Below are 227707 nucleotides of genomic sequence, written 5' to 3'. Positions count from 1 at the left end.
GCGACCATTCGCAGAAACTGATCATCGTGGCGCTGCATGACGGCTCGCTGGATACGCTCTACCGCGCGCGGGCCCTGTTCGCGACCCTGACGCTGGTGGCGCGCTCGACGCCGTTCTTCCAGAAGAACACCCAGCCGGAAGAGGCCACCTTCTTCGATCTCCTGAAACTGCTGGGCTTCACCCAGGTCACCATCTCGGACGGCAGGGACTTCGCCCACCAGGTGATTATCAACTAGGACTTTCCGTAAGATTCGGCGTTGCGGTCATTCCCCGCCCCCGCCCCCCGTCGGCGACGGCCGCCATGCGTGGGTGGCCCGACGAAATCGGGCCATGACGATTTAGTGGGTCAGCCGCCGGTGACGCTCATATGCCGCTCGACGGCCGGGCCGCTGTGGCGGCGGTCGATGATGAAATCATGTCCCTTCGGTTTGCGGGTGATCGCCTCGCGGATGGCGGCGACCAGCGCCTCGTCCGATTCGCTCTGGCGCAGCGGTGCCCTGAGATCCGCCGCATCGTCCTGCCCCAGGCACATATAGAGCGTGCCGGTACAGGTCAGGCGCACGCGGTTACAGGATTCACAGAAATTATGGGTAAGCGGCGTGATGAAGCCGACCCGCTGGCCGGTTTCCTCCAGTGTCACATAACGCGCCGGGCCGCCACTGCGATGGCTGTTCTCGGTCAGCGTCCAGCGCTTGGCGAGATGTGACCGGAGCAGCGAGATGGGATAGAACTGGTCGACCCGGTTCTCGCCGCCGATATCGCCCATCGGCATCACCTCGATGAAGGTGATGTCGTGGCCGTTCTCGCCGCACCATTCGATGAGGCGATAGAACTCGTCGTCATTGACGCCCTTGAGCGCCACGGTATTCAGCTTGACGCGGATGCCCGCATCCTTGGCGGCCTGGATGCCCGCCAGCACCGGCTCCAGCTTCCCCCAGCGGGTGATGCGGGTGAATTTCTCGGGGTCGAGCGAATCGATCGAGACATTGACCCGCCTTACGCCGCAATCGGCCAGTTCCCGGGCATACTTGCCGAGCTGGCTGCCATTGGTGGTGAGGGTCAGTTCCTCCAGCGCACCGCTGTCGAGATGCCGGGACAGGTTGCGGATCAGCCCCATTATCCCCTTGCGCACCAGCGGTTCGCCGCCGGTCAGACGCAGCTTGCGGACGCCCAGCCCAACGAAGGCCGAGCACAGCCGGTCCAATTCCTCCAGGCTGAGGATTTCCGCCTTTGGCAGGAAGGTCATGTCCTCCGCCATGCAATAAACGCAGCGGAAATCGCAGCGGTCGGTCACCGAGACGCGCAGATAGGAAATGCGCCGGCCGAACGGATCGATCATGGGCGGGTCGATCTTCGGCGCTGGCTGTTGCTCGGCCCCTTCCCGGGCCTGGCTGGTGACGGGCGTGTCCATGGGCGGAATATAGGGGGAGCAGGGCGGATTTTCCTCCCCAATTGTCAAAGGGGTTTCCAGCCATGCGCCGGGGGCGGGCGATGGCCCCGCAAATCCAGGGGCAATCAGGGGAATTCCGCCCTTAAATGCCTTGTTTGGGCTGGAAAAACTCTAAATAATCATCTTTCGCGCCGCAACACGGCCAGCAGCCACGCTTTCGGGTTCAAAGATGCAGACCGCCAACGATATCCGCCGGGTTTTCCTGGATTATTTCCGTCAACAGGGTCACGAGATCGTCCCCTCTTCGCCGCTTGTCCCGCGCAACGACCCCACCTTGATGTTCGTGAATTCGGGCATGGTCCAGTTCAAGAACGTCTTCACCGGGGCAGAGAAGCGCGACTATGTCCGCGCCTCCACCGCCCAGAAATGTGTCCGTGCCGGTGGCAAGCATAACGACCTCGAGAATGTCGGCTATACCGCCCGGCACCACACCTTTTTCGAGATGCTGGGCAATTTCAGCTTCGGCGACTATTTCAAGGACCGCGCGATCGAACTTGCCTGGAATCTGATCACCCGGGAATACGGCCTGCCGAAGGACAAGCTCACCGTCACCGTCTATATCGACGACGACGAGGCGTTCAACCTGTGGAAGAAGATCGCCGGTCTCCCGGATCAGCGCATCATCCGCATCCCGACCTCGGACAATTTCTGGGCCATGGGCGATACCGGTCCCTGCGGCCCGTGCTCGGAAATCTTCTACGATCATGGCGAGGGCATTCCGGGCGGACCCCCGGGCTCGCCCGATGCGGATGGCGATCGCTTCATCGAGATCTGGAACCTGGTCTTCATGCAGTTCGAGCAGGTGACCAAGACCGAGCGCATCAACCTGCCGCGTCCCTCGATCGATACCGGCATGGGGCTCGAGCGTCTCGCCGCCGTGCTCCAGGGCAAGCACGACAATTACGACATCGACCTCATGCGCAACCTGATCGAGGCGTCGGCGCACGCGTCCGGCACCGATCCCGACGGCCCGCTCAATGTCAGCCATCGCGTGATCGCCGACCATCTGCGCTCCAGCGCCTTCCTAGTGGCGGACGGTGTCATGCCCTCTAATGACGGCCGTGGCTATGTGCTGCGCCGGATCATGCGGCGCGCCATGCGCCATGCGCATCTCCTCGGTGCCAAGGACCCGCTGATGTGGAAGCTGGTCCCGGCGCTGGTTGGCGAGATGGGACAGGCCTATCCCGAACTCGGTCGTGCCGAGGCGGTGATCACGGAGACGCTGAAGCTGGAGGAGACCCGCTTCAAGCAGACGCTCGAAACGGGCCTGAAAGAACTCGAGGGCGCCATCGCGACCAAAAGCGGCCTCACCGCCGATGGCAAGCTTTCCGGCAGCGTCGCCTTTGCGCTCTCCGACAGCCGCGGCTTCCCGCTCGATCTCACCCAGTCGATCCTGCGCGACAAGGGGATGGAGGTCGATGTCGACGGCTTCAATGCCGAGCTCGAGAAGCAGCGCGAGCGCAGCCGCGCCGCCTGGGCCGGCTCCGGCGAGGCGGCCACGGAAAAGATCTGGTTCGAAATCCGCCAGCGCCTCGGCGCCACCGACTTCCTCGGCTACTCGACCGAGAAGGCGGAAGGCCAGGTGCTGTCGCTGGTGAAGGACGGTCAGGAGGTGGCGGAGGCCAAGGCCGGCGACGTAGTCGCCCTCGTTGCCAACCAGACGCCGTTCTATGGTGAATCCGGCGGCCAGATGGGCGATGCCGGCCGGCTGGTCACGGCCGGCGGCGCCGTGATCGAGGTATCGGACACCCAGAAAAAGCTGGGCGATCTCCATGTCCATCTGGGCAAGGTCGTGAAGGGCCATGTGAAGGCAGGCGATGCGGTCGAGATGCTGGTTGACCACGCCAGGCGGTCGGGCCTGCGCGCGCACCATTCGGCAACTCACCTGCTGCACGAGGCCCTGCGCCGCCGCCTGGGCACCCATGTGACCCAGAAGGGCTCGCTGGTGGCCCCGGACCGCCTGCGCTTCGACTTCTCGCATACCAAGGGGATGAGCCCCGAGGACATCGCCTGGGTTGAGCATGAGGTGAACAGGCGCATCCGCGCCAATGCCGATGTGGCGACCAAGCTGATGACGCCGGACGATGCCATCGCGGCTGGCGCCATGGCGCTGTTCGGCGAGAAATATGGCGAGGAGGTGCGCGTCGTTTCCATGGGCGGGCGCGAGAGCGAAGAGCCGAAGGAGTTCTCGACCGAATTGTGCGGCGGCACCCATGTCGGCCGTACCGGCGATATCGGCTTCCTGAAGATCGTTTCCGAAGGCGCCGTCGGAGCCGGTCTGCGCCGCATCGAGGCAGTGACCGGCGCCGCTGCCGAGGCCTATGTGGCCGAACAGCAGAAACAGCTTGCCGAGGCGGCGGCCGCCATCAAGGCGCTGCCGCAGGAATTGCCGGCGCGCATCGTCAGCCTGCTTGAAGAGCGCAGGAAACTGGAGCGCGAACTGGCCGAAGCCCGCAAGGTGATCGCCACCGGCGGCAGCGGTGCCGCGGCCGAGGTGCAGGATATGAACGGCGTCAAGTTCTACGGCCGCGTCCTGGAAGGTGTTCCGGCCAAGGAGCTGAAGGGCATGGCCGACGAGCTGAAAAGGAAGCTGGGCACGGGCGTCGTCGCCCTGGTTGCGACCGCCGACGGCAAGGCGTCCATCGTGGTCGGCGTCACGGACGACCTCACCAAGCGATTCAGCGCCGTCGACCTCGTCAAGGCGGCGAGTGCGGCGATCGGCGGGCAGGGCGGCGGCGGCCGCCCGGACATGGCCCAGGCCGGTGGGCCGGATGCGGCGCGGGCGGCCGAGGCCATAGCTGCCATCGAGGCGATGCTGCGTGACCATGTAAAGGCCGCCTGATGCCGATGGCGGCGCCGGAGTGACGGGTGTGACGGCCGCCGCAATCGCCATCGTCCTGACCTTGACCGGCATATGGGTGCTGGTCGTTCAGGTGCTGCTGCCGGCGCGGATCAAATGGCGCGTGGTGGCGCTGGCGCTCGTTCTCGGCGCCCTCTCGCCCCTGCCGATCTTCCTGGCGCTTGATCTCAAGGGAGCGATTCCGTTTCCCGAAAATCCCGGCCTTGGCGATGCGCTCTCGGCCAGTTTCGTGCTGGCGGCTGTGCCGGAAGAATTGGTCAAGGGTGTCGCCGTCCTCATCGCCATCCTGCTGCTGCGGCATTTCTCCGTATTCCATCAGGAACTGGATCAATCGACCGCCTTCCGCCTGCCGATCCTCTGCGGCCTCGGCTTTGCCGCAGTCGAGAACGTGGCCTACAGCGTGAACGCCAATCTCGCCCAGATGGCGGCGGCACAGTTCGGCCATCCGCTGGTCATTCCCCTGGCGCGGACGTTGATGGCGAGCATGCTGCATGCCTCACTGGGTTGCCTCATGGGATTCTTCCTGACCCGCTTTGTCAGCGCGCGCGGCCTCAACTGGTCGGCTGCCCTGGCTGCCTATGCCGCCGCCGTGATCGGTCATGCGGCGGTCAATTGGGGCCTGATCGCCGTTGCCTTCCAGTTGCTGCGCGGCGGTCGCGACATCGACGAGGTCAATGTTGTGACGCTGCTGCCTCACATCATGCTGGCGGCAATCCTTATTCCCACGGTCGTCATCTGTGCCATTGTCACCGTGTTCCTGGCGCGCCGCCGCCTGCGCCGGCTGGCGCGGGGGACGGCGGCGATTGGCTGACGCCGCGGCTTGAATCGGGCCGTGTGATAGGGAGTGATCCGGGGGTAACCAGACCGCGTAAAGTCAGGGTAATCCCAGTCGGAGTCCCCCAATGAACATGCATCGTCATCTGACCCTGGCCGAAAACCTCACCGCCGAGCGCAGCCAGGCGGCCGCGCGCCGACCCAGCAAGGCGGCGGCCGAGGCGGCAATCCGCACCCTCATCGCCTATGCCGGCGATGACCCGGACCGGGAAGGTCTCAAGGGAACGCCGGAACGCGTCGCGCGCTCGTTCGACGAATTTTATGGTGGCTATTTCGAGGATCCCGTCGCCATCCTGCAGCGTACCTTCGAGGAGATCGAGGGCTATGACGAACTGGTTCTGCTGAAGGATATTCCCTTCGTCAGCCATTGCGAGCACCACCTGGCACCCATCATCGGTCGAGCCCATGTCGGCTATCTGCCGCGCTCGCGCGTGGTCGGCATCAGCAAGCTGGCCCGCGTGGTCGAGGTCTATGCCCGCCGCATGCAGATCCAGGAAAAGATGACGGCGCAGATTGCCAACACCATCCAGCAGGTGCTCGATCCCTTGGGCGTGGGCGTGGTGATCGAGGCCGAGCACCATTGCATGACAACGCGCGGCGTCAACAAGCCGGGTGTTGCCATGACCACCTCGACCTTGCTCGGCTCCTTCCGCGACAACCCGGAAACCCGGCGCGAATTCCAGCGCCTGATCGGCCGCTAGCTGTTTCGGTCCTCGGCGGCTTCCAAAGGACCAATAAAAAGAAAGGGGCGATGCGGTTGACCGCATCGCCCCTGTCAATTGATCGCTCGTGCTTACTGCGCGTCGGCGGCGACCTGTACCTTCACGATCCGGTCCGGATTGGCGACGATGCCGTTATTGGCCTCGGTGCCTGCCGTGATGCGGTCGACGAAATGCATGCCGTCGATCACCTGACCGAAGATTGTGTATTTGCCGTCCAGGAACGTTGCGTCGCCTAGGCAGATGAAGAACTGGCTGTCGGCGCTGTTGGGGTCGGACGCGCGGGCCATCGAGACGGCGCCGCGCAGGTGGCGCAGGTTGCTGAACTCGGCCGGCAGGTTTTGCCCCGACCCACCCGTGCCTGTGCCGGTCGGATCGCCCATCTGCGCCATGAACCCCGGGATGACGCGATGGATCGGCGTGCCGTCGTAGAAACCCTGGCGTGCCAGCTGCTTGATGCGGGCCACGGTCTGGGGTGCCACGTCGGGCAGCAATTCGATCACCACGCGCCCGTCCTTCAAATCGAGATAGAGCGTGTTCTCGGGGTCCGCCGCGTGACTGGGGGCGCTCATGCCGATAACAAAAGCCAGCGCCAGAAGGAATCGTTTCAGCATGATATTCAGCCCATCGCCTTCTTGAGGTTTTCGTCCAGCTTGTCGAGGAACTGGTTGGTCGTCAGCCATTTCTGGTCCGGGCTGATGAGGAGGGCGAGGTCCTTGGTCATGAAGCCGGACTCGACCGTGTCGACGCAGACCTTCTCCAGGTTCTCGGCGAACTTCTGCACCTCGGGCGTGCCGTCGAACTTGCCGCGATACCAGAGCCCGCGGGTCCAGGCATAGATCGAGGCGATCGGGTTGGTCGAGGTTTCCTTGCCCTTCTGGTGTTCGCGGTAGTGGCGCGTCACCGTGCCGTGGGCCGCTTCCGCCTCGACCGTCTTGCCGTCGGGCGACAGCAACACCGAGGTCATCAGGCCCAGCGAGCCGAAGCCCTGCGCCACGGTGTCCGACTGCACGTCGCCGTCATAGTTCTTGCAGGCCCAGACGAAGCCGCCTGACCATTTCAGCGCCGATGCCACCATGTCGTCGATCAGGCGGTGCTCGTAATGGATTTTCTTCGCCTTGAACTGGTCGGCGAATTCCTTGTCATAGACCTCCTGGAAGATGTCCATGAAACGACCGTCATAGATCTTCAGGATCGTGTTCTTGGTCGACAGATAGACCGGCCAGCCCAGCATCAGACCGTAATTGAAGCAGGCGCGCGCAAAGCCGCGGATCGAATCGTCGAGATTGTACATGCCCATGGCGACACCGGCGCCGGGGAAGCTGAAGATATCCTTCTCGATCGGCGCGCTGCCATCCTCCGGCACGAACTTCATGGTCAGCTTGCCCTTGCCGGGCACGATGAAATCGGTGGCGCGGTACTGGTCGCCGAATGCATGGCGGCCGATGACGATGGGCTGGGTCCAGCCCGGCACCAGGCGCGGAACGTTCTTGCAGATGATCGGCTGGCGGAAGACGGTGCCGTCCAGGATGTTGCGGATCGTGCCGTTGGGCGACTTCCACATGGATTTCAGGTTGAACTCCTTCACGCGGCCTTCGTCCGGCGTGATGGTGGCGCATTTGACGCCGACCCCGAATTGCTTGATCGCATTGGCGGCATCCACCGTGATCTGGTCGCCGGTCTGGTCGCGGCTTTCGACGCCAAGGTCGTAATACTTAAGGTCGATGTCGAGATAGGGCAGGATCAGCTTGTTCTTGATGAACGCCCAGATGATTCGGGTCATCTCGTCGCCATCGAGTTCGACGACTGGATTCTTGACCTTGATCTTAGCCATGTAGCGATTTTCCTTCCGATTGAAGCGCCTGGGAGGCGGCGATGTGCCGGGAATGACGCAAAATCGGCGGCAGTCTAGTGTCTGGGCCGGCCGATTTGAAGGATTTTGCGCCCTGCAGCGAAGTAAGGCCGCGTTCAGCAGCCTTACTGACTCCTGACGTGGAAGTTGGTATATCGGGTGCTCCTCGGGCGTGGGGCGCGCTCTAAACTTTTGCAGAGATTCCGGTCAGATGGCCTATCTTCGGTTGCCGTTTTGTTCTCCCTACAAGCTGTTCTGGTCCCTGGGCCCCGCCAAAACCCCGGCAGATATCATCCATAAATCCTATGCCAGCTATGTCTGGTCCATGCATGGCCGCAAGGTCTGGCCGCGGGTGGCCTTCTACAGCGTCGCCTGGCCGGCGATGTTCGCCTATCTCTCCTGGAAGCATACCAGCCGGCTGGGCGATAGGGTGCGCGAGGTCTCCGGCAAGGGAAGGATGCGCCAGGTCTGGGAACAGCTGGTCGTCGCCTTCTGCCACTCGATCTCGCCCAAGAAATACTACGTGTTCGAACTGTTCCGGCCCGAGCGCTATGCCAATGCCGGCGCCTATATCGCTCGCTACGAGTTCAAGGGCGGCCTCCACAATCTGATTGAATCCCGCATCGAACGATCGAGCCGCAGCATCCTCAACGACAAGGCCGCGTTCTTCCTGCACTGCGAGCAGGCCGGGGTTCACAGCATACCGACCTACATGCTGGTCCATGGCGACGGCCGCGTCGAACGCCTGATGGAGTTTGCCGGTGACCTGCCGCCGGTCGACATCTTCTTCAAACCTTTCAAGGGTCGCGGCGGGCGCGGCTGCGAGCGCTGGCTCAGGCAGACTGACGGCTCCTATGCCGATCAGCACGGCAACCGGAAGTCGGTCGGAGAGTTGCTGGAGCACATCACGGTCCAGGCGAAAAAAGAGCCGATCGTCGTGCAGGAAGCACTCTTCGGGCACAGCGCATTGCGCGATCTCGCCATCAACGTCCTCACCACCTGCCGCGTCATGTCGGTAAAGAACGAGACCGGCGGCTATGAAGTTACCCATGCCGTGTTCAAGTCGTCGACGCGCTCAGACTCCGTGGTCGACAATTTCCACAAGGGCGGCATCGTCAGCCGCGTCGATGTGGCGACCGGCGAACTTGGGCCTGCCTCCGACGCCGGCACAAAGCAGCCCTGCGTTTGGTTCGACACGCATCCGACGACGGGGGCGACTATTACTGGTCGTCAATTGCCCTTCTGGCAGGAAACCAAGGACTTGCTTTGCCGCGGCCACGCCGCCTTCCCGGACCGGGTCACCATCGGCTGGGACGTCGCCATCACCGATGAGGGGCCGGTCATCGTCGAGGGCAACGTGCAATCAGGCTGCGACATGATCCAGCGCACCCATGACGTGCCGGCCGGCATCGGGCGCCTCGCAGAGTGTTATGCCCATCATGTCCTGGCGGCCCAGCGGACGCCTGTCAGCCATGCCTGGCGCCAGCGTTACGCCGGGCGCTAGCGGCCGGACCAAGGGCTCAATCACAGTCGTTCGGGATAATCCGGCTCCTGCGTGTCGGGCGGCGAAGTCAGCAGGTCGAACAGACGCCCCACCGAACCGGCAACGGAATAGAACTGCCGGACCGAGGGTTGTGCGAATCCCTGGTCGATAATGCCGTCCAGCATGCCGACCAGCCCGTCCCAATAGCCTTCGGCGTTGAGCAGGATGATCGGCTTGTCGTGAATGCCGAGTTGCCGCCAGGTCACGACCTCGAAATACTCTTCCAGCGTGCCGAGCCCGCCGGGCAGCACGCAGAAGGCATCGGACAGGTCGAACATCATGCGCTTGCGGGTATGCATGTTGTCGACGACCTTCAATTCGGTGAGGCCGGTATGGCCGACTTCGCGTTCCTGCAGATGCTGTGGAATGACGCCAATCACCGCCCCGCCATTTGCCATGACGGCGTCGGCACAGGCGCCCATCAGCCCGACCCTGCCGCCGCCATAGACAAGTCGGATGCCGCGGCGGGCCAGTTCCCGTCCCAGTTCATCGGCGAGGCGGGCAAAGGCGGGGTTGCTGCCGCGGGACGATCCGCAATAGACGCAAAGCGATTTGATCGGATTCATGCCGAAACCGAGGCTCCTGTGATTGACCTGGTGGGATTCGCTGCGGCCGCGGCGGTGGGCGGCCGATGGCGGGGGTGGTGGTTGTTCATTGGCGCCAATATGAGCCAGCTTCCCGGTCAGTTCAATGACGCTGCATTGCGGCAACGGGGTCGGTTGCTGGCTAGCTCGTCGTCCGGCTGCCGGAAATGTGGGGCGGCCGCGGAATGATTGCCTGAACGCGCAGGCCGGTTTAGCCTCGATTCCCGGCACGGTGGCGGCTGGGGGCTGCGGATGGGAACGAGGTCGCTATGACGAGATTGGCACTTATAGGCACCGCCGGTGCGGTTGTCGTGATTGTGGCCGCGGGCCTTATTTACGCCATCGGCCAGCAGGAAGACGACGATACGCAGGAGACGCCGGCGGTCGCGGAAGCGACGGAAAGTGCGCCCTCCGCCACGCCAGAGGTCACGCCTGAAAGTACCGGCGCCCAGCCGGCGGCGACCGGCGATGCAACATCCGGCGCCTCGACCGCCGACAGTTCAACGACCGGCGCAGCGTCGTCGGGCGGCACGGAAACCGGTGCGGTTGCCAATCCGGCTGCCGAGGTGGCGGCGCCGGAAACCGTCCTCCCCAGCTTTGACGTTGTGCGGGTCAATCCGAATGGCGATGCCGTCATTGCCGGCCGCGCGGCGCCGGGCGCCAGGGTGGTTCTGCTCGATGATGGCAAGCCGATCGGCGAGGCCGAGGCCGATGATCGCGGCGAATGGGTCCTGCTGCCCGACAGCGCGATCGAGCCAGGCACGCACAAATTCACTCTTCAGATCAGGCAGGATGGCGGCGGCGGTGCACAATCCGAGCGCATGGTGATCGTTGTGGTGCCGGCGCCGGCCAAGGACATCGCTGGCAACCCGGTGACCGAACCGGCGGGCGCGCTGGCGCTCTCGGTGCCGCAAAGCGGCGAGGGTGCCAGCCAGATCCTCAACCTGCCGACCGCGGGGGACGAGTCTGGCTCCGGCCCGGTCGAGGCGCCGACCCTGGATGTACTCGATTTTGACCAATCCGGCCGCATGGCGATGTCCGGCCGGGCACCGGCCGGCGGCGAAGTCCGGCTCTACCTCAATAACCAGTTGCTGGGTGCCGCCGAGGTCGACCAGGATGGGCGCTGGGCCTATCTACCGGACGAGCAATTGCCCGTCGGAACGCATGAATTGCGAATCGACCAGGTGGATGGCGCCGGCAACGTCGTCAATCGGATCGTGCAACCGGTGCAGCAACCGGATCTTGCCGCCCTGTCGCCGGACGCGGACAAGGTTATCGTCCAGCCTGGCAACTCGCTCTGGCGCCTGGCAAGGCGCACCTATGGCGAGGGCATGCGCTACAGCATCATCTATGAGGCCAACAAGGACCGCATCCGCGATCCGGATCTGATCTATCCGGGTCAGGTGTTCGACCTGCCGCAACCATAACCCGGTCGGTCAGGTGACATGACTTTGCCGGCGGGCCGGCCAGGCCGGCAGGATCTCGGCCAGCATTTGCAGGCAGGGGCGAATCTCGAGAATGATGGTGGCCGCCGCGGATATCAGATCGACCGGCCCCCATGGCTGCTCGATCGGCGCCTTGCCGACGCAAATGATCATTTTGTGCTTGCTGATGGCGAAACGGGTGTGGCCGAGGCTCTGGCTGGCATTGATGATCGCCATCGCCGAGCGCCGCACGGCGACGCCTTCGGCGGAATAGGGCAGAGGTGCCACCTCGCCGGAAATCTGAACGACCGGACCCGATTCGATCAGGCGCGTATTGGCGGCAAAGGCGACGTCCATGTAGGTGAAGCCGAACTCGACCAGGCCGCCGCTGCGACCGATCGACAGTTTGCCACTGTCGTCGAGGTGCAGGTGGCTGACGTCTTCGGGCAGCAGCTTCTTGGCCAACATGTTCATCGTCACAATTCCGCGCCCCTCCTGATGCCACCCTATGCCATGGCGCGCGACGATGCTAAGGCAGGTCGCTTAACGATTTGTAAAAGTTGCTGGCATAAGGCCGAATTCACCCTAAATGATGTGGCGATTTCAGCCGTGACGCCATGCCCGATCTGTGGCAAATCAAACCGTTAGGGCTTGCCCGTCATGGCAGTGGACGCCGGTAACCGTTAAGAGAGCATGACCGTTGACACCAAAGGTACTCTGTCCAATCCATCGCGCCGGTTGGCCCTTCATCGCGATCTTCGCCGCCGCAACGGTCCTGTTGTGGTGGCTTTGGCTTCCCCTCGGCCTCATGGGCCTGGTTCTAACGCTCTGGTGTGCCTACTTTTTTCGTGATCCGGATCGGGTGACACCGCTGCGCGCCGGGCTGGTGATAAGCCCGGCCGACGGCGTCGTGCAGATGATCCAGCCGGCAGTGCCACCCTCGGAATTGGGCCTCGACCAGCGGCCGCGGACGCGGATCAGCGTCTTCATGAATGTCTTCAATGTCCATGTGAACCGCGCACCGGTCGATGCCGAGGTCGTGGCCAGCGCCTACCGGCCCGGCAAGTTCCTGAACGCGGCCCTGGACAAGGCCAGCGACGAGAACGAGCGGCAATCGCTCTGGCTGCGCACGCCGGACGGACAGGACATCTGCACGGTTCAGATCGCCGGCCTGGTTGCGCGCCGCATCATCTGCTGGACACGCGTCGGTCAGCACCTCAAGGCGGGCGAGCGCTTCGGCCTCATCCGTTTCGGCAGCCGGGTCGACGTCTATCTGCCGGACGGTGTGCAGCCGCTGGTCAGCGTCGGCCAGACCGCGATTGCCGGTGAAACCGTGCTGGCGGATCTGCGTTCGGAAGAGGCGGCGCGGCTCGGCGAGATGCGCTGAGCGGCAGCCTCAGGAAAGGGATATGGATATGATCAAGCGCCATCGCCTGCGTGATCATTCGATCAACCGCCTCATCCCCAACATGCTGACGCTGTGCGCCTTGTTCGCCGGGCTGAGCAGCATCCGCTTTGCCCTGCTGGATCGCTGGGACCTCGCGGTCATTGCCATTCTGGTGGCGGCGATCTTCGACGCGCTCGACGGGCGCATCGCCCGGCTGCTCGATTCCACCAGCAAGTTCGGCGCCGAGCTCGATTCCCTCAGCGATTTCGTCAGCTTCGGCGTGGCACCGGCGGTGGTGGTGTTTCTCTGGAGTACGCATGAGATAAAGGGCGTCGGCTGGGCGCTGGTTCTCGCCTTCAGTGCCTGCATGGCGCTGCGCCTGGCGCGCTTCAATACCAAGATGGAGAATGACGATCTTCCTGCCTGGCACAGCCGCTTCTTCACCGGGGTTCCGGCGCCGGCCGCGGCCGGGCTGGTTCTCATGCCGCTCATCGCCTGGCTGGAATTCGGCGCGGCCTTCCTGCGCGCACCGGTCTTCGCCGGCCTGGTCATCGTTGGTGTCGGGGCCCTGGCAGTCAGCCGCCTGCCGACCTTTTCCTTCAAGCGCGTCCGCATCACGCAGCGTCTGGTCCTGCCCACCATGACCGGTGTCGCCATCTATGCAGCACTGCTGGTCAGCCTGCCCTGGGCGACGCTGTTCTTCACCCTGCTTGCCTATCTGTGCACGATTCCGTTTTCCTACCAGTCACAGCGGCGGCTTCAGGCACAACGGCCGCTTGCCTCGCACGGCGAGACGGAAATCGAGGTCGAGCAGGATTGAGCGCCTGGGCGTTGCCCGGGCTTCCTCGTACGGCCTTGCCGACGCCTATTTGTGCCTATTTGTGATTGTGGTGGGCCTGCAGCGACTGCACCAGCTCTTCCAGCTTGTTGCGGTCCATCAGATAGAGGTTGCGCCCCTTCCGCTTCAGCAGCCCGCTGGGATAGAGCTGGCTGACCGCGCGGTTCACGGTTTCGCGCGTCGTGCTGGTCATGCCGGCAATCTCATGCATCGGCGGCAGCGGCCGCACCACCCAGAGCCCCGGCACGGCCGGTTCCGGCTGCGCCATGCGCAGCAATTCGGCGTAGACGCGTTGCGCCGCCTGCAGGGTCGACAATTCCATGATGCGCAACCCGCTTTGTCGTACCAGCCGGGCCATGCGCTGCAGCAGGCGGAACGAGACGACGGCATTGGTCCGCACCAGGTCGACGAATATCTCCGGCGGCATGATGCACAGTTCCGACTTCTCGATCGCGGTGACGCTGGCAGAGCGCGGCTGCTCGTCGATCGCGGCCAGTTCGCCGAATGACTCGCCGGGCTTTACCGTCGCCAGCGTGACTTCCTTGCCGGTGGGCGAAAAGGTCACCACGGCGACCGAACCGCGCAGCACGAAGAACACATCGCGCGAGGTCGCCCCCTTGTCGAGGATGGTCTGCCCCTTGTCACAGGTACGCCAGCGGCAGCGCGATTCCAGCGCCTTCAGATCGGAATCTGACAGGCCCTCGAGGAGCGGAAAAGCGCGCAGGGTGCGTTCGGCAGGCTGAGTCGGTGTCGTTCCCATGGGCGCCAGCATAATCGAAAGGCCGGGCGCCGCCAACCATGGCGCAGCCTTTGACCTATGTTGGAACCCACAGTGAACGGAGCGCTTACCAGCGCAGATAGCGGTGCCCGATCAACCCACCCAGCAGGGTGACTATGGAGATCCCGCCCAGATACCAAAGGGCCAGATAGAAAGGTGAGTCGTTGTCGCAATGCGCGGCATAGAGGAGTGCGCCGATTCCGCCGGCTGCAAGTCCTGCAACGATACCCGCGGCCGTCGGGGATTGCGGGGCGCCGCGCGAGAGGGACCATAGGGCGGCGGCCAGTGGCGGCAGTGACAGTGCCGGCACGAAGAACAGGCAGAAGAGCGGATTCTGTCCGATCGCGACTACTCCCCATGATTCGCGGGGGACCAGAACCGCCTCGGCTAGCAACCCGAGGACCAGCGGCACAGCCAGCCAGGCCAGCCAGCGGAGTACCGCGGCGGCGGCTTGCGGTCGCGCCAAATGCAGCATCAGCGCGATGGCGGCGACAGCGACGAGCGCGGGCAGCAACAGCTTCAGCAGATAGCGCCAAGATTCCAGCGCCGCCGCGAGGTCGTCACGCATATCAAGGACATAGGCAAAGAGGGCGATACTGACCAGCAACGCGATCGGCAAGGAGGCCAGCAGCGTCATTCCACTGCCGTTCACCCGGCGCCCTTGGTCGGCAACGAGGCTGTCGATGAGTTGATCGGTCTTCATATCGTCTTCTTCATGTCGTTTCGGCGCGCCGCGCGGCACGGGCGAGGGCGGTCAAGCCGCGATGGAGTGCCACGCGGACGGCGCCTTCCTTCATCATCAGGTGCTGCGCCGTTTCCGCGATGCTCATGCCGTCGACCGAAATTGCGCGCACCACTTTCTCCTGGCCCTTGGGCAATTGCGCCAGATGCCGGTCAAGGGCATCGGCTGGCAGGCTCTCCTCCGGTTCAGGCGCTGCCAGCACCTCGGCAAACTCCTCGATCGGTATGACGATGCGACGCCCGCGACGGCGCAGGTTGTCGACCATCTTGTGCCGACTGATCGCCCGCAGCCAGGGCAGGAACGGACGCTCCCGGTCCCAGGTGCCCCGCTTCAGGTGAATGGCGATCAATGTTTCCTGCACGATGTCCTCGGCATCCGCAACGTTGTAACCCTGACGGGCAAGCTCGCGCCGGATCCAGCCGCGCAGCAAACCGGCGAGGTCGCCGAGCAGCCGCCGATAGGCCGTTTCGTCGCCGTCCAGGGCGCTCCGCATTGCCGCGGCCAGATCCAACTCGATTTCTCTCACGCCTTTACCATTCTGTTCGCCGGCGGATTGACAATGTTACAGGCCGGAATCGGTCGAAATTGCCATCAGTCGAAATTGCAGTTGCGCCGCCCAATGCGGCGTAACGGTGCCCGTTCCTGCGGCGTATTGCCTCCTGTAAGCCGATCCCGGCCCAACTGCAACTGTGAGGAACCACATGAACCGTCGAACCGCCGGCCTGACCATCGCCGGCTCCCTGCTTTCGGCATTGGCATTGTCGGCCGTTCCGGCCGCGGCCGAGGGAACCGAAAAGTGCTATGGCATCTCGCTTGCCGGCCAGAACGATTGTGCCTCGACCGGCGGCAATTCCTGCGCCGGCACGTCGAAGGTCGATTTCGACAAGCAGGCCTGGAAACTGGTGCCTGCCGGCACCTGCGAAACCACCATGGTGACCCTGCCCGACGGCAGCACACGTCCCGGTTCCCTGGCGCCGATCGAGTCCTGAGGCCGCCGATGGCGCCGCGCCGCATCCCCAGCCTGTCCACCAGCGCGGTGCCGGCCTCACGCCCGACCCCGGCCGGATTGTCCCCACCGGCCGGGGTCGGCCTGCGGCCGCCGCACTTTCGCGCGGCACTCGCTGAACCGGGGGCGGTGGATTTCCTTGAGGTACATCCCGAGAACTACCTGTGCGATGGTGGGCCGCAGCATCACTTCCTGACAGCGCTGCGTCAGGACTTGCCGCTGTCCTTTCATGGCGTCGGCCTTTCGCTTGGCGGTGCCGACCGGCCGGATCGCCGCCATCTGGCGCGGCTGCGCCAGCTTGTCGATCGCTACCAACCGTTCCATTTCTCCGAGCACCTCGCCTGGTCCAGCCATGGCGGCACCTATTTCAACGACCTGCTGCCACTGCCCTATACGCAGGCCAATCTGGCGCGGATGAGCGCGCATGTGGCCGAGACGCAGGATTGCCTTGGCCGTCAGATCCTGATTGAGAATCCGTCGCTTTATCTCACCTTCGCCGAGAGCGAGATGAGCGAGGCGGAGTTTCTGGCCGAACTCTCCCGGCGCAGCGGCTGCCGGCTGCTGCTGGATATCAACAATCTCTACGTCTCGGCCATCAATGCCGGCTGGGATTCCTGGGCGATGCTCGCCGAATTCCCGCAAGACGCTGTGGCACAGATCCATCTGGCCGGCCATGATCATTGCCGGGATGCCGACGGAGGCAGCCTGCTCATCGACACGCATGGCATGCCCGTTGCCGATCCGGTCTGGGACCTGTTTGCGGCGATTGCGCCGCGGCTGGCCGGGGTGCCGGTCCTGATCGAATGGGACCAGGATTTGCCCGATTGGCCGCGCCTCGTCAGCGAGGCGTCGCTGGCTCGTCAGCTGGCCGGGAATGCGTTGGCCGAGGCGCGTCATGTCGCCATCGCCTGAGCAAGCTGCATTTCCGGAGGCCTTCGCTGCCGCCCTGCGGGAGCCGCGCAGCGCCATCCCGGCGAGGCTTGCCGCGCGTCCGGGCGTCGATCCCGCGGTTCGCTTCGCCATCTATCGCAACAACATGGCGGCGGGCCTTGGGCGCGTCTTGGCGGATCGATTCCCCGTGCTGCGTCGTCTGCTTGGTGCCGATTTTTTCGCAGCACTGACGGACGCCTTCATCCGGCAGCATCCGCCCGCCGGGCCGGTTCTGTTGGAATACGGCGCCCTTTTTCCAAACTTTGTCGAGCGGTTTCCGCCGTCGCAGCATCTTGCCTATCTCGCCGATGTGGCGCGCCTGGAATGGCTGCGGCACTGCGCCTTGCTGGCGGCGGATGCGGCGCCGATCGATCGCGCCGCTCTGGCGGCCCAGCCGCCGGATGTCATGGCGCGGCTTCGCTTCACCCTGCATCCCAGCCTCGCCATTCTCCGCTCGCCTTTCCCGATCGTCTCGATCTGGCGCGCGAATATTGACCCCGCCAACCCGGCCGTCGTGCCGGCCGGTCTGCCCGGCGAGAACGCCCTCCTGGTCCGTCCCGGTCTGGTCGCCGAGATCCATGCCGTGCCGGCGTCGCGCGCGGATTTTGTCGAACGCCTGCAGGCGGGTGTTGCGCTGGGGGATGCGACCAATCTGGTCGGTGCCGATTTGACCGCAGCCCTTGCCTTCCTGTTGAGCGCCGGGATTCTCACCGGCTTTTTTCCAGTCAGCGACGACGCTGCCAGACGGAGTGACCCCGCATGATCGCCATCATCGACCGCCTCAATTCCCTCTTCACCCGCATCCCGGCCGATTTTGTTGCCGTGCTGGCACGGCTCGGCATCGGTGCCATTTTCCTGCGCTCCGGACTGCTCAAACTGGATGGCTGGGAAAGCGGGCTGACCCTGGCGCTGTTCGAGAGCGAATACCGCCTGCCGTTCCTGCCGCCGGAGATTGCCGCCCCGCTGGCAATGGCGGTGGAATTGTCCCTGCCGTTCCTGCTTTTCCTGGGTCTGGGCACGCGCTTTGCAGCACTTGCATTGCTCGGCATGACGGCGGTGATCCAGGTCTTCGTCTATCCCAACGCCTTCGATACCCACGCCGTCTGGGCGGCGGCGATGCTCTATCTGGTGATATTCGGCGCCGGCCGGCTGTCGCTGGATCATCTGCTGGCAAGCCAGCGGGTCGGCGCCACGATGGCTCAGGGGCGCCGCGCATCGTAGCGGCCAGCGGCGTACCAGGCGAAGGCCGCGACCTCGAGGACGAGCAGCAGGCCGAAGGCGATCTGATAGCCGCGATCCACGTCGCCGACGTGATCCAGCACCCAGCCGGTGCCCGACTGGAACAGGGCCGAGGCCAGGAACAGCAAGAGGTTTGCAGCGGATTGCGCGCGCCCGGCAAGATCCCGGCCGAAATGGGTGGCGAGGGTGGCATAGCCCAGATTGGCGGCCTGGCCGGTGAAGCCATAGGCGATCCAGATGACGGGGAGCGGCAGCGGCAGCGCAAAAATCATCGCCAATTGCGCCGCCGCGAAAAGAGCAAAGGCGCCGGCGACGACGGTCTTCAGGCCGATACCGTGACGCTGCAGCCGGTCGGCGATAAGGCCGGTCGACAGCGAACCTACGGCAAAGGCGAGCCCCAGTATCATCAGTTGCGCGTTGGCGCTTTGCTGGTCCAGCCCCATGACATCCGTCATCCAGCGCGTCGCCCACAGGCTCTGCGTCGCGATGAAGGTGCCGGAGATCGCGGCGACCACCGGTGCCACGCGCCAGAAGACGGGATCGAGGAAGATGCCCCAGTAGCCCCTCAACTGCGTTGACAGCGCGACCGGCCGATGGTCGTCGTCACGCTTCGGCACCACCAGGAAGATCGTCGCCGCGACGGCAAGGGTGAACAGCGTCAGCAGCCAGAAGAGCGGCCGCCAGCCGATGAGATCGGCCAGCAGGTTGGCGGGATAGGTGCCGGCCAGGAAACCGAGCGCGCCGAAAGTCACGACGGCAGAATTGCCAAGCGCCAGCCGGTCGCTCGGCAGCCACATGGCATTGGCCTTGAAGGCCGACATGAGGCATCCACCGAGGCCAAGACCGATGAGGAAGCGGGCGAGCGCCAGCGACAGCGTATGGTCGGCGAAGCTGAACCAGGCGGCGCCCGCCGCCGCGACCAGAAGCAGGAAGGTCTGGACCAGGCGCGGGCCGAACCTGTCGAGCAGCAACCCCAGCGGCAGTTGGATGAGCACGAAGCCATAGAGATACATCGCCGTCATGAAGCCGAGATCGGTGTTGCTCAAGCCCAGTTCGGCAATCAGGTCGTCCGAGATCGCGGCGTTGACCACGCGGAACAAATAGGAGGTGAAATAGCCGGCCGCAAACGGCGCCAATGCGCGCAGCAGGACCTGCTTGGAGAGCGGCATCATCGGTTCAGGCGACGTTGAGCGGCTGGCGTGCAACGCGCCGCTGGCCATAGATCGTGTTGGCGGCAACGGCGCCGACCACGAGCACGCCGCCATAGAGCGCATAAATGCCGGGATTCTCGCCGAGGAACAGGAAGACCCAGAAGGCACCGAGAACCGTTTCGACCAGCGAAAGCAGGGCGGCTTGCGCCGCCGGAATATGGCGCGCGCCTGTTGTGAACAGGATGAGGCCGATTGCCAACTGCACCGCGCCGAACAGGAACAGATAGCCGAAATCCACGGCGCTGATCGAGAACGCATCAAGGCCGGCCAGGGCAAAGCCGATCAGTCCCATGATCGCCGTGCCGAGGCAGGTCGCCGGAGTCATGCGAACATGGGCATAGCGCCGGGTCAGCACTGTTGCCACGGCAAAGCTGACCGCGATCACGCCGGAGAGGGTGAGGCCGAGCGCATCGGCGTGCCCCTCGGCCTTGCTGACCATCAGCAGGATGCCGGCAAAGGCAACCGCCATCGCCGCGATGCTGGCCCAGCCGAGCCGCTCGCGCATCCAGGCCCAGGCGATGATGCCGGCGATCAGCGGCGCCGTCGACTGTACGACCAGGATGAGGGCAACGGTTGCGTGCTGCAGGGCGATGACGAACGAGATCGAGGCAGTGGCAAAGCAGATGGCGACGCCGATGCCGCCCACACCCATGCCACGGAACAGTCCCCAGGTGCCGCTGCGATCGCGGATCAGCAGGAAGATCAGCAGTGATGTGGCGGCGATGGCGCCGCGCCAGGCAACAATGGTCCAGGGGTCGAGGTGGATCTGCCGGGCGATCAGGCCGCCGAGGCTCCAGCAGATGGCAGCGCCGACGACCAGCAGCGTCCCCAGCCTTTGGGTGTGGATGCGCTGCGCCTCTGTCGATGCCGTGGTCATTGTTCCCCCTCTGTCCAGGCGCAGCATAATGGGGCATCCGCCTTGCGCAAGGATCGGCGCCTCATGGCTGATATGCATCAGTTGTCGGCAGTTTCGCCAGTTTTTCCTATTTCACCCAGCAGCCAGGTGCGGAAGGCAACGAAAGGCGGATCGGCCAGCGCTTCCGGCCGATAGATCAGGTGCCAAGCCTTGTCGGGATCATCCAGCGCCAGGTCGAACAGCCGGATCAGCCGCCCGGCATCGAGGTCGTCCTGCACATAAGGCGGCCTGACCAGGGCGATGCCGAGGCCGTCGAGAGCGGCCTGAATGGCATAGGTCGAGTAGTCGAAGGAAAGCCGGCGGCGGAAGCGGGCGGGGTCGAGGCCGCTGGCTGCGAGCCAGCGCGGCCACGCCTGCGGCGCATTGGCGACCTCGAGCAGGGTGTGATGCAGCAGGTCTGTCTGCCGTTTTATCTTCTCGGCGATCTGGGGGGCGGCAACGGGAATGAGGACCGCCGAGAACAATCTTTCGGCGGCGAGGCCGGGCAGGGGGGCGGCACTCAGCCGGATGGTCGCCGCCCAATCCGGGCGCAGCGTGATGTCGTCCTCGATGGCGGTGACCAGGCGCACTTCGATGCCGGGATGGCGCATCTGGAAGTGATGCAGCCGCGGGATCAGCCAGCGCATCGCAAAGGTCGGGCCGATGGCGACCGAGAGGCCGGGCGGCGTTGCCCGCCGCACGGTATCGACCGCGGCATCAAGGCGCCGGAACGCGTCAGCCAGCAGCGGTGCCAGGCTGCGCCCGGCCGGCGTCGGGGCAAGGCTGTTGGCCTGGCGCTCGAACAGGCGCTGCCCGATCTGGCCTTCGACCAGTTTGACCAGACGGCTGATGGCCGTCTGGGTGACGTTGAGTTCCAGTGCGGCGGCGGCAAAGCTGCCCAAACGGAGAGCAGCCTCGACGGCCTTCAGGCCTTTCAATGATGGGGACATGACACGGATCACCCCAATAATTACTTGGCCTAGTCTGGCAGAATCGGGCTGGTTCCGATAGGGCCGGCAAGGCATAACGGCGGCAGACGCAGTTCTGCCGCGGGTTTTCAATGGTCGGCCTCGCCACCCTGCTATCCCTGATCGCCGCCGTCCTGGCGACATCTTTCCTCTCCGGCATCTTCGGCATGCTGGGCGGTCTGATCCTCATGGCTCTGCTGCTGCTTGCCTTGCCTGTGCCCGCGGCGATGAGCCTGCATGCGGTGACCCAGATGACCGCCAATGGCTGGCGTGCCCTGCTCTGGCACCGCTATATCCTCTGGCGCGTCATGCCCGGCTATATCGCCGGTTCGGCATTGGCCTTTGCCATCCTCACCTGGATCAGCTTCCAGCCCGATACCGCCTGGGTCTATATCGGCCTTGGCGTCATTCCCTTCTTCGCCCTCGTCGTGCCTGCAGGATTGGCGCCGGACATTCGCCGGCCATTTGCGCCGGTCATCCTCGGCATGATCGTGATGGCGATTCACGTTGTCGCCGGCGTCTCCGGTGCGTTGCTCGACATCTTCTTCTTCCGGACCGATCTCGACCGGCGCCAGATCGTCGCCACCAAGGCCTGTTCGCAGACCCTCGGCCATCTCTTCAAGCTCGCCTACTTCCTGCTTGTGGCCGGCATGGCCGATGTGGTCAACGAACTGCCGCTCTGGATCTTCGCCATCTCCATCGTCTCTGCCATCACCGGCACGACGCTGGCCAAATTCGTGATCGATCGATTGACCAACCGCGCATTCCAGCTTTGGACGCGCTGGCTGGCGGCATTGGTGGGGCTGGTCTGCCTGGTCCGCGGGATTGCCCTGCTGATGGGCTGAGCGATGTCAGCATTCCCCGCATCCGGCGCCGCAGGGCATCGGCGAATCATCCCGTCGCCTGACGTCGGTGCCGCGCCTAACTATGCTGATTCCGGTGACTTTTCCCCCCTTTCCCGGTAGTTTGGCCGAGGCAATTGCCAGGTGATTCGGGTGTAGCGAGGCGTGATGGCGGCTTTTCTGAAAGAGCGACGTTGGTACGGGGCGACGCTGCTGGCAGCGGCGCTGATGGGCGGTTGCGCGGCAACACCGTCAGCAACTGCGACCCAGCCGGCGGCATCGGCCCCCGCCAGCGAGCAGGCGCCGGCCGAACCCGGTGCCACACCCGCGACCGCCAGCCTTGCCGTGCCAGACATGACGACGCTCACCCAGACCACTTGCCCCAAGGAAGCGTCCAGCTACGAAGAATGGGTGGCTCGATTCGGCGCCTATGCGCTCCACCAGGGCCAGCCGGAACAGGTCATCCGCACTGCCTTTGCCGGAGTCTACGAGAACCCCGAGATCCGAGACCGCGCTGCCAAGCAGCCGGAATTCGTGACACCCGTCTGGACCTATCTGGACCGCGCCGTCTCGGCCGAGCGCATCGCCAAGGGTCAGGCCAGGCTGCCGGAAAATCGCGCCATACTGGCCGAGATCGAGCGCGATTTCGGCACCAATGCCAACATCCTCATGGGAATCTGGGGCATCGAGACCGATTTCGGCAACAACTTCGGCAACGTCAATGTGTTCGAGGCGCTCTCGAATGTCGGCTATGGTACCCGGCGCAAGGATTTTGCCTGCACCGAATTGCTTTCGGCCCTCAAGATTGCGGCCAAGGGATATGTCGCGCCCAAGGACATGATCGGCTCCTGGGCCGGCGCCATGGGTCACAGCCAGTTCCTGCCGTCGAACTATCTCACCATCGCCGTCGACCGCGACCGCTCGGGTGCGCCCGACCTCTGGACCTCGATGCCGGACGTGTTTGCCTCGACCGCCAATCACCTCGTGCGCGATGGCTGGCAGCGCGGCCTGCCCTGGGGTTTCGAGGTGAAACTGCCGGCCGGCTTTCCCTATCAGAACGCGGAACTCGACATCACCAAGCCGATTTCCGAGTGGAAGAAACTGGGCGTCACCCGCTTCGATGGTTCGCCCCTGCCGGCGCTTGCCGGCGACACCTCGATCCTGCTGCTGGCTGGACATAAGGGCCCGGCTTTCCTCACGACGCAGAATTTCAAGGCCATCCTCAAATACAACTACTCCACTTCCTATGCCCTTTCTGTCGCCTATCTCGGTGACCGGGTGATGGGCGGCAAGGGGATCCAGGGCAGATGGCCGGTAGACGAACCGCCTCTCAATCTGGAGGAGCGCGAAGAGATCCAGCAGCGCCTGGTCGGCCTTGGTCACCTGGAGGGTGCGGTCGATGGCGTCATCGGGCTCAAGACCCGCAAGGCGATCCGGCTGTTCCAGTTGCAGGCGGGCTTGCCGGCGGATGGATTCGCCACCAAATCCCTGCTCCTGGAGATGCGCCGTCGCATGGCGGGCTGAGGCAATCGCGGCACTTCGCGTGGATGCCCGGGCCAAGCCCCGGGGATGGCGTGTTGAGGCGGTTGGCCGGTGTCACATGAAATTGCGCTAACCGACTGTAACTACAAAGAAAAGGGCGGATTGCTTTTCTCCGCCCGATGGTTATAGTCGCGCCTTTCGGGAGGGTTGGGGCGGCGCGCCGGACCCTGACGGTAACCTTATTCAGGGAGATTTCGAGGGATGTTCATTTCCGAAGCTTACGCCCAGGCCGCGGGGGCCTCGCCGGGCGGTGCCGACATGCTGGCCAGCTTTCTGCCGCTCATTCTCATTTTCGTCGTCTTCTGGTTCCTGATGATCCGCCCGCAGCAGAAGCGGATGAAGGAACATCGTGCCCTCGTCGCCTCGCTCAAGAAGAACGACAAGGTCGTCACCAATGGCGGCATCCTCGGTGTCGTCACCAAGGCGGTCGATGGCGAGAACGATGTCGAGGTCGAGATCGCGCCGAACGTGCGCGTCCGCGTCGTCCGCTCGGCGGTCGCGGAGGTGACCAACCGCACCCTGCCTGCCAAGGGCGCCAAGGCCGATGCCAAGGCGGAGGCCAAGACTGTCGAAACGAAAAACGGCGCCAACGACGCCTGATCCGGATGATGCGGCCGGGCCATGTGCCCGGTCGCGCCATTCTGGCCGATATCCGCGCCAAGTTGCGCGCCAAAATCCGCTGGGACCCAACGCCAGATGCTGCAGTTCTCCAAGTTCAAGGTCACCCTGATCCTGCTCACGCTGATCATCGGTATCTATGCGGTGATGCCGAATTTTTTCAGCGAAGGGCAGTTGCAGCGCCTGCCATCCTGGCTGCCGGCGCGGGCGGTCAGCCTCGGCCTCGATCTCCAGGGCGGCTCGCATCTGCTGTTCGAAGTCGATACCAACGCGCTGGTCAAGGAGCGCCTGGAGGGGACAGTCAACGAGGTTCGCGCTGCCCTGCGCGGCGCCGGCCTGGGTTATACCGGTCTTGGCCTCGATGGCGAGCAGGTGATCGTCCGGATTTCCGATGCCACCGCCATCGAGCGTGCGCGCGAAGCGCTGGCCCCGCTTGCCAGCGGTATGGAACTCGACATCGCGCCGGACGGCGCGGTTCGCCTCGGCTTCACCGAGGCGGCGATCACGCAGGCGCGCACCCATGCGGTTGACCAGTCGATCGAGATCATCCGCCGCCGCATTGACGAGACCGGCACCAAGGAACCGACCATCATCCGTCAGGGCGAAGACCGCATCGTCGTGCAGCTGCCGGGCGTCAAGGATCCGCAGAATCTGAAGGCCCTGATCGGCGCCACCGCCAAGATGACCTTCCAGATGGTCGACGAAACAGCCGAGGCGACCGGCACCGGCTCGCCTACCTCGATCCAGCTGCCGATGGCGGACGGCGAGGGTGCGCCCGGCCAGCGTCTCTGGGTGCAGCGCGCCGTGCTCGTCTCCGGCGAGAATCTGACCGACGCGCAGCAGACCTTCGACCAGGGCCTGCCGGTGGTCCAGTTCAACTTCGATTCGGTCGGCGCCCGCAAGTTCGGCGATGCGACAGCGCGCAATGTCGGCAAGCGCTTTGCCATCGTCCTCGATGGAAAGATCATCAGCGCGCCCGTCATTCGCGATGCCATCCTCGGCGGTCGCGGCGTCATCAGCGGCAATTTCACCACGCAATCGGCCGGCAACCTCGCCCTGTTGCTGCGCGCCGGCGCCCTGCCGGCGCCGCTCACCGTGCTGGAGGAACGCACGGTCGGCGCCGATCTCGGCGCCGATTCGATCGAGGCTGGCAAGCAGGCCTTCATGATTGCCATCGTCATGGTCGTGGTGGCGATGGTGGTTCTCTACGGATTCTTTGGCCTGGTCGCCAATGTCGCGCTCGTCTTCAATGCCGTGTTGCTGCTCGGCATCCTCTCGCTGTTGCAGGCGACCCTGACCCTGCCTGGCATCGCCGGCATCGTGCTGACGCTCGGCATGGCGGTCGATGCCAATGTGCTCATCCTCGAGCGCGTGCGTGAGGAGGTCCGCAACGGCCGCTCGCCGGTCAACGCGATGGAGGCCGGCTATCGCGAGGCGCAGGCCACCATCATGGACAGCAACCTCACTACGCTCATATCGACGCTGTTCCTGTTCGGCTTCGGCTCGGGCCCGATCAAGGGCTTTGCCGTAACGCTTTCGGTCGGCATCGTGACCTCGGTCTTCACCGCGGTCGTGGTGACTCGGCTCATCACTTCGATCTGGTTGCGGCGTGCGCGACCCAAGGTCCTGCCGCTTTAGGAGTAAGGGCGCATGTGGAAACCCCCGCGACTGATACCGCACGATACGCGCATCGACTTCCTGCGCTTTCACAAATTCACCTTCGTGCTCTCGATCGTGATGGTGCTGTGCTCGATCGGTCTGGTCATGACCAAGGGCCTCAATTTCGGCATCGACTTTGCCGGCGGCATCGTCATGGAAGTGAAGAGTCCGGAGCCGAGCGCCGACCTCTCCGTCATGCGGACCGATCTCAACAATCTCGGCCTCGGCGAGGTGTCGCTGCAGGAGTTCGGCGCGCCCGATGTGGTGCTCATTCGCATCCCGCAGCAGGAGGGCGGCGAAGCGGCGACCCAACAGGCCGTCACCAAGGTGCAGGAGAAGCTGGGCAGCGCCTGGGAGTACCGTCGCACCGAGACCGTGGGCCCCAAAGTGGGCAGCGAGCTCATCGAGAGCGCGGCACTCGCCTTCCTGCTCGCGATGGGCGGCATCATGGCTTATATCTGGTTCCGCTATGAGTGGAATTACGGCGTCAATGCGCTCATCGCCCTGGTGCATGATTGCGTCACCACGGTCGGCCTTTTCGCCCTCACCGGTATGGAGTTCAACCTCACCACGGTGGCGGCGGTTCTGACCATCGCCGGCTATTCGGTCAATGACACCGTGGTCGTGTTCGATCGCATCCGGTTCGAGTTGCGGCGCTACAAGACCATGGCCGTGCGCGACGTGATCAATCTTGCGCTCAACACCACGCTCAGCCGTACCACGGTCACCTCCGGCCTGACGCTGCTCTCGGTCCTGGCGCTGGCCATCTGGGGCGGCGAGGCAATGCGCGGCTTCGCCGTGGCGCTGATCTGGGGCATCGTCATCGGGACCTATTCGACGCTGTTCATGGCGACGCCGCTGCTGCTCTATGCCAATCTGCGGCCGGGCGCCAAGGCGAAGGCGGAAGCCGCCGACGCGCCCTCGGCCTGAGCGGAGCGCTTGCCTTGGATCTGACGCCGCTCATACCCGCCGGTCGCCAGATCATCGAGAGCTATGGCGACGGGCGCTTTCGTGTCGGCGGCATGCTCCATGAGGGCTCGATCCTGGTCTTTCCGCAGGCGACATTGGCCTGGCCCGTGGCTGGCATGGCGGAACTTGCCGTGGAGAGCTTCGCCCCGGTCATCGCGCGGGCGGCTGAGATCGAATTGTTGCTGCTGGGCTGCGGCCCGCGCCTTGCCCTGTTGCCGAAATCGCTGCGTCAGCAATTGCGCGAGCAGGGAATCGTGCTCGAACCGATGGATACCGGCGCGGCCGCGCGCACCTACAATGTGCTGATGGCGGAGGGCCGCCATGTGGCGGCGGCCCTCATTGCGATCGAGTAGAGCCGCGCCTCAGCCCGCCTTGCGGATCGTCCTGGTCTGCTGGACCGCCGCGTCGGCGAGGTTCGATGCCACGAATTTCCAGTTCACCAGCTGCCAGAAGGCGCCAAGATAGTCCGGGCGCTTGTTCCGGTAATCGATGTAGTAAGCGTGTTCCCACACATCGCAGGTCATCAGCGGCAAATTCTCGCTGGTGAGGGGCGTCTGCGCGTTGCTGGTGTTGACGATGTCGAGATCGCCGTCCGGCTTGCGCACCAGCCAGGTCCAGCCGGAACCGAAATTGCCGGTTGCCTGCTTGGTGAACTCCGCCTTGAAAGTGTCGAAGGTGCCCCATTTCCTGTTGATCGCGGCGGCAAGCTCGCCCTCGGGCGCGCCGCCGGCCTTGGGGGCGAGGCAGTTCCAGTAGAAGGTATGGTTCCACACCTGAGCCGCGTTGTTGAAGATGCCGCCGGAGGATTTTTTCACGATCTTTTCCAGCGGCGCATTCTCGAATTCGGTGCCGGCCACCAGCTTGTTCAAATTGTCGACATAGGCCCGGTGGTGTTTGCCGTAGTGGAACTCCAGCGTCTCCCTGGAGATGTGCGGCGCGAGCGCATCCATGGCGTAGGGCAGGTCGGGAAGGAAGTGGTTCGTCATGGCGTGCCTTTCATGTTCTGGGCGTTTCAATGACGATCGCCGCGCAGAGCGACCGGGTAGTGCGACCGGACAGTGCGACCGCTGTCACGATCGGAGCGCGGCAATTCGCGGGTATCACCTTAGAACAGATGGATGTCGGATGGGTTCCGACCCAGGACATTTAGGGCGCGGCCGATTGGCGCGGATTTGAAAAGTGGTCTTTTCCAAAAGAAAACGGGGCCCCGAAGGGCCCCGTTCCAGTGGCTTCGGTGCCGCCGGTATCAGCCGGTATAGCCCTGCTGATACGCGACCATGCAATAGAGCATCGGAATCGACAGCATGGTGTTGGTCCGCGAGAACAGCATGGCCGTGCGCGCCGCAGCCTTCTTGGTGTCGGCGTCGGCTTCGACGATGCCCAGTGCCTTCTTCTGGTTGGGCCAGATCAGGAACCAAACGTTGAAGGCCATGATCAGCGCCAGCCACATGCCGATGCCGATGGTGACGAAGCCGGCCTGGAAGGTCAGCGCCTCGACCAGATAGCCGAGATGCATCGCCGTCAGCAGACCGAAGACGACGGTGGCGAGGGCCGCCCAGCGGAAAAAGAAGAGCGCCGTCGGCGCGATCACCTTGCCGATCGCCGGCTTGTGTTCGTCCGGAATCTTGGGCATCGAGGGAATCTGGACGAAGTTGAAATAATAGAGCAGGCCGATCCAGAGGATGCCGGCCATGACGTGCAGCCAGCGAAACAGGAACGCGAAGTAGCTGGCCGGGTCGAAGCTGCCCAGGTTGATGATCAGGAAGACGATGACGGTAAGAACAAGACCTGCCACCAAGGTGCGGTGCAGGTTTTCGAGAATTTTGCCCATGGCTATCCCCCTTAGATAAGCAAAAGCGGTGTGGCTATGAGTCGCATATTATAGGATGGCGTTAACTGAACAAACTGATTCCCCCTAATCCATTGAGAAAGTGTGGGAATGTCGTGACAGAGCCAGTCGAAGGTGACGCCGGCGCGACCTATGTGCAGGAATCGTTGCGGGCGCTTCGTCAGGGCGACCGCGACCGCTTTCTCTGCGTCCTGGCAGCACCGCCCCGGCAGCGCGCAGGGCTCGCCACGCTCTATGCCTTCAATCTCGAGATTGCCGGCATCGCCGAGAAAGTCTCGGAACCGATGCTGGCGCTCATCCGGCTGCAATGGTGGCGCGACGCTCTCGACGAAATTGCCGCCGGTGGCCGCCACCGCCACTATCTGGTCCGCGCGCTGCAGGAACTGGCGGCGGAAGGGCTGGATCTCGCGCCGCTGCGGCGCCTGCTGGATGCGCGGGAAATCGATGCCGACAGGGATGCGACCATGCCCGATCTCGCGGCGATGGTGGCCTATGCCGAGGCCACGGCCGGTGCGCTCGGTGAAGCCGCCGCAACCCTCTGCGTGGCGGGGGCGGGGGCGGGGGCCGAACTGCGTCAGGCGGCGCGGTCGGCTGGCACCGCCTATGGCTTGGTCGGCCTGTTGCGGGCTACCCCACATCTGGCGCGCCGCCGTATCGTGCGCCTGCCGATCGATCTGATGCGCGAGGCGGGAAGTTCGGCAGATCGCCTGCGCGACCTCCGGCCCGACGCCAACCTGCCCCGGGTCACGGCCGAAGTGGCGGACCGCGCCCGGTCCCTGCTCCTTGAGGCACGCGGCATTGCGCAGGGTACTGCCGAACGGCGCGCCGGCATCGGTGCCCTGTTGCCCGCCCGCCTTGCCGCGGCACAGCTTGAGCGGCTCGCACGGTACGGGTACGATCCGTTCGCCGCCGGCGCCGTCGCCGAATCCGGCCTGGATATCTGGCGCCTGCTGACTGCGCGCTGGAGCGCCAGGATCTGAATTGTCGCCGTCTCAATTGTCGCCATATGAAAAATCACCCCGGGAACGAAACGCCAGCCCTATGAGCACGCCAGCCATCATCACCGTCGCCATCACCGGCAGCCAGCCGTCGAAGGCACAGAATCCGGCCCTGCCGACCCAGCCCGCCGAACAGGTCGAAAGCACCCACGAGGCCTTCGAGGCCGGTGCCAGCCTGGTCCATATCCACGTTCGCGACGACCAGGACAAATCCTCGTCGGATATCGAGAAGTTCCGCCAGGTGCAGGAAGGGATCGCGAAGCACTGCCCCGGCATGATCATCCAGTTCTCGACCGGCGGCCGCGGCCGCGAAGCGTCGGAGCGCGGTGCCGCCCTGAAGCTGAAGCCCGATATGGGTTCGCTCGCCACCGGTTCGGTTAATTTCGCCACGATCATCTACGAGAATCCCCCGCAGTTGATCGACGAACTTGCCAGCGACATGCTGAAATACGACGTGAAGCCGGAATGCGAGCTGTTTGACCTCGCCATGCTCTACAACGCCAAGGCCCTGGTGGATCGCGGCCTGCTGAAGTGCCCCGCCCATGTGCAATTTGTGCTCGGCATTCCGGGCGCCCTGCCGGCGCGCGAAAAGATCGTCGATTTCATGCTGGAGGAATTGCAGGAATTGCTGCCGGATGCCACCTGGACGGCGGCAGCCATCGGGCGCATGCAACTCGAAGCCAATCACTGGGCGCTGAAGCGCGGCGGCCATGTGCGCACCGGGCTGGAGGACAACATCTATTTCGAGAAGGGACGCCTCGCTGCCAGCAATGCCGAACTGGTGAAGCGCGTCGCCGATCTCTGCGGCAAGTATGACCGCCACCCGGCAAGCCCGGCGGAAGCTCGCCAGCTTCTCGGATTGAAGGCCGCGTAGAATTTCTCGTTCACCCCTTTCCGCACTTTGCGCTGTGGGGCGAGGGGGAGCGCAAACCCAGATCGGCGGAATCGAACCGCTCAAACGAAACGGGGCGCTGCCAGCGGCAGCGCCCCGTTTCCAATCTTGATCCGGAAGCCCGATCCTACTTGATCTTGGCTTCCTTGAAGGCGACGTGCTTCTTCACCACCGGATCATACTTGCGGAATTCCAGCTTCTCGGTGGTGGTGCGCGGATTCTTCTTGGTGACGTAGTAGTACCCGGTGTCGGCGCTGCTCACCAGCTTCACCAGGATGGTGTTTGCCTTGGCCATGGCGATCTCTCAAAAAATGCGTTTCTCGGCAAAAGGATGGCGCAAAATAGCGAGGAACCGCCGAATGTCAAGGCAAGTGCCGGGCAAGTCCCTGACGCGGCTGCTGCTGTCGGCTTAATGTCATGATATCATTGCGATAATTTAGAAGCTTGGGAGCTTCGGCGCCGATCGGCACGCCGGCTTGCCAGCGCCGGATGGCGGTTTTGAGGACATATTCGGTGACGTCGACCAGATTGAGCCCGGACAGGGCCCCGAGCGGCCGCCAGGCCAGGTCCTCCAGTTCCCCATCACCCTTAAGCTCGCCGGTCGCCAGCGCGCCATCGCCCAGAAAGAACCGGGTATTGAAGCGGCGCCGTGATGTGACCGGCGTGATCGCCCGGCAGAGATAGTCGAAACCGGCGAGGTCGGGGGCAAGTCCCGCTGCGGCATAGGCCGCCAAAAGCGGGGTTTCGGTGCCGCGGTCGGGCAGGGCACCCGGGCGCCCGACCAGCAGGCCGGTCTCCTCGAAGGTCTCGCGCAGGGCGGCCTGGATGAAAATGGCGGGATTCGGGGTGCCCAGCTGCCGCGCGACATCGGGATGCGGCTGCCCGAGCTTGATCCGGTCGGCAGCATCGACCCGTCCGCCCGGCACCACATGGATTCCCGGCAGGAAGCCCATCCTGGCCGGTCGCCGGCCGATCAGGATTTCCGGTGCGCCGCGGCGCGGCACCCGAATCAACACCAGCCCGGCGGCATCCTTTGGCCGCACCGGGGATTTTCGGTCCAGAATGTTGCGGTTCGACAACGTAATCAGGGCACGAAAGGCAGTTGCGCCTCGGCCGCGTCATCCAGCTGCGCAGCGGCCGGCGGCTGCGCCAGGCCGACGGCGCTGGCATAGACACTGGGCTGGTCCAGCAGGCGCAGGGCAAGCTCGAGATCCACCGGATCCTCTGCCCGGCGTGCCGGGCAGAGGCGTCGAAGCGCATCGAGGGCGGCGGTGTCGTCGGGCTTGGCGCTGTTGCGGCGCAGGGTCGGCACTTGCGGCACCTGCCCGGATTTGAGCTCGGCCAGCAGCTTTTCCGCACTGACCTTGCCGCTGGTGCACACGGTCGGCAGGACGCCCAGATGATGCAGCGTATAGCCCGACGGGGCATGGAAACGCGCCCAGGTCAGCTTGATCTCACCCTGGTTGGGCAGGGTCTTGATGTTCTGCACCGTGCCCTTGCCATAGGAGTTGGAGCCGATCACGACGGCGCGGCCATTATCCTGCAGGGCGGCAGCCACGATCTCGGCGGCCGAGGCGGAATTGCCGTCGATCAGGACGGCGATCGGCTTGCCCTCGGCGACATCGCCTTCGCTGGCCTCGAAATACTGGTGGCTGTCCGGATGGCGGCCATGGATCGAGACGATGCGCCCTTCCTCCAGGAACAGGTTGGCGACCGCCACCGATTGCGGCACCAGCCCGCCGGGATTGCCGCGCAGGTCCAGCACGATGCCCTTCAGCTTTTTGCCGATCTCGATCTTCGCGTCCTTGATCTCGCGCTTAAGGGTGTTGGCCGTCTCGGAATTGAAGCTGAACACGCGGAAATAGGCGATATTGCCTTCGCGCCGGTAGCTCACTGTCTCCGGCACCACATGGGCGCGCTTGACGCTGACTTCAAAGGAGTCGTCGCGGCCTTCGCGGGCGACCAGCAGGCTGACCCGGCTGTCCACCTCGCCCCGCAGCAGGTTGACCACGTCGATCTGGGTCAGCCCTTCGACGGAATCGCCGTTGATCTCCAGGATGATGTCGTCGCGCCGGAGGCCCATGCGTTCGGCCGGCGTGTAATGCATGACCGCGGTGATGCGGACCTGGTCGTCCTCGACCGAGATGCGCACGCCGATGCCGCCGAAGCCGTCGCGCGCGGCGCGCTCCTCCTTCGCTGCCGAGGCGCCGGAATAGCGCGAGAAACCGTCCAGCTTGCCGATGATGCCGGTAAAGACCGCCTCGTAGATTCGCTCGCTACCGGCGTCACTGACGGCTTGCGAATTCCGGCGCGCCTCGCCCAACAGTTCGGCGGCGGCGCGGCCCCATTCCTTGGCCCCGGCGTCCTCGCCATCGGCGATGCGTTCGGCGTCGAGCAGCCTGCCTTCGCGGAACAGCTTGATGTCGTCCTTGTCACCCTCGACCCGGATGGCCGGGTCCAGGCTGGACAATTGCTGCATCCCGGCCAGTGTCAGTTCGTCCAGACGCGGCTTGTTGATGTAGATCGAGTTGATGTCGCCGAGGCCGCTCACCATCATGTCGCGATCAAGGGCGGCATCCCCGGCGACCGGCGCTCCGCCCGAGGTGCCGGCACAGGCGGCCAGACCCAGCAGCAGCGGCATCAGGGCGAGGGGCAGCAAAGCCCTGCGCCGGGCCCGTCCGGCCACCGCTTGCGACTTCACCTGGGCATTCATGTGCGCACTCGAACCGCTTGGCATCCGCTGCAACCCTCAGGCCCGCCGATCGCGCCATGCCCGCGCGCGGACCATCTTTGTTCGGCCACAATCTAGCAGAAATCCGGCCGCAGGCTAGGCCCTCAAGTGCTTAATCCTGCACACCTAATTGGTTGCTTTCGCCGGGGTCTAGCGCCGCTTCTTCGCAGGTTTCCGCCCTTTTCCGGTCTTTCCCCCATTTCCAGTCTTACCCTGGGGAGCCCGGCCGCGCTGCGTCGGCTTGCCACCCTTGCGGGGCGGGGCCTTAACCCCCGGGGTACGGCCATGCCGGCCAGGCGGATTGGCGCGCCGCGCGGTTGTGGCGGCGGTCGCGCCCAGGGGTTCAGCCGCCAGCAATTCCAGCGTGATGCCGCCGGTCAGGGCATCGGCAGCGACCAGGCGCACGGTGACCGACTGGCCAAGCTGGAAGATGCGCCCGCTGCGCCGTCCGACGAGAGCGTGACGACCCTCGTCATGGTCATAGAAGTCGTTGGGCAGGGTCGAGATCGGCACGATGCCGTCTGCGCCGGTTTCGCGCAGGTTGATGAACAGGCCAAAACGCGCGACGCCGGAAATTCGCCCCTCGAATTCCGCGTCGACCCGGTCGGCGAGAAAGGCCGCGACATAGCGGTCGATGGCGTCGCGTTCGGCCGCCGCGGCACGCCGTTCGGTCGCCGAGATGTGGATTCCGGTCTCCGCGAATTCCTTGGCGGCGACCTTCTCCAGCGCACCTTCGCCGAACTCATAGGCGCCGATGAGGGCGCGATGCACCAGCAGATCGGCATAACGCCGGATCGGCGAGGTGAAATGTGCGTAGCGCTGCAGGGCAAGTCCGAAATGGCCCAGATTCTCCGGCGCATAGACCGCCTGCGATTGCGAGCGCAGCACCAGGGTCGAGATCATCTCGGCAAAGGGCGTGTCGCGCGCCTGACCCAGAAGCTGCGTGAAGTGCTTCGGTCGCAGCACCTGGCCCTTGGCGAGGCGCAGGTCGAGCGTATCCAGGAATTCGCGCAGCGCCTCGATGCGGCTCTCATCCGGCCGGTCGTGGACCCGATACATGCAGGGCCAGCGCTTCTTCTCGAGCGCTTCCGCCGCCGCCACATTGGCGGCGATCATGAATTCCTCGATCAGGCGGTGGCTGTCCAGCCGCTCGCGCGCCACGATGCGGTCGATCCGCCCGTCCTGGGTGATGAAGACACGCCGTTCCGGCAGATCCAACTCCAGCGTGCCGCGTGCCTCGCGCGCCTTCAGCAGTGCCTGGAAGGCGCCGTAAAGCGGCCGGATGACCGGCCCCAGCAGGGGTTCGGTGAGGTCATTGGGATTGCCGTCAACGGCCGCCTGCACCTGCTCATAGGTGAGGCGCGCGGCCGAGCGCATCAGCCCGCGCATGAAACGGTGATGCAGCTTCTGCCCCGCGGCATCGATGGTCATCTCGACCGCCATCACAGGCCGCTCCTCATGGGGGCGCAGCGAACACCAGCCGTTGGAAAGCTCTTCCGGCAGCATGGGCACGACCCGGTCGGGGAAATAGACCGAATTGCCGCGCTCCCAGGCGTTGCGGTCGAGCGCGTCACCCGGCCGCACATACCAGGCGACATCCGCGATCGCCACGATGATGCGCCAGCCGCCGGGATTCTTCGGATTGTCGTCGGGTGCCGCCCAGACCGCATCGTCGAAATCGCGCGCGTCGTCGCCGTCGATGGTGACCAGCGGCACCTGGCGCAGATCCGTGCGGTCGCCGAGCGGCGCCGGTCCGGCGTTTTCCGCCTGTTCCAATGCGGCAGGCGAGAACTGGAACGGAATGTGGTGCTCGGCGATCGAGATGATGCTGACCGCCTTCGGCTCGCCGACACGGCCGATGCGCTCGATGATCCGGGCCTTCGGCTGGCCGAGGCGCCGCGCCGGCTCGACTTCGGCGACGACGATCTCCTCCGGCCGCGCGTTGTTGATGTCCCGCGGCTCGACGATGAACTCCGTCTTTACCCGCTTCGACGAGGGGATGAGCCGCCCCGCCCCATGCGGGCCCTTTTCGAACACGCCGACGACGCGCTCGGCACGGGCCTGCAGGCGTCGGATGGGGCGCGCCTCATAGACATCGGCATCGGTGCGCTCCAGGCGCGCCAGCACGCGGTCGCCGGCTGCCAGCGGCCGGTCCAGCTTTTTGTCCTCGATGACGACGATCTGCGGCTCGGCATCGTCTTCCGGAAAATCGATTGGCCGCGCCCAGATGTCGCCATCGGCATCCGGGCCGATGATCTGGATGACCGTCACCTCCGGCAGCGCGCCGGAGGCAGCCAGGCGCTTGGCATGGCCGCGATCGACGGCGCCCTCCTGTTCCAGTTCCTTCAGCAGGGCCTTGAGCGGGATGCGGTCCTGCCCGCGCAGGTGAAAGGCGCGGGCAATTTCACGCTTTCCGACCGGCGTCGGCGAGGTGCGGATGAAGTCCAGCACCTGCTCCCTGGTGGGGAAGGGCACGGCCTTGCCTCCGCCAGTGCGACCCTCGCCACCCTTTTGTCTGCGGGGACGCTTGCCCTGACGGGCGGCGCCCTCGGGTTTTTCAGGGCGCCTTGAATTCGATTTCGACAAAGACGAACTCGTGATCGTTCGCGTTGATGACATTGTGTTCGACGCCGACCGGGCGATAATAGGACTTGCCGGCGGTCAGTTCGGCAAAGCGCGTTTCCTTGCCGTCATCGATCTGCAACTTTCCGCTCGACAGCGGCACGACGACATAGTCATAGCCGTGGCGGTGCCAGGTAGTTTCGGCGCCCGGCGCAAAACGCCATTCGGTGACGATGACGCGTTCGTTGTCGACCTGGACGGTGCCGGTGGCTGCCGGTCTCGCTGTGCTCATGCTTCGGTACCCCGTATTGGCGGGGCCATTGAACCCCAGTCCCGCCTCCGCTACAAGGCCCGCCTTTCGCTGATTGGACCGATTCGGGAGAAAACGCATGATTTCCATCGAAGCCAGGATTGCCGCCGAACTGGACGCGCGCGAGGCGCAGGTTCGGGCGGCGGTCGAATTGCTCGATGGTGGTGCGACCGTTCCCTTCATCGCCCGCTACCGCAAGGAGGTGACGGGTGGCCTAGACGACACGCAGTTGCGCAAGCTCGAGGAGCGCCTGGGTTACCTGCGCGAGCTTGAGGATCGCCGTGCCGCGATTTTCAAGAGCATCGAGGAACAGGGCAAGCTGACCGACGAATTGTCGCGCGAGATCGCGACCGCCGAGACCAAGGCGCGGCTCGAGGATCTTTATCTCCCGTTCAAGCCGAAGCGCCGTACCAAGGCGCAGATCGCGCGCGAGGCGGGGCTGGAGCCGCTGGCCGACCTGCTCCTCGGTGATCCCGCGAAACAGCCCCAGGCCGAGGCCGCAGCCTTCGTCGATGCCTCAAAGGGTGTGGCCGATGTAAAGGCGGCGCTCGATGGTGCCCGCGACATCCTGGTCGAGCGCTTTGCCGAGAATGCCGATCTGCTTGGGCGCCTGCGTGACCTCATCTGGGAGAAGGGCCGCCTCGTTTCCAAGGTGATGGACGGCAAGGAGGACAAGGGCGCCAAGTTCTCAGATTATTTCGACGCCGCCGAACCCATCGCCAAGGTGCCCTCGCACCGCGCACTTGCCATGTTCCGCGGCCAGAAGGAGGAGGTGCTCTCGCTCTCCCTCGCCATCGACGAGCCGGAGGATCGGAAAGCACTCAACGAGGCCGAGCGCGCCATCGCATCGGCTGCCGGCATCAGCGACCGCGGCCGTGCCGCCGATCCCTGGCTGATCGATGTCGTGCATTGGTGCTGGCGGGTGAAGCTCAAGCTTTCGATCGAGCTAGACTTGATGGGCCGCCTGCGCCTTGCTGCCGAGGAAGAGGCGGTGCGCGTCTTCGCCTCGAACCTCAAGGACGTGCTGATGGCAGCCCCCGCCGGTGGCCGGGCCACTCTCGGCCTCGATCCGGGCCTGCGCACCGGCTGCAAGGTGGCCGCCATTGCGGCGACCGGCAAGGTGCTGGAATTCGCCACCATCTATCCGCACGAGCCGATGCGCAAATGGGATGAATCGATCGCGGTGCTGGCGGCCCTTTGCCACCGTCACAAGCTCGAACTGGTGGCGATCGGCAACGGCACGGCCAGCCGCGAGACAGACAAGCTCGCCGACGACCTGATGAAGCGCCACCCGGAATTGAAGCTCACCAAGGTGATGGTGTCGGAAGCCGGCGCTTCCGTCTATTCCGCCTCGGAATACGCCTCCAAGGAACTGCCGGAGCTTGACGTCACCATCCGTGGTGCGGTTTCAATCGCGCGCCGCCTGCAGGATCCGCTCGCCGAACTGGTCAAGATCGATCCCAAATCCATCGGTGTCGGCCAGTACCAGCATGACGTGGCGGAGTTCCGGCTTTCCAAGGCGCTGGATGCCGTGGTCGAGGATTGCGTCAACGCGGTCGGCGTCGAGGTCAATACGGCGTCCGCCAAACTGCTGGCCCGCGTTTCGGGCCTCGGCGACAGCCTCGCCCAGAACATCGTTGCTTTCCGCGACGCCAACGGCCCCTTCAAGTCGCGCCAGCAGCTCCTGCAGGTGCCGCGATTGGGCCCCAAGGCCTTCGAGCAGGCGGCGGGATTCCTGCGCATCCGCGATGGCGAGGATCCGCTCGACGCCTCCTCGGTCCATCCCGAGGCCTATCCGGTCGTGCGTCGCATCCTCGCCTTCACTGGCAAGGATATGAGCGCCGTCATTGGCGACGCGAAGCTGCTGCGCACGCTGAAGCCGGATGCGTTCACGGACGAGACCTTCGGTGTGCCGACGGTAAGCGACATCCTGAAGGAACTGGAAAAGCCCGGCCGCGACCCGCGCCCGGAATTCAAGACGGCGACCTTCAAGGAAGGGGTCGAGGAATTGAAGGATTTGAAGCCCGGCATGCAGTTGGAGGGTGTCGTCACCAATGTCGCGGCCTTCGGTGCCTTTGTCGATATCGGCGTCCACCAGGACGGCCTTGTGCATGTCTCCGCGCTTGCCGACCGTTTCGTGAAGGACCCGCGCGAAGTGGTGAAACCCGGTGACGTCGTCACTGTGCGCGTGGTCGAGGTCGATATCCCCAGGAAGCGCATCTCCCTCACCATGCGCTCCGGCGAGGCGGCCGCGAAGCCGCGCGAACAGGGTGCGCCCAAGGATCGGCCCTTGGGCCGCAACGAGCGCAAATTCATGCAGGACAACCGCGCGCCCCAGGGCAAGAGCGGCGGCAGCGACAACGCCCTCGCCGCAGCCTTCGCCAAAGCCGGGTTCAAGAAGTAACGGCGCCACCTGCTCTGCGTCATGCCCGGGCTTGACCCTGGCATTCAGTCTCTCGCGCAATACTGGATCCCCGGGACGAGCCCGGGGATGACGTGGAAAATGGCACCTCATCCCTTCTCTCTTTGCGGAAGAGAGGCAGGGCAAGGGGGTATCGCCAACGCGCCGTTGTCAGGCTAGGCTGCCGCCCCTGACCCGGGGGGCGGCTTGAGCAAACTTTTACTGATATCGCTCGGAAAGCTGAACGGCGCGGTACTGGAAGCCGCGGCGCGGGATGGCCGATTCCCGCATATCATCGTGGCAACCAGGAACGTGGCGCAGGCCCGCATGCGCGCTAATGCCGCCAGGATCGGTGCGGCGCTGGAGGGGGAATATCCCCGCATCGACGTGGTCGGTTTCGATTTCAACGCGCCCGATGCCGCCGATACCTTGCGCAAGATCCAGCCCGATCTGATGATGGCGGCACCGACGTTTCTTCCCTGGTGGAAGCTTCTCGGCCATGCGAACCCGAAGGTGCGCGCCTTGCCCTTCGCCGGCTGGCTCGCCTGCCATTTGGCGCCCATGCTGGCCCTGCGTGCCGCCTGGGAGAAATCCGAACTGCACTGCCCCTGGGTCTCGGCGACCTATCCCGATGTGGTCAATGCCGTCCTGCACATGACCGGGCAGGGGCCGATCGTCGGCATCGGCAATGTCAGCGAATGCCTGCCGAAGATCCGCTTTCTCGCCAGCCAGCATGCGAATGCGCCGATTGCCGAACTGGCCGTCAAGCTGGTGGGCAGCCACGCGCTCTCCAATCTCTTCTATCGCGAAGAGGCGGTGAAGGAATTGCCGCCCTTCCTGCTGCAGGTGCTGTGGCATGGCCATGACATTTCCTTGGCGGTGAAGGACAAGCTCCGCAGCGTGAAGATGCCGGTCGTGCAAGATCTCGAGATCAACCGCATCACCGCCTCAGCTGCCCTTGACGTGCTGGCGGCCCTGCTCGACGCCGAGCCGCATGCCCTGCACGCGCCGGCGCCCAATGGCCTCGTCGGCGGCTATCCGGTGAGGATCAGCCGCAAGGGGGTCGAGATCGACTTGCCGCCGGACTGGCCTCTGGAACACGCCCTCGGCATCAACGCCTCTGCCCTGGTCTTCGACGGCATCAGCGCCATCGAAAAGGACGGCACGGTGATCTACACCGAGAAATGCGCGGTCGCCCTCAAAGCTCTGTTAGGGGAAGAATGGCCGCGTTTAGCGCCGGCCGAGGCGCCTGCCCTGGCGGCTAAACTCATCGCGGCGCTGGATTAGATCTCGGTCGCCTTCGCTTCTTCCAGGATCCAGTTGAGGAAGGCCTGCGCTTCCGGCCGCTTTAACACGTCGGGCGCATGCACGATGTAATAGGCAAAGGGGGTCGTGATGCTCTTTTCGAACGGGCAGATCAGGCGCCCTTCGGCGAGGAGGTCGGCGACGGCGCCGGTGGTGCCCAACGCCACCCCCTGGCCGGCCACCGCGGCCTGCAGGCAAAGTGCGAAATCCGTGAAATGGATGCCGCGCGTCGCATCCACGTCCTCGATCCCGGCGGCGCGCAGCCAGGCCTGCCAGTCCGGCCAGATGTAGGATTGCCCGCTCCAGTCGAGGTGGAGGAGGGTGTGGTGCTTGAGATCGGCCGGGTCGGTGAGTGGTGCCCGTGCCAGCACCTTCGGACTGAAGACCGGATAGACCTCGTCGGCAAAAAGACGGTGCGCCACCACATCCGGCCAGTCGCCGAGGCCGAAGCGGAAGTCGAAATCGAACGCGTCCGGCTCCAGCGTCGCCCAGCTGGTAGCCGTCTCCAGCACCACGTCGACGCTGTCCGCCCGGGCGCGATAGCGCTGCAGGCGGGTCAGCAGCCAGTTGGCGGCCAGCGCCGGGTCCTCGATCCGCAGGCGCAGCGAGAGGCCCTTCATGCCACGCCGCAGGCGATCGGAGACGCGCCCCAGCAGGCGGAAGGCCTGGGCAAGATCGTCCTTCACTTCCTGGCCCATGCGGGTGAGGACCAGCCCGGTGCCGTGGCGCTGCACCAGGGCCGCGCCGATCTCGGCCTCCAGCGCCTTGACCTGCTGGCTGACGGCGCCCGGCGTCACATGGAGTTCTGCCGCCGCCTGGCGCACGGATCCCAGGCGTGCCACGGCCTCGAAGGCGCGCAAGCCGGGCAGGGAGGCCATGCGGCGGCTCGATAGGGGCGACAGGGGACCGGGCGGATTTAGCATGGCTAAACGTATTCGTTACTAAGTATCGCGTGTCAAGGTGCCGGAAACGCCCTATTTTAAGGAGAACAGAGCGATCTGTGCAGGATGGGCGAACCGAAGCAGCCATTCCTGCGACAGAGTGACGCTAAACCAGAGTGACGCCAAACCAGATCGTCGGAGAACCGCCATGCTGACCCGTCTCTTTTTCCGCAGCCGTGCCAGGGCGATCTCGCCCAGCCTGGAGACCGTCCTGTCGGATTGCGATGACCGGCTCCTGGACGATATCGGCCTGCTGCGCGATCCGGCCAACCGGCTTATGCGCGCCCCGGCTGAATTCTATGCCTTCGATCTGCCGCGGGTCGGCGGCCGTTTCGGCGGTCGCGTCGCGAACGATTTCGCCACGGATTTCGGGGGCCCGAAGGCGGCCTGAGGCCGCATCCTTATGGCCCCCGAATCGGCCGCTGATCGCCTGATCCCGGCCGGATTCTCCCGAACATCCCTGACTTGCGCCCGCCGCGTTCCTCGGAACCCGGCGGGCCTTTGTTTTTATTGGGTTTTTTAGGCAAATCGCCGGTGCGAAAACCGCCGCGCTTATGTTGTTCGGCCGGGGCCGATCTGCTATCTTCCGCACGCGGTTTCGGGGGATGCCGAGACGGCCATTAAAACATTGAATCGCAAGGCATAATTTCCAGTGACCGAAACGCCCGCCACGCCCGGATTCGACATCGCGCCGATCACCATCGAAGAGGAGATGAAGCGCTCCTATCTCGATTACGCGATGAGCGTCATCGTTTCCCGCGCGCTGCCCGATGTGCGCGACGGCCTGAAGCCGGTCCATCGCCGCATCCTCTATGCCATGAGCGAGGGCGGGTTCTCCTCCTCCGGGGGCTTCAAGAAATCGGCCCGCGCGGTCGGCGACGTCATGGCGAAATACCATCCCCATGGCGACCAGGCGATCTATGACGCCCTGGTGCGCATGGCGCAGGATTTCTCGCTGCGCGTCCTGCTGATCGACGGCCAGGGCAATTTCGGCTCGATGGACGGCGATCCGGCGGCGGCGATGCGCTACACCGAATCCCGCCTCTCCAAGGCGGCCGAGGCGCTGCTCGAGGACATCGACAAGGAAACGGTCGACTTCCAGCCGAATTACGACGACCGTGAGTTGGAACCCGTCGTCTTGCCGGCGCGCTTTCCCAATCTGCTGGTGAACGGCGCCGGCGGCATCGCCGTCGGCATGGCGACCAACATCCCGACCCACAATCTGTCCGAGGTGATCGACGCCTGCTGCGCCTATGTCGAGAACCCGGAGATCAGCATCGACGAGCTTATCCGCATCGTGCCGGGCCCGGACTTCCCGACCGGCGGCGTCATCCTGGGGCGAAACGGCATCCGCGAGGCCTACCACCTCGGCAAGGGCTCGGTCGTCATGCGTGGCCGCACCGCGATCGAGGAGATCCGCAAGGACCGCGAGGCGATCGTCATCACCGAGGTGCCCTACCAGGTCAACAAGGCGCGCATGATCGAGCGCATGGCCGAATGCGTGCGCGAGAAGATCATCGAGGGCATCGCCGATCTGCGCGACGAAAGCGACCGCGACGGCGTGCGCGTTGTCGTTGAACTGAAGCGCGACGCCATGGCCGATGTGGTCCTCAACCAGCTCTACCGCTTCACCCCGCTGCAGACCTCCTTCGGCGTCAACATGCTGGCGCTCAACGGCGGCAAGCCGGAGATGCTGAACCTGAAATCCGTGATTGCCGCCTTTGTCGCCTTTCGCGAGGAGGTGATCACCAGGCGCACGGTCTACGAGCTCGGCAAGGCGCGCGAGCGGGCGCATGTCTTGGTCGGCCTTGCCATCGCGGTCGCCAATATCGACGAGGTGATCCAGGCGATCCGTACCGCGCCGGACCCGCAGGTCGCCAAGGAGCGCCTGATGGGGCGTGACTGGCCGGCCGCCGATGTGGCGCCGCTCATCCGCCTGATCGACGATCCGCTGCATCCCTTGACCGAGGAACTCACCTACCGCCTCTCCGAGGCTCAGGCCAAGGCGATCCTCGATCTGAGGCTGCAGCGCCTCACCGGGCTCGAGCGCGAGAAGATCGCCGAGGAACTGAACGGCCTCGCCGGCGAGATCACCGACCATCTCGAAACGCTGGAAAGCCGGCCGAAACGCCTCAAGATCCTGACCGACGAACTCATTGCGGTGAAGGCGCAGTTCGGTTCGCCCCGCCGCACCTCGATCGAGGAGAACGAGTTCGAGCACGACATCGAGGACCTGATCCAGCGCGAGGACATGGTCGTCACCGTGACCCATGGCGGCTATATCAAGCGGGTGCCGCTCTCGACCTATCGGGCCCAGCGTCGCGGCGGCAAGGGCCGCGCCGGCATGTCGACGCGCGACGAGGATTTCGTCGCCAAGCTGTTCGTGGCCGACACCCATACGCCGGTCCTGTTCTTCTCGACCAAGGGAATGGTCTACAAGACCAAGGTCTATCGCCTGCCGCTCGGCAATCCGCAGGCGCGCGGCAAGGCGCTGGTCAACATCCTGCCGCTGTCCGAGGGCGAAACCATCTCGACCGTGCTGCCCCTGCCGGAGGATGAATCCACCTGGCATGACAGCCATATCATGTTCGCGACGGCCAGCGGCTATGTGCGCCGCAACGAGCTCAGCGATTTCGTCGACGTGCGCGCCAACGGCAAGATCGCGATGAAGCTGGACGAGGGGGACCGCCTGATCGGCGTCGCCGTCTGCACGGCGGAGAACGACATTCTCCTCGCCGCCCGCAGCGGCAAGGCGATCCGCTTCCCCGTGACCGATGTGCGCGTCTTCGCCGGGCGCGATTCGGTCGGTGTCCGCGGCATCCGGCTGGAGGCGGGCGACCACGTGGTTTCCATGACCACCCTCAATCACATCGAGGTCGATACCGAGGAACGCGATGCCTATCTGCGCCTTGCCGCCCAGAAGCGCCGCGAACTGGCGGCCGCGTCGGGCGAAGAGGGCGAATTGGCCGAAAGCAGCCCCGAGGCGGAGGAGGTGACGGCCCCGGGCGCCGAGATGAGCCCCGAGCGCTTTGCCGAGCTCGAGGCAAAGGACGAACTCATCCTCACCGTCACTGCCAAGGGCTATGGCAAACGCACATCCGCCTATGAATACCGCCTGACCGGGCGCGGCGGGCAGGGTGTCGCCAATATCGAAATGTCGGCCCGCAACGGGCATGTCGTCACCTCCTTCACCGTTACCGACGATGACCAGATCATGCTGGTGACCGATGGCGGCCAGCTCATTCGCTGCCCGGTCCACGACATCCGCGTCGCCCGGCGCCAGACCCAGGGGGTCAAGGTCTTTACGGTGGCCGAGGATGAGCAGGTGGTCGCCGTCGCCCACATGCCGGACATGATGGATGAGGGCGAGGATACCGAGGCCGAGGGCGGCGAAACGGTGGCCGAGCCAGATCCTGCCGGAACTGGGGATGCCGGTGCAGGGGATGGGGCAGAGGGCGCCCCGGAATAAGGCGGGCCGGATTTCGAGGGCAGAAGCCGCGTGGCCGGCAGGCCAGGCGGCCAGGTCCAGGGTCTGAGACCGAGGTAAAAGCGGGGGCAGGGGGCAAGATGGCGCAGAGGATCGGTGTCTATCCGGGGACCTTCGACCCGGTCACCAACGGGCATATGGATATCATCCGCCGGGCTGCCCTGATGGCGGACCGGCTGATTATTGCCGTCTCGACCAATGCCGGGAAGGGCCCGCTCCTCGGCATCGAGGAGCGCATTGCCCTCATGCGCGAGGAGGTGGCGGATCCCCGCAACGGGCTCGACGGCGCCAATGTCGAGGTGCGGCCCTTCGACAACTTGCTGATGCATTTCGTCGAGGAAGTGGGGGCGCAATTCATCATCCGGGGCCTTCGCGCCGTCTCCGATTTCGAATACGAGTTCCAGATGGCCGGCATGAACGCTCGCCTCAACCCGGCGGTGGAGACGGTCTTCCTGATGGCCTCGGAGCGCCAGCAATTCATCTCCTCCCGCTTCGTCAAGGAGATCGGGCGGTTGGGCGGGAAAATCGACGAATTCGTCTCTCCCCGGGTCAACGCCGCCTTGCAGAAGGTTTTTAGGGAAGGCCGATAGTTATTTGATTTTGCGGCTTAATTCTTCGCCGCGCTGGCGGCATCTGGCGATCCCGCCGGCGCGATCGAAGCTTGCAATTTCCGCCCAATAATGGGATTGGAACGCCGCCGCATTTGATTGGTGAAGGGCCGGTAGCTCAGCGGTAGAGCATCTGACTTTTAATCAGAGGGTCGCGGGTTCGAACCCCGCCCGGCTCACCAGCGCCGCCGAGGCGGTGCGCTCCCGCCGCAATACGCCCGGGATCACGGAATCCGTGCGATTGCCTTCAGTTCGAAATCGAACCCGGCCAACCAGTTGACGCCCACAGCTGTCCAACTCGGATAGGGCGCTTCGCCGATCTCCCCGGCGCGGATGGCGAGCACGGTCTCCAGTTGATTTTCTGGATCGGTGTGGAAAGAGGTCACGTCGACGACGTCGTCAAAGCTGAGCCCTGCAGCCGCCAGCACGGCCTTCAGATTGGCAAAAGCCCGGCGCACCTGGTCGGCGAAGACCGGCTCCGGCGAGCCGTCGGGGCGGGCGCCGACCTGGCCGGAAACGAACAGCAGATCGCCCACACGGATGGCGGCGGAATACTTGTGGGCGTCGTAGAGCGCGTGACGGTCGGCGGGAATGACGGCGTCGCGCCTTGCCGATTTGACGGCGGATGTTGCTTTGGTCTGTGTCATGTCGGGTGTCCTCTTAGAAGTGGGGTTACAAACCTCGAAATAAGGCGCCGCTATTCCGACAATAAGACGTTGAAATGGGCGTGCGTTGATGCAAAATTCCCATCAATGATCCGGCCCTCGATCAATGACCTCGCCGCCTTTGTGGCGGTCGCAACCCATCGCAGCTTTCGCCGTGCGGCGGACGAACTCGGCACAGCCCCCTCGACCCTCAGCCACGCGATGCGGGCGCTCGAGGAACGCATGGGGGTGCGTCTCCTCAATCGCACCACCCGCAGCGTGGCGCCGACCGAGGCCGGCTACCGCCTGCTCGCCCGCCTGCAACCGGCACTTGACGCGCTGGACGAGGCGATCGAGAGCGTCGCAGCGTTCCGCGGCCGCGTCGCCGGCACGGTCCGGGTAAGCGCGCCGCGCCTCGCGGCGGCACGCCTGGTCCGCGATATCCTGCCGGCATTGGCGGATCGCTCACCGGATGTCGTCGTTGACCTTGTGGTAGATGGCAGGCTGGTCGACATCGTATCGGCCGGGTTCGATGCCGGCATACGCCTGGTCGATTCCATTCCGCGCGATATGATCGCCTTAGTCCTGGGGGAGCCGGTGCGGTTCGCCTGCGTCGCCTCGCCCGGCTATCTCGCCCGCGCCGGCGCGCCGAAAACGCCCGAGGATCTGAGAGCGCATCGCTGCCTCGGCCACCGCATGCCGGGTGGCAGGCTCTATCGCTGGGAGTTCGCGCGGGCGGGGCGGGTCCTGACGGTCGATACCGCCGGAAGCGTGATCCTGGACGACGAGGAACTGATGGTGGAGGCCGCTATCCGCGGGCTGGGCATCGCCTATGTCGCCAGCCCGGCCGCGGAAGCCGCCCTCGCTGCCGGACAACTGCAGGAAATTCTCGGCACCTGGATGCCGGCTGCGGAAGCCCTGGCAATCTATTTTCCGGGTCACCGCGCCGTGCCGCCTGCGTTGCGGGCGCTGCTTGATGTCGTCAGGGAAAGGAGCCAGTCGGGCGCAACCCAGAGCCTCACCGCGACCGGGATTGCAGCTCCTGGTGCCAATTGAGGAAGCGCAGATCCATGGTCAGGACCGTGCCGAGCAATTCACTATAGCATTCCTCGGCGATCCCGCCCGGCTGGCGCTCGCCGCCCAGGAGTGCCTCCTGCAACTGGTCCAGCATCGTCAGGATACTGCCGTGGTGATCGGCATGATGGCCGGCCCAGGGGTAGTTCAGGAGGCGCAGATAGATTTCCTCGCTCTCGAAATGCGTGGCGAGCAGATCGCGGAACCGGCGCAATTGCTTGCCACAATCCGAGGCCGTACCGTCTGCTTCCGCCGCCCGCAGCTGGTTGATGGCAGCGACAAGGTCGTGATGCTCGGCATCAAGCTGGGCGATGCCCGTCAGCATTGCAGGCGTGAGTGTGTACATTTCCAGTAAAATCAGTGCGTCGAACGGTTTCGATAATCCGGCCTGGCAGGCTTGGCTTGCGCCCTTTGGCTGCCAGCGATGATCATAACGGAGCCGGGCCGCGGGGGTTCCCGGCACGAAGCTGGCACGGGTCACGATTTCGTGAGGGGACGGCGAGTGCGTCCGGTTTCCAGTGCATGCATGGGGCGGTTTGATATCATTTCTGACGCGAACCTTACAGTCATCCCCCCCGATCCCGTGGGTTCGCTGTGGTGGGCGTCACAACTCCGCGCGGACGGTCACCCGAGATTCCTTACTGAAAAGGGCGGTTCGTTGCGGCGGCCGCCCTTTTTGTTGCTTCGGGCTTGGTCTTGGCCCGCCACGGGCCGAGCAGCGCGTGCCTCCGCCCCGTGAACCCCCACGCGGCCGCCGGCGACAAACCGGCATCGATGCCAGCCCGATCGCGGCTGGGCACCAAGCATGAGGTTCAAGAATGGTTACGGCAGGCATGGCCGGTCGGCAGTGCGGAATCGGCGCCAATACCAATACCAGCTGGGGCTGGTTTGCTGACAGGATCGCTGAATTTCAAGAATTTCTGTTTCTCTGGGCAGAGCGACAGCGCGTGCGCCGCGCTCTTGCCCGGATGGACGCGCATCTGCTGAAGGATATCGGCCTCACTCCCGGCGAGGCGGAAAACGAGATACAGAAACCCTTCTGGCGTCCCTAGATATCCAGCCTTCGATTGACGCGATCCGCTGACCGGCCGATCATGACGCAGGGCTGGTGAGTCTGACCGGGAAACGATCGGATGGATTGGCGGGACATGCGGCGTCGATCCGGATTGTGCGGCCTCATGATGGTCGCCGGCGTGCTGCTTGCCGCCTTTCCGGCGGCGGCGCCTGCCGACACCATCCGTTTGCGGGCCGATTACTGGTGTCCCTACAATTGCATGCCCGAAGATCCGCGCCCCGGTTACATGGTGGATTTGGCGGCGCGTGCGCTGGCTGCGGCCGGCCATGAGGCCGATTACCAGCTGATGCCATGGGACCGTGCGCTTGAAGAAGTGGCCGATGGCAGGATCGACGCGGTGATCGGCGCGACACCGCTGGAGTCGCAGGGCCTCGTGCTGAGCGTCCCGCTCGGACGCGACCACGATTGTTTCTTCGTGCGACGGGACAGCATGTGGGCCTATCGCGGCCCTGCCTCGCTGAACGAGGTACTGCTGGGCGTCGTCGCCGGCTACACCCATGACGAGGGGCCGATCGATGCCTATGTCGACGCGCATGACGGTCCCGGCGGGACTGTCGTCGCCAGCCGCGATGACGAGGGGGCGGAAAAGAATGTCGGCCTGCTGTTGCGCGGGCGCGTCGACGCCATTCTCGACAGCGAGGCAGTCATTCGGTTCGTCGCCAAGCAGGCGGGACGGGCGGATGAAATCAAGACCGCCGGATGCCTTGCGCCCCTGACCCTGCACATCGCTTTTTCCCCCAGGCGACCCGATTCGGAGGAACTGGCCGCGGCACTTGAACGGCAGATGGAGGCGATGCGGGCGGACGGCTCGCTGGCCGCCCTGCTGGCAGATTACGGCCTCAGCGACTGGGAATAGGGTAGCGGCTCAAGCGCGCCGCCACACCACCAGCGTGCCGGGATTGAGCGGATCGTTGGCGACCAGGTCGCGATCGATTTTCTCGATCACGATCTTGCCCGCCTTCTCGTAGCGCCGCAGGGTCTCCAGCAGGTTGCGGTTCTTGCCATGGCGCCAGCAACGCCGAGCCGAAGCCGTCGCCTGGTTCAGTGCCTTGAGGCCCAGTTTTTTCGCCAGCCGGTCGAGTTTCATGATGATCGCATCCGGTTCCACCTGCCAGCCCACGGGCTCGATGTGGACGCAACGCGTGAAGCCCGGAATGGCCATGATCCGGTCGATCAATTCATCCTTGATGAAGGTGATCTGTTCGATCGAATAGGTGCTGTAGACGACCGTCTCCAGTTTCTCGGTGAGGTACGAGAAATCCGCTTTGTGGTAGTCGAAATGGCGGGTCTGCAGGCGAAAGCGCGGTTCGGCCCGGGCGAAGAGTTTCGTCACTTCCTGGCCGGCATCGGTGTATTCAAGCGCCCAGTATTCCGCATCCCGCGGCGCGCCGCCGAGCCACAGGCCGGTGATGACGGCACCCCAGCCGGACCCCATCTCGATGATGCGCTGGGTACTGGCCGGAACGCGGGCGCGGATTTCCTCCAGCATGACGGCCGCGTAATAGGCGAGGTGGGCTGCCTGGTTGACCCGATCCGACAGCGGTTCCCCGCCGACCGTCGGGCGGTACTTGCCGCGCTGCTTGCGCGGGGCGTTGCCGCGTTCGGCCAGGCAGCGGCTGAGGATGCGGGCGAGGTTCTGCCCTTCCTCGGCATAGGCTGCCTCGGCGACCGCAAGGTAGCGGGACCAGCCGGCATTATAATGGTTAAAGACCGCCTGTTCATTCTTGACCCGGACCGACTCAGTGCGGCCGGATGTAGTGGCGACATTGTCCAAGAGTCTGGATCCCCTGCTGTGGGCGGCCTGAAAAATGGTGCCGGCAGAGGGATTTGAACCCCCGACCTTCGGTTTACAAAACCGCTGCACTACCGCTGTGCTATGCCGGCCAAAGAGCCCGGCTTCTTTAGCCCCGGGGCGGGGGCGGGGCAAGCGAATTGGCGGCTTGCGGCCCCGGGGATCAGCTTGTCGCGACCGGATCGAAGGGGGCCGGAATGAATGCGGGCGCCCGATGGGGATGGCATCGGGCGCCCGCGATCTGAAGCGGGGATGGGGACGGTTGGGTGAACCCCGCTTCATGCGAGCAAACATAGGACCGCCCGTGCCGGCCGTCTGTGATCCGGGTCACATTGCCGCCGGCCCACCGGTGACGACCAGGCCGGGGCACGGACCCTGCGGCAAGTTTGCCGCGGCAAAGGCCTGCTTTCGTCCTTGGCTGTGGGCATGAAACTGTTTAGGTTCCCGGCCGATTTGGCCTGCCGGGCGGCACATCCCAGGGGAGTGAGTTTGTCCAAGGAATTCAACATGAAGCGCTGGTGGCGTGGGACCAAGCGCTATCTTTCCTGGCGCCTGCGCAACCCGTTTGCCCCTTACGAGGACTATTATGTCCATGCGGTGATGCGGAAAGTTCGCGGCGCCGGACATCCGGCCATCGGGCCGAAATCGCGCCCCGTGCGCGCCCAGACCGAGTTGCTGGACTTCCTGAAGCGCTATGGCCTGCAGCCCGGTGACGTGGCGGTGGATTACGGCTGCGGCTCGCTGCGACTCGGCGAGGCATTGATCGGTTATCTCGAGCCCGGCAAGTATTGGGGTGTCGACATCACCGCCGAATTCTACGAACTCGGCCTGCAGGGCATGGACGCAGATTTCGTGCGCGAGAAGGCGCCCAAGCTTGGCGTCATCAACCCGGAAACGCTGGCCAGGGTCCGCGCCGACAAGCCGCGCTTCGTCGCGTCCTGGCATGTCTGCTCCAAGGTCCCCGAGGCCCGGCTCGATTCCTATATCGGCAGCATCGTTTCGCTGCTCTCGCCCGGCAGTATCGCCCTGGTGCATTTCCCCGAAAGCGCCGAACGGCGGCAATTGTCTGGCCTGGCCTGGTCAAGCCCCCGGAGCCTGATCGAGAAGGTGGCGCGAAAGCTGGCGCCCGACGCGGATATCAGCTTTGCCCCGCTGATCGAGGGTGAACGGGACGGCATCCGCCAGACCCTGCTGGTGATTCGCGCCTAGCCTGATTTCGGCGCGATGCGCCCGGAGAGGCGATAGCGGCTGCCGGGGTAGAGCAGACGCACCTGGCTGACCGGCTTGCCGCCGGACCAGGTGCGGCGGGTCAGCTGCAGGCAGGGCTCGTTCGCCTCGATCTTCAGATGCTTGCGCTCCCAGGGCGCTGTCAGCACTGCCTCGATCACATGCTCGGCCTCCGAAATGGGCGCCACCCGGGTCAGGTAGACATAAGGGGTCTGCCGGGTGAAATCCTGCTCCAGGTATCCCGGTGCAACGCGCGGGTCGACATAGCGATCCTCGATCTGGACGGGCAGGCCGTTTTCGCGGTGCAGAAGCACGGAATGGAATACCCGGGTTCCGGCACGCATGGCGAAAGTCCGGGCAATCTCGTCCGGCGCCGGCAGCGCCTCCAGCTTCAGCACGTCGGCCTCATGCTCATGGCCGCGCTCGGCGATTTCCTCGGCGATGTTGCGCACTTCAAAAAGGGCGGCCTGCGGCTTCTGGGCGGCGACGAAAGTGCCGACCCCCTGGACGCGGGTAAGGGTCCCGTCCAGGGTCATTTCCCGGAGCGCCCGGTTCACCGTCATGCGGCTCACCCCCAGCGCCTTCACCAGCTCCGCCTCGGAGGCAATGCGGTCGCCCGGCCGCCAGGTGCCGGCTTTGATGCGCTCGACGATCAGGCGTTTGACACGCTCGTAGTGGGGGATGATTTCCTGGTTCATCGGTCTCTGGCGATTCGGGTTTCTGCCGCAAACGTGGCGCGCCAGCTTTACCCCATCCGCCAGCATCACTCGACAGCGTGACTCGACAGGGCGAGCTGAATCCCACATAGATATACCTGTATAGACAGCGTGCCGGGAAGTACCATGCCCAAAGCCATCCATGCCGCCCAGGCCCTGTTGCCGCAGGGCTGGGCCGACGAGGTCCTCATCGAATGCGATGCAGCGGGCATGGTGACCCGGGTGACCCCCGGTACCGCCGCGCCGCCGGACGCCCAGATCGCCCAGGGCCCGGTCCTCCCCGGCATGCCGAATTTGCATTCCCACGCCTTCCAGCGCGCCATGGCCGGCCTCGCCGAAATCGCCCTCAACCCGGAAGATTCCTTCTGGACCTGGCGCGATCTGATGTACCGCCTGGTCGGGCGCCTCGACCCAGACCAGGTCGAGGCGATCGCGCGCTACCTCTATATCGACATGCTGAAGGGCGGCTATACCGCGGTGGCCGAATTCCATTACCTGCATCACGACGTTGACGGCCGGCCCTATGCCGACCCCACCGAGATGTCGCAGCGCGTCCTCGCGGCGGCCGAGGCGACCGGCATCGCCATCACGCTGCTGCCGGTGATGTATGCGCATGGCGGTTTCGGCGGCAAGGCCCCCAGCGACGGCCAGCGCCGTTTCATCCATACGACCGACCAGTACCTTAAGCTGCAGGAAGGCCTGATCCGGGATTGCCGGGCACCCGGCCGCCGCCTCGGCTTCTGCTTCCACTCGCTGCGCGCGGTGACGCTGGACGAAATCCAGGCCGTGCTGGCCAGCAGCGGTGACGACCGCCCGATCCATGTTCATATCGCCGAGCAGCAAAAGGAAGTCGATGACTGCCTTGCCTGGAGCGGGCGGCGGCCGATCCAGTGGCTCTACGAAAATGTCGACGTCGATGCACGCTGGTGCCTGATCCATGCGACACATGCCGAACCGGACGAGGTGGCGGCGATGGTCAAGAGCCGTGCCATTGCCGGCCTCTGCCCGACGACGGAGGCCAATCTCGGTGACGGTTTCTTCCCCGCCATCGCTTTTGCCGATCAGGGCGGGCGCTGGGGCATTGGCTCCGACAGCCACGTTTCACTGAGCGTCGTCGAGGAATTGCGCTGGCTGGAATACGGCCAGCGCCTGAAAGCCGAACGGCGCAACCGCTTGCATGGCCCGGCCGGCCAGCATGTCGCCGGCTATCTCTATCGCGCGGCGCTCGATGGCGGCGCGCAGGCGCTGGGCCAGCAGATGGGGGCGATCGCCCCCGGCAAGCGCGCCGATCTGGTGGTGCTCGATGGCCAGCATCCGCTGCTCGCCCACATCGCGGGCGACGACATTCTCGGCCGCTGGCTGTTCGCCGGCCTCAACCGCATGGTGAAGGATGTGATGGTCGGCGGCCAATGGGTCGTGCAGGACGGCCGCCACGCCGACGAGATCGAAGCGGGCCGCGCCTTCGCCGCGGCGGTGAAGGCCGCGATCTAGGTCTCAGCTACAGGCGATCAGGGGCAGTTGCCCGCATAGGGCGCAATGAAATCGGCCGCATCCGGATCGAAAATCGAGCGCCAGGGATCGACGTTGTCGTAATTGACCGTCTTGCCGAGATTGCCGGGGTCGGCACGGCTGGGGCCGGTGCCGAGCAGCGACTGGTCCTCGATCGTTGCCGGATTGCCGTCGAGGTCGAGCAGCATATAGGCCAGTGATTTCTCGCCGCGATCGGCCTCCGGCCGGGGCCGCTGCATCTCGCTGATCTTCTGGGTCGCCTGGTGGGCGGCATCGGGGGCGACGGGCGGGACGGTGATTCCGTCGGGGAAGACGGCAAAGCCGTTGATATAGGCCTGCTGCAGGCGGCCGTTGGCATCGAAATCGGCCGAGATGTTCCAGCGCCAGACATAAATGCGACAGAGATTGATGTCGTAGAGGTATTTCTCCGACCCCTTGCGGCTGGGGTGTTCGCGCAAGGTGGCCTTGCCGCCATCCACGAAAGCATTGCGCAAGGTCTGGCGGTCTGTGCCCAGCGGAAACTGCGTCATGATCAACTGGCGCATGTCCTGAAGGGTGACGACGCTGTGAAAGTCGATGCCTGATTGTGCGCTGGATGGCGAGACGAAACCGCCAAGAACCGCGCAGAACAGGCCGAGGGCAAACGCCTGGCCGACGCAACCTGATGTCAGGAACATGATCGCCACATTTGGGACAGTTGGCAATGATTGGCATGCAGCGGGCCATTCTGGCAACGGAATTCACGCTGCCGGCGATCACGCCATGACCGCCGGCAGCATGCCGTGACGGGAAAGGCGGCGGCCTATGCCACTTTCGGCCGCCAGGCCCGCGGCAGCAGGAAATCCAGGGCCAGCGCCACGATGATCGACAGGCCCACCAGCGGGAAGGCGATGCCAAGTAGCGCCAGGATGATGATGGCCCCGCGTGCGACGCGATAGTCGCTGGGATAGCGCGGTGCGCCCAGCGTGCCCTTGGGCCGTCGCTTCCACCACATGACGACAGCCGAAACCGACATCAGCACGATGGCGAAACAGGCCGCCAGCATGACGAGCTGGTTGATGCGCCCGAACTCCTGACCCATATGCACGCTGACGCCCCATTCGATCGCCTGACCAACCGGTCCCAAATCGGCGAAACCGGCATCGAACAGCACCTTGCCGCTGTACTGGTCGACATGGATGATCCGCTCGGCGGCGATGTCATCCGGATAGACCGAAGCCGTATATACCGCTTCGGGGCCCTGCGGCAGGTCGACCACGTAGCCCCTGGCGATGCCCATCCGGTCGAACATGGCCACCGCCTGATCGAGACCGAAGGCGGCCTTGCCCGTCGGCGTCGATTGCGGCATCGGTGCATTTTCCAGGGTCCAGTTCACCTGGGTCATCGCTTCCTGCATCGGAATGGTGGATAGCGGGACGTCCTCCCAATAACCGGTCGGATAGCCAAGACCGGCCTGATTGGCATAGGTGTTCACCTTGTCGCCCCAAAATCCCGACCAGGGCAGACCGGTGATCGCGAGGAAGACAATGAAGAAGCCGGTGTAAAGACCGGTGACCGCGTGCAGGTCGCGCCAGAAGGGCCGCCTTTTGGCCCCGCTGCGGATCTTGAACGAGCCGACATCCTTGCCGCGCGGCCACCACAGGTAGATGCCGCTGACGACCAGCACGATGGCCCAGCCGGCCACGAGTTCGATGACGCGATTAGCGACCCAGCCGAAATAGTCGAGGCTGTGGATCTTGCGCACCAGCTTCATGAAGGGCGTATTGGCAAAGCCGCTGTCGCTCATGGAGCCCAAGACGTTTCCGGAATAGGGGTCCACATAGACCCGTTGCTTGCCCAGCTCCGTCTTGACGGTGACGACGGCCGAGGCATCGGGCGTTGCCGGCGCGATATAGGCCGTGACCATTCCGGCCCTGGCTTCGCGCGCGGCAGCGACGATGGCAGACGGCGGCAGGTAGTCGCCCGCCTTCGCTTCCACGTTGAGGAGGTCGGAATAGAAGAGAGAATTGAGTTCGTCCTTGAGCAGATAGATTCCGCCGGTGACGCTGAGCAGAATCATGAAAGGAATCACCAGGAGGCCGGCATAAAAATGCCAGCGCCAGATGGCGCGATAGAGCGGCGACGGTGCGGTCGCACGATCGGCGAGAGTCGATTGTGACATGAGATTGCCCCATAGGCTGGCATGCCGCCTGGCATGCCGGTTGCTGGATCTAGCGGGAGTTGACTGGCTAGATGCCGGCCGGTGGGGCCTGACTGGGGAGGTCGGAATCGAACAGCGCCGCACGCGGCAATGCCGCGTCGGCGTTGATGGCATGGTGGTGCGCCTCGACCCGGGCGATCAGAAAAAGCGCTGCCAGCTCCGGTGGCGTCACCGCCGGCAGAGCGATGCCGGCAGCGCAGGCGATCTTGCAGTTGATGCAATCGCCGGCCGGCGCCTGGGTGGCGGGATCGGCCGGCAGGCGCCCGTCGACACCGTCCTCGATGCACAGCATGGCGATGCCCAGCGCGTCCTGCTGCGCCATGGCGAAGGCATGGGCGCTTGCCGCCGCCGATCCCAGGATCGCCTGGAACAGCAGCACGTAGCCCAGGATCAGGGCTGGCCAGAAGGACCGGCGCCGCATCGCCTTGAAAAGTGTCGCGCGAAACATGGCTGATGATTACGCCGCCGCCGGTGCCCCGGCAAGGGCCAATCCCACTTGGAACGGGTCAGGGTCGCCAGCCAGCCAGGATCTCGACGAAACGCTTCAGGACCGGACGCACGCGGGCCGCCACTTCCGGCAGATAGTCGAAGGGCGGTGCCTCGCGCATATAGGTGCGTTGCGCCAGTTCCAGCTGCACGGCATGGATGCCATCCGCCGGTCTGCCGTATTGGCGGGTGATGTGGCCGCCCTTGAAGCGGCCGTTGACCACATGGGTATAGCCGGACGAATCACAGGCGGCGGCGAGGCGCGCTGTCAGCTGTTCGGCACAGCTCGCACCCGAATTGGTGCCGATGTTGAAATCCGGCAGGTCGCCCGCGAACAGGCGCGGCACATGGCCCTTGATCGAATGTGCGTCGAACAGCACGGCATGGCCATGCGCCTTCTTGCGGGCGGCGAGCTCGGCGGCGAGGCGGTCGTGATAGGGCTGCCAGATCTCGGCGAGATAACGGGCGCGGACGGCGGGCGATGGTTCCCGGCCGGGTTCGTACAGCGGCGTGCCGTCGAAGAGAACATCCGGATAGAGCCCGGTGGTCGCCGTGGCATAGAGCGGCTTGTCGTCCGACGGACGATTGAGATCGATGTTGAAGCGCGACCAGCGCGCGATCAGCAGGCCGGCACCAAGCTCACTGGCAAAATCGTAGAGGATCGGCAGATGCCAGTCGGTGTCGCAGAGGCCTTTTGCTGGCTCGCTGAGGCCGGCAGCGACCTCGGGCATCAGCTCGGTACCGACATGGGGCATGCTGATGAGGAGCGGGGAAGCACCGGGGATGAAGTCGTAGGCAATCGTCACGCGGCACCCTCTTCATGCGCCTTCAGCGACACGACGACGATACGCGCCTTTGCGCTGGTGACAGCGAGGCTGGTCGTCTCGGCGCTGTCGGCTTCAAGGCGCAGCGTGTCGCCGTCCGCCAGGGTTTCGCCGGCGCAAGCCGCCGTGCCGCTATAGAGATGGATCAGCGTGAGCGGCGCCACCGCCAGGGTCAGTTTCTGGCCCTCCTGGAAGTCGAAACCGTTGACGGCGGCGCGGCCCCAATGGCGGCGCACCATCACGTTGAAATCGCGGATGGCGCCCGCGATCAGGCGGCAATCGGTCTGCCAGTCACCCTGGAAGGGATGCGGGCGCAGCGGCTTGGCGATCACCACCGGCGGCGCTGCGTTGGCGAAGCTCAGCACCATGCCGTTGCCTTCCATCAGCATGATATGCCGGTCGATACCGGCGAAGGTCGAGAAGGGGCCGGGTGTCGCCACATCGGCGATGGAGAGGCGCCAGTTGAAGCCGCCATCCGGCGCCGGCTCCTGCACCAATTCGAGGGTCGAGCCGCCGCCATTCTTCCAGGGTATCCGGCGGTAGTCGACATCGGCCAGCTTCGTTATGCGCATCGTTTCACCCAGCCGCCATTCTTGACGATGCCGGCGCAAGGGTTGGCGCCGAACCAGTAGCCGAGTTCGGCCGGGCGCTCGACCGACCAGATGGCAAGATCGGCAGCCATGCCGGGCTTGAGCTGGCCGTGGCTGGCCCCCAGGCCGAGCGCCTGTGCCGCATGGCGCGTGACGCCGGTGAGGGCTTCCTCCGGCGTCAGGCGAAAGAAGGTGCAGCCCATGGAGAGCATCAGCAGCAGCGAGAGGGTCGGCGAGGTGCCGGGATTGTGGTCGGTCGAAAGCGCCATCGGCACGCCGGCCCGCCGGAATCCGTCGACAGGCGGCAGCTTGGTCTCGCGCAGGGCATAGAACGCGCCGGGCAGCAGCACGGCCACCGAGCCGGCTTTCGCCATGGCGGCGATGCCGGCCTCGCTGACATATTCCAGGTGGTCGCAGGAGATGGCGCTGAACTCGGCCGCGAGTTGCGCCCCACCCTGGTCCGACAATTGCTCGGCATGCAGCTTGACCGGCAGACCCAGACCTCGCGCGGTTTCGAACACGCGCCGCGTCTGCGCCGGCGTGAAGGCGATCTTCTCGCAAAAGGCATCGACCGCATCGGCCAGCTTGTCGGCGGCGATCGCGGGCAGGATGTCGGTGCAGACAGCCTCGATATAGCCGTCGCTGTCGCCCGCGAATTCCGGCGGCAGGGCATGGGCGGCAAGGCAGGTGGTGCGCACCGTGACGAGGCCCGCCTCGCCGAGGCGCCGCGCCGCGCGCAATTGCTTGCGCTCGTTCTCGAGATCGAGGCCATAGCCGGACTTGATCTCGATGGCCGTCACCCCTTCGCCCATCAGGCCAGCGAGGCGCAGCGCCGCGGATGCGACGAGATCCTCGATGCCGGCAGTTCGCGTCGCCTTGACGGTCGAGGCGATGCCGCCGCCCGCTTTGGCGATTTCCTCATAACTTGCACCCTTCAGGCGCAGTTCGAATTCGGCGGCGCGGTCGCCGCCATAGACCAGATGCGTGTGGCAGTCGATCAGACCCGGCGTCACCCAGCGGCCGCCCAGCCTGGCCGCTTCCTTGACGATCGCCTTCGGCATATCCTGGCGCCGGCCGATCCAGGCGATGCGGCCCTCGGCGATGCCGATCGCGGCATCCTCGATGGCGCCATAGGCGAGGGCGCCCGGCGACATCGTGGCGGCACGGCAATCGGTCAGCAGCAGGTCCCAGTTCATGCGCGCGTGGGCTTCCGTCAGCCGTTGATCATCGGCAGATTTAGCCCCTGTTCGCGCGCGCATTCAATGGCGCTTTCATAGCCCGCATCGGCATGGCGCATGACACCGGTACCGGGGTCGTTGGTGAGCACGTTCTTGAGGCGCCGGTCGGCCTCGGCCGAGCCGTCGCATAGCACCACCATGCCGGAATGCTGCGAGAAGCCCATGCCGACGCCGCCGCCATGATGCAGGCTGACCCAGGTGGCGCCAGACGCGGTGTTGAGCAGCGCGTTGAGGAGCGGCCAGTCGGAAACGGCATCGGAGCCGTCCCTCATGCCCTCGGTCTCGCGGTTGGGGCTGGCGACGGAGCCGGAGTCGAGATGGTCGCGGCCGATGACGATGGGCGCCTTCAATTCGCCCTTCCTGACCATCTCGTTGAAGGCGAGGCCGAGGCGCATGCGCTGACCCAGGCCCACCCAGCAGATGCGCGCCGGCAGACCCTGGAACTTGATGCGGCTGCCCGCCATGTCGAGCCAGTTGTGGAGATGCCGATCGTCGGGGATCAACTCCTTCACCTTGGCGTCGGTCCTGTATATATCGTCGGCTTCGCCCGAGAGGGCAACCCAGCGGAAGGGACCGATGCCGCGGCAGAAGAGGGGGCGGATATAGGCCGGCACGAAGCCCGGGAAGTCGAAGGCGTTGGCAACGCCGACTTCCTTGGCCATCTGGCGGATGTTGTTGCCGTAATCGAAGGTGGGGATGCCCATGGCATGGAAATCGAGCATGGCGCGCACCTGGATCGCCATCGATTCCTTGGCGGCCTTGACCACGGCGGCCGGTTCCTTCTGGCGCATTTCGGCGGCCTTGGCGAGGGACCAGCCGGCAGGCAGATAGCCGTTCAGCGGATCATGGGCACTGGTCTGGTCGGTCACCATGTCGGGACGCAGGCCGCGCTGCACGATCTCCGGGAAGATCTCGGCGGCGTTGCCGAGCAGGCCGACGGAAACGGCCTTGCCGTCTTTCCTGGCCTTTTCAAGGATCGCCAGCGCCTGGTCGAGCGAATCCGCCCTTACGTCGAGATAGCGGGTTTCCAGCCGTTTCTCGATGCGCGACGGCTCGCATTCCACTGCCAGCATCGAGGCCCCGGCCATGGTGGCGGCGAGCGGTTGCGCCCCACCCATGCCACCGAGGCCCCCGGTCAGGATCCAGCGGCCCTTGAGATCGCCGCCGTAATGCTGGCGCCCGGCCTCGACGAAGGTTTCATAGGTGCCCTGCACGATGCCCTGGCTGCCGATATAGATCCAGGAGCCTGCCGTCATCTGGCCGTACATCATCAGGCCCTTGGCATCCAGTTCACGGAAATGTTCCCAATTGGCCCAATGCGGCACCAGGTTCGAATTGGCGAGCAGCACCCGGGGCGCATTCTCATGGGTGCGGAAGACTCCGACGGGCTTGCCCGACTGGATCAACAGGGTTTCGTCGCCTTCCATCTGGCGCAGCGTCTCGACGATCCTGTCGAAGCAGGCCCAGTTGCGGGCCGCCTTGCCGATGCCGCCATAGACGACCAGTTCGCCCGGGTTCTCCGCCACCTCGGGATCGAGATTGTTCATCAGCATGCGCAAGGGCGCTTCGGTTGCCCACGACTTGGCGGTGAGCTGGGTTCCGCGCGCGGCGCGGACGATGCGTTGGTTGGCAGCAGCGGTCATGGCTCAGATCCCTCGGGCGACAACTTGTATATACATGTATGGACATTAGCACGCACCAAGGTCCCTGACAACCCGCGCAATCGGGCTGGCGATGCCGCCAAAAACAGTTTAATGTCAAATACCTAGTCGAAACCGAGGGGACGATGTCCAACGCCTTGAAGGGGGTGCTGCTGGTCGGTGGTGCCACCCTGTTCTGGAGTCTCAGCGGCGTCTTCATCCGCTATGTCCCCGAGATCGACCCCTGGACCCTCAACGCCTGGCGCGGCCTCAGCACGGCGCTTTCCCTGCTTGTCTGGATGGTGCTGCTCCATGGCCGCGAGGTAACCGGGCATTTCCGGCGCGCAGCACCGCTTGCCCTCGTCGCGACTGCCTGCTTCTTCGGCATCGGCTCGTCGCTCTATATCGCGGCGATGCAGTTGGCCAGCGTTGCGGCGGTGTCCTGCGTTGCTGCAACCTCGCCCCTCTTCGCCGCCGTACTGGCTAGGCTGTGGCTGAAGGAACGGACCGGACTCAAGGTCTTCATCGCCATCATTGCCGCCCTGGCCGGCGTCGCGATCGTCGCCCTTGGCGAGGCCGGGGCATCGCTGACCGGCCTTTCCGGCGCCCTGATTGCCGTCATCGTGGCCCTGTGCTTCGCGGGGCAGAGTGTCACCTTGCGGCGCTATCACGACGTCGCCATGGAACCGGCATTGATCATCGGCGGCTTCGGCATCTTCCTGGTGGTGTTACTAGTCATCGGATTGCAGCCAATCGACGGTCGCTCGCTCGCCGTCATCGGCCTGATGGGCGTTTTCCAACTGGCCCTGCCACTGGTCCTCTTCATGCGCGGCGCGCGCTACGTTCCGGCGGTCCAGATGGTGCTGATCTCGCTTGCCGACGCCATTCTCAACCCGCTCTGGGTCTTCCTGGTGCATGGGGAGGTGCCGGCCGGCAGTGTCTATCTGGGTGGGGCCATTATCCTGGGCGCCATTGCCGTGGCGACCTGGCCGCGCCGCCCGGTCGCACTTGCCTGAGCCGCGGAATCTTCGCTTTCGCCCCTTGAAACACTTTCCGCCGGCTCTATTTGACCCACAACGCGTGCTGAGCGCGTGTCCGGGCCCCTCTGGCCGCTGAGGCGTCGGCGGCGATGTCGGACAAGGGAAGTCAAATCCGGCGCGGCCGCGGCGCCTTCTGGAGATCTGCCTGGAGGGGCCATGGAAATCGCAGTCCTGGAATCCGTGCTGATGGGCAAGCCGCTCTGGCTCTGGCTCGTCTTCCTCGCCATCGTCGTCGTCCTGCTCGCCCTCGATCTGGGCGTGCTGCATCGCAAGGAACGCGAAATCGGCGTCAGCGAAAGCCTGTGGCTGTCGGCGGGCTATATCGGCATTGCCTGCGCCTTCGGCACCTGGGTCTGGTGGCAACTGGGGTCGGAGGCGGGCTTGAACTTCTTCACCGGATTCGCGGTGGAAAAGAGCCTGTCGCTCGACAATGTCTTCGTCATCTCCCTGATCTTCACCTATTTCGCCATTCCGCGGCTCTACCAGCATCGCGTCCTGTTCTGGGGCATCCTCGGCGTCATCGTGCTGCGCGCAATCATGATCGGCCTCGGTGCCGCGCTGGTCAGCGAGTTCCACTGGGTGCTCTATATCTTCGGCGCCTTCCTGGTCTTTACCGGCATCAAGATGCTGTTCGTTTCCAGCGATGGTCACGACATCGGCGAGAATCCGCTGCTGCGATTCCTGCGCCGCCATATGCGGGTCACCCCGGAACTGCACGGCAAGAGTTTCCTGGTGCGCCTGCCGGACCCGAAGACGGGCAAATTGCGCCTCTGGGCGACGCCGCTGTTCCTGACACTGATGCTGGTCGAATTTGCCGATCTCATCTTTGCGGTCGATTCGGTGCCGGCCATCTTCGCCATCACCACCGATCCCTTCATCGTCTATACCAGCAATATCTTTGCCATTCTCGGCCTGCGCGCCCTCTATTTCGCGCTGGCGGCAATGGTGCACCGCTTCCAATACCTAAAATACGCCCTGTCTTTGGTGCTGATTTTCATCGGCGGGAAGATCTTCTACAACCAGTTCTTCGGCAAGATGGATCCGGCTATTTCGCTGGGCGTCACCTTCGGCCTTCTGGTCGGTGGCGTGGTGGTCTCGCTGGTCCTGACGGCGCGAAAGGAAAGAGCGTTCGGCTGAGCATTCGAGCCGATAGGCATGGCGGCACGGCTTCGCTATGATCGGCACCCGAACCGGGCCAGCCGAAAGCGAGACCATGACCGCCAGGACCTATGCCAGCGTCAACGTGATGTCGGAAATCGTCGAGCATGTGTCGGATGACGATCCCCTTTGGGTGCCGCTGCATGGCGGGGTCAGTTTCCGGCCGCTGATGTTCGACTGCTCGAAGGGCGCTTGGTCGAATGTGCTGAAGGTTAAGCCGGGCGGATCCCTTGCCTGCCACTACCACACGTCGCCGGTGCATGCCTTCGTGCTGGACGGTGCCTGGCGCTATCTGGAGCATGACTGGGTGGCGGAAACCGGCAGCTTCATCTACGAACCGCCTGGCGAACTCCATACGCTGGTCGCCGACGAGATGCGCGGCATGAAGACCTTCTTCGTGACCACCGGCTCGCTGGTCTATACCGATTCCGCCGGCCGCCAGACCGGATTCGAGGACGTGTTCACTCGGCTGGCACTGTTCCGCGATCACCTGGCGGCACAGGGTCTTGATCAGACAATTGCCGATCAACTGATCCGCTGACGCGCGCGGCGATCAGCGAATAGGCCACCGGAACGACGTACAGCGTGAAAAAGCTGCCGAAGGTGAGGCCGCCGACAATCACCCAGCCGATTGCCTGACGCGATTCTGAACCGGCGCCTTCCGCCAGTGCCAGGGGAATGGTGCCCAGCACCATGGCACCAGTGGTCATCAGGATCGGACGCAGGCGGAGGACCGCTGCGTCAATCGCTGCCTCGATGCGGTCGGCACCGGAGTCGCGTCGCTGGTTGGCGAATTCGACAATCAGGATGCCGTGCTTGGTGATGAGGCCGATGAGGGTGACTAGCCCGATCTGGCTGTAGACGTTGAGCGTGCCCCCGGTGAGGTGCATGGCGATGAGCGCCCCGGTCACGGCCAGCGGCACCGTCAGCATGATGACGAACGGATCGCGGAAGCTCTCGAACTGCGCCGACAGCACCAGATAGATGAAGGCCAGCGCCAGCAGGAAGACCGTGACGCCGCTCTGGGTCGAGGAGATGAACTCCCGCGATTGGCCGGCATAGTCGATCTGCATCCCGCCCGGCAGCGTCTGTACGGCGATTTCCTGCAGTGCCTGCAGCGCCTCGCCCGAAGTATAGCCAGGGGCCGCATTGGCCGAGATCGTCGCCGCGCGCAACTGGTTCCAGCGGTTGAGATCCTTCGGTGCCACCGTCTCGCGGATTGATACCAGATTGGACAGCGGCACCATCGCACCGCCGGCGGCGCGGACATAGATCAGCTTGGCCTGGTCCGGCGTGGTGCGGGCGCGGTTGTCCACCTGGACCAGGACCTCGTACTGGCGGCCGTCGCGCTTGAAGCGGGTGACGTCGCGACCGGCCAGCAGGGTCTCGATCGTGGCGCCGATGCGGTCCACGTCGATGCCGAGATCGGCCGCCTTGTCGCGGTCGACCGACAGCCGGATCTCGGGCTTTGACAGTTTGAGGTCGGAATCCGGATTGGCGATCCGCGGATCCGCATCGGCCGCCTCGACCATCGCCTGGGCGACCGCATCCAGTTCCTCGTAGGTGCCGGTGCTGAGGATGACGATTTCGGCCGCCTTCTGGTTCGGTCGTCCGCCGAGCGAAGGCGGCACGTTGACCACTGCGCGCACGCCGGGAAGCTCGTTCAGTGGCCCGCGCAAGGAGGCGGCGATCTCGCGTGACTTGCGTTCGCGCTCTTCCCATGGCTTCAGGCGGATCGGCGCCATCGCCTGCGATGGGCTGATGTTGCCGGTGACAGTGTTGAAGGCGTTTACTTCTGGAATCGGGGCGATGATCGATTCCAGTTTTTCGACGTAGCGCGAGGTGTAGTCGAGAGTCGCCCCCTCCGGCCCGGTCACCGAGGCGAACAGCAGGCCGCGATCCTCGACCGGGGTCAGCTCCTGGCGCAGGCCGGCGACCAGCCAGATGGCCGAGGCGGCGACGCCCAGCAGCAGCAGGACGATCAACCAGCGGACCTTCATGCAGAATTGCAGGCTGGCGCGATAGCCGGCTGTCAGCGCATCGAGCAGGGCCTCGATCGCGCGGTAGATGGGCCCGTGTTTCTCGTGCTCGCGGTCTGGCAGCAGCTTGGCGCACATCATCGGCGACAAGGTGAGGGCGACGAAGCCGGAGATCAGCACGGCGCCGGCAAGCGTCAGCGCGAATTCGGTGAACAGCTTGCCGGTGCGGCCGGTTTGCAGCGCCACCGGCACGTAGACCGCGGCCAGGGTGATGGTCATTGCCAGCACGGCAAAGGCGATTTCCCTGCTGCCCACGAGTGCCGCCTTGAGCGGCGAGAGCCCCTCCTCGATGTGGCGGTGTATGTTCTCCAGCATCACGATGGCGTCGTCGACGACAAGGCCGATCGCCAACACGAAGGAAAGCATGGTGAGGGTGTTGAGGGTGAAGCCCATCGCATACATGAGCGCACAGGCGCCGACCAGCGAGAGCGGAATGGTCACCAGCGGAATGATGGTGGCCCGTACCGATCGCAGGAAGAACACGATCACCAGCAGCACCAGCACGACCGCCTCGCCGATGGTGCGATAGACGTTGTCGATCGAACGGGCAATGAAGGTCGAGGAATCGTAGGCGAGTTCCAGATTCATCCCCGGTGGCAGGGATTCCTGGATACCCGGCAGGGCCGCGCGGATCGCATTGGAGACATCGAGCGGATTGGCGGTCGATTGCTTGATGATGCCGAGGGTGACGCCGGATTTGCCGTTGATGCGGGCGCGCACGTCGTCGCTATAGGCGCCGAGCGCGATATCGGCGACATCGCCCAGGCGCACCAGGGCCTGGTTGGACCGGCCGACGATGATGGCGGCGAATTGCTCGGGCGTGCTGATCGAGGTGTCGGAGAGGACCGAGAATTCGCGCGCCTGGCTTTCGATGGTGCCGGCGGGCATCTCCAGGTTCTGCGCGCGAATGGCGCTTTCGACATCCTGGACGGTGAGGGCGAAGGCGGCCAACCGTTCCGGCTTCAGCCAGATTCGCATGGCCGGTTTGCGCTCCCCGAAGATGCGCACCTCCGAAATGCCGGTCAGGGTCTGCAGCCGGTTCTTGACGAAGCGCTCGACGTAATCCGAAATCTGCAGCGGCGAATCAAGCTCGCTGGTGAATGCCATCCAGATGATCGGCTGCGCGTCGGCCTCGACCTTGGCGATGATCGGTTCCTCGACATCGGCGGGCAGGCGACCGCGGGCGCGCGAGACACGATCGCGCACATCTGCGGCGGCGGAGTCGATGTCGCGGTCGGGGCGGAAGGTGATCGAGATACGCGAGGATTCGGCGCGGCTGGTGGATGATATGAAGTCGATGCCCTCGATGCCGGAGAGACTTTCCTCCAGCGGCTGGGTCACCTGGATCTCGATGATCTCGGCCGAGGCGCCACGAAAATCGGTGCGCACGCTGACGATGGGTTCATCGATATTGGGATATTCGCGCACGGCCAGGCGGTCATAGGCGATCATGCCGACCAGCAGGACGATGAGGTTGATGACCGTGGCGAAGACAGGACGGCGGATGCAAAGCTCGGGCAGGCGCATGGCCGTCTCCTAGGGTTCGACGATCTTGATCTCGGCGCCCGGGCGCAGCTTGATCTGGCCGTCGGTGACGACGACGGCGCCGGCAGCCAGGCCGCTGACGATCTGCACCTTGCCGGATTCGCGCAGCCCCGTCTCGACCTGGACCAGATCGGCCCGTCCATCCGTCACCACATAGACGAAAACGCGGTCGCCGCGGGCGACCAGGGCTTCTTCCGGCACGGTCACCGCATCGGCAATCTGGCTGGCCTCGATATCAACCTCGATGAACAGGCCGGGTTTCAGGCGGCCGCCGGGATTGTCGATCGTGGCGCGGATCGAAACTGCCCGCGATGTCGGGTCGAGGTTGGGATCAACCGCGACGATGGCCCCGGTGAAAGATTCGCCCGGAAAGGCGTCTGTGCGGATTCCGACCGGGGTGCCGGGACGGATGATGGCGAGTTCCGTCTGCGGCAGCGTGAAATCGACATTGAGCAGGTCGATGCGTGACAGGGTGAAGATCGCCTGGCCGGGGCTCAAATACTCGCCGATACTGACCTGCCGGAGACCGAGATCGCCGCCGAAGGGCGCCGTTATGCGGGTCTTGGCCAGATTTGCGTTGGCGAGATTGAGCGCCGCCTCGGCCATGCTGAGCTCGGCGATGGCCTCGTCCAGGGCCTTTGGCGTGCCGGCGCCCTTGGCCATCAGGCTGCGGGCGCGCTCGGCATTGGCCTCCCACAGCACCTTCTTGGCGGTGGCGTCGGCAATCTGGGCGCGGTAGATCGCCGTGTCCAACTCGGCCAACAGGTCGCCCTCCCTGACAGTTGCGCCCTCCTTGTCGGAAATGCTGACGACGCGGCCGGCGATTTCCGGGCTGATGGTGACGCGGTCGGAGGCGGTCAGGGTGCCCACCGCCCGGGTCCGGCGAATCAGGGTTTCCGATTGGGCCGTCGCGACATAGACCGGCACCGCGGGTGGGCTTGCGGCCGGCCGGGCCGGGGCGGCGTTGGAAGCCGGCAGCAGGTCGCCTGGACGCCAGTCCGGCATGTGGTCGCGGAGCAAATAGAGCCCGCCGCCAAGCAAGGCGAGGACGCCCACGGCAATCAGGCGGGGCAGGCGGGATCGGGCTGGCGGCTGCATGGGCTCACTTCACAAATCGGTCCGGGACAAGGCTGACTACGAAAATTGACCGGATGCGGCTCACCGCGGATCACGGCCACCGCGTCCGAGCCTTGTTTCACGGTCGAGCCGCGCAAAACCTGCGCTGGAACAGGCATTATTCCGCTGGATCATCCGCCTTTCCGCGCGGCGCGGCCATGGATTATTTGCGGCGGCTTGCCAGCGGTGGCGACGCATTCGTGTTGACAGCTCCGCAGGGCTTGCAGTACATGCTGCCCCGCCGAACGAACGCAGCTGCCAGCAGCTGATGTCCTCGTCCTGCGCGGGTGTAGCTCAGTTGGTTAGAGCGCCGGCCTGTCACGCCGGAGGCCGCGGGTTCAAGTCCCGTCACTCGCGCCATATTCCCATTCCAAATTTCTTTTTTTCGTCAAATCTTTACCAGCCCATTCGCGCCCATTTCACGGGGCTTTAGGGTGGTTTTTGCCCTTTCTTGGCCGCGTTAACCTCTTTATAGTGTGCCGCGCCCGGAATCGCGGCACCTGCCGCAATTTGGGTCTTTTGCGCTGCGAAATGATGGCGTAAAGGACGCCACCGATAGCGGCCCGCCCGCTGGTGGCGCGGGGAAACGGCCGAGGAAGGCATCTGGGGATGGATGAACTACTGATCGAATATCTGCCGATCCTGCTCTTCCTGCTGATCGCGACCGGCCTCACCCTGGTGATGGTCGCTGCCTCGCTCCTCCTCGGCAAGCAGAACCCCGATTCCGAGAAGCTGTCGCCCTATGAATGCGGCTTCGAGGCGTTCGACGACGCCCGCCGCCAGTTCGACGTCCGCTTCTATCTTGTCGCCATCCTTTTCATCATTTTCGACCTGGAAGTCGCCTTCCTGTTCCCCTGGGCGGTTTCGCTCGGGAATATCGGGCTGTTCGGCTTCTGGTCGATGATCATTTTTCTGGGCGTTCTCACCGTGGGTTTCATCTACGAGTGGAAGAAGGGCGCCCTGGAGTGGGAATAAGGGGAGTGGGAGTAGCCAGATGAGCCAGCCCCAGATGGTACCAGCCAGCAGTCAGATCCTGCGTCCGGGCCCGGCCCAGGACCGGGTCATCACCCAGGTGACCGACGAATTGCAGGACAAGGGCTTCGTCGTCGCGCAGATGGACAAGTTGGTGAACTGGGCCCGCACCGGTTCGCTGTGGCCGATGACCTTCGGCCTGGCCTGCTGCGCGGTCGAGATGATGCACGCCTATATGGCCCGCTATGACCTCGACCGATTCGGCGTGGTGCCGCGCGGCAGCCCCCGCCAGTCCGATGTCATGATCGTCGCCGGTACGCTGACCAACAAGATGGCCCCGGCCCTGCGCAAGGTCTATGACCAGATGGCCGAGCCGCGCTGGGTCATCTCCATGGGTTCCTGCGCCAATGGCGGCGGCTATTATCACTATTCCTATTCCGTGGTGCGTGGCTGCGACCGCATCGTGCCGGTCGACGTCTATGTCCCGGGCTGCCCGCCGACGGCCGAGGCGCTCGTCTACGGAATCCTGCAGCTGCAGAAAAAGATCCGGCGCACCTCGACGATCGCGCGCTGAAGCGGGCGCGGGAACTCGAACGGTGCCAGGGAAGGGTAGGGCCATACCATCATGACCGATGCTTATCGCGAATTGTCGGATCACATCTCGGCCTCGCTGGGCGATGCCGTGCTGCGCACGGAAGTGGCGCTGGGCGAACTGATGGTCCATGTGCCGGCTGCGCGCCTCGAGCGCGCGCTCGGCTTCCTGCGCGACGATCCGAAATGCCTCTTCAAGATGCTGGTCGATGTCTGTGGCGTCGATTACCCCGAGCGCGCCGCGCGTTTCGACGTGGTCTACAATCTCCTCAGCCTGAAGCACAACACGCGGGCCCGCGTGAAGGTGGCGGTGGGCGAGGACGAGGCGGTGCCGAGCGCCGTCGGCATCTATCCCGCTGCCGCCTGGTTCGAGCGCGAGGCCTATGATCTCTATGGCATCTTCTTCGAGGGCAATCCGGACCTGCGGCGCATCCTCACCGATTACGGCTTCGAGGGGCATCCCTTCCGCAAGGACTTCCCGCTCACCGGCTATGTCGAGGTCCGCTATGACGAGGCGCAGAAGCGCGTGGTCTACGAACCGGTGAAGCTGGTGCAGGAGTTCCGCTCCTTCGACTTCCTCTCGCCCTGGGAGGGCATGCTGCAGCCGCGGCCGGTCCTGCCCGGCGACGAGAAGGCAACCGAATCCCCGGCTGGAAAGACGAACTGATGGCCGAAGTACAGATCAAGCCGATGACCATGAATTTCGGGCCGCAGCACCCGGCGGCCCATGGCGTGCTGCGCATGGTCATGGAGATGGACGGCGAAGTCGTGCGCCGCGTCGATCCGCATATCGGCCTCTTGCATCGCGGCACCGAAAAGCTGATCGAATACAAGACCTATACCCAGGCGATCCCCTATTTCGATCGCCTCGACTACGTCAGCCCGATGTGCCAGGAGCATGCCTTCGTGCTCGGCGTCGAAAAGCTGCTGGGCCTGGAAGTGCCGCTGCGCGGCCAGTATATCCGCGTCCTCTTCGACGAGATCACGCGCATCCTCAACCATCTCCTCAACATCCCGGCCTATGCCATGGATGTAGGCGCGGTGACGCCGTTCCTCTGGGTGTTCGAGCAGCGCGAGCTGCTGATGGAATTCTACGAACGCGTCTCGGGTGCGCGCCTGCATGCGGCCTACTACCGGCCGGGCGGCGTGCACCAGGACCTGCCGGCGGGCCTGCTGGAGGACATCTGGGACTGGAGCGAGCAATTCCCCGGCATCGTCGACAACATGGAGACGCTGCTGACCGACAACCGCATCTTCAAGCAACGCCTGGTGGATGTCTGCCCGGTCTCGGCCGAGGATGCGATCGCCTGGGGCTTCACCGGCCCGGTGCTGCGCGCGTCCGGCGTGCCGTGGGATTTGCGCAAGGCGCAGCCCTACATGGTCTATGACCGCATGGATTTCGACATCCCGGTCGGCAAGAACGGCGATTGCTACGACCGCTACCTGGTGCGCGTCGCCGAGATGCGCGAAAGCCTGAAGATCGTGCGCCAGTGCATCAAGGAGATGCCGGGCGGCCCCGCCAGCTCAACCGACCACAAGGTGACCCCGCCCAGCCGCGGCGAGATGAAGCAGTCGATGGAATCGCTCATCCACCACTTCAAGCTCTATACCGAGGGCTTCCACGTGCCGGCGGGCGAGACCTATACCGCGGTCGAGGCGCCCAAGGGCGAATTCGGCGTCTATCTGGTGTCAGACGGCACCAACAAGCCGCATCGCTGCAAGATCCGGGCGCCCGGTTTCCCGCATCTCGCGGCGATGGATTTCCTGTGCAAGGGCTACATGCTCGCCGATTCCGTGGCGATCCTGGGTTCCCTTGATATCGTGTTCGGTGAGATCGACAGATGAGTGCTGCAGCAAACACCGATGTGGTCCAGCCGGACAGCTTCGCCTTCACGCCAGAGAACCTGGAGAAGGTGAAGAAGATCGTCGCCAAATATCCGGAGGGCCGCCAGGGCTCGGCGGTGATGCCGCTTCTCGATCTGGCGCAGCGCCAGCATGGCTGGTTGCCGCGGGCGGCGATGGACGAGATCGCGCGCCTCCTCGACATGGCGCCTATCCGGGTCTACGAGGTCGCCACCTTCTACACGATGTACAACTTGCAGCCCGTGGGCAAATACCTGATCCAGGTCTGCCGCACGACGCCCTGCTGGCTCCGCGGCTCCGACAACCTCACCGACTATTTGAAGCAGCGCCTTGGCGTCGGCATGAAGGAAGTGACCAAGGACGGTCTCTTCTCGATCATGGAAGTGGAGTGCCTCGGCGCCTGCTGCAACGCGCCGATGGTGCAGATCAATGACGATTTCTACGAGGATCTGACGCCGGAGACGCTGGGCAAGGTGCTGGACGAACTGGCCGCCGGCAGGAAGCCGCAGACCGGTCCGCAGAACGGCCGCCGCGCCTCGATGGCGGAGGGCGGGCCGACCACGCTCAAGGACATCCCGATCTCCTACGACATCTCGCGCGACCTGACGGGAGGCAAGTGATGCTCCAGGACAAGGATCGCATCTTCAAGAACATCTACTGCCAGGACGATTGGCGTCTGGCCGGTGCGCGGCGGCGCGGTATCTGGGACAACACCAAGGCACTGCTGGAAGTCGGCCCCGACAAGATCATCGACGAGATCAAGGCCTCGGAGCTGCGCGGCCGTGGTGGCGCCGGCTTCCCGACCGGCATGAAATGGTCCTTCATGCCGAAGCAATCGGACGGGCGCCCCTCCTATCTCGTGGTCAATGCCGACGAATCGGAACCCGGCACCTGCAAGGACCGCGAGATCCTGCGCTTTGACCCGCACATGCTGATCGAGGGTTGCCTGGTCGGTGGCTTCGCCATGCGTTGCGTCGCGGCCTATATCTATATCCGCGGCGAGTTCTACCAGGAGGCAATGCACCTGCAGGCCGCCATCGACGAGGCCTATGACGCCGGCCTCATCGGCAAGAACGCCAGCGGCTCCGGTTACGATTTCGACGTCTACCTGCACCGCGGTGCAGGTGCCTATATCTGCGGCGAGGAATCGGCCCTCATCGAAAGCCTCGAGGGCAAGAAGGGCCAGCCGCGCCTCAAGCCGCCCTTCCCGGCGGCGGTCGGCCTCTATGGCTGCCCGACCACGGTCAACAATGTCGAGACCATCGCGGTGACGCCGACCATCCTCAGGCGCGGCGCATCCTGGTTCGCCGGCCTCGGCCGGCCGAAGAATGTCGGTACCAAGCTCTTCTGCGTCTCGGGCCATGTCAACAAGCCCTGCAACGTGGAAGAGGAGATGGGCATCCCCTTGCGCGAGTTGATCGACAAGCATTGCGGCGGTGTGCGTGGCGGCTGGGACAATCTGCTGGCGGTCATTCCCGGCGGCTCGTCGGTGCCGATGCTGCCCAAGCATATCTGCGACGACATCCTGATGGATTTCGACAGCCTGCGTGCGGTGCAGTCGGGCCTGGGCACGGCGGCAGTCATCGTCATGGACAAGTCGACCGACCTCATCGAGGCGATCACGCGCTTTGCGCATTTCTACATGCATGAGAGCTGCGGCCAGTGTACGCCCTGCCGCGAGGGAACGGGCTGGATGTTCCGCATCATGACCCGTTTCGTGAAGGGCAACGCCGACCCCAGCGAGATCGACATGCTGCTCGACATTTCGAAGCAGATCGAAGGCCACACCATCTGCGCGCTGGGCGATGCGGCAGCCTGGCCGATCCAGGGCCTGATGCGTCATTTCCGCCCGGTGGTGGAGGAGCGCATGCGCGCCTTCCGCGGCCGTCAGGCGGCTGAGTAGGGGTTAAGTACCATGCCGAAGATGACCATCGACGGGATTGAGATCGAGGTGCCGGCCGGGATCACCGTGCTGCAGGCCTGCGAACTCGCCGGCAAGGAAATCCCGCGCTTCTGCTATCACGAACGCCTGTCGGTCGCCGGCAATTGCCGCATGTGCCTGGTCGAGCAGGAGAAGGCGCCGAAGCCGATCGCCAGCTGCGCCATGCCGGTGGCGGAAGGCATGGTAATCAAGACCGACAGCCCCATCGTGCAGAAGGCGCGCAAGGGCGTCATGGAATTCCTGCTGATCAACCATCCGCTCGATTGCCCGATCTGCGACCAGGGCGGCGAATGCGACTTGCAGGACCAGGCCATGGCCTTCGGCAAGAGCTTCTCGCGCTACCAGGAAGAGAAACGCGCCGTCACCGACAAGGATTTCGGGCCGCTGGTGAAGACCGAGATGACGCGCTGCATCCAATGCACGCGCTGCATCCGCTTCGCGACCGAGGTGGCCGGCGTCGAGGTGCTCGGCGCCGTTTCGCGCGGCGAGCACATGGAAGTCACCACCTATGTCGAGAAGGGGATCGCCTCCGAGCTTTCCGGCAATCTCATCGACCTCTGCCCGGTGGGTGCCCTGACCTCGAAACCCTATGCCTTCACGGCGCGACCCTGGGAACTGACCAAGACGGAATCGATCGACGTCTCCGATGCGGTGGGCGTCAATGTGCGCATCGACTCGCGCGGTCGCGAGGTGCTGCGCATCCTGCCGCGCATCAATGAGGACGTGAACGAGGAGTGGCTGGCCGACAAGGGGCGCTTCTGGGTCGACGGCCTCCGCCGCCAGCGCCTCGACCGCCCCTTCATCCGCGAGAACGGCAAGCTGCGCGCCGCCAGCTGGGCCGAGGCCTTTGACGCCATTGCCGCCAGGATGAAGGCGAGTGAGGGCCGGCGCATGGCCGCTATCGCCGGTGACCAGGTCGATGCCGAAAGCCTGTTCGCGCTGAAGGAATTGATGACGGCGCTTGGCTCGCCCAATATCGACTGCCGCCAGGACGGCGCGCAGCTCGATGCCGGCAGCCGCGCTTCCTACCTCTTCAACAGCACTATCGCCGGCATCGACCGGGCCGATGCGATCCTGCTGGTGGGCAGCAATCCGCGCTGGGAAGCGCCGGTGATCAATGCCCGCATCCGCAAGCGCTATCTGAAGGGTGGCCTGAAGGTTGCGAGCGTTGGTGCTGTCGGCGATCTGACCTATCCGGTCGAAATTCTGGGTGCGGGACCGGAGACGCTGGCCGATCTCGCCAAGGGCAACCACAGCTTTGCCGAGGCGCTGAAGAATGCCAAGGCGCCGATGATCATCCTAGGGCAGGGCGCGCTGGCGCGTCCCGATGGCGCCGCGATCCTGACCCTTGCGCGCAAGCTCGCCGAAGCTGCGAATGTCGTGCGCGACGGTTGGAACGGCTTCAACGTTCTCCATACCGCTGCTGCCCGCGTCGCCGGCCTCGAGCTTGGCTTCGTGCCGCAGGCTGGCGGGCGTGATGTGAACGGCATTCTGGAGGGTGCGCAGAAGGGCGAGATCGACATCGTCTATCTGCTGGCCGCCGACGAGATCGACACCAACCGACTGGGCTCGGCCTTCGTCATCTATCAGGGCCATCACGGCGACCGCGGCGCCCATCGCGCCGATGTCGTACTGCCCGGTGCCGCCTATACCGAGAAGGACGGCACCTATATGAACACGGAAGGCCGCGCGCAGCTGGGCCGTCTTGCCATCTTCCCGCCGGGCGATGCCAAGGCGGATTGGAGCATCCTGCGCGCCCTCTCCGAGGTGCTGGGCAAGAAACTCGGCTATGACAATCTCGACCAGCTGCGGCGCAAGCTCTACCAGGCTTTCCCGCGCTTCCAGCGCATCGGCGCCATTGAGCCCGCCGCCTGGGGCAGCTTCGGCGGCAGCGGCGAGGCCACGCGCGACGCCTTCAAGCCGGCCGTTTCGAATTACTACATGACCGATCCGATCAGCCGCGCCTCGGCGACCATGGCGCAATGCACCGAGCGTTTCGTGCTGCCGGCCGCGGGCGGAAAGACGGGGACCCATGGCTGAGTTCTTTACATCCACCTTCGGCGACTATCTCGGCACCGCCATCTTCACGGTGCTGATGATCCTCTGCATCATCGTGCCGCTGCTGCTCGCGGTCGCCTATCTGACCCTGGCCGAGCGCAAGGTGATGGCGGCGATGCAGATTCGCCGCGGTCCCAATGTCGTCGGTCCCTTCGGCCTGCTGCAGCCGATCGCCGACGGCGTGAAGCTGCTGTTCAAGGAAACCATCATCCCCTCGGGCGCCAATCGCGTTGCCTTCGTGGTCGCCCCCATGATCACCTTCATCCTGTCGCTGATCGCCTGGGCGGTGATCCCCTTCGATGACGGCGTAGTGCTGGCCGACCTCAATGTCGGCATCCTTTATCTCTTCGCCATCTCGTCGCTGGGCGTCTACGGCATCGTGCTGGCCGGCTGGGCCTCCAACTCGAAATATCCGTTCCTGGGTGCGCTGCGCTCGGCGGCGCAGATGGTCTCCTACGAGGTCTCGATCGGCTTCGTGCTGGTGACCGTGCTGCTCTGCGTCGGCTCGTTGAACCTCAACGACATCGTCAAGGCACAGGCGGATTGGTGGTTCTGCATTCCGCTGCTGCCGATGTTCGTGGTGTTTTACATCTCGGCGTTGGCCGAGACCAACCGTCCGCCCTTCGACCTGCCGGAAGCGGAATCGGAACTGGTCGCCGGCTATTTCTCGGAATACTCGGCCTTCACCTTCGCGCTCTTCTTCCTCGGCGAATATGCCAATATCTGGCTGATGAGCGCCATGACCGCGTTGCTGTTCCTGGGCGGCTGGCAGGCGCCGTTCGATGTGGCGCCCTTCACCTGGATCCCCGGCTGGATCTGGTTCGCGCTCAAGGCCAGCTTCGTCGCCTTCACCTTCATTTGGGTACGCGCCACCTTCCCGCGCTATCGCTATGACCAGCTGATGCGCCTTGGCTGGAAGGTGTTCCTGCCGCTCTCGCTCGCCATGGTGGTTATCACTGCCGGTGTGCTGATTGCGACGGACAGCTTGCCCAAGAAGAATAATGCCCTGCCAGCCAGCGCGGTGGAATCCACCGAGCCGGCCAGCGATTGAGGAGTGGATCATGTCCGCCATTGACCGCACGCTGAAAAGCTTCCTGCTGAAGGAATTGCTCTCCGGCATGGCGCTCACCTTCCGTTACCTGTTCAAGGAGAAGGTGACGATCAACTATCCCTACGAGAAGGGCCCGCTCTCGCCCCGCTTCCGCGGCGAGCATGCGCTGCGCCGCTATGCTAATGGCGAGGAACGCTGCATTGCCTGCAAGCTGTGCGAGGCGATCTGCCCGGCCCAGGCCATCACCATCGAGGCCGAACCACGCGACGATGGCAGCCGGCGCACGACCCGCTATGACATCGACATGACGAAATGCATCTATTGCGGCTTCTGCCAGGAAGCCTGCCCGGTCGATGCCATCGTCGAGGGACCGAATTTCGAGTTTGCCACCGAGACCCGCGAGGAGCTGTTCTACAACAAGGAAAAGCTGCTCAGGAACGGCGAGCGCTGGGAGGCGGAGATCGCCGGCAATATCGCCGCCGACGCGCCCTATCGCTGACGGTGAGGGTGGGGGGAGAGTTTTTGAGATGATCGTCCAGACCATCGCCTTTTATGTCTTTGCCGCGGTCGCCGTCATGTCGGCGCTGCTGGTGGTCGGCAACCGCAATCCGGTCTATTCGGTGCTGTTCCTGATCCTGACCTTCTTCAACGTGGCCGCTTTGTTCGTCCTCATCGGCGCCGAGTTCCTGGCGATGATGCTGGTGGTCGTCTATGTCGGCGCCGTCGCGGTGCTGTTCCTCTTCGTCGTCATGATGCTGGACATCAACTTCGTCGAGTTGCGCCAGGGCTTCGTCCGGTACCTGCCGATCGGCGCCGTCATCGGCATCATCCTGGCGGCGGAACTCATCTTCGTGGTCGCCGGCAGCAGCCTCGGCACCGCGCCCGCCGCCGCGCCGACGCCGGCACTTGCCGAGGCGACCAATACCGAGGCGCTCGGCAACATCATGTACACGCAGTATTTCTATCTCTTCCAGGTGGCCGGTCTCGTCCTGCTGGTGGCGATGATGGGCGCCATCGTGCTGACCCATCGCGACCGCAGCGGCGTCAAGCGCCAGCGCATCGGCGACCAGGTCGCGCGCAGCCGCAACTCGGTCGAGCTGAAGAAGGTTCCGACGGGGAAGGGGGTCTGAGCCATGACCATCGGCATCGAGCACTACCTCACCCTGTCGGCGATCCTGTTCACGATCGGCATTTTCGGCATCTTCCTCAACCGCAAGAACGTCATCATCATCCTGATGTCGGTCGAACTGATGCTGCTGGCCGTCAACGTCAATCTGGTGGCCTTCTCGGCCTTCTTGCAGGACATGGTCGGCCAGGTCTTTGCCATGATGGTCCTAACCGTAGCCGCGGCCGAGGCCGCGATCGGCCTTGCCATCCTCGTCGTCTTCTTCCGTTCCCGCGGCTCGATCGCCGTCGAGGACGTCAACATGATGAAGGGCTGACATGAATATCGACGTCGCCATCGTCGCCCTTCCGCTGCTGGGCGCTCTCATCGTCGGTCTCGGCAACCGCCGCCTCGGCGACCATGCCGCGCAGTACATCACCTCGGGCCTCATGCTGCTGGCCATGGTGCTTTCCTGGATCGTCTTCTTCGACGTGACCGGCAGCGGCGTCGCGCGCACGACCGAGATCTTCACCTGGTTCGAGACCGGCACGTTCCGCGCCGCCTGGGCGGTGCGCATCGACCAGCTTTCCGCCGTGATGCTGATCGTGGTCAACACCGTCTCGGCCATGGTGCATGTCTATTCGATCGGCTACATGCACCACGACAAGTCGGTGCCGCGCTTCATGGCCTACCTGACGCTGTTCACCTTCTGCATGCTGATGCTGGTGACGGCCGACAATTTCATCCAGATGTTCTTCGGCTGGGAAGGCGTCGGCCTTTCCTCCTATCTCCTCATCGGCTTCTGGTTCGACCGGCCCAGTGCCAATGCGGCCGCGATCAAGGCCTTCCTGGTCAACCGGGTCGGCGATTTCGGCTTCGCGCTCGGCATCATGGGCGTCTTCCTGGTCTTCGGCACGGTCGAGTTCAAGCCGGTCTTCGACGCGGTGCTGACCGGCAACGTGCCGCCGAGTTTCGATTTCCTCGGCTATCAGGTGCCAACGCTGGAGGCGCTCTGCCTGCTGCTCTTCATCGGTGCCATGGGCAAGTCGGCGCAGCTTTTCCTGCACACCTGGCTGCCCGACGCGATGGAGGGTCCGACCCCGGTTTCGGCCCTGATCCATGCCGCCACCATGGTGACGGCCGGCGTCTTCATGGTCTGCCGCCTCTCCCCGATGTTCGAATACGCGCCCATCGCCAAGGATGTAGTGACGATCGTCGGCGCCTCCACTGCTTTCTTCGCCGCCACCATCGGTCTGACGCAGAACGACATCAAGCGCGTCATCGCCTATTCGACCTGTTCGCAGCTTGGCTACATGTTCTTCGCCGCCGGTGTGGGTGCCTATGGCGCCGCCATGTTCCACCTCTTCACCCACGCCTTCTTCAAGGCGCTGCTGTTCCTCTGCGCCGGCTCGGTGATCCATGCCATGTCGGGCGAGCAGGACATGCGCAAGATGGGCGGCATCTACAAGCTCATCCCCATCACGTATGGCCTGATGTGGATCGGCAACCTGGCCCTGGCCGGCGTCGGCATTCCCGGCGTCTATGGGTTCGCCGGCTTCTATTCCAAGGACAGCATCCTGGAATCGGCCTTTGCGGCGCATAGCGGGGTCGGCATGTATGCCTTCTGGCTCGGCATCATCGGCGCCGTCATGACCGCATTCTATTCGTGGCGCCTGATCTACCTCACCTTCCACAACCAGCCGCGGGCCAGCCACGAGGTCATGCATCACGTCCATGAGAGCCCCTGGGTGATGCTGGCGCCGCTCTTCGTGCTGGCGGCGGGTGCTCTCGGTGCGGGCATCATCTGGTACGAGAGCTTCGTCGGTCATCACATGGCCGAGTTCTGGGGCCAGGCGGTGCATTTCGCCGCCACCAATCATGTCCCGCACGAGGCGCACAACGTGCCGCTCTGGGTGAAGCTGATCCCGCTCTTTGCCGGTCTCACCGGCATCGCCCTGGCGAGCTATGCCTATATGGTGCAGAAGGGCCTGCCGGCGGCGGTCGCGGGGGCGCTGCGGCCGCTCTATCTGCTTTCCTACAACAAGTGGTATTTCGACGAGATCTACGACGCGCTCTTCGTGCGGCCGGCCCTCGTCCTCGGCCGCTTCCTGTGGAAGGGCGGCGACGGGGCCATCGTCGACGGCGCCATCAACGGCTTTGCCTGGCTGACCGGCGACTACCTCGCCAAGAGGTTCGCGCGCCTTCAGACCGGCTATGTCTACCACTACGCCTTCGTCATGCTGATCGGCATCGTCGCGCTGGTCACCTGGTACATCTTCGCTTTCGGTAAGTGAGACCCTGATGAGCAGCAGCATGCCCATCCTCAGCCTGACCACCTTCCTGCCGCTCGTGGGCGCGGCGCTGATCCTCATCCTCAAGGGGGACGAGGCGGCGGTGGCGCGCAATGCCCGCTATGTGGCGCTGTGGACCTCGCTCATCACCTTTGCCGTCTCGCTGGTGATCTGGTTCCAGTTCGACCGCACGGTCGAGGGCTTCCAGTTCGTCGAACAGGTGGAATGGCTGCCGGCGCTCGGCATCAACTATCACATGGGCGTCGACGGTATATCGATGACCTTCGTGCTGCTCTCGACCCTGCTGACGCCGATCTGCATCCTGGCGAGCTGGGAGACGATCGAGAAGCGGGTGAAGGAATACATGGTGGCGTTCCTGGGGCTCGAGACGCTGATGGTTGGCACCTTCTGCGCCCTCGACTTCGTCACCTTCTATGTGTTCTTCGAATGCGTGCTCATCCCGATGTATCTCATCATCGGCATCTGGGGCGGGCCGCGCCGGGTTTATTCGGCGATCAAGTTCTTCCTGTTCACGCTCGCCGGGTCGGTCCTCATGCTGCTCGCCATCCTGGCGATGTACCAGCTCGCGGGAACGACGGACATCCCGACCCTGATGGCCTTCACCTTCGATCCGGACATCCAATTCTGGCTGTGGTTGGCGCTGTTCGCCTCCTTCGCGGTCAAGGTGCCGATGTGGCCGGTCCATACCTGGCTTCCGGACGCCCATGTCGAGGCGCCGACGGCGGGTTCGGTGATCCTGGCGGGCGTGCTCCTGAAGATGGGTGCCTATGGCTTCCTGCGCTTCTCGATCCCGATGCTGCCCGAGGCTTCGGCCTATTTCACGCCGCTGGTCTATGCCTTGAGCATTGTCGCCGTGATCTATACCTCGCTGGTGGCGCTGGCCCAGGAGGACATGAAGAAGCTGATCGCCTATTCCTCGGTCGCGCATATGGGGTTCGTCACCGCCGGCATCTTCTCGATGAACCAGCAGGGCATTGAGGGGGCACTGTTCCAGATGCTGGCCCACGGTGTCGTTTCCGGCGCACTCTTCCTTTGCGTCGGCGTCATCTATGACCGGCTCCATACCCGCGAGATCGCGCGTTATGGCGGCCTGGTCCACAACATGCCGCGCTACGCCTTCGTCTTCCTGATCTTCACCATGGCCTCGGTTGGCCTGCCCGGGACAGCCGGCTTCATCGGCGAATTCCTGATCATGGTGGGCGTGTTCCAGGACAGTACCTGGGTGGCTCTCTTCATTGCCACCGGCCTCATTCTCGGCGCTGCCTACATGCTGTGGCTCTATCGCCGCGTCGTCTTCGGCGAACTGACCAAGGATGACGTCAGGGCGATGGCCGACATGTCCTGGCGCGAGAAGGCGGTGTTTGCGCCGCTGGTTATCCTGGTCTTCTGGATGGGCATCTATCCGGTCAGCTTCACCTCGATCTTCGGCCCCACGGTCGAGGCCTTCGTGCGCGATTACGGTCCGCGCATGGAGGCAGTTGCCGAGGGCGGCCTCGACGCGGCGCTGATCGCGCCGGCGCTGGCCATGGAACAATCTGAAGCCGCGGCGCCGGCCGCCGGTTCGCAATAAGGCAAGGGCAGAGCAGTCATGGAGTCCTTCGTCAGCCTCAATCTCGGCCTCGCCCGGCCCGAAATCTTCCTGGCGGTGGCCAGCCTTGCCCTGCTGGTACTCGGCGCCTGGGGCGGCGACCGCTCGACCCGCCTCATCGGCTGGGCCAGCGTCGCCTCGCTCGTCATCGCCATCGCACTCACCGCGACGGATGGCGCCGCCGGCCTCGCCTTCAACGGCCTCTTCGTGGCGGATGCCTTTGCCGCCTTTGCCAAGATCGTGGCGTTCGGGGCTGCCGCGGTCGCCATCATCGTCGCCCTCGACCAGATGGCGCGGGACGGTGTCGTGCGCTTCGAACTGCCACTCCTCATGCTGCTGGCCTCACTCGGCATGGCGCTGATGATCTCGGCCAACGACCTCATCGCGCTTTATGTCGGCCTCGAACTGCAGTCGCTGGCGCTTTATGTCGTCGCCGCCATTCGCCGCGACACGGTGAAGTCGACCGAGGCCGGCCTCAAATATTTCGTGCTGGGTGCCTTGAGCTCCGGCATGCTGCTGTACGGTTCCTCGCTGATCTACGGCTTCAGCGGCTCGACCAGCTTCGAGACCTTGGCGGCCGCCCTCGCGGGCGAGCCCTCGCTCGGTCTCATCGTCGGCCTCGTCTTCCTCTGCGCCGGCCTTGCCTTCAAGATCTCGGCGGTCCCGTTCCATATGTGGACGCCGGACGTCTATGAGGGCGCGCCGACTCCGATCACTGCCTTCTTCGCGGCGGCGCCCAAGGTGGCGGCCATGGCGCTCTTCGCGCGTGTCCTCATCGGACCCTTCGGCGAGATGGACGACCAGTGGCGCCAGATCATCGTCGTGGTGGCGGTGCTCTCGATGATCCTGGGGGCGGTTGCCGCCATCGCGCAGAAGAACATCAAGCGCCTGATGGCCTATTCCTCGATCGGCAATGTCGGCTACGCCCTGGTGGGGCTTGCTGCGGGTACCGCCGCCGGCATCAACGGCCTGCTGCTCTATATGGCGATCTATGTAGTGATGACGATCGGCGCCTTCGCCGTGATCATGGCGATGCGCCGCCAGGGCCAGGGCGTCGAGGAGATTTCGGATCTTGCCGGCCTCAGCCAGTCGCAGCGCGGCCTTGCCGTGGCACTTGCCATCTTCATGTTCTCGATGGCCGGCATACCGCCGCTGGCCGGTTTCTTCGGAAAGTTCTTCGTCTTCAATGCGGCGATCGCCGCCGGCCTCTATGGCCTTGCCGTCATCGGCGTGCTGACCAGCGTTGTCTCGGCGTTCTACTACATCCGCATCGTCAAGGTGATGTTCTTCGACCCGGCGACGACGCCGTTCGACCGGGTGCCCGGCACCCTGCGCGCGGTCCTCATCGCCTCGGTCGTGGTGATCAGCTTCGGCTTCCTTGCCGGCGGACCGGTGATCGAGCTTTCCACCGCGGCGGCGGATTCGCTCTTTGCCGGTTGATTCCCGCTGACCGACCGGGGTCCGATGTCGCTCATCTTCCGGGTTGAATCCGTTGCGGAGATCGGCAGCACCAATGATGCGCTGAAGCAGCGTGCGGCCGAGGGGGGCGACGCTGGCCTCGTGCTGCGCGCCGACCGGCAGCTCAGCGGTCGCGGTCGTCGCGGACGCAGCTGGACCTCGGAACCCGGCAATCTCTATGTCTCCATCCTGCTGCGCCCTCGCAAACCCGCGGCCGAGGCGGCGACCCTCGGCTTCGTGGCGGCGCTGGCCATCGGCAATCTGGTCCGCGCCCTGGTGGCGCAACCGGTGACGCTGAAATGGCCCAATGACGTGCTGGTCGGTGGCGCCAAGATATCGGGCATCCTGCTGGAATCCGGTGGCCCGGAGCCGACGCGGCCGGACTGGCTGGTGCTCGGCATGGGCGTCAACCTGCGTCATCATCCGGCCGGAGCGCTCTATCCCACCACCGATCTGGTTGCGGCGGGCGGGCCGGCCCTGCCGCCGGACCGGGCGCTGGATCTCCTGCTGGCCGAGTTCCAGCCGCTCTATCAACGCTGGCAGGATGACGGCTTTGCTGCCCTGCGCGAGGAATGGCTGCGCCATGCCCAGGGGCTGGGGGCGCGCATCCTGGCAAGGCTGGGCGGCGAGGAGGCAGCCGGGACCTTCGCCGGGATCGAGCCTGACGGCACGCTGCTGCTGGAAACCGAAACCGGTGTCATTCGCCGCATCGCCGCGGGTGACATCTTCTTCGCACCCGCCTAGGCTGCTGGAAGATCAGGGGAAGAACGATGCTGCTTGCCATCAATGCCAACAACACCAATGTCAAATTCGCCGTCTATGACGGCGAGAAACCCCTGGGCGACTGGCGCATCAAGACCGAGGCCGGACGCACTGCCGACCAGTATGTCGTCTGGCTCAACCAGTTGATGACGATGCAGGGCCTGCGCCTTGCCGATATCGATGCTGCCATCATCGCCACCGTGGTGCCGCAATCGCTCTTCCACCTCAACATGCTGTGCGAGGCACACCTCAAGACCAAGCCGCTGGTCGTTGGCGATCCGGGCGTCAAGCTGGGCATCGAGGTCAAGATGGACATTCCAAGCTCGACCGTCGGCGCCGATCGCCTCGCCAATGCGGTGGCGGGCCATTTGACCTACCGGAAGCCGCTGGTGGTGGTGGATTTCGGTACGGCGACCACTTTCGACGTGGTCGATGGCGAGGGAAACTATATCGGCGGCGCGATCGCGCCCGGCATCGTGCTTTCGGTCGAGATCCTGCACAGCGCCACCGCCATGCTGCCGCGCATCGTGGTGGAGCGCCCCGGCCGCGTCATCGGCAAGAGTACCACCGAGGCGATGCAGTCCGGCATCTTCTGGGGCTATGTCGGCCTGATCGAGGGCATGGTGAAGCGCATCGGCGAGGAGTTCGGCGGTTCGCTTGACGTTGTGGCCACGGGTGGCCTGGCGCCGCTGTTCCACGGCCAGACGCCGGTCATCACGCATCTCGACCCGGATATCACCATGCGCGGGTTGGTCGAGATCTACCGCCGGAACCGCGGCTGATGAATTCCCTGTCTCCGCGCGACGACGAATTGCTGTTCCTGCCCTTGGGCGGGTCCGGCGAGATCGGCATGAACCTCAACCTCTACGGCCATGCCGGCAAATGGCTGATGGTCGATCTCGGCATCTCCTTCGGCGACGATTCGGTCCCCGGCATCGACGTCGTCATGCCCGACCCGCAATTCATCGACCAGCGGTCGGATGACCTGGTCGGCATCGTGCTGACCCATGCCCATGAGGACCATATCGGCGCCGTGCCCTATCTCTGGCCGCGCCTGCGCTGTCCGCTCTATGCGACGCCGTTCACCGCTTCGGTCCTCAAGCGGAAACTGGCCGAGGCGGGGCTGGAACGCGAGGCGAAGATCACCATCATCCCGATGTCGGGGAAATCGACCATCGGCCCGTTCGAGGTTGAGCTCATCACCCTGACCCATTCGATCCCGGAACCCAACGCCGTGGTGATCCGGACGCCCTTGGGCGCCGTGCTGCATACCGGCGACTGGAAGCTGGACCCGGAGCCGCTGGTGGGGCCGACCACCGACGAGGTGGCCTTGCGCGCGCTGGGGCAGGGCGGCGTCCTCGCCATGATCTGCGATTCCACCAATGTCTTCGTCGAGGGGACGTCCGGCTCCGAGGCGGACGTCCGCGCTTCATTGATGGAACTGGTCGGGCGCCTGGACAACCGGGTCGCCATCGGCTGCTTCGCCAGCAATCTGGCCCGCGTCGAGACCATCGCCAAGGTGGCCGAGGCCCATGGCCGCCATTGCGCCCTCGTCGGCCGCTCGCTGTGGCGCATGGTCGAGGCGGCACAGGAGAACGGCTATCTCACCGATCTGCCGCCCTTTGTCGACGAGCATGATGTCGGCTATTTCCCGCGCGAGAACGTGCTGATGATCTGCACCGGCAGCCAGGGCGAGCCACGCTCGGCGCTGACCCGCATCGCGCGCGGCGAGCATCCCCATGTGACGCTGGAGCCGGGCGATTCCGTGATCTTCTCCTCGCGCGTGATTCCGGGGAACGAGCTTTCCATCAACCGTCTGCAGAACGATCTTACCAGACGCGGCATCGAGGTGATCACCGATCGCGACGAGCATGTCCATGTCTCGGGCCATCCGGCGCGGGACGAACTGGCCGAGATGTACCACTGGGTGCGCCCGCGTGTGGCACTGCCGGTCCATGGCGAGGCGCGGCACATCCAGGAACACGTGAAGTTCGCGAAGGCGTGCCAGGTACCGGAAGCGCTGGCGCCGGAGAACGGCATGTTGATCCGCCTTGCCCCCGGCCCGGTCGAGACGGTGGCAAGGGTGCCCTCCGGCCGCCTCGCCCTCGATGGCAAGGCGCTGGTCCCGGCCGACAGCGAGGCCATCCGCCACCGCCACCGCATGAGCTTCAACGGCGTCATCCTGGTCTCGCTGGTGGTGGATCATGCCGGCAAGCCGCTGGTTCCGGCCAAGGTCTCGCTGGATGGCCTGCTGGACGAGCCGGCGGCGGGGGAGGCGGTGGCGGCAATCGCCGAAGAGGTGGCGGACGCCATGGAGGGGATGCCCAGGACCAAGCGCGGCGACGATTCCGAGCTTGCCGAGGCGGTCCGGCTTGCCGCGCGGCGCTGGTTCCACCGCACCTATGACAAGAAGCCGATCACCAAGGTGCATTTGATCCGGGTTTGATGGCTCACGACCGCGTCATTCGCCTCGCGGCACCGGACTTGCTAGACTGGTCCCATGAAAGCCCTGATGATCCTTCTGCCCCTTTTCCTGCTGGCTGGCCCGGCTTCGGCGGATGTGGCCGTCTCGAAGCGGGATTGCGACCGGCTGGTCCGGTACCGTCAGGCGCCGGGGGTCGAGTACCAGCCGGGGGTGGATGCCCATGGGCGGCCCGTGGCGCCGGCCGATCTCGGCGGCGGCTATAATATCAAGGTGCCGGAGATCATCGTTATTCCGATCGAGGTCCTGGTCCAGGACCGCTTCCATATCCCGGCCAATTCCGTGCTCTGGAATGCCGAGGCCCAAGTGGGGACGGTCATCGTCAAGGGCGATCAGGTCTATTACGAGGGACAATTACTGGGCGACCCGGAAACGGCTGCCCTGGCGGAACTCTGCCGGGAATATTACCCGCCCAAATAATGCCCGCTTGTGGACAGATAAGGGCTCTTTCCCTAAAGTCCGGCCGCATCCGCAAAACCCATCCCGACAAGGCTCATCCCATGCGTTCCAGCCAGTTTTTCATGCCCACGCTGCGCGAAAACCCCAGCGAGGCCCAGATCGTGTCGCATCGCCTGATGCTCCGGGCCGGCATGGTGCGCCAGGCTAGTTCAGGTATTTATTCCTGGTTGCCGCTGGGCTTCAAGGTGTTGAAGAAAATCGAACAGATCGTGCGCGAGGAGCAGGACCGCGCCGGGTGCCAGGAATTGCTGATGCCGACCATCCAGTCGGCCGACCTCTGGCGCGAAAGCGGCCGCTATGACGATTACGGCAAGGAGATGCTGCGCATCACCGACCGCCACGACCGCGAGATGCTGTACGGCCCCACCAATGAGGAACTCATCACCGAGATCTTCCGCAATTCGGCGAAGAGCTATCGCGATGTGCCGAAGATGCTCTATCACATCCAGTGGAAATTCCGCGACGAGGTGCGCCCCCGTTTTGGCGTCATGCGCGGCCGCGAATTCCTGATGAAGGACGCCTACAGCTTCGACCTCGATGCGGCCGGGGCGCGCCGGGCCTACAACAAGATGTTCGTTTCTTATCTGCGCACTTTCGCGCGTATGGGCCTGCAGGCGATCCCCATGGCGGCCGATACCGGCCCCATCGGCGGCGATCTCTCACATGAATTCATCATCCTCGCCGATACCGGCGAAAGCGCCGTCTTCTGCGACAGGAGCTTCATCGAACGCGATGTGCTCTCGCTCGACATCGACTATGACAGCGACCTCGAGCCACTGGTGAAGCAGTGGACGACCGATTACGCCGCCACCGACGAGAAGCATGACGCGGCGCGTTTCGGCGCCCTGCCCAAGGACCGCCAGGTCGAGGCGCGCGGGATCGAGGTGGGTCACATCTTCTATTTCGGCACCAAGTATTCCGAGCCGCTGAAGGCCCAGGTACAGACCCAGGACGGCCAGACCATTTCGGTCCATATGGGGTCCTACGGCATCGGCGTCTCGCGCCTGGTCGGCGCCATCATCGAGGCCAGCCACGACGACAAGGGCATCGTCTGGCCGGAGAGTGTCGCCCCCTTCAAGGTCGGGCTCGTCAATTTGAAGGCCGGCGATGCTGCGACCACGCCGATGGCCGACGACCTCTATGCCAGGCTGACCAGGGCCGGCGTCGAGGTGCTCTATGATGACCGTGATGTCCGCGCCGGCGAGAAATTCGCGCAGATGGACCTCATCGGCCTGCCCTACCAGGTCGTGATCGGCCCGCGTGGCGCCGCCAAGGGCGAGGTCGAGTTCAAGACCCGCAAGACCGGCGCCGTCGAGGAAATCTCGGCCGAAGCGGCGCTGAACAAGCTGGCTTCAAGGCAGGGCGCATGATCTTCTCGGCCTTCGAACGCCTGGTGGCGATGCGCTATCTGCGCGCGCGCCGCCAGGAAGGCTTCGTTTCGGTCATCGCCGGGTTCTCGCTGCTCGGTATCGCGCTGGGTGTGGCGACGCTGATCGTGGTCATGTCGGTGATGAACGGGTTCCGGGCGGAGTTGCTGGACCGGATCCTGGGTTTCAATGCGCATCTCTCGGTCAATGGCGGGTCACAGGGCATTCCGGACTATGCCCGCATGACTGATTCACTGCGCGGGCTGCCGGGTGTCGCCTCGGCCATTCCGCTGGTCGAGGGGCAGGTCTTCCTCACCGTCAACGAGGGCGGCACCGGCGCCATCCTGCGGGGTGTACGGCTCGAGGATCTCAGGACCAAGAAGCTGATCGCCGACGGCATGATCGCCGGTACGCTTGACGGCCTGCGCAATCCCGACGGCATCATCATCGGCGAGGCCATGGCGCGGTCGCTGGGGGTCGGTATCGGCGCCGAGATCACCGCCATCTCGCCCGACATCGCCATCACCATCGGCGGCGCGCTGCCGCGCATGAAGACCTTCAAAGTGGTCGGCCTGTTCAATGTCGGCATGTACCAGTACGACAACACGATCGGCTTCATCGGCATGGAGATGGCGCAGATCTATTTCAAGCTGCGCGAACGAGCCAGCAATATCGAGGTGATGGCGGCGGATATCGACCAGGTGCCGGCGATCAAGCGTGCGGTTTCGGCAGCTGTCGGCCCGGCCTATTACATCGGTGACTGGCAGGAGGCGAACCGTCCCTTCTTCACCGCGGTTGAGGTCGAGCGCAACGTGATGTTCCTCATCCTCACCCTTATCATCATCGTCGCCGCCTTCAACATTATCAGCGGGCAGATCATGATGGTGAAGGACAAGGGCCGCAACATCGCCATCATGCGCACCATGGGGGCGACCAAGGGCATGATCCTGCGCATCTTCCTGCTGTCGGGGGCCAGCATCGGCATCGTCGGCACCATCCTCGGCTGCGCGCTGGGCACCGCCTTTGCCTACAATATCGAAACCATCCGGCGATTCCTGGAAGGATTGACCGGCACCGACCTTTTCAACGAGACGATCTATTTCCTCTCCAAACTGCCGGCCATCGTCAATCCGCTCGAGGTCGTGATGATCTCGGCGATGTCGCTGGTCCTTACCCTGCTGGCCTCGATCTATCCGGCCTGGCGGGCAGCCCGCCTCGATCCGGTGGAGGCTCTCCGCTATGAGTAGGGGAAGCGGTCACGCCCAGAACGGCAATGTTGTCCTCGAGTTGAAGGATATCCGGCAGAGCTTTCCCCAGGCCGATGGCGGTCGGCTGGAAGTCATCCGGCATGCCGACCTGACATTGCGGCGCGGCGAGATGGTGGCGCTGATCGGTCCTTCCGGTTCCGGCAAGTCGACCCTGCTGCACATCGCCGGTATGCTGGAGAAACCGTCGGGCGGCGAGATTCTGGTCGACGGCCAGGCGACGGCCGCCCTCGGCGACGATGCCAGGACCCGTATCCGCCGCGAGAAAATGGGCTTCGTCTATCAGTATCACCACCTGCTGCCGGAGTTCTCGGCGCTGGAAAACGTCGTCATTCCGCAGATGATCGCCGGCGAGACTCGCCGCGCCGCCGAGCCACGTGCCCGGGAATTGCTGGAGCGGGTCGGCCTCGGCCAGCGCCTCGGCCATCGACCCGGCAAGCTCTCGGGTGGCGAGCAGCAGCGCGTCGCCATCGCCCGGGCACTTGCCAATGCGCCGGGCATCCTCCTGGCCGATGAACCGACCGGCAATCTGGACCACCATACCTCGGATGCGGTGTTCCGGATGCTGTCCGACCTGGTGCATGATCTCGGCGTGGCGGCGCTGATTGCGACGCACAATCTTGATATCGCGCAAAAAATGGACCGGGCGGTGACGCTGCGTGACGGAGAATTGGTCACTGCCTAATTCTTCGGCAGCGACTGTCACTGGCTCGTCATCGAAGCTTTTTCAGAGCGACATAATGCGGCGGTAAATCGCCGGTGATCGCTTTGACAAAGGAGGCTCACGCGATGACCGATCGTCATTACCGCACGCCGGTTCATATCAACAACGAGGACGACAACAATCCGTCCAACCCCAGCGCGGGTCCGGCGCTCAGCGACCTTATCCGGGTCCGTCTGTCGCGCCGCGATGCCCTCAAGGGGCTGATGGCCAGCGCCGCCATCGGCGCCATCGGTGTCGGTATCAATCCGCGTGGCGCCGCCGCCGCGCCGAAGCTTGGCTTCGCGGAAATCCCCCATGCCTATGACGAGAACCTGCACGTCCCACAGGGCTATACGGCGAAGACGCTGCTGCGCTGGGGCGATCCGATCATCGCCGGGGCGCCGGATTTTGATCCGCTGAAGCATGATGCCGCCGCCCAGGCCGGCCAGTTCGGCTACAATTGCGATTTCGTGCATTTCTGCCCGCTGCCGGAAGGTTCCGGCGCCAGCGATCATGGCCTGCTCGTGGTCAATCACGAATACACCGACGCCCACATGATCTTCCCCGGATTCGCAGACGGCAAGGCGGCGCTGGAAGCAACCACCGCCGAGATGGCGGCCTATGAGCAGGCCGGTCACGGCCTCAGCGTGGTCGAGGTCAAGCGCGACGGCAATGGCTGGTCGGCGGTGCCGGACAGCCGCCTCAATCGCCGCATCACGCTGGCGACCGAAATGGAACTGGTCGGGCCGGCGGCCGGTGACGCCCGCCTCAAGACTGCGGCCGACGCCACCGGCACCAGGGTGCTGGGCACCATGAACAACTGCGCCGGCGGCTGGACGCCCTGGGGCACCATCCTGACCGCGGAAGAGAACGTTCATCAGTACTTCGGTGGCGACCCGGAAGCGACGCCGGAGGCTGCCAACGCCAAGCGCATGGGCATCAAGGGCGAACCCTCCTATGCCTGGGGCAAGTTCGCGGACCGCTTTGACATCTCGAAGGAGCCGAACGAGCCCAACCGTTTCGGCTGGATCGTGGAAGTGGATCCTTATGATCCCGCCTCGATGCCGAAGAAGCACACGGCGCTCGGCCGCTTCAAGCACGAGGCGGCGACCACGGTAATCAACGGCGACAATCGCCTCGTCGTCTATACCGGCGACGACGAGCGATTCGAATATGTCTACAAATATGTCAGCAGCGGCACCTTCGATCCGGCGGCCGGGCGCGCCAATTCGACGCTGCTTGATGACGGTACGCTCTATGTTGCCAAGCTGGATGCCGATGGCAATGTCACCTGGCTGCCGCTCACCTTCGGCGAGGGGCCGCTGACCGAGGCCAAAGGCTTCAAGAACCAGGCCGACGTGCTGATCGAGGCGCGCCGGGCAGGCGATCTCCTCGAAGCCACCAAGATGGACCGGCCGGAGGACATCGAAGCCAGCGACAAGACCGGAAAGGTCTATGTCGTCCTCACCAAGAACGACAAGCGCAAGGCCGAACAGGTCGATGCCGCCAATGCGCGCGAAAAGAACATCTGGGGTCACATCGTCGAGATGGTGCCGCCGATGAAGGATGGCAGGGCGGACCACGCCGCCGACCGGTTCACCTGGAACGCTTTCATCCAGGCCGGCAACCCGAAGGACCCCGAGGCGAAAGCCATCTATGGTGGCGAAGTCAGCGATGCGGGCTGGTTCGCCAACCCGGACAACATCGCCTTCGATGCATCTGGTCGTTTGTGGATCTCGACCGACGGTTTCCCGGATCACGGCGTCCATGACGGTCTCTGGGTGACCGAGACGGAAGGCGAGGGAAGGGCGGTGACGCGCCACTTCCTCGGCTGTCCGCGCGGCGCCGAACTTTGCGGCCCGGCCTTCACGCCGGACGGCAAAACCCTGTTCGTCGCCGTGCAGCATCCGGGCGACGAGGACGGTTCCAATTTCCAGAATCCCAGCACGCGCTGGCCCGACTTCAAGGACGGCATGCCGCCCCGGCCCAGCGTCGTCGCCATTACCAAGGATGACGGTGGCGAGATCGGCGCCTGATCGCGCACCGGAAGTCGCCGTCATCAACGTGTCATGGCGTTGCAAGATGGCGGCAACCGGAATCGGGCAGATTGTTCGCCAGAGAGGATGCTCGGCCCCGGAGCGATTTTCCGGGGCCGGTGCATCGCAGGCTGGTTCCTGAACCCTGGTGGAGGATTGCGCCATGACCCTTCAATCCCCGGCAATCGATCTCGCCAGCGCCGCCAAATCCACGCCCTGGACATTGGCCCCCACCCTGACCGAAATCGTCGAACTGCGCCGCGAGCGTCTGTTGGATGGCGGCGACGAGATCGACCTGGTGCGGCGCCAGCCCGCTGCGGCGCGGGATGCAGCCCAGGCCTGGCAGCGCCTGGCACGGCAGAGGCTCGGCATTGGCACCGCCCTGTTCGACCTCGACAACGCGCTGGCCTATGCGATCGATGTGGATGCGGAGGTGATTCTATATCGGGTGATCGTCGCCCGCGAATTGCCGCGGCAGCTGGAACTCGGCGCACTTTTTGCCGCGGGCGAGGTGGCGGCCGCTAGGTTTGCCGCCAATGGAATCCTTGAATGGATGCCGATCCGCGATGCCCAGGACGTGGCCGACGCGCGCCGGCTGGCACTGCGCCAAGGGGCAACACCCCTCGGCCGAGTTTTCGCTTTGACCTCGCTGCCGGCGGAAGGCGGATTGCGCCTGATGGCCAGCGGCGGCGGCGCGCTCACCCTCGATCTGGTGCCGCCCAGCGTTGACGGCCGGCACTATCCCCAGGCCCGTCGCTTTGCCTGGAGCGAGCCGGATACCCCCATGAGCTATGGGTTCGGCGCTCCGGCGGCCGAGCAGATGCCGGGTGGCCTTGCGGCCCTGTTCACGACCCCCTGGCAGTGAGCCCGCCCAAGCGCTGACAGACCCTCAGGCCCGGTCCCCATCTGCCGGGCTCCGCCGCAGCCTTCCCCCAAGCCCGGCTGCGGTCGCCTCGACCTCCATCGGACCTTCTCTGTCGGCCGATGGGGGTTTTCTTTTGCTCGCTCGGGCCGCCCGGTATGTCCTAACATCCGGGAAGACAATCCCGAGTCCCGCCATGCCGCATGCTGATTTTGTCCATCTGCGCGTCCATTCCGCCTATTCCCTGTCGGAAGGGGCGATCAAGAACAAGCAGCTGATCGAGCTCTGCAAGCGCAATTCCATGCCGGCGGTGGCAGTGACCGATACCGGCAATTTATTCGGCGCCATGGAATTCACCGGCCTCGCCAAGGATGCCGGAATCCAGCCCATCACCGGTTGCCAGCTTGGCATCGCCCGGCCGCGCGAACAGCACCAGGTGCAGATTCCGGCCCCCGACCAGATCGTCCTCCTGGTCCAGGACGAGACCGGCTATGCCAATCTGATGAAGCTCACGAGCCGCGCCTATCTCGAAGGCGAGCCGGGCACGGCGCCGCAGGTCGGACTTGATGTGCTGAGCTCGCATGCGGCCGGGCTGATCGCGCTGTCCGGTGGCCCAAAGGGCCTCGTCGGCCGCCTGCTGCTGGAGGGACAGGATGTCGAGGCGCGCGCGATGACGCAGCGACTCGCCGCGATGTTCCCGGGGCGCTTCTATATCGAGTTGATGCGCCACGGCATGGAGGAGGAGGCGCGCAGCGAGGACAGCTTCATCGACCTTGCCTATGAATTCGACCTGCCGCTGGTTGCCACCAACGATGTCTATTTCAGCGACGAGGGCATGTACCAGGCCCATGACGCGCTGCTCTGCATCGCCGGCGGCACCTATGTCGCCGAGAGCAACCGGCGCAAGGTGACGCGCGAGCATCGCTTCAAGACAGCGGCCGAGATGCGCGTTCTCTTCGCCGATCTGCCGGAGGCGATCGAGAACACCCTGGCGATCGCCCGGCGCTGCGCCTATATGCCGCCGGCGCGCAAGCCGATCCTGCCGGCCTTTTCCGACGGCAAGAGCGAGGACGAAGCGCTGCGCGAGATGGCGCGCGCCGGCCTCGACAAGCGGCTGGCCGTCATGAACCTGACGCCGGAAGCGGAGAAGCCCTATCGCGAGCGCCTGGAATTCGAACTCGGCGTCATCATCCAGATGGGCTTTCCCGGCTATTTCCTGATCGTCGCCGAATTCATCCAATGGGCCAAGGCGCAGGGCATCCCGGTGGGACCGGGGCGCGGCTCGGGCGCCGGCTCCGTGGTCGCCTGGTCGCTCACCATCACAGATCTCGATCCCCTGCGCTGGGGCCTGCTGTTCGAGCGTTTCCTCAACCCGGAGCGCATCTCGATGCCGGATTTCGACATCGATTTCTGCCAGGACCGGCGAGAAGAGGTGATCCGCCACGTGCAGGAGCGCTATGGCCGCGACAAGGTCGGACAGATCATCACTTTCGGCAAGCTACAGGCCCGCGCCGCCGTGCGCGACGTGGGCCGCGTGCTGCAGATGCCCTATGGCCAGATCGACCGGCTTTCGAAACTCATCCCCAACAACCCGGCCAATCCGGTCAGCCTGAAGGATGCGATCGAGGGCGAGCGGCAATTGCGCAATGCCATGGACGAGGATCCGGCGGTCAAGCGCCTGATGGAAGTGGCGATGAAGCTGGAAGGCCTCTATCGCCATGCCTCGACCCACGCCGCCGGTGTCGTGATTGGCGACCGGCCGCTGGACCAGCTGGTGCCGATGTATCGCGATCCGCGCTCCGATATGCCGGTGACGCAGTTCAACATGAAGGATGTCGAGAAGGCGGGCCTCGTCAAGTTCGATTTCCTGGGGTTGAAGACGCTTTCCGTGCTGCGCACGGCCGACCAGCTGCTGAAGCAGCGCGGCATCGAACTCGACATCGACCATCTGCCGCTCGATGACGAGAACACCTTTCAGATGCTGGGCAAAGGCGATGCGACCGGGGTGTTCCAGCTGGAAAGTTCCGGCATGCGCGACGTGCTTCGTAAGCTGAAGCCCGACCGCTTCGAGGACATCATCGCCGTGGTGGCGCTCTATCGCCCCGGCCCGATGGACAACATCCCGAAATACATCAACTGCAAGCACGGTCGCGAGGAGCCAGACTACCTGCACCCTTCGCTCGAAGGCATCCTCAAGGAAACCTTCGGCATCATGATCTACCAGGAACAGGTCATGCAGATCGCCCAGGTGCTGTCCGGCTACAGCCTGGGCGGCGCCGACCTGCTGCGCCGCGCCATGGGCAAGAAGATCAAGGAGGAGATGGAGGCCCAGCGCAAGCTGTTCGTCGACGGCGCCGTCGAGCGTGGCGTCAAGGCCGACAAGGCGGCCGAGATCTTCGACCAGGTCAACAAGTTCGCCGGCTACGGCTTCAACAAGAGCCATGCCGCCGCCTATGCCTTCGTTTCCTACCAGACGGCTTGGCTGAAGGCCAATTACCCGGTCGAGTTCTTCGCCGCCTCGATGACCTATGACATGGGCAATACCGACAAGCTCAATGTCTTCCGCCAGGAGCTCAATCATCTCGGCATCAAGCTGCTGCAGCCGGATGTTAACAAATCGGCACCGACCTTCGCCGTCGAGCAACAGGCGGATGGATCACTTGCCGTGCGCTATGCCCTGGGGGCCGTGAAGAATGTCGGCATGGGCGTGGTCGAGGCGATGGTGCGCGTCCGCGCCGAGGGCGGGCCCTTCAAGAGCCTCGAGGATTTCTGCGAGCGCATCGATCCCAAGGGCCTCAACAAGCGCCAGCTTGAAAATCTCGTTCTGGCTGGCGCCTTCGACAGCCTCAACCCCAACCGCCGCCAGGTCTTCGACAGCGTCGAGCAGATGCTGCGCCAGTCGGCGGCGGCGCATGAGGCGCGGGGCTCGTCGCAATCCAGCATGTTCGCCGAGACCGCCCAGGTGCGCCTTACTTTGCCGCCCATCCCGGACTGGCTGCCGATGGAGCGGCTGCAGCACGAGTTCAACGCCATCGGCTTCTATCTCTCGGCGCACCCGCTGGATTCCTACGGCGCCAGCCTGAAGCGCCTCGACGTTGTCTCCTTCGCCGATCTGCCGCAATGGCTGAAAAGCCGCGGCACCAGCCGCGCCAAGGTGGCGGGGCTGGTGGTCGGCAAGCAGGAGCGCACCTCGCAGAAGGGTAACCGCTTCGCCTTCATCCAGTTGACCGATGCCAGCGGCATGTATGAGGCGACGATCTTTTCTGAACGGCTCACCGCCGCGCGCGAGATGCTGGAGCCGGGCCGTGCCCTGCTGCTCTCGGTCGATTGCCGCCAGGAGGAGGAGGGCGGGCTGCGCCTGATGGTGAACGAGGTCTCCAGCCTCGATCAGGCGGCGGCGGCCACGGCGGCCGGCCTCAAGATCTTCCTCAAGGAACCTGGCCCCGTCGACGGCATCCGCCAGATCCTGGGCAAGGCCGGGCGCGGCAAAGGCAAGATCGAACTCATCCTCGATTTGCCCGAACAGAAGCGCGAGGTCGATGTCGTCTTGCGCGACCGCATCGCCGTCTCCCCCCAGCTCCGCAGCGCCATCCGCGCCATACCGGGTGTCCTCGAGGTGATGGATACGTGATGGACGCCGGATTCAGTTTCTGATGCCCTGTGCAGGCGGGCCTAGTTGATGCATCTATGCCAAGATGGTTTCCGTGGTTATCTAACATGTTGAAAAATATCAACATTGTTCGCCCCTTGCCATTTCCCCCCGAGCCCTGTAGATAACCCCCGCTAACAAAACCGCATGCGGGTTCGCGCGCTGTCCGGGGAGACATCCCGGCAGACTTCGCTCCGGTGGTCTAAGTCCTTGGACTTAAACCGCAAAACCCGCAGAGGCTTAACCGGAAAAGGACTTTGAAAATGGCGCTGCCAACCTTCAGCATGCGCCAGCTCCTGGAAGCTGGCGTGCACTTTGGTCACCATACCCGTCGCTGGAACCCGCAGATGGCTCCCTATCTGTTCGGCGTTCGCAACGGCATTCACATCATCAATCTCGAATACACCGCCCCGCTGCTCGAGCAGGCGATCAAGACCGTGCGCGACGTCGCCGCGGCCGGCGGTCGCGTCCTCTTCGTCGGTACCAAGCGCGCCGCCTCCGACAAGGTCGCGGAAGCCGCCAAGCGCTGCGGCCAGTATTACGTCAACCACCGTTGGCTGGGTGGCATGCTCTCCAACTGGAAGACCATTTCCCAGTCGATCAAGCGCCTGCGCGAGATCGAGGAGAAGCTGACCACCAACACCGTCGGCCTGACCAAGAAGGAATTGCTGATGCTCACCCGCGACCGCGACAAGCTGGAGCGGGCGCTGGGCGGCATCAAGGACATGGGCGGCCAGCCGGACATCCTGGTGATCATCGACACCAACAAGGAATCGCTCGCCGTCAAGGAAGCCAACAAGCTGGGCATCCCGGTCGTCGCCATCCTCGATTCCAATTCCTCGCCGGAAGGCATCAACCACCCGGTGCCGGGCAATGATGACGCGATTCGCGCCATCTCGCTCTACCTCGATCTCTTCTCCGGCGCCGTCCTCGACGGCCTGCAGCAGGAAGCGATCACCACGGGCCGCGACATCGGCGAGTCCGAGGAACTGCCGGCCGAGCAGCTGCCGCCGGCGGGCGAGGGCGCCGATCAGGCTGCCACCGCCTAAGGCGGAGATCGTACCCGACAATGGGGTTCGGTGCGCCGCCTGCGCCCCGGACCCCATTGCCATATCAAGCATTTCCCCAGATCCCAGGTTAGTGACGAAAGGATAGAAGCATGGCCGAGATTACTGCGGCGCTCGTGAAGGAGCTGCGCGAAACCTCCGGTGCCGGCATGATGGATTGCAAGAAGGCGCTCGCCGAGAACAACGGCGACATCGAGGCTGCGGTCGACTGGCTGCGCAAAAAGGGCCTCGCCGCCGCCGCCAAGAAGGCCGGCCGCGTCGCTGCCGAGGGTCTGGTCGGTGCCGCCGCCGAAGGCAAGGCCGGCGCCCTGGTCGAAGTGAATGCCGAGACCGATTTCGTCGCCCGCAACGACCAGTTCCAGGGTTTCGTGGCGGCCGTCGCCAAGCTGGCGCTGGCCGGCGGCGACATCGAGGCGCTGAAGGCCGCGAAATATCCCGATGGTGGTGTCACCGTTGCCGAAAAATTGACCAATTTGGTTGCCACCATCGGCGAGAACATGAACCTGCGCCGCGCGGCGCAGCTCTCCGTGAAGGATGGCGTGGTGGCTTCCTACATCCACAACTCGGTCGCCCCGGGCATGGGCAAGATCGGCGTGCTGGTGGCCCTCGAATCGACCGGCGATGCTGCCAAGCTGCAGGCGCTGGGCAAGCAGATCGCCATGCATGTTGCGGCTGCGAACCCGCAATCGCTCGACATCGCCAGCGTCGACCAGTCGGCGCTGGAGCGCGAGCGTGATGTGCTGTCCGAGCAGGCGCGCGCGTCCGGCAAGCCCGAGGAAATCATCGCCAAGATGGTCGAGGGGCGCCTCCGGAAATACTACGAGGAAGTGGTGCTGCTCGAGCAGGTCTATGTCATCGACGGCGAGAGCCGGGTGAAGCAGGTGGTCGAGAAGGCTGCCAAGGAAGTCGGTGCCCCGGTGAAGCTGACCGGCTTCGTCCGCATGGCGCTGGGCGAGGGCATCGAGAAGGAAGAGAAGGATTTCGCTTCCGAGGTCGCGGCCCAGTTGAAGGCCTGATCGTGGCAGCCCGGGCCGGGCGTCTGCCCGGCCCGGGACCGCGGTCCCGGATCCGCCGCATGGCGGCGCCGGAAACCCCGATCAGGGCGTCACGCCGGGTGTGACGCCGCGCGGCTTCCGCCGTGCCGAATCGGTGTATAGTTCGACCCGGATTGCAGGAGCGGTCGCCGTCCAGGCGGCCGGTCCCACAGGGCAAGAGGCAGGGAGGCAAGGGCATGTCCATGGCTGGTGCGGCTTCGGGCGATGAGGCTTCCGGCGAGACCCATGCCCTTCATGCGCCTGCCAACCCGGCCGAGGGCCTGCTCTACAAGCGCGTTCTCCTGAAGATTTCCGGCGAGGCCCTGATGGGCAGCCGCGATTACGGCCTGGAACCGGCGACGGTGAACCGGGTCGCCAAGGAAGTGCGCGAGGTCCATGCGCTGGGCGTCGAATGCTGCCTCGTCATCGGCGGCGGCAACATCTTCCGCGGCATTGCCGGTGCTTCCGAGGGCATGCAGCGCGCCTCGGCCGATTACATGGGCATGCTGGCCACCATCATGAACGCGCTCGCCATGCAGAACGCGCTCGAGCAGCTGGGCGTCGATACCCGCGTTCTCTCCGCCATACCGATGCAATCGGTCTGCGAGCCCTATATCCGCCGCCGCGCCGTGCGGCATCTGGAGAAGGGCCGCGTCGTGATCTTCGCCGCCGGCACCGGCAACCCCTATTTCACCACCGACACGGCCGCCGCCCTGCGCGCCTCCGAAATGGGCTGCCAGGCGCTGCTGAAAGGCACCAAGGTCGATGGCGTCTACAGCGCCGATCCCAAGATCCAGAAGGATGCCGAGCGCTACCAGCAGCTCAGCCACCAGGATGTCCTGAGCCGCAATCTCAAGGTGATGGATGCGACGGCGATCGCGCTGGCGCGCGACAACGGCATACCCATCATCGTGTTTTCCATCCATACGCCGGGCATGTTCGCCGAGGTGATGCAGGGCCACGGCCGCTATACCGTGATCGGCGACCGCGCCGCGGCGGAATAAGAAGACGAGGAGACAGCACCATGACCGATCCGCGCCTCAACGATTTCAGCCGCCGCATGGACGGCGCGCTCGAAGCCCTGCGCAAGGAGTTCGGCGGCCTGCGCACCGGCCGCGCCTCGGCCGGCCTGCTCGACCCCGTGCAGGTCAGCGCCTATGGCAGCACCATGCCGTTGAACCAGGTCGGCACGGTCAGCGTGCCGGAGCCGCGCATGATCACCGTCCAGGTCTGGGACAAGGGTATGGTCTCTGCCGTCGAAAAGGCGATCCGTGATTCCGGCCTCGGCCTCAACCCGGCCAGTGACGGCAATACGGTCCGCGTGCCCCTACCGGAACTGTCGCAGGAGCGCCGCCAGGAACTGACCAAGATCGCCCACAAATATGCCGAACAGGGCCGTGTCGCTGTCCGCAATGTGCGCCGCGACGGTATGGACTACCTGAAAAAGCTGGAAAAGGACCACGAGATTTCCGAGGACGAGCACAAGAAGCTCGCCGACCAGATGCAGAAGCTGACCGACGAGCATGTGAAGAAGGTCGACGAGGCACTGGCCACCAAGGAAAAGGAAATCCTGCAGGTCTGACCTTGAACCAGCCCCGCCGCATAGCCGAGGTCCTGAACCAGCCGGCGGGCGAAGTGCCGCCGCCACGCCATGTCGCCATCATCATGGACGGCAACGGGCGGTGGGCGAGGGCGCGCGGCCTGCCGCGTACAGTCGGCCACAATTACGGGGCCGAAGCCGTGCGCCAGGCGGTCAAGGGTGCCGCGCAATGCGGCGTCGACTACCTCACCCTGTTCGGCTTCTCGTCGGAAAACTGGAAGCGGCCGGCGGCCGAGATCGACGATCTGATGGGGCTGCTCAAGCTCTATCTCAACCGCGAGATCGATGAACTGCACCAGAACGGCGTCCGCCTCAAGGTGATCGGCGACCGCGAGCGCCTGGGTGCCGATGTCGTCCGCCTGATCGAGGCGGCCGAGGGGCGCACCGCTGGCAATTCCCGCCTGGTCCTGACGGTGGCGCTGAGCTATGGCGCCCGCGCCGAGATCGTGCTGGCGGCGCGGCGCCTGCTGCAGGCGGCCGAACGCGGCGAGGTCAGTCCCGGCGAATTGGACGAAACCGCCTTCGAGAGCTTCCTGCTGACCGCCGGCATGCCGGACCCGGATCTGCTGATCCGCACCAGCGGCGAGAAGCGCATCAGCAACTTCCTGCTCTGGCAATGTGCCTATGCCGAGTTCGTCTTCCTGGACAAGCACTGGCCCGATTTCGGCATCGACGATCTGCAGGCGGCGATCGCGGAGTATCAGGGCCGGAGCCGGCGCTATGGCGCCGCCCAATAGCCGGCCCGGCCCATCCAATCTGGTTACCCGGATTCTGTCTGCCCTAGTCCTGATCCCGGTGGTGGCCGCTGCCATCTGGCTGGGTCGGCCCTGGTTCGATGCCCTGGTCATCCTGTTCGCCGGGCTGATGGCCTGGGAGTGGGCCCGCATTGCCGGGCGCCGGCGCAACCCGGACGACCCGACGCCGGCGGCGCGCCTGCCGGTCAGCGACTGGGCCATGCCGGGCCTGGTCCTGGCTGCCCTGGCCGTGAGCATCCTGCTGGTTGAACGGGCGCCGCGGCCGCTGCCAATCGACCTTCCGGTCTGGCTGCTGGTGCTCTGCGGTGCGCTGGTCGCCCTCATCGTGGCCTGGCCCGCCCATCGCCGTCGCGCCGTGTGGTTCCCGCTCGGCCTGCTCTATGTCGCCATTCCCAGCCTGGCACTGCTGCGGCTGCGGGATGACCCGGTCACCGGCCTCGGGATCGAAACCCTGGCCTGGATCCTCGCCCTGGTGATCGCCACGGATACCGGCGCCTATATCGCCGGCCGCAGCATCGGCGGCCCCAAGCTGGCGCCGCGCATCTCGCCGAACAAGACCTGGGCCGGGCTTCTTGGCGGGGTAGCGGCTGCGGCTCTGGCCGGATTTCTTGCTGCCTGGTGGCTTGATGGTCCAAGCGTCTGGAATTTAATGATTTTGAGCGGGCTGCTCGCTGTGATAGAGCAGGCGGGCGACTTGGTCGAATCCGCCTTCAAACGACGCTTTGGCATGAAGGACAGCAGCCATATAATCCCGGGCCATGGGGGCGTGCTGGACCGGGTCGACGGGCTGCTGACGGTATCGGTGGCGGTCGCCCTGTTGGATTATTTTGGCAAAGGCAGTGTGCTGTCATGGCTATAAGTGGCGCGCCCGGTTACCGGGCCCCCAGCAAAAGCGACCCCCGCAGTGTCACCGTCCTGGGCTGCACCGGATCGGTGGGGTGCAACACCATCGACATGATCGAGCGCGACCCCGAATGCTACCGGGTCGAGGCGCTGACCGCCCATGGCAATGTCGACCTCCTGATCGAGCAGGCGCGCCGGCTGAAACCTCGCCTCGCCGTCACCGGCAAGGCCGAGAATTACGACCGGCTGAAGGATGGCCTCTCCGGGACCGGGATCGAAATTGCCGCGGGCCGGGCCGCCGTCATTGAGGCGGCCGAGCGCCCGGCCGATTGGGTGATGGCCTCGATCGTGGGGGCCGCTGGCCTTGAGCCGACCTTGGCCGCTGTCCGCCGCGGCGCCATGATCGGCCTTGCCAACAAGGAGACGCTGGTCTGCGCCGGCGATCTGATGATGAAGGAAGTGGCGGCCAGCGGTTCGGTGATGCTGCCGGTCGATTCCGAGCACTCCGCCATCTTTCAGGTATTCGACTTCGACCGGCGCGATGCGATCGAGAAGATCATCCTGACGGCCTCCGGCGGCCCTTTCCGGACCAAGAGTGTGGCCGAGATGGCGGAGATGACCCCGGCCCAGGCCGTCGCCCATCCCAACTGGTCGATGGGGGCCAAGATCTCGGTCGATTCCGCCTCGATGATGAACAAGGGGCTGGAACTGATCGAGGCCCACCACCTGTTCGGCCTGCCGGAGGATCGGATCGAGATCCTGGTGCATCCGCAATCGGTCATCCATTCCATGGTCGCCTATACCGACGGCTCGGTCTTGGCGCAGCTGGGTACCCCGGACATGCGCACGCCGATCGCCTATGCCCTTGGCTGGCCGGCCCGAATCCCGGCTCCCTCGGCCCGTCTGGACTTCGCCAAGACTGCGCAATTCACCTTTGAAGCGCCTGATCCTACAAGATTTCCGGCGCTGCGCCTGGCGCGGGAAGCACTCAAGGCCGGTGGTCGGGCGCCGACCATTCTCAACGCCGCCAACGAAGTGGCGGTGGCGGCCTTCCTCGGCAGCGAAATCCGCTTCACGGACATTGCCGCCGTGGTCGAAAAGGTTCTGCTCCGCCTGCCGCAGGGTGGGCTGGGCAGCATCGGCGATGTCATCGAGACCGACCGCGCCGCCCGCGAAGCGGCCGCCGAGGAAATCAGCGCACGCCGCCGCAACGCGGCATAGGCTTCGCCGGCGCTTCAAAAAAAATTTTAAAATCAGGGAATTGGAATGGATATCTTCGCCGAGATCTCGCGCAATGGCTTCTGGTTTCTGGTGCTGCTGACGCCCTTGGTCTTCGTGCACGAGATGGGTCATTTCCTGGTGGCGCGGCTCTGCGGCGTGCGGGTCGAGGTGTTTTCCATCGGCTTCGGCCGCGAGATCTTCGGGATCACCGACAAGCACGGCACCCGCTGGAAGTTCAGCCTGCTGCCCTTGGGCGGCTATGTCCGCATGTTCGGCATGGCCGCAAACGAGTTGGAGGGCGGCGAGGGCGAGCCCAAGGACATGAGCGAGGCCGACCGCAAGGTCTCGTTTGCCCACAAGACGGTCTGGCAGCGGGCCGCCATCGTGGCCGCGGGTCCCGCCGCCAATTTCCTGTTCGCCGTGGTCGTGCTTGGCGTCCTCTATGTCAGCTATGGCAAGACCTACCGGGCGCCGACGATCGACGAAGTCGTGGTGCCGTCCGCGGCCCAGGAGGCCGGGCTTCTCCCGGGCGACCGGATCACGGCCATCAACGGCCAGGCGACGGACCGGTTCGAGGACGTGGCCGCCGTCGTCCAGCTCAATCTCGACCGGCCGCTGACCCTTTCGATCCGGCGCGGCGAGGCGGACCTGACAATCGATGTGCAGCCGCAGATCGTGGTGGAGAAGGATATCTTCGGCAACGAGCAGCGCATCGGCCGCCTTGGCATCGTCAGCAAGAGCGAGGGAATCACGGCCGAACTCGGCCCGATCGACGCTGCGGTCGAAGCGGCCGGTGAAACTTACCGGATCGCCGCCAGCATGCTGACAGGTATCTGGCAGATGATCACCGGGGTGCGCTCGGCCGACGAGATTCGGGGCGTTCTCAGCATCGCCGACATGTCGGGCGAAGTGGCGAAGTTCGGCTTCCTGTCATTGGTCAGTCTGGCGGTATTGCTGTCGATCAACCTCGGCCTGATCAATCTCTTCCCGGTCCCCATGCTCGATGGCGGGCATCTGGCCTATTACGTGGTCGAGGCGGTGAGGGGGCGTCCCCTCAGTGATGGGGCGCAGGAATGGGGGCTGAAAATCGGTTTGGCGATGGTACTTAGCCTGATGTTGTTTGCCACATGGAACGACTTGGTTTATTTGGAAGTCGGCGAAAAATTCCGCGCGCTTTTTAATTGACCGGATGATGCGTAATATGGCTCTTGTGCGTAAGCAATTTGGCGCCAGTGTCTGCGCGGGGCCTGGCCGCTTGCGCCTTGCGGCCTGGGCCGTGGCGGCTGCGGTCTTGATGTTGGCGGTGCTGGTGCAGGGCGGGTCCGTCCGGCCGGCGGCAGCGCAATCGATCGGCTCCGGCGATCCGATCATGGAGATCCGCATCGAGGGCAGCCAGCGCATCGAGCCGGATACGGTCCGTTCCTACATGGCGATCAATCCGGGCGATCCGTTCGATGCCCGTGCCATCGACCGGGCACTAAAGAACCTCTTCGCGACCGGTCTGTTCGCCGACGTCAATTTCCGGCGCGAGGGGAACGCGCTGGTGGTGCAGGTGGCCGAAAATCCAATCATCAACCGCATCGCCTTCGAAGGTAACGACAAGCTCGAAGACGAAGAACTGCAGAACGAAATCCAGCTCCGCCCCCGCGTCGTCTATACCCAGGGCCGCGTCCAGTCCGACGTGAAGCGTCTGCTCGATCTCTATCGCCGCAATGGCCGCTTCGCTGCCGCGGTCGAGCCGAAGATCATCAAGCTGGACCAGAACCGCGTCGATCTGGTGTTCGAAATCACCGAAGGCGAAGATACCGGGGTCGAGCGGATCGATTTCGTTGGCAACAAGATCTTCAGCGACAGCGATCTGCGCGATGTCGTCATCACCCGCGAAAGCGCTTGGTTCCGATTCCTGACCTCGTCCGACACCTATGACCCTGATCGCCTGACGGTCGACAAGGAGGCGCTGCGGAAATACTACCTGTCCGAGGGCTATGCCGATTTCCGCGTTCTCTCGGCGGTGGCCGAATTGTCGCCGGATCAGGAGGCCTTCTTCATCACCTTCACGGTCGAGGAGGGCGAGCGCTACAAGTTCGGCAAGATCGACATCAAGGCGACCCTGAAGGATCTGGACCCGGCCTCGGTCTGGGGCGACGTGCTGACTTTCGAGGGCGATTGGTACAATGCCGATCTGGTGGACAAGAGCGTGCAGGCCATCGCCAACCGGGTCGGCACGCTGGGCTATGCCTTTGTCGATGTGCGCCCCCGGATCGATCGGGATACGGAGAACCGGGTCCTCAACCTGACCTATGACATTCAGGAAGGACCGAAGGTCTATGTCGAGCGCATCGACATCGTCGGCAACGTCCGTACGCAGGACAAGGTCATTCGCCGCGAATTCCGCCTGGCAGAGGGCGACGCCTTCTCTACCGCCAAGCTGCGCCGAACCGAGCAGCGCCTGCGCAACCTGACGTTCTTCGAATCGGTCGATATCCAGACGACGCCCGGCAGCGCACCGGACAAGACCATCATCAAGGTCAAGGTTGCCGAGAAATCGACCGGCGAACTCAATTTCGGCGCCGGTTTCTCGACCGCCGACGGCCCCCTCGGCTCGATCGGCGTGCGCGAGCGCAACCTGCTCGGCAAGGGCCAGGACCTCCGCCTCAACTTCACGATCTCCGGCAAGCGCTCGCAGCTCGATCTCAGCTTCACCGACCCCTATTTCCTGGACAAGGATGTGTCGGCCGGCTTCGACCTGTTCCATCGGCGCTTCAACGATGTGCGCGGCGATTCCTACGACCTGCAGCAGACCGGTGCCGGCCTGCGCATGGGCTATGAGCTCTCGGAATATACGCGTCAGACCCTCAGCTATCGCCTCAGCGTCGACAAGGTCCATGATCTGGACGACGACATTTCCGAGGCGATCCGCGACGAGAAGGGCTACACGATCCGCTCCAGCATCGGCTCCACTATCACCTATGACCGGCGTGACGATCCTTTCGATCCGCGCGACGGCTACTATGCCAGTCTGTCCAATACCTTCATCGGCCTGGGCGGCGACGTCTACAACCTGCAAAGCCAGGTTCGCGGCGGCTATTTCTATCCGCTCAATGATGACGTCTCGATCGGCATCGCGGGCGGTGTCGGGTACATCAGCGGCATCTTTGGCGACCATGTGCGCGTGACCGATGCCTGGACGCTGGGCGGCGGCAATCTGCGCGGCTTTGAATCCTCGGGCGTGGGTCCGCGCGATGCCGACACCAACGACTCGCTGGGCGGCCAGTTCATCTTCGACGGCACCCTGCAGGCGACGTTCCCCATCGGCCTGCCGGAGGAATTCCAGATCCGTGGTCGCGCCTTCACCGATTTCGGCACGCTGACGGGTACGGATCTCGACAACAACGACGTGAACGTGGACGACGACGCATCGCTGCGCGTGTCGGTTGGTGGCGGCCTGACCTGGGTGTCGCCGTTTGGTCCGATCGCGGTCGATCTCGCCTACCCGATCATGAAAGAGGATTACGACAATACGGAGTGGTTCAGGTTCAGCGTCGGCACGTCGTTCTAGCGAAACCGCGCGCTAATCCGAGGTCACCAATCCGAGGTCAATAGAGTTCACGAAAATCGAGAATTGCGGAGTCACATCAGTGATCAAGATCAAGTCCCTCATAAAGGTGGCAATCGCCGTGGCCGTCGCGGCGGCCCTTTGGCTGCCGTCCCTGCCTAGCTCGGCCCAGGATTCCGCGGCGATCCCGGTACTGGTCGGCATCGTCGACGTGCAGAAGGTCATCGCCAGTTCCGCCGCCGGCCAATCGCTGCAAAAGCAGGCGGAACAGCGTCGCAGCCAGATCCAGAACGACCTGGTCGCCAAGGAAAAGCAGCTGCGCGCCGAAAGCGATCAGTTGAACGCCCAGCGTGCGCAATTGGCACCAGCCGATTTCCAGAAGCAGGCCCTGGCGCTGCAGGAAAAGCTGAAGGCCTGGCGGCAGGAGGGCGAGCAGAAGCGCAAGGGCTTCGAGAAATCCTACAACGACGCGCAGAAGACCATTTTTCAGACCTTGCAGAAGGTGATCGGCGAAATCGCCGTGCAGAGGAAGCTGACGCTTGTTCTTAACAAATCCGTGGTAATCGTCAGCGCTCAGGCTTGGGACATCACCGATTCCGCCCTGGCGCAGCTCAACAAGGTCCTGCCATCGGTAAAGATGTAAGCCGATGGACAAGGGCGAGCGCCAGAAATCGTCGGTGGGTGAGGGGAGCGGAATGGCGGAAGATGTGCCATCGGGAACCGTGATCGACATCGCGGCCATCATGCGGATGATTCCGCATCGCTACCCGTTTCTGCTGATCGATCGGCTGGTGGACGTGGTGTCCGGCGAAAGCGCCACCGGTATCAAGAACGTGACCGTCAACGAGCCGTTCTTTCCGGGCCATTTCCCCGGCGCCCCGGTCATGCCTGGCGTGCTCATTGTCGAGGCCATGGCGCAGACTGCGGCCGTGATCGCCGTCCATGCGCTGGGCAAGGAAGCCGAGGGCAAGATCGTGCTGTTCATGAGCATCGACGATTGCCGCTTCCGCCGCCCGGTGACGCCGGGCGACCAGCTGATGCTGGAAGTGAAGAAGGACCGCGCCCGCGGTCCCGTCTGGCGCTTCATGGGGGTGGGCAAGGTCGACGGTCAAGTGGTGGCCGAGGCAACCTTCGCCGCCATGATCCGCGACCGATAGCTAGCCGCCGAATATCTCGTTGAGCGTTTTCCCTGACGCCGCCTTGGCGAGGCCGGCGAAGTCGCCGTCTTTCAGGATCTTATCCGCTGCGGCGATGGCACCACCCCACGCGGCCCGGGCCAGCGCGCCGCCCACGCTGATGCGCCGCACGCCGAGTTCGGCCAACTCGCCGACCGTCGTGTCCGGGTTCATGACCAGGACGTTGAGCGGTTTCGGCGCTACGGCGCGCACCATGGCGGCGATGTCTTGCTTCTTCTTCACGCCGGGCGCGAAGAGGCAGTCGGCCCCCGCTTCGGCAAAGGCGACCAGCCTGTCGATTGCCGGCGTCACGGCCTCGGGATCGCTCAGCAGGATTTCGGTGCGTGCCACCAGGATGATATCGGTGCCGGATCGGTCGATCGCCTGGCGGGCGGCCGCGATGCGCGCGACCGCGCTTGCCTTGTCATGCAGGCCGTGGGGCGCAGCGAGGCGATTGTCCTCGATCGAGAGGCCGGCGACGCCGGTCGCAACGCAGCGCGCGACATTGACGGCGACGCCCGCCGGATCGTCGGCAAAGCCGGCCTCGAAATCGGCATTCACCGGAAGATCGACCGCTGCACACAGCGCCGTCAGATGGTCCAGCACATCGTCGCAGCTGACGCCGTTATCCGGCCGGCCGGTGGTCCAGGCAAAGCCGGAACTGGTCGAGGCCAGTGCCTGGAACCCCATATGCTGGAAGAGGCGCGCGCTGCCGACGTCCCACGGATTGGGGATGACGAAACAGCCGACCTTGTGCAATTCACGGAAGCGGGCGCGGATGGCGGTGAAATCGCGGGCCACGGCATGTCTCCAATGCTAGAGGCGGCCGCTCTCGACCAGCCAGCGCATGGCGAAGAAGACCGCCATGCCGATGAGGATCGTCGGCATCAGGCGGTGCCAGCGCCAACTGATCGCGGCGGCGACGATGCCGGCCACCAGATAAGGGTTGCGCCAGTCGATCGACACCGTTTCGCCATCCGGCAGCAGGATCATCGGCACGATGATCGCCGTCAAGACCGTCACCGGCACGAAGGCCAGGGCACGCTCGATCAGCGGCGGAAAGCGCACGTGGTCGGCAAACAGATAGACCGGCCAGCGAATGGCCAGGTTGATCAGCGCCATGCCGACGATCATCAGGCCGATCTCGACTGCGCTCATGATGCTAACTCTCCGATCCGGCGCCGGCGCTGCCATTCCTGCAGGGCGAGCCCTGCGGCGATGCCGGCCAGGGCGCCCAGCAGCAGGCCCAGCTTGTAGGGCAGTTGATAGCCAAGTGTTGCCACGCTGCCCGCCGTGATTGCCGCCAGCCAATAGGGGCTGGCGCGCAGGGCCGGCATGACGATGCCGATGAAGGTCACCACCATGGCGAATTCCAGCCCCCAATTGCCGATATCCTCGAACCGGGTGCCGACGATGACGCCGACATAGGTCCAGAACGCCCAGTTGACATACATGCCGAGGCAGGAGGCGAGGTAGTACCAATGCGCATTCTCGCCGCCGCCCTCCAGGCGATAGCGGCGTTCCATCACGGCGAAGGTCTCGTCGGTCAGCCAGGCGGCAAGTCCGAAGCGCCAGACCTGGTTCAGATGGCGCACATGGTCGACCAGTGTCGCCGCATAAAGCAGGTGCCGCAGGTTGAGGATCAGAGTGGCCAGCCAGATGACTCCGAGCGCCGAACCGGTTCCCAGCAGGATGACGGCAACGAACTGGGCCGAGCCGGAAAAGACGAACAGGCTCATGCCCATCACGGCCAGCGGCGACAGGCCGTTGGCCGTGGCGAGGGCGCCGAAGATCAGGCCGAAGGGAAAGGCCGAGATCATCATCGGAAGCGTGGCGACGAGGCCGCGTGCGATTTCGCGGCCGAGTCCGGTCGGTAGCGGCCTCAATCCTGTCATGCGGTCAGACGATCCCGAAATTGCTGTTGGGCTGGTCCTGCAGGATCTCCGCCAGCCGGATCAGGGCGGTTTCCAGGAGGTGCCGGTCTGCCGGCGCGCAGAGGCAGAGGCGCACCCCGTTCGGTGAGTTGCGGTTGAGTGCAAAGATGGTCGCCGGTGAAATGCCGACACCGCGCATGCGTGCCTCCAGCGCGAAGCTGTCCGACGTCCACGGTTCCGGCAGTTTGATCCAGGTATGGTAGCTGGCTTCGTCACTGCAGAACTGGGTGTTGCCGAGAATGCGGCGCGCCAGGCGCTGGCGCGCGATCGCCTCGATGCGATGCGCCTCGGCCAGATCCATGCCGGTGCCGTCCTCGACCCAGTCGGTGGCAATCTCGGCGGTGAGCGGCGCCGCCATCCAGGTGGTCGAGCGCACGACCTGGGCGAAGCTGTCGAGCGCGCCTTCCGGAATGGCGAGATAGCCGACGCGCAGGCCCGGCGCCATGCTCTTCGAGACGCTGGTGAAATAGTGGCCGAGTTCGGGCGCGAAGGCGGAAAGGGGCGGGATGTCGCGCGTGCCCAGCAGGAAACCGTAGACATCGTCCTCGACGATCTTGACGCCGTATTTGCGCGCGATCTCGGCCAGGGCCCGGCGCCGCGCGACCGAAAAGATCATGCCGGTCGGGTTGTGCATATTGGCGACGCAGTAGAACGCCTTCGGCCGCATGGTCATGCAGGCCTGTTCGAAGGCGTCCGGGTCGACGCCTTCCTCATCCATGTGGATGCCATGGAGGCGGATGCGCAGGAAATCGGCGAGGCGCCGCAACCCGGGATAGGTCAGGCTTTCCGCCAGCACGACGTCGCCTGGTTCGGTGATGGCGCCGAGGGCCGCCGTCATCGCGTGCTGGCCGCCGGCCGTCACGATCACCCGGTCCGGCGCCACGTGGTAGCGCTGGAAGCCCAGCCATTCGGCGCCGGCGGCGCGGTGCCGCGGCAGGCCGACATGATGATGATAATCCAGCAGCGAGGTGATTCCCGGCCGGTGGGCAATGTCCATGAGGGCCTTGGCCAGCAGCGAGTCGTTGGCGCGCGGCGTCGGGAAATTCACCGACAAATCGATGAACTCGCCGGCCTTCACCTTGGCCTCGCGGTCCAGCGGCATCTCGGTGCGGCGCCGGACGTCGTCGCGCACGAAGGTGCCGCGCCCGACCTCGCCGCCGATCAGCCCGCGCCGTTCCGCCTCGGCATAGGCGCGGGTCACCGTGCCGACGGTAACCCCGAGGCGAAAGGCCAGGTCGCGATGGGTGGGCAGGCGCGTCCCCGGCGCCACGCGCTGTTGCCGGATGTCGTCGGACAACGCATCAGCGATTGCGAGATAGCGCGGTCCGTTATAGGCGGTGAGGTCTGGCTGCCAAGTTGTCATGGTGACAATGTATCGATTGACGTCAATTTCAGTCAATACAATTATGCGATTGTCGATACAATGTAGTAATCGATGCAGACAATTTGAAACAATCCGACCACACGGAGCTCAAAATGTACCCCTACAAGATGCTGAGTGCCCCCTATGGCCTGTTTCGATCTATCACCGCCGCCTTCGCAGAAACGGCCGAGGCGGTTGTAAACTCAGGACTTGCCATGATGGAACGCCGCCGCCAGCGCCACGCATTGGCGCGCCTCGACGAGCACCTGCTGAAGGATATCGGCCTCACCGCCTGCGATGTCGAGCGCGAGACATCGCGACCGTTCTGGCGTTAGCCGGGGCGGAGGAGCAGGGACATGCGCCACAGGATCTATCAGGTCGACGCCTTCACCGACCGGCCCTTTGCCGGCAATCCTGCCGGCGTGATGCCGCTTGAGGCCTGGCTGCCGGATTCGGTCCTGCAGCAGATTGCGGCGGAGATGAACCTGGCTGAAACCGCCTTTTTCGTGCCGCAGCCGGAATCGGGCGCTGGCGCCTTTCACCTGCGCTGGTTCACGCCGACGGTCGAGATCAAGCTGTGCGGCCACGCCACCCTGGCGAGCGCCTTCGTGCTCAACCGCTTCATCGATTCCAGCCTCACCCGCATGCAATTCGAGAGCCTCTCCGGCCCCCTCTTCGTCGCGGTTGAGGGGGACCGGCTGGAACTGGATTTCCCGCTGCTTCCCTATGAAGCCGCGGTGGCTGCGGACATGCCGGGCCGCATTGCCGGGGCCATCGGCGCCGTGCCGGTCGAAGTTGCTGTCAGCGAGGCCTATGACGCCTATATCGCGCGGCTTGCCGATGCGGCGGCCGTCCGTGCCGTGCCAGCGAATTACGCGGCCATCGAGGCGCTGGGCCGAGATCTCATCGTGACCGCGCCGGGCGAGGGGGAGGCCGATTTCGTCAGCCGCTTTTTCGCCCCCCTGCACGGCATTCCGGAGGACCCGGTCACGGGCTCCTCGCATTGCGTGCTGGCGAATTTCTGGAAGGACCGCCTTGGCAAGACATCGTTCCATGCCCGCCAGGTCTCCAGGCGGGGTGGCGATCTGTGGCTGACCATGGCTGGCGACCGGCTCAAGATCGCCGGCCATGCGGTCTGCGTCCTGACGGGCGAAATCGAAGTATCATAAAAGGTTAGCGGGGATATCGATGGCGTGCGGCAGTGATGCCGCACTTGCGTCATGGGCCGGTCTGGGCTAATAGCCCTTGCCCAAGCGCTCATGCGGCGATCCGGCCGCCACCGGCTTGGGCAACAACCTGTTGACCGAGCCCAAGCCAAGATGACCAGCGCGCCCTCATCCAAAGTCGCGACGCCGCCTGTTGCCGAGAATTTCCTGCTTCCGGCGGGCCTTGCCGATGGCCTGCCGCCGGAAGCCGGCTTCGAGGCGGCCATGGTCGAGCGCCTGATGGCCAGCTTCGCCCGCTGGGGCTATGAGCGGGTCAAGCCGCCGCTGCTGGAATTCGAGGATTCGCTCTTGGCCGGTCCCGGCGAGGCGATGGCGGCGCATACCTTCCGCCTGATGGATCCGGTCTCGCAGCGCATGATGGGCCTGCGCGCCGACATGACGCCGCAGGTCGGCCGCATCGCCGCCAGCCGCCTCAGGAAAATGCCGCGCCCCTTGCGCCTTTCCTATGCCGGGCAGGTCCTGCGCGTCAAAGGCGAGCAGATGCGCCTGCAACGGCAATTGGGCCAGGTCGGTGTCGAGTTGATCGGCGCCGAAGGTGCGGCGGCCGATGCCGAGGTGCTGCTGCTGCCGGTCGAGGCGCTGCGGGAACTCGGCGCGCCGGATGTAGCGGTCGACATCAACGTGCCGCGCCTTGCCCCCATCATCCTTGCCGATTTGCCGCCCGAGGCGCGCATGGAACTGATTGCCGCCCTCGACCGCAAGGATACGGCGCGGGTGAGCGAGCGGGCCGGCCGGCACAAGGAGACTTTGCTCGGGCTGCTGCGGTCGGTCGGCCCGGTCGAGACGGCCCTGCCGGCCCTGCTGGCACTGAAACTGCCGGCGGCGGGCGAGATCGAGCGTGCCAATCTGGCCGAGACCGTGGCGCTGGTCCGCAAGGCGGCGCCCGATCTCACGCTCACGATCGATGCCACCGACCAGCGCGGTTTCGAGTATCACAGCGGGCTTGCCTTCACCCTGCTGGGGCGCGGCGTGCGCGGCGAGTTCGGCCGCGGCGGCCGCTATGTCAATCATGCAGGCGAGGCCGCGACCGGCTTCTCGCTTTATCTGGACACCTTGTTGGCGACGCTGCCGGTACCCGCGAGGCCGAAGCGCGTGTTCGTGCCGTTCGGTGCGGCGGCCGATATCGGCATGACGCTCCGCCGCGAGGGCTGGGTCACGGTACAGGGCCTCAGCGCCGTCGCGGACGCGCGGCTGGAGGCCAAGAGATTGCTTTGTTCGCATGTTCTCGAAGGCGGCCGTCCGGTCGCCGTCGACGGTTGAGTTTTCCAGAGGATCATCATGGCCAATGTAGCGGTTGTCGGATCGCAATGGGGCGACGAGGGCAAGGGCAAGATCGTCGACTGGCTGTCGGTGCGCGCCGATGTCGTGGTGCGTTTCCAGGGCGGCCACAATGCCGGCCACACCCTGGTGATCGGCGGCCAGACCTACAAGCTCTCGCTGCTGCCCTCCGGCATCGTGCGGCCGGGCAAGCTGTCGGTCATCGGCAATGGCGTGGTGGTCGATCCCTGGCATCTGGTGAAGGAAATCGATGCGCTGCGTCTGCAGGGCGTCGCCATCTCGCCGGACAATCTGGTCCTGGCCGAGAATGCGGCGCTCATCCTGCCGCTGCACGGCCAGCTCGACCGCCTGCGCGAGGGCGCTGCCGAGGGCACCGCCAAGATCGGCACCACCGGGCGCGGGATCGGCCCGGCCTATGAGGACAAGGTGGCGCGTCGCGCCATTCGGGTGTGTGACATCGTCGATGACAACGGCCTCGAGGCCAAGGTCGCCAATCTACTGGCGCATCACAATGCGCTGCTGAAGGGAATGGGGGCGGAGCCGGTGGACGGCACTGCACTCATCGCCGAACTGAGGGCCATCGCGCCGCAGATCGCCCCCTTCGTGAAGCCGGTCTGGGAGATGCTGGATGCGGCGCGCAAGCGCGGCGACCGCATCCTGTTCGAAGGTGCCCAGGGCATCATGCTGGATGTCGACCACGGCACCTATCCCTATGTCACCTCGTCCAACACGGTGACCGGCCAGGCCGCGACCGGGTCGGGCCTCGGCCCGTCGGCGATCGGCTATGTGCTCGGCATCACCAAGGCCTATACGACCCGCGTCGGCTCCGGTCCGTTCCCCTCGGAACTGACCGACGAGATCGGCCAGATGCTGGGCGAACGCGGCCACGAATTCGGCACGGTGACGGGGCGCAAGCGCCGCTGCGGCTGGTTCGACGCCGCCCTGGTGCGTCGCGCCGCCAAGGTTGCCGGCATCAGCGGCATCGCCCTCACCAAGCTCGACGTGCTCGACGGCTTCAAGGAACTGAAGATCTGCACGGGCTATACGATCGACGGCAAGGCCTATGACTATCTGCCGGCTGCGTCGGACCTGCAGGCTCGGGCGCAGCCCATCTACGAATCGATCGAGGGCTGGTCGGAATCGACGCAAGGGGCGCGCTCCTGGGCGCAGCTCCCGGCCCAGGCGATCAAATATGTGCGCCGGGTCGAGGAACTGATCGAGGTGCCGGTGGCACTGCTCTCCACCAGCCCCGAGCGCGACGACACGATCCTGGTGACCGATCCCTTTGCGGATTGAGCCGTCGCGACGTCAGCGCCGGCCCATCAGCAACGTCGCCACCAGCGACATCAGCGCCAGTGCGATGACGATCGAGCCATAGATCTGCGTTGCGGCGACAAGGCCCAGGACCGGGATCAGCCAACCAAGGATGATGACCGGCAGGCTGAAGGCGAGATAGCTCTGCAGGAAGAAGGCCGCGAGCAGGCCGGCACGCTCATTGGGCAGGGCCAGCGGCATGATGGTGCGCGTCGCGGCGTAGAAGCTGGTGCCGAAGCCGAGGCCGGCCACGAAGGTGCCGAACAGCATCAGCGCCACTTCCTGCCGCTCGACACCTGCAAGGGTGATGGCGACACCGACGGCCACGGTGCTGGTGCCGGCCAGCAGGATGCGATTGGGCTGCCAATGCCGTGCGATGAGGATGCCGGTGGCCCCGCTCAAGGTCAGCAGCGCGACCAGCCCGCCGCCGACGAAGGGCGAATCGAGCCCGGTCGCGACCCGCAGCAGCGAGGGCATCAGCGACAGATAGAAGCCGCCCAGCGACCAGTTGGCAATGTTGGAGGGCGAGATGCAGAGGAGGGCGGCGCGCGCCTGGCGCGGTACGCTGATCTGCGGCCGCAACGAGGCGAGGGCACCCGGTTTGCGCAGGGCCGTCTCCGGCATGCGCCAGACCAGGACCGCCAGGATCACGAACAGCGCCAGCAGGACTTCGTAGATGAGCTCGGTCGGCCGCGGCGCATAGGTGACGAGGGCGCTGGAGCCCAAAGCGCCCACCGACATGCCAAGTAGCGGCGTCGTGCTGTTGACCAGCGGTCCGGTGCGCGGGTTGGTGTCGAGCAGGGTCGCCCCCAGCGTGCTGCTGAGGATGCCGGCGGCCAGGCCCTGAACGGCACGGGCGGCGATCAGCCATTCCGCGGAACTCGCCAGGGCGAACAGCGCCATTGAGAGCACGCTGAGCACCAGGCCGGCAAACAGGATCGGCCGCCGACCGACATAGTCCGAAAGCGAACCCAGCGTCAGCAGCGTCGCCAGCAATACCAGCGCATAGACCGAGAAGATCACGGTCAGCATCACCGGCGCCAGTTGCCAGCTCTGCTGATAGAGGTGATAGAGCGGCGTCGGTGCGCTCGACCCGCCCAGGATCGCGGCCAGCGTCACCGCCGCGAAGACATGCATCGCCCGCGGCGAGAACAGGTTGCCGGGAACGGGGTTGCTGGCTTCGGCACAGGACATCGGGCTGGCTCAACTGGTCGGGCGCATGGCCGCAAGGGACGGGGCGGCAGCCTAACCCGACCCCGGCGGCGGCGAGATGTGCAGATTGCTGGATGCTGCCATGATGCACCCTGCCGGCGATATCCGCCGGGCACTTGAGGGGCCGGCGCTTGACAGGGGCAGGGGTGCGGCGGTTCAATCCGCCCATGTCCGGCATCGCCCATATCCCGCAGCACCAACAAGACCGTCGCCCAGCGGCGCGGTTTTCGCTTGCCCGGAAATAGGTCGCCTCGGCGGTCCTGGACGGCGTTTCGAACACCCCCGCATATCACCCGGCGGGGGTTCTTCATTTCTGCTCCTGCCGATTACCTAAGAAGGAGCCCTGGAAATGCTTTCATCCCTGATCGACCCCGCACTCTACCTCGCCTATGTCGGGGCGGTGGTGCTGCTGACCCTGATGCCCGGCCCCAATGTGGCCCTCATCGTCGCCAATTCCGTGGCGTATGGTCCGCGTTATGGCCTGCTCACCGTGGCCGGGACCAGTGCTGCGATCGTCGTACAGCTGGTCCTGACGGCGATCGGTCTGACCGAGCTTCTGGGTACGCTCGGCCACTGGTTCGAATGGCTGCGTTGGGTCGGCGTCGCCTATCTGATCTATCTTGGTATCAGTGCCTGGCGCGCGCCGGCCACCGATCTCAGGGCGGTTGGCCCGCAGCCCGTGGCGGCGCGGCGCATGCTGGTGCGGGCGCTGGTGGTGTCGCTCAGCAACCCCAAGACTTTGCTGTTCTACGGGGCCTTCTTCCCGCAATTCATCGATCCAGCCCGACCGATCCTGCCGCAGGTGGCCTTGCTGTCGGTGAGTTTCGTGCTCATCGCCGTGCTGGTCGACAGCTGCTGGGCGCTGGCGGCCGGCAAGGCGCGGCATCTCCTCGGCATGCATGCAAAATGGCGCAACCGGCTCTCAGGCGGGCTGCTGCTGGGTGCCGGGATCGGCCTTGCGCTGGTGCGGCGGCCATAGTGGTGATGCATGAGGCGGAATGCCGCGAATGCCGGGCGGCATTCCGCGTTATGCTGACGCCATGACCCGGCAAGAAGACAACCAGCCAGATGCCATCCAGGCAGCGGTGATCGCCTTCCTGCGCGATCCCGCCGCCCATGGGGGTGCCGGGCCCGTCGAAACCATCACCACCCATGCCTCGGTGATCTTCCTGGTCGGCGACCGCGCCTACAAGCTGAAGCGCGCGGTCACCTATTCCTTCCTCGATTACGGCACGGTGCAGCAGCGCGAGGCTGCCTGCCGCGCCGAGTTGATGCTCAACCGCCGCACGGCGCCCGAGCTTTACCTGGGCGTGCGCGCCATCCACCGGCTGGCCGATGGCGGGATCGGCTGGGGCGGGGCGGGCGAGATCCTGGACTGGGTGGTGGAGATGGCGCGTTTCCCGCAGGAGGCGCTGTTCAGCCATCTGGTCGAGACGGGCGGCCTCAGTCCCCCGCTGCTGCGGGCGACCGCCGACGCCATCGCGCACTTTCATGCCGAGGCCGCGATCATGCCGGCATTCGGCGGCGCCGACGGCATCGCCGCCGTCCTCGCGATCAATGCCGGGAACATGCGCGAGATGATGCCCTCGGCCGAGGTCGAGCGGCTCATTGACGCCACCGAGGCCGCCTTCGCGGCAGGGCACGATCTTCTCGAGCGGCGGCGCCTGGACGGGCGGGTACGCCGCTGCCATGGCGACCTCCATCTGCGCAACATCTGCCTGCTGGAGGGCCGGCCGGTATTGTTCGATTGCATCGAGTTCAGCGACCAGATCGCCTGCACCGATGTGCTCTATGACCTCGCCTTCCTGCTGATGGACCTGATCCATCGTGGGCACACCAATTTCGCCAGCATCGTCTTCAACCGCTATCTCGACCGGACCGACGAGGAGGACGGGCTGCCTTTGCTGCCGCTCTTCCTCTCGCTGCGCGCGGGCGTGCGCGCCCATGTGACGGCGCGTGCCGCAGGGGCGGGGCCATCGCCGGAAGCTGCTGCCTATCTGCGCCGGGCCGTCGCATTGCTGCAGCCGGTGCCGCCGCGCCTCGTCGCCATCGGCGGGCTCAGTGGCACGGGGAAATCGACCGTCGCGGCTGCCCTGGCGCCCCTCATCGGGCAGGCGCCGGGGGCGCGTCTCCTGCGCAGCGACGTGTTGCGCAAGCGCCATTTCGGCCTGGCGCCGGAGGAGAAGCTGCCGCCCGACGCCTATCGGCCGGAGGTCAACGCCGCCGTCTATGAGGCGCTGATGGCGGCGGCACGCGCGGCTCTGGCCGCCGGCGTCAGCGTCATCCTCGATGCGGTGTCGGCGAAGCCGGCCGAGCGCGCCGCCTTTGCCACATTGGCAAGCGCGTGCGGCGTGCCCTTCTCCGGGCTCTGGCTCGAGGGCGATCCCGCCATTCTTGCCGCGCGGATCGCTGCCCGGCGCAACGACGCCTCGGATGCGGATGATGCCGTGCTCCGCCAGCAACTCGGCTATGACCTAGGCGCCATCGACTGGCGGCGGATCGATGCCGGTGGCTCGCCGCCAGAAGTCGTTGCCGCGGCGCGTCAGGCGCTCGGCATTGCGCCATAGATGTCCGCGCGGAAGGCCTCGGCCAGGGCGGCAAGGCCCGGCCCGTAGCGGCGCGGCGCATCGAGGGGCGGGAAGGCGGCCCTGATATCGGCCAGCAGATCGGCCAGGGCCGGCGGCGCCTGGCGTGCAGTCACATGCAAGGCCTGCGAGGCGACAGCACCCAGCATGGCGAGTGCGGCCTCCAGGCAACGGCCGGCCTCCTCCTGCGCCATCCAGGCAAGGCCGGTGAGGGGTGCGACGTCGTTCTGGCCGAAGCCGCCGCCTTCGGACCCCGGCAGGAAGGTGCGCTGCGCCGCCCTCCGCGCCTGCTCGGCATAGCCCACCTGCACGAAGCCGAGGATGCCGAGATAGCCCTGTTGGCCGCTATCGGACTGCAGTTGGTCGGGCAGCAGCGAATAGCGACCGTCGAGCAGCTTGGTCGTATGCCGCTCGGCGATGGCGCAGAGATCGGCCGCGGCAGCGGCCAGATTGTCGAGTGCCGGATAGGCGCGGGCATTGTGATAGCCGCCATTGCTCAAGACGCGCCCGAAGGGATGCGCGGGATCGGGAGCCCCGGCATCGGGGGGCAGAAAGACCGGGTTGTCGGTGACGCTGCGCAGCGAGCTTGCGGCAATCTCCTCGGCCGCTGCGATGACGCGGCGGAACTGGCCCAGGACCCGCGGCAGGATGCGATAGGAGACGGGCGCCTGATAGGGTCGTCGCGCAGGCGCGCCGCCTTCCAGCAGGTGCCGCATGCGCTGCAGGGCGACAGCCTCATGCGCGTCATCCCACAGCGCCTCAAGGGCCGGGTCATAGGCCTCGAGCGGTGCCAGGATGGCCTCGGCGGAGAGGGCAAGCACGCGTTCGGCTAGGTCGAGACGCCGGCGCATGGCGATGGCGGCATCGGCGATGAGCGCGCTCGCTGCCGGCGCGCCGTTGATCAGCGAAAGCGCGTCCTTCTCGGCCAGCGGGAAGCGCTCGGCGACGGCAATGATGAGGGGCCCCAGCCACAGGATTTCGCCGGCGCCGCCCTGACCCTCCAGCGACACCTCGGGCAATCTGCCGCCCTGGAGGAGATCCGCCACTTCGACCGCGAGTTCCGGCGTCACCGCGGCATGGCCGTCGATGAAATTGGCAAGCCGCGCCAGTACGATCCCGCGCGCGACCCGATCCGGCGCCGGCCGGCCGAAGGGCGCCGTGCAGGGATAGGGCGGTGTGCGCGCATGCGTGCGCCGCGCCGCGCCGTCAAGGCGCAACCTGGCGTTCTGGCCATAGCCGCTGGTGACGCCGTAGATGACCAGATCCGGATCCTCGATCAGCTTCATGAAGGCGGCGCGTGCGGCGCGCATGCGCGCCATGGCACCGTCGCTGAAGCGGATCGCGGCACCTTCCCAGGCCACTTGGCGGAAGATGTCGAGCGTCAGATCGGCGCGGGTGTCGAGGGTAAGGAGCATGGATGGGCTCGGTCGGGGCTGTTCGCGATGGCTGGGCAGGGCCGCATGCAGGCTAGCGGCTTTCGCCCTGGCTGGCCATGGCCGGGTGGCTCGATTCTTTCAGGAAGATCACAACGCGGCGGCGGTGGCGGGATCAAATATGCGCCGATGCGCGGCTATCCCCCGCATGATCCGGCCAGCGAGGTCTACCATGCTGACGAGACTTGCCCCTTTCTTCCTTGCACTTGCCGCGGCGGCAACGCCGGCTGCGGCCGAGGGCGGGGTCAATCTGGGGATTCTTGAATGCAAGGTGGCGGGTGGCTTCGGCTATGTCCTCGGCTCCTCTCGCGACATGACCTGCACCTTCAAGCGGTCGGACGGTAGCCGCGAGAGCTATTCCGGCGCCTTCGACCGCTACGGCCTCGATCTCGGCTATACCGACGAGCGCTGGCTGTATTGGGGCGTCTTTGCGCCGGGCGATGTCGGCAAGGTGCCCTAGCCGGCACCTATGGCGGTGCCGGCGCCGATGTCGCGGCGGGGCTCGGCCTCGGCGCCAACGCGCTGTTCGGCGGCAGCGGCGACCAGATCGCCTTGCAGCCGGTCAGTGTCAACGGCAATCTCGGGGTGGGTGTCGCCGCCGGTGTCGCCCGCGTGACGCTGCGCGCTGGCAGATAGGTCGCCCGCGCCGACGCTAGGCCTCCGTCACGCGCTTCAGGAACTGCTCGACCTCGGCGCGCAAGGTCCTTGCCTGTTGCCCCAAATCGTCAGACGCGCGCAGCACCTGTTCTGCCGCCTCCTGGGTGCTGGCGCTGCCGGCGGCCATGCCTCGGACCAGGGTCGAGACGCTGCCGGTGCGGTCGGCTGCTTCCTGCACGTTGCGGGCGATTTCGCGCGTCGCCACATTCTGCTCGTCGACGGCACCAGCAATGGCGCCGGAGACATTGCTGACCTGGGTGATGACATGGGTAATGTTGCCGATCAGCGAGACCGACTTCCGGGTCTCTGCCTGGATGGCGGTGACCTGGCTTTCGATCTCCTCCGTGGCGCGGCCGGTCTGCCCGGCCAGGTTCTTCACCTCGCTGGCCACCACGGCAAAGCCCTTGCCGGCATCACCGGCACGCGCCGCCTCGATCGTGGCGTTGAGCGCCAGCAGGTTGGTCTGGCTGGCGATGTCGCTGATCAGCTTGACCACATTGCCGATGCGTCCGGCGACCTCGCTCAGTCCCTGCATGGTTACTTCCGCATTGGCGGCCTCGGCAGCGGCGTTGTGGCTGATGTCCTTCGACTGGTTGAGCTGCTTGCTGATCTCGGCGATCGAGGCCGAGAGCTGCTCGGCCGCCGAGGCGACGGCGTTGACATTGCTGGTGGCAAGCTGCGCCGATTCGCGAACGCTTCCGCTCTGCGCCATCGCCTCCTGGGTATTGCCTTCCAGCAGCGTCGCGGTGCGCTGCAACTCGACAGCGGCACTTTCGACGGAATCGAGTGCCGCCAGCGCGATGTTCTCGAACCCGGCGATCGCGGCGGTGATCTTCTCCTGCCGTCGCTGCCGCTCGCGCAGCATCTCGGTCTGGTAGGTGGAAATGGCGAAATCGATGTCGAGCAGGACGGCGCTGCTGATCGCCGCGGCCAGCTCGCCGCAATCCCCCGCCGACCAGCGTTTCTGGCGGGCCGCCAGGCGCAGCAGCCGCTGCAGCACGAAGCTGTAGCCGCCGATATACCAGCGCGGGGCCAGGCCGACGCGGTTATGTGCATGGCCGATCGCCTCGACGCTGGCGACGTAGCCGGCGTCGAAGCGGGCGGCGAAAAGCTGGGCCCAATGCGCGGTCTGCGCCTTTTTGAGCCGGTCGCGATGCGGGCCGATACGCTGTGCCAGTTCCGGAAATCCGGCAAGGTGGTCATAGAATTCGTCAAGCAGGGCTGGCAGGGTTCTGGCCGCCACAGGCCAGAATTGTCGCAATCGTTCGCCTGACTGGTCGGTGAATTCGACGAAGCGCAGCCGCTGTGCCTGCAATTCGCCGCCCATGCTGTCGAGTTTCGCTACCGCATCCATCGTCGTACTCCCCTTGCTACGCGCGGATCCGTTTCTCCGCAGATGAATCTGGCATGACATGCTCGGCGCCGGCAGTGCACAGCAGCCGCGCCGGAAAGGTCAGGGTGGCGGTGGTGCCGCGGCCGAGCTCGCTGCTGAGGTCGAAATGGCCGCCATGCAGTTCGATCATGTTGCGTACCAGCGGCAGGCCGAGCCCGGTGCCGCCGAATTTCCGCGTGATGCTGCTGTCGACCTGGCCGAAGGGCTGCAGCGCCTTCGTTATGTCGTGGCCGGCGATGCCGATGCCGCTGTCGCTGACGGCGATCCGGCAGTCGCCGGCGGCGCCGAGGGCGGCGCTGACGGTGATCCGGCCGTCGGGCGTGAACTTGATCGCGTTGGAGAGCAGGTTGAGCAGCATCTGCTTCAGCATGCGCTCGTCGCAATGCAGCAGCGGCAGCTTGTGATCGATCTCGATGCGCAGCGACAGCCCCGCCGCGTCGATCCGTTCCCGCACCATGCGCAGGCAGGCCCGGATGGCTGCGGCGATCTCCACCGGCCGCATGACCGGCCGCATCTGTCCTGCCTCGATCTTGGCGACGTCGAGAACGTCGTTGATGAGGCTGAGAAGGTGCCGGCCCGCATCGCCGATATCCCGGCAATAGTCGCGGTAGCGCTCGCAGCCGAGCGGCCCCAGGGTCTCGCGCGCCATGACTTCGGTGAAGCCGATGATGGCGTTCAGGGGGGTGCGCAATTCGTGACTCATATTGGCGAGGAAATCGGACTTGGCGCGATTGGCAAGTTCCGCCTGGCGGGCTGCGTCCTGGCGGGCGCGTTCGGTCGACATGCGGTCCGAGATGTCGCGCAGGATCGCGGTCAGCACGCGGTGGCCGTTGACCTCGTAATGCATGATCGAGGCCTCGGCCGGGAATTCCGCACCGCCGCGCCGCCGTGCCAGAATGTTGCCGCGCTGGCCCATCCGGCGCATGCCGCCCTTGTCGGTGGCGATGAAGGAATTGATATGGTCGCGGTGCCGGCCGCGATGGCGTTTCGGAATCAGCAGTTCCAGCGGGCGGCCCAGGATCTGCGTCGCCCGGAATCCGAACATGGCCTCGGCGCCGGCATTGAACAGGGTGATACGCCCGGCCTCGTCGACCGAGATGATGGCGTCCGTCGACAATTCGACGATCTTGGCAAAATGGATCTGCGATGCCTGCAACTCGTCACACAAGCTCTGATGGAGGGGTGGTCGATATCCTGCGGCCGGCGCCGGTGCGGGTGGCGCCGCGTGATCGATCGATGCTGTGTCACTTTGTCCAATCGACATCTGTCGCGATCCCTACCGAGAATTCTCGCTGGCGAGCTATCGACAGCATCAGGCTGTCGGTATTGATAGGAAAATGGTCGCAATCTCGACATTCGGTACTGTGCAGGAGAATCGGTAAAAATGTGCTAAAAAGCCAGAACAACGACAAATAAACTCAAGTAAATGGGTATAAAACCCAGAGTCTTGACTCAGGTTTTATACATAGATTTACTTTGTTTTTCTGGTGTTGATTGACAATAAATCGGCACTTGTTCATGGAATACCCATGCCGATCTGTCCCGCCACGCCGCCCAGCTGCACGCAATGCCCGCGCCTTGCGACGGCCTTTTATGGCCCGACCAGTGAGTCCGCCGCAGCCGAATTTGAGCGGCTGCGCGAAGGTACGCGAGCCGTGCCCGCGAAACGCATCATCTATCGCGCCGGGGATGTCGCGAAGGAGATGCAGATCCTCCTCAGCGGTTGGGCCTTTCGCTACAAGCTGCTGACCGGCGGCCGCCGGCAGATCATTTCCTTTGCCCTGCCGGGCGACCCGGTGGCGATGCGCATGCTGTTCCTGGACCGGGGTGCCTTCTCGGTGCAGGCATTGACCGACTGCACGTTGTGCACCTTCGACCGCGAGAGCTTCGCCGATTTCGTCGGCCGCCATCAGCGGTTGGCGGAGAATGCCAAGCTGCTCTGTGTGGAGAGCAATGCGGCGACCGAGGAATTGCTGGCCGATATCGGGCGCCGCACCGCCTATGAACGGGTCGGGCGCCTGATCCTGTCGCTGGCGCGCCGCATGCAGGCCAAGGGACTGTTGCAGGGCCTGGTCGGGTACCTGCCGCTCAGCCAGGCGCATATTGCCGATGCCCTCGGCCTCACCGCCATCCATGTCGGCCGCGTGCTGCGCCAGTTGAAGGATGACCGGGTGCTGACCTTTTCCCGCACCCAGTTCGAGATCCACGATCTGCCGGCGCTGGAACGCCTCTGAGAGAGCGGCTAGGCTGCTGCCATGCCGACGCGCCGCGCCATCCTCGGGCTTGTCGCCGCCGCCACGCTGGCGGCGCCGCTGCCGCTGCGTGCCGCGGGCGGTGCCGGACATTTGGCGGCGGCGCGCGAGCGTGCCCGATCGCTGGCGCAGCTGCACGGCCTGATCGTCGCGCGCGGCGGCGAGACCCTGCTGGCCGAGGCCCTGCGCGGCCCCCGGCTCGACCAGCCGGTCAACATCAAATCGGTCTCGAAGTCGCTGATCGCGGCCCTGGTCGGCCGCGCCATCGCCGAGGGCATCCTGCCGGGGCCCGACGCGCCGATCGTGCCGCTGCTGGGCACGCGCCTGCCGCCGGATTCCGATCCGCGCCTGCGCCAGGTGACGCTTGACCATCTGCTCTCCATGCGCGCCGGCCTCGAGCGCGTCTCGGGACCGAATTACGGCGCCTGGGTGCAGAGCCGCGACTGGGTGCGCCATATCCTCTCGCGCCCCTTCGTCGAACCGCCCGGCGGCCCGATGCTATATTCGACCGGCAGCACGCATCTGCTCTCGGCGATCCTGACCGATGCCAGCGGCCGCTCGACCCTCGAGCTTGCCCGCGCCTGGCTGGGCGCCCCGCTCGACATCGCCATTCCGGCCTGGGAACGGGACCCGCAGGGGATCTATCTCGGCGGCAACAACATGCTGCTCTCGCCCGAGGGCTTGCTGCGTTTCGGCGACATGTTCCGCGGCCATGGCATCTACGCCGGCAAGCAGGTGTTGCCGGCGGCATGGGTCGAGACCTCCTGGCGCCTGCGCACCACCTCGCGCTTCACCGGTCACGGCTATGGCTATGGTTGGTTCATCTATGAACTGGCCGGCCAGCCGGTCTATTACGCCTGGGGCTATGGCGGGCAGATGCTCTATATCGTGCCAAAGCTGGGCCTCACCGTGGTGGTCACCTCGGACCCCGCCAGCCCGTCCGGGCGCAGCGGCTATGTCCGCCAGCTCCACGACCTCGTCGCGCGCGAGATCATACCGGCCCTCGCCTAGCCTTGGCCCTGGCCTAGGTGGAGAGCCGGCATCCGCGCCCTTACTCGTTGTTAACCATTCCGGCATCAAAACTGCATTGGATTTGGTGGAGTCCCGGATCGGCCCGCCCTGGGCGGCCGATTTTGCCGGGTCGCATCGGCGTGAGGGTTAGGCAGGGTGAAGCAATTGGCTGTGCCAGCTGGATTTTCCGAGAAGGTGGAACTGGGGGAGCGGTACGAGATCGCGCCCGCCGCCCGCCTGCCGGAATTCGACAGCGGCCTCGCCGAGGCCTATGCCGCGACCGACCGCAACGAACCGGCGCGCAAGCTCTTTGCCCTGATGGCGCCCGGCCACCTTGCCTGCCGCGGCCTTACCCTGGCGACACAGCGGCAGCCCATCGGCACGCAGATGCTGTGGCCGCAGGCCAGCGGCATCGTCGACTGGCCGGTGGGTTCCGATGGCAGCGATATCCTGTGGGGACGCCGGCCGGCCTTCGTCTACCAGCAGCCGGGTGGCGAACGGCTGGTCAAGCCCGGTCCCGGCAAGGCGCCGGTCTTCGGGCGCGAGGAAGGATCGCTGCCGCAGTTCAGCGAGGCCAATCTGGTCAAGCAGGTGCTGCAGCCGGCGGTTATGATGCTGCGCGAAATGGTGTTGATGTCGGCCCCGCACCGCGCCATCAACCCGGCCAACATGTTCTATCTCAGCGGCAAGAGCGGCGAGGTCATGTTCGGCGACTGCCTGGCCTCGCCACCGGGCTATCTGCAGCCGGCCGCCTTCGAGACGATCGAGAATGCAACGGCGCTGCCGATCGGGCGCGGCCTCGGCACTATCGCCGACGACATGTATGCCCTCGGCGCCACGGTGCTGATGCTCTATCTCGGCCGCAACCCCGCCGGCCATCTCAATGACGAGCAGCTGGTCCATGCCAAGATCAACGGCGGCAGCTTCTCGGCACTGGCCGGCGGCGACAAGCTGCCGCCCGGCATCGCCGAATTGTTGCGCGGATTGCTCTGCGACAAGGTCTCTGACCGCTGGACCATCAAGCACCTGGAAGGCTGGCTGCAGGGCCAGCACTACAACCCGGTCCTTCCCGGCGTGCCGCGCCGCGCCTCGCGGCCGATCAAGTTCAAGGGCACCGACTATCTCAGCCAGCCGGCGCTTGCCCAGGCGATTGCGCGCGACTGGGCGGGCGGCATCGAAATCATCACCGGTCCCGATTTCGACAACTGGTTCAAGCGCAGTTTTGGCGACGACAAGGCGGGCGAGAAGATGAACCGCATCGCCGGCCTGGCCGCGCATCACGGCCCCTCGGCCGCGATCCGCGACCGCATGCTGTCGCGCTATATCGTGATGATGGGGGTCAGCCTGCCCCTGGCCTACAAGGATGTCGTCAGCAATCTGACCGGCCTCGGCACGCTGCTCGCCCACCATTTCGAGCGCAGCGACCAGTTGCAGCAGGTGGGTGAATTGCTGCAGGCCCGCCTGCCGCAGGTCTGGCTCGAGGAACAGTTCAACCTGACGCCGGAGCAGATGCAGTTCCGCCGCGCCCTCGACCAGGTGGAAAAGGTGATCTCCCGTCCGGGGCCCGGCTACGGCATGGAACGCGTGCTCTACGAACTGGCCAAGGGGACGCCCTGCCGCTCGGCCCTGGTGGCGGATTACTACGTGACCGACCTCAAGGATCTGCTGCCGGCGATCGATGCCGCGATCGGCGGGGCCGGGCCCGGCACCCTGCCGATGGACCGCCACATTGCCGCCTTCGTCGCCGCCAACATGAAACGGGCGATCGACAACGAACTGGCACCGCTGGCCCACCGCACCGACGACGTCGCCTATCGGGTCTCGATCCTGCGGCTCGTTGCAATCCTGCAGCGCACCCACCCCACCCAGGATCTGCCGCGCCTCGCCGCCGCTCTGGTCGAGATGCTGCAGCCGGCCGTAGCCGCCTTCCACAATGCCGAGATCCGCCAGCATGCGGCCGACGAATTGGCGCGGCACGCCGCCGATTGCCGCTTCGACGAGATGCTGCTGCTGCTCGACCCCGAGGGGCCGCTGCGCAAGGGCGATTCCAACGCCTTCGCCAATGCCATGCAGGAATATGCCGATCTCGAGCGCGAGCGCACCTGGCTGCGCAATGGCGGCCTGACCGAGGTGTCGCGCGTGCGCGCCTCGGCCCAGCGCGCCGCCGCCGTCACCGCCACCCTGATCGCCAGCGCCGGTGTCACCGGCTATGGCATCTATACCGTCATGTTCTAGCCGGGGATCCGTCGCATCATGGCCGCCGCCTCGCAGGAAGGCATCTTCAAGCTGAAGCCCTGGACCATCGCGGTCCCGGTGATCCTGCTCGGCCTCTTTTTCCTGCCGGTCTCGGTGGTGCTGCTGGCCGCCCATGTTCCGACCATCGTCGCGCGCATCGTCGACACCTCGCCAGGAAGGCGCCTGACCATCACCGTCGGCGCGATGAACCTCCTCGGCTCGCTCTACTTCCTCGACCAGATCATCGCCGTGGGCGCCGGAATCGAGGATATCGGGCCGACGCTGGCCAATTCCTTCGGCTGGCTCTATGCGCTGACGGGGGCCGGCGCCGGCTGGGTCCTCTTCGGCATGATGACGCCCATCGTCACCCGCCTCGCCGGGGCGCAGTCGGCGCTGCGCCTGCGCCGCGTCGCCGGCGCCCAGGACAAGCTGGTGGCGGAATGGGGCGAAGCCGTGCGCGGCCCCTATGCCATGCGGGTCGAGGCCGAGGAAGGGGAGGCCGCGGGCGAGGGCTAGCCACGCCTGCGGGGTTGACCTGCCGGCAGCCGGACCTACATGGAATGGACCTCCTCGCGCACCCGGCAGAAAGGAACCGCACCATGTCTGCAGCCCGATCGATGCCCCTGCGCCTCGCCTTCGCTGGCCCTGCCTTTGCCGGCCTCGTCGCCGTCGCGGCCGCCATGGCGGTTGTGGCCGCTAGGCCGGTCCTGGCCCATCACGGCTGGTCCTGGGCGGAGGCAGAGCAATCGACCCTCACCGGCACGATCAAAACGATTTCGATGGACCCGCCGCATCCCGGCCTCGTGGTGACGGCCGCGGACGGCACGGATTGGCAGATCGATCTCGGCAATCCGCGCCAGACCGAACGCTCCGGCTTCACCGGCGCGACGGCCCGGCCGGGCGATGCCATCACCGTGCTCGGCAACCGCTCGCGCGACAGCAACGAGATGCTGATGAAGGCGGTGCGCATCACGGTGGGCGGAAAGAATTACGACATGTATCCGGAGCGCATCAAGGCGGATTGAGCCCGGCGCCGGTGCGTGATCGGGGAAATTACCTCGGTATTGGAAGCCCTGCGCGGCTGGCCGGGGGCGGTCTGGCTGCGCGGCTCCGGCACCGCCTATCTCTTCGTGAATGCCGCGCACATCCTCGGCATCGCCCTGGCGCTCGGCGCCATCCTGCCGCTCGATCTCCGTCTTCTCGGCCTCGCCCGCCGCGCGCCGCTCGACCTCCTCGCCCCTTTCCTCATCCGCTGCGCCGCCACGGGCCTTGTCCTTGCCATCCCGACCGGCCTCTGGCTCTTCTCGGTGAAGCCCGCGGATTACCTCGTCAATGCGGCCTTCCTGTGGAAGCTGGGATTGCTCGCTTTGGCCTTTCTCAACATCGCCCTGCAGCACCGCAACCCAGCCTTCGCCGCTGCCGGCCATCGCATCACCCGCACATGCCGCACCCGCCTCCACGCCGCGATGTCGATGCTGCTCTGGCTCGGCGTCTTGCTGGCGGGGAGGTGGGTGGGGTTCCTGTGAGGCGGCCTGGCGCCTATTCGAAGAAATCCTCGTCGATGCGCTTGAGGTAGAGCGTCTCCTCGACGCGGCAGCCGACATTGTGCCGGATCATCAGGCGCGCCAACTGCTGGCCGTCGATGAGGACGATGCGCTTGCTCAGATAGTCGGCCGTCTCCCTGGCGGCGGGCGAAAAACCCGACGTGGTGACGAAGAGGCCCTTCGCCGCCTTGTGCCGGTCGAGGCTGCCAAAGAAATCGCGAATCTCGCCGGAGCCGACCTTGTTGCCGGCGGCATAGCGCTTGGCCTGGATATAGACCCGGTCGAGACCCAGTGCATCCTGGTCGATGACGCCATCGACGCCGTTGTCGCCGCTCTTACCGAGGACACGGCCCGCCTCGGGGACCGAGCCGCCATAGCCCATGCCGACCAGGAGCGAGACGATGAGCCGCTCGAAGAATTCGGGCGGTGCGGCCGTGATGCGGTCGAGCAGTTCCTGGGCAAGGGCCGCATCGAGCTTTTCGTGGGACGCCCGCAACAACTCTTCTGGCGTTGCACTCTCAGCCTTTGGACTGGCACTGACAACCTCGTCGATCGCTTCGGTCGCCGCATTGCCGGTTCGGAACTGTTTGAATTCTGGGTAACGGTCGAGGAGCTTGTTGTCGATGCGATCAGGGTTTTCCGCCAGGACCTGCTTGCCGCGTTCGGTGATCTGGATTTGCCCGCGTGCCACCCCTTGGAGGAGCCCGGCCTTCGACAGATAGGTTCGTGCCCAGTAGGAGCGGTTGCTGAGGATCGTCTCCTTACCTGAAGGAATTGGCTCCGCCCGCTCCTCGTCTGTCAGCTGAAACTTCTCTGCAACCTGACGGATGGCATCGCGCATGGCGACGATCTCGCCGCCCGCCAGGGTCTGCAGAAGCGGCAGCATGATCGTTTGATAGTCAGGGATTGCCATTGTTTCAACTCCCCTTGGTCATCGCGCCGCGTATCTCTCGCCAACCTTGCGGGCCTGGCCGAGGGCGGCGAAGGCCTCCTTGATCCGCTCCGTTCTGCCCTCCGGAAAGGTAACGGTGCGCTCGAAGACATAATGGTTCTTCGCATCGTCGCCCTGCTGGGGCTGCGGCCGGGCGACGCCGAGAATGTTGCGCAGCTCGGAGAGGAAAAGCTGGTAATTGGCCCGCTCCGCTGCCGCCGATTTCGACCAGCGGTCGATGAATTGTGTCACTGCGGCAGCCAAGCGCCGATCCCCCCAGTTTCATGCCGATCAAGAATGGCGCGCGAGGGTGAGGGATTCAACCGGAATAAATGGCGGGATTGGATGCCCGGGACAAGTCCGGGCATGACGGGAGTTAAGACCCCATACGGGCTCAAAACAAAAAAGGCGAGCCGTGTGGGCTCGCCTTTTCCGTTTCTGTATCCGGTGAGAGGCTACGCGAACTCGCCGATCAGCTTCTCGTCGATCGCCTGTTTGCGGATCGAGCGTTGCAGCTTGTCGAAGGCGCGCACCTCGATCTGGCGGACGCGTTCGCGGCTGATGCCGAATTCGGTCGAGAGGTCCTCGAGCGTCGTCGGCTCGTCCTTGAGGCGGCGTTCCACCAGGATCTTGCGCTCGCGCGGGGTCAGCGTCAGCATCGCCTTGTCGAGCAGCTTTTTCCTGCGGCTGAATTCCTGGTTGTCGGCGACGCGGGTTTCCTGGCTTTCGGTCTCGTCGACCAGCCAGTCCTGCCATTCGCCCTCGCCGTCGATGCGCAAGGGAGCGTTCAACGAGTGATCCGGCGCCATCAGGCGGCGGTTCATGTTGATCACTTCCTCTTCACTGACATTGAGGCGCGTCGCGATCTCCTTGACGTTCTCCGGCGACATGTCGCCTTCCTCCAGCGCCTTGATCTGGCCCTTGACGCGGCGGAGGTTGAAGAACAGCTTCTTCTGCGAGGCGGTGGTGCCGATCTTCACCAGCGACCAGCTGTGCAGGATGTATTCCTGGATGGCGGCGCGAATCCACCACATCGCATAGGTGGCGAGGCGGAAGCCGCGGTCGGGGTCGAAGCGCTTCACCGCCTGCATCAGGCCGACATTGCCCTCGGAAATCACCTCGGACATGGGCAGGCCATAGCCGCGATAGCCCATGGCGATCTTGGCGACGAGCCTGAGATGGCTGGTCACCATGCGGTGCGCCGCGTCCGGGTCCTGGTGTTCCTGCCAGCGCTTGGCCAGCATGAATTCCTCGTCCGGTTCCAGCATCGGGAACTTGCGGATTTCCGAGAGATAGCGGCCGAGAGAATTCTCGCCCACCAAGGCCGGTAATGTCGTCGTTCCACTTGCCATTCTGTTCCCCACTTTCCTGAACCTGCGGGTCTTGCCAGTCGTTTCGCAGGCGCGAAGGCCAACGTTACCCCACCATCTGGCCCGCCAATCATGGCACTTTCGTGGCGCCGGGCGGGTAAAAACCTAGTGAAACCGTCAGCTATCGTATTCCTTAAGATAAGTTAACAATTACAGCTTTCAAGGGTTCCCGACAAATCAAAGGGAACAATAAGTTACTTCGCTCCCAGTGATGCCTCCAATGTGACGAAATCTCGCGGGTCGGGGCTCTCCCACGACATGAATACGCCGGTTCGGGGGTGGTGGATCCCGAGAATCGCGGCATGCAGCGCCTGGCGCGGGAAGGCGAGGGCGGCCGCCCTCGCGGTCTCGGACAGCTGCGCCTTGCGGGCGGGGCTGGCCCGGCCATAGGCCGGATCGCCGATCAGCGGGTGGCCGATATGGGCCATATGCACCCGGATCTGGTGGGTGCGCCCGGTCTCCAGCCGGCATTCGACCAGGGCGGCACCGAGGCCGAAGGCCTTCAGGACCTGGTAATGCGTCACCGCCTCCTTCCCGTTGCGGGCGACCACCGCCATCTTCTGCCTGTTGCCGGGATGGCGGCCGATCAGCGTCGCGATGCTGCCGGCCTTGGGGCTGGGCAGGCCCCAGACCAGGCAGCGATAGGCCCGCTCGATGTCATGGGCGGCGAAGGCGGTCGATAGGGCATGATGCGCGGCGTCGTTCTTGGCGGCGATGAGGAGGCCGCTGGTATCCTTGTCGATGCGGTGCACGATGCCCGGCCGCCTGACCCCGCCGATGCCCGACAGACTCGCGCCGCAATGGGCGATGAGGGCGTTGACCAGGGTCTGGTCGGGATTGCCGGGGGCGGGGTGCACCACCATGCCGGCCGGCTTGTCGATGACGATGATGTCGGCATCCTCATAGACCACATCGAGGGGGATGGCCTGGCCCTCCGGTTCGGCCGCTGCCGGCGCCGGCACGGACAAGTAGAAGGCGTCGCCCGGTTTGACCCGCTGCGCCGGCTCAGTTATGGTCGCGCCCGATCCGTCCTTGAGATTACCGCTTTCGATCAAGGCCTTGAGGCGCGAGCGGGAGAGCGCCGGCAGGTGCCGCGCCAGCGCCCGGTCGAGCCGCTCGCCGGCCTCGGCTTCTGTCATCTCGATCCGGTGCAAGCCCGTCATTGGAATTTCCCATGTCATCGCAACAGCCACCGGAAGTACCCCGCAACCTGCTGGCACTCAAGTCCATGGTGTTCGGCATGGCCGGGCTACTGGTCCTCGCCGCCCTGATCCTGATCGGCGTGGGGATCAGCCGCATGGGGCGTTCCGGTTTCGATGCCGCCAGCATCCCGCTCGGTCCCGGCTGCCAGCTGGGCGCCGTGACCGCCGCGGGCGACCGCCTCGTCATCCCGGTCGCGGGGAACGATGCCTGCCGCCGCATCATCATCGCCGATCTCGAGACGGGCGCCATCATCGGCGAATTCGCCTTTCCGCCCGCCGAATAACCCGCCGAATAATCCGCTGCACTTCTAACCCGAGGAATCCATGAATTTCTGTTCCGACAATGTCGCCGGCATGGCGCCCGAAATCCTCGCCGCCCTGGCCAGCGCCAATGACGGGACGGCTTCGTCCTACGGCGCCGATCCCTATACGGCGCGGGTCGAGGCGAAACTGTCGGAGATTTTCGAGCGCCGGGTCCTGGCCTTTCCCGTCGTCACCGGCACCGCCGCCAATGCGCTCGCCCTCTCGGTCATGGCGCCGCCCTATGGCGCCATCTATTGCCACCCGGAGGCGCATATCATGGTCGACGAATGCGGCGCCCCCGAATTCTATGCGGGCGGCGCCAAGCTGGTGCCGATCGCCGGCGCCCATGGCAAGCTCGCCGCCGATGACGTCGCCGCGGTGCTGGCGAACGGCCGCGCCGGCGACGTGCATCACGTGCAGCCGGCGGCGATCAGCCTTACCCAGGCGACCGAATGCGGCACCGCCTATCGCGCGGACGAGGTGGCGGCGATCGCCGAGGTGGCGAAGCGCCACCAGGTGAAGCTGCACATGGATGGCGCGCGCTTCGCCAACGCGCTGCGCCACATGAATGCGAGCCCCGCCGACATCACCTGGAAGGCGGGCGTCGACGTGCTCTCCTTCGGCGCCACCAAGAACGGCGCCATGGCGGCGGAAGCCGTCATCTTCTTCGACGAGGCGCTGGCCGAGAGCTTCGCCTTCCGTCGCAAGCGCGCCGGCCACCTCATCTCCAAGATGCGCTTCGTCTCGGCCCAGCTCGACGCCTATCTTGAAGGGGATCTCTGGCTGCGCCTCGCCGCCCACGCCAACGACCAGGCGGCGGCACTGGTTGCCGGCCTCAAGGCGATCCCCGGCGTCGAGCTGCTGCACCCAGTTGAGGCGAACGAGATCTTCATCCGCCTGCCGCTCAATGTCGTCGCTGGCTTGCGGGCGGCGGGTTTCGATTTCTACGACTGGCCGGGGGCGGCGCCCGGCACCATCCGCCTCGTCACCAGCTTCGCGACGCGGGCCGAGGACGTCGCCAAATTCGTCGCCACGGCGAAAGCCCTGGCGGCCTGACCGCGGCCCGGCGCTGAACCCGGCGGCGCCCCCAAATCCCAAAGTCAATCCAACAGGTTAGATGGGGCTTGATCGCCGCCCGCCAATCCTCTAAGAGTTCGCCCGCTTCAAAGGCGCCGGCCAGCCCGGCCGCCCATCGGCAGGTCCCCATCGTCTAGTGGCCTAGGACACCAGCCTCTCACGTTGGTAACACGGGTTCAAATCCCGTTGGGGACGCCATCGCTTCAGGATGTTATTCGGCGGTCTTGCCCTTCAGCGCCGCGCCGTGCGCAGCCTTCGAGACATCGCATAACGCGCCGCTACCTGCCCGGGTTGCCATCTCCGCGCCTGGCCGCGCGCCCGCGCGTCAGAGGGTCAGCACGACGCGGCCCAGTCCCGGATGGGCCTCGAGATATTCATGCGCGGCGACGAAATCTGCGAAGGGAAAGCGGCGCGCGACCTTTGTCTTCAGCCGGCCGGCCGCCGTTTCGCGGTTGATCCAGTCGAGGGCGGGCTTCACCGCCTCCTTGTTGCAGCGGATGCCGAGCTCCAGTTGCCCGGTATAGTCGACTAGCGAGAAGGGGGCGAATTGCAGATGCTTGCGGAAGGCGGTCCAGGCCGGGAAGGCCGCCTCGTTGCCGCCGTCGAGGCCATAGAGAATGAGCTTGCCGCAGGGTGCCGCGATATCGCCCAGCACCGCCATCTGATGCCCGCCGCAGCCATCGGCGATGACCTCGACGCCGCGCGTGTCGGTGAGGCGCGCCACGGTGAGCGCCAGATCCTGTTCCTCGGTCAGCACCACGCTGCTGGCGCCCAGCGCCTTCAACAATTCTTCCTTTCCGGCAAAGCGCGTGGCGGCGATCACCTCGGCGCCGAGGGCGTGGGCGACCTGCACCATGGCGCCGCCGATGCAGAGGCCGGATTCCGTCACCAGCACGCGCTGGCCGGGCTTCAGCCGCGCGATATGGGTGAGCGCCAGATAGGCCGAGAGCATGGCGGTGTAATGCGTCGCCGCCTCGGCGGCGCCGAAATCCGCGCGCGGCTCATAGGCCGTTAGCGCCTCGCGCGGCATCACCATGCTTTCGCCATAGGCAGGATAGGAGTTGGGCGTATGCGCCTTGAAGCTGGCGACATGCTGGCCGAGAGCCAGATCGCCGATGTCGGCGCCCAGCGCGGCGACGGTGCCGGCCAGTTCCGAGCCGATGCCGGCCGGCAGCTGCGCCGGTTCCGCGGCCAGGTTCTGGCGCCACAACACATCCTCCCAGGAAACGCCGATGGCCTCGACCTGCACCAGGACCTCGCCCTTGCCCGGGCTGGGGGTCGGGACGTCCACACATTGCAGCACGTCCGCCGGCCCGAACCGGTCGAATCGGATCACGCGTGACATGATGAGGACGCCTTCATTGCCAGAACACCAGTTTCACCCGACCGCCGTCATCGCCTGGCGGGCGGGGCAAAATCACACCTTTGTACAACTATCCCATATAGAAACGTTTCGGAAAGGGCCATTCAGCGCGGTCGATAATGCCCATGCATCGCCCTGATGGAGGCGGTCGCCGGTTCCCGCCCGTTTTCCAAAGAATAGGCCCAGCACTTTGGACGATCCGGCAAGACAAGCGGGTTGGCAGGGATCAACTTGCCGGTCATATATACGCCATTGCCTACAATATGGGGTGCCGGATCACCTTATGAACAGGAACGATCTCAGGCGGGTCGATCTCAACCTGCTGATCGTCTTCGAGACGCTGATGCATGAGCGCAGCGTCACCAAGACCGCGGAGAAGCTGTTTCTCGGCCAGCCGGCGATCAGCGCCGCGCTGGTGCGTCTGCGCACCCTGTTCGACGATCCGCTTTTCGTACGCACCGGACGGGCGATGGAACCGACCCCCCGGGCCCATGAGATCTTCGCCCTGCTGACCCCGGCGCTGGATTCCATCTCGACCGCGATCAGCACGGCCCAACCCTTCGATCCGGCGACGGCCGCCAATGTGTTCCGCATCGGCCTCTCCGACGATGTCGAGTTTGCCCTGCTGCCGGCCCTGCTGCGGCGCCTGCGGGCCGAAGCGCCGGGCGTCATCCTGGTGGTCCGCCGGGTCAACTACATACTGGCGCCCGGCATGCTGTCCTCGGGCGAAATTTCCGTGGCCGTTTCCTATCTCGACGAGCTTCCGGCCAATGCCAAGCGCAAGGTGGTGCGCCGGATAACGCCCAAATTGCTGCGGGCCGATACCAAGCCTGGCCGGCTGACGCTCGACGACTATTGCGCCAGGCCGCATGCGATCGTTTCCTATGCCGGCGATCTCAACGGCTTTGTCGACAACGAACTGGCGAAGTCGGGGCGCAGCCGCAAGGTGGTGCTGGCGGTGCCGCAATTCAACGGCCTGGGGTCCTTGCTGGCCGGGACCGATATCCTCACAACCGTGCCGGACTATACCGCCGACTTCCTCGCCGCGAGCGGCGGCTTGCGCATCGAGGATCACCCACTCGACCTCCCGGTGGGGTCACTTTCGATGGCCTGGCGTGCGGCGCAGGATGAAGACCCGGCCGAAAAATGGCTGCGCTCGCGCATCGCCATGTTCGTGGGCGACGGCGCCGGCCAAGCCTAGCCGCCCGGAATCCGGCCGGAAACGGCAATCATCATCCCGGTCGATAGTGACCTTCACCGCGTTCTATTCGCAGGTGCACAAGCGACAGCACACATTCCTTCCCATTCAACGCATCGATTTGAGATCGAGGAGTGGGGGCATGACCTTTCCGTCGCCGACTACCAGCCAAACCATCACCCGTGCCGGCATCGGCCTGGTGGCCGCCGCCACCCTTCTGGTCCTGGCCGCCTGCGAAAAGCCCCAGGCCTCGGCCGAAATCGGCACACCGCCGCCACCGCCGAAGGTCAGCGTCGCCGAGGTGCTGCGCCAGCCGATTCATGAATGGGACGAGGTGACCGGCCGCCTCGAGGCGCCGCAATCGGTCGTCATCCGCTCGCGCGTCTCCGGCTATATCGACCAGGTGGCCTTCGAGGAGGGGGCGCTGGTGCAGAAGGGCGACCTGCTGTTCCAGATCGACCCGCGGCCCTTCGCCGCCGAAGTGAGGCGCCTGCAGGCCCAGCTCGACCGGGCGATCGCGCAATCCAAGCGGGCCGAGGCCGAGGCCAAGCGCGGCGACCAGCTCCGCGCCGGCAAGATCATCGGCTCGGAGGAGGCGGATGCCCGCCTGAGCACCGCCGACGAGGCCCGCGCCGCCGTCGTCGCCACCCGGGCCCAGCTGGAGGCGGCCCAGCTCAATCTCGCCTTCACCGAGATCCGCGCGCCGATCGACGGCCGCATGAGCCGGGCCGAACTGACCATCGGCAACCTGGTCCGCGCCGATGACAGCCGCCTTTCCAGCATCGTCTCGACCGACCAGGTCTATGCCTATTTCGACATCGACGAGAGCGTCTATCTCAAATATTCGGCGCTGACCAAATCGGGCGAGGTGGGCGCGGCGGCGCCGGTCTATCTCGGTCTCACCAACGAGGAAGGCCACCCGCATGAGGGGCGGATGGACTTCCTTGACAACCAGGTCAATCCCGGCACCGGCACGATCCGCGGCCGGGCCGTTTTCGACAATCGCGACGGCCTGTTCACGCCCGGCCTTTATGCGCGGCTGAAACTGGTCGGCAGTGCCGGCTATGTCGCCAGCCTGATCGACGAGCGCGCGATCGGCACCGATCTCGGCAAGAAGTTCGTCCTGGTCCTCGATGCGGGCAACAAGGTCGCCTACCGGTCGATCGAGATCGGCCCGCGGCAGAACGGCCTGCGTGTGGTGCGCCAGGGTCTCGAGGCCGGCGACAGGATCGTCGTGCGCGGCCTGCAGCGCGTGCGTCCCGGCATGGCGGTCGATCCGGACATCGTGCCCATGGCGGATGCCGCGACCCTGGCCGGCTTCGCCACGGCGGCCGGTGCCGCCAGCGCCAACTGACACCGTCCTTCCGGAAAGCAACCGCCATGAACTTCTCGCAGTTTTTCATCCAGCGGCCGATCTTCGCGGCGGTGCTGTCGCTCCTCATCCTGATCGGCGGGGGCATATCGCTGTTCCAGCTCCCCATCAGCGAGTATCCGGAGGTGGTGCCGCCGACAGTCGTGGTGCGCGCGACCTATCCGGGGGCCAATCCGAAGGTGATCGGCGAGACCGTTGCCTCGCCGCTGGAACAGGCGATCAACGGTGTCGAGAACATGCTCTACATGTCCTCGCAATCGACCGCCGACGGCAAGATGACGCTGACCATCACCTTCGCCCTCGGCACCGACCTCGACATCGCCCAGGTCCAGGTGCAGAACCGCGTCACCCGCACCATGCCGAAACTGCCGGAGGAGGTGCAGCGCCTCGGCGTGACCACCGACAAATCGTCGCCGGACCTCACCATGGTGGTGCATTTAAAGTCGCCGGACGAGCGCTATGACATGCTCTATCTGTCGAACTATGCGCTGCTCAACGTGAAGGACGAGCTGGCGCGGCTCGACGGCGTCGGCGACGTGCAGCTCTTCGGCCTTGGCGAGTATTCGCTGCGCGTCTGGCTGGATCCCAACAAGGTGGCATCGCGCGGCCTCACCGCGACCGATGTCGCCGCCGCGATCCGCGAACAGAACCGCCAGGTGGCGGCGGGTGCGCTGGGAGCGCCGCCGGCGCCGGGCGAATCCGATTTCCAGCTCTCGATCAATACCCAGGGCCGCCTGGTCACCGAGGACGAGTTCGCCAATGTCATCATCCATGTCGGCGAAAATGGCGAGATCACCCGCCTGCGCGACATCGCACGGATCGAATTGGGCTCCAGCCAGTATGCCCTGCGTTCGCTGCTCGACAACCAGCCGGCCGTCGCCATTCCGATCTTCCAGCGTCCCGGGTCCAACGCCATCGCCATTTCGGACCAGGTGCGCGCCAAGATGGCGGAGTTGAAGCAGGCTTTCCCGGAGGGGGTCGACTATTCGATCGTCTATGATCCCACCATCTTCGTGCGCGGCTCGATTGAGGCGGTGGTCCATACCCTGCTGGAAGCGATCGTTCTGGTCGTCCTGGTGGTGATCCTGTTCCTGCAAACCTGGCGCGCCTCGATCATCCCGCTGGCCGCCGTGCCGGTTTCGCTGATCGGCACCTTTGCAGTGATGCACCTATTCGGGTTCTCGCTCAACGCCCTGTCCCTGTTTGGCCTCGTGCTGGCGATCGGCATCGTGGTCGACGACGCCATCGTCGTGGTGGAGAATGTGGAGCGCAACATTGCCCTTGGCCTGAAGCCGATCGAAGCGACCAAGCGCGCCATGCGCGAGGTGACGGGGCCGATCGTCGCGACGGCGCTGGTTCTTTGCGCGGTCTTCGTGCCGACCGCCTTCATTTCCGGCCTCACCGGTCAGTTCTACCGGCAGTTCGCGCTCACCATTGCCATCTCGACGGTGATCTCGGCCTTCAATTCACTGACCCTGTCGCCGGCCCTTGCCGCCCTGCTGCTGCGAGGCCATGACGAGAGGAAGGACTGGTTCTCGCGCGGCCTCGACTGGCTGCTGGGCGCCTGGCTGTTCCGCCCCTTCAACCGCTTCTTCGACCGGGCCAGCCGGGGCTATGTCGGCACCGTGCGGCGCATCCTGCGGGTGAGCGGCGTGGCGCTGGCGGTCTATGTCGGCCTGGTGGCGCTCGGCTATCACGGCTTCACCACGACGCCGACCGGTTTCGTGCCGCAGCAGGACAAGCAATATCTGGTGGCCTTCGCGCAGCTGCCCGACGCCGCCACCCTCGACCGCACCGAGGATGTGATCAAGGACATGTCGGCCCGCGCCCTCAATCATCCCGGCGTCGAGAGCACGGTCGCCTTTCCGGGGCTTTCCATCAACGGCTTCACCAACGCGCCCAACAGCGGCATCGTCTTCGTGACCCTGAAGCCCTTCGACGAGCGCGCCGACCCGGCCATGTCGGCCGGCGCCATCGCCGGTGCGCTCAATGGCGAGTTCGCGGCGATCCAGGACGCCTTCGTCGCCATCTTCCCGCCGCCCCCCGTGATGGGCCTCGGCACCATCGGCGGCTTTCGCCTGCAGATCCAGGATCGGGGCGGGTTCGGCTACGAGGAGCTCTATCACGAAACCCAGAATATCCTGGCCAAGAGCCGGGAGGTGCCGGAACTGGCGGGGCTCTTTTCCAGCTACCAGGTGAATGTGCCGCAGATCGACGCCGACATCGACCGCGACAAGGCGAAGACCCATGGCGTCGAGATCAGCGCGATCTTCGAAACGCTGCAGGCCTATCTCGGCTCGCTCTATGTCAACGACTTCAACCGCTTCGGCCGGACCTTCCAGGTCAACATCCAGGCCGACCAGCAATTCCGCCTGGACGCGTCCCAGATCGGCCAGTTGAAGGTGCGCAATGCCGCGGGCGAGATGGTGCCGCTGTCGACCTTCGTCAAGGTAAGCGACAGCGCCGGCCCCGACCGCGTCATGCACTATAACGGCTACGCGACTGCCGAGATCAATGGCGGGCCGGCGCCGGGTTATTCCTCCGGCCAGGCGGAGGCGGCCATGGCGGCCCTGCTCGAGCGCGAACTGCCGAACGGCATGACCTTCGAATGGACTGAGCTGACCTACCAGCAGATCCTGGCGGGCAACACGGCGCTCTTCGTCTTCCCGCTCTGCGTGCTGCTCGCCTTCCTGGTGCTGGCAGCGCAATACGAAAGCTGGAGCCTGCCGCTGGCGGTCATCCTGATCGTGCCGATGACACTGCTCTCCGCCATTATCGGTGTGATCCAGGCCGGCAGCGACAACAATATCTTCACCCAGATCGGGCTCATCGTGCTGGTCGGCCTTGCCTGCAAGAACGCGATCCTGCTGGTCGAGTTCGCCAAGGACAAGCAGCAGGAGGGCATGGACCGTTTGCAGGCCGTGCTGGAGGCCTGCCGCCTGCGCCTGCGGCCGATCCTGATGACCTCGATCGCCTTCATCATGGGCGTGGTGCCGCTGGTGCTCTCGACCGGCGCCGGCGCCGAGATGCGCCACGCCATGGGCGTCGCGGTCTTTGCCGGCATGCTGGGCGTCACCTTCTTCGGCCTGCTGCTGACGCCGGTCTTCTATCTGGTGATCCGCGCCATCGTCGAACGCCGAGCCGGGGCCGGGCGGTTGGCGGACCATGTGACGCCATCGGAGGTCTGATCGCAGCGCTGGATTGTGCTGTGCTGGTCGTCAGCACTCAGGCATTGCCGCGCCGGATCATGTCCGCGGCCTTTTCCGCGATCATGATCACCGGCGCGGCGGTATTGCCGGAAACGATGCGGGGCATGATCGAGGCGTCGACGACACGAATGCCGTCAAGGCCCTGGAGGCGCAAATCCGGCCCGACCACGGCGGCCGGATCCGACCCCATGCGGCAAGTGCCGACTGGATGAAAAATGGTGGTGGCGATGTTGCCGATGGCATGCAGCAGGTCGGAATCGGCCGATACCTGCGGCCCGGGGAGGATTTCCGCCGGCCGGTATTTCAGCAAGGTTTGCGCGGTCATGATCTGACGGACCTGCTGTACCGCGCGCAGGGCCACGGCGCGGTCGGCCTCGGTTGCCAGGTAGTTCGGCCGGATCGCCGGCTGCCGGTCCGGATCCGGGCCGATGATATGGCAGGTGCCGATGCTGTCGGGACGCAAATTGCAGACCGAGACCGTGATGGCGGGAAAGGGATGCAGCGGGTCGCCCAGCCGGTCGGTCGACAGCGGCTGGACGTGGTATTCGAGGTCCGGCGTCGCCAGGGCCGGGTCGGATTTCGTGAACATGCCGAACTGGCTCGGTGCCATGGAGAGCGGGCCGCTGCGGAAGAGGGCGTATTCCATCGCCATGGCGGCCTTGCCGAACCAGGAATTGGCCAGCGTGTTGAGGGTTCGGGCATTGCTGACCCGATAGACCGTGCGGATCTGCAGATGGTCCTGCAGGTTTTCGCCGATGCCGGGGCTGTCATGGATCACGTCGATGCCATGGCGACGCAGCAACTCGCCGCGGCCGATTCCTGAGAGTTCCAGCAGCTTGGGGGAATTGATGGCACCGGCTGCCAGCAGGACTTCGCCGCGTGCCGTCGCGACATATGACTGGCCCAGCCGATGGAATTTCACGCCGGTGACGCGCCTGCCGTCGAACTGCAGGCGGTCGGTCCGGGCGCCGGTCAGGACCCGAAGGTTGGGGCGGCCCAGGGCCGGGCGCAGGAAGCCCTTGGCCGTGTTCCAGCGCACGCCCTTCTTCTGGTTGACCTCGAAAAAGCCGGAGCCTTCATTGTTGCCGTCATTGAAATCGGCACGTGGCATGATATCGAACTCCGCCGCCGCTTCCTGGAAGGCACGCAGGATCTCCCAGGAAACGCGCTGGCGCGCCACCTTCCACTCGCCGCCGCTGCGGTGATGGGTGCTGTCGCCGCCATGATGGTCTTCCGATTTCAGGAAATAGGGCAGGACGTCCTCCCAGCTCCAGCCGGGATTGCCGAGTTGTCGCCAATGGTCGTAATCCGCCGCCTGGCCGCGCATATAGATCATGCCGTTGACCGAGGTACAGCCGCCCAGGACCTTGCCGCGCGGATAGACCAGGGCGCGGCCGTTGAGGCCCGGCTCGCTTTCCGTTTTCATCATCCAGTCGGTGCGCGGATTGCCGATGCAGAACAGATAGCCGACCGGGATGTTGACCCAGTGGTAGTTGTCGCTGCCGCCGGCTTCCAGCAGCAGGATGCGGTTCTTCGGATTCTCGCTCAGCCGGTTGGCGAGGACGCAGCCGGCGGTTCCGGCGCCGACGATGATGTAGTCGTAATCGCCCTCCAGCACGCCTGTCTCTGCGGTGGCATTCATCGTGGTGCCGGTTCCCGTTCCAGATCCGCCCAGATGCCGCGCATGGCCTCCGTCACCCGGCCGAACAGCGCATAACGCCGGTCGTAATGGGGACGCATGCCCGAATCCGGCAGGAAGCTGCCGCGCGGCCGGGTCATTGCTGCGATACCCGTTTCATAGCGGTCGAACAAGCCGATACCGACACCGGCGCCGATCGCGGCGCCCAAGGCCCCGGTCTCACGGGCTTCGGCCGTCGCGACCGGGATGCCGATGCCGTCGGCGAACATCTGCGGCCAGTGCGGGCTGCGCGAACCGCCGCCAGAGAGCACCGCCTTGCGGACGGGCAGCCCGGCTTGCGCCAGGACCTCGACATGCCGCTTGTGCTCGAACATCACTCCCTCGAACAGCGCCCGCAGCAGATGGCCGTCGCCGTGCCAGCCCGCCAGGCCATAGAAACCGGCGCGGCATTCCGGGCCGAGGCGGGAGCCGAAGAGATAGGGGTGGAAGAGGGGATCGTCGGCTGCCGGCCGGATGGCGCCGACCCTTTCATTGCAGAGGGCGAAGGGATCCGCGGTCGCGCCGTACCGCTCCACGATCTCGCGCACATACCATTCCAGGTTGGCCGCCGACGTGGCACTCGATTCAATCGTGACGAAACGCCGGTCGCCGAATTTCGCCACCATGAAGATGTTGGAATCCCTGACGGCGGCCTCTGAAAAGACCTGGTTGATCGACCAGGTTCCGGCGATGATCGAGGCCTCGCCCGGCGCCACGACGCCGGAGCCCATGGCGCTGGCGATGACGTCGAAGAAACCGGCGATGACCGGCGTGCCGACCGCAAGACCGGTTGCCGCCGCGGCATCCGCCGTCACGCGGCCGATTACCTCCGCCGGATCGGCCAGGCGCGGCAGCATGGCTTTGGCATCCGACAGGCCGTAGAGTGCCAGCAATGCATCGTCGTAGCGCCCCTCAGGCAGGCGCAGCAGGCCACAGCCGGACATGTCGGACAGATCGCTGACGATCTCACCGGTCAGCTTGAAGGCGATGAAATCCTTGCACAGCAGGGCGGTTCCTGCCCGCCTGTAAAGCTCGGGTGCCTGTCGCTTCACCCAGGCCAGCAGCGTCGGTGTCTGCGCCGGCCACGGCTTCTGCAGGCAGATGGCGTGGCATTCGTCCCCTGCCGCCGCCGTCAATTCCCCGGCCAAGGCGGCGGCGCGGCTGTCGAGTGACTGGATACCGAGAAGTGACCCGCCATCCCGGTCGAGAAGGTAGAGGCCGTTGCCGTGGCCGGCACAGCCGATGCCGGCGATTTCCGCTGGATCGACCCCCGCCTTGTCGATGCAGCTGCGGATTGCCGCGCCGGCATTGCGCCAGAGCTCGTCGAGGTTCCGCTCGACATGGCCGGGCTGCGGCGTCAGTGAATGTCCGTCCATCGCATGCATGGCGCATTGGCGGCCGTTGCGGTCGAAGAGAACCGCCTTGATGACCGTGTTCCCCGCGTCCAGGCCGAGCAGATAGGTCACGGCATCAGCCCCTCTGATAGATGTCCCAGGCCTCGTCGCCGCCGGCGCCCTGATGGATCATCGCCATCAGCGCGCGGACGACCGCCTTCGGATTTGCATGCTGGTAGATGTTGCGGCCGTAGACCATACCCTTGGCACCCTGCGCCATCAATTTAGCAGACTTGGCGAGCACGGCCTTCAGCTCCTCCTTGCCGCCGCCCCGGACCAGCACCGGCACGCGCGCCGCCTCGACCACGCGGTGGAAATCCTCCGGGTCGTCGGTCGGGTCCGCCTTGATGATGTCGGCGCCCATTTCCGCGGCTAGGCGCACCAGGGTCACGATCTTTTCGGCGTTGCCGTCGACCTGATAGCCGCCCCTGACTTCGTTGGGCAGCATCACCAGCGGTTCGATCATCAGCGGCATGCCATACTTGTGGCAGGCGGCGCGGACGCGGGAGATGTTCTCGACGCATTGCCGGAACAGCTCCGGCTCGTCCGGCAGCATGAACAGATTAACGACGACGCAGGCGGCATCCATTTCCAGCGCGCCGATGATGGGCTCGTCGTGGTTCTGCAGCATCGACCACATGACCCGGTGCCGCTGTGCGTTATAGGGATTGCCCATGTCGATGCGCATGACCAGTGCCGGCTTGTCGCGTTCCGGGCGGGCCTGCAGCAGGTCGGCCTGGCCATAGGCCATCTGGATGGCATCAGGCCGCGCCTCGACCAGGGTGCCGACCACCCTTGCCATGTCTTCTAGCCCTACCAGGAAACCGGGCTCATTGCAGACGCCGTGATCGATTGCGACGTCGAGGCAGCCGCCCTTGTTGAACAGCCGGTTCATCCGGGCCTTGGTGCTCAGCCGCATGATGCTTTCTCTCCTTTGTCTCTCTCAACGAGCATTGCCGGTGTGACGCCATGATAGGCGTCAAGCTCGGCGATCAGTTCGGCTTTCTCGCGCTTGCAGCGATCGCCATCCCAGCGGAGTTCGGCGGCGGCGGTTGCGGCAAGGCGGTCGATCTGGCCTGCCGACAGTATGCCCCGGATCGCGAGCGTCGTCCGCCGCAGTACCAGATCGGCAAGGGTGACCGCGAACTCGCGGCGGATCAGGAAGGCGATTTCGCCGGTCGATATGCAGGTGCTTGAACCGAGCGGCGCATCCCCGGAATAGTCGCGGCAGAATTCAGCGACCAGGCGCGCCCGCGAGCCATAGGCCGCGACCAGGTGTGCGGCCCGTTGCGGCGTCATGTCGCCTCTCGCGGCGATTTCGCGCGCCAGCACCGCTGGATCGGCCGGAAAATCCACCCCGCCTCCGATCGGCAGCGCCAGGCTGTCCCGGCGTCGCGGGCGGCCCAGTTCCCGCAGGGCGGCATCGGCGGTCTCTTCGGCAAAGGCGCGGAAGGTCGTCCACTTGCCGCCCACCATGCAGAGTTGTGGTGGCGTGCCGGCAAGTTTCTCGACGGAATGGCCGCGTGAAATTCGGCCGGTGAAATCATGGTCGCTTTTCGGCAGGGGGCGGATGCCGCTGAAGCTGAACACCACATCGGACGCCCGCACCTCGATTTCCGGAAACACCAGGCGCAAGGAATCGAGGATATAGTCGCGCTCCTGGTCCTCGCAGCGCACCCGCGTCGCCTTGGCAACGCGGATGTCGGTGGCGCCGGCCAGCACATTGCCGAGATAGGGAAAGACGATGCATATCCGGCCGTCGGAATTCTCGAAGAAGATCATGTGGCCGTTGAGCGCGTCATGCAATCCGCGATGGTCGATGACGAGATGCGATCCCTTGGTACCGGCGACGAAGGGTTCTGCCGGCAAGGCAGGGCCGGCGAGGCGGCGGTTGGTCTCGTCCAGCCAGGCGCCGGTGGCGTTGATGACAAGACGCGTCGAAACGGTGGTCCTTGCATCGGTCAGCCGGTCGACAATGGCGAAGTCATCGCCGTGGCGTTCGATCTCGGCATAGTTGAGGGCGACGGCATCGGGTGTCTCGTGCTGCGCGTCCAGGATCAGTTCCACGCCCAGCCGCTCCGGATGGCTGATCCAGGCGTCGAAATAGGTAGCGGAGTAGCGCAGGTCTCGGGTGAGCGCCGGCCATTGCCGCGCCGTTTCCGCCGCGCTGCGCAGCGCGTGACGCGGCGTCAGCCGGCGATGCCGCGTCACCCAGTCATAGAGCAGCAGTCCCATCTTCACCGGCAGCACCCCGCGTTCTGCCGGGCGAGAGCTGCCGCCGAGGAAGCCGATGGCGGCATTCAGTGTTCCCGAGAAGACCGACTTGATCGGGATCGTGGTAGGGAGGGGGTGGACCAGATGCGGCGCGTTGAGGAGCAGCGCATCCCGTTCCCGCAGCGATTCCTTCACCAGGCCGAACTCGCCGTTCTCGAGGTAACGCAGGCCGCCATGGATCATCCGCGACGGGGCGGCGCTGCAGCCGGAGCAGAAATCGTTGCGCTCTACCAGCAACACCGCGAGGCCCTGCAGGGCCAGCTCGCGGAAGACGCCGATGCCGTTGATGCCGCCGCCCACGACGATCGCGTCGAAGCTGCCGGCCTCCCGCATCCTGGCCTGCATCCTGGCTAGATTGCTGCTGCGCTGTTCAGGCATGACTTCCCTGTTCGCCGGCCACATGGCCGGCGGTTGACTCTCTGCTGGCGACCCAGACTCTTCGTTCGCCTGGTCAGGCGTCGAGATTGGTCAGATGTGTTTTCGCGGCGTCGCTGATGGCTGCCAGATCGGCCGCCGTCAGCCGGATGCGCCCGGCCGCGGCGTTCTCGCGGGCCTGGGCGGCATTGCGCGCGCCGCACAGCGCAAACGTGATGCCCGGCTGCTGCAGGGTCCAGGCAATCACGATCTGCGCCAGCGTCGCGTCATGCGTTGCGGCGATCGGGGCGATGGCATCCATCAGGCGCTGTACCTTCTGGCGGTTGGCAAGCGAAAAGCGCGGATTGTCCTTGCGCAGATCGTCGCCGGTGAAGGCACGATCCGGCCCGATCCTGCCCGAGAGCAGGCCGAGGGCGAGCGAGGAATAGCTGAGCGTCGCGACGTTCCGGGCGATGCAGGTCGGCAGCAGCGTCTGTTCGAGATCGCGCTTGACCATGGAATACTCTTCCTGGATGGCGTCGAGTTGCGCGCCTGGTTGCGCGACCGACAGATAGGTGTCGAGATCGTCGCGCGAGACGTTGCTGGCGCCGATGGCCCGGATCTTGCCCTGGCTTTTCAGCTGCGCCAGCGCCTCCATCGTTTCCGCGATCGGCGTGGTCGCATCCTGCCAATGCGTGATGTAGAGGTCGATATAGTCGGTGCCGAGGCGATTCAGGCTCTTTTCGACCTCGTAGAGGATGGAGTCCCTGCCGAGATGGCGATGTACCGGCCCGCTGTCATAGTCGAAGAAGTGGTTGCCCTTGCGGACATGCCAGACGAGGCCGCATTTTGTGGCCAGCACGACCTGGTCGCGCCTTCCCTTGATCGCCTTGCCGACGATCTCCTCGGATAGCCCCTGGCCATAAGCAGGCGCGGTATCGATCAGGGAGACGCCGACGTCGATCGACGCGCGGATCGCCTCGATCGACTCCGCCTCGTTCGTGCCACCCCACATCCAGCCGCCGATCGCCCAGGTGCCGAGCCCGACGACCGAGGCGTCGATGCCGGACTGGCCGATCTTGCGGGTCAGCATGTCATGCAACATTTCTGGAATCTCCAATTGTTTCGAGGACCTTGTTGGCGGTTTCCTCGTCGACGATCAATGATTTGAGCAGGCGTCCGTTGAGCACCGCCTGAATCGGCTCGACCTTTTCCGGGCCGGCGGCGACACCGATGGTGCGCGGGCAGGCCTTGAGTTCCGCGGGCTCCAGGGCGACCAGCCTGGAATTGAGCGGATAATCCGCCAGCGTCCCGTCACGCCGGATCAGATGGGCCAGGAATTCGCCGATGACACCGCTCTTGACCAGTTGCTTGCGGCCGGGATTGGGCATCGGGTGCAGGTCGAAATAGCTCGATCCCGGCGCCAGGATCGACCCGATCCCGACCACCGCAACGGCTGCCCGGCGGGCGAGGTCGAAGACTTCCCGGATCGAGCCCATGCCCATCAGCATGTCGCGCTGCTCGCGGCTATCGGCGAAAAGCGGCGCATGCACCTGCATTGCCATGCCGCCCAGCCGCTCGGCGATCCGCGTCGCCAGGTGATTGACATCGGTGTAATATTTTCCCTGGACGCCGCCGGTCAGCGGCACCACCGTCACCTTGAACTTGCGCTCGGGCTGCAGGTTCTCCGCCACGGCACTTACGGCCTTGCCGCCGGTGACGGCGATGACGTCGCCGTCACGGATGGTCTCCAGCAGATGGTTCGCCGCGGCGCGGCCGACCTGCTGCAATGTCGTGTCCGGGTTGCCGGAAACGGTCGGGGCGACGATTGCGTTCTGCAGATGCGCGGCATCGATCAGGCCCTGCTCCAGGTCGACCAGGCCCTGATAGGGGCTTTCGATGGCGATCTTCACCATGCCAAGCGAGCGGCCCTGGGTGATCAGGCGATTCACCTTGGAGGTCGAGAGGTTGAGCTTCTGCGCGATGTCCGACTGCTTCATCCCTTCGATGAAATGCAGGACCAGGACCGTATGGATCTGGCGGATCATCTCGAAATCTTCTTTTTTTGCAGCCATGTTCGTGCCCGGCGAAGGTGGGTCACACCCTCTGCTTCCGCCTCTTGTTTATGAAATGGTCGATGGTGACCGCCGCCAGCAGGATCGATCCGCGGATGATGTCCTGCCAGTAGACGGACACGTCGAGGAGCGCCAGCGAGCTCGAGACGACCGACAGCAGGATGGCGCCCAGGATTGCGCCGAAGATCGTGCCGACGCCGCCAGAAAGACTGGCGCCGCCGATCACCGCCGCCGCGATGACATTGAGTTCCATACCCATGCCGAAGGTCGGCTGTGCCGACCCGAAGCGCGCCATATAGATGATCCCGGCCACGCCGCAGAGGCCTGAGCAGAGCGTGGTGGTCAGAAACACGACCTTCTTCGTGCGGATGCCGGAATAGGCTGCCGCCTTTTCGTTGCTGCCGGTATAGAACACCTTGCGGAACATGGTGGTCTTGCGCAGCATGAAGTCGAAGGCGATGACGACCACGACGAAGATGACGATGACGACCGGCACGACGCCGAGCGAGCCCTGGCCGATGAACTTGAATTCCGGCGGCAGGGTATAGAGGCCCAGCGGTCGCCCGCCCGTGCCGAGCAGGCAGATGCCGCGGGCGATCACCATCACCGCCAGCGAGACGATGAAGTGATGGAGGCCGATCCGCGTCACGAAGAATCCCATGGCGGCGCCGATGGCAAGACAGGCCAGGATCGAAATGGCCGATGCCGTCCAGGGATCGAATCCGGCGAGGAAGAGCAGGCCGGCGATGACCATGGCCAGCGCCGTGACCGAGCCAACGGACAGGTCGATACCGCCCGATATCAGCAGGATGGTCATGCCGACGACGACGATGCCCTCGACCGCAAAGGCCATGGCCATGGCCCGCATGTTGACCCAGGTCAGGAAATAGGGCGAGGCGAAGGACATGACGATGAACAGCAGCAGGATGATGGCGATCAGGCCCACCTCGCGCATGCCGAGCATCTGCCGCAGGGCGCCTGCGATTCCGGCCGGCTTGCGCTGTGCCGCACCGGTCTCTTCCGCTCCGTAGGTCCGCATTTCCATCCTCATGCCGTTGCGGCGCGCCCGGCCTCGATCGAGGCAAGGTACATGATGTTGTTCTCGGTCATCCTGTCGCCGGCTACTTCGCCGGTGATCTCGCCTTCGCGCACCACCAGCACACGGTCGCACAGGCCGATCAGCTCCGGCAATTCCGACGAGATGACCAGGATGCCGACGCCGTCTTGTGCCAGGGCGCGCAGGATGCGGTGGATTTCCGCCTTGGCGCCGACGTCCACGCCGCGGGTCGGCTCGTCCAGAAAGATCACCTTGGGGTTGACCGAGAGCATCTTGGCGATGGCGACCTTCTGCTGGTTGCCGCCGGACAATGCCGAGGCCGCCTGGCGGATATCGCCGTATCTGAGGTTGAGCGAGCGGCCGAGCCGCGTCGCCAGGTCCTGCTCGCGCCTCTCGTCAACGATGCCGAATCTGGTGGCGACCAGCTCGAGCGAAAGTGCCGAGACATTCGCGGCGATCGACATGTCGAGGAAGATCCCGTCACCCTTGCGGTCCTCGGATAGATAGACGATGCCGTGGTCGATGCTGTCGCGATAATGGCGCAGGCGGAGCGCCCGGCCGTAGAGTTCGACCTCGCCGCTGGTCTCGCCTTCCAGCCGGCAGATTCCCCTGGCGATTTCGCTGCGCCCGGCGCCGATCAGGCCGGCGAGGCCCAGGATCTCGCCCTTCTTGAGGTCGAAGGTCACGTTCCTGTAGCGCGCCCGGTCGGTCAGGTTCCGCACCGCGAGAATGACTTCGTCCGATCGTTCGTGCGCCGCCAGCTTCGCGGGATAGAGGTTGTCGATGACGCGCCCGACCATCGCGGCGACGACGTCGCCGGGCGTGATTTCGCGGATGTCGCGGGTCATCACGTATTGGCCGTCCCGAAACACCGTCACCCGGTCGCAGTTCTCGAAGATCTCGGCCATGCGGTGCGTGATGTAGATGATGGAGATGCCCTGGTCGGCCAGGCGGCGCATGATGCCGAACAGGATCTTCGCCTCCCGCTCGGTCAGCGCCGCGGTGGGTTCGTCCAGGATCAGCACGCGGCAATCCAGGGTGAGGGCCTTGGCGATCTCGACCAACTGCTGCTGCGAGATCGAGAGGTCGCGAACCAGGGCCGTGGGGGGTACGTCGCAGAGCGTACCGAGGGCGGCCTTCGCCTTTGCCTCGATGGCTCGGAAATCCATCAGCAGCGACCGGCTGATGCTGGTCGCGCACATGCAGATATTCTCCGCCACCGAGACGTCGGGGCAGAGGGCGATCTCCTGGTGCACCAGGCCGATGCCGAGGCGTTGCGCCACTGCCGGCGACGTGATCTCGACCAATTCGTCGTCAATGTAGATCTCGCCGCTGTCGGGCCGGATGATGCCGTCGACGATGTTCATCAGCGTGGACTTTCCGGCGCCGTTCTCGCCGGCAATGGCGTGGATCTCCCCCCGGCGCAGGTCGAAATCGACCCCGCGCAGGGCCTGGACCGGGCCGAAGGACTTGCTGACCCCGGAGAGTTTCAGGACGAGATCGTTTTCCATGGTGGTCTTCATGCGTTGCTTGCCGCGCCGGTGCCGCCCGGGCCGTGAAAGGAGCGGGCGACACCGGAATTAGCGCGGCGGGCCCTCAATTCGGGTCCCGGCCTTCCATGTACTTGTTGAGGTCGAAGGAATCCGCGTTTTCCTTGGTGATCACCGCGAACCCGTTGTCGATGAACGGAATCTGCATCGGATTATAGCCCGACACCTTGTAGTCGTTGAACGGGTCGAACATGTCGGGATGCGCCGCCAGGTAGGTCGCGATGAATCCCATGAAGCCCTGGACGCCCTGGTTCGGGTTGAGCGCCATGTGGATATTGCCGGCCTTGATGTGCTCGAGCGTGGTCGGCGTGATGTCGGCATGCATGATGAGGACCTTGGCCTTGGCCTCCAGGATGGCGGCCACCGCGCCTTCGGCCGAGCCGGCCTCGGGAATCCAGATTGCCGCCAGATTGGGATTGGCCTGCAGGATCGAGGCGGTTGCCCGATAGGCGGCACTGGTGTCCTGGTTCGTGGCCTGGCGCCCGACCAGCTTCATGTTCGGGTAGTTCTGTTCCATATAGGCAATGAGAGCCGTCACGCGCAGGTCATGGTTGCTCTGGCCCGGATTTTCCAGAACCGCATATTCGGCGCTGTCGCCGACCTGCTTGACGATTTCCTCGGCGGCAAACCTGGCCTCGGCGAGGTTGTCCGAAGTGATATAGGCGGTCCGCTTCGATTTCGGTGAATCCGCCGCGAACGTGACCACGTCGACGCCGCTTTCGATGGCCCGGTTGATGGGCTCGATGAAGGGATCGGACTGCATCGGGTGCAGCAGGATGCCGGCCGGCTGCTTTACCAGATCCTGCTCGAAGGAGGCGATCTGCTTGGTGATGTCGTAATCCGGCGTGCCCGAGAAGATGGTCTCGCAGCCCATGGCCTCGGCCGCCTGCTTGAAACCCTGATAGACCGGCACCCAATAGGGATGGGCCGAGACCATCACGTTCATGATGTAGGTTTCGCCCGGTTCGCACTGGAACTTGCTGTTGGCCGCGGCGCCGCCCGCTGTCGCCAGCATCGCCGCCGTCACCGCCGAGGCGATCGCCCCGGCAAATCCAAGCCGTCTCATGGTTTCCTCCTGAATGAACTTTTTGTTGGCTCTTGCTGTCGAGCGTCGCAACTCTCGACCATGGATGCAATATTTTTCATGGCGCAAATTTTCTTGCGCAAGCGAGTCAGTAGCGAATGAACAATGCGCCTGTCAACCGAAATGGCAAAAATTGCGTTCAATGAAATAAATTTCAGTTGCGACGGGATTCTGGCCGAGGGGCCGTTTCCACCCAGCGACTTGGGACTATTGCCCGGCTGCGCGCGCGACGGCCCAGCCGGCGCCTATGGCAGGGCGTGCCGGCCGCTTGTGTCCCCGCTTGTGTCCCTGGCGGTCCGGCGATCAGGCGATCCAGGGATCGTCGGCGCGCAGTTCGATGATGGTGGGCCTGTTGCGCGCGGCTGCCGACTTCATCTCCGCGCCGAGCGCCGCATAGCTGTCCGGGCGCCGCGCTTCCCAGCCGAAGCCCTTGGCGATGGTCTGGAAATCGGGCGTGAAGATGTCGACGCCGATCGGCTGGATCTGGCGCCCGACCATGTAGTTCTTGATCTCGCCATAGCCGTCATTGTTCCACAGCAGGACGATCAGCGGCACTTCGGCCTCGACTGCCGCCGCCAGCTCCCCGATGGTGAATTGCAGTCCGCCATCGCCGGCCAGTACCACCACCGGGCGGTCGGGGGCGGCGAGCTTGGCGCCGAGGCCGGCTGGCAGGCCATAGCCCAGCGTGCCATAGCCGGTCGAGGAACTGAAATAGGAGCGCGGCCGCGGCGCCTCATAGCTCTGGTTGAGCGCATAGACATGCTCGGCGGAATCGCCCACCAGGATCATGTCGGGGAGGGCCGCGCTCACTGCCTCGATGATCTTCTGGTGGCGATGCACCGCCGGCCACCAATGCTTTTTCGCTGCCTGGCGGATTGCCGCCGCGCGCCGGGCGCCGGGCGTGTCTCCGTTGGCCGCGGTGGCGGCGATGCCCAGCGCGCGGTTGATCTCGGCCAGCGCCGCGCCGGCATCCGCGACGATCGGCAGATCGGCACCGAAGCCGCGCACCAATTGCTCGGGGTCGATGTCGATGCGGATGAGCTTGCCGTCGAACACGAAGGGCTTCGGATCGGGATACATTTCGGTCTCGCCGAATTCCGAGCCCACGGCCAGCACCACATCCGCCTCGCGGATCGCCTGATGGATCGGCGGATAGGCCATGTTTTCGCCGGCGCGCAAGGGGTGGCCCGGCGGCAGGATGCCCTTGGCATTGGCGGTATGGATCACCGGCGCGTCAAGGTGCTCGGCCAGTGACCGTGCCGCTTCGGCAGCGTCGGCGGCACCGCCGCCCAAAACCATCAGCGGCGATTTGGCGTCGCGCAGCCAGGCGACGGCCCGTTCCAGTTCTGCCCGGCGCGGCGCCGGCGCCAGGGGAATGTTGCGCGGTGCCACGATGTCCCTGGCCGCCACCTGCATGGTGATGACGTCGATGGGGATTTCGATGTGGACCGGGCGCGGCCGGCCGCTGCGGAAGATGGCAAAGGCGCGGGCCAATACCTGGGGCAGTTGTTCCGGCCGCAGCAGGGTATGGCTGAAAGCGGCGACGCCGGCCACCAGGTTGCGCTGCGAGGGTAGTTCATGCAGCCGCCCGTCACCCATCGCCAGTTCCTCGGTCCGGTTGACGCTCGAGATCACCAGCATGGGCACCGAATCGGCATAGGCCTGGCCCATGGCGGTCAGGATATTGGTCATGCCGGGGCCGGTGATGATGAAGCAGACGCCCGGTTTGCCGGAGACGCGGGCATAGCCGTCGGCCATGAAGCCCGCACCCTGTTCGTGGCGCGGCGTCACATGGCGGATCCGGGTCATTGGCAGGCCGCGATAGAGCTCGACGGTATGCACACCGGGGATCCCGAACACCAGGTCGACGCCATAGGCCTCGAGCAACTGAACCAGCAATTCGCCACAGGTTGCCATGATCCTTGTCCCCGATCCTTGTGCCCGGAAAAATGCGCCTTGAAAAAGCGCGAAAGTCCCGCCGGGATAGAGCATGGTCGGTGTCGCGGTTCAACCCCGCTGGAAGAAATGAAAACGCTGTCTTGACGAGACGCCGGCAGGCATTTAAGCATATTGTATGACAATAACTGGGCCGGCCCTGCGACGCCGGACCCGGATCGACAAGAAGTCGCGGCCGATCACGGGAGGATATCGTGCTGCCCAAGCAGAACCAGGCCGGGCGGAATCAGGCTGCGCGCGACAGTGACGCTGCGCGTCGGCCGTTTGCGCGTCGCAGCACCCATGCCCAAGTGCTGCACGAAGTGGGCGAGCGGATCCTCTGCGGTGTCTTCGCCTCCGGCGCGATCATGCCCAGCGAAACGGCACTTTCCGACGAATTGCAGGTCAGCCGCCCGGTATTGCGCGAGGCGATCAAGGTGCTGGCTGCCAAGGGCCTGGTCGATTCGCGACCCAAGATCGGCACGCGGGTGAAGCCGCGCGAAGACTGGAACATGCTCGACCCCGACATCCTGGCCTGGGGCTTCGCCTCGCCAGAGGCCGAGCAATACGCCATCGCGCTCTCGGAAATGCGCCGCATCCTGGAGCCGGCCGCAGCAGCGCTGGCAGCAAGGCGCGCGACCGACGCGCAGATCGAGCGCATCAGCCTCGCCTATGACCGCATGGCGTCGGCGGCGGAGGACAGCGAGGACAGTTTTGCCGGCGACCTTGCCTTTCACAAGGCGATCCTGGCGGCGACCGGCAATGCCTTCCTGGCCTCGACCGGACATGTGATCGAATCGGCACTTCTCTTCAGCTTCAAGCTGTCGAGCCGCAACAGGGGGGCGCGGACCCATTCGCTGCCGCGCCATGCCGCGGTCCTGGAAACCATCGCCGCGCACGATCCCGAGGCGGCGCAGCATGAAATGGAACTGCTGCTGGACGAAGCCTGGGCCGATATCGCGGCTTTGCTGGGGGTCGAGGCCGTGCCGGCGGTCGGCGCCAGGATGCCGGTGCGGATCGGAAAGGTTCGCCGCAAGCAATGAACTACCTCGCGCGCCGGCAGCGTCATCCTGCCGACGCGGATCACATCACGATGACGAACAACCAAATGAAGCAACGGGAGGAAACAATGCGCAAGAAGACTTGGTTGCTGACCTTCGCGGCGATGGGCGTCGCGCTGGGCCTGGGTTCGGTCGCCGCCGTGCCGGCCAATGCCGACACGGCCGACAAGAAGATCGCCCTCTCCAACAACTATGCCGGCAATTCCTGGCGCCAGGCCATGCTGAAGAGCTGGGAAAAGGTAACCGGCCAGGCGGTGGCCGACGGCATCGTGGCCGAGGCCTCGGCCTTCACCACTTCCGAGAACCAGGTGACCGAGCAGGCGGCGCAGATCCAGAACCTGATCCTGCAGGGCTATGACGCCATCGTCGTCAATGCCGCCTCGCCGGATGCGCTCAACGGCGCCGTCAAACAGGCCTGCGATGCCGGCATCGTCGTCGTCTCTTTCGACGGCATCGTCACCGAGCCCTGCGCCTGGCGCATCGCCGTCGACTTCAAGAAGATGGGCGCCATCCAGCTCGACTACCTGGCCGAGAAGATCCCCGATGGCGGCAATGTCCTCGAGATCCGCGGCCTTGCCGGCGTCTTCGTCGATGACGAGATCCATGCCGGCATCCAGGAAGGTGTGGCCAAGCACAGCCAGTTCAAGATCGTCGGCTCGGTCCATGGCGACTGGGCCCAGGAAGTGGCGCAGAAGGCCGTGGCTGGCATCCTGCCGTCGCTGCCCGAGGTGAAGGCGGTGGTGACCCAGGGTGGCGACGGCTACGGTGCGGCCCAGGCCTTCAAGGCCGCCGGTCGCCCGACGCCGCTCATCATCATGGGTAACCGCCAGGACGAACTGGCCTGGTGGAAGGAGCAGAAGGACGCCAATGGTTACGAGACCATGTCGGTCTCGATCGCGCCCGGCGTCTCGACGCTGGCCTTCTGGGTGGCGCAGCAGATCCTCGACGGCCAGGAAGTGCCGAAGGATCTCGTGGTGCCGTTTCTGCAGATCAACCAGGGTGATCTCGAGAAGTCGCTGGAGACCACGGAGAAGGGTGGTGTCGCCAATGTCGAGTATTCGCTCGACGACGCCAAGGCCGTGATCGCCGGCAAGTAACGAGAAGACTGCCATGACCCAGCCGCCGCGCGAGATCGTCAATCTCGGCAACATCGCCAAGGCCTTCGGCGCCGTCCGGGCGCTTGCAGGTGTCGATCTTGCCGTGGCGGCTGGGGAATGCGTCGGTCTGGTCGGCCATAACGGTGCCGGCAAGTCGACGCTGATGAATGTCCTGGCTGGAACGCTGGCACCGGACAGCGGCAGCATCGTCATCGACGGAAAGGATCTCGGTCGCCGCTATGATGTCCGTGTCGCGCATCAGCATGGCATCCGCTGCGTGTTCCAGGAATTGTCGCTCTGCCCCAATCTGACGGTGGCCGAGAACGCCCGCATCTTCCACAAGAGCCTCACCGGTTTCGGCTGGAAGAGGCGGGCGGCAGGGCTCATTGCTGCGAAACTCGACGAGATCTTTCCCGGCCACGACATCCAGCCCGGCGACACAGTCGGTGATCTTTCCATCGGTCGCCGCCAGATGGTCGAGATCGCGCGCGCCTTCACCGTGACCGACGAACCGCTGGGTCTCGTCATCCTGGACGAGCCGACCTCGTCGCTGGATGCCGTCACCGCGGGGCAATTGCTGGGCTTCGTCCGCCGCCTCGTGGCCGGTGGCACCAGTGTTATCCTGATTTCCCACATGCTGGGCGAGGTACTGGGCGCCTGCAGCCGCATCGTCGTCATGAAGGATGGCGGCGTGGTGGCAGGCCGGCCGGCCGCCGACTTCACCCGCGATTCCCTGGTGGCCGCCATGGGGACGGTGGTGGAGGCGCATGATGCCCCGGCGGCGGCGAGCTTGACGGCCCAACGCCAGGGCTCCGTCATGGTCAAGGCGCGGGTGAAGATTCAGCCGGATGACCGTGCCTTCGTCGCCCATCGCGGCGAAATCATCGGTCTGGCCGGCCTCGCCGGTCATGGCCAGACCAAAATGCTGCTGCAGATCTATGCAGCCGCGACCAGGCGCGATCTCTTCGCCGAGGTGGCGGCGCCCATCGCCATCATCGCCGGCGACCGCCAGACCGACGGCATCTTTCCGCTCTGGTCGATCGGCGAGAACGTCACCATCCGCTCGCTGCCGCGCATGGTGCGGCATTTCCTCATCGACCAGACGGCGGCGCGGGCGATGGCCGCGGAATGGCACCGCCAGATGCGCATCAAGACGCCCGACATGGACCACAACATTCTCTCGCTCTCCGGCGGCAACCAGCAGAAGGCGCTGTTCGCCCGGGCGCTCGGCTCCGACGCGGAAATCGTGTTGATGGATGATCCCATGCGCGGCGTCGATGTCGGCACCAAGCTCGAGGTCTATGAGCGCATCCGGCAGGAGGCGGGAGCAGGGCGTACCTTCCTCTGGTACACCACTGAAACGGACGAGTTGGCGCATTGCGATCATGTCTATGTGTTCCGCAACGGCATCATCGTCGACGATTTCCCGCGGGCGGAATTGACCGAGGCCCGCGTGCTGCGTGCCTCCTTCCACGAGGCGGCGTGAGGATGCTGCAACGCTTCGTCAATCCGCGCCTGCTGCGCTCGGCCCTGCCGGCCTTGTCCTTCGCCATCCTGCTGGTCGCCATCTTCTATACCCAGCCGCGGACCATGAGCTATTTCGGGCTCAACCTGATGCTGCAATACGCCGTGCCGATCGCGCTGGCGACGCTCGCCCAGATGTTTGTCATCACGGTCAACGATCTCGACCTTTCCATCGGCCCCTTCGTCGGCCTGGTCGCCTGCATCGGCGCCACCTTCCTCTACGAGACGCCGCTCTTGGGCATTCTCATGCTGCTCGGCTGCATCCTGCTCTATGCCGCCATGGGGGCGCTCATTCATCTGCGCAACCTGCCCTCGATCGTGGTGACGCTCGGCATGTCCTTCGTCTGGCTGGGGATCGCGGTGCTGGTCCTGCCCACGCCCGGCGGCAAGGCGCCGGAATACCTGAAGGCGTTGATGTCGCTGCAGGTGCCGCTGGTGCCGTTTCCCATCGTCGCGGCTATCGTGATTGCCGTGGTCGTTCACGTCGCCTTGATGTATTCCTCCTACGGTGTGGTGCTGCGTGGTGCCGGCGGCAATCCCAGGGCGGTGGCGCGGGCCGGCTGGTCGCTGCTGAAGACCAAGATGATCATGTTCGGCCTCGCCGGTTTCTTCGGCGTCCTTTCGGGCCTGTCGCTGATCGGCCTCACCACATCGGGCGATGCGCATATCGCCGACCGCTACACCCTCTATTCCATCGCCGGGGCAATCCTCGGCGGTGCGGAATTCGTCGGTGGGCGGGTTTCGCCGGTGGGTGCTGTCCTCGGCGCGCTGACGCTGACCCTGGCCGGCTCGTTCCTCATCTTCCTGCGCGTTTCGCCGGACTGGCAGATTGGCGCCCAAGGGGCGATCCTTATCCTGGTCCTCGCCCTGCGTGCCCTCATCAGCCGGGGAGAGGTGCGATGAATGTCGTGGCGTTCCTCGGCGGCCGCGCCTGGATCTGGTCCTTCATCGCGACCGCACTGGTCTGGCTGGCGACCGTGGCCTTCACCGGCGGAACCGGTGGCGGGCAGATCCTCACGGCCGCGCTCTCCTTCGCCATCTTCACGGTGATCGTCGGCATCGGCCAGATGTTCGTCATCACCACCGGACCGGGCAATGTCGATCTCTCGATTCCGGCCACCATGGCGCTCTCCGGCGCGGTGACCACCAAGTTGATGGATACCCAGAACGAAATGATTGCGCTGGGCGTCGTCGTGGCACTCGGCATCGGCATCGGCGTCGGGCTCGGCAACTACTTGCTCATTCGCCTGCTGCGCATTCCGCCCATCATCGCGACGCTTTCCGCCTCCTTCCTGGTGCAATCGACCGCCATCGCCTATGGCCGGGGCCTGCGCATCAAGCCGCCGCCGCTGCTGGCCGATTTCACCACGGCCCAGGTGGCCGGCGTGCCGGTGCTGGCAGCCTGCGGCATCGTCTTCACCGTCGTCATGGGTGTGGTGCTGGCCCGCACCCTCTATGGCCGCTCGGTGCTGGCGGTGGGGCAGAACATGCGCGCGGCCTGGCTCGCCGGCATCAATGTCGAGCGGACGCGGCTTTTCACCTATGTGCTCTCCGCCATGCTGGCGGGGCTCGCCGGTCTGCTGCTCTCCGGCTTTTCCGGCGGGTCGTCCCTCAACATGGGCGAGGAATACCTGCTGGCCTCGATCGCGGTGGTCGTCATCGGCGGTACCTCGGTCGCCGGCGGCCGCGCCAACGTGCCGGGCATCTGGGGGGCAGCCCTCTTTCTCTATCTGCTGGTCACGATGCTCAACACGTTCGGCGCCAGTGCCGGCCTGCGCCTCATCCTGACCGGTCTCATCATCATCGCCGTCATCACCCTCGCGGGCGGTGGCGAGCAGCAGAAACGCTAGGGGAGGACAGCCATGTCACTGGTGAGCGATGCCTACGAATATTATGATCCGCGCTTCCGGTCGCTGACCGTACCGATTGCCAAGGTGGAGAAACTCTATGACGGCTGCCGCTGGGCGGAAGGCCCGGTCTGGTTCGGCGACGGCAATTTTCTGGTCTGGAGCGATGTCGCCGAGAACCGCATGCTGCGCTGGGTGCCGGGTCTGGGTGTGGGCGTGTTCCGCGCCTATTCCAACAATTCCAACGGCAACACCCGCGACCGCCAGGGTCGCCTCGTCACCTGCGAGCATCTGACCCGCCGCGTCACGCGGACCGAAGCCGATGGCAGCATCACCGTGATTGCCGATCGCCATGCCGGCAAGCGCCTCAATTCGCCCAATGACGTGGTGGTGAAATCCGACGGCTCGGTCTGGTTCACCGATCCCAGCTACGGCATCCTTTCCGATTACGAGGGCGAGCGCGCCGAGCCGGAACAGAGCGGCTGCCATGTCTTCCGTGTCGATCCCGCGGGTGGCATCAGCATTGTCGCCGACGATTTCGTGAAGCCCAACGGTCTCGCCTTTTCACCGGACGAGAAGATCCTCTATGTCGCCGATTCCGGCCGCTCCCATGACGCGAACGGGCCGCATCATATCCGCGCCTTCGAGGTGGGCGAGGGCGGCAAACTCGCGAAATCGCGCGTCTTCGCCGAGATCGAGCCTGGCGTGCCCGACGGCTTTCGCGTCGATACGGCGGGCAATGTCTGGACCAGCGCCCAGGACGGCGTCATCTGCCTCAGCCCGGAAGGCACAAGGCTTGGGCGCATCAAGCTGCCCGAGATGGTCAGCAACCTCACCTTCGGCGGGGAGAAGCGCAACCGCCTCTTCATCACGGCGACCTCGTCGCTCTATGCCGTCTATGTCAGCGCCAATGGCGCGCAACGTCCCTGATCGATGGAATTTGGCATGCACATTACACTGACAGCGCAATCCGTCCTGCCCGATGACGGCCTCGCCGGTACGCTACTGGGCCGCGTTTGGGTGCCAGGGCGTCCAGGCGGGCCTTGCGTCGTTCTGGCGACGGACGCGGGGCTCAAGGATCTGACGCCGGCCTATGCCACCATGTCGGCCCTGCTGGCGGAAGAAAACCCCGTCACGGCGGCGCGCGAGGCGGCAGCAAAGGCGCCGGTGATCGGCAGCCTTGCCGATGTTCTCGCCAACACGCCGCCTGATAGTCGCGACGAGACGAAACCCTATCTGCTCTCGCCCATCGACCTGCAGGCGATCAAGGCTTGCGGCGTCACCTTCGCCGTCAGCATGCTGGAGCGCGTGATCGAGGAGCGGGCCAAGGGCGACCCCCAGGCCGCCGAGGGCATCCGCCAGGTGATCGACCGCGAGATCGGCGGTGATCTCCGGCGCATCAAGCCGGGCTCGGCCGAGGCCGACCGGCTGAAGCAGGCGCTGATCGAACGAGGCATGTGGTCGCAATATCTCGAGGTCGGGATCGGCCCCTATGCCGAGGTCTTCACCAAGTCGCAGCCGATGTCCTCGGTCGGCGCCGGCGCCGATATCGGCATCCATCCTGAATCCAGCTGGAACAATCCCGAGCCGGAGATCGTGCTGGTGGTGGACCCCAGGGGCCGCATCGTCGGTGCCACCCTCGGCAATGACGTCAATCTGCGCGATTTCGAGGGCCGCTCGGCCCTGCTGCTGGGCCGCGCCAAGGACAACAACGCCTCTGCGGCATTGGGGCCGTTCATCCGCCTGGTGGACGAAACCTACGACCTCGACGACATCCGTGCCGCCGATCTCCGGGTCAAGGTGGAGGGGCTCGACCAGTTCGTGCTTGATGACAAGTCGTCGATGTCGCTGATCAGCCGCGACATCGCCGATCTCGCCGGCCAGACGCTCAGCAAGAACCACCAGTATCCGGACGGGCTGGTGCTCTATGTTGGCACCATGTTCGCGCCGATCAAGGACCGCGACACGCCGGGTGGCGGCTTCACCCACAAGGTGGATGACATCGTCACGATCTCGACGCCGAAACTTGGCGCGCTGGTCAATCGCGTGCGGCATTGCCCGGATGTGGCGCCCTGGACCTTCGGCACGGGTGCCCTGATGCGCAACCTCGCCGCGCGCGGCCTGCTGGCGCAGAAGTAATCAAGACCTATCAGAGGATCAGATGAGCAACAGATTGGCCGGCAAGACGGCATTGGTGACGGCGGCGGCCCAGGGCATCGGCCGCGCCAGTGTCGAGAAGTTCGCAGCGGAAGGGGCGAAGGTCATCGCCACCGACATCAACCTGGCGAAGCTGGAGGGTTTTCCGGCGGGCGTCGTCACGCGCCGCCTCGACGTCATGAATGCCGACGAGATAGCGCGCGCGGCGGCCGAGATCGGTGCCGTCGACGTGCTGCTGAACTGCGCAGGCGTGGTGCATGGCGGCAGCGTGCTGGAATGCAGCGAGGAAGATTTCGATTTCGCCGTCACTCTCAACATGCGCGGCGCCTATCGCATGATCAAGGCGTTCCTGCCCGGCATGCTGCAGAAGGGCCAAGGCTCGATCATCAACATCGCCTCGGTCGCCTCGTCGATCAAGGGTGTACCCAACCGCTTCATCTACGGCACGACCAAGGCGGGCCTGATCGGGCTCACCAAGGCGGTGGCGGCGGATTTCATCGGCAAGGGGATCCGCTGCAACGCGGTCTGTCCGGGTACGGTGCAGACGCCCTCGCTGGACGAGCGCATCAATGCCAATCCGGATGCCGAGGCGGCGCGCAAGGCGTTCATCGCGCGCCAGCCCATGGGGCGCCTGGGGCGGCCGGAGGAAATCGCGGATATCTGCGTTTATCTCGCCTCGGATGAATCGGCCTTCACGACCGGTACGGAATTCATCATCGACGGTGGCATGACACTCTAGCAAAAGGGAGGTCGCGATGGCGGCAATCGAGAAGGTGGGCCTCATCGGCGCCGGGCTGATGGGCCACGGCATCGGCAAGAACATCCTGCTGAAGGGCTTCAAGCTCACCGTACTGGCTCATCGCAACCGCAAGCCGGTCGATGATCTGATCGGTCGCGGTGCCACGGAGGCGAAGAGCCCGGCGGAACTGGCGGCAGCGAGCGACCTCGTCATCACCTGCGTCGGCAACTCGCCGCAGCTGGAGGACATCATGCGCCGCGCCGACGGTGTGCTGGCCGGCCTGCGGCCGGGGACCATTATCGCCGATTGCACCACCGCCCAGCCACAATCGACCGAGGCGCTGGCGGCCGAGACGGCGGCGAAGGGCGGCCATTTCGTCGACACGCCGCTGACCCGCACGCCGAACGAGGCCGAGGCCGGCAAGCTCGGCGTCATGACCGGCGGCGATCCCGCCATCCTCGCGCGCATCCGTCCGGTGATCGATGCCTTTGCCGATACGGTGGTGCATTGCGGCCCGGTTGGCGCCGGCCACAAGGTCAAGCTGCTCAACAATCTGCTGGCCCTGGCCGCCGCCGCGGTGACGGTGGAAGCATTCGCGGTGGCGAAGAAGGGTGGCGTCGATCTCAACGCCCTGCGCGAGATCGTGACGGCAGGCGGGGCCAACAGCGTCATGTTCCAGCGCCTCGCCAGCTATCACCTCGACGGCGACAAGAGCCAGCTGCAATTCGCGCTTGCCAACGCCCAGAAGGACCTGCGCTATTGCCTGCAGGTGGCGGAAGGGGCGGCAGTGCCCACCCCGGTCGCGGCGGCGGCGCACCAGCTTTATACGCTCGCCATCGGCATGGGCTATGGCGAGCGCTATGTCCCGACCACCCTGGATGCGCTGCTGTCTCTCGGTCAGAAACCTGTCTAAAAACTGACGAAATCGCGATCAAATGTCGCAGTTTGGCGATTTTTGTGTCGTTCTAATGGGTTAACGGCTTGCGAGGCCAGCGGGGCCATGGCATAACCGCCCCCGTTTCGGTGCGCCGCGGGCGAGGCGCGCGCCGAGTCATTCTCCTCGAATGATGATGGTGGCCAGCATGCTCGACATGGTCCGGTACGATCTGGGGCGCCAGGATTCGGATGCCTACGATCCGACGCCCTATTACAACTGGTCGCATCCGGCCAAGGGCGACCTGGCAATCGGGTCCGATGCCCATCGCGATGCCTTCTGTCGCCTGCTGACCGACACCTACAATCCCTACAAGCCGGCGGTCATTCCCTGGCCGAAGCTGTCGGACGAGGAACTGGCGCGCCTCGCTGCCCTGCCGTTCTGGGATACCGCCGTCGCCATCGAGGGGCGCGCTTCCTTGCGCATGCAATGGCAGGCCGACCGCCTCGCCGACAAGCAGGTGGCAGCAGCCCTCTCCCTCAACGCCGCCGAGGAGCGCCGCCACAAGGAAGTGCTCCACAACATGCTGAGCTTCTACAAGATCGAGCTTGGCCCGGAACCCGTCTATCTGCCGCCGAAGGAGCCGGAATTCGGCTTCCTGCGCACCGGCTATGGCGAATGCATCAATTCCTTCTTCGCCTTCGGCCTTTTCGATATGGCGCGGAGTTCCGGCTTCTTCCCGCCGGCTCTGGTCGAGACCTTCGAGCCGGTGATCCAGGAAGAGGCGCGGCATATCATGTTCTTCGTCAATTATGTCGCCTGGCGCCGCGCCCGCCTCGGCCTGTTGCCGCGGCTCTGGTTCGACCTCAAATGCCTGGTGGCGATCGCCGAGCAGTTCGCCAACCGGATCGGCATGGCGATCGAGACCCGGCGCAGGCGCAGCAAGGTCAAGTCGAACTTCCTCACCGCTGGCGCCAGTTCGGTTGCCCGGGGCTTCTCCAAGAAGAAATTCTTCCAGCTCTGCCTCAGCGAGAACGACCGCCGCATGGCCGGCTACGATTCCCGCCTGCTGCGGCCGATGATGATGCCCCGCCTCGTTGGGCAACTGCTCCGCTTCATGAAATAGGCGCCGTTTCCCGTCCGGCTTGTGCCGTCCCGACCGATCTGCTAGACGATCCGGCGGTGGTTCCCCGACGGATGAAGTCCAGGGGATTAATAGGGAACACGGTGCGGACGACCCAGAAGGGGCCTATACCGTGGCTGCCCCCGCAACTGTAAGCGGCGAGGTTTCCGGCGCATTGCCACTGGCTCGATAACGAGCCGGGAAGGCCGCCAGAGACCGTCGAGCCGTGAGCCAGGAGACCTGCCACCGGCGTCGCGAAACGGGAAGAATACGGGGGAGTATCTTCACCGGATAGCAGGGGGCCGGCCCGGCTTGCCCCGCTGCCATTCCCGCCAGCGCGCTTCGGCAACTGCGTGTTCTCTCGGGGAGTGGATTCATGCATATCATGGAAGGTTTCCTGCCGGTGCAGCACAGCATCGGTTGGGGTCTCGCCAGTGCGCCGTTTCTGGTGCACGGCGCCAACAGGATTCGGAAAATTCTGCGCGAACAGCCGGAGGCGCGGCCGATGCTGGCGGTCTCCGGTGCGTTCCTGTTCGTGCTCTCGGCCTTGAAGCTGCCCTCGGTGACTGGCAGCTGCTCGCATCCGACCGGGGCCGGTCTCGGCACCGTGTTGTTCGGCCCCTCGGTGGTCGCGGTGCTGAGCGCCATCGTGCTGCTGTTCCAGTCGCTGCTGCTGGCCCATGGCGGTCTCACCACTTTGGGGGCCAACATCTTCTCCATGGGCATTGCCGGTCCGCTCATCGCCTATGCCGTCTTCAAGGGCGCCAAGGCGCTGGGGGCAGGCATCGGCATCGGCGTCTTCCTGGCGGCCTTCTTTGCCGATCTCGGCACCTATGTCGTCACCTCGCTGCAGCTGGCGCTGGCCTTCCCGGACCCGGCCAGCGGCATTGCCGGTGCGGCGACCAAGTTCCTCGGCGTGTTCGCGATCACCCAGGTGCCGCTCGCCATCACCGAGGCGCTGCTGACCGTCGTCGTCGTCAACCTGCTGCTGCAGCGCGGCGTCAACAAGGATGCCAGCCTGCAGACCCTGTCGCGGAGTGCGCTGTGATGACCCGCCAGAACCTGATCCTCATCGCCTTGGCGATCGCCATCTCCATTCTGCCGCTGTTCATGTTCAGTGACGGCTCGGCCGAGTTCAGCGGCGCCGATGGCCAGGCGGAGGGCATCATCCAGGAACTGCACCCGACCTATGAACCCTGGGCGGCGCCGCTCTGGGAACCGCCCTCGGGCGAGATCGAAAGCGCGCTTTTCGCGCTGCAGGCGGCGATCGGTGCCGGTATCCTCGGCTATGTGCTCGGGCGCCGGCACGGCCGCAAATCCGCCTGACCCCGCAAGCATGATCCGCGCGATCGACATCGCGGCGCGCGGCAATCGCTGGGCCGGGCGCCACCCGGCGGAAAAGATGGTGCTGTATCTGGGCGGCCTTGCCATCGTCATGGCGGCACCCCGGGCGCATCTGCCGGCAGCGGGGATTGGCGTCGGCATCGTCGCAGTCATCGCCTCCCTGTGCCTCGCGCGGGTGCCGACACGGCTCTATCTTGGCCTGGTCGCGGTGCCGACCGGCTTCCTGCTGACCAGCGTGGCGACGCTCGCCGTCTCGCTCGACTGGTCGGATGGCTGGCGCCTGGCGCTGGCGCCCGATGCCTGGGCGACGATCTGGCCGCCCTGCGTGCGGGTGCTGGCGACGCTTGCCTGCCTGATCGGCCTCGCCACGACCACGCCGGTCAGCGATCTGCTGGCCTTTCTGGGGCGCGTCGGCGTGCCGGCCTTCCTCACCGATCTCGCGCTGATGATCTATCGCCAGATCTGGGTGACCGCCGAAATCGTCGAGCGCAGCATTGCCGCGCAAAGGGCGCGGCTCGGCTTCGGCGGCTATCGCGGCACGCTGCGCTCGCTGGGTATCGTGGCGGCAACCTTGTTCCCGCGTCTCCTCGCGCGTTCGCACCGCCTGGAGCTGGGGCTGGCGGCGCGCAATTTCGGCGGCCGGCTGGCCTTTCTCGAATCCGGCGCGGCTGCCTCGCCGGCACGAATCGCCGTGACGGGCCTGGTCCTCGCAGCGACCGCGCTTGCTGCCGCATTGCTGCCGGTGGCACCGTGAAGCTTTCCTTCGATCAGGTGCACTATCGCTACGCCGATGGCAGCCCGGCGCTGGAGGCTGTCTCGCTCGATCTCGCGGCGCGGCGGATCGCCCTCCTGGGGTGCAATGGCGCCGGCAAGACGACGCTGCTCCTGCACATGAACGGCAGCCTGCGGCCAACCGGTGGCAGGGTTCGCATCGATGGCGCCGACGCCAGCTATGATTCCGCCGGCCTCACCTCTCTGCGGCAGCGCGTCGCCCTGGTGCTGCAGGACCCCGACGACCAGCTCTTTGCCGCGACGGTGGCCGAGGATGTTTCGTTCGGGCCGATGAATCTGGGGCTCGACCGGGCCGCGGTCGCGGCGCGTGTCGCGGAGGCACTGGCCGAGATGGATATCGCCGATCTCGCCCGTCGCGCCACCCATGCGTTGAGTTTCGGCCAAAGGAAGCGCGTCGCCATTGCCGGCGCCCTTTCCATGCGGCCCGAGATCCTGGTGCTGGACGAGCCCACGGCCGGCCTCGATCCGCTCGCCAAGAGGAACCTGCTGGCGACGCTCGACGGCTTGGCGATGCGCGGCGTGCAGATCGTCTTCTCGACCCATGACGCCGATCTTGCCTATGCCTTCGCCGATCACCTGGTCCTGTTGCATCGCGGTCGCGTCCTGGCAAGCGGGGCAAGTGCGGAACTGGGCGGCGACGCCGCGACCTTTGCCGCGGCGGGGCTGGAAGCGCCCTATCTCCCGCGCCTGATTGCGGCCCTGACGGCTCTCCATCCCGGTCTTGCCGATCACCGCCTGCGCACGCGCGAGGATCTGCTGGAGATTCTTGCCGCGCTGCCGTCCTCCGGCACTCATTCCCAACGCCGCCGCTCCAGCTAGGAACGTCGGCGTATAAGCGGGTTCCTTTGGGCTTTCATTGCCAACTGAAGCGCCGCCTCGGCGAGATTCACCGGTATGGCATTAACTCTATCGCATCAAATTTGAGGCAATACTGGCGCATTGTCTGTTGCGTCCGTTTGCATTCTCCAGCCGCGATGGAGGCGTTTGATGACCGCGCTTTTCAAGAACCTCAAGATCTCCTGGCAGATCCAGCTGGTCAGTCTGATGGCGGGCCTCGGCTTCGCCGCCATCCTTGTCGTCTATCTGCTGGTTGACGGCGCGCGCGAACGCGAGCAGGTCCGCGCCAATGCCGCGACGGGAATCTATGTGACGGCACAGGAACTGCGCTACGAGTTCCTGAACGCGCGCCGCCGCGAAAAGGATTTCATCATCCGCCTCGAGGAGAAATATGTCGCCGATCACGACGCCGTCATGCAGGCAATCGAGGCCGACCTCGCCCAGGTGGAGGCAGCAGACAAGGCCGGCGCCTTCAAGTCCGACATCGCTGCCATCCGCGACGGGGTGGGCGTCTATCGCGCCGCCTTCCAGACCCTGGCCGGGCACTGGATCGAGATTGGCCTCACCGATGAACTCGGGCTGCGCGGCCAGTTGCGCAAGTCGGTGCACAATGTCGAGGAAAAGCTGAAGACCCTGGGTCTCGACAAGCTCACCATCACCATGCTGATGCTGCGCCGTGCCGAGAAGGATTTCCTGCTGCGCCTCGATGCCAGCTATGTGGAACGCCATGCCAAGACCACGGCGGCGTTCCTGGCCGACCTCGGCGCTGCTAACCTGTTCGCCGAGGATCGCGATGCCATCAGGGTGCTGATGGAAAGTTATGCCGCCGATTTCCAGCGTGTGGCGGAACTGCGCCTCAAGCTGATCGATGACGAGAAGGCGCTCTCCGCGGCCTTCGCCGAAGTCGACCCCGTGGTGACGGCAATGATCGAACGGATCGACGGCGACTTCAGGTCGGCGAATGCCCGCGCGGCGGAGCTGGGCGTTGAGACCGCGCGCTGGATCCTGCTGGCGATCATTCTGACCGCGATCGTGGCGGCACTGGTTGCCATGTATATCGGGCGACGCATCTCGACCCCGATCGGTGCCATGACCGGGGCCATGCATGCGCTGGCCGGCGGGCAGCAGGACACGCCGATTCCGGCAACCGATTACCGCAACGAGATTGGCCGCATGGCGCAGAGCGTCGAAGTGTTCAAGAATGCCATGCTGGAATCGCAGCGCCTCGCCAGCGAGCAGGCCGAGGCGCAGCGCCGGCAATTGGAGCGCAGCGAGCGCATGCTGGCGCTCACGCGCAGTTTCGACAACGAGGTCGCGGCAGCGCTGGCCCAGGTCAACAGCGCCGTTGCCGCCATGGAGGATACGGCTCGGAGGATGGCACAATCGGCGCAGTCGGTCAGCACCGGCGCCCAGGCCGTGTCAGCGGGGGCCACCGAGGCCTCGACCAACGTCCAGACCGTGGCCGCGGCGACCGAGGAACTCAACGCCTCCATCGGCGAGATCGGCAACCAGGTCAACATGTCGACCCGCGTCGCCGAGGAAGCGGTGGGCGAGGCGGAGCGCACCAGCGAAGTGGTGACCGGCCTTGCCGCCGCCGCCGACCGCATCGGCCAGGTGGTGACCCTGATCCAGGACATCGCCAACCAGACTAACCTGCTGGCCCTCAACGCCACCATCGAGGCGGCGCGGGCAGGCGAGGCCGGGCGCGGCTTTGCCGTGGTCGCCTCCGAGGTCAAGAACCTTGCCCAGCAGACCGGCCGCGCCACCGAGGAGATCGGCCAGCAGATCGGCGACGTGCAGCAATCGACCGGCACGGCGGTCACCGCCATCCAGCAGATTTCCACCACGATCAAGCGCAGCCACGAGATCGCCGCCACCATCGCCGCGGCGGTCGAGGAACAGAACGCCGCCACCAAGGAGATCGCCCGCAATGTCGAAGAAGCGGCCAAGGGCACCGAGGAGGTGACCCAGAACATTGCCGTGGTCAGCGATGCGGCAAGGTCCAGTTCCGAAGCGGCGGAAACGGTCCGCATTTCGGCCGGCGAACTGGCGCGGCAATCGGCCCAATTGGACCATCTGGTGAAGGGATTTCTGAGCGATGTGCGGGCGCTTTGATCATCGGAGGGTCGGTTACAACATCAAATCAACATGAATTGTGCCTTGAGTGTTGACATTTCCCGCAATTGGTGGCGAATGGTTGTCGGACAGGGATAACCGGCGGCGGGAGACGGCAGGTTCATGCAGGAGGCGATGGCACGGGCGCGCGCGCTCGCCTGCTGGTCGGGGCCGGTCGCGCCCGAGATCATCAAGGGCGGCATCACCAATGCCAATTTCCGCGTCGTCGATGGCGACCGGACCTGTTTCGTCCGCATCGGCGACGACATCCCGGTCCATGGCGTCATGCGTTTCAACGAACTGGCGGCCAGCCGGGCAGCCGCCGAATGCGGCCTGTCGCCCGCCGTCATCCATGCCGAACCCGGCGCCATCGTCTTCGACTTCGTCCAGGGCCATACCCTCGCCGCCGAGGATGTGCGGCGGCCGGAGATGCTCGACCGCATCCTGCCACTGATCCGCCGCTGCCATCGCGAGATGCCGCTTCATGTCACCGGCCCGGCGTTGATCTTCTGGGTGTTCCATGTGCTGCGCGATTACGGCCACTCGCTCAAGGCCGGGAACAGCCGCCATCTCGGCATTCTGCCGCGGCTCCTCGACATCGCCGCCGAGCTGGAAAAGGCGGTGGGGCCCGTCGAAATCGTCTATGGCCATAACGATCTGCTGCCGACCAATTTGATCGATGACGGCAGCCGCCTCTGGCTGATCGACTGGGATTACGCCGGCTTTAACTCGCCGCTCTTCGATCTCGCCAATCTCTGCTCCAACAACGAGGTGCCGGCGGCGGACGAGCAGCGGCTGATCGAGGCTTATTTCGAGAAGCCCGCCGGCGCCGAGCTGATGCGCCGCTACCACGCCATGAAATGCGCCTCGCTGCTGCGCGAGACCATGTGGAGCATGATCTCTGAGATCCACTCCACCCTCGATTTCGATTACCAGGCCTATACCGCCGAGAATTTGGCGCGCTTCGAACGCGCCCTCGGCGACTTCAGGAACATGTAGGAGTTTTCCATGGGCGACCTGCCGGCATCGGCGCGCGCAATCATCATCGGTGGCGGCATCATCGGCTGCTCGACCGCCTATCACCTCGCGAAACTCGGCTGGAAGGACGTGATCCTTCTCGAGCGGGGCAAGCTCACCTCCGGTTCCACCTGGCACGCGGCGGGGCTGGTCGGTCAGCTGCGCACATCGGCCAACATCACCCAGCTCCTCAAATATTCGGTCGAGCTCTACAACCGGCTGGAGGCCGAGACCGGCCTTGCCACCGGCTGGAAGATGAATGGCGGCCTGCGCCTTGCCTGCAACAATGAGCGCATGACCGAGATCAGGCGCCAGGCGACGACGGCACATTCCTTCGGCCTTGAGATGCATCTGCTGAGCCCCAAGGAAGCGCAGGACCTCTGGCCGATCATGGATATCGGCGATCTCGTCGGGGCGGCCTTCCTGCCGACCGACGGCCAGGCCAACCCGGCCGATATTTCGCAATCCCTCGCCAAGGGCGCGCGAATGAACGGTGTCAGGATCTTCGAGGAAACCGCCGTCACCGGCATCGAGGTGGCGAAGGGCAGGGCGGTCGCGGTGATGACCGACAAGGGCCGCATCGCCGCCGATGTCATCGTCAATTGCGCCGGGCAATGGGCGCGCGAATTGGGGGCGCTGGCCGGCGTCAACGTGCCGCTGCAATCGGTCCAGCACCAGTACATCGTCACCGAGGCCATGGCCGGCGTGCCGAAAAATCTCCCCACGCTGCGCGATCCCGACCGCCTGATCTATTTCAAGGAAGAGGTGGGCGGCCTCGTCATGGGCGGCTACGAGCACAACCCGATCCCCTGGCTGCCCGGCCCCAAACCATCTCGGGGGGATCGTTTCGCGCTGCCTGGTGACTTCGCCTTCCAGCTGCTTGAGAATGACTGGGATCATTTCGGCCAGTTGATGGAACAGGCGCTGATCCGCGTGCCGGCGCTGGAGAAGGCCGGCGTCAAGCAGATGATCAACGGCCCAGAGAGCTTCACGCCGGACGGCAATTTCATCCTCGGCGAGGCGCCGGAGGTCCGGAACTTCTATGTCGGCGCCGGCTTCAACGCCTTCGGCATCGCCTCTGGCGGCGGTGCCGGCCGGGCCTTGGCCGAATGGGTCGCCGGCGGCGAGCCGCCGATGGACCTCTGGCCGGTCGATATCCGCCGCTTCGGTTCCGTGCATCGCGACCGCAACTGGGTGCTGACCCGCACGCTCGAAGCCTATGCCCACCACTATTCCATGGCCTGGCCGCATGAGGAGCTGGAGAGCGTGCGCCCCGTGCGCGTTTCGCCGCTCTATCAAAAGCTCAAGGACCAGGGCGCCGTCTTCGGCTGGAAACTGGGCTGGGAGCGGCCGAACTGGTTCGCGCCCCAGGGTGTTGAGCCCAGGGACGTCTACTCCTACGGCCGCCAGAACTGGTTCGAGCATGTCGGCAGCGAGCACCGGTGCGCGCGCGAGCGCGTGGTGCTGATCGACCAGACCTCCTTTGCCAAATTCATGCTGGTGGGCCGCGATGCCGAGGCGGCCCTCTCCTGGATCGCCGCCAACGATGTCGCGAAGAAACCGGGTTCCATCGTCTATACCCAGATGCTGAACCAGCGCGGCGGCATCGAATGCGACCTCACGGTGACGCGCGTTGCCGATGACGCCTATTACATCGTCACCGGTACCGGCTATGCCACCCATGATTTCCACTGGATCGCGACGCATATTCCCGCCGGCCTGGATGCTCGGCTGATCGACGTCAGCTCGGCCTACGGCGTCCTCTCGCTGATGGGACCGAAGGCGCGCGATGTGCTGGCCGCCGTCACCGACGCCGATGTCTCGAACGCCGCCTTTCCCTTCGGCATGGCGCGTGAGATCGCCGTGGCCGGCGCCATGGTGCGCGCGCTGCGCGTCACCTATGTCGGCGAACTCGGCTGGGAACTGCACATCCCGGTGGAATCCATGGTCGCCGTCTACGACGCGCTCTGGGCAGCGGGCGGCAAGCACGGCATCGCCAATGCTGGCTATCGCGCCATCGAGAGCCTGCGCCTCGAGAAATTCTACCGCGCCTGGTCCTCCGATATCACGCCCGACCATTCGCCGCTCGAGGCCGGCATGGGCTGGGCGGTCAAGCTCCGCAAGAACACGCCTTTCCTCGGGCGCGAGGCGCTCGTCGCGCAAGTGGAGAAGGGCGGCGCGCAGAAGAAACTGCCAAAGCTGCTGGCCTGCTTCACCGTCGATGATCCCGCCATCGTGCTCCTCGGCCGCGAGACCATCTTCAGGAACGGCAGGCAATGTGGCTGGCTCGCTTCCGGCGGCTATGGCTATACGCTGGAGACCAATATCGGCATCGGCTATGTGCGCGATCCCGAAAACGGCGTCAGCCCCGAGGACGTTCTTTCCGGCACCTACGAGCTTGAAATCGCCTGCGAGCGCTACCCGGCCAAGGTCAGCCTGCAGCCGCTCTATGACCCGAAGATGGAACGGGTGAAGGGGTAGGGGGTCTTCGTTAGTGCAATTTTACTTTGGTTTGTTGGAGTGGAGTGGTGGTAAACATCACCGTTCATTCAATTGCAGCAAAGGAGTGCGTTGATAACGCTCTTCGTTTAATGAACGATGCACACTTCTTGTGCTGCAATAACAGATTTGCCTCAGCATATTTCCTTGCCTGTATTGCTGCTGAAGAACTCGGAAAATTTCTCATATTGGCATGGCAAGAGTATGAAGCTAATGGTCGACTGGAAGAAACACTTCGGTCGCACAATGCAAAGCAGGAAGCCTTCGCCTGCTTGATATTTGCTGAACTACTCTTTCGAAGTGGGTTGCGTGCGGCTCAGGTTTCTGAGGCTGTAACTGGAGACCGTTTTACGGAAGTTTTAACTGATGTGAATGCCAGGCTTCAAACTGACCCCCAAATAATTGAAAAATGGCCAACGATGCTTACCGATTTGCTTGGATCGGATCCTCATGCCTCTATCATTGCGATGTCATTTTTCGGTGAGTGGCAGCATGTGAAGCACGGAGCACTCTACTCAGATCGAGATCCGATCTATGATCGCCTGCCATCATCAGCGGAGCAGAAAGATGTGATGCAGATGATTGAGGTTATCGATCGTGCGTTAAGGATCGTGTCTACAACACCTGCATTGGCCATAGGAGCCTTGGCGGCAAAGAAAATCGTGAATGGTCCGCAAATGAAACCTGTGATCGACGTAATGCGTCAGATCATCAAAGATCAGCGAAACGCCAAGAGGCAGCGTTAACTGGTCTAAAAAAGAAGTGGTGCCACCTCCACCTCGACCCCATGCACGCTGGAACTCTCTGCCATGTCCGCCTTCTGGCCGGGATTGAGCGCGTTGACGGTGAGGCCGCCCGGCACCAGTTTCGGCCATCGGCTCTTGGCGGCGAGTGCCACGCCGCGTGGAATCGTGTCGGCGATGTCGGCGATCATGGTGATGCTGCCGGTGGCGTTGGAGACGCGGATCTGGCTGCCGCCTGCGATGCCGCGCGCGGCCGCATCGTCGGGGTGCAGCACGACATGTTCCGGGCCCAGCTTCGCCGCGATCTTCGGGTCGTTGTGGTAGGAGCTGTTCATCAGCCATTTCGAGGCGGGTGACAGCAGGCGCAGGCGACCCGCGGCCGGATGGGCATCGACCTCCGCATGCGGCACGCGCGGCAGGCCGTCGGCCGCCGCCCGCTCGCTGGCGATCTCGATCCTGCCCGAGGGGGTTGGAAAGACGAGATCCGGGAATTGCACCACCGGTTCTACCCAGCGCGGCTTCGTGCCGGCGGCCTTCAGGGCCGCGAAATCCCTCTCGCCCAATTGGCGGGCGAGGTTGTCGAGGATGGCGTTGTCACGCTCGAACAGTTCCGGCTCGTCATAGCCCATGGCGGCGGCGAGGCGGCGGAAGATTTCCTGGTTGGGCAGGGCCTCACCCATCGGCTCCATTGCCTTCGCCTGGGCCGAGATCGTGAGATCAAAATACGACATCACTATGTCGTCGAACTCCAGGAAGGAAGCCGCCGGCAGAATGATGTCGGCCAGATCCACGGTGTCGGTCGGGAAGAGATCGATGGCGACGTGGAAGAGGTCTTCGCTTTGCAGGACTGCCCTGAGATCGGCCTGGCGCGGGTTGGAGGCGGCGATGTTGATGTTCCAGGTGACCAGCGCCTGGGCGCGGCTGCGGTCGTTCAGCAGGTCGACCAGATCCATATGGCTCGCGACCTGGCGCTCATTCGACCGCAGATGCGGCGCTTCCAGATAGTCGCCGTCGATGCCGCGCCTGGCGCCGCCATTCAGGAACAGCAGCCCGGCGCCGGGCTTGCCGAAATTCCCGGTCGCCGCCGGCAGCAGGCCGATGGCGCGGAAGATGTTGCCGCCCATGGGCTGGCGCTGCAGGCCCTGGCCCAGCCACAGCAAAGCCGGGCCACTGCCATAAAGCCGCGCCGCTTCGATGATGTCGGCTTCCGGCACGCCGGTGAGGGCGGCGGTGCGCGCCGGTGTCGCCGCCGCGATCGTGCCGGCGATTTCGTCCCAACCGATGGTGTGGTCGCGGATGAAAGCGTCGTCGGTCAGTTTTTCCTTCACCAACACATGCAGCAGGCCGAAGGCCAGCGCCGCATCGCTGCCGGGAAAGGGTTGCAGGTGCAGATCGGCCTCGGCCGCCGTCTCGTGCCGCACCGGGTCGACCACGATCACCTTGGCCTTGGTCTCCTTCAGCCAGTGCTTGTGGCGGTGCGGTGCCGAAGCCGACGGGTTGGCTCCCCAGACCATGATGCAATCGGCCTGTTCCGCCATGCGCGGATCGAAGCCGTCGCTCCCCGTGCCTATGAGATAGCCCAGCGCCGCATGTCCGGCGGCGTTGCAGATGCTGTCGGGGTCGACCTCGCTGGCGCAGAGGCGATGGAAGAAGCGTTGCGGGAAGCCACCGGCGATGGCCGAGCAGGTGCCGGTGTAATGCGTGTGCCAGATCGCCTCCGGCCCGCTCTTGGCGACGATCCCCCTGAGGCGGTCGGCGATCTCGCTGATCGCTGATTCCCAGCTCACCGCCTGGTATTGTCCGCTGCCCTTGGGCCCCGTCCGGCGCAGGGGCTGGGTCAGGCGCGCCTTGGGGTCAAGATAGGCGCCGTTATAGGCGATGGCGCATTTCCCGCACAGCGCCCCCCGGCTCACTGCATGGTCCGGGTCGCCCAGGACCTTGATGCGGCCGCCGCTGGCCTTGACCACGGCAATGCCGCAGGCATCGTAGCAATCGCGCGGGCAGGTGGTGCGGATGATCTCCCGGCCCTGATCGTCTCTGGCTGTATGGCTGTCTGTCATGATGTTGTCACTCTAGCGCCCCGATTGGTGGTTGTGAACGGGTCTCCCGCGCGCCCGCTTGACTTGCCCGCCGCTCCCCCCGATTTTGCTGGGATAACAGGGAGAAGGCGCCACATGCACGACCGTTCCTACAGGCAGCTCATCCTCGACCGGGGATTCCGCTGGATGCTGCTGACCCAGTTTCTCGGCGCCTTCAACGACAACGTCTACCGCTTCATCGTGACGTTTCTCGCTATCGCCATGGCGGGAAGCCAGCAGGACGGCTTCGACGCGACCACCTACCTTTCCATCATCGCCGCCCTTTTCGTGCTGCCCTATATCCTGTTCTCGGGTTATGCGGGGCAGCTGGCCGACCGCCACCCCAAGCGCAGCGTGCTGATCGCCACCAAAAGCATCGAGATCGTCGCCATGGGCATCGGCTTCGTCGCCTTCGTGCTGAATGATCTCGTGCTGATGATGGGCGTCATGTTCCTGATGGCGCTGCAATCGACCCTGTTCAGCCCGGCGAAGTATTCCTGCCTGCCGGAATTGCTGCCCGACCGCGATCTCTCCCGCGGCAATGCGCTTATCGAGATGAGCACTTTCCTTGCCATCATCCTTGGCACCTGGGCGGGGGGACAATTGTTCGAGGATCTGCGCGGCCAGCCGGCGGTGCTGGGCGCGATCGTCCTTGCCATCGCCGTCATCGGCACGGCGGCGAGCTTCGGCATCGGCCGGACACCGGCGCCCAACATCCGCGCGCCGTTCAGCTGGGATCCGCTGGCCGGCATCGACCGCGGCCTGGCCGAGCTGTTCGGCAACCGGCGCCTGTTCCTGACGGTGCTCGGTATTTCCTGGTTCTGGTTCCTGGGCGCCCTGCTGCAGATCTCGATCCCGCTCTACGGGACCCGGATCCTCGGCCTCGGCGAGGGCGAGACCGGACTGCTCTGGGCGGCGGTCGCCATCGGCATCGGTGTCGGCAGCATCGCTGCCGGCCGCCTCTCCGGCCACAAGGTCGAGCTGGGCCTGGTGCCCATCGGCTCGGTGGGCATGGGCCTTTTCGCCATGCTGCTGGTGACGGCGGACAGCGCCTGGGGCGCCACGCTTTGCCTCGGCCTGCTCGGCTTCTTCGGCGGCTTCTTCGTGGTGCCGTTGAATGCGATGCTGCAGCAGAAATCCATGGCCAGCAATCGCGGCCGCGTCATCGCCGCCAACAACGTCCTCAACTTCATCGCCATCCTGCTGGCGGCCCTTGCCAACTACGTCTTCGGCAGCCTGCTGGCTTTCGCCCCGGACCAGGTGATCTTCGCCGGCGGCGTGCTCTCCTTCCTGGTCACCGGCTATATCTTCCTGCTGCTTCCGGATTTCTTCATCCGCTTCGTGCTCTGGTCGCTCACCCATTCGATCTACCGCATCCGCATCGTCGGTGCCGAGAACGTGCCGATCAACGGCCCGGCGCTGCTGGTCTGCAACCATCTCTCCTTCATCGACGGCCTGCTGGTCGGTTCCTGCGTACAGCGCTTCGTGCGCTTCATGGTCTATGCGCCCTTCTTCCAGATTCCCGGCCTCGGCCTGTTCCTCCGGAAGATGCACGCCATCCCGACCGGCGGCGGCAAGGTGGCGGAACCGATCCGCCGCGCCCGGGCCGAGCTCGAAGGCGGGCATGTGGTCTGCATCTTCGCCGAGGGGGCGATCACCCGCACCGGCAACATGCTGCCCTTCAAGCGCGGCTTCGAGCGGATCAGCGAGGGCATCGAGGCGCCGGTGATCCCGGTCCATCTCGACCAGGTCTGGGGCTCGATCTTCAGTTTCAAGGATGGGCGTTTCTTCTGGAAATGGCCCAGCCGCTTCTTCTATCCGGTCACCATCACCTTCGGAAAACCGCTTCCCTCCAGCGCCAGGGCCTTCGAGGTGCGGCAGAAATTGCTGGAGATGGCGGGCGATTCCTTCCGCCACCGCCGCCGCAAGGACGACCTCGTCGCCAACCGCTTCATCCGGACGGCGAAGGCGCGCTGGTTCAGCTTCGCCATGGCGGATTCACTCGGGCGCGAGATGAATTTCGGCCAGGCCCTCACCGGGGCCAGAATCCTGAGCGACTGGTTCAAGCGCCAGCGGCCGAATGAGGAAATGGTGGGTGTCCTGCTGCCGGGCTCGGTCGGTGCCGCCCTCGTCAACATGGGCCTGCTGCTGGCCGGCAAGGTGCCGGTCAATCTCAATTTCACCATCGGGCCGGAGGCCATGGAAGCCGCCATCCGCCAATGTGGTATCAGGACCATCGTCACGGCGAAGCCCTTCCTCGCCAAGGCCAAGCTGGAGGAACGCCCGGAGATGATCTATGCCGAGGACCTGCTCGGCGGCATTTCCAAGGTGACTCGCCTCGTCGCCTATCTGAAGACGATGCTGACGCCGACCAGCCTGCTCACCCTCCTTATCGGCCCGCGCGGGCAAAAGGTCGACGATCTCTGCACGGTGATGTTCTCCTCCGGTTCCACAGGTGAGCCCAAGGGCGTCATGCTTTCGCAGCACAATGTGGTCTCGAATCTGGAGGCGCTCGCCCAGATTCTCTGGGCGCAGAAGGACGACCGCATCATGGGTGTCCTCCCCTTCTTCCATTCCTTCGGCTTCACCGGCACCCTCTGCCTGCCCCTCGTAGTGGGGCTGGGCGCCGTCTATCACCCCAATCCGCTGGATGCGAAGACCATCGGCGGCATGGTCAGGAAATACCGCGCCACCATCATGATCGCGACGCCGACCTTCTGCCAGGGCTATTACCGCGTGGTGCCGAAGGAGGATTTCGCCACCCTCCGCCATGTCGTGGTGGGGGCCGAGAAGCTGCGCCCCGATTTCGCCGCCCAGTTCAAGGAGAAATACGGCCTCGACATGCTGGAAGGCTACGGCACCACGGAGATGGGACCGGTGGTCGCCGTCAACGTGCCCGATTTCGACAACGGCACCGCCACCGACCGCCAGGTGGGGCACAAGCCGGGCACGGTCGGCCATCCCATCCCCGGCGTGGCCGCGCGTATCGTCGATCCCGACACCTTCGCCGAGAAGGCGCCGGGCGAGGAGGGGCTGCTGCTCCTCAAAAGTCCCGCCCGCATGCTGGGCTATCTCAACAACCCGGAAAAGACCGCCGAGGTCCTGCGCGACGGCTGGTATGTCACCGGCGATATCGCCCTTCTGGATGATGACGGCTTCATCCGCATCACCGACCGCCTGTCGCGCTTCTCCAAGATCGGCGGCGAGATGGTGCCGCATTTGAAGGTCGAGGAGGCGCTGCTGCGCATCCCCGGCGTCAGTGGCGCCAATGTCACCGCCGTGCCCGATGCCGCCAAGGGCGAACGCCTGGTCGGCTTCTATGTGGCGGAAGAGCCACTGGAGCCGGCATTGGTCTGGCGCCAACTCAACGAGAGCGAGATGCCGAAAATCTGGATCCCCAAGGCCGCCGATCTCTACCGCATCGAGGAACTGCCGGTGCTGGGTACCGGCAAGACCGATCTCAAGCGCCTGAAGGCGATGGCGCTAACCGCTGCGTCGGCCGCCCAGTAACCTGAACACCAGCGGCGCCGCCACGATGATCATGAAGATCCTGACCACATGGTGGCTGGAGACATAGGCGGCGTCGATGCCAAGCGCGAGCGCGATGAGGCTCATCTCGGCAAGGCCGCCCGGCGCGAAGGCGAGCAGGGTCGAGGCGAAGGGCAGGCCCGCACTCCAGGCGACGGCGAGGCCGAAAGCGGCGGCGAGGCCCAGCAGCAGGGCGGTGGCGCCGACTGCCAGCAGGATGCCGCGCAGCACCAGGCCGAAAGCGAGCCCGGTGAAGCGCGCCCCGATCATCGAGCCGATCACCACCTGGGCGATGACAACCACTTCCTGCGGCGGCTTGGACTCGGTCACACCGGCGAGATGCAGGGCGGCGGAGAGGAACATCGGCCCGACCAGGGCATGGGCCGGCAGGCGGATGAGCCGGGCCACGAAATAGCCGGCGAAACCGGCGAGGGCCAGCCAGAAGATGTCGATGGTCGCCAGCGGCGCGGTGGTTCCCAGCATCGGCGCGCCGCCGGGGGCATAACCGCCGAACCAGCGATAGCCGAAGGAAAGGGCGAAGACCGCCACCAGGATGCGGGCCCCATGGGCCAGCGAAATGCGCGCCTCGTCCCCGCCGAAGGCGCTGCCAGCCAGGATCATCTCGGAGAGCCCGCCGGGGGCCGCCGCGAAATAGGCGGTAACCGGGTCGTAGCGCGCGATCTTCACATAGAACCAGCGCACCGCCCAGGTGGCGATCACGACATAGAGCCCCAGCCACAGGAAGCTCACCAGCCACATCGCGACATGGTCGAGGATGGCGGGCGAGAACTGGCTGCCCAGCATGATGCCCAGCACGGCGACGAAGACCATGCGCACCCGCGGCATCAGCGCGATGCGCACGCCCGAGACCGCCGCCAATGTGGTGAAGGCCATCGCCCCCAGCATCCAGGGCAGCGGCATGTGCAGCAGGTAGAAGACGAATCCGCCAGCGGCGCCGATGACGAGGCAGAGCAGATGCGCGCGCGAGGGCGGGGTGAAACTGGCCAGCATCGTGATGGAATCAGATCTCCGCCGTCACCTTGAGGCCTTCCAGCACGGCTTCCTCGGCGGTGCGCGGCGTCAGACTGTCGCCGATCACATGCACCTCGCCCTGCCAGTCGGCCAATTCCTCCTCCAGCCCGGCGACGCGGTGATGGCCGAGCGAGGTGACCAGCGTGTCGACGCCCTCGAAGATGATCGGCTCGCCCGAGGTCGCGTGCTGGAAATAGACCGTCTCGCCGTCGATGCCGTAGAGTCTGGCATAGGGCACCACCTCGACATTGAGCTTGTGCAGCTCGCCCACCCAATGGTCGCGGACATATTGGTGGATGCGCTGCCCGGCCATATAGCCATCGACGCAGAGGCGCACATGGCAACCATTGCGCGCCAGCTTCTCGGCGAGGCCGAGGCCGATCCAGTCGCAGCGCCAATCGGCGATCACGACCGAGCGGCCGATATTGGCCTCGTCCCGGATCGCCGCCCAGGCCGAGACCACATGGGACCCTTCCTCGACCCCCTCGATGCCGGCTTCCGCGGCAAGGCGCGGCCGGGCGCCGGTCGCGATGATGACGGCATCGGGTTTTTCCTGCTCGACCAGCGCGCGGGTGACTGTCGTCCGCGTCCGCACCGTGACGCCGGCGCGCTCGACCTCGCGCGCAAGGTTGGTGACGATGCCGCCGAACTCGGCGCGGCTGGGGAGCAATTGCGCGATCAGCGCCTGGCCGCCCAGGCGCTCGGACGCCTCGCACAGGATGACTTCATGGCCGCGCGCGCCGGCGATGGCGGCGGCCTTCATGCCAGCGGGCCCGCCGCCGGCGATCAGGATCTTCTTCTTGCGCGCCGCGGGCTTCAGCGCGCCGTAGGTCAGTTCGCGCCCCGTTTCCGGATGCTGGATGCAGGAGATCGGATAGCCGAGATGGAAATGCCCGATGCAGGCCTGGTTGCAGGCGATGCAGGCGCGGATGTCGTCGAGCCTGCCCGCCTCGGCCTTCCTCGGCATGTCGGGGTCGCAGATCATGGCGCGCGTCATGCCGATCAAATCGGCGGCACCGCTGGCTAGGATCTTCTCGGCGTCCTGCGGCTGGTTGATGCGCCCGGCCACCAGCACCGCCGCCTTTACCTTCTGCTTCACGGCGGCGGCGAAGGGCGCCACATAGCCATTGGCGATCGCCATGGGGGGCGCGATATGCACGGCACCGCCGAAACTGGCCGAGGTGCCGGCGATCACGTTGAAGAAATCGACCGCGCCATCGAGGGCGGCAATGGCGGCCAGGCTCTCGCTCTCCTGCAGGCCTTCCGGGTCCTTCTCGTCGCCGGTGATGCGGATGCCGACCACCATCTCGTCGCCGACGCGGTCGCGCACCGCCTGGCACACCTCGCGCAGGAAGCGGAGGCGATTCTCGAACGAGCCGCCATATTCATCCTCGCGCCGGTTGACGCGTTCGTTCAGGAACTGCGCCGGTAGATAGCCATGGCTCGCCACGATCTCGACGCCGTCGAGCCCGCCTTTCTTCAGCCGCAGGGCGGCGGCGGCATAGCCATCGATGATCTCATGGATCATGCGCTTCGACATCGGCTTCGGCATGACGTGGAAGCGCTCATTGGGCACGGCCGAGGGGGCGAAGGCGACCGGCGCGGTACCATCCTGGCTCTCCATGATCTCGCGGCCCGGATGGAACAACTGCCCGAAGAGGCGCGTGCCGTATGGCTTGCAGGCCGCCACCACGTCGCGGTAGCCCGGGATGCAATCATCCGTCGTCGCCATGATCAGATGCGAAGTATAGCGCGCCGTCTCATGCACCCCCGCCACCTGCATGATGATCAGCCCGGCACCACCCGCCGCCCGCGCCTCGTGATAGGCGGCAAGACGCTTGTTGGGCGTGCCGTCAGTCGGCATGGTCGTGTCATGGCCGGTCGAGAAGATGCGGTTCTTGATGCGGCAGCCGCGAATCTCGAAAGGCTCGAACAGATGCGGCAGGGCGGTGCTCATGGTCTCTGGCTCGATTTCTGGCTGGACGGTGGGAAACTGGCCGCCAAGCTAGCCTGTCCGCCCGGCCGTTTGAAGGCCCGCCACGGCAGGGCAGTTGTACTTTTTCGACATGGCCGCCCGTCCGGGCGCAGGGCTCAATCCTTCCGGAAATGCCGGTCCGCGATCAGGCTCAGCATCTCGAACATGAGGACGACCGAATTCATCGCCGTGATATGCGTCTCGTTGTCCTTGGAGGGGATCATGCAGACGATGTCGCCGCCGATCACATTGGTGCCGCGCAGCGACTGCACCAGCTTGATCGCCTCGTATGAGCGCAGGCCGCGATAGCCTGGTTCCAGGTTGGAAACGCCCGGCGCGTCGCAGGGGTCGAGCACGTCGAGGTCGAAGGTGATATAGACTGGCATGTCGCCGACGCGGGCGCGGATCGCCTTGCCCACGTCCTCCATGCCCCGCTCGAAGATGTGCTCGGCCGGGATGATCTCGTAACCCATGTCGCTTTGCGCCGGGTCTTTCCTCGCCTTCATCGGGTTGCCGCGCATGCCCAGCTGGATCGAATGCGCCGGGTCGACGATCTCCTCATGGATGGTATAGGCCGCCCAATGCGCCGCCGAGCGCCGGCTGCCCAGCCAATGCGGCAGGTGCTCGTAATCGTCGCGATGCGCGTCGAAATGCACGAGCGCGATCTTGCTGCCGCCAGAGAGGCGGCCTTCCTTGCCGCCGAGGGCGCGGAGGATCGGCCCGGTGATGGAATGGTCGCCGCCGATCGAGACGGGCCTGGTGCCGGCGAGGTCGAGGCGCTTGTAGAATTCCTCGATATGGTCGACGCAGATGTCGTTGACCATCGCTTCGGGCAGCGGTACGTCGCCAATATCGTTGATGCGGCAGGCATCCCAGGGGCGCAGCTGGAATTTCTGATGCGCCCGGCGATACCAGCCGGACGCATTGCGGATCGCGCGCGGGGCCAGATGCTGGTCGCGTTCGGTCGAGCCGTTGCCGGATGAATGCGGCACCCCCACCAGCGCGATGTCGCAGGCGGCGGGATCCGGGTTGAAGGCGCATTTGAAAAAGGTCTGGACCCCCCACCAGTACCAGTTCTCCATCTCCTTCGCGCGTTCGGCATAGACGGCATCGGTAATCGGTTGCGCGATGGGCTTCTCGGTCATGGCTGCCTCGTTGGGATGGGGTGGCTGGCGTGATGGCTGCCCGGATGATTCCGCGAGGTTTGTTGATAGTCAACTAAGTTTGGCTATACTGAACACATGGCCAAGCCGACCGTCCCCCCGAAACTCCTCAGCGAACCGCAGCCCAAGCCGCTGATCGGTCCGCAATTGCGCGAAAGGCGACGCCAGCTCGGTCTCTCCATCGACGATCTCGCCGGCCGGGTCGGCCTCACCAAGGGGCACCTCTCCTCGATCGAGCGCGATCTGGCCTCGCCCTCGGTCGCTTCCCTGGTGGCGATCTGCAATGCCCTCGGCATGCCGGTCGGCGCCCTGTTCGAGGGCACGGAAACCGCCGTGGTGCGCCGGGCCAAGCGTCGGCGCATCGAATTCGGCGGCAAGGGGCTGCACGACTACCTGCTCTCGCCCTCGACGCGCAGCCGCATCCAGGTGGTCTGGAGCGAGATGGGGCCGGGGGGCTCCGGTGGCGACGAACTCTATGCCATCCCGGCCGAGGAGGAATTCGTCATGGTGATCGAGGGGCGCCTCGTCATGACGGTGGCCGGCCAGGAGACGCTGCTGGAGGAGGGGGATGCCATGACCTTCGACCCCCGCCGCCCCCATACCTTCAGCAATCCCTCGAAATCCGCCCGGACCGTGGCGCTTTTCGCCTTCACCCCGCCGCTATACTGAGGATTTGCGCTTCATGCCTCCTGTCATGGCCCGCTTCAGGCGGGCCATCTACGAGTTTGTCGGCAACCGATGAAAGCAACCCGTGGATCCCCTGGCCAAGCCAGGGGATGAGAAATGGGCGCTGGCAGGCTCGGATTCCCGGTTGACTTTGCCGGCCTTTGCCGCTGATTTGGCGCCGAATTTCCCGCCATTCCCCGCGAGGCCCCGATGATTCCCCGCTATTCCCGCCCCGAAATGACCCGGATCTGGGACCCCGAGAACCGCTTCCGTATCTGGTTCGAGATCGAGGCCCATGCCTGCGATGCGCTGGCGGAACTGGGCGTCATCCCGAAGGAGGCGGCGGCCGAGATCTGGGCCAAGGGCCAGTGGGAGGTGGCGCGGATCGACGAGATCGAGCGCGAGACCAAGCATGACGTCATCGCCTTCCTCACCAATCTGGCCGAATATGTCGGCCCCGCCGCGCGCTTCGTGCACCAGGGCATGACCTCGTCCGACTTGCTCGACACCTGCCTTGCGGTGCAGCTGGCCCAGGCGACCGATATCCTGCTCGACGATCTCGACCGGCTGCTGAAGGCGCTCGAGAAGCGCGCCTTCGAGCACAAGCTCACCCCCACCATGGGCCGCAGCCACGGCATCCATGCCGAGCCCACCACCTTCGGCCTCAAGCTTGCGACCCATTACGCCGCCTTCAAGCGCGACCGCGAACGCCTGGTGGCGGCCCGCGCCGACATCGCGACCTGCGCCATTTCGGGTGCCGTCGGCACCTTCGCCAATATCGACCCCCGGGTCGAGGCGCATGTGGCGGCGAAGATGGGCCTCGGCATCGAGCCCATTTCCACCCAGGTGATCCCGCGCGACCGCCACGCCATGTATTTCTCGGTCCTTGGCGTCATCGCGAGTTCCATCGAGAATCTCTCGATCGAGATCCGTCATCTGCAGCGTTCGGAAGTGCGCGAGGCCGAGGAATATTTCTCGCCGGGCCAGAAAGGCTCCAGCGCCATGCCGCACAAGCGCAACCCGGTCCTCTCCGAGAACCTGACCGGCCTGGCCCGCATCGTGCGCGCGGCGGTGACGCCGGCACTCGAGAACGTGGCCCTCTGGCACGAGCGCGACATCAGCCATTCCTCGGTCGAGCGCGTCTTCGGCCCCGATGCCACCATCGCCCTCGATTTCGCGCTCAACCGCCTGGTCGGCCTCATCGACAAGCTGATCGTTTATCCTGAGAACATGCAGGCCAATCTCGACCGCTATGGCGGCCTCGTGCATTCGCAGCGCGTGCTCCTCGCCCTCACCCAGGCGGGGTTGAGCCGCGAGGATTCCTACCAGGCGGTGCAGCGCAATGCGATGAAGGTCTGGCTGGAAGGCAAGGATTTCCTTACCGAACTCAAGGGCGATCCGCTGGTCTCGGCGAAGATCGAGGCCAGGGCGCTCGAGGAATGCTTCGACCTCGGCTACCACTACAAGCATGTCGACGACATCTTCCGCCGCGTTTTCGGCCGCGCCTGAGGCGGTGTGCAACAAAACTGAAAAGGGCGGCGATGCCGGTGCATCGCCGCCCTTTTTTCGTACGCCGTTGCGCCGGATCAGGAACCGGATTCGGTCATGACCTGCTGCTTCGCCGCGGCCATCAGTTCTTCCATGTACTTGCGCAGGCGATGCTCGCTCATGTCGACATTCTTCGCCTTGAAATCGGCCATCACTTTCTCGACGACGTCGGAATCGCCCGGCTTCTCGAAATCGGCGGCCACCACCGCTTTGGCATAAGCCTCGGCTTCGGCGCCGTCGATGCCCAGCAGCTTGGCTGCCCAAAGGCCCAGCAGCTTGTTGCGCCGGTTGTTGACCTTGAACTCAAGCTCCTTGTCATGCTTGAACTTGTTCTCGAAGGCGGCTTCGCGGTCGTTGAAACTCGTCATGCGGCTGCAATCCCTTGCTGTTCCCCGGCCCCCGGGATCGGCGCCGGCATTCGTCTGGAAAAATGGTTGGCCGGCCGCGTCCCGTCAAGTCTAATAGACCTGACGACGGGCTGGCGCGGCGGGCTTGTTTCCCGGCGCAACCTGCTCGCAGATCACGCAATTCCTCCTTCGCGACAGTCCAGACATGTGCAGCGTCATCATCCTGAACCGGCCCGGCCATGACTGGCCCATCCTGATTGCCGCCAATCGTGACGAGATGCACGACCGGCCGTGGCTGCCGCCGGCGCGGCACTGGCCTGACCGGCCGGAGATTGTCGCCGGGCAGGACCTGCTGGCCGGTGGCTCCTGGCTGGGCATCAACGATTTCGGCGTCGTCGCCGGCATTCTCAACCGCCCCAACACGCTGGGCCCACAGGCCGGCAAGCGGTCGCGCGGCGAACTGGTGCTGGATGCGCTCGACCTCGCCGACGCCGATGCAGCGATCGAGATGCTGGCGCAGCTGGATGCCGCCGCCTATCGACCGTTCAACATGTTCGTCGCCGACAATTCGGCCGCCTTCTGGTTGCGCAATGACGGCACGCAGCTTATCGCCGAAACGCTGCCCCCCGGCCTTTCCATGATCACCGCCCATGACCGCAACGATCCCGGCAGCCGCCGAATCCGCTACTATTTGCCGCAATGGCAGGCGGCAGAGGCGCCGCTGCCGGAGCGGCAGGACTGGCGGGAGTGGGAAGCCCTGCTGGGCTCCCGCCGGCACGAACCGGGCGGGGATGTGTTCGACGCCATGCACATCGTCTCCAATACCGGTTTCGGCACGATGAGTTCGTCCCTGATCGCCTTGCCTTCCGTGCAGCATTCGGAGCGGTTGCCGGTCTGGCGGTTCCTCGGCGGGCGGCCGGAGACAATCGCCTGGCAGGAGATCGACCTCGCCTGAAGGTTTCTCAGCTGTTGGGCAAAAGGCCTGATCGCGGGGCAGGTGGCTTGCACACCGCGCAACGCTGCGCTATGAGTGTTATATTATAACATTTCATTGGATGCTGCCATGCGCCTTCGCCAGTTCATCACCTTTCTCGCCTTCTCGGCCGCTGGTTTCTGCCTGCAGCCGGTTCTGGCCACCGCGCAGGAGCCGGTCAGGGTGGTCGCCACCTTCAGCATTCTGGGCGATCTGGTGCGCCAGATCGGCGGCGATGGTGTCGACCTCACCGTCCTGGTCGGGCCCGACCAGGACGCCCATGGTTTCGACCCGGGTGCCGCGGATCAGCGTGCCGTGGCCGGGGCGGAGCTTCTGATCGCCAATGGCCTTGGCTTCGAGTCCTGGCTGGAGCGACTGACGGATGCCGCCGGTTTCGAGGGGCGCATAGTGACAGCGACCGCCGGCATCGAGCCGCTGGCCTGGACCGAAGCCGGGGATGTACACGAACATGAACATGAACACGCACATGAGGGCGAAGACCACGACCACGACCACGATCACGATGCGGATCGTGCCCCGGGCGCCGGCCCTGATCACCACGATCACGGCGAATCGGATCCCCATGCCTTTCAGGACGCACGGCTGGTGCTGGGCTATATCGACAACATCGCCGCCGGCCTGGCTGAGGCGCGGCCCGGCCTGGCCGCCGGCTTTTCTGCGCGGGCGGATGCCCTGAAGGCCGAGTTCGCCGCCATCGATGCAGAACTCAAAGCGGCCTTCGGCGAGCTGCCGGCCGAGCGACGCCGCGTGCTCACCTCCCATGACGCCTTTGCCTATTTCGGCCGCGCCTACGGCCTCGACTTCGTGAGCGTGCAGGGGGCCAGCACGGAGGCCGAGCCCAGCGCCCAGGATATGAAGAAGATCGTCGAACAGGCCAAGGCCGGCCGCGTCGGCGCCGCCTTCCTTGAGAACATGACCGATCCGCGCCTCATCGAGACTCTCGCCGCCGATACCGGCATCCGGATCGGTGGCGCGCTCTATGCCGACGCCTTGTCCGGCCCGGATGGTCCCGCGCCGACGCTCCAATCCCTGTTCCGGTACAATCAGGCGACGTTGCTCGAAGCGTTGCGTTGACCTATTCTGCCGTTGAGATCGCCGGGAACGGAGAATGCCACATGCTGACAAGACGCCTTCTGCTGAAAGCCACGACCATGGCCTTGCCGTTCTCGGTCCTGGGCACGGGTACCGCGCGGGCGCTCTCCAGCGAACCCCTGTCGCTGGCGGACCGGGAGGCGATGGCGCTGTCCTGCCGCGCCACCACCTCCCATGACGAGTTGGTGACGGCGATGCGCAGCTTCCTCAATGGCGAGGTGGCGGCCGGCCATGTGCCGGCGGATTACCGGACGACCGTTTCCTGCCCCTTCTGCAGCTGCTCGCTCAGCGTGGCGCCGGACAAATCGCTCTAGTCATCACGCGAACGTGAACCGGTTTGTATTATCGGGCTTCGCCGCGCTGTTGCTCATGACGGGCGGGTCCGCCACTGCCGTGGCCCATCCCCATGTCTTCATCGACAACCGCGTCGTGCTGCATTTCGAGGGCGGAAAACTTGTCGGCTTCCGCACCGATTGGCGTTTCGACGAGATCTTTACCGAAGACATGATGCTGCACTACGACGCCGATGCGGACGGGGCTATCAGCGCGGCCGAGAGTGCCGCGATGGGCGAGGGAACCCTGCCCAATCTGGCCAGCTTTCGCTATTTCACCCATGTCTCGGTCGACGGCACCGATTACCGCGACCTGGCCCCCTCGGCCTTCGCCGCGCGGAAGCAGGAGGGGGCCCTGCATTTCGAACTGACCTTCACATTGCCGGCGCCGGTCGATCCTCGCACACAGGCGCTTCGCCTCGAAATCAGCGACCGCGAGTATTACGTCGAGGTGCTTCTGGCTGCCGACAATCCGATCGCCCTGGAAGGCGCGGGCAGCGACAGATGCGAGGCCGTCGTGCGCGACGATCCGGCCAATGCCTATTACGGCGGCTTCGTCATTCCCCAGGCCATATCGGTATCATGCCAATGAGATTCGTTGTTCTCCTGCTTCTCCTGCTGGGCGTGGGGACGATAGAGGCGCGCGCCCAGGAAGCCAGCCCGTTCGGTGGCGGCGCCGTCGCTGCGGCGCCGGAACCGGCCGCCTCCGGCGGCTTCCTGCAGCCGGTCCGGCACCAGATCTATGCCTGGCAACGCGACGTCAACCGTGCCCTCAATGCGCGCCTTGTCGCCATCAAGCGCGGCGAGGATCGGGGCGCCCTCTGGGCCGGCATCCTGTTTGCCTTTCTCTATGGCGTCTTCCATGCCCTGGGTCCGGGCCATGGCAAAAGCGTCGTCATCGGTTACTTCCTGGGCCGCGAGGCACGGCCCGTCCGCGGTGTTGCCATGGCAAGCTGGATCGCCATCAGCCATGTGGTCGGCGCCGTGGTGATCGTCGGGCTGGCGCATCTTGTCCTCTCGAGAGCTCTGGTCTCGCCCACCAGCCAGTTCTTCTGGCTGCGCGTGGTCAGCTATGGCGCGATCCTGGCGATCGGCCTCCTGATGCTGCGCGAATGGTGGCTGGGGCGGGACCATGCGGCCCATCACCATCATCACGGCCACGCCTGTAATCATGGCATCGGTGAGGCCGCCCGGGATTCCGCTGGGGGCAGGGGGCGCAGGCTGGAACAGCGCGCCCTCGCCATCGCCGCCGGCTTCGTGCCCTGTTCCGGGGCGATTCTGGTCCTGCTCTTCGCCCTCGCCAACGGCCTGATCCTCGCCGGCATCGCCATGGCCGGCGCCATCGCCTTCGGCATGGGCCTGACCCTGGCCCTCCTCGGCATCGCCAGCATTCTCCTGCGCCGCCAGGTCAGCCTGCGCCTGCCGGCCGGGGGGTATTGGGCGCGCTTTCTTGCCCTACTTGGCCCGCTTTTCGTGATTGCGGTCGGTGGCGGCCTGCTGGTCCTGGCCTTGGCCGGACCGGCTTCGGCCTAACATGCTGGAATAGAACGCATTAATTGACCTGCGGCGAGTCTGCTCAGGGGACCGGCGATCATTGTATTGCCGGTGCCATGCTGCTAGAAGAAGGCCGAATCCCGACCGCCGGCCGCCAGAGTCGATCCGGCTTCGGTCCGGGCAGCATTGGAGACCCCCTGGAATGTCGCGCCGCCGCCGCATCTACGAAGGCAAGGCCAAGGTCCTGTTCGAGGGCCCGGAGCCGGGCACGCTGGTGCAGTATTTCAAGGACGACGCCAGCGCCTTCAACAACCAGAAGAAGGGCACCATCACCGGCAAGGGGGTGCTCAACAACCGCATCTCCGAATACCTGATGCTGCGCCTGGGCGAAATCGGCATTCCGACCCATTTTGTGCGCCGCCTCAATATGCGCGAGCAATTGGTGCGCGAGGTCGAGATCATCCCGCTCGAAGTGGTGGTGCGGAACGTGGCGGCGGGCTCCCTCTCGAAGCGTCTCGGCATCCCGGAAGGGACCCAGCTGCCGCGCTCGATCATCGAGTACTATTACAAGTCGGACGAACTCGGCGACCCGATCGTCTCGGAAGAGCACATCACCGCCTTCGGCTGGGCCATGCCGCAGGACCTCGACGAGATGATCAACCTCGCCTTGCGGGTGAACGATTTCCTCACCGGCCTGATGCTGGGTGTCGGCCTGCGCCTGGTCGATTTCAAGCTGGAATTCGGCCGGCTCTACGAGAATGACGAGATGCGCATCGTTCTTGCCGACGAGATCAGCCCCGACAATTGCCGCCTCTGGGACGTCAAGACCGGCGAGAAGCTGGACAAGGACCGCTTCCGCCGCGACCTCGGCAATGTCGAGGAGGCCTATCAGGAAGTGGCGCGGCGCCTCGGCATCCTGCCGGAAGGCGGCCCCCGCGACATGAAGGGCCCGAGTACCATGCAATAGGGCCGCCAGGCCGGGAGACACAGGGCGCCGGTTGGCGCCCCATTCATTCCACCCCAAGAACCAAGTCAGTGACTAAACCAAGTCAGTGCTTACCTGTCGAACTGAGGGAACTTCATGAAGGCCCGAATCCACATCACCCTGAAGAACGGCGTGCTCGATCCCCAGGGCCGCGCCATCGCCAGCGCGCTTCACGCCCTCGGCTTCAATTCCGTCGGCGACGTGCGCCAGGGCAAGTATATCGAGGTCGATCTCGCCGAGACCGACAAGGGCAAGGCGAAGGCCGCGGTCGAGCAGATGTGCAACAGGCTGCTGGCCAATACCGTGATCGAGAACTACGCCATCGAACTGGTGGACTGAGACATGAAGTCGGCGATCGTCGTATTTCCGGGTTCCAATCGCGAAGGCGACGCCAAAGCGGCGCTGAAGCAGGCCACCGGCAAGGATCCGATCATGGTCTGGCATCGCGACACTGCGCTGCCCAAGGTCGATCTGGTGCTGGTGCCGGGCGGCTTCTCCTATGGCGACTACCTGCGCTGCGGCGCCATCGCCGCCAACTCGCCGGTGCTGCGCGAGGTGAAGGCGCGGGCCGAAGGCGGCATGGCGGTGATCGGCATCTGCAACGGCTTCCAGATCATCACCGAGGCCGGCTTGCTGCCGGGCGTGCTGTTGCGCAACGCCAACCTCAAATTCGTCTGCCGCAATGTCGGCCTGCGCGTCGAGACCTCGGGCTCGCGCTTTACCGCCGGCTACAAGAAGGGCCAGGTGCTCTCGATCCCGGTCGCCCATCACGACGGCAATTACTTCGCCGACCCCCGGACGCTGGATGAGCTCGAGGCGGAGGACCGCATCGCCTTCCGCTATTGCGGGCCGGAAGGGCGGCTTGATTCCGTCTACAACCCGAACGGATCGATCCGGCACATCGCCGGCATCCTCAACAAGAAGCGCAATGTGCTGGGACTGATGCCGCATCCCGAAAACGCGATCGAGCCGCTGCACGGCTCCACCGATGGCAAGGCCCTGTTCACGAGCATGGTGGAGGCCGTGTCGTGAGCAAGGTCCAGAAGATTACCCCCGAGATTGTCGCCGAACACGGGCTCTCCGCCGACGAGTACAAGCTGGTGCTCGAGATCATGGGCCGCGAACCCTCGATGACCGAGCTCGGCATCTTCTCGGTCATGTGGTCCGAGCACTGCTCGTACAAATCCTCGAAGGTGCACCTGAAGAAGCTGCCGACGAGCGCGCCCTGGGTGATCCAGGGACCGGGCGAGAATGCCGGCGTCATCGACATCGGCGACGGCCAGGCGGCGGTCTTCAAGATGGAAAGCCACAACCATCCCTCGTTCATCGAGCCCTATCAGGGTGCCGCGACCGGGGTGGGCGGAATCATGCGCGACGTCTTCACCATGGGTGCGCGGCCCATCGCCAACCTCAACGCACTGCGCTTCGGCGAGCCCAACGATCCGAAGACGCGCCATCTCGTTTCCGGCGTCGTCGCCGGCATCGGCGGCTATGGCAATTGCATGGGCGTGCCGACGGTGGGTGGCGAGGTCAATTTCCACGCCAGCTATAACGGCAACATCCTGGTCAATGCCATGACCGTCGGCCTCGCCGATGCCGACAAGATCTTCTATTCGGCGGCGGCGGGTGTCGGCAATCCGGTGATCTATGTCGGCGCCAAGACCGGGCGCGACGGCATTCACGGTGCCACCATGGCGTCCGCCGAATTCACCGAGGATTCCGAGGAAAAGCGCCCGACCGTCCAGGTCGGCGATCCCTTCACCGAAAAGCTGCTGCTGGAAGCCTGCCTGGAACTGATGGCGACCGATGCCATCGTCGCCATCCAGGACATGGGGGCGGCCGGCCTCACCTCGTCTTCGGTCGAGATGTCGTCCAAGGGCGGCCTCGGCATCGAGCTCGATCTCGACAAGGTGCCGGTGCGCGAGACGCACATGACCGCCTACGAGATCATGCTTTCGGAAAGCCAGGAGCGCATGCTCATGGTCTTGAAGCCCGAGGCCATGGACAAGGCCCGCGCCATCTTCGAGAAATGGGAACTGGATTTCGCCGAGATCGGCCGCTTGACCGACACCGGTCATCTGGTGCTGAAGAAGGATGGCGAAGTGGCCGCCGACATGCCGGTGGCACCCCTGGTCGAGAAGGCGCCGGTCTACGAGCGCCCCTGGGTGCCGACCCCGGCGCAGGCGGAAATCGCCGCGCGGGATGTGCCGGCGCCCAATGATCTGCTGAGTGCCTTGAAGACCATGCTGGGCTCGGCCGACCTCGCCAGCCGCCGCTGGGTCTGGGAGCAATACGACCACCTGGTCATGGGCCACACCGCCCAGCGCCCGGGCGGCGATGCCGCCGTCGTCCGCCTGCCGGACAGCGCCAAGGCGCTTGCCATGACCTCCGATTGCACGCCGCGCTATGTCTTCGCCGATCCGAAGACGGGCGGTGCCCAGGCGGTGGCCGAGACCTGGCGCAACCTGACCGCGGTGGGGGCCAGGCCGCTTGCCATCACCGACAACATGAATTTCGGCAACCCGCAGCGGCCCGAGATCATGGGCCAGTTCGCGCTCTCGATCGAGGGCATGGCCGAGGCCTGCAAGGCCCTCGACTACCCGGTCGTCTCCGGCAACGTCTCGCTCTACAACGAGACCAACGGCAAGGGCATCCTGCCCACACCCACCATCGGCGGTGTCGGCGTCATGGCCGATGTCGCGCGCATGGCGACCATCGCCTTCAAGGCGAAGGCCGAGACCGTGCTGCTGCTGGGCGAGACCCGGGGCTGGCTCGGCCAGTCGATATATCTGCGCGAGATTGCGGGCAGGGAAGCGGGGGCGCCACCTCCGGTCGACCTCGCCGCCGAGCGTCGCAACGGCGATTTCGTGCGCGGCGTGATCGAGGCCGGCGCGCTTGTCACCTGTCACGACGTGTCGGATGGCGGCCTGCTGGTGGCGGTGGCCGAGATGGCCCTGGCCGGCGGCATCGGTGCCAATCTGGTGACGCCCAAGGATGCGGCCGAGGCCCATGCCTTCTGGTTCGGTGAAGACCAGGCGCGCTATGTCATCGCCGTGCCGGGTGGAGAGGCGGCTGCCGTCATGACGCGCGCCAAGGCGGCGGGTGTGCCGGTCGCCATCCTCGGCGAAACCGGCGGCGATGCCTTGTCCCTCGACGGCCGCTCGCTGAAGCTGGCCGAGCTCAAGGGGGCGCATGAATCCTTCCTGCCGCGCCTGATGGGCGCCGCCTGACCGGCAAACTGACAAACAACCTGACCAGCTACGGGAGTCCCGACATCATGGCCATGGAAGCAAGCGAGATCGCCCGGCTGATCAAGGAAGCCCTGCCGGATGCCGAGGTGACGATCGAGGATCTGCGCGGCGACGGCGACCATTATGCCGCCCGGGTGGTCTCGGCGGCCTTCGCCGGCAAGTCGCGGGTACAGCAGCACCAGATCGTCTATGCCGCCCTCAAGGGCAAGATGGGCGACGAGTTGCACGCCCTCGCCCTGCAGACCTCGGCCCCGGCCTAACTGCCGCGGAAGTTAAGGGTATTCCGGGCTGGCGCGGCGGCGGCAGAGGCGTCAGAATGGCGGCAACATTGACTTTCCGGGACCGGCCCGCCATATCGCCGGCAAGGGCAAGAGATTGAGGAACGACACATGAGCGACAACGCAGTCTTCGACCGCATCCGTGACGAGATCGGCAACACCGATGTGGTGCTGTTCATGAAGGGCACGCCGGTCTTCCCGCAATGCGGCTTTTCCGCGGCGGTGGTGCAGGTGCTGAGCCATCTCGGCGTCAAGTTCAAGGGCGTCGACGTGCTGCAGGATCCCAGCCTGCGGCAGGGCATCAAGGAATTCGCCAGCTGGCCGACCATCCCGCAGCTCTATGTGAAGGGCGAGTTCGTCGGCGGCTGCGATATCGTCCGCGAGATGTACCAGTCCGGCGAGCTGCAGCAATTGCTGGCTGACAAGGGCGTCGCGGGCAACCAGGCCGCCTGATCCCGCAGCGGCAATTCCTGTCGGTTTTGGACCGGCCCGGCGCGACAGCGCCGGGCCGGTTTGCGTTTGCTTGGATACCCGACGCGGGAATGCCGAGACCCGACTCGATCAAATCAACAGGATTTCCACGAATCTCGCGAAATTGACTTGCGAAGCCCAAAACCCTGTGGATAGAGTTTGAAACCACAACAGAACACCCCGAGCAAACGGGGGTCACACTCATGACAGGGAGGTTAGCGATGTTGGAGATGATCCGCCGTGGAGCTGTCGCTACCACAGTGGCAATGGGTTTAAGCGCGGGCCTGCTTTCGCTGCCGGCCAGTGCGCAATCGGTGCCGGAGAGCACCGATCCCATCAAGATTGCCTTGTTCGACTGGACCAGCGTCAACATCAACGCGACCATCCTGGCGCAGATACTGAAAGCCCAGGGCTATAATGTCGAGTTGGTGACCTCCGACTATCTGTCCTCGCTGCAGACCGGCTTGCAGACGGGCGACCTCACCATCGGCATGGAGTTCTGGGACACCACGGCGGGCGAGGCGATGGCCGCGGCCGATGCCAGCGGCAAGACCGAGCGACTTGGCGCGCTGGGGCCCAAGGCCAAGGAGGAATGGTGGTATCCGCTCTATATGAAAGAGAAATGCCCGGGCCTGCCGAATTGGGAGGCCTTGAAGGATCCTGCCTGCGCCGAAGCCTTCTCGACGCCGGAGACGGCGCCCAAGGGTCGGTACGTGGGTGGCCCGGTAACCTGGGAAGGCTTTGACGACGAGCGCGTCGAGGCTCTCGGCCTGCCCTTCGAGGTGATCCATGCCGGCACCGATGCCGCCATGTTCGCCGAACTTGAATCCGCCTATCAGCGCAAGGCGCCGGTGATGCTCTGGGTCTATTCCCCGCATTGGGCGCCCGCCAAGTATGAAGGCGAGTGGGTCGAGTTCCCCGAATACTCCAAGGAATGCTACGAGGACCCCTCGGTCGGCGTGAATCCCGACATGGCCTATGATTGCGGCAAGCCCTTCGGCGAGATCTGGAAATACGCCTGGGCCGGCATGAAGGACAAGTGGCCGGTCGCCCACAAGATCGCCACCAACTACTCGATCAGCGCCGACGATCTCAATGCGCTGTCGGGCCAGGTCGACCTCGACGGCAAGTCGATCGAGGATGCGGCCGCCGGCTGGATCGAGGCGAACAAGGACAAGATCGCGTCCTGGGCGCAGTAACCAACCGTTTACGACCGAACCGCGCCGATGCTGGATGCATCGGCGCGGCGCCTTTTTCACCATGATCACGAGACCTGGAAGATGACGGACGTCGCCACGGTTAAACTCGCCTGTCGCGGCGTATGGAAAGTGTTCGGCCGCGGGGCCGAGGCCTATATGGCGGCGGGGCCCGGGCCGGAGGCGCTGACGCCCGAGGCCATGGCCGAGGCCGGGCTGATGGCCGGCGTGCGCGATGTGACGGTCGAGATCGGCGAGGGCGAGATCTTCATCGTCATGGGTCTCTCCGGTTCGGGCAAGTCGACCCTGCTGCGGTGCATGTCGCGCCTGATCGAGCCCAGCGCCGGCGAGGTGCTGTTCGAGGGCCGCGACCTGCTCAAGGCCAGCGAGGCCGAACTGATCGACATCCGCCGCCACAAGATGGGCATGGTGTTCCAGCACTTCGCCCTGCTGCCGCATTTGACCGTGCTCGAAAACGTCGCCTTCCCGCTCGCCATCCAGAAGGTGGCGAAGGCCGAACGCGAGCAGCGCGCGCGGGAAGTCATCGAACTGGTCGGCCTCGGCGGGCGCGAGAATGCCTATCCCCGCCAGCTGTCCGGCGGCCAGCAGCAGCGCGTCGGCATCGCCCGGTCGCTCGCGGTGAAGCCCGAGCTCTGGTTTCTCGACGAGCCTTTCTCCGCGCTCGATCCGCTGATCCGCGGCGAGATGCAGGACGAACTCATCCGCCTGCAGAAGGTGCTCAGGAAGACCATGATCTTCGTGACCCATGATTTCGACGAGGCGATCAAGCTCGCCGACCGCATCGCCATCATGAAGGACGGCCGCGTCATCCAGATCGGCACGCCGGAGGAACTGGTGATGAACCCGGCGACCGATTATGTCGCCGCCTTCACCCGCAACGTGCAGCGCGCCAAGGTGCTGACCGCGCGCAGCATCATGAGCCCGGTCAATGGCGTGGCCGCGATCGGCCAGGTGCGAGCCACCGACAAGATCGCCGACGTCGCCCCCATCGTCATCGGCGCCGGCAAGCCGGTGGCCGTCACCGACGACAGCGGCGCCGTCATCGGCACACTGGCGCCGCAGGCGGTGATCGACACCCTGATCGGCCGGGACGCCCGCACATGACGGCGCTGGCGCTCAGGCTGGGTGCGGTCCCGCGTGCCTATTTCTGGGCATTCTGGCTGGTCCTGGGTGTGGCCAGCCTGGTGCTGTGGTCGAACCCGGACATCGCCAAATGGCTGGTCAAGTATCCGCGCAGCATGTTCGTGCCGCTGATCGCCTGGATCAACGATTTCAAGACCGCCACCATCGACTACGTCACGCCGTTCACCCGTGCCATCGCCGCGCTGATCGAGTTGCCCTTCGACCTGCTGCAGGCGCTGCTGGCCAAGGGGTTCATCACGGCCGGCCAGGACGTGATTTTCCCGCGCCTCTCCTGGCTCGGTGTCATCGGCGCCATGACCATTGCCGGCTATGCCCTGGGCGGTGTACGCGTCGCGGTCGTCAGCTTCCTTTGCTTCGCCTATCTCGCCGTGATCGGCAAATGGGACAGCGCCATGCTGACCCTCGCTTCGGTGGCGCTCTGTGTGCCCATTGGCATTGTCTGCGGGCTTGTCTTCGGCATCCTCTGCTTCCGCTTCACTTGGCTCTACGACTGGGTGATCCGGCCGTCCCTCGACATCGCCCAGACCATGCCGGCCTTCGCCTATCTGGTGCCGGTGCTGCTGCTGTTCGGCTCCGGCCCGGTCCCGGCCATGGTGGCAACCGTCATCTTTGCAACACCGCCCATGGTGCGGGCGACCAAGCTGGCGCTCGAACAGGTGCCGGAAGAGATCACCAGCATGGCCGACATGTTCGGCTGCACCAGGCGCCAGCGCCTGTGGCGGGTGATGCTGCCGACCGCCAAGCCGCTGCTGCTGGTCGGCATCAACCAGGTCATCATGATGTCGCTGAATATGGTCATCATCGCCTCGATGATCGGCGCCGGCGGCCTCGGCTTCGACGTGCTGGTGGCGCTGCGCCGGCTCGACATCGGTCCCGCGATGGAGGCGGGTTTTGCCATTGTCGTCATCGCCATCGCGCTTGACCGCATGAGCCTCGCCGCCGCCCATCAGGACGGCCGCTGGCAGGCGCCGCCGCAGGGCAGCTTCATGCAGCGCCATCCCTTCGTGGTCATGGCCGCCGCCTGGCTGGCGCTCACCACCTTCGGCGGCATGGCGTTTGACGGTCTTGCGGCTGTGCCCGAGGCGCTCACCTTCTCGACCAAGACCATGCTGGACGAGGTGGTCGCCTGGATCAACGTCACCTTCTTCGACCAGATCGAGGCGGTGAAGGTCTGGCTGCTGGTCAATCTGCTCAATCCCTACAAGGCCTTCCTGCTGGACCTGCCCTGGATCTCCGTGGTGGCCGCCACCGGCCTGCTCGGCTATCAGCTGGGCGGCTGGCGCCTCGCCGTCCTGGTGGCGCCGCTCATTCTCTTTCCGGTCCTGGTGGGGCTGTGGGAAAAGACCATGATCGCGGTCTATCTCTGCTCCATCTCGGTCTTCTTCGCGGCCCTCATCGGCATTCCGGTCGGCGCCTGGGCCTCGACCCGGGAATGGCGCAACCGGGTGGTCACCATCGTCATCGACACGCTGCAGACTATCCCGATCTTCGTCTTCATCATCCCGGCCGTCATGCTGTTCGGCATCGGTGATGTCAGCGCCATGATCGCCATCGTGCTGTTCGCGGTGACGACGGCGATCCGTTACACCAATCACGGTCTGCGTCAGGTGCCGCCGCACCTCATCGAGGCGGCGCGGGCGGTGGGCTGCACCCAGCGCCAGATCTTCTGGCGCGTGAAATTGCCGCTGGCCATGCCGGAGATCATGCTGGGCATCAACCAGACCCTGCTGATGGGCCTCGCCATGCTGATCATCACGGCGATGATCGGCACCCGCGATCTCGGCCAGGAAGTCTTCATCGGTCTTGCCAAGGCCGATATCGGGCGCGGCCTTGTGGCCGGCCTTTGCGTGGCGTTCCTGGGTATCGTGGCGGACCGGCTGATCGTGGCGGGTGCCGCGCGCCTGCGCCGCCGCCTCGGCCTGCCGGATGAATGACGAACATCTCTGATCACAGGCTGCCGCCCCGTGGCGGCGGGACACGAACATGAGCAAGGAAATTGGCACATTGTCCGACCTCCGGCTGAATGCGCGCCAAGCGCGCATTCTCGAGGTCCTGCGCCGCGAGCATGTGCTGGCGGTGACACATCTTGCCGAAATCCTCGAGGTCTCGGGCGAGACCATCCGCCGCGATCTCAGGCTGCTGGGTGCCAAGGGCCTGGTCGAGAAAAGCCACGGCAATGTCCGCTGGCGCGACCGCTCCGAGGACCAGCCGTTGCAGCGCCGCATGCTCGACAACATGGCCTCCAAGAAGGCCATCGCCGCCGCCATCGCCGACGAAATCAGCGACGGCGAATCGATCTTCATCGATACCGGATCGACCAACATCTATGTGGCGCAGGCGCTCAAGGGGCGGCGCCACCTGACCGTGGTCACCAATTCGGCGCCGATTGCCCAGCATCTGCTGACCGGCGAGGGCAGCAAGGTCTATCTCGCCGGCGGCGAACTGCGTGCCGATGACAGTGCCGCCTTCGGCCCGGCGGCCATCGCCTTCCTGCAGCAATTCATGGTCAAGACGGCGATCATCAGCGCCTCCGGCCTCGATGCCAATCTCGGCGTCATGGACAATCACCTGTGCGAGGCCGAGGTGTCGCGTTCGGTGCTGGGCCATTGCGAACGGGTGATCGTCGGCGTCGACCATACCAAGTTCGAGCGCCGCTGCCTCGTTTCCGCGGTGGAACTCGGCGATATCGATCTGCTGGTCACCGACACGCAGCCCGGCGGCGATCTGGCCGCGGCACTCGAGGCGGCGGACGTGCAGGTTCTACTGGCAGAGCCGCACTGACCGACCAGGCAACCCACGCCAGCACAGCAAGGACATCATGAGCGACAACCAGGCCGGCCGGCTTCACGCCGAAATCCTCATCATCGGCGCGGGCATCATCGGCTGCTCCATCGCCTATCACCTGACCCGGATGGGCCGCAAGGACGTCGCCATCCTGGAAAAAAGCGGCATCACCCATGGCGCCACCTGGCATGCGGCCGGCCTGGTCGGCCAGCTCCGCTCCTCGCGCAACGTGACCCGCATGCTGCGCCACTCGGTCGAACTCTATGACCGGCTCGAGGCCGAGACCGGCATGGCGATCGACTGGAAAAAATACGGCAGCCTGCGCCTCGCCTGTTCGCCGGAACGCGAGATGGAGAACAAGCGCTCCCTCACCATGGCGAAAAGCTTCGGCCTCGAGATGAGCGAATTGTCGCCGAAGGAGGCGCAGGAGCTCTTCCCGATCATGTCGACCGAGGATGTGCGCTCGGCCGTCTATATTCCCTCCGACGGCTATATCGACCCGGCCGGCGTCTGCCAGGCCCTCGCCAAGGGGGCGAAGGACCAGGGGGCGCGCATCGTCACCGGCGCACGGGTGAATGCGATCCGGGTCGAGAACAGCCGCGTCGTCTCGGTCGAGACGGAAGAGGGGACCTGGACCTGCGACATCCTGGTCAATTGCGCGGGCATGTGGGGCAACGAGGTGGGCAAGCTGATGGGGACCCGCATCCCCAGTTTTGCAGTCGAGCACCAATATCTCATCACCGATCCCATCCCCGACGTGCCGAAGCGCATGCCGACCATGCGCGATCCCGACCACCTGGTCTATTACAAGCCGGAGGTGCGCGGCCTCGTCATCGGTGGCTACGAGCCCGACACGCTGCCCTTCGCGCCCGGGGGAATCCCGCGCCATTTTGCCCAGGAATTGCTGCCCGGCAATTTCGAGCGTTTCGAGCTGCTGGCAAAGCTGGGGGGCAAGCGCACGCCGGTCATCAACACGGTCGGCGTGCGCCAACTCATCAACGGCCCCATCCCTTATTCGGCCGATTCCGATTTCGTCATGGGCAAGGTGCCCGAGCTCGACAATGTCTTCGTCTCGGCGGGCTTTCTCTATGGCATCGCGGCCGGTGGCGGCGCCGGGCGCATGATGGCGGAATGGATCATCGACGGCGCGCCCAGTCTCAACCTCTGGCCGCTTGACGTGCGCCGATTCAACTTTCACCACTGCACCCGCCATTTCATGTATCCGCGCGCGGTGGAACTTTACGGCCATCACTACAAGCTGCACCGGCCGGGCGACGAGCACGAGACGATGCGTGGGCTGCGCCGCTCGCCGCTCCATGAAACACTGAAGGCGCGTGGCGCCGTGTTCGGCTCGCGCGGCGGGTGGGAGAGGCCCAACTGGTTCGCGCCCGAGGGCGTCGAGCCCCGGGACGAACCCGCCTTCGACCGGGCGAAGACCAACTGGTTCCCCCATGTCGCTGCCGAACACCGGGCGGTGCGCACGGGCGTCGCCCTCATCGACCAGACCTCCTTCGCCAAGTTCGAGATCATCGGCCCCGGTGCCGAATCTGCCCTGCAGCGGCTTACCGTCTCCGACATGGCAAAGCCGGTCGGCAGCACCATCTATACCCAGCTCTGCAACGAGAAGGGCGGCATCGAATGCGACCTCACCTTCTCGCGGCTCGGCCCGGACCGCTACTATTTCGTGACCGGCAGCGCCTTTGGCCTGCATGACCGGCAATGGATCGAAAGCCATCTGCCGCAGGACGGCTCGGCACGGATCATCGATATGACCTCGGCGCGCGCCGTCATCAATCTGTGCGGCCCCCATGCTCGCGCCGTGCTGGAACGGGTGGCGGAAGAGGATGTCTCCAACGCCGCCTTTCCCTTCGCCACCTGCCGCCAGATCACGGTGGGGGCGGCACCGGTGCTTGCCATCCGCATCGGCTATGTCGGCGAGCTCGGCTGGGAGTTGCACATCCCCACCGAATATGCCGCCCATGTCCATGACGTGCTGCGCGAAGCCGGCGCCGAATTCGGCATCCGCGATATCGGCTATCGCGCCATCGATTCGCTGCGCATGGAAAAGAACTATCTCTACTGGTCCAGCGACATCACCCCGGACTACACCCCTTATGAGGCCGGGCTTGGCTTCCGCGTCAACCTGAGGAAGGGCGACTTCATCGGCCGCGACGCGCTCGTGCGGCAGAAGGAAGCGGGCATCCGCCAGAAGCTCTGTACCTTCACCACCGAGAAGCCACTCGCCCTCTATGGCGGCGAGGCGGTGCTCCACGACGGCAAGGTGGTGGGGGTGACCAGCAGCGGCAATTTCGGCCACACCATCGGCAAATCGGTCGCCTATGCCTATCTGCCGGTCGATCTGGCGGGCGGCCAGGGCTTTACGATTGAGGCCTTCACCGAACAATCGCCGGCCACGCGCCATGACGGCGCGCTCTACGATCCGGCCAATGGAAAATTGAAAGCGTGAGGAGAGAGTGGATTGCCGGGTCTTCGCTCGGGCATCCACGCGTCGAACAAGCGAGGGGGCAGGCGACATGACCGATGCGGCAGACCGGCAGGCGATGGAACAGGCGATGCGGCGGATTCCGCTGCTGGCCGGGCTCGGAATCGACGACGTGACGACCGAGCGCCTCGGTGGCCTCACCAACCGCAACTTCCTGCTGGGGACGCCGCAGGGCAAGTTCGTGCTGCGCATTCCGGGCGAGGGTACGGGCGAATACATCTCGCGGGTGAACGAGGCCCATGCCGCCCGCACCACGTCAGAGATCGGCGTCAATGCGCCCTTGCATTTCTTCGACGAGGCGGATGGCGTGCAGCTGGCCGGCTATATCGAGGGCGCGGCGACGCTGAATGCCGAGCGCTTCCGCGATCTTGGCGCCGTGCGCCGCTCGGCCGAAAGTCTGCGCCGGGTGCATGACAGCGGCAAATCCTTTCGCAACCGCTTCGAGCTCTTTCAGATGATCGACGACTATCTCGACATCCTGGCGAAGAAGGACGCGCCGCTGCCCGACGGCTATCACGAGGTGAAGCGCGAGGCGGAGGCGGTCCGGGCGGCCCTCGCCCGGCGGCCCTTGCCGGTGGTCCCCTGCCATTGCGATCCCCTGGCCGAGAATTTCCTCGACACGGGCGAGAAGGTCTATGTCATCGACTGGGAATATGCCGGCAACAACGATCCGATGTGGGATCTGGGCGATGTCTCGGTCGAGGCCGGCTTCGGCCCCGACCAGGATGCGGCGCTGATGGAGGCCTATTTCGGTGGCCGCGTGCCGCCGGGCGAGGCCGGGCGCATGGTGCTCTACAAGGCGATGTGCGATCTCCTCTGGACGCTCTGGGGCATCATCCAGCATGTGAACGAGAATCCGGCCGACGATTTCTGGGCCTATGCGGTGAACCGCTTCGAGCGCTGCAAGAAGCTGATGGGCTCGCCTGCCTTCGCCCGCGCGCTGCAGGCGACCATCGACGGCTGAGGGTGCCATACCCGCCTTGCAGGGCAGGGGTTACGCCAACAGGGTTGCCTTTGCCGGGGCTTTCTGGTCCCTATGGCGCCGGTTCGACTGGAGAGGTTTCCCATGGATGACAGCGTTTCGCCGCGCAAGGCCGCCCTCGCGGCAGCAAGCCATCGCGCTGGCCTGCTGGCCGAGGAGGCGCCGCTGATCGGCATTATCGACATGGACGCGCTGCGCGGCACCATCGACGATCTCCGCTCCAGTTTTCCGAATTTCTTCCGCCACGCCTTCGCCGCCAAGGCCAACACCATGCCGGCGATCCTCAAATTCGTGCGCGATGCCGGCATGTCCTGCGAGGTGGCGAGCCCCGGCGAGTTCGAGGCGGCCCAGGCCGCCGGATTCGCGGGCGAGGAGATCGTCTTCGATTCCCCCGCCAAGACCCGCTGGGAGATCGACGCGGCGCTGAAGAGCGGCGCCACCCTCAACATCGACAATTGGCAGGAACTCGCCCGCGTCGACGACTGGCTGGCCAAGGGCAAGTCGAGCTCCATCATCGGCATCCGCGTCAACCCGCAGGTCGGCATCGGCGCCATAGCGGCGATGAGCACCGCGACGCGCACCTCCAAATTCGGCATCGGCCTCGAGGACGGCGACAACCGCGCCCGCATCCTCGCCGCCTATGAAGCGCGCCCCTGGCTGACCGCTCTCCATTGCCATGTCGGCTCGCAGGGCTGCCCGCTGGAACTGATCGCCGCCGGCATCGCCAAGACCTATGCGCTGGCGGTCGACATCAACGCCTCGCTCGGCCGCAAGCAGATCGCGACCCTCGACATCGGCGGCGGCCTGCCGGTCAATTTCGAGAGCGACCGTGTCCTGCCCAGCTTCCGGGATTACGTCGCCAGTTTGAAGGCGGGCGTGCCGGGCCTCTTTTCCGGCGAGTTCAAGGTGGTCACCGAATTCGGCCGCTCGGTCCTGGCCAAGGCCGGCATCATCCTGGCGCGGGTCGAATACACCAAGGAGACCGGCGGCCATCCCATCGCCATCACCCATGCCGGCGCCCAGGTGGCGACGCGCACCGTCTTCATGCCCGATCTCTGGAAGATCCGGGTGAGCGCGCTTGACCCGCAATTGCGTCCGAAGACGGGCGAGCGGATCGAACAGGATGTGGCCGGCCCCTGCTGCTTTGCCGGCGACGTGGTCGCCCATGCCCGGCCGCTGCCGCGCCTCGACCCCGGCGATTTCGTCATGCTGCACGATACCGGCGCCTATTATTTCTCGACGCCCTTCGTCTACAACAGCCTGCCGGCGATCCCGGTCTATGGCGCCAGCGGCGCCGGCGACGCCTTGAAGCTCACGGAATTGCAGCGCGGCCACGCCCTCGTCTAGGCGGCGCGCCCTAGCGCGTCACCACGACGAGGCCGGCGACGATGAGGGCGACGCCGATCACATGCCGCCAGCCCAGCGTCTCGCCGAAGAGGGCCATGGCGCCCAGCGGCACCAGCACGAAACAGAGGGCGTTGAACAGCACCGCGGTCGAGACCGGCACGCGCTGCAGGATCACGACATAGAGGAAGGTGGCGCCGACATAGAGGAAGAAGGCGATCCAGAGCCACAGGTTGAACACCACCTGGCGTAGATCGGCGATGCTGGCCAGCGTCCCGGTGCTGAGCGCCGCCTTCTTGAACAGCAGCTGGCCGGCCGACAGGATCAGCGCATAGAGGAAGAGGGCGCCCCACATCTCCTTGGCAATCATCGCGACCGAATCCCTCAGGCTGGTTGGCGGGACCTGATCCTGACGGATGGCCCCGCCCATCACAAGCCCACCTGGTCCGGTACCTGCTGCGCTGCCTAGAGCGGCTGGCTGGTGACCGTCGGCGTGAGGATGGCGGGCGGTGCCGGCTGGGGCGGTGCTGCCGGATTGGCGGCCGGCGGCGGCAATTGCGCGGTCACCGGTGCGCAGGCGCGCAAGGCCGCCTCCACCCGGTGCCAGTTGTCGCGCATCATGTCGGGATAGACGCCGCTCACCTGGTGCGTCGGCCAATAGAGATCGCCGTTGTAATACTTCACCAGCGACTTGCCGTTGGGATGCGGCTCCACGGTGACGAAGGCGATGAGGCCGCCGCGCGGCGCATAGAGGCTGATCTCCGCCTTCGGTCCGAATTGCTGCAGGTCGGGATAGGTGCCGGGAAACTGCACCGCCAGCTGCTCGTTGAGGCAGCCGGACATGACCATCGGCGGCTGGTCGATCCGGGCCGTGATGTCCGGCTTGCTCAGCAATTCGGTGGAGGTGCAGCCGGCGAGCCACAGGCTTGCCAGCAGGCAGGCGGCGAGGGGGTGGGGGTGGCGCATCGTCAGCCTCGGCTTGGGTCAGGTTCCTGCCTTCGGACAAGCATGGATCATGCCACCATCCGCCAGACCCGGCCCGGCGCCAACAGCTTGATCCGGCGTCGGTTTGTGCGGGGTCGGTTCACCCTTTCCGGGGCGCCCGGCAAGTCCGAGCCCGGCGTTTTTGCCGCAGCGGCGCCTTCTTGCCGGGTGCGTCTTAAAAGGTATATTTTAAATGTATGTTTAACCAGGCGAACCGGATTCGCCCGATGACCCTCGATAGTCTCTATCCGGCGCTGCGCTTCGCCCATGTCACGGCGGTGGCGTTGAGCGGCTTCCTCTTCCTGCTGCGCGGCCTCGCGCGCGAGGCGGGTGCTCCTTGGGCGATGGCGCTGCCGCTCCGCCTCACCACCTATGCCATCGACACGGTCCTGCTCGCCTCGGCCCTGCTGCTGATGGTGGCGACCGCGCAATATCCCGCGAGCGATGCCTGGCTTTCCGTCAAGCTGCTGCTGGTGCTGCTCTATATCGTGCTCGGCAGCTTCGCGCTGAAGCGCGCGCGGGGAATTGCCGCGCGCCGCCTCTGCTTCCTGGCGGCACTTCTCGTTTTCGCTTTTGTCGTCGGCATTGCGCGATCGCGCGATCCGCTCGGCCTGCTCGCCTTCATCCGGTCATAGGAGGACACGCCATGTCCCGCCCCGCATCCGATTCCGAGCGCTTTCCCGTGCTCAGCTACGGCTTCCGGCCGTTCTTCTTTCTGGCCGCCGCCTGGAGTGTCATCGCCCTCGGCCTGTGGCTGGCCGCCTTGTCCATCGGCGTGGCGCTCCCCAGCCATTTCGATCCGCTTGCCTGGCATGTGCATGAAATGCTGTTCGGCTTCGTCATGGCGGCGGTGGCCGGCTTCCTGTTGACCGCCATTCCCAACTGGACCGGCCGCCTGCCGGTCAAGGGTGGGCCGCTCGCCATCCTGGTGCTGCTCTGGCTGGCCGGCCGCCTCGTCTCGCTGCTGGGTGCCGGCTGGCCGCCGCTGCTGGTCGTCGCCGTCGATCTTGCGCTGCCGGCTGCCCTCGTTTTCGTCGGCGCGCGCGAGATCGTCGCCGGGCGCAACTGGCGCAACCTCGTCATGCTGCTGCCGATCAGTGTGCTTGGCCTCGCCAATCTGCTGATGCATCTGGAAGCCCTCGGCTTCTCCATTCCACCGGGCCTCGGCTGGCGCCTCGGCCTCGCCGCGATCCTCGTCCTCATCGCCGTGGTGGGCGGGCGCATCATCCCCAGCTTCACCCGCAACTGGCTGGTGAAGCGCAAGGCCACCCATCTGCCGGCGCCCTTCGGCTGGGTCGACCGCGTCGCCCTCCTGACGCTGGTCCTGGCCCTGCTCGGCTGGAGCCTGCTGCCGGATCAGGCGCTGGTCGGCCTGCTGTTGCTGGCGGTCGGCCTGCTGCACGGCCTGCGCCTCGCGCGCTGGTGCGGCGCCGCCACGGTTTCCGATCCGCTGCTCGTCGTCCTCCATTTCGGCTATGCCTGGCTGGTCCTCGGCCTCACCCTGCTGGGGGCGGCCACCGTGGCACCCGATCTCGTCCCGCAGAGTGCCGCCATCCACGCGCTCACCGCCGGTGCCGCCGCCGTCATGATCCTCGCCGTGATGACCCGGGCGACGCGCGGCCATACCGGGCGCGATCTTGTCGCCGACCGCCGCACCGCCATGCTCTATCTCGCCATCAACCTGGCGGCGCTGACCCGCGTCGTCGCGGCGCTGGTGCCCGACTGGTCGATGCCGCTCTGGTCGCTGGCGGCGCTGCTCTGGGTGGCGGCCTTCGGGCTCTTCCTGCTGGCCTATGGCGGCATGCTGCTGGGGCCGCGCTACCAGCCGCGCCCGGAATCGGCGCGCGACCTCACCCAGGTGACCGAGCCGGCGCGCTAAGCAAAAGCGCCGCCATCGGGTCGCGATGGCGGCGCTTTCTGATGATGGCTCCCCGGGCCGGATTCGAACCAGCGACCAACCGGTTAACAGCCGGTTGCTCTACCGCTGAGCTACCGGGGAAAAATCGGCAGCGGCCCCGGGTGAGGGGGCCAGCGTTGCGGGGCAGCTTATAGCAGAGGCATTCCGCTGCTGCAAACAGCTTTCTTGCCCCGGCGCGATCTCCGTTCCCCGTCACAAGCGCCTGATTCGGCGCGGAAATTCCCGACGCCGATTGTCGCACCGGGGCCATGCGGGGGTTGACAGCGGGGGCGACATTCTTGATCCTGCCGCGCCATTCGACCCACCGGCGCAACGCCGCCGGGCCAGATCATTCTTCGGAGATTCCATGAAGGCCGTCATCCTCAGCGCGGGCCAGGGTTCGCGACTGCTGCCCCTGACCGAAGGGCGCCCGAAATGCCTGCTGCCCCTCGGCAACAAGGGCGCGGGCGACCGGACGCTGCTCGAATGGCAGATCTGGGCGCTGACCCAGGGCGGCGTCGACGAGATCGCCGTGGTGGTGGGCTATCACGCCCAGGACGTCGTGGCGCTGCTCAAAAAGCTGGAAGGGCCCAAGCTGAAGATCCGCACGGTCTACAATCCCTTCTACAAGCTGGCCGACAATCTCGCCTCCTGCTGGATGGCGCGGCACGAGATGCAGGGCGATTTCGTCATCCTCAACGGCGACACGGTGATCGAGCCGAAGATCTTCCAGCAATTGATGGCGAGTCCTGCGGCACCCATCACCGTCACCATCGACAAGAAGGAATCCTACGATTCCGACGACATGAAGGTGCATCTCAAGGGCACGCGTCTGCTCGACATCGGCAAGACCCTGACCCCCGACCGCACCGATGGCGAATCGATCGGCATGCTGCTGTTCCGCGGCGAGGGGCCGAAGCTCTTCACCGACACGCTGGACGCCATCATGCACACGCCCGAAGGCCTCAAATGGTGGTATCTCCGCGCCATCGGCCAGATCGCGCAGGACCACCAGGTCGAGACCTGCTCGATCGAGGGCCTGCGCTGGGGCGAGGTCGATTTCCCCGCCGACCACGAACGCGTCTCGCAACTCGTCACCGGGTTCTGACGCGGTTCCGACACGCCGCCGGCGTGTAACACACTACGGTACGCGATCGGCGCGCCAGTGGCTCGCACCTCGCCGCAATTGACCTGTCATGGCCGCTTCAGGCGGGCCATCCACGAGTTCCTTTGCCGACATGCGTCGGCGGGTCCCAGGGAACGGGTCCGACCGGGCCGGGCCTCTCCTACCACAACCGTCATCCCCGGGCGAAGTCCCGGGGATCCAGTGATGCGACGGAGAGACTGGATGCCCGGGTCAAGCCCGGGCATGACGATTGGGAGATGGTTAGAGAGTTTCTATTTTGTTCTTGACATTCATACGCCGACCGCGTATATGACGCATTGTGCACACAATGGCGGTTCCGCCTGATCAGCGGCACCGCACCAGATGACCACTACAAAATACCCGGCGGCATTTGCCGCCATAGATGGAATGACCTGGTTGTCCCAGGGGCAAGCCGGCTTCAACCCTGCCATTGAGCGGGGCGCTCCGAGGTTCGAGAGCGGGCGGCGCATCCCGGAACCCTCGCGCTGGGGGGTGACGGCTCGTGGGTCCAGCCGCGAGGGAGATTCCCTCGCGCCTGCACCCGGGGAGCCACAGCGCCTACAGGCCGGCAGCAGCCGGTCCCCCGGAGCCAGCGGGTCAGCGGCTCCCCTCCGGGCCGGCGGGTTGCCGGCGTCCCCTCGGCGCGTGGCATGCCCATGTTCGCCCCTGCCGGTCGATGGCGGCGCGTGATCGCCCCCTCCGGCCGGCAGGCCCGGCATGGCGGTGAACGCGCCCCTCGCGGCGTGCGTCCTGGTCTCGGGCATGGCCGGATAACGCCAGGGCCCCAGGACCGGGCGGATGCCGGTTCCCCGATGGACGCTGCGGGTGTCGGCGCTCCCCCCGGTTCCAGGGAAAAGGATCCCGGCAGCCGCCCGTCGTAACAGGGGAAGGCATTGATGTCCGGGTCATTCCATCTGCGGCGGCGAAGGCGAAGAGAGATAAGCGAGGGAAAGCGGAATGGACGATAGGAGCAGGCACCAAACGGTCCCAGAAAGACGCGCCGCCTAGAGCCGCAACTCGCACCAGATCGGCGTGTGGTCGCTGGGCTTTTCCTTCTTGCGCGGGGCGCGGTCGATTTCGCAGGCCTCGAGGCAATCGGCCGCCTGGGGTGAGAGCATCAGATGGTCGATGCGCAATCCCTCGTCGCGCTGCCAGCGCCCGGCCTGGTAATCCCAGAAGGTATAGCGATGGCCCTCGGGATGCAGGTGGTGGAAGGCATCGGTATAGCCGAGCCATTGCAGGGCACGGAAATGCGCCCGCGTCTCCGGCCGGGCGAGCGCATCCTCGGCCCAGGCCGCCGGGTCATAGACGTCGTTGTCGGTCGGGATGACGTTGTAATCGCCGCCGAGGACCGTCGGCTCCTCCAGCTTCAGGAGCTCTGCCGCATGGGCCTTGAGGCGCTTCATCCAGGAAAGCTTGTAGGGGTACTTCTCGCTCTCCACCGGATTGCCGTTGGGGAGGTAGATCGAGGCGACGCGGAGCGCCTTCCATTTCTCCCCGTCCGGTGCATCGATGATGGCTTCCAGATAGCGCGCCTGCTCGTCGCCGTGATCGCCGGGCAGCGCCTTCAGCTCGATCTCCATGCGCGTGCGCGAGAGGATGGCGACGCCGTTATAGCTCTTCTGCCCGACGCAGGCGGCGTTGTAGCCGAGGCTCTCGAATTCCAGGCGCGGGAACTCGCCCTCGAGGCATTTGATCTCCTGCAGCAGGGCGACGTCCGGCTGCGCATCCTTCAGCCAGTCGAGCACGTTGGCGATTCGCGCGCGCAGCGAATTGACGTTGAAGGTGGCGATCTTCACCGGAACGGGTGCCGGGTCAGAGCGAGAAGGAACTGCCGCAGCCGCAGCTCGATTGCGCGTTCGGGTTCTTCACCTGGAAGGAGGCGCCGACCAGATCCTCGACGAAATCCACTTCCGAGCCCGCCAGCAATTCCAGCGAGGTGTCGTCGACCACCAGCTTGACGCCGTCGCGCTCGAACACGCGGTCGTCCTGCTGCACGCTCTTGTCGAAGGAAAAGCCGTATTGGAAGCCCGAGCAGCCACCGCCCGAGACCGAGAGGCGCAGCATCAAATCCCGGTCGCCTTCCATCTCGATGAGGGCGGCGATGCGCCTGGCGGCGCTCGCGCTCAGGCTGACCTCGGGGTGCGGTGTCATGTCGGTCATGCGGAATCCCAAACCGGCTGGTGCCAATGCCAATGCCAATAGCTATGCCAATAGCTATGCCTGAGCAAATATCTAGGAGATATCCGGCAAAAGTCAAACGCCGGCGGCGCATGGCAGGCATCACCGGCCTGATATTTCCACATAGTTTCAAGTGCTTCTGGTGGCGCCGGCGGGCTCGGCCTGCTAGGGTCGGCCAATGCAGCTTGCCCCTTATGCCTGTGATCCCAAGGACAGCCGCGGCCGCCTGGTGCCGGAGGCGGAAAGCCCGATGCGCAGCTGTTTCCAGCGCGACCGCGACCGGGTGATCCATTCCACCGCCTTCCGCCGCCTCAAGCACAAGACCCAGGTCTTTGTCTCGCATGAGGGCGATCACTACCGCACGCGCCTCACCCACAGCCTCGAAGTGGCGCAGATCGCCCGCACCATTGCCCGCGCGCTTGGCCTCAACGAGGACCTGGCCGAGGCCCTGGCGCTGGCCCACGATCTCGGCCATCCGCCCTTCGGCCATGCTGGCGAGGAGGCGCTCAATGCCTGCCTCGCCGAGTTCGGCAGCTTCGACCACAACGAACAGACCTTCCGCGTGTTGACAAGGCTCGAGCGCCGCTATGCCGCCTTCGACGGCCTCAACCTGACCTGGGAGATGCTGGAGGGGATCGTCAAGCATAACGGGCCGTTGACCGGCCCCCATGCCAGTGCGAAGGCAATCGCGCATGGTGTGCCGGCAACCATCGCCCTGGCCGATGCCGCCTGGCCGCTCGATCTTGCCGGCTTCGCCAGTGCCGAGGCGCAAGTGGCGGCGCTCTCCGACGACATCGCCTACAACAACCACGATCTCGATGACGGGCTGCGCGCCGGCCTCTTCACGGTCGCCGATCTTGGCGACGTGCCGCTGGCCGGGCCGGTCTTCGCCGAGGTGCTGCGGCGCTATCCGGGGCTGGAGGTCAGCCGCGTCATTCACGAGGCGGTGCGGCGCATGATCAACCTGATGGTGGCCGACGTGCTCGCGGAAAGCCGCCTGCGGCTGGCCGGCGCCGGCTCGGCCGCCGACATCCGCCAGCGCGCTTCACCGGTGATCGCCTTCTCGGCGGCGATGCGCGAGAACGAGATCGGCCTCAAGCGCTTCCTGTTCCAGCACATGTACCGCCATGACCGCGTCAACCAGACCATGGCCGAGGCGAAGGCGCTGGTGCGCGATCTCTTTCTCTGGCATTTCGCGCGGCCCGATCTGCTGCCGCCGGAATGGGCGCGCGAGTTCAGCGGCGGCGACCCCCGCCAGCGCGCCCGGGGTGTCGCCGATTACATCGCCGGCATGACCGACAAGTTCGCCCTCGAGACGCATCGGCGGATGCGCGACGAGGGGTCGGTTGTTTCAGAAAAATCCTAGCTGAATCTATGTCTTAACCACGTCGATCACGGCCCTGTCGCTTGACCGACTCGGCTTCCTGCTGGTTTGATTCCAGCATGGCTGGCGGGGTGATTCCCGGACCGGCTATGCGCCTTGCCCCGGCGCCAGAACGGGGCACCATCAAGGAATGCGCCGATGACGACCGAACCGAGCCCCCGGGCCGAGCAGATCCAAGCCAATGTCGCGGCGGCGCTCAGCCGCCTGCGCGGCGAACCCGCACAGGGTCCGGTTTCGCAAGGCCCGGTGTCACAGGGTCCGGTGTCACAGGGTCCGGTGTCACAGGGTCCGGTGTCACAGGGTCCTGTAGGACAGGGCCCGCTGCCGCAGGCCGTCATGCCGGCCGGAGATCCCGGGCGCGACCAGATCCTGACCGGGGACGAGCCGCTCTTCGACGTCGATGCGCCGCCGGCGGGGGCCAATGCGCCCGGATTGGGCGCACCGGATCGCGGCATGGCATTGGGCGGGGCATCGGCCGGCGCGCCGGCGCACGAGGCGGCGCCCGTACAATCTGCCCCCGCACAATCTGCGTTCGAGCGCCTGACCGGCCTGAAGCCGGCGGCCGCCGAGGCGAGCGACCAGCAGCCGGATCTGCTGCAGGGTATTGGCGTGCCGCCGCCGCCATTAGCCGACCTGCCGGATGCCGAGGCCGAGGCGGCGCGTCACCGTCGCCGGCGCAACCGCCTGTTGCTTGGCGCGGCGGCCATCGCCCTGCTGGGCGGGTTCTGGATCCTCAGCGGCGGCGATGCACCCGAGGGCGAGGTGCCGGTCATTGCCGCCGACAGCTCGCCGGAGCGGGTCAAGCCGGCCGAGGAGGGTGGCCTCGACATCCCCAACCAGGATGTCGCCATCCTCAATGACGGCACCGAGGCCAATGCCGCCGCCGGCGAGACGGTCCTGCCGGCACCGGAGGAGCCGGTGGCGCCCCCGCCGCCGCCGGAACTGGTCACTGAGCCGGCCGCGCCCGCCGCCGCACCGGCTGCCGCCATTCCGAGCGTTTCCGCCCCGGACGTGGCGGCCATTCCCAGCGTGCCGGCCCCCAGCCTTCCGGCGCCCACCGACCTTGGTCCGACCGACCAGGCTCCTGTCGATCCGGCAGCGGCCACCCAGACAGCCACGCCGGAACCGGCGGCGGCAGCGCCGGCCGCGCAGCAGGAGAGCGGCGGCGCGGATGCCGCCGCGCCGGCCACAGCCGACACGGGGCTGCCCAAGGTGACGGCGGCGATCCAGCCGGTCCCGGGCGGCAAGGTCCGCATCCAGCTCGCCTCGGTGAAGTCCGAGGATGGTGCACGAGCGGAATGGTCGCGGCTGCAGCGGGCCTATCCGGCCATCCTCGGCGGGCTCGAGCTCCATATCGAGCGCTTCGAGAAAAGCCCCGGTGACATCTATTTCCGGGTCCAGGCCGGCCCGCTCGGCGACAAGGCCAGCGCCCGTCAAATTTGCGGCGATTTAAAGCAGAAAAATCAAGCCTGTATCGTCGCTAACTGAGGCATTACATCAGGGGAATTTGAGATGCCATTGGCAGCCATTCTGGGCTGCGCCGGGCCGGATTTGACGGCGGCCGAGCGCGATTTCTTCCGGTCGGCCGACCCGCTGGGCTTTATCCTCTTCGCCCGCAACCTGGTCGATCCGGACCAGGTACGTCGCCTCTGCGCCGATCTCAGGGCCAGCATCGGCCGCGCCGATGCGCCCATACTCATCGACCAGGAGGGGGGAAGGGTGGCGCGGCTCCGACCGCCGCATTGGCGCCATCCGCCGGCGGCCGAGCGCTTCGGCCTGCTGGCCGCCGCCGACCGGGCACGGGCCGCCCAGGCGGTCCGGGTCAACCACGCCCTGATGGCGGCGGAACTCCGCGACATCGGGCTCAATGTCGATTGCGCGCCGATGGTCGATGTCCGCGCCCCCGGGGCCCACGACATCATCGGCGACCGCGCCTTTGGCACCGATCCCTATCTGGTGGCCGATCTGGGGCGGGCGGCAGCCGAGGGGCTGCTCTCGGGCGGGGTCATGCCGGTCATCAAGCATATTCCCGGCCATGGCCGGTCCATGGTCGACAGCCATCACGATTTGCCGCGGGTGGAGACCGATTTCGACACCCTGGCCGAGACCGATTTCGTGCCCTTCCGGGCGCTCAACGACATCCCCTGGGCGATGACCGCCCATATCGTCTACAGCGCGATCGACCCCATGCAGCCGGCGACTCTCAGCCCGACCGTGATCGCCGAGGTGATCCGCGGCGAGATCGGCTTTGCCGGTCTGCTGGTCTCCGACGATCTCTCCATGAAGGCGCTCAGGGGCGGCCTCGACGAACTGGCCGCGGCCAGCCTTGCCGCCGGCTGCGACGTCGTTCTCCACTGCAATGGCGACATGGCTGAGATGGAGCAGGTGGTCCGGGGCGCCAGACCCTTGTCGCCGGCGGGCGAAGCCCGATATGAACAGGGCCAGCGGCGCCTCAACCCGGAACCGGACCAGGATCGCGCCGAGATGCTGGACGAGCTTTCTTCTCTATTGGCTTGATTTTCAATATTTAACTGAACAGATGTGTCGCGACCGGCTTCGGGCGCGACAGGGAGCGGGACTTTGAGCGGAGCCGAGATCGGCAGTTTCCTTCAGACAGCGTCGACCTGGGTGCTGCCGGTCCTGCTGGCCATCACGATCCACGAGGCGTCGCACGGCTATGTCGCCTGGCGCCTGGGTGACGACACTGCCTATCGTCTGGGCCGCGTCACCTTCAACCCGTTCCGGCATATCGATCCCTTCGGGACCGTCGTCCTGCCGGCACTGCTCTATTTCTCCTTCGGGATCCCGTTCGGCTACGCCAAGCCGGTACCGGTCAATTTCGGCCGGTTGCGGAATCCGCGGCGGGATTCCGCCCTGGTGGCGGCGGCGGGGCCCGGCAGCAACCTTATCCTGGCGGTCTGTTCCGCGCTTGCCATCTACGCGCTGCCGCTGATGCCGGAGGGGGTCGATCTCTGGGCGGCGCGGACGCTGCAGAATTCCTTGATACTCAACGTCATACTGGCGCTCTTTAACATGTTGCCCTTGCTGCCGCTGGATGGCGGGCGGGTGCTGGCGATGGCGCTGCCGCGGCAATTGGCGATCCCCTATATGCGGACCGAAAGGTTCGGCATGATGCTGATCCTGACCCTGGTCGTGCTGCTGCCCTTCATCGGTGCGCAATTGGGTACCAATCTCAGTATTTTGGGCTGGCTTTTGCATACGCCGACCGCCTATGTCGTGAATCTGATCCTGCGTCTGGTCGGGATCGATGTGGGGTGATTCTTTGAACAGGGCTTCGGTTTGATGGCGCAGTGGATCGCCGATGACGACAACAACCCGGTGCCGGACGAGTCCGGGCCGGAAGGCGCTGGCGTACCGCCTGCGGCGGAGGGGGGGGACGACCAGCCGCCGGCCGCCGCCAATGACGACGGCGATTTGCATCTCGACCTCGACGGCTATGAAGGGCCGATCGACGTCCTCCTCAACCTGGCCCGCGACCAGAAGGTCGACCTCAAGAAGATCTCGATCCTGGAACTGGCCGACCAGTATCTCGCTTTCGTCGCCCGGGCGCGCAAGCTGCGCCTGGAACTGGCGGCCGATTATCTGGTCATGGCGGCCTGGCTCGCCTATCTCAAATCCCGCCTGCTGCTGCCCGAACCGCCGGGCGACGGCGAACCGACCGGCGTCGAACTGGCCGCCGCCCTGGCCTTCCAGCTGCAGCGCCTGGAAGCGATGCAGAAGGCCGGTCAGGCGATGCTGGACCTGCCGCAGCTGGGGCGCGACACTTTCATGCGCGGCGCCCCGGAACCGATGAAGGTGGTCGACGTGCCGGTCTACGAGCTTTCGCTCTACGACCTCCTCAAGGCCTACGGCACCCATCCCGGCCGCAAGCGCGAGGCGATGCTGCAGATCCAGCCCCTCAATCTGTTCTCGATGGATGACGCGCTGAAGCGGATCGGCGATTTCATCGGCCGGACGCTGGACTGGACCATGCTGCAGAATTTCCTGCCAGAAGGCCTGCGCCAGCCCCTGCAGCGCCGCGCCGCCGTGGCTGCGACCTTTGCCGCCAGCCTCGAACTGGCCCGTTCGGGCGTCATCAACCTGCGCCAGGACAGCCTGTTCGGGCCGATCTACCTGAAGCGCGCCGATCCGGATCGGCGCGATACCGCCAATGAAGTGACCCCATCATGAGTGAAGAGCGTTTCGAGACCCTGCGCCATCTGGAGGCGATCCTGTTCGCCGCCTCCGAGGCCCTCAGCGAAAAGGTGCTGAAGCAGCGCCTGCCGGAAGATGCCGACCTCAAGGGCCTGTTGCAGGAGTTGAAGGAGCACTACGCCAATCGCGGCGTCATGTTGATGCAGTTCGAGGACCGCTGGGCCTTCCGCACCGCGCCCGACCTGTCGCACCGCATGTCGATCGAGCGCAAGGTGGTGAAGAAGCTGACCCGTGCCGCGGTCGAGACGCTGGCCATCATCGCCTATCACCAGCCGGTCACCAGGGCCGAGATCGAGGAGATTCGTGGCGTCGCCATTTCCAAGGGCACCCTCGATTCGCTGCTCGAAGCCGACTGGATCAAGCCGGCCGGCCGGCGCGAGACGCCGGGCCGCCCGGTAGTCTGGGCCACCACGACCGGCTTCCTCGAGCATTTCGGCCTGGAGAGCTGCGAGGCCCTGCCGGGTATCGAGGAATTGCGCGCGGCCGGGCTGCTCGACGCCCGCTCCGCCATCTCAACCCTCGGCACCCAGGCGGCAGCAGCCGGCCATGCCCTGCCGGCGGAAGAGGGCGAGGATGAAGACGAGGCGGCGGCGGCGATCGAATTGCGCGGCGAGCCGGAGGCCGATGCCGTCGGTGACGCGGCGGCGGAAGAGGATGCCGGTGGGGCCGATGACGATTACGACGCGGCTGTCCTGGCCCGGGCCGAGGCGGCGGCCGGTGCGGTCGATTTCGCAGCTGCGGAAGAAGAGGCCGGGGAAGCCGACGGCGCAGACAGAGACGAAGACGAAGACGAAGACGACGAAGCGGACGACGCCGCTGACGATGACGACGATGACGCTGAAGACGGCGACTACGAAGACGAAGACGAAGACGAAGACGAGGACGAGGACGAGGACGAGGACGAGGACGAGGACGAACGCAAGGTGACCGGCGCCTGAAGGCGCGCGGGGTTGTCCATCTCGCACCTGCCAAAATGATTGCTTTGGGGTAAAACCGCGCTACGCTATCCGAGTAATGGCCGCGCTGCGGCCGCTAGGAGGGGTGGCTGCGATGACTGTTGCGAGCATCCTCAAGCAGAAGTCGGATCGCCTGATCTCGGTCAAGGAAGCAGACAGCCTTGCCGACGTGGCGCAGATCCTGACCCGCGAGAATATCGGCGCCGTACCGGTGCTGGATTCCGGCGGCGATATGGTCGGCATCATTTCCGAACGCGACATCGTCCGGCAGATCGCGCGTGACGGTGCCGGGGTCCTGATGCAGCCGGTCGGCAAGATCATGACCCGCAATGTCATCTGCTGCGGGCCGGATGATTCCGTCGCCGCCACCATGGCGATGATGACGGCGCGCCGGTTCAGGCATCTGCCGGTGCGGTCGCAGAACAAGATCGTCGGCATGATTTCGATCGGCGATCTGGTCAAGCGCCGGGTCGAGGATGCCGAGCGCGAGGCCGAGGAATTGCGGGAGTATATCGTGCGCGGCTGAGGCGCAATCAGCGCATGGTGACGCCGGCGTCGCTGCGAAAATAGATCCCAACCAGCACCATATCGACGCGGTCGCCGTCATTGGACAGCGGCAGGATCAGTTTTGCCTGGCGCGAGAATACGCCATCGCTGTTGATGAATTCACTTTCGATGTAGCGGGGCCGCTTGCTTTCGACCACCGGGCGATACTGCTCCAGGATCAGTTCGCGCTCTTCTTCCGAGGTCAGGGTCTCGATGCCGCGGCCGGTGCGCGCGGAGCCGTAATAGTGCTCGAGATTGGTGCCGTCGAGGCGGACCCGATAGGTGGTGATGTCGCCCGGAAACTCGACCAGCATCAGATTGCCGAGCCAGTCCTTCATTTCCAGCGGATCGATATCCTTGCGCCCGGGCAGCGGGCGCGCGCCTCTCTTGTCGCTCCAGTAACCGTAGAGCGACATCAGTCTGGGATCTGTTATCCCGTTTGGCGCTTCGGTAGCGATGTTGATCATCCTGGTTACGCAGTGACGCCGCGGATACGGCAATGAATCTAGTCGAGTAGCGGATTGTACTCATCAAGATTCTTAAGAAATTATTAGTGATAAAATTTATCTAAACTCACACCAAATCACTGCATTCAAGCATGAAATGCGAGTCCAGGTTGTGGCCGCAGGCATGCTTCGCCATTCAATTTGTGTTGGATGGACGCAAAATATGAGCCTTCCAGCGCATACCCTTGCTGCGCTGTTGAGTGGCAGCGTCCTATAACGTGTGAAAGAAATTCAATCACTGCGTGTTGTCGATCCGGAAGGATTGCAGCAAGAATCTTCGGGTTCTTCGCCAAAAGTCGATCGCTTCAATTTTAGTAAAATTTCTCGAGGCAGGAATTTGCCAAACAACCACCATGAGGCAACATCAGGGTGACGGCGCGACGCGTGCAGGTGGCCCCAGAACGCGCCCGGACGGCAATGTTGCGCGGACCGTCGTGCCGTGGCCGACGCGGCTGTCGATCGTGATGCTGCCCTGGTGCAGTTCGATCAGGCTGCGACAGATGGCGAGGCCCAGTCCGGTCCCCTCGCGCTGGTGGTGCGACGACCGGTTCGATTGCACGAAGGGTTCGAAGATGCGGCCGAGATCGGCAGCCGGAATGCCGATCCCGCTGTCCCGCACGCTCAGCACAAAATCGCCCGCGGGCGCTACCTCGAGGCCGATCGTGACGCTGCCGCCGCGTGGCGTGAACTTGACCGCATTGGTAAGCAGGTTGAGCAGCACCTGCAGCAGGCGCCGGCGATCACCGCGTACCATCGGCAGTCCGGGCTGCAGCGCGCTGCGCAGGGTGACCGCGCCCTGGCGGGCACGCTCGGCGACGATGGTGGTCGCCTGTTCGACGACCTGCACCATGTCGACCGGCTGTTCATCCAGTTCCGCCTTGCCCGATTCAAGCTTGGAATAGTCCAGGATCTCGCTGATCAGCGTCACCAAGATGCCGGCGCTGCCATGGATGTCGCGCGCATACTCGTTGATGCGCTGAAGTTCCGGCTTGTCCCGGGTCATCAACTCGGTCAGTTCGGAGAACCCCATGATGGCGTTGAGCGGCGTGCGCAACTCGTGGCTCATATTGGCCAGGAATTCGCTCTTGGCGCGGTTCGAGGATTCCGCCTCGCGCCGCGCCAGGAGCAACTGCCGCTCCACCTTCTTGCGTTCCGAAATATCCTCGACCGAGCCTTCATAATGCAGCGGTTTGCCATCGGCATCCCGGATCAGGCGCGCATTCTCGGAGATCCAGATTCGTTCGCGCGTCTTGTGGCGGAAGATTTCGGATTCGAAATTGCGCACGATACCGTCGCGGTTCATCTGTTCGACGAATTGCGCGCGTCGATTGGGGTCGACATACCATTCGTTGCCGATGTCGTTGACGCAGCGGATCAGTTCCTCGGGGCTGTCGTAGCCATTGATCCGGGCCAGCGCCTGGTTGGCGCTGATCATGCCGCCATCCAGGCTGGAGACATAGATGCCGCCGACCGCGTTGTCGAACAGGCTGCGATAGCGTTCCTCGGCCTCGCGCAATCTTTGCTGCGAATGGATCAGGGCGGTAACGTCGATGGCCGTGCCGACGACGACGGAGTTGCCTTCCGAATCCCGGTGCAGACTGACCGATTGCGAGATCCACAGGCGCTGGCCATCCGGGCGCAGCACCTCGCTGACCTCGTGGGTCAGGTGACCCTCGCGCGCGATCTTGGCGATCAGGCGCTGGCGCTCCTGCGGATCGACGAAGATGGAATCGAGCCGGTCGGCGATTGCCGCCATCAGGGCAGGCACGTCGGCAAAGCCCAGCATCCTGGCAAAGGCCTGGTTGGCCGAAAGCAGCGGGCCACCATGGACGGCCAGATAGATGCCGACGTCGATCGTCTCGAATGCCAGGCGATGAAATGAATCGCTCTTCACAGATCTGTCGGTCCGGAAACTGATTCGTCACCCCACGGCTATTTGACACTGTTACGCGCCGAATGAAAACCGGTCGGCTTCTATTCCTGGGTGAGTCAGCGGCGATTTACCGGCGCAGTTCGCTTGGCATGCCATTTGCTGAACTACCGCTGAAATCGATCCACGCGGCAGAAAGCGGCAAATTCATGGCCTGGAAGGCAGCGACGCAAGGGGTGGAGGCGGCAAAACTTGCCGAGCGTACCGCCATGTCCGCCGGCACTGAGACTGCCGGAACGGAGTGGAAAGCATGCTGAGCGGGATGGTGACACTCTCGACTGCGAGCGGCCAGGCAGTGGCGATCCGGCCGGACGTCCTCTCTGGCATCCAGGAGGCCAGCGCCTCCACCGGCGTGGATTTCGCCTATCTGATGGCGCAGGCCAACCGGGAAAGCAGCTTCAACCCGACGGCTCAGGCTAAGTCGTCCTCGGCTGCCGGGCTCTACCAGTTCATCGAACAGACCTGGCTTGGCGTGGTGAAGGCGCATGGCGCGGAATACGGCCGGGCCGACCTTGCCGACCAGATCGAGCGGCGCGGCGACGGGCGCTATGTCGTCGCCGATGCAGCGACCCGGCGCGAGATTCTCGACCTGCGGCGCGATCCCGCCTTTGCCGCCGCCATGGCCGCGGAGCATGCCGCCGACAACAAGGCAAAGCTTGAGGAGAAGCTCGGCCGCGAAGTGACCAGCGCCGATCTCTACATGGCGCATTTCCTCGGCATCAGCGGGGCAATCAAGTTCCTCCGCACCGAGGCCGCGAACCCCGAGCGCACGGGGGCCAGCCTGTTTCCCAAGGCCGCCGCCGCCAATCCGGCGGTGTTCTATACCGCGGACGGCCGGCCGCGATCGGTCGCCGAGATCTATCAGCGCTTTGAGAAGAGCATCAATGCCGACATGGCGACCTACGCCGCACTGGAAGAGGTCGAGGCGGAGGCGGATACGCAGCTTGCCGCGGCGGGTCAGGAAACACCGCCGCACATATCCCGCAACGCTGCCGCCATTGAGCCGCCGGCCGGACTAATCGCCATGGCGGGCTGGTCGGGAAGCCGTCTGCCGCCGCCGCCCGGCGCACTGGCCGCCGGCAATTCTGCATCAGGCACCGTGCCGGAAATTCGCGGCGCCGGCCGCGTCGGCGGCTTGCTGTCGCCCCTGCTGCTGGTAACCCTGGCGGCGCTGCCCGTCAGCAATGACGAAGTGCATGGCGACAAGGCGAAGGATGCCGCGGCCAAGGACAATACGGAACAGGACACTGCGGCCAAGGATACTGCGATGGCCGAATCGGCGCCTGACGCCGGCGCCCGGTCCGATGCGCCGGCGCTGCCCGAACGGCCCCAGGCCAGTCCCAGCCTCATTCAGCGGGCCGTGGTCAACGGCTTCTTCGATCCGCTGCGGCTTGATCCCGCGGCATTCACCTTCACCAGCTGATCGGCTTGATCCCGCGTGGCGGGCCAGGTTGCGGACGGCAGCTCTCCCGCCGGCCACGGCCCGTTAGTCAGTGCCGCGTCGCTTCGATGGCGCGGCGGCCGGCCTCGGTCAGCTTGCAGACCAGCCAGTCGGGCTTCAGCGGGTTGGTGAACCAGGGCTCGGCCCAGCCGTGATCGATGCAGGCGCGGATGGTGCGCTCGTTGATGCGCTGGCCCCATTCGTCGAACAGGGGCAGCTTGCCGCCCGGTTGCTTCAATCCCTTGGTCAGCCAGTTCAGCTCGGTCTCGGTCGGCTTTTCGCTGGCAGTGGCGGCACTTGATCCCCGCGGCATCGTCATCCTCAGAACTCTACCCCTTGTCGGCCGACAATAGCGCAAAGCATGAGGGGCGCCAAGGATCGCGGCAGGATCGCTGGGCGACAGGCGGGGCAGCCGTGTGTGGATTTGCGCCCGTGGATTTGCGCCCTGAGCCGCAACTAGTCCTCGTGACGGCCGCCAAAGAGGCGCGGGATCTCGATCGCCGGGCAACGATCCATGACGATATCGATCCCCGCCGCGCGCGCCTCCGCGGCTGCCGTCTCGTTGACGACGCCGAGTTGCATCCAGATGGCGCGCGCCTTGATCGCAATGCCCTCCCGCGCCGCCGCCAGCGCGTCGGCGGAATTGCGGAAGATGTCGACCATGTCGATGCCGCCCGATCTTGCTTCCGGGATGTCGGCGAGGCGCGCATAGACCTTTTCGCCGTTGAGCGTCTGCCCGGCAAGGCCCGGATTGACCGGGATGACGCGATAGCCGCGCTGCTGCAGGAAGCGCATCACGCCATGGCTGGGCCGCTCCGGCTTGTTGCTGGCGCCGACCAGCGCAATCGTCTTCGTCTGGCCCAGGATACGGCGCAGCAATTCGTCCGTCACAGTATGGCTCGTCATTCTTTTCTCGACCTCGTGTCAGCCGTCATAGCTTGCCGCCTGCTGGCCGAAGAACGACGCCGTCGTTGGCAGCTGCGGCAACCGCAACTCATTCGTCACGCAACGCACGCGGCCGCTGCGCGTTCCGTGGACGATGCGGCCCTCGTGGCGGCTGGGCAGGGGATTCGGCGATAGCGGCACGGCATCCTCGGCCGAATAGACACAGATGAAAAGCGTCCGCGGCTGTGCCGAAAGATTGGGGGCGGAGCCGTGCAGCAGGCGCGTGTGCATGAAACAGACGGCGCCGGCCGGGCCGACGCATTGACGCGAGCGCGCCAGCATCCCGGCCTCGTCGTCGCGCGCAACGGCGCCGGTGAAGCGACCGTCATGCCACAAATCGTAGAGCGGGCCGCGATGAGACCCGGGCAGGACTTCAAGCGGGCCGTTTTCCGGCGTGACCTCGTCGACGAAGATCAGTGCCGTGACGAGGTCGTCATTGCTGTGCGGCGTGAAGGGGAAGTCCTGATGCCATTTCACCTGGGTGGCGCTGCCAGGCAGTTTCGAGTTGATCTTGGAATGGTGGAATTTCACATCGGGGCCGATGAGGTCGGCGACCATGGCGGGAATGCGGCTGGTCGCCATGACGGCCTCGTAAGCGGGGGAAATCTCGGTCGGCGAATTGACCCGCCGGAGGGCGGGGCGCTCAGCACTGTGGCCGGGTTCCAGATCGAAACGCGGCCGGCCGTCGAGAATCTCGCCCCAGGGCTGGCGATGGTGGCAACTCTCCGCCACCCATGCGGCGAAAGTCGCGCGGAGGGCGTCGAGTTCCGGTGTCGAGAGGGCGTTCTCGACCAGTACATAGCCGTCGCGCCAGAAAGCCTCATGCTGGCCCGGTGTGAGATGGCGCAAATTTTGTGGCGCTTGCGGCGCCGGGCTCGGCGTAGGGCACATCTCTCGGCTCTGCTCGCGGTGCATTTCAAAAAGCCTTCTGCGGCGGCAGCTTAACCGGGATGCTGGCGGATGGTCGACAGGCTTGCACGGCCGAATTTGGGCGGGCGGCAATAAAATTACTTAAAGTTCGATTAAATTCAGAGGCGATACCGCTTGCACGACCGGGGCAAAAGCCCAATCTTATGGGCAACGATAACCTTGTCTTGAGGAGGGTGCCGATGGTCGTCGCCCAAGTTGGATCGCTTGCCGCCGGTATCGAAGCGGCCCGTGTTTCCGGTGTGCAGCAGTCCTCGCAATCGGCCGCCACGCAGAACGCGCAGCGGCAGAGCAACGAGGTCGCGGAAGAGACTGGTCTGCGCCAGACCGAAGTCGTCGATGAAACCAACGGTGTCGACGCGTCCAGCAGCACCAGCAACCGCCGGCTCGACATCACCGTCTGAGACCGTACCGATTGCCAGAATCGTAAGCGCCGCCGGAGTGATCCGGTGGCGCTTCTGTTTGACCGCGAAATGATGCGGCCTGATCAGCCCCCAGCGGGAACAGGCTCAGCGGGATCAGGCCCAGCCGGCCCGGTCCATGATCTTCACCGCAACGGGGTTGTTGCGGCCGAGCGCTGAGACGTTGAGTTCGTCGTGCTTGAAATCGCCCCAGGCAGCGACGACGTCGGAGACCTTGGAGCCAGCCACCACGGGGTATTCGTAGTTGGCGCCGGAGAATATTTCCTGCGCCTGCGGCGTTGCCATGAACTCCAGGAACTTCACCGCATTGTCGCGATTGGGTGCATGTGCCGCGACGCCGGCGCCCGAGACATTGACGTGGGTGCCGCGATCGCCCTGGTTCGGGAAGAAGACGGCGAGGTTCTCAGCCTGCTTCTTCAGTTCTGCATCGTCGCCGCCAAGGATGCGCGCGAAGTAGTAGGTGTTGCTGATGGCGATGTCGCCCTGGCCGGCGATCAGCGCCTTGATCTGGTCGGTGTCGCCGCCTTCCGGCTTGCGCGCGAAATTGGCGACCAGGCCCTTTGCCCATTCCTCGGCCTTCGCTTCACCATGATGCTCGACCAGCGAGGCCAACAGGGACTGGTTGTAGATGTTGTTGGAGGAGCGGATCAGGATGCGGCCCTTCCATTTGGGATCGGCCAGATCCTCATAGGTCGAGAGGTCCTCAGGCTTCACCTTCGCCTTGTCGTAGACGATGACGCGGGCGCGGGTCGAGAAGCCGAACCAGTGGCCGCCGGGCTCGTGATACTGCGCCGGCACGTGCTGGCTGAGGAAATCGGATTTCACCGGCTGAAAGACGCCGGCTTCCTGGGCGCGCCACAAATTGCCGGCATCGACGGTGACGAAGATGTCGCAAGGCGACGAACTGCCTTCCAGCTTGACCCGCTCCATCAGTTCCTCGGCCTTGCCCTGGATCATGTTGACCTTGATCCCGGTCTCCTGGGTGAAGGCGGCAAAGAGCAGATCGTCTGCCGGATAGTGGCGGGCGCTGTAGAGATTGACCTCGCCAGCAGCCTGCGCCGCCTTGCCGGCGACGGCGAGGCCGGCGAGCGCCATGCTGCCGGCCGCGAATTGGCGGCGGGAGAGATTGCTGGATCTGGCGAAAGGCATGGGACTTCCCTTGATTGGTTGCGACGGGTGCAAGTGTTGCAAGTGAATGTCACTTGCGTTCTCGCAATCTGATGAGATTGCCAGTCAATTGCAAGCCCTTCGCAATGTGGGATGGCGTGTGCGGCGCCTATGGGCCGTGCAGCGGCCAGCGGTGCGGGAAAGCCGTATCCGGGGCCCGGGGGGAGCTTTGCTCAGTTGCCGCCGACGCCCAGGAATTCATCCCTGGAAATGCGGCCGTCGCCATTGGCATCCGCGCGCGCCAGGAAATCGACGCAATAGGCCTGGTCCTCGTTGAAGTCGACCTGGCCATCGCCATCGAAATCGGAGCGCTGGAACCGCGCGGTGAAAAAGTCGATGGCATCCTGCCGCTCGCCCGGAATCCCGAAGGTGTATTCGTCGAGCGAGAGGCGGCCGTTCTGGTCGGCATCGATGCGGCGGAATTCCTTGGCGGCGATGCGCTGCAGATCCTCGAGCAGCAGGAAGCCGTCCTTGTTCTGGTCGAGACGGTTGAAATACATGGCGCGGAAATCGGCCTTTTCCTGCGCCAGGGCAGGCATTCCCGCGCCGAGGGCGGAGAGGGTGAGCAGGGCCAGGAGCAGGCGGTTCGCGGCTTTCATCGGGCAGTTCCAGGAAACAGTGGCGAAACGGCGGTTGGCGAGCGGAAGCGGGCGCTCATCTTACCAGTTCATAGAGCGATATGGCGGCGGCGTTGGACACGTTCAGGTGACCGATCGGGCCGCTGGTCGGCAGGCGCACCAGGGCGTCGCAATGTTCCCGCGTCAGCCGGCGCAGGCCGCTGCCCTCGGCCCCGAGGCAGAGGGCAATTCGGCCGCCGGGCTTCATCTCGGCCAGCGTCTGGCGCCCCTCGGCGGCGAGGCCGAGGCACCAGAAACCGGCCTGCTTCAGTTCCTCCATGGCACGGACGAGATTGGTCACGCGCACCAGCGGCACATGTTCGAGGGCTCCCGAGGCGGCCTTGGCGAGGGTGCCGCTTTCCGGCGCCGCATGCCGTTCGGTCAGGATGACGCCGATGGCGCCGAATGCCGCAGCCGAGCGCAGGATGGCGCCGACATTGTGGGGATCGGTGACCTGGTCCAGCACGACCAGACCGGCCCGTTCGCGGGCCTGGGCCAGGTCGCAGATCTCGTAGATGTCGACCTCGGGCAGGGGCGATACCCGGGCCGCCAGCCCCTGATGCACGGCATCCCGCCCGAGCAGGCGATCGAGCGCCTCGCGCTCGACGATGTCCAACCCGGGGGTTTCCACCGCCTGCAGGTCCGGCCGCTCGCCGCGTCGGATTGCCGCGGCGGCGTCGGCCGTCGCCACGATCTGGTGAATCCGGCGGCGGGAATTGGCCAGGGCGGCGGCCACGGCATGGTGGCCGAACATCCAATATTGCCCGCCGGTGGGCGGTGAAAATTCCTGGCGCCGGGTATTGTCGGCCTTGCCGGGCAATTTTGTTGCCGAAAAATCCCGCTTCCCGGTCGATTCGGGGCGCTTGGCCGGGCGGCCATCGCTGCCCTCCGGCTGGCCCTTGCGGCGGTGTCTGTTGGGTGGGCCGGCATGCTTGCGCGGGGGCATCTCTGTCTCTATGATTGGGGTGACAAGCGAGCTTTACCGCAACTCCCTTCGGGCCGAAACGGAAATCGGCGCGACAGGGAGTTTTTGCTGTGTTTTCAAGTTGACACGGCCGGTTAAATGCTCATAAGTCCGCGTCTCCGCCCAGCGGAGTCGGTCGCGATGGAAGGGTGCCCGAGTGGCTAAAGGGGACGGGCTGTAAACCCGTTGGCTTCGGCCTACGTAGGTTCGAATCCTACCCCTTCCACCATCCGCCGCCCGGCCAGATTCTGGCCGGAAGGTGTGCCGCGGTAAGGCTCTGCCTCTAGAAGGCTGTGCCGCGGGGAGACGCTGTGGGAGTGGTGTGGGCGGGTGTAGCTCAATGGTAGAGCTCCAGCCTTCCAAGCTGGCTACGCGGGTTCGATTCCCGTCACCCGCTCCAAAGTTTCGCCGACGGCGTGCCGTCGGCAGGTTTGAGAGTTGAGACGACGAGCGCAATTCTGGTTCTAGGGTTATACGGACATGGCGAAGGCTAAATTCGAGCGTAACAAGCCGCACTGCAACATTGGCACGATCGGCCACGTTGACCACGGCAAGACGTCGCTGACGGCGGCGATCACGAAGGTTCTGGCGGAGACGGGCGGTGCGACGTTCACGGCCTATGACCAGATCGACAAGGCGCCGGAGGAGCGCGCGCGCGGGATCACGATCTCGACGGCGCATGTCGAGTACGAGACGACGAACCGGCACTACGCGCATGTGGACTGTCCGGGCCATGCCGACTACGTGAAGAACATGATCACGGGTGCGGCGCAGATGGATGGCGCCATCCTGGTGGTTTCGGCGGCCGACGGCCCGATGCCGCAGACCCGCGAGCACATCCTGCTGGCGCGCCAGGTCGGCGTTCCGGCGCTGGTTGTGTTCATGAACAAGTGCGACATGGTGGACGACGCGGAGCTGCTCGACCTGGTCGAGCTGGAAGTGCGCGAGTTGCTGTCGAAGTACGAATTCCCGGGCG

The 227707-nt window shown here is 65.1% G+C and carries 208 protein-coding genes, 7 tRNA genes, 2 pseudogenes and 1 riboswitch (1 of these 218 cut by a window edge); of the genes and pseudogenes, 143 read left to right on the top strand and 74 right to left on the bottom strand.

Annotated elements, in window-relative coordinates; all coding sequences use genetic code 11:
- Positions 1 to 236, top strand: the 3' end of a protein-coding gene (locus A8950_RS15575; protein ID WP_208109882.1) for a hypothetical protein. Its footprint begins 397 nt before the window's first position; only the last 236 of its 633 coding nucleotides appear in the window; the start codon falls outside the window, past its left edge; it ends in the stop codon at positions 234 to 236.
- Between the two features lie 110 nt (positions 237 to 346).
- Here the strand turns inward: A8950_RS15575 and moaA are convergent, their stop codons facing one another.
- The gene (gene moaA / locus A8950_RS15570; RefSeq protein WP_243735669.1) at positions 347 to 1339 is read right to left on the bottom strand and encodes a GTP 3',8-cyclase MoaA; all 993 of its coding nucleotides are present in this window, start codon (positions 1337 to 1339) and stop codon (positions 347 to 349) included.
- A 280-nt stretch (positions 1340 to 1619) separates the two neighbouring features.
- Here moaA and alaS point away from each other — a divergent pair, with 280 nt between their 5' ends.
- The 3 genes from alaS to folE all read left to right on the top strand — a co-directional run bounded on the left by alaS (position 1620) and on the right by folE (position 5845).
- The gene (gene alaS, locus A8950_RS15565) at positions 1620 to 4292 is read left to right on the top strand and encodes an alanine--tRNA ligase (RefSeq protein ID WP_133614597.1); all 2673 of its coding nucleotides are present in this window, start codon (positions 1620 to 1622) and stop codon (positions 4290 to 4292) included.
- A gap of 28 nt (positions 4293 to 4320) precedes the next feature.
- Positions 4321 to 5121, top strand: coding sequence for a PrsW family glutamic-type intramembrane protease (locus A8950_RS15560; protein WP_166645216.1), 801 nt, complete (start codon positions 4321 to 4323; stop codon positions 5119 to 5121).
- Between the two features lie 97 nt (positions 5122 to 5218).
- The gene (gene folE, locus A8950_RS15555; protein ID WP_166645223.1) at positions 5219 to 5845 is read left to right on the top strand and encodes a GTP cyclohydrolase I FolE; all 627 of its coding nucleotides are present in this window, start codon (positions 5219 to 5221) and stop codon (positions 5843 to 5845) included.
- A gap of 92 nt (positions 5846 to 5937) precedes the next feature.
- Here folE and A8950_RS15550 read toward each other — a convergent pair whose 3' ends face one another.
- Both A8950_RS15550 and A8950_RS15545 read right to left on the bottom strand, forming a co-directional pair.
- Positions 5938 to 6477, bottom strand: a complete 540-nt coding sequence (locus A8950_RS15550) for a peptidylprolyl isomerase (RefSeq protein ID WP_133614594.1) — start codon at positions 6475 to 6477, stop codon at positions 5938 to 5940.
- A gap of 5 nt (positions 6478 to 6482) precedes the next feature.
- The gene (locus tag A8950_RS15545) at positions 6483 to 7697 is read right to left on the bottom strand and encodes an NADP-dependent isocitrate dehydrogenase (protein WP_133614593.1); all 1215 of its coding nucleotides are present in this window, start codon (positions 7695 to 7697) and stop codon (positions 6483 to 6485) included.
- A 229-nt stretch (positions 7698 to 7926) separates the two neighbouring features.
- On the opposite strand from A8950_RS15545, the gene A8950_RS15540 reads away from it, so the two are divergent.
- Positions 7927 to 9219 (top strand): sugar-transfer associated ATP-grasp domain-containing protein, encoded by a 1293-nt coding sequence (locus A8950_RS15540; protein WP_133614592.1) that lies wholly within the window; start codon positions 7927 to 7929, stop codon positions 9217 to 9219.
- Positions 9220 to 9239: 20 nt separating this feature from the next.
- Here A8950_RS15540 and A8950_RS15535 read toward each other — a convergent pair whose 3' ends face one another.
- The gene (locus A8950_RS15535; protein ID WP_133614591.1) at positions 9240 to 9824 is read right to left on the bottom strand and encodes an LOG family protein; all 585 of its coding nucleotides are present in this window, start codon (positions 9822 to 9824) and stop codon (positions 9240 to 9242) included.
- A gap of 287 nt (positions 9825 to 10111) precedes the next feature.
- On the opposite strand from A8950_RS15535, the gene A8950_RS15530 reads away from it, so the two are divergent.
- Entirely contained in the window at positions 10112 to 11269 is a 1158-nt protein-coding gene (locus A8950_RS15530) for a LysM peptidoglycan-binding domain-containing protein (RefSeq protein ID WP_133614590.1), read from the top strand.
- Between the two features lie 9 nt (positions 11270 to 11278).
- On the opposite strand, the gene A8950_RS15525 is transcribed toward A8950_RS15530, so the two are convergent.
- A complete protein-coding gene (locus A8950_RS15525; protein ID WP_133614589.1) occupies positions 11279 to 11740 on the bottom strand; it encodes a hypothetical protein in 462 nt (153 codons plus the stop codon).
- Between the two features lie 226 nt (positions 11741 to 11966).
- Here A8950_RS15525 and A8950_RS15520 point away from each other — a divergent pair, with 226 nt between their 5' ends.
- Together A8950_RS15520 and pssA are read left to right on the top strand one after the other, a co-directional pair.
- Positions 11967 to 12653, top strand: coding sequence for a phosphatidylserine decarboxylase (locus A8950_RS15520; protein WP_133614588.1), 687 nt, complete (start codon positions 11967 to 11969; stop codon positions 12651 to 12653).
- 22 nt (positions 12654 to 12675) lie between these two features.
- Positions 12676 to 13473, top strand: coding sequence for a CDP-diacylglycerol--serine O-phosphatidyltransferase (gene pssA, locus A8950_RS15515; protein WP_133614587.1), 798 nt, complete (start codon positions 12676 to 12678; stop codon positions 13471 to 13473).
- A gap of 55 nt (positions 13474 to 13528) precedes the next feature.
- Here pssA and A8950_RS15510 read toward each other — a convergent pair whose 3' ends face one another.
- From A8950_RS15510 to A8950_RS15500, 3 genes are all read right to left on the bottom strand, one after another.
- The gene (locus A8950_RS15510; RefSeq protein WP_166645215.1) at positions 13529 to 14251 is read right to left on the bottom strand and encodes a Crp/Fnr family transcriptional regulator; all 723 of its coding nucleotides are present in this window, start codon (positions 14249 to 14251) and stop codon (positions 13529 to 13531) included.
- A gap of 85 nt (positions 14252 to 14336) precedes the next feature.
- On the bottom strand, positions 14337 to 14972 hold the full coding sequence (locus A8950_RS15505; protein WP_133614585.1) for an NrsF family protein: 636 nt from the start codon (positions 14970 to 14972) through the stop codon (positions 14337 to 14339).
- A gap of 10 nt (positions 14973 to 14982) precedes the next feature.
- A complete protein-coding gene (locus tag A8950_RS15500) occupies positions 14983 to 15537 on the bottom strand; it encodes a sigma-70 family RNA polymerase sigma factor (RefSeq protein WP_279513062.1) in 555 nt (184 codons plus the stop codon).
- 175 nt (positions 15538 to 15712) lie between these two features.
- On the opposite strand from A8950_RS15500, the gene A8950_RS15495 reads away from it, so the two are divergent.
- The 4 genes from A8950_RS15495 to A8950_RS15480 are packed head-to-tail and all read left to right on the top strand — an operon-like array spanning position 15713 to position 18168.
- Positions 15713 to 16000, top strand: a complete 288-nt coding sequence (locus tag A8950_RS15495) for a BufA1 family periplasmic bufferin-type metallophore (RefSeq protein WP_133614583.1) — start codon at positions 15713 to 15715, stop codon at positions 15998 to 16000.
- A gap of 8 nt (positions 16001 to 16008) precedes the next feature.
- Positions 16009 to 16929 carry an MNIO family bufferin maturase gene (bufB, locus tag A8950_RS15490; protein WP_133614582.1) on the top strand — a complete coding sequence of 307 codons (921 nt, stop codon included), beginning with the start codon at positions 16009 to 16011 and terminating at the stop codon, positions 16927 to 16929.
- Positions 16913 to 17710, top strand: a complete 798-nt coding sequence (locus A8950_RS15485; RefSeq protein ID WP_166645214.1) for an HvfC/BufC N-terminal domain-containing protein — start codon at positions 16913 to 16915, stop codon at positions 17708 to 17710. The genes bufB and A8950_RS15485 overlap by 17 nt, the downstream gene beginning before the upstream one ends.
- A complete protein-coding gene (locus A8950_RS15480; RefSeq protein WP_133614580.1) occupies positions 17707 to 18168 on the top strand; it encodes a DoxX family protein in 462 nt (153 codons plus the stop codon). The genes A8950_RS15485 and A8950_RS15480 overlap by 4 nt, the downstream gene beginning before the upstream one ends.
- Here A8950_RS15480 and A8950_RS15475 read toward each other — a convergent pair.
- The 3 genes from A8950_RS15475 to A8950_RS15465 all read right to left on the bottom strand — a co-directional run bounded on the left by A8950_RS15475 (position 18147) and on the right by A8950_RS15465 (position 21242).
- Complete coding sequence (locus tag A8950_RS15475) at positions 18147 to 19358, bottom strand: MFS transporter (protein WP_166645213.1); 1212 nt, start codon at positions 19356 to 19358, stop codon at positions 18147 to 18149. The two genes, A8950_RS15480 and A8950_RS15475, sit on opposite strands and share 22 nt — an antisense overlap.
- Before the next feature lie 4 nt (positions 19359 to 19362).
- Entirely contained in the window at positions 19363 to 20274 is a 912-nt protein-coding gene (locus tag A8950_RS15470) for a DMT family transporter (RefSeq protein WP_166645212.1), read from the bottom strand.
- A 77-nt stretch (positions 20275 to 20351) separates the two neighbouring features.
- Positions 20352 to 21242, bottom strand: coding sequence for a LysR substrate-binding domain-containing protein (locus tag A8950_RS15465; protein ID WP_166645211.1), 891 nt, complete (start codon positions 21240 to 21242; stop codon positions 20352 to 20354).
- A 110-nt stretch (positions 21243 to 21352) separates the two neighbouring features.
- Here A8950_RS15465 and A8950_RS15460 point away from each other — a divergent pair, with 110 nt between their 5' ends.
- From A8950_RS15460 to A8950_RS15435, 6 genes are all read left to right on the top strand, one after another.
- A complete protein-coding gene (locus A8950_RS15460) occupies positions 21353 to 22105 on the top strand; it encodes a TSUP family transporter (RefSeq protein WP_133614576.1) in 753 nt (250 codons plus the stop codon).
- A gap of 165 nt (positions 22106 to 22270) precedes the next feature.
- A complete protein-coding gene (locus A8950_RS15455) occupies positions 22271 to 23626 on the top strand; it encodes a lytic murein transglycosylase (RefSeq protein WP_133614575.1) in 1356 nt (451 codons plus the stop codon).
- A gap of 219 nt (positions 23627 to 23845) precedes the next feature.
- On the top strand, positions 23846 to 24244 hold the full coding sequence (yajC, locus tag A8950_RS15450) for a preprotein translocase subunit YajC (protein WP_133614574.1): 399 nt from the start codon (positions 23846 to 23848) through the stop codon (positions 24242 to 24244).
- 96 nt (positions 24245 to 24340) lie between these two features.
- Entirely contained in the window at positions 24341 to 25900 is a 1560-nt protein-coding gene (secD, locus tag A8950_RS19705; RefSeq protein WP_133614573.1) for a protein translocase subunit SecD, read from the top strand.
- Positions 25901 to 25912: 12 nt separating this feature from the next.
- Complete coding sequence (gene secF / locus A8950_RS19700) at positions 25913 to 26851, top strand: protein translocase subunit SecF (protein ID WP_133614572.1); 939 nt, start codon at positions 25913 to 25915, stop codon at positions 26849 to 26851.
- Positions 26852 to 26865: 14 nt separating this feature from the next.
- On the top strand, positions 26866 to 27243 hold the full coding sequence (locus A8950_RS15435; protein WP_133614571.1) for an Mth938-like domain-containing protein: 378 nt from the start codon (positions 26866 to 26868) through the stop codon (positions 27241 to 27243).
- Between the two features lie 9 nt (positions 27244 to 27252).
- Here A8950_RS15435 and A8950_RS15430 read toward each other — a convergent pair whose 3' ends face one another.
- Both A8950_RS15430 and A8950_RS15425 read right to left on the bottom strand, forming a co-directional pair.
- Positions 27253 to 27876, bottom strand: coding sequence for a superoxide dismutase (locus A8950_RS15430; RefSeq protein ID WP_133614570.1), 624 nt, complete (start codon positions 27874 to 27876; stop codon positions 27253 to 27255).
- A gap of 260 nt (positions 27877 to 28136) precedes the next feature.
- Complete coding sequence (locus A8950_RS15425) at positions 28137 to 28721, bottom strand: urate hydroxylase PuuD (RefSeq protein WP_133614569.1); 585 nt, start codon at positions 28719 to 28721, stop codon at positions 28137 to 28139.
- 113 nt (positions 28722 to 28834) lie between these two features.
- Here A8950_RS15425 and A8950_RS15420 point away from each other — a divergent pair, with 113 nt between their 5' ends.
- Positions 28835 to 29719, top strand: a complete 885-nt coding sequence (locus A8950_RS15420) for a squalene/phytoene synthase family protein (protein WP_166645210.1) — start codon at positions 28835 to 28837, stop codon at positions 29717 to 29719.
- 61 nt (positions 29720 to 29780) lie between these two features.
- Positions 29781 to 30611, top strand: a complete 831-nt coding sequence (locus A8950_RS15415; RefSeq protein ID WP_133614567.1) for a BKACE family enzyme — start codon at positions 29781 to 29783, stop codon at positions 30609 to 30611.
- Positions 30612 to 30756: 145 nt separating this feature from the next.
- Here A8950_RS15415 and rpmG read toward each other — a convergent pair whose 3' ends face one another.
- The 5 genes from rpmG to A8950_RS15390 form a co-directional block, all read right to left on the bottom strand.
- Positions 30757 to 30924 (bottom strand): 50S ribosomal protein L33, encoded by a 168-nt coding sequence (gene rpmG, locus A8950_RS15410; protein WP_133614566.1) that lies wholly within the window; start codon positions 30922 to 30924, stop codon positions 30757 to 30759.
- Between the two features lie 67 nt (positions 30925 to 30991).
- Positions 30992 to 31645 (bottom strand): NUDIX hydrolase, encoded by a 654-nt coding sequence (locus A8950_RS15405; protein WP_133614565.1) that lies wholly within the window; start codon positions 31643 to 31645, stop codon positions 30992 to 30994.
- A gap of 68 nt (positions 31646 to 31713) precedes the next feature.
- Positions 31714 to 33342, bottom strand: coding sequence for a S41 family peptidase (locus tag A8950_RS15400; protein ID WP_166645209.1), 1629 nt, complete (start codon positions 33340 to 33342; stop codon positions 31714 to 31716).
- Between the two features lie 168 nt (positions 33343 to 33510).
- Complete coding sequence (rnr, locus tag A8950_RS15395; RefSeq protein WP_243735664.1) at positions 33511 to 35835, bottom strand: ribonuclease R; 2325 nt, start codon at positions 35833 to 35835, stop codon at positions 33511 to 33513.
- An 82-nt stretch (positions 35836 to 35917) separates the two neighbouring features.
- Positions 35918 to 36214, bottom strand: coding sequence for a cupin domain-containing protein (locus A8950_RS15390; RefSeq protein WP_133614562.1), 297 nt, complete (start codon positions 36212 to 36214; stop codon positions 35918 to 35920).
- Positions 36215 to 36311: 97 nt separating this feature from the next.
- Here A8950_RS15390 and A8950_RS15385 point away from each other — a divergent pair, with 97 nt between their 5' ends.
- Positions 36312 to 38636: a Tex family protein gene (locus A8950_RS15385; protein ID WP_133614561.1), complete on the top strand. Its 2325-nt coding sequence runs from the start codon at positions 36312 to 36314 to the stop codon at positions 38634 to 38636.
- Positions 38637 to 38840: 204 nt separating this feature from the next.
- Positions 38841 to 39920 carry a hypothetical protein gene (locus A8950_RS15380; protein ID WP_133614560.1) on the top strand — a complete coding sequence of 360 codons (1080 nt, stop codon included), beginning with the start codon at positions 38841 to 38843 and terminating at the stop codon, positions 39918 to 39920.
- On the opposite strand, the gene A8950_RS15375 is transcribed toward A8950_RS15380, so the two are convergent.
- Complete coding sequence (locus A8950_RS15375) at positions 39917 to 40816, bottom strand: LysR substrate-binding domain-containing protein (RefSeq protein ID WP_166645208.1); 900 nt, start codon at positions 40814 to 40816, stop codon at positions 39917 to 39919. The two genes, A8950_RS15380 and A8950_RS15375, sit on opposite strands and share 4 nt — an antisense overlap.
- 211 nt (positions 40817 to 41027) lie before the next feature.
- Here A8950_RS15375 and A8950_RS15370 point away from each other — a divergent pair, with 211 nt between their 5' ends.
- The 4 genes from A8950_RS15370 (at position 41028) to A8950_RS15355 (ending at position 45156) form a co-directional block, all read left to right on the top strand.
- On the top strand, positions 41028 to 41270 hold the full coding sequence (locus A8950_RS15370) for a hypothetical protein (protein WP_133614558.1): 243 nt from the start codon (positions 41028 to 41030) through the stop codon (positions 41268 to 41270).
- A gap of 261 nt (positions 41271 to 41531) precedes the next feature.
- Positions 41532 to 44348 carry a DNA gyrase subunit A gene (gene gyrA / locus A8950_RS15365; RefSeq protein ID WP_133614557.1) on the top strand — a complete coding sequence of 939 codons (2817 nt, stop codon included), beginning with the start codon at positions 41532 to 41534 and terminating at the stop codon, positions 44346 to 44348.
- Positions 44349 to 44446: 98 nt separating this feature from the next.
- Positions 44447 to 44956, top strand: coding sequence for a pantetheine-phosphate adenylyltransferase (gene coaD / locus A8950_RS15360; RefSeq protein WP_133614556.1), 510 nt, complete (start codon positions 44447 to 44449; stop codon positions 44954 to 44956).
- 125 nt (positions 44957 to 45081) lie between these two features.
- A tRNA-Lys gene (locus tag A8950_RS15355) sits at positions 45082 to 45156 on the top strand.
- 42 nt (positions 45157 to 45198) lie between these two features.
- Here A8950_RS15355 and A8950_RS15350 read toward each other — a convergent pair.
- A complete protein-coding gene (locus A8950_RS15350; RefSeq protein WP_133614555.1) occupies positions 45199 to 45621 on the bottom strand; it encodes a RidA family protein in 423 nt (140 codons plus the stop codon).
- Positions 45622 to 45726: 105 nt separating this feature from the next.
- Between A8950_RS15350 and A8950_RS15345 the strand changes: the two genes are divergently transcribed.
- Positions 45727 to 46674, top strand: a complete 948-nt coding sequence (locus tag A8950_RS15345) for a LysR family transcriptional regulator (RefSeq protein WP_133614554.1) — start codon at positions 45727 to 45729, stop codon at positions 46672 to 46674.
- Here A8950_RS15345 and A8950_RS15340 read toward each other — a convergent pair.
- Positions 46637 to 47038: a bacteriohemerythrin gene (locus A8950_RS15340; RefSeq protein ID WP_133614553.1), complete on the bottom strand. Its 402-nt coding sequence runs from the start codon at positions 47036 to 47038 to the stop codon at positions 46637 to 46639. The two genes, A8950_RS15345 and A8950_RS15340, sit on opposite strands and share 38 nt — an antisense overlap.
- A 472-nt stretch (positions 47039 to 47510) precedes the next feature.
- Between A8950_RS15340 and A8950_RS15335 the strand changes: the two genes are divergently transcribed.
- The gene (locus tag A8950_RS15335) at positions 47511 to 47744 is read left to right on the top strand and encodes a DUF1127 domain-containing protein (RefSeq protein WP_208109881.1); all 234 of its coding nucleotides are present in this window, start codon (positions 47511 to 47513) and stop codon (positions 47742 to 47744) included.
- Between the two features lie 96 nt (positions 47745 to 47840).
- Positions 47841 to 48623, top strand: coding sequence for a substrate-binding periplasmic protein (locus A8950_RS15330; protein ID WP_166645207.1), 783 nt, complete (start codon positions 47841 to 47843; stop codon positions 48621 to 48623).
- A gap of 9 nt (positions 48624 to 48632) precedes the next feature.
- On the opposite strand, the gene A8950_RS15325 is transcribed toward A8950_RS15330, so the two are convergent.
- Together A8950_RS15325 and A8950_RS15320 are read right to left on the bottom strand one after the other, a co-directional pair.
- Complete coding sequence (locus A8950_RS15325) at positions 48633 to 49541, bottom strand: hypothetical protein (protein WP_133614551.1); 909 nt, start codon at positions 49539 to 49541, stop codon at positions 48633 to 48635.
- 35 nt (positions 49542 to 49576) lie between these two features.
- Positions 49577 to 49651, bottom strand: a tRNA-Thr gene (locus A8950_RS15320).
- A 397-nt stretch (positions 49652 to 50048) separates the two neighbouring features.
- On the opposite strand from A8950_RS15320, the gene A8950_RS15315 reads away from it, so the two are divergent.
- Positions 50049 to 50768: a methyltransferase domain-containing protein gene (locus A8950_RS15315; RefSeq protein ID WP_133614550.1), complete on the top strand. Its 720-nt coding sequence runs from the start codon at positions 50049 to 50051 to the stop codon at positions 50766 to 50768.
- On the opposite strand, the gene hutC is transcribed toward A8950_RS15315, so the two are convergent.
- Positions 50765 to 51484, bottom strand: a complete 720-nt coding sequence (gene hutC / locus A8950_RS15310) for a histidine utilization repressor (RefSeq protein WP_133614549.1) — start codon at positions 51482 to 51484, stop codon at positions 50765 to 50767. The two genes, A8950_RS15315 and hutC, sit on opposite strands and share 4 nt — an antisense overlap.
- Before the next feature lie 144 nt (positions 51485 to 51628).
- Between hutC and A8950_RS15305 the strand changes: the two genes are divergently transcribed.
- Positions 51629 to 52993, top strand: a complete 1365-nt coding sequence (locus A8950_RS15305; protein ID WP_133614548.1) for a formimidoylglutamate deiminase — start codon at positions 51629 to 51631, stop codon at positions 52991 to 52993.
- A gap of 17 nt (positions 52994 to 53010) precedes the next feature.
- Here A8950_RS15305 and A8950_RS15300 read toward each other — a convergent pair whose 3' ends face one another.
- The 7 genes from A8950_RS15300 to hutU all read right to left on the bottom strand — a co-directional run bounded on the left by A8950_RS15300 (position 53011) and on the right by hutU (position 59992).
- Positions 53011 to 53688 (bottom strand): hypothetical protein, encoded by a 678-nt coding sequence (locus tag A8950_RS15300; RefSeq protein ID WP_133614547.1) that lies wholly within the window; start codon positions 53686 to 53688, stop codon positions 53011 to 53013.
- A 125-nt stretch (positions 53689 to 53813) separates the two neighbouring features.
- Complete coding sequence (locus A8950_RS15295; RefSeq protein WP_133614546.1) at positions 53814 to 55172, bottom strand: PepSY-associated TM helix domain-containing protein; 1359 nt, start codon at positions 55170 to 55172, stop codon at positions 53814 to 53816.
- A 67-nt stretch (positions 55173 to 55239) separates the two neighbouring features.
- Positions 55240 to 55659, bottom strand: coding sequence for a hypothetical protein (locus A8950_RS15290; RefSeq protein WP_133614545.1), 420 nt, complete (start codon positions 55657 to 55659; stop codon positions 55240 to 55242).
- Between the two features lie 58 nt (positions 55660 to 55717).
- Positions 55718 to 56503 carry an N-formylglutamate deformylase gene (hutG, locus tag A8950_RS15285; protein WP_208109880.1) on the bottom strand — a complete coding sequence of 262 codons (786 nt, stop codon included), beginning with the start codon at positions 56501 to 56503 and terminating at the stop codon, positions 55718 to 55720.
- Positions 56500 to 57093, bottom strand: a complete 594-nt coding sequence (locus tag A8950_RS15280; protein WP_133614544.1) for a HutD/Ves family protein — start codon at positions 57091 to 57093, stop codon at positions 56500 to 56502. The genes hutG and A8950_RS15280 overlap by 4 nt, the downstream gene beginning before the upstream one ends.
- Positions 57084 to 58307, bottom strand: a complete 1224-nt coding sequence (gene hutI, locus A8950_RS15275) for an imidazolonepropionase (protein WP_133614543.1) — start codon at positions 58305 to 58307, stop codon at positions 57084 to 57086. Before hutI ends, A8950_RS15280 begins: the two co-directional genes overlap by 10 nt.
- Positions 58308 to 58324: 17 nt before the next feature.
- Positions 58325 to 59992, bottom strand: a complete 1668-nt coding sequence (hutU, locus tag A8950_RS15270; protein WP_133614542.1) for a urocanate hydratase — start codon at positions 59990 to 59992, stop codon at positions 58325 to 58327.
- Positions 59993 to 60135: 143 nt separating this feature from the next.
- On the opposite strand from hutU, the gene A8950_RS15265 reads away from it, so the two are divergent.
- From A8950_RS15265 to A8950_RS15255, 3 genes are all read left to right on the top strand, one after another.
- Positions 60136 to 61005, top strand: a complete 870-nt coding sequence (locus A8950_RS15265) for a DMT family transporter (protein ID WP_133614541.1) — start codon at positions 60136 to 60138, stop codon at positions 61003 to 61005.
- 180 nt (positions 61006 to 61185) lie between these two features.
- Positions 61186 to 62166, top strand: coding sequence for a TerC family protein (locus A8950_RS15260; RefSeq protein WP_133614540.1), 981 nt, complete (start codon positions 61186 to 61188; stop codon positions 62164 to 62166).
- Positions 62167 to 62242: 76 nt separating this feature from the next.
- Positions 62243 to 62728, top strand: coding sequence for a 2,4'-dihydroxyacetophenone dioxygenase family protein (locus tag A8950_RS15255; protein ID WP_133614539.1), 486 nt, complete (start codon positions 62243 to 62245; stop codon positions 62726 to 62728).
- Here A8950_RS15255 and A8950_RS15250 read toward each other — a convergent pair.
- Both A8950_RS15250 and A8950_RS15245 read right to left on the bottom strand, forming a co-directional pair.
- Positions 62649 to 65753: an efflux RND transporter permease subunit gene (locus A8950_RS15250; RefSeq protein WP_133614538.1), complete on the bottom strand. Its 3105-nt coding sequence runs from the start codon at positions 65751 to 65753 to the stop codon at positions 62649 to 62651. The two genes, A8950_RS15255 and A8950_RS15250, sit on opposite strands and share 80 nt — an antisense overlap.
- 9 nt (positions 65754 to 65762) lie before the next feature.
- Positions 65763 to 66869, bottom strand: a complete 1107-nt coding sequence (locus tag A8950_RS15245) for an efflux RND transporter periplasmic adaptor subunit (RefSeq protein ID WP_133614537.1) — start codon at positions 66867 to 66869, stop codon at positions 65763 to 65765.
- 301 nt (positions 66870 to 67170) lie between these two features.
- Between A8950_RS15245 and A8950_RS15240 the strand changes: the two genes are divergently transcribed.
- The 36 genes from A8950_RS15240 to fabZ all read left to right on the top strand — a co-directional run bounded on the left by A8950_RS15240 (position 67171) and on the right by fabZ (position 106645).
- Positions 67171 to 67247: transfer RNA gene (locus A8950_RS15240), tRNA-Asp, on the top strand.
- 249 nt (positions 67248 to 67496) lie between these two features.
- The gene (locus A8950_RS15235) at positions 67497 to 67862 is read left to right on the top strand and encodes an NADH-quinone oxidoreductase subunit A (RefSeq protein ID WP_133614536.1); all 366 of its coding nucleotides are present in this window, start codon (positions 67497 to 67499) and stop codon (positions 67860 to 67862) included.
- Between the two features lie 19 nt (positions 67863 to 67881).
- Entirely contained in the window at positions 67882 to 68433 is a 552-nt protein-coding gene (locus A8950_RS15230) for a NuoB/complex I 20 kDa subunit family protein (RefSeq protein WP_133614535.1), read from the top strand.
- Between the two features lie 51 nt (positions 68434 to 68484).
- On the top strand, positions 68485 to 69117 hold the full coding sequence (locus A8950_RS15225; protein ID WP_133614534.1) for an NADH-quinone oxidoreductase subunit C: 633 nt from the start codon (positions 68485 to 68487) through the stop codon (positions 69115 to 69117).
- Entirely contained in the window at positions 69117 to 70295 is a 1179-nt protein-coding gene (locus A8950_RS15220; RefSeq protein ID WP_133614533.1) for an NADH-quinone oxidoreductase subunit D, read from the top strand. The genes A8950_RS15225 and A8950_RS15220 overlap by 1 nt, the downstream gene beginning before the upstream one ends.
- A complete protein-coding gene (gene nuoE / locus A8950_RS15215) occupies positions 70292 to 70933 on the top strand; it encodes an NADH-quinone oxidoreductase subunit NuoE (protein ID WP_133614532.1) in 642 nt (213 codons plus the stop codon). Before A8950_RS15220 ends, nuoE begins: the two co-directional genes overlap by 4 nt.
- The gene (gene nuoF, locus A8950_RS15210; protein ID WP_133614531.1) at positions 70933 to 72216 is read left to right on the top strand and encodes an NADH-quinone oxidoreductase subunit NuoF; all 1284 of its coding nucleotides are present in this window, start codon (positions 70933 to 70935) and stop codon (positions 72214 to 72216) included. The genes nuoE and nuoF overlap by 1 nt, the downstream gene beginning before the upstream one ends.
- 12 nt (positions 72217 to 72228) lie before the next feature.
- Entirely contained in the window at positions 72229 to 74295 is a 2067-nt protein-coding gene (gene nuoG / locus A8950_RS15205; RefSeq protein ID WP_133614530.1) for an NADH-quinone oxidoreductase subunit NuoG, read from the top strand.
- Positions 74288 to 75364 (top strand): NADH-quinone oxidoreductase subunit NuoH, encoded by a 1077-nt coding sequence (nuoH, locus tag A8950_RS15200; protein WP_133614529.1) that lies wholly within the window; start codon positions 74288 to 74290, stop codon positions 75362 to 75364. Before nuoG ends, nuoH begins: the two co-directional genes overlap by 8 nt.
- Before the next feature lie 10 nt (positions 75365 to 75374).
- Positions 75375 to 75863, top strand: coding sequence for an NADH-quinone oxidoreductase subunit NuoI (gene nuoI / locus A8950_RS15195; RefSeq protein WP_133614528.1), 489 nt, complete (start codon positions 75375 to 75377; stop codon positions 75861 to 75863).
- Positions 75864 to 75891: 28 nt separating this feature from the next.
- Positions 75892 to 76494 carry an NADH-quinone oxidoreductase subunit J gene (locus tag A8950_RS15190; protein ID WP_133614527.1) on the top strand — a complete coding sequence of 201 codons (603 nt, stop codon included), beginning with the start codon at positions 75892 to 75894 and terminating at the stop codon, positions 76492 to 76494.
- Between the two features lie 3 nt (positions 76495 to 76497).
- Positions 76498 to 76806 carry an NADH-quinone oxidoreductase subunit NuoK gene (nuoK, locus tag A8950_RS15185; protein ID WP_133614526.1) on the top strand — a complete coding sequence of 103 codons (309 nt, stop codon included), beginning with the start codon at positions 76498 to 76500 and terminating at the stop codon, positions 76804 to 76806.
- Between the two features lies 1 nt (position 76807).
- Positions 76808 to 78763 (top strand): NADH-quinone oxidoreductase subunit L, encoded by a 1956-nt coding sequence (gene nuoL, locus A8950_RS15180; RefSeq protein ID WP_208109879.1) that lies wholly within the window; start codon positions 76808 to 76810, stop codon positions 78761 to 78763.
- Positions 78764 to 78770: 7 nt separating this feature from the next.
- The gene (locus A8950_RS15175; protein WP_133614525.1) at positions 78771 to 80351 is read left to right on the top strand and encodes an NADH-quinone oxidoreductase subunit M; all 1581 of its coding nucleotides are present in this window, start codon (positions 78771 to 78773) and stop codon (positions 80349 to 80351) included.
- A gap of 18 nt (positions 80352 to 80369) precedes the next feature.
- A complete protein-coding gene (gene nuoN, locus A8950_RS15170) occupies positions 80370 to 81809 on the top strand; it encodes an NADH-quinone oxidoreductase subunit NuoN (RefSeq protein WP_133614524.1) in 1440 nt (479 codons plus the stop codon).
- Between the two features lie 24 nt (positions 81810 to 81833).
- A complete protein-coding gene (locus tag A8950_RS15165; protein WP_133614523.1) occupies positions 81834 to 82571 on the top strand; it encodes a biotin--[acetyl-CoA-carboxylase] ligase in 738 nt (245 codons plus the stop codon).
- A gap of 26 nt (positions 82572 to 82597) precedes the next feature.
- Complete coding sequence (locus A8950_RS15160; protein ID WP_133614522.1) at positions 82598 to 83371, top strand: type III pantothenate kinase; 774 nt, start codon at positions 82598 to 82600, stop codon at positions 83369 to 83371.
- Positions 83371 to 85035: a ribonuclease J gene (locus A8950_RS15155; RefSeq protein ID WP_133614521.1), complete on the top strand. Its 1665-nt coding sequence runs from the start codon at positions 83371 to 83373 to the stop codon at positions 85033 to 85035. The genes A8950_RS15160 and A8950_RS15155 overlap by 1 nt, the downstream gene beginning before the upstream one ends.
- A 66-nt stretch (positions 85036 to 85101) precedes the next feature.
- Positions 85102 to 85491, top strand: coding sequence for a hypothetical protein (locus tag A8950_RS15150; protein ID WP_133614520.1), 390 nt, complete (start codon positions 85102 to 85104; stop codon positions 85489 to 85491).
- A gap of 80 nt (positions 85492 to 85571) precedes the next feature.
- Positions 85572 to 86900, top strand: a complete 1329-nt coding sequence (proS, locus tag A8950_RS15145) for a proline--tRNA ligase (protein ID WP_133614519.1) — start codon at positions 85572 to 85574, stop codon at positions 86898 to 86900.
- The gene (locus A8950_RS15140; protein WP_133614518.1) at positions 86897 to 88144 is read left to right on the top strand and encodes a lipoprotein-releasing ABC transporter permease subunit; all 1248 of its coding nucleotides are present in this window, start codon (positions 86897 to 86899) and stop codon (positions 88142 to 88144) included. Before proS ends, A8950_RS15140 begins: the two co-directional genes overlap by 4 nt.
- A complete protein-coding gene (locus A8950_RS15135; RefSeq protein WP_133614517.1) occupies positions 88137 to 88847 on the top strand; it encodes an ABC transporter ATP-binding protein in 711 nt (236 codons plus the stop codon). Before A8950_RS15140 ends, A8950_RS15135 begins: the two co-directional genes overlap by 8 nt.
- 104 nt (positions 88848 to 88951) lie before the next feature.
- Positions 88952 to 90901: a PhoX family protein gene (locus tag A8950_RS15130; protein ID WP_133614516.1), complete on the top strand. Its 1950-nt coding sequence runs from the start codon at positions 88952 to 88954 to the stop codon at positions 90899 to 90901.
- A 163-nt stretch (positions 90902 to 91064) separates the two neighbouring features.
- Positions 91065 to 91766 (top strand): hypothetical protein, encoded by a 702-nt coding sequence (locus A8950_RS15125; RefSeq protein ID WP_133614515.1) that lies wholly within the window; start codon positions 91065 to 91067, stop codon positions 91764 to 91766.
- Between the two features lie 193 nt (positions 91767 to 91959).
- Positions 91960 to 95394, top strand: coding sequence for a DNA polymerase III subunit alpha (gene dnaE / locus A8950_RS15120; RefSeq protein ID WP_133614514.1), 3435 nt, complete (start codon positions 91960 to 91962; stop codon positions 95392 to 95394).
- 281 nt (positions 95395 to 95675) lie between these two features.
- The gene (gene rpsB / locus A8950_RS15115; RefSeq protein WP_133614513.1) at positions 95676 to 96461 is read left to right on the top strand and encodes a 30S ribosomal protein S2; all 786 of its coding nucleotides are present in this window, start codon (positions 95676 to 95678) and stop codon (positions 96459 to 96461) included.
- Positions 96462 to 96571: 110 nt separating this feature from the next.
- Positions 96572 to 97495, top strand: coding sequence for a translation elongation factor Ts (gene tsf, locus A8950_RS15110; RefSeq protein ID WP_133614512.1), 924 nt, complete (start codon positions 96572 to 96574; stop codon positions 97493 to 97495).
- Between the two features lie 215 nt (positions 97496 to 97710).
- Positions 97711 to 98517, top strand: coding sequence for a UMP kinase (gene pyrH / locus A8950_RS15105; RefSeq protein ID WP_166645206.1), 807 nt, complete (start codon positions 97711 to 97713; stop codon positions 98515 to 98517).
- Between the two features lie 20 nt (positions 98518 to 98537).
- Positions 98538 to 99095 carry a ribosome recycling factor gene (gene frr, locus A8950_RS15100; RefSeq protein WP_133614511.1) on the top strand — a complete coding sequence of 186 codons (558 nt, stop codon included), beginning with the start codon at positions 98538 to 98540 and terminating at the stop codon, positions 99093 to 99095.
- Between the two features lie 83 nt (positions 99096 to 99178).
- On the top strand, positions 99179 to 99850 hold the full coding sequence (gene uppS, locus A8950_RS15095) for a polyprenyl diphosphate synthase (RefSeq protein WP_133614665.1): 672 nt from the start codon (positions 99179 to 99181) through the stop codon (positions 99848 to 99850).
- Positions 99834 to 100727, top strand: coding sequence for a phosphatidate cytidylyltransferase (locus A8950_RS15090; protein WP_133614510.1), 894 nt, complete (start codon positions 99834 to 99836; stop codon positions 100725 to 100727). The genes uppS and A8950_RS15090 overlap by 17 nt, the downstream gene beginning before the upstream one ends.
- Positions 100718 to 101932, top strand: coding sequence for a 1-deoxy-D-xylulose-5-phosphate reductoisomerase (locus A8950_RS15085; protein WP_133614509.1), 1215 nt, complete (start codon positions 100718 to 100720; stop codon positions 101930 to 101932). The genes A8950_RS15090 and A8950_RS15085 overlap by 10 nt, the downstream gene beginning before the upstream one ends.
- Positions 101933 to 101977: 45 nt before the next feature.
- Complete coding sequence (gene rseP, locus A8950_RS15080; RefSeq protein ID WP_133614508.1) at positions 101978 to 103117, top strand: RIP metalloprotease RseP; 1140 nt, start codon at positions 101978 to 101980, stop codon at positions 103115 to 103117.
- Between the two features lie 16 nt (positions 103118 to 103133).
- Positions 103134 to 105491 (top strand): outer membrane protein assembly factor BamA, encoded by a 2358-nt coding sequence (gene bamA, locus A8950_RS15075; RefSeq protein ID WP_133614507.1) that lies wholly within the window; start codon positions 103134 to 103136, stop codon positions 105489 to 105491.
- A gap of 79 nt (positions 105492 to 105570) precedes the next feature.
- Positions 105571 to 106131, top strand: coding sequence for an OmpH family outer membrane protein (locus A8950_RS15070; protein WP_166645205.1), 561 nt, complete (start codon positions 105571 to 105573; stop codon positions 106129 to 106131).
- Positions 106132 to 106183: 52 nt separating this feature from the next.
- Positions 106184 to 106645, top strand: a complete 462-nt coding sequence (gene fabZ, locus A8950_RS15065) for a 3-hydroxyacyl-ACP dehydratase FabZ (RefSeq protein ID WP_243735667.1) — start codon at positions 106184 to 106186, stop codon at positions 106643 to 106645.
- On the opposite strand, the gene A8950_RS15060 is transcribed toward fabZ, so the two are convergent.
- Genes A8950_RS15060 through A8950_RS15045 form a run of 4 tightly spaced genes read right to left on the bottom strand, consistent with a single transcriptional unit; the run spans position 106646 to position 109960 of the window.
- Entirely contained in the window at positions 106646 to 107464 is an 819-nt protein-coding gene (locus A8950_RS15060; RefSeq protein WP_133614504.1) for an isocitrate lyase/PEP mutase family protein, read from the bottom strand. It lies immediately after the preceding gene.
- Positions 107465 to 107479: 15 nt separating this feature from the next.
- Positions 107480 to 107821: an AzlD domain-containing protein gene (locus A8950_RS15055; protein ID WP_133614503.1), complete on the bottom strand. Its 342-nt coding sequence runs from the start codon at positions 107819 to 107821 to the stop codon at positions 107480 to 107482.
- Positions 107818 to 108558 (bottom strand): AzlC family ABC transporter permease, encoded by a 741-nt coding sequence (locus tag A8950_RS15050; RefSeq protein ID WP_133614502.1) that lies wholly within the window; start codon positions 108556 to 108558, stop codon positions 107818 to 107820. Before A8950_RS15050 ends, A8950_RS15055 begins: the two co-directional genes overlap by 4 nt.
- Positions 108559 to 108562: 4 nt before the next feature.
- Entirely contained in the window at positions 108563 to 109960 is a 1398-nt protein-coding gene (locus A8950_RS15045) for an aminotransferase-like domain-containing protein (protein WP_133614501.1), read from the bottom strand.
- Between the two features lie 113 nt (positions 109961 to 110073).
- On the opposite strand from A8950_RS15045, the gene A8950_RS15040 reads away from it, so the two are divergent.
- The 4 genes from A8950_RS15040 (at position 110074) to A8950_RS15025 (ending at position 113760) form a co-directional block, all read left to right on the top strand.
- Positions 110074 to 110295, top strand: a complete 222-nt coding sequence (locus tag A8950_RS15040) for a DUF1127 domain-containing protein (protein WP_133614500.1) — start codon at positions 110074 to 110076, stop codon at positions 110293 to 110295.
- Positions 110296 to 110316: 21 nt separating this feature from the next.
- Positions 110317 to 111129, top strand: coding sequence for a PhzF family phenazine biosynthesis protein (locus A8950_RS15035; RefSeq protein WP_133614499.1), 813 nt, complete (start codon positions 110317 to 110319; stop codon positions 111127 to 111129).
- A 150-nt stretch (positions 111130 to 111279) separates the two neighbouring features.
- Positions 111280 to 112446 carry an ATP phosphoribosyltransferase regulatory subunit gene (locus A8950_RS15030; RefSeq protein WP_133614498.1) on the top strand — a complete coding sequence of 389 codons (1167 nt, stop codon included), beginning with the start codon at positions 111280 to 111282 and terminating at the stop codon, positions 112444 to 112446.
- 18 nt (positions 112447 to 112464) lie between these two features.
- On the top strand, positions 112465 to 113760 hold the full coding sequence (locus A8950_RS15025; protein WP_133614497.1) for an adenylosuccinate synthase: 1296 nt from the start codon (positions 112465 to 112467) through the stop codon (positions 113758 to 113760).
- Between the two features lie 12 nt (positions 113761 to 113772).
- Here the strand turns inward: A8950_RS15025 and A8950_RS15020 are convergent, their stop codons facing one another.
- Positions 113773 to 114972: an MFS transporter gene (locus A8950_RS15020; protein ID WP_133614496.1), complete on the bottom strand. Its 1200-nt coding sequence runs from the start codon at positions 114970 to 114972 to the stop codon at positions 113773 to 113775.
- 367 nt (positions 114973 to 115339) lie between these two features.
- On the opposite strand from A8950_RS15020, the gene A8950_RS15015 reads away from it, so the two are divergent.
- Together A8950_RS15015 and A8950_RS15010 are read left to right on the top strand one after the other, a co-directional pair.
- Positions 115340 to 115969, top strand: a complete 630-nt coding sequence (locus tag A8950_RS15015; RefSeq protein WP_243735663.1) for a LysE family translocator — start codon at positions 115340 to 115342, stop codon at positions 115967 to 115969.
- A 61-nt stretch (positions 115970 to 116030) separates the two neighbouring features.
- Complete coding sequence (locus A8950_RS15010; protein ID WP_133614495.1) at positions 116031 to 117557, top strand: bifunctional aminoglycoside phosphotransferase/ATP-binding protein; 1527 nt, start codon at positions 116031 to 116033, stop codon at positions 117555 to 117557.
- Here the strand turns inward: A8950_RS15010 and A8950_RS15005 are convergent.
- Positions 117533 to 118990, bottom strand: coding sequence for an aromatic amino acid lyase (locus tag A8950_RS15005; RefSeq protein WP_133614494.1), 1458 nt, complete (start codon positions 118988 to 118990; stop codon positions 117533 to 117535). The genes A8950_RS15010 and A8950_RS15005 overlap by 25 nt on opposite strands.
- On the opposite strand from A8950_RS15005, the pseudogene A8950_RS20020 reads away from it, so the two are divergent.
- A pseudogene (locus tag A8950_RS20020) lies at positions 118884 to 119644 on the top strand (DUF992 domain-containing protein). The gene A8950_RS15005 and the pseudogene A8950_RS20020 sit on opposite strands and share 107 nt — an antisense overlap.
- A gap of 16 nt (positions 119645 to 119660) precedes the next feature.
- Here A8950_RS20020 and A8950_RS14990 read toward each other — a convergent pair.
- Positions 119661 to 121019: a globin-coupled sensor protein gene (locus tag A8950_RS14990; RefSeq protein ID WP_166645202.1), complete on the bottom strand. Its 1359-nt coding sequence runs from the start codon at positions 121017 to 121019 to the stop codon at positions 119661 to 119663.
- Positions 121020 to 121035: 16 nt separating this feature from the next.
- Entirely contained in the window at positions 121036 to 122322 is a 1287-nt protein-coding gene (locus A8950_RS14985) for a PAS domain-containing sensor histidine kinase (RefSeq protein ID WP_133614490.1), read from the bottom strand.
- 265 nt (positions 122323 to 122587) lie between these two features.
- Here A8950_RS14985 and A8950_RS14980 point away from each other — a divergent pair, with 265 nt between their 5' ends.
- The 6 genes from A8950_RS14980 to A8950_RS14955 all read left to right on the top strand — a co-directional run bounded on the left by A8950_RS14980 (position 122588) and on the right by A8950_RS14955 (position 128082).
- Positions 122588 to 123292 (top strand): Crp/Fnr family transcriptional regulator, encoded by a 705-nt coding sequence (locus A8950_RS14980; RefSeq protein ID WP_133614489.1) that lies wholly within the window; start codon positions 122588 to 122590, stop codon positions 123290 to 123292.
- 21 nt (positions 123293 to 123313) lie between these two features.
- Positions 123314 to 124321 carry a serine hydrolase domain-containing protein gene (locus A8950_RS14975; protein ID WP_133614488.1) on the top strand — a complete coding sequence of 336 codons (1008 nt, stop codon included), beginning with the start codon at positions 123314 to 123316 and terminating at the stop codon, positions 124319 to 124321.
- Positions 124322 to 124486: 165 nt separating this feature from the next.
- Complete coding sequence (locus A8950_RS14970) at positions 124487 to 126556, top strand: protein kinase family protein (protein ID WP_133614487.1); 2070 nt, start codon at positions 124487 to 124489, stop codon at positions 126554 to 126556.
- An 18-nt stretch (positions 126557 to 126574) separates the two neighbouring features.
- Positions 126575 to 127072: a hypothetical protein gene (locus A8950_RS14965; RefSeq protein WP_133614486.1), complete on the top strand. Its 498-nt coding sequence runs from the start codon at positions 126575 to 126577 to the stop codon at positions 127070 to 127072.
- Positions 127073 to 127155: 83 nt separating this feature from the next.
- The gene (locus A8950_RS14960) at positions 127156 to 127581 is read left to right on the top strand and encodes a DUF6152 family protein (RefSeq protein ID WP_133614485.1); all 426 of its coding nucleotides are present in this window, start codon (positions 127156 to 127158) and stop codon (positions 127579 to 127581) included.
- Between the two features lie 15 nt (positions 127582 to 127596).
- Complete coding sequence (locus A8950_RS14955) at positions 127597 to 128082, top strand: DUF6644 family protein (protein ID WP_243735662.1); 486 nt, start codon at positions 127597 to 127599, stop codon at positions 128080 to 128082.
- Between the two features lie 13 nt (positions 128083 to 128095).
- On the opposite strand, the gene A8950_RS14950 is transcribed toward A8950_RS14955, so the two are convergent.
- The 4 genes from A8950_RS14950 to A8950_RS14935 all read right to left on the bottom strand — a co-directional run bounded on the left by A8950_RS14950 (position 128096) and on the right by A8950_RS14935 (position 131564).
- Entirely contained in the window at positions 128096 to 129013 is a 918-nt protein-coding gene (locus A8950_RS14950; protein WP_133614484.1) for a restriction endonuclease, read from the bottom strand.
- 18 nt (positions 129014 to 129031) lie between these two features.
- Positions 129032 to 129295 carry a hypothetical protein gene (locus A8950_RS14945; RefSeq protein ID WP_133614483.1) on the bottom strand — a complete coding sequence of 88 codons (264 nt, stop codon included), beginning with the start codon at positions 129293 to 129295 and terminating at the stop codon, positions 129032 to 129034.
- A gap of 191 nt (positions 129296 to 129486) precedes the next feature.
- Complete coding sequence (gene rpoH, locus A8950_RS14940; RefSeq protein ID WP_133614482.1) at positions 129487 to 130383, bottom strand: RNA polymerase sigma factor RpoH; 897 nt, start codon at positions 130381 to 130383, stop codon at positions 129487 to 129489.
- 212 nt (positions 130384 to 130595) lie between these two features.
- Positions 130596 to 131564: an RluA family pseudouridine synthase gene (locus A8950_RS14935; RefSeq protein WP_243735661.1), complete on the bottom strand. Its 969-nt coding sequence runs from the start codon at positions 131562 to 131564 to the stop codon at positions 130596 to 130598.
- Between the two features lie 11 nt (positions 131565 to 131575).
- On the opposite strand from A8950_RS14935, the gene A8950_RS14930 reads away from it, so the two are divergent.
- The 3 genes from A8950_RS14930 (at position 131576) to A8950_RS14920 (ending at position 133181) form a co-directional block, all read left to right on the top strand.
- The gene (locus A8950_RS14930; RefSeq protein WP_133614480.1) at positions 131576 to 131887 is read left to right on the top strand and encodes a hypothetical protein; all 312 of its coding nucleotides are present in this window, start codon (positions 131576 to 131578) and stop codon (positions 131885 to 131887) included.
- 40 nt (positions 131888 to 131927) lie between these two features.
- Positions 131928 to 132962: a threonine aldolase family protein gene (locus tag A8950_RS14925; protein WP_133614479.1), complete on the top strand. Its 1035-nt coding sequence runs from the start codon at positions 131928 to 131930 to the stop codon at positions 132960 to 132962.
- Positions 132963 to 133105: 143 nt separating this feature from the next.
- Positions 133106 to 133181: transfer RNA gene (locus tag A8950_RS14920), tRNA-Glu, on the top strand.
- Positions 133182 to 133308: 127 nt separating this feature from the next.
- Here A8950_RS14920 and A8950_RS14915 read toward each other — a convergent pair.
- A complete protein-coding gene (locus A8950_RS14915) occupies positions 133309 to 134328 on the bottom strand; it encodes a zinc-dependent alcohol dehydrogenase family protein (RefSeq protein WP_133614478.1) in 1020 nt (339 codons plus the stop codon).
- A gap of 301 nt (positions 134329 to 134629) precedes the next feature.
- On the opposite strand from A8950_RS14915, the gene A8950_RS14910 reads away from it, so the two are divergent.
- The 3 genes from A8950_RS14910 (at position 134630) to A8950_RS14900 (ending at position 140104) form a co-directional block, all read left to right on the top strand.
- Positions 134630 to 135547 carry a LysR substrate-binding domain-containing protein gene (locus A8950_RS14910; RefSeq protein WP_133614477.1) on the top strand — a complete coding sequence of 306 codons (918 nt, stop codon included), beginning with the start codon at positions 134630 to 134632 and terminating at the stop codon, positions 135545 to 135547.
- 139 nt (positions 135548 to 135686) lie between these two features.
- Positions 135687 to 136898, top strand: a complete 1212-nt coding sequence (locus tag A8950_RS14905) for an efflux RND transporter periplasmic adaptor subunit (protein ID WP_133614476.1) — start codon at positions 135687 to 135689, stop codon at positions 136896 to 136898.
- Between the two features lie 26 nt (positions 136899 to 136924).
- Positions 136925 to 140104 carry an efflux RND transporter permease subunit gene (locus A8950_RS14900; protein ID WP_133614475.1) on the top strand — a complete coding sequence of 1060 codons (3180 nt, stop codon included), beginning with the start codon at positions 136925 to 136927 and terminating at the stop codon, positions 140102 to 140104.
- Between the two features lie 37 nt (positions 140105 to 140141).
- Here the strand turns inward: A8950_RS14900 and A8950_RS14895 are convergent, their stop codons facing one another.
- From A8950_RS14895 to A8950_RS14850, 10 genes are all read right to left on the bottom strand, one after another.
- Positions 140142 to 141767: a GMC family oxidoreductase gene (locus A8950_RS14895; protein WP_133614474.1), complete on the bottom strand. Its 1626-nt coding sequence runs from the start codon at positions 141765 to 141767 to the stop codon at positions 140142 to 140144.
- Positions 141764 to 143269: an FGGY-family carbohydrate kinase gene (locus tag A8950_RS14890; protein WP_208109878.1), complete on the bottom strand. Its 1506-nt coding sequence runs from the start codon at positions 143267 to 143269 to the stop codon at positions 141764 to 141766. The genes A8950_RS14895 and A8950_RS14890 overlap by 4 nt, the downstream gene beginning before the upstream one ends.
- 4 nt (positions 143270 to 143273) lie before the next feature.
- Positions 143274 to 144116 (bottom strand): class I fructose-bisphosphate aldolase, encoded by an 843-nt coding sequence (locus tag A8950_RS14885; RefSeq protein WP_133614473.1) that lies wholly within the window; start codon positions 144114 to 144116, stop codon positions 143274 to 143276.
- On the bottom strand, positions 144107 to 145849 hold the full coding sequence (locus A8950_RS14880) for a glycerol-3-phosphate dehydrogenase/oxidase (protein ID WP_133614472.1): 1743 nt from the start codon (positions 145847 to 145849) through the stop codon (positions 144107 to 144109). The genes A8950_RS14885 and A8950_RS14880 overlap by 10 nt, the downstream gene beginning before the upstream one ends.
- 73 nt (positions 145850 to 145922) lie before the next feature.
- Positions 145923 to 146930 carry an aldo/keto reductase gene (locus tag A8950_RS14875; protein ID WP_133614471.1) on the bottom strand — a complete coding sequence of 336 codons (1008 nt, stop codon included), beginning with the start codon at positions 146928 to 146930 and terminating at the stop codon, positions 145923 to 145925.
- Positions 146920 to 147900 (bottom strand): sugar-binding transcriptional regulator, encoded by a 981-nt coding sequence (locus A8950_RS14870; RefSeq protein ID WP_133614470.1) that lies wholly within the window; start codon positions 147898 to 147900, stop codon positions 146920 to 146922. Before A8950_RS14870 ends, A8950_RS14875 begins: the two co-directional genes overlap by 11 nt.
- Positions 147901 to 147922: 22 nt before the next feature.
- Positions 147923 to 148939, bottom strand: a complete 1017-nt coding sequence (locus tag A8950_RS14865) for an ABC transporter permease (RefSeq protein ID WP_243735660.1) — start codon at positions 148937 to 148939, stop codon at positions 147923 to 147925.
- Positions 148940 to 148947: 8 nt separating this feature from the next.
- A complete protein-coding gene (locus tag A8950_RS14860; protein WP_208109876.1) occupies positions 148948 to 150480 on the bottom strand; it encodes a sugar ABC transporter ATP-binding protein in 1533 nt (510 codons plus the stop codon).
- Between the two features lie 73 nt (positions 150481 to 150553).
- Positions 150554 to 151573: a substrate-binding domain-containing protein gene (locus tag A8950_RS14855; protein ID WP_133614469.1), complete on the bottom strand. Its 1020-nt coding sequence runs from the start codon at positions 151571 to 151573 to the stop codon at positions 150554 to 150556.
- 321 nt (positions 151574 to 151894) lie between these two features.
- Positions 151895 to 153508, bottom strand: a complete 1614-nt coding sequence (locus A8950_RS14850; RefSeq protein ID WP_133614468.1) for a 5-guanidino-2-oxopentanoate decarboxylase — start codon at positions 153506 to 153508, stop codon at positions 151895 to 151897.
- A 233-nt stretch (positions 153509 to 153741) separates the two neighbouring features.
- Between A8950_RS14850 and A8950_RS14845 the strand changes: the two genes are divergently transcribed.
- The 18 genes and pseudogenes from A8950_RS14845 (at position 153742) to A8950_RS14760 (ending at position 173298) form a co-directional block, all read left to right on the top strand.
- The gene (locus A8950_RS14845; protein WP_133614467.1) at positions 153742 to 154569 is read left to right on the top strand and encodes a FadR/GntR family transcriptional regulator; all 828 of its coding nucleotides are present in this window, start codon (positions 153742 to 153744) and stop codon (positions 154567 to 154569) included.
- A gap of 86 nt (positions 154570 to 154655) precedes the next feature.
- Complete coding sequence (locus A8950_RS14840) at positions 154656 to 155684, top strand: ABC transporter substrate-binding protein (protein WP_208109875.1); 1029 nt, start codon at positions 154656 to 154658, stop codon at positions 155682 to 155684.
- 13 nt (positions 155685 to 155697) lie between these two features.
- Positions 155698 to 157170: a sugar ABC transporter ATP-binding protein gene (locus A8950_RS14835; protein ID WP_133614466.1), complete on the top strand. Its 1473-nt coding sequence runs from the start codon at positions 155698 to 155700 to the stop codon at positions 157168 to 157170.
- A gap of 2 nt (positions 157171 to 157172) precedes the next feature.
- Positions 157173 to 158111 carry an ABC transporter permease gene (locus A8950_RS14830; RefSeq protein ID WP_133614465.1) on the top strand — a complete coding sequence of 313 codons (939 nt, stop codon included), beginning with the start codon at positions 157173 to 157175 and terminating at the stop codon, positions 158109 to 158111.
- Positions 158108 to 159058 (top strand): ABC transporter permease, encoded by a 951-nt coding sequence (locus tag A8950_RS14825; protein WP_133614464.1) that lies wholly within the window; start codon positions 158108 to 158110, stop codon positions 159056 to 159058. The genes A8950_RS14830 and A8950_RS14825 overlap by 4 nt, the downstream gene beginning before the upstream one ends.
- Before the next feature lie 12 nt (positions 159059 to 159070).
- On the top strand, positions 159071 to 159985 hold the full coding sequence (locus A8950_RS14820) for an SMP-30/gluconolactonase/LRE family protein (RefSeq protein ID WP_133614463.1): 915 nt from the start codon (positions 159071 to 159073) through the stop codon (positions 159983 to 159985).
- A 15-nt stretch (positions 159986 to 160000) separates the two neighbouring features.
- A complete protein-coding gene (locus A8950_RS14815; RefSeq protein WP_133614462.1) occupies positions 160001 to 161194 on the top strand; it encodes a fumarylacetoacetate hydrolase family protein in 1194 nt (397 codons plus the stop codon).
- Between the two features lie 22 nt (positions 161195 to 161216).
- Positions 161217 to 161951 (top strand): SDR family oxidoreductase, encoded by a 735-nt coding sequence (locus A8950_RS14810; RefSeq protein WP_133614461.1) that lies wholly within the window; start codon positions 161217 to 161219, stop codon positions 161949 to 161951.
- 16 nt (positions 161952 to 161967) lie between these two features.
- Positions 161968 to 162864 (top strand): NAD(P)-dependent oxidoreductase, encoded by an 897-nt coding sequence (locus A8950_RS14805; RefSeq protein WP_133614460.1) that lies wholly within the window; start codon positions 161968 to 161970, stop codon positions 162862 to 162864.
- Between the two features lie 169 nt (positions 162865 to 163033).
- Positions 163034 to 163951: a ferritin-like domain-containing protein gene (locus A8950_RS14800; protein ID WP_133614459.1), complete on the top strand. Its 918-nt coding sequence runs from the start codon at positions 163034 to 163036 to the stop codon at positions 163949 to 163951.
- A gap of 40 nt (positions 163952 to 163991) precedes the next feature.
- Positions 163992 to 164210: riboswitch (cobalamin riboswitch) on the top strand.
- A gap of 114 nt (positions 164211 to 164324) precedes the next feature.
- On the top strand, positions 164325 to 164996 hold the full coding sequence (locus A8950_RS14795) for an energy-coupling factor ABC transporter permease (RefSeq protein WP_133614458.1): 672 nt from the start codon (positions 164325 to 164327) through the stop codon (positions 164994 to 164996).
- Positions 164996 to 165274 carry an energy-coupling factor ABC transporter substrate-binding protein gene (locus A8950_RS14790; protein ID WP_133614457.1) on the top strand — a complete coding sequence of 93 codons (279 nt, stop codon included), beginning with the start codon at positions 164996 to 164998 and terminating at the stop codon, positions 165272 to 165274. The genes A8950_RS14795 and A8950_RS14790 overlap by 1 nt, the downstream gene beginning before the upstream one ends.
- Before the next feature lie 10 nt (positions 165275 to 165284).
- Entirely contained in the window at positions 165285 to 166046 is a 762-nt protein-coding gene (gene cbiQ / locus A8950_RS14785) for a cobalt ECF transporter T component CbiQ (RefSeq protein ID WP_166645201.1), read from the top strand.
- Positions 166043 to 166903 carry an energy-coupling factor ABC transporter ATP-binding protein gene (locus A8950_RS14780; protein WP_133614455.1) on the top strand — a complete coding sequence of 287 codons (861 nt, stop codon included), beginning with the start codon at positions 166043 to 166045 and terminating at the stop codon, positions 166901 to 166903. Before cbiQ ends, A8950_RS14780 begins: the two co-directional genes overlap by 4 nt.
- 1086 nt (positions 166904 to 167989) lie before the next feature.
- Positions 167990 to 169036, top strand: a pseudogene (locus A8950_RS20015) (methyl-accepting chemotaxis protein); the annotation flags it as partial.
- Between the two features lie 123 nt (positions 169037 to 169159).
- Positions 169160 to 170035 (top strand): choline kinase family protein, encoded by an 876-nt coding sequence (locus A8950_RS14770; RefSeq protein ID WP_208109874.1) that lies wholly within the window; start codon positions 169160 to 169162, stop codon positions 170033 to 170035.
- 9 nt (positions 170036 to 170044) lie between these two features.
- A complete protein-coding gene (locus A8950_RS14765) occupies positions 170045 to 172534 on the top strand; it encodes a GcvT family protein (protein ID WP_133614453.1) in 2490 nt (829 codons plus the stop codon).
- A gap of 47 nt (positions 172535 to 172581) precedes the next feature.
- Entirely contained in the window at positions 172582 to 173298 is a 717-nt protein-coding gene (locus A8950_RS14760; RefSeq protein WP_133614452.1) for an AbiV family abortive infection protein, read from the top strand.
- Between the two features lie 5 nt (positions 173299 to 173303).
- Here the strand turns inward: A8950_RS14760 and A8950_RS14755 are convergent, their stop codons facing one another.
- Positions 173304 to 175355, bottom strand: a complete 2052-nt coding sequence (locus tag A8950_RS14755) for a molybdopterin-containing oxidoreductase family protein (RefSeq protein ID WP_133614451.1) — start codon at positions 175353 to 175355, stop codon at positions 173304 to 173306.
- A 114-nt stretch (positions 175356 to 175469) separates the two neighbouring features.
- Between A8950_RS14755 and A8950_RS14750 the strand changes: the two genes are divergently transcribed.
- A complete protein-coding gene (locus A8950_RS14750; protein ID WP_166645200.1) occupies positions 175470 to 178883 on the top strand; it encodes an acyl-[ACP]--phospholipid O-acyltransferase in 3414 nt (1137 codons plus the stop codon).
- Here the strand turns inward: A8950_RS14750 and A8950_RS14745 are convergent.
- The 3 genes from A8950_RS14745 to A8950_RS14735 form a co-directional block, all read right to left on the bottom strand.
- The gene (locus A8950_RS14745) at positions 178857 to 179912 is read right to left on the bottom strand and encodes an AbrB family transcriptional regulator (protein ID WP_133614449.1); all 1056 of its coding nucleotides are present in this window, start codon (positions 179910 to 179912) and stop codon (positions 178857 to 178859) included. The genes A8950_RS14750 and A8950_RS14745 overlap by 27 nt on opposite strands.
- 10 nt (positions 179913 to 179922) lie before the next feature.
- A complete protein-coding gene (locus tag A8950_RS14740) occupies positions 179923 to 181890 on the bottom strand; it encodes an oxidoreductase (protein ID WP_133614448.1) in 1968 nt (655 codons plus the stop codon).
- A gap of 134 nt (positions 181891 to 182024) precedes the next feature.
- Positions 182025 to 183053 carry an arginase family protein gene (locus A8950_RS14735; protein WP_208109873.1) on the bottom strand — a complete coding sequence of 343 codons (1029 nt, stop codon included), beginning with the start codon at positions 183051 to 183053 and terminating at the stop codon, positions 182025 to 182027.
- A gap of 96 nt (positions 183054 to 183149) precedes the next feature.
- Between A8950_RS14735 and A8950_RS14730 the strand changes: the two genes are divergently transcribed.
- Both A8950_RS14730 and purB read left to right on the top strand, forming a co-directional pair.
- Positions 183150 to 183740, top strand: coding sequence for a cupin domain-containing protein (locus A8950_RS14730; protein ID WP_133614447.1), 591 nt, complete (start codon positions 183150 to 183152; stop codon positions 183738 to 183740).
- Positions 183741 to 183947: 207 nt separating this feature from the next.
- Positions 183948 to 185246 (top strand): adenylosuccinate lyase, encoded by a 1299-nt coding sequence (gene purB, locus A8950_RS14725; protein ID WP_133614446.1) that lies wholly within the window; start codon positions 183948 to 183950, stop codon positions 185244 to 185246.
- Positions 185247 to 185323: 77 nt separating this feature from the next.
- Here purB and A8950_RS14720 read toward each other — a convergent pair whose 3' ends face one another.
- Entirely contained in the window at positions 185324 to 185653 is a 330-nt protein-coding gene (locus A8950_RS14720; protein ID WP_133614445.1) for a DUF1476 domain-containing protein, read from the bottom strand.
- 184 nt (positions 185654 to 185837) lie between these two features.
- Between A8950_RS14720 and A8950_RS14715 the strand changes: the two genes are divergently transcribed.
- The 18 genes from A8950_RS14715 to A8950_RS14630 all read left to right on the top strand — a co-directional run bounded on the left by A8950_RS14715 (position 185838) and on the right by A8950_RS14630 (position 204505).
- Entirely contained in the window at positions 185838 to 186587 is a 750-nt protein-coding gene (locus A8950_RS14715) for an NRDE family protein (protein ID WP_133614444.1), read from the top strand.
- Positions 186588 to 186695: 108 nt separating this feature from the next.
- A complete protein-coding gene (locus A8950_RS14710) occupies positions 186696 to 187700 on the top strand; it encodes a metal ABC transporter solute-binding protein, Zn/Mn family (protein ID WP_133614443.1) in 1005 nt (334 codons plus the stop codon).
- A 41-nt stretch (positions 187701 to 187741) separates the two neighbouring features.
- On the top strand, positions 187742 to 188032 hold the full coding sequence (locus A8950_RS14705; protein ID WP_133614442.1) for a hypothetical protein: 291 nt from the start codon (positions 187742 to 187744) through the stop codon (positions 188030 to 188032).
- A gap of 55 nt (positions 188033 to 188087) precedes the next feature.
- Positions 188088 to 188642 carry a DUF1007 family protein gene (locus tag A8950_RS14700; RefSeq protein WP_166645199.1) on the top strand — a complete coding sequence of 185 codons (555 nt, stop codon included), beginning with the start codon at positions 188088 to 188090 and terminating at the stop codon, positions 188640 to 188642.
- Positions 188639 to 189583: a nickel/cobalt transporter gene (locus tag A8950_RS14695; protein WP_166645198.1), complete on the top strand. Its 945-nt coding sequence runs from the start codon at positions 188639 to 188641 to the stop codon at positions 189581 to 189583. Before A8950_RS14700 ends, A8950_RS14695 begins: the two co-directional genes overlap by 4 nt.
- A 163-nt stretch (positions 189584 to 189746) precedes the next feature.
- The gene (gene purC / locus A8950_RS14690) at positions 189747 to 190511 is read left to right on the top strand and encodes a phosphoribosylaminoimidazolesuccinocarboxamide synthase (RefSeq protein ID WP_133614439.1); all 765 of its coding nucleotides are present in this window, start codon (positions 189747 to 189749) and stop codon (positions 190509 to 190511) included.
- Between the two features lie 114 nt (positions 190512 to 190625).
- The gene (gene purS, locus A8950_RS14685) at positions 190626 to 190868 is read left to right on the top strand and encodes a phosphoribosylformylglycinamidine synthase subunit PurS (RefSeq protein ID WP_133614438.1); all 243 of its coding nucleotides are present in this window, start codon (positions 190626 to 190628) and stop codon (positions 190866 to 190868) included.
- Between the two features lie 3 nt (positions 190869 to 190871).
- On the top strand, positions 190872 to 191561 hold the full coding sequence (gene purQ / locus A8950_RS14680) for a phosphoribosylformylglycinamidine synthase subunit PurQ (RefSeq protein WP_133614437.1): 690 nt from the start codon (positions 190872 to 190874) through the stop codon (positions 191559 to 191561).
- On the top strand, positions 191558 to 193759 hold the full coding sequence (gene purL, locus A8950_RS14675) for a phosphoribosylformylglycinamidine synthase subunit PurL (protein WP_243735659.1): 2202 nt from the start codon (positions 191558 to 191560) through the stop codon (positions 193757 to 193759). Before purQ ends, purL begins: the two co-directional genes overlap by 4 nt.
- Before the next feature lie 47 nt (positions 193760 to 193806).
- Entirely contained in the window at positions 193807 to 194040 is a 234-nt protein-coding gene (locus A8950_RS14670) for a BolA family protein (protein WP_133614436.1), read from the top strand.
- Between the two features lie 129 nt (positions 194041 to 194169).
- Positions 194170 to 194511 (top strand): Grx4 family monothiol glutaredoxin, encoded by a 342-nt coding sequence (gene grxD, locus A8950_RS14665; protein WP_133614435.1) that lies wholly within the window; start codon positions 194170 to 194172, stop codon positions 194509 to 194511.
- Positions 194512 to 194750: 239 nt separating this feature from the next.
- Positions 194751 to 195728, top strand: coding sequence for an ABC transporter substrate-binding protein (locus A8950_RS14660; RefSeq protein WP_166645197.1), 978 nt, complete (start codon positions 194751 to 194753; stop codon positions 195726 to 195728).
- 81 nt (positions 195729 to 195809) lie between these two features.
- On the top strand, positions 195810 to 196850 hold the full coding sequence (locus A8950_RS14655; RefSeq protein ID WP_133614434.1) for a quaternary amine ABC transporter ATP-binding protein: 1041 nt from the start codon (positions 195810 to 195812) through the stop codon (positions 196848 to 196850).
- Positions 196847 to 198823, top strand: coding sequence for an ABC transporter permease (locus A8950_RS14650; RefSeq protein ID WP_133614433.1), 1977 nt, complete (start codon positions 196847 to 196849; stop codon positions 198821 to 198823). Before A8950_RS14655 ends, A8950_RS14650 begins: the two co-directional genes overlap by 4 nt.
- 49 nt (positions 198824 to 198872) lie before the next feature.
- Positions 198873 to 199670 carry a DeoR/GlpR family DNA-binding transcription regulator gene (locus tag A8950_RS14645; protein ID WP_133614432.1) on the top strand — a complete coding sequence of 266 codons (798 nt, stop codon included), beginning with the start codon at positions 198873 to 198875 and terminating at the stop codon, positions 199668 to 199670.
- 37 nt (positions 199671 to 199707) lie between these two features.
- Entirely contained in the window at positions 199708 to 202140 is a 2433-nt protein-coding gene (locus A8950_RS14640) for a GcvT family protein (protein WP_133614431.1), read from the top strand.
- A gap of 67 nt (positions 202141 to 202207) precedes the next feature.
- Positions 202208 to 203140: a choline/ethanolamine kinase family protein gene (locus A8950_RS14635; protein ID WP_208109872.1), complete on the top strand. Its 933-nt coding sequence runs from the start codon at positions 202208 to 202210 to the stop codon at positions 203138 to 203140.
- Positions 203141 to 203242: 102 nt separating this feature from the next.
- A complete protein-coding gene (locus tag A8950_RS14630; RefSeq protein ID WP_208109871.1) occupies positions 203243 to 204505 on the top strand; it encodes a type III PLP-dependent enzyme domain-containing protein in 1263 nt (420 codons plus the stop codon).
- A gap of 10 nt (positions 204506 to 204515) precedes the next feature.
- Here the strand turns inward: A8950_RS14630 and A8950_RS14625 are convergent, their stop codons facing one another.
- Positions 204516 to 204872 carry a DMT family transporter gene (locus tag A8950_RS14625; RefSeq protein ID WP_166645196.1) on the bottom strand — a complete coding sequence of 119 codons (357 nt, stop codon included), beginning with the start codon at positions 204870 to 204872 and terminating at the stop codon, positions 204516 to 204518.
- Positions 204873 to 204967: 95 nt separating this feature from the next.
- Positions 204968 to 205468, bottom strand: a complete 501-nt coding sequence (locus tag A8950_RS14620; protein WP_133614428.1) for a hypothetical protein — start codon at positions 205466 to 205468, stop codon at positions 204968 to 204970.
- Between the two features lie 245 nt (positions 205469 to 205713).
- Here A8950_RS14620 and A8950_RS14615 point away from each other — a divergent pair, with 245 nt between their 5' ends.
- On the top strand, positions 205714 to 206121 hold the full coding sequence (locus A8950_RS14615; RefSeq protein WP_166645195.1) for a SirB2 family protein: 408 nt from the start codon (positions 205714 to 205716) through the stop codon (positions 206119 to 206121).
- A gap of 11 nt (positions 206122 to 206132) precedes the next feature.
- A complete protein-coding gene (locus A8950_RS14610) occupies positions 206133 to 207365 on the top strand; it encodes an NnrS family protein (RefSeq protein WP_133614426.1) in 1233 nt (410 codons plus the stop codon).
- Between the two features lie 45 nt (positions 207366 to 207410).
- On the opposite strand, the gene A8950_RS14605 is transcribed toward A8950_RS14610, so the two are convergent.
- Positions 207411 to 207485, bottom strand: a tRNA-Asn gene (locus A8950_RS14605).
- 265 nt (positions 207486 to 207750) lie between these two features.
- On the opposite strand from A8950_RS14605, the gene A8950_RS14600 reads away from it, so the two are divergent.
- The gene (locus A8950_RS14600; RefSeq protein ID WP_133614425.1) at positions 207751 to 208491 is read left to right on the top strand and encodes a phosphocholine cytidylyltransferase family protein; all 741 of its coding nucleotides are present in this window, start codon (positions 207751 to 207753) and stop codon (positions 208489 to 208491) included.
- Positions 208492 to 209534: 1043 nt separating this feature from the next.
- On the opposite strand, the gene xth is transcribed toward A8950_RS14600, so the two are convergent.
- On the bottom strand, positions 209535 to 210329 hold the full coding sequence (xth, locus tag A8950_RS14595) for an exodeoxyribonuclease III (protein WP_133614424.1): 795 nt from the start codon (positions 210327 to 210329) through the stop codon (positions 209535 to 209537).
- A 16-nt stretch (positions 210330 to 210345) separates the two neighbouring features.
- Positions 210346 to 210693, bottom strand: coding sequence for an iron-sulfur cluster insertion protein ErpA (gene erpA, locus A8950_RS14590; RefSeq protein ID WP_133614423.1), 348 nt, complete (start codon positions 210691 to 210693; stop codon positions 210346 to 210348).
- Positions 210694 to 210889: 196 nt separating this feature from the next.
- Between erpA and A8950_RS14585 the strand changes: the two genes are divergently transcribed.
- The 7 genes from A8950_RS14585 to A8950_RS14550 all read left to right on the top strand — a co-directional run bounded on the left by A8950_RS14585 (position 210890) and on the right by A8950_RS14550 (position 217792).
- Positions 210890 to 212077, top strand: coding sequence for a deoxyguanosinetriphosphate triphosphohydrolase (locus tag A8950_RS14585; RefSeq protein ID WP_133614422.1), 1188 nt, complete (start codon positions 210890 to 210892; stop codon positions 212075 to 212077).
- A gap of 156 nt (positions 212078 to 212233) precedes the next feature.
- On the top strand, positions 212234 to 213583 hold the full coding sequence (locus tag A8950_RS14580) for an SPOR domain-containing protein (protein WP_166645194.1): 1350 nt from the start codon (positions 212234 to 212236) through the stop codon (positions 213581 to 213583).
- A 24-nt stretch (positions 213584 to 213607) separates the two neighbouring features.
- The gene (nagZ, locus tag A8950_RS14575; protein WP_133614420.1) at positions 213608 to 214612 is read left to right on the top strand and encodes a beta-N-acetylhexosaminidase; all 1005 of its coding nucleotides are present in this window, start codon (positions 213608 to 213610) and stop codon (positions 214610 to 214612) included.
- Positions 214613 to 214675: 63 nt separating this feature from the next.
- The gene (locus A8950_RS14570) at positions 214676 to 215374 is read left to right on the top strand and encodes a site-2 protease family protein (RefSeq protein ID WP_243735658.1); all 699 of its coding nucleotides are present in this window, start codon (positions 214676 to 214678) and stop codon (positions 215372 to 215374) included.
- 24 nt (positions 215375 to 215398) lie between these two features.
- Positions 215399 to 216286, top strand: a complete 888-nt coding sequence (locus A8950_RS14565; protein WP_133614419.1) for a segregation and condensation protein A — start codon at positions 215399 to 215401, stop codon at positions 216284 to 216286.
- Positions 216283 to 217248 carry an SMC-Scp complex subunit ScpB gene (gene scpB / locus A8950_RS19695; RefSeq protein WP_208109870.1) on the top strand — a complete coding sequence of 322 codons (966 nt, stop codon included), beginning with the start codon at positions 216283 to 216285 and terminating at the stop codon, positions 217246 to 217248. The genes A8950_RS14565 and scpB overlap by 4 nt, the downstream gene beginning before the upstream one ends.
- A 112-nt stretch (positions 217249 to 217360) precedes the next feature.
- A complete protein-coding gene (locus tag A8950_RS14550) occupies positions 217361 to 217792 on the top strand; it encodes a CBS domain-containing protein (protein ID WP_133614418.1) in 432 nt (143 codons plus the stop codon).
- 7 nt (positions 217793 to 217799) lie between these two features.
- Here A8950_RS14550 and A8950_RS14545 read toward each other — a convergent pair whose 3' ends face one another.
- Together A8950_RS14545 and A8950_RS14540 are read right to left on the bottom strand one after the other, a co-directional pair.
- Positions 217800 to 218228 carry a PAS domain-containing protein gene (locus A8950_RS14545; RefSeq protein ID WP_166645193.1) on the bottom strand — a complete coding sequence of 143 codons (429 nt, stop codon included), beginning with the start codon at positions 218226 to 218228 and terminating at the stop codon, positions 217800 to 217802.
- A gap of 454 nt (positions 218229 to 218682) precedes the next feature.
- Positions 218683 to 220212 (bottom strand): PAS domain-containing sensor histidine kinase, encoded by a 1530-nt coding sequence (locus A8950_RS14540; RefSeq protein ID WP_133614416.1) that lies wholly within the window; start codon positions 220210 to 220212, stop codon positions 218683 to 218685.
- 286 nt (positions 220213 to 220498) lie between these two features.
- On the opposite strand from A8950_RS14540, the gene A8950_RS14535 reads away from it, so the two are divergent.
- The gene (locus tag A8950_RS14535; RefSeq protein WP_133614415.1) at positions 220499 to 221671 is read left to right on the top strand and encodes a transglycosylase SLT domain-containing protein; all 1173 of its coding nucleotides are present in this window, start codon (positions 220499 to 220501) and stop codon (positions 221669 to 221671) included.
- Between the two features lie 67 nt (positions 221672 to 221738).
- Here A8950_RS14535 and A8950_RS14530 read toward each other — a convergent pair whose 3' ends face one another.
- From A8950_RS14530 to A8950_RS14520, 3 genes are all read right to left on the bottom strand, one after another.
- Positions 221739 to 222002 (bottom strand): hypothetical protein, encoded by a 264-nt coding sequence (locus A8950_RS14530; protein WP_133614414.1) that lies wholly within the window; start codon positions 222000 to 222002, stop codon positions 221739 to 221741.
- A gap of 143 nt (positions 222003 to 222145) precedes the next feature.
- The gene (locus A8950_RS14525; protein WP_208109869.1) at positions 222146 to 222595 is read right to left on the bottom strand and encodes a CoA-binding protein; all 450 of its coding nucleotides are present in this window, start codon (positions 222593 to 222595) and stop codon (positions 222146 to 222148) included.
- Between the two features lie 18 nt (positions 222596 to 222613).
- Entirely contained in the window at positions 222614 to 223483 is an 870-nt protein-coding gene (locus A8950_RS14520) for a phytanoyl-CoA dioxygenase family protein (protein WP_208109868.1), read from the bottom strand.
- Positions 223484 to 223743: 260 nt separating this feature from the next.
- Here A8950_RS14520 and A8950_RS14515 point away from each other — a divergent pair, with 260 nt between their 5' ends.
- The gene (locus tag A8950_RS14515) at positions 223744 to 223965 is read left to right on the top strand and encodes a hypothetical protein (RefSeq protein ID WP_133614412.1); all 222 of its coding nucleotides are present in this window, start codon (positions 223744 to 223746) and stop codon (positions 223963 to 223965) included.
- A 114-nt stretch (positions 223966 to 224079) separates the two neighbouring features.
- Here A8950_RS14515 and A8950_RS14510 read toward each other — a convergent pair whose 3' ends face one another.
- The 3 genes from A8950_RS14510 to rlmB form a co-directional block, all read right to left on the bottom strand.
- Positions 224080 to 225132 (bottom strand): Fe(3+) ABC transporter substrate-binding protein, encoded by a 1053-nt coding sequence (locus tag A8950_RS14510; protein ID WP_133614411.1) that lies wholly within the window; start codon positions 225130 to 225132, stop codon positions 224080 to 224082.
- Positions 225133 to 225323: 191 nt separating this feature from the next.
- Positions 225324 to 225749 carry an EF-hand domain-containing protein gene (locus A8950_RS14505; RefSeq protein ID WP_133614410.1) on the bottom strand — a complete coding sequence of 142 codons (426 nt, stop codon included), beginning with the start codon at positions 225747 to 225749 and terminating at the stop codon, positions 225324 to 225326.
- Between the two features lie 55 nt (positions 225750 to 225804).
- Positions 225805 to 226713, bottom strand: a complete 909-nt coding sequence (gene rlmB, locus A8950_RS14500) for a 23S rRNA (guanosine(2251)-2'-O)-methyltransferase RlmB (RefSeq protein ID WP_133614409.1) — start codon at positions 226711 to 226713, stop codon at positions 225805 to 225807.
- A gap of 161 nt (positions 226714 to 226874) precedes the next feature.
- On the opposite strand from rlmB, the gene A8950_RS14495 reads away from it, so the two are divergent.
- The 3 genes from A8950_RS14495 to A8950_RS14485 form a co-directional block, all read left to right on the top strand.
- A tRNA-Tyr gene (locus A8950_RS14495) sits at positions 226875 to 226960 on the top strand.
- Positions 226961 to 227057: 97 nt separating this feature from the next.
- A tRNA-Gly gene (locus A8950_RS14490) sits at positions 227058 to 227131 on the top strand.
- An 80-nt stretch (positions 227132 to 227211) separates the two neighbouring features.
- Positions 227212 to 227707, top strand: a 496-nt coding sequence (locus A8950_RS14485) for a GTP-binding protein (RefSeq protein WP_133613819.1), incomplete at its 3' end; no start/stop codon positions are given.

The organism is Dongia mobilis (assembly GCF_004363235.1).
GTDB classification, from domain to species: domain Bacteria; phylum Pseudomonadota; class Alphaproteobacteria; order Dongiales; family Dongiaceae; genus Dongia; species Dongia mobilis.
The sequence above is the reverse complement of the archived record's forward strand: the minus strand, read 5'-3'. Positions and strand labels throughout refer to the sequence as shown.

Excerpts from the sequence above, each read along its gene's own strand:
- moaA (WP_243735669.1), bottom strand. The coding sequence starts at position 1,339 with ATGATCGATCCGTTCGGCCGGCGCATTTCCTATCTGCGCGTCTCGGTG.
- alaS (WP_133614597.1), top strand. The coding sequence starts at position 1,620 with ATGCAGACCGCCAACGATATCCGCCGGGTTTTCCTGGATTATTTCCGT.
- folE (WP_166645223.1), top strand. The coding sequence starts at position 5,219 with ATGCATCGTCATCTGACCCTGGCCGAAAACCTCACCGCCGAGCGCAGC.
- A8950_RS15550 (WP_133614594.1), bottom strand. The coding sequence starts at position 6,477 with ATGCTGAAACGATTCCTTCTGGCGCTGGCTTTTGTTATCGGCATGAGC.
- A8950_RS15545 (WP_133614593.1), bottom strand. The coding sequence starts at position 7,697 with ATGGCTAAGATCAAGGTCAAGAATCCAGTCGTCGAACTCGATGGCGAC.
- A8950_RS15540 (WP_133614592.1), top strand. The coding sequence starts at position 7,927 with ATGGCCTATCTTCGGTTGCCGTTTTGTTCTCCCTACAAGCTGTTCTGG.
- A8950_RS15535 (WP_133614591.1), bottom strand. The coding sequence starts at position 9,824 with ATGAATCCGATCAAATCGCTTTGCGTCTATTGCGGATCGTCCCGCGGC.
- A8950_RS15530 (WP_133614590.1), top strand. The coding sequence starts at position 10,112 with ATGACGAGATTGGCACTTATAGGCACCGCCGGTGCGGTTGTCGTGATT.
- A8950_RS15525 (WP_133614589.1), bottom strand. The coding sequence starts at position 11,740 with ATGAACATGTTGGCCAAGAAGCTGCTGCCCGAAGACGTCAGCCACCTG.
- pssA (WP_133614587.1), top strand. The coding sequence starts at position 12,676 with ATGGATATGATCAAGCGCCATCGCCTGCGTGATCATTCGATCAACCGC.
- A8950_RS15510 (WP_166645215.1), bottom strand. The coding sequence starts at position 14,251 with ATGGGAACGACACCGACTCAGCCTGCCGAACGCACCCTGCGCGCTTTT.
- A8950_RS15505 (WP_133614585.1), bottom strand. The coding sequence starts at position 14,972 with ATGAAGACCGATCAACTCATCGACAGCCTCGTTGCCGACCAAGGGCGC.
- A8950_RS15495 (WP_133614583.1), top strand. The coding sequence starts at position 15,713 with ATGAACCGTCGAACCGCCGGCCTGACCATCGCCGGCTCCCTGCTTTCG.
- bufB (WP_133614582.1), top strand. The coding sequence starts at position 16,009 with ATGGCGCCGCGCCGCATCCCCAGCCTGTCCACCAGCGCGGTGCCGGCC.
- A8950_RS15485 (WP_166645214.1), top strand. The coding sequence starts at position 16,913 with ATGTCGCCATCGCCTGAGCAAGCTGCATTTCCGGAGGCCTTCGCTGCC.
- A8950_RS15480 (WP_133614580.1), top strand. The coding sequence starts at position 17,707 with ATGATCGCCATCATCGACCGCCTCAATTCCCTCTTCACCCGCATCCCG.
- A8950_RS15475 (WP_166645213.1), bottom strand. The coding sequence starts at position 19,358 with ATGATGCCGCTCTCCAAGCAGGTCCTGCTGCGCGCATTGGCGCCGTTT.
- A8950_RS15470 (WP_166645212.1), bottom strand. The coding sequence starts at position 20,274 with ATGACCACGGCATCGACAGAGGCGCAGCGCATCCACACCCAAAGGCTG.
- A8950_RS15465 (WP_166645211.1), bottom strand. The coding sequence starts at position 21,242 with ATGTCCCCATCATTGAAAGGCCTGAAGGCCGTCGAGGCTGCTCTCCGT.
- A8950_RS15460 (WP_133614576.1), top strand. The coding sequence starts at position 21,353 with ATGGTCGGCCTCGCCACCCTGCTATCCCTGATCGCCGCCGTCCTGGCG.
- A8950_RS15455 (WP_133614575.1), top strand. The coding sequence starts at position 22,271 with ATGGCGGCTTTTCTGAAAGAGCGACGTTGGTACGGGGCGACGCTGCTG.
- yajC (WP_133614574.1), top strand. The coding sequence starts at position 23,846 with ATGTTCATTTCCGAAGCTTACGCCCAGGCCGCGGGGGCCTCGCCGGGC.
- secD (WP_133614573.1), top strand. The coding sequence starts at position 24,341 with ATGCTGCAGTTCTCCAAGTTCAAGGTCACCCTGATCCTGCTCACGCTG.
- secF (WP_133614572.1), top strand. The coding sequence starts at position 25,913 with ATGTGGAAACCCCCGCGACTGATACCGCACGATACGCGCATCGACTTC.
- A8950_RS15430 (WP_133614570.1), bottom strand. The coding sequence starts at position 27,876 with ATGACGAACCACTTCCTTCCCGACCTGCCCTACGCCATGGATGCGCTC.
- A8950_RS15425 (WP_133614569.1), bottom strand. The coding sequence starts at position 28,721 with ATGGGCAAAATTCTCGAAAACCTGCACCGCACCTTGGTGGCAGGTCTT.
- A8950_RS15415 (WP_133614567.1), top strand. The coding sequence starts at position 29,781 with ATGAGCACGCCAGCCATCATCACCGTCGCCATCACCGGCAGCCAGCCG.
- rpmG (WP_133614566.1), bottom strand. The coding sequence starts at position 30,924 with ATGGCCAAGGCAAACACCATCCTGGTGAAGCTGGTGAGCAGCGCCGAC.
- A8950_RS15400 (WP_166645209.1), bottom strand. The coding sequence starts at position 33,342 with ATGAATGCCCAGGTGAAGTCGCAAGCGGTGGCCGGACGGGCCCGGCGC.
- A8950_RS15390 (WP_133614562.1), bottom strand. The coding sequence starts at position 36,214 with ATGAGCACAGCGAGACCGGCAGCCACCGGCACCGTCCAGGTCGACAAC.
- A8950_RS15385 (WP_133614561.1), top strand. The coding sequence starts at position 36,312 with ATGATTTCCATCGAAGCCAGGATTGCCGCCGAACTGGACGCGCGCGAG.
- A8950_RS15375 (WP_166645208.1), bottom strand. The coding sequence starts at position 40,816 with ATGGCCTCCCTGCCCGGCTTGCGCGCCTTCGAGGCCGTGGCACGCCTG.
- A8950_RS15370 (WP_133614558.1), top strand. The coding sequence starts at position 41,028 with ATGCTGACCCGTCTCTTTTTCCGCAGCCGTGCCAGGGCGATCTCGCCC.
- coaD (WP_133614556.1), top strand. The coding sequence starts at position 44,447 with ATGGCGCAGAGGATCGGTGTCTATCCGGGGACCTTCGACCCGGTCACC.
- A8950_RS15350 (WP_133614555.1), bottom strand. The coding sequence starts at position 45,621 with ATGACACAGACCAAAGCAACATCCGCCGTCAAATCGGCAAGGCGCGAC.
- A8950_RS15345 (WP_133614554.1), top strand. The coding sequence starts at position 45,727 with ATGATCCGGCCCTCGATCAATGACCTCGCCGCCTTTGTGGCGGTCGCA.
- A8950_RS15340 (WP_133614553.1), bottom strand. The coding sequence starts at position 47,038 with ATGTACACACTCACGCCTGCAATGCTGACGGGCATCGCCCAGCTTGAT.
- A8950_RS15335 (WP_208109881.1), top strand. The coding sequence starts at position 47,511 with ATGGTTACGGCAGGCATGGCCGGTCGGCAGTGCGGAATCGGCGCCAAT.
- A8950_RS15330 (WP_166645207.1), top strand. The coding sequence starts at position 47,841 with ATGCGGCGTCGATCCGGATTGTGCGGCCTCATGATGGTCGCCGGCGTG.
- hutC (WP_133614549.1), bottom strand. The coding sequence starts at position 51,484 with ATGAACCAGGAAATCATCCCCCACTACGAGCGTGTCAAACGCCTGATC.
- A8950_RS15305 (WP_133614548.1), top strand. The coding sequence starts at position 51,629 with ATGCCCAAAGCCATCCATGCCGCCCAGGCCCTGTTGCCGCAGGGCTGG.
- A8950_RS15300 (WP_133614547.1), bottom strand. The coding sequence starts at position 53,688 with ATGTTCCTGACATCAGGTTGCGTCGGCCAGGCGTTTGCCCTCGGCCTG.
- A8950_RS15295 (WP_133614546.1), bottom strand. The coding sequence starts at position 55,172 with ATGTCACAATCGACTCTCGCCGATCGTGCGACCGCACCGTCGCCGCTC.
- A8950_RS15290 (WP_133614545.1), bottom strand. The coding sequence starts at position 55,659 with ATGTTTCGCGCGACACTTTTCAAGGCGATGCGGCGCCGGTCCTTCTGG.
- A8950_RS15280 (WP_133614544.1), bottom strand. The coding sequence starts at position 57,093 with ATGCGCATAACGAAGCTGGCCGATGTCGACTACCGCCGGATACCCTGG.
- hutI (WP_133614543.1), bottom strand. The coding sequence starts at position 58,307 with ATGAACTGGGACCTGCTGCTGACCGATTGCCGTGCCGCCACGATGTCG.
- hutU (WP_133614542.1), bottom strand. The coding sequence starts at position 59,992 with ATGACCGCTGCTGCCAACCAACGCATCGTCCGCGCCGCGCGCGGAACC.
- A8950_RS15265 (WP_133614541.1), top strand. The coding sequence starts at position 60,136 with ATGTCCAACGCCTTGAAGGGGGTGCTGCTGGTCGGTGGTGCCACCCTG.
- A8950_RS15260 (WP_133614540.1), top strand. The coding sequence starts at position 61,186 with ATGGAAATCGCAGTCCTGGAATCCGTGCTGATGGGCAAGCCGCTCTGG.
- A8950_RS15255 (WP_133614539.1), top strand. The coding sequence starts at position 62,243 with ATGACCGCCAGGACCTATGCCAGCGTCAACGTGATGTCGGAAATCGTC.
- A8950_RS15250 (WP_133614538.1), bottom strand. The coding sequence starts at position 65,753 with ATGCGCCTGCCCGAGCTTTGCATCCGCCGTCCTGTCTTCGCCACGGTC.
- A8950_RS15245 (WP_133614537.1), bottom strand. The coding sequence starts at position 66,869 with ATGCAGCCGCCAGCCCGATCCCGCCTGCCCCGCCTGATTGCCGTGGGC.
- A8950_RS15235 (WP_133614536.1), top strand. The coding sequence starts at position 67,497 with ATGGATGAACTACTGATCGAATATCTGCCGATCCTGCTCTTCCTGCTG.
- A8950_RS15230 (WP_133614535.1), top strand. The coding sequence starts at position 67,882 with ATGAGCCAGCCCCAGATGGTACCAGCCAGCAGTCAGATCCTGCGTCCG.
- A8950_RS15225 (WP_133614534.1), top strand. The coding sequence starts at position 68,485 with ATGACCGATGCTTATCGCGAATTGTCGGATCACATCTCGGCCTCGCTG.
- A8950_RS15220 (WP_133614533.1), top strand. The coding sequence starts at position 69,117 with ATGGCCGAAGTACAGATCAAGCCGATGACCATGAATTTCGGGCCGCAG.
- nuoE (WP_133614532.1), top strand. The coding sequence starts at position 70,292 with ATGAGTGCTGCAGCAAACACCGATGTGGTCCAGCCGGACAGCTTCGCC.
- nuoF (WP_133614531.1), top strand. The coding sequence starts at position 70,933 with ATGCTCCAGGACAAGGATCGCATCTTCAAGAACATCTACTGCCAGGAC.
- nuoG (WP_133614530.1), top strand. The coding sequence starts at position 72,229 with ATGCCGAAGATGACCATCGACGGGATTGAGATCGAGGTGCCGGCCGGG.
- nuoH (WP_133614529.1), top strand. The coding sequence starts at position 74,288 with ATGGCTGAGTTCTTTACATCCACCTTCGGCGACTATCTCGGCACCGCC.
- nuoI (WP_133614528.1), top strand. The coding sequence starts at position 75,375 with ATGTCCGCCATTGACCGCACGCTGAAAAGCTTCCTGCTGAAGGAATTG.
- A8950_RS15190 (WP_133614527.1), top strand. The coding sequence starts at position 75,892 with ATGATCGTCCAGACCATCGCCTTTTATGTCTTTGCCGCGGTCGCCGTC.
- nuoK (WP_133614526.1), top strand. The coding sequence starts at position 76,498 with ATGACCATCGGCATCGAGCACTACCTCACCCTGTCGGCGATCCTGTTC.
- nuoL (WP_208109879.1), top strand. The coding sequence starts at position 76,808 with ATGAATATCGACGTCGCCATCGTCGCCCTTCCGCTGCTGGGCGCTCTC.
- A8950_RS15175 (WP_133614525.1), top strand. The coding sequence starts at position 78,771 with ATGAGCAGCAGCATGCCCATCCTCAGCCTGACCACCTTCCTGCCGCTC.
- nuoN (WP_133614524.1), top strand. The coding sequence starts at position 80,370 with ATGGAGTCCTTCGTCAGCCTCAATCTCGGCCTCGCCCGGCCCGAAATC.
- A8950_RS15165 (WP_133614523.1), top strand. The coding sequence starts at position 81,834 with ATGTCGCTCATCTTCCGGGTTGAATCCGTTGCGGAGATCGGCAGCACC.
- A8950_RS15160 (WP_133614522.1), top strand. The coding sequence starts at position 82,598 with ATGCTGCTTGCCATCAATGCCAACAACACCAATGTCAAATTCGCCGTC.
- A8950_RS15155 (WP_133614521.1), top strand. The coding sequence starts at position 83,371 with ATGAATTCCCTGTCTCCGCGCGACGACGAATTGCTGTTCCTGCCCTTG.
- A8950_RS15150 (WP_133614520.1), top strand. The coding sequence starts at position 85,102 with ATGATCCTTCTGCCCCTTTTCCTGCTGGCTGGCCCGGCTTCGGCGGAT.
- proS (WP_133614519.1), top strand. The coding sequence starts at position 85,572 with ATGCGTTCCAGCCAGTTTTTCATGCCCACGCTGCGCGAAAACCCCAGC.
- A8950_RS15140 (WP_133614518.1), top strand. The coding sequence starts at position 86,897 with ATGATCTTCTCGGCCTTCGAACGCCTGGTGGCGATGCGCTATCTGCGC.
- A8950_RS15135 (WP_133614517.1), top strand. The coding sequence starts at position 88,137 with ATGAGTAGGGGAAGCGGTCACGCCCAGAACGGCAATGTTGTCCTCGAG.
- A8950_RS15130 (WP_133614516.1), top strand. The coding sequence starts at position 88,952 with ATGACCGATCGTCATTACCGCACGCCGGTTCATATCAACAACGAGGAC.
- A8950_RS15125 (WP_133614515.1), top strand. The coding sequence starts at position 91,065 with ATGACCCTTCAATCCCCGGCAATCGATCTCGCCAGCGCCGCCAAATCC.
- dnaE (WP_133614514.1), top strand. The coding sequence starts at position 91,960 with ATGCCGCATGCTGATTTTGTCCATCTGCGCGTCCATTCCGCCTATTCC.
- rpsB (WP_133614513.1), top strand. The coding sequence starts at position 95,676 with ATGGCGCTGCCAACCTTCAGCATGCGCCAGCTCCTGGAAGCTGGCGTG.
- tsf (WP_133614512.1), top strand. The coding sequence starts at position 96,572 with ATGGCCGAGATTACTGCGGCGCTCGTGAAGGAGCTGCGCGAAACCTCC.
- pyrH (WP_166645206.1), top strand. The coding sequence starts at position 97,711 with ATGTCCATGGCTGGTGCGGCTTCGGGCGATGAGGCTTCCGGCGAGACC.
- frr (WP_133614511.1), top strand. The coding sequence starts at position 98,538 with ATGACCGATCCGCGCCTCAACGATTTCAGCCGCCGCATGGACGGCGCG.
- uppS (WP_133614665.1), top strand. The coding sequence starts at position 99,179 with ATGGACGGCAACGGGCGGTGGGCGAGGGCGCGCGGCCTGCCGCGTACA.
- A8950_RS15090 (WP_133614510.1), top strand. The coding sequence starts at position 99,834 with ATGGCGCCGCCCAATAGCCGGCCCGGCCCATCCAATCTGGTTACCCGG.
- A8950_RS15085 (WP_133614509.1), top strand. The coding sequence starts at position 100,718 with ATGGCTATAAGTGGCGCGCCCGGTTACCGGGCCCCCAGCAAAAGCGAC.
- rseP (WP_133614508.1), top strand. The coding sequence starts at position 101,978 with ATGGATATCTTCGCCGAGATCTCGCGCAATGGCTTCTGGTTTCTGGTG.
- bamA (WP_133614507.1), top strand. The coding sequence starts at position 103,134 with ATGGCTCTTGTGCGTAAGCAATTTGGCGCCAGTGTCTGCGCGGGGCCT.
- fabZ (WP_243735667.1), top strand. The coding sequence starts at position 106,184 with ATGGCGGAAGATGTGCCATCGGGAACCGTGATCGACATCGCGGCCATC.
- A8950_RS15055 (WP_133614503.1), bottom strand. The coding sequence starts at position 107,821 with ATGAGCGCAGTCGAGATCGGCCTGATGATCGTCGGCATGGCGCTGATC.
- A8950_RS15050 (WP_133614502.1), bottom strand. The coding sequence starts at position 108,558 with ATGACAGGATTGAGGCCGCTACCGACCGGACTCGGCCGCGAAATCGCA.
- A8950_RS15045 (WP_133614501.1), bottom strand. The coding sequence starts at position 109,960 with ATGACAACTTGGCAGCCAGACCTCACCGCCTATAACGGACCGCGCTAT.
- A8950_RS15040 (WP_133614500.1), top strand. The coding sequence starts at position 110,074 with ATGTACCCCTACAAGATGCTGAGTGCCCCCTATGGCCTGTTTCGATCT.
- A8950_RS15035 (WP_133614499.1), top strand. The coding sequence starts at position 110,317 with ATGCGCCACAGGATCTATCAGGTCGACGCCTTCACCGACCGGCCCTTT.
- A8950_RS15030 (WP_133614498.1), top strand. The coding sequence starts at position 111,280 with ATGACCAGCGCGCCCTCATCCAAAGTCGCGACGCCGCCTGTTGCCGAG.
- A8950_RS15025 (WP_133614497.1), top strand. The coding sequence starts at position 112,465 with ATGGCCAATGTAGCGGTTGTCGGATCGCAATGGGGCGACGAGGGCAAG.
- A8950_RS15020 (WP_133614496.1), bottom strand. The coding sequence starts at position 114,972 with ATGTCCTGTGCCGAAGCCAGCAACCCCGTTCCCGGCAACCTGTTCTCG.
- A8950_RS15015 (WP_243735663.1), top strand. The coding sequence starts at position 115,340 with ATGCTTTCATCCCTGATCGACCCCGCACTCTACCTCGCCTATGTCGGG.
- A8950_RS15010 (WP_133614495.1), top strand. The coding sequence starts at position 116,031 with ATGACCCGGCAAGAAGACAACCAGCCAGATGCCATCCAGGCAGCGGTG.
- A8950_RS15005 (WP_133614494.1), bottom strand. The coding sequence starts at position 118,990 with ATGCTCCTTACCCTCGACACCCGCGCCGATCTGACGCTCGACATCTTC.
- A8950_RS14990 (WP_166645202.1), bottom strand. The coding sequence starts at position 121,019 with ATGGATGCGGTAGCGAAACTCGACAGCATGGGCGGCGAATTGCAGGCA.
- A8950_RS14985 (WP_133614490.1), bottom strand. The coding sequence starts at position 122,322 with ATGTCGATTGGACAAAGTGACACAGCATCGATCGATCACGCGGCGCCA.
- A8950_RS14980 (WP_133614489.1), top strand. The coding sequence starts at position 122,588 with ATGCCGATCTGTCCCGCCACGCCGCCCAGCTGCACGCAATGCCCGCGC.
- A8950_RS14975 (WP_133614488.1), top strand. The coding sequence starts at position 123,314 with ATGCCGACGCGCCGCGCCATCCTCGGGCTTGTCGCCGCCGCCACGCTG.
- A8950_RS14965 (WP_133614486.1), top strand. The coding sequence starts at position 126,575 with ATGGCCGCCGCCTCGCAGGAAGGCATCTTCAAGCTGAAGCCCTGGACC.
- A8950_RS14960 (WP_133614485.1), top strand. The coding sequence starts at position 127,156 with ATGTCTGCAGCCCGATCGATGCCCCTGCGCCTCGCCTTCGCTGGCCCT.
- A8950_RS14950 (WP_133614484.1), bottom strand. The coding sequence starts at position 129,013 with ATGGCAATCCCTGACTATCAAACGATCATGCTGCCGCTTCTGCAGACC.
- rpoH (WP_133614482.1), bottom strand. The coding sequence starts at position 130,383 with ATGGCAAGTGGAACGACGACATTACCGGCCTTGGTGGGCGAGAATTCT.
- A8950_RS14935 (WP_243735661.1), bottom strand. The coding sequence starts at position 131,564 with ATGACGGGCTTGCACCGGATCGAGATGACAGAAGCCGAGGCCGGCGAG.
- A8950_RS14930 (WP_133614480.1), top strand. The coding sequence starts at position 131,576 with ATGTCATCGCAACAGCCACCGGAAGTACCCCGCAACCTGCTGGCACTC.
- A8950_RS14925 (WP_133614479.1), top strand. The coding sequence starts at position 131,928 with ATGAATTTCTGTTCCGACAATGTCGCCGGCATGGCGCCCGAAATCCTC.
- A8950_RS14915 (WP_133614478.1), bottom strand. The coding sequence starts at position 134,328 with ATGTCACGCGTGATCCGATTCGACCGGTTCGGGCCGGCGGACGTGCTG.
- A8950_RS14910 (WP_133614477.1), top strand. The coding sequence starts at position 134,630 with ATGAACAGGAACGATCTCAGGCGGGTCGATCTCAACCTGCTGATCGTC.
- A8950_RS14905 (WP_133614476.1), top strand. The coding sequence starts at position 135,687 with ATGACCTTTCCGTCGCCGACTACCAGCCAAACCATCACCCGTGCCGGC.
- A8950_RS14900 (WP_133614475.1), top strand. The coding sequence starts at position 136,925 with ATGAACTTCTCGCAGTTTTTCATCCAGCGGCCGATCTTCGCGGCGGTG.
- A8950_RS14895 (WP_133614474.1), bottom strand. The coding sequence starts at position 141,767 with ATGAATGCCACCGCAGAGACAGGCGTGCTGGAGGGCGATTACGACTAC.
- A8950_RS14885 (WP_133614473.1), bottom strand. The coding sequence starts at position 144,116 with ATGCGGCTGAGCACCAAGGCCCGGATGAACCGGCTGTTCAACAAGGGC.
- A8950_RS14880 (WP_133614472.1), bottom strand. The coding sequence starts at position 145,849 with ATGCCTGAACAGCGCAGCAGCAATCTAGCCAGGATGCAGGCCAGGATG.
- A8950_RS14875 (WP_133614471.1), bottom strand. The coding sequence starts at position 146,930 with ATGTTGCATGACATGCTGACCCGCAAGATCGGCCAGTCCGGCATCGAC.
- A8950_RS14870 (WP_133614470.1), bottom strand. The coding sequence starts at position 147,900 with ATGGCTGCAAAAAAAGAAGATTTCGAGATGATCCGCCAGATCCATACG.
- A8950_RS14865 (WP_243735660.1), bottom strand. The coding sequence starts at position 148,939 with ATGCGGACCTACGGAGCGGAAGAGACCGGTGCGGCACAGCGCAAGCCG.
- A8950_RS14860 (WP_208109876.1), bottom strand. The coding sequence starts at position 150,480 with ATGAAGACCACCATGGAAAACGATCTCGTCCTGAAACTCTCCGGGGTC.
- A8950_RS14855 (WP_133614469.1), bottom strand. The coding sequence starts at position 151,573 with ATGAGACGGCTTGGATTTGCCGGGGCGATCGCCTCGGCGGTGACGGCG.
- A8950_RS14850 (WP_133614468.1), bottom strand. The coding sequence starts at position 153,508 with ATGGCAACCTGTGGCGAATTGCTGGTTCAGTTGCTCGAGGCCTATGGC.
- A8950_RS14840 (WP_208109875.1), top strand. The coding sequence starts at position 154,656 with ATGCGCAAGAAGACTTGGTTGCTGACCTTCGCGGCGATGGGCGTCGCG.
- A8950_RS14835 (WP_133614466.1), top strand. The coding sequence starts at position 155,698 with ATGACCCAGCCGCCGCGCGAGATCGTCAATCTCGGCAACATCGCCAAG.
- A8950_RS14830 (WP_133614465.1), top strand. The coding sequence starts at position 157,173 with ATGCTGCAACGCTTCGTCAATCCGCGCCTGCTGCGCTCGGCCCTGCCG.
- A8950_RS14825 (WP_133614464.1), top strand. The coding sequence starts at position 158,108 with ATGAATGTCGTGGCGTTCCTCGGCGGCCGCGCCTGGATCTGGTCCTTC.
- A8950_RS14820 (WP_133614463.1), top strand. The coding sequence starts at position 159,071 with ATGTCACTGGTGAGCGATGCCTACGAATATTATGATCCGCGCTTCCGG.
- A8950_RS14815 (WP_133614462.1), top strand. The coding sequence starts at position 160,001 with ATGCACATTACACTGACAGCGCAATCCGTCCTGCCCGATGACGGCCTC.
- A8950_RS14810 (WP_133614461.1), top strand. The coding sequence starts at position 161,217 with ATGAGCAACAGATTGGCCGGCAAGACGGCATTGGTGACGGCGGCGGCC.
- A8950_RS14805 (WP_133614460.1), top strand. The coding sequence starts at position 161,968 with ATGGCGGCAATCGAGAAGGTGGGCCTCATCGGCGCCGGGCTGATGGGC.
- A8950_RS14800 (WP_133614459.1), top strand. The coding sequence starts at position 163,034 with ATGCTCGACATGGTCCGGTACGATCTGGGGCGCCAGGATTCGGATGCC.
- A8950_RS14795 (WP_133614458.1), top strand. The coding sequence starts at position 164,325 with ATGCATATCATGGAAGGTTTCCTGCCGGTGCAGCACAGCATCGGTTGG.
- A8950_RS14790 (WP_133614457.1), top strand. The coding sequence starts at position 164,996 with ATGACCCGCCAGAACCTGATCCTCATCGCCTTGGCGATCGCCATCTCC.
- cbiQ (WP_166645201.1), top strand. The coding sequence starts at position 165,285 with ATGATCCGCGCGATCGACATCGCGGCGCGCGGCAATCGCTGGGCCGGG.
- A8950_RS14770 (WP_208109874.1), top strand. The coding sequence starts at position 169,160 with ATGCAGGAGGCGATGGCACGGGCGCGCGCGCTCGCCTGCTGGTCGGGG.
- A8950_RS14765 (WP_133614453.1), top strand. The coding sequence starts at position 170,045 with ATGGGCGACCTGCCGGCATCGGCGCGCGCAATCATCATCGGTGGCGGC.
- A8950_RS14755 (WP_133614451.1), bottom strand. The coding sequence starts at position 175,355 with ATGACAGACAGCCATACAGCCAGAGACGATCAGGGCCGGGAGATCATC.
- A8950_RS14750 (WP_166645200.1), top strand. The coding sequence starts at position 175,470 with ATGCACGACCGTTCCTACAGGCAGCTCATCCTCGACCGGGGATTCCGC.
- A8950_RS14745 (WP_133614449.1), bottom strand. The coding sequence starts at position 179,912 with ATGCTGGCCAGTTTCACCCCGCCCTCGCGCGCGCATCTGCTCTGCCTC.
- A8950_RS14740 (WP_133614448.1), bottom strand. The coding sequence starts at position 181,890 with ATGAGCACCGCCCTGCCGCATCTGTTCGAGCCTTTCGAGATTCGCGGC.
- A8950_RS14735 (WP_208109873.1), bottom strand. The coding sequence starts at position 183,053 with ATGACCGAGAAGCCCATCGCGCAACCGATTACCGATGCCGTCTATGCC.
- A8950_RS14730 (WP_133614447.1), top strand. The coding sequence starts at position 183,150 with ATGGCCAAGCCGACCGTCCCCCCGAAACTCCTCAGCGAACCGCAGCCC.
- purB (WP_133614446.1), top strand. The coding sequence starts at position 183,948 with ATGATTCCCCGCTATTCCCGCCCCGAAATGACCCGGATCTGGGACCCC.
- A8950_RS14720 (WP_133614445.1), bottom strand. The coding sequence starts at position 185,653 with ATGACGAGTTTCAACGACCGCGAAGCCGCCTTCGAGAACAAGTTCAAG.
- A8950_RS14715 (WP_133614444.1), top strand. The coding sequence starts at position 185,838 with ATGTGCAGCGTCATCATCCTGAACCGGCCCGGCCATGACTGGCCCATC.
- A8950_RS14710 (WP_133614443.1), top strand. The coding sequence starts at position 186,696 with ATGCGCCTTCGCCAGTTCATCACCTTTCTCGCCTTCTCGGCCGCTGGT.
- A8950_RS14705 (WP_133614442.1), top strand. The coding sequence starts at position 187,742 with ATGCTGACAAGACGCCTTCTGCTGAAAGCCACGACCATGGCCTTGCCG.
- A8950_RS14700 (WP_166645199.1), top strand. The coding sequence starts at position 188,088 with ATGACGGGCGGGTCCGCCACTGCCGTGGCCCATCCCCATGTCTTCATC.
- A8950_RS14695 (WP_166645198.1), top strand. The coding sequence starts at position 188,639 with ATGAGATTCGTTGTTCTCCTGCTTCTCCTGCTGGGCGTGGGGACGATA.
- purC (WP_133614439.1), top strand. The coding sequence starts at position 189,747 with ATGTCGCGCCGCCGCCGCATCTACGAAGGCAAGGCCAAGGTCCTGTTC.
- purS (WP_133614438.1), top strand. The coding sequence starts at position 190,626 with ATGAAGGCCCGAATCCACATCACCCTGAAGAACGGCGTGCTCGATCCC.
- purQ (WP_133614437.1), top strand. The coding sequence starts at position 190,872 with ATGAAGTCGGCGATCGTCGTATTTCCGGGTTCCAATCGCGAAGGCGAC.
- A8950_RS14670 (WP_133614436.1), top strand. The coding sequence starts at position 193,807 with ATGGCCATGGAAGCAAGCGAGATCGCCCGGCTGATCAAGGAAGCCCTG.
- grxD (WP_133614435.1), top strand. The coding sequence starts at position 194,170 with ATGAGCGACAACGCAGTCTTCGACCGCATCCGTGACGAGATCGGCAAC.
- A8950_RS14660 (WP_166645197.1), top strand. The coding sequence starts at position 194,751 with ATGTTGGAGATGATCCGCCGTGGAGCTGTCGCTACCACAGTGGCAATG.
- A8950_RS14655 (WP_133614434.1), top strand. The coding sequence starts at position 195,810 with ATGACGGACGTCGCCACGGTTAAACTCGCCTGTCGCGGCGTATGGAAA.
- A8950_RS14650 (WP_133614433.1), top strand. The coding sequence starts at position 196,847 with ATGACGGCGCTGGCGCTCAGGCTGGGTGCGGTCCCGCGTGCCTATTTC.
- A8950_RS14645 (WP_133614432.1), top strand. The coding sequence starts at position 198,873 with ATGAGCAAGGAAATTGGCACATTGTCCGACCTCCGGCTGAATGCGCGC.
- A8950_RS14640 (WP_133614431.1), top strand. The coding sequence starts at position 199,708 with ATGAGCGACAACCAGGCCGGCCGGCTTCACGCCGAAATCCTCATCATC.
- A8950_RS14635 (WP_208109872.1), top strand. The coding sequence starts at position 202,208 with ATGACCGATGCGGCAGACCGGCAGGCGATGGAACAGGCGATGCGGCGG.
- A8950_RS14630 (WP_208109871.1), top strand. The coding sequence starts at position 203,243 with ATGGATGACAGCGTTTCGCCGCGCAAGGCCGCCCTCGCGGCAGCAAGC.
- A8950_RS14625 (WP_166645196.1), bottom strand. The coding sequence starts at position 204,872 with ATGATTGCCAAGGAGATGTGGGGCGCCCTCTTCCTCTATGCGCTGATC.
- A8950_RS14620 (WP_133614428.1), bottom strand. The coding sequence starts at position 205,468 with ATGCGCCACCCCCACCCCCTCGCCGCCTGCCTGCTGGCAAGCCTGTGG.
- A8950_RS14615 (WP_166645195.1), top strand. The coding sequence starts at position 205,714 with ATGACCCTCGATAGTCTCTATCCGGCGCTGCGCTTCGCCCATGTCACG.
- A8950_RS14610 (WP_133614426.1), top strand. The coding sequence starts at position 206,133 with ATGTCCCGCCCCGCATCCGATTCCGAGCGCTTTCCCGTGCTCAGCTAC.
- A8950_RS14600 (WP_133614425.1), top strand. The coding sequence starts at position 207,751 with ATGAAGGCCGTCATCCTCAGCGCGGGCCAGGGTTCGCGACTGCTGCCC.
- erpA (WP_133614423.1), bottom strand. The coding sequence starts at position 210,693 with ATGACCGACATGACACCGCACCCCGAGGTCAGCCTGAGCGCGAGCGCC.
- A8950_RS14585 (WP_133614422.1), top strand. The coding sequence starts at position 210,890 with ATGCAGCTTGCCCCTTATGCCTGTGATCCCAAGGACAGCCGCGGCCGC.
- A8950_RS14580 (WP_166645194.1), top strand. The coding sequence starts at position 212,234 with ATGACGACCGAACCGAGCCCCCGGGCCGAGCAGATCCAAGCCAATGTC.
- nagZ (WP_133614420.1), top strand. The coding sequence starts at position 213,608 with ATGCCATTGGCAGCCATTCTGGGCTGCGCCGGGCCGGATTTGACGGCG.
- A8950_RS14565 (WP_133614419.1), top strand. The coding sequence starts at position 215,399 with ATGGCGCAGTGGATCGCCGATGACGACAACAACCCGGTGCCGGACGAG.
- scpB (WP_208109870.1), top strand. The coding sequence starts at position 216,283 with ATGAGTGAAGAGCGTTTCGAGACCCTGCGCCATCTGGAGGCGATCCTG.
- A8950_RS14550 (WP_133614418.1), top strand. The coding sequence starts at position 217,361 with ATGACTGTTGCGAGCATCCTCAAGCAGAAGTCGGATCGCCTGATCTCG.
- A8950_RS14545 (WP_166645193.1), bottom strand. The coding sequence starts at position 218,228 with ATGTCGCTCTACGGTTACTGGAGCGACAAGAGAGGCGCGCGCCCGCTG.
- A8950_RS14535 (WP_133614415.1), top strand. The coding sequence starts at position 220,499 with ATGCTGAGCGGGATGGTGACACTCTCGACTGCGAGCGGCCAGGCAGTG.
- A8950_RS14530 (WP_133614414.1), bottom strand. The coding sequence starts at position 222,002 with ATGCCGCGGGGATCAAGTGCCGCCACTGCCAGCGAAAAGCCGACCGAG.
- A8950_RS14525 (WP_208109869.1), bottom strand. The coding sequence starts at position 222,595 with ATGACGAGCCATACTGTGACGGACGAATTGCTGCGCCGTATCCTGGGC.
- A8950_RS14515 (WP_133614412.1), top strand. The coding sequence starts at position 223,744 with ATGGTCGTCGCCCAAGTTGGATCGCTTGCCGCCGGTATCGAAGCGGCC.
- A8950_RS14510 (WP_133614411.1), bottom strand. The coding sequence starts at position 225,132 with ATGCCTTTCGCCAGATCCAGCAATCTCTCCCGCCGCCAATTCGCGGCC.
- A8950_RS14505 (WP_133614410.1), bottom strand. The coding sequence starts at position 225,749 with ATGAAAGCCGCGAACCGCCTGCTCCTGGCCCTGCTCACCCTCTCCGCC.
- rlmB (WP_133614409.1), bottom strand. The coding sequence starts at position 226,713 with ATGCCCCCGCGCAAGCATGCCGGCCCACCCAACAGACACCGCCGCAAG.